Source organism: Flavobacterium pectinovorum, assembly GCF_022802975.1.
In the GTDB taxonomy this organism is placed as follows: domain Bacteria; phylum Bacteroidota; class Bacteroidia; order Flavobacteriales; family Flavobacteriaceae; genus Flavobacterium; species Flavobacterium pectinovorum_B.
Genome location: NZ_JAFEVZ010000004.1, coordinates 1 through 230686, shown reverse-complemented (window position 1 = coordinate 230686; position 230686 = coordinate 1). Strand labels below are relative to the sequence as shown.

The following is a 230686-nucleotide window of genomic DNA, read 5'->3' as shown; positions in this document are numbered from 1 at the left end:
AAACACAGCTGAAGAAGTGTATGCTTATATAATTAAAGATTTAGAAGAATCTTTAGCTACAGTTGGGACAGGTGTTTATGCTACTTCTGGTAAAGTGAATAAAAGAGCTGTTCAGGATTTATTAGCCAAAGTTCATTTAACAAGAGGTTACGAAACTTTTGGTACAGCGGCAGATTTTACTAAAGCGGCAAGTTATGCTGATGCTGCGATTGCGGGTCAAACTTTAACAGTTGCATGGAGCCAGCTGTTTTTACCAACAAACGATTTGAATGCTGAAGTTCTTTTTTCGGTACAATTTGACAAAAATTCAACCAGTACTTCTCCGACAACTTTAGGAAATAATCAATTCTATTTCTTTAGTTCTTATTTAGGTGGTAGTGAAACAAGAGGTGGTGCTCCATTAAGAAGTTATAATTTATGTCCAACAGGCTATGCTTTAGGTTTGTATGAAAAAGGAGATTTGCGTTGGGGTGCAACTTTTATGAATGAAGTCTATGAAAATTATTATGATTTCTTTAGAGTAGCAGATAAAACGACTTTAAAATTAAAGCATTTTTATGAGCCAAAATGGTTTACGGCACAAGATAAAGCAGATTACTTAGCTTCAAAAGCAGGTAAATTGGCAACGGGTTTTATATACCATCCTTGGGGTGAGTATGCAGCAGAATATACTTTGATTAAAAATCTTGATTACCAGACTATCCCGGTTAAGAAATTTGATGATCCGGACACATCAACACCTGCATCAACAGGACCGGTTAGTACGCGTGATTTTATCGTGTCAAGATTGGGTGAGACCTATTTGGTAGCGGCAGAAGCTTATTTAAAAGCAAGTCAGCCGGGAATAGGATTAGATCGTTTAAATGAGGTTAGAAGAAGAGCAGGAGTTGCAAATGCTACAATTGGGCAATTTAATATCGATTACATCTTAGATGAAAGAGGAAGAGAATTGTTGGGAGAATATAAAAGATGGTTTGATTTAAAACGTACCGGAACTCTTATCGCAAGAGCTTCTCAGTATAATTACAATGTCAAAGCAGCCAATTTTAACGGAAACAATGGTGAAAAGAAAATTTTACGACCAATTCCTCAGTTGGTTTTAGATTTAAATCCAAATAAAAATTTCCCTCAAAATCCTGCATATTAATATATAAGGTATTAAAAAAATATTGTTTTTTGAATTAGTTTAAAAAGGAGTTTGGCATTTTGCCGAACTCCTTTCTTAACTAAATATAAGTTTAGTCAGAGATGAAAAATATCTTTTTATTAGTTATACTTTTTTTATCAAATGCTATTTTTGCACAAGGCACGTATCGTGTTGATTCTTCGTACACTATAAAAAGTACTTACACTAAACTGATAAAAAAATATCCTTTTATAAAAATTGCTCAAGAAGCAAAAAACAAAAAAGTTGCCCAGATTAATGATGTTGTTTATAATCAGGATAAAAACAGGGCGTTACATTTAGATGCCTATTTTAATACAGCAAAAAAAAGAAACCCCGGGGTAGTCATGATTCATGGCGGAGGCTGGAGATCAGGTAATAAGAATCACATGAAGCTCATGGCGCAGGAAATTGCATCAAAGGGCTTTTCTTGTTTTGCAATAGAATACAGATTGTCGCTTGAAGCTAAATATCCTGAGGGTATTTATGATGTTAAAAATGCGATTAAGTTTATAAAAGATAATGCTGCAAAATTCAATGTAGATCCAGACAAAATAGCTGTTTTAGGATGCTCCTCTGGAGGTCAAATGGCTGCTTTGATTGGTACAACAAATGAAAATTCAGCTTTTGATGATGTTTCGAATAAAAGTAAATCTTCATCAAAAGTAAATGCAATTATTGATGTAGACGGTGTTTTAGCTTTTAAACATCCGGAATCCTCTGAAGGCGAAATGGCTGCTTTTTGGTTAAATGGAACTTCTGAAGAGAATCCTGAAAATTGGAAAAATGCTTCGGCTTTAACACATACAGATAAAAATACACCGCCAATATTATTTATAAACAGCAGTATTGACAGATTTCATGCCGGAAGAAATGATATGATTGCAATTTTGAACCAAAATAATATTTATAGTGAGGTACATACAATTAAAGATTCACCTCATTCGTTTTGGTTTTTTAATCCCTGGTTTGACGAAACAGTTCGTTACACGATTCAATTTTTGGATAAAACTTTAAAGTAAATAGCATAAAGCTAAATGTAAATTTTTAAGACTATGATGATATATTTAAAACCTAATTTCTACAAAGCTGCAATTATTTTGTTGTTTCTTTGTTTTGGCAAAACAATTGCGCAGGATAATATTCAAAGTGAGATTAATATTTCTGATAAATTAAAATGGTCAGAAAGAATGGCGTTGTCTATAATTAAAAGACATCCTGAAGCCTGGAAAATCGATAACCATGAAGCACCCAAATGGGATTATAAAATTGGTATGATTTTGACTGCGTATCAGAAATTATACAGTAAAACAAATGACCCAAAATATTTTGATTACATAAAAGGATATGCAGATGTGTTTATTGATGAAGCAGGTGTTATAAAAAAGTTTGATCCTCAAAATCATAGTCTTGATAACATAAATACAGGAAAAATACTTTTTGATTTATACAATAAAACAAAAGAAGCAAAATATCTGACAGCTTTAAAAACATTAAGAAATAATTTTGATGATTACCCAAGAACGCCGTCTGGAGGTTTTTGGCATAAAAAAATCTATCCTAATCAAATGTGGCTGGATGGATTGTACATGGGTGAACCTTTTTATGCAAGATATACCGCTGAATTTGAAGGAGGAGAGAAGTTAAACGATGTTGCCCATCAATTCGAGTTGCTGCACAACCATACATTTGATAAAAAAACGGATTTGTATTTTCATGCATGGGATGAAAGCAAACAAATGGCATGGGCGAATAAAGAAACAGGTACTGCCCCTCATATTTGGTTAAGAGCACTTGGCTGGTACGGGATGGCATTAGTCGATGCATTGGATTATTTTCCTAAAGATCATCCAAAACGAAATGAACTGATTGGGTATGTGAATGAATTAGCGGTTGCAGTAAGCAAATACCAGGATAAATCTGGTTTATGGTATCAAATTCCGAATCTGCAAAAGCAAAAAGGAAATTATTTGGAGTCTTCAGGATCTTCAATGTTAGTGTACTTTCTTGCCAAAGGAGTAAACAAAGGATATTTGCCTGTAAAATTTGAAAAGACTGCCAATAAAGGCTTTAATGGGTTAATAAAAAATCTTATTAAAGTAGATAAAAATGGTGAAATCCATATTACTCAGGTATGTGGTAGTGCCGGATTAGGAGGGAATCCATACAGAGACGGTTCATATGAATATTACATGAGCGAAAAAATTGTAACCGACAATTCTCACGGATTAGGCGCTTTTTTGCTGGCAGCAATAGAATTAGATAAATAGAATTTCAATTAAGTCAAAATAAATTACTATGTTAAACAACACACTAAACACTTTAAAAGTTGCAACACTTTTTGTTTCATTTGCATTTTTTAGTTGTAAAACCGCTTCTCCTGAACCAGTAAAAACTGCTGATTCACAAAATCAGTCTATAATTTCAAAAGACTTAAAGTGGTCTGATAAAATGGCTTTAACTTTAATGAAGCGTCATCCGGAATCCTGGCAAATTGACGATGCAAAAGCGCCAAAGTGGGATTATGTTCACGGACTGGTTTTGTATTCATTTCAGGAATTGTATAAAAAAAATCCGGATATCAGGTATGCGAATTATATCCAGGGATATTTAGATAATTTTATTCAGACAGATGGTGTTATTAAAACGTATGAATTAGAAAAGTACAATATCGATATGATTGTTGCCGGTCGTTTGCTTTTTAATGCGTATGATAAATCCAAAGACGAAAAGTATCTAAAGTCATTACAATTATTACGTAAGCAATTAACAGAGCATCCAAGAACACAATCGGGAGGATTCTGGCATAAAAAGATCTATCCTAATCAAATGTGGTTAGACGGATTGTATATGGGAGAGCCTTTCTATGCTCAATATACAGTGACTTTTGAAAACGGAAAAAATCTTGATGATGTGGCACACCAATTCGAACAAATTCAATTGCATGCAACAGATCCAAAGACAGGATTATTATATCATGGTTGGGACGAAAGCAAACAAATGCCATGGGCTGATAAGGTAACCGGAAATTCTCCAAATTATTGGTCAAGAGCTCTTGGATGGTATGTAATGGCTCTTGTTGATGCGTTGGATTATTTTCCTAAAGATCATCCAAAACAAAAAGAATTGGTTGGCTATTTGAATAATGTATCAGAAAGTTTAGCAAAATATCAGGATAAATCAGGTTTATGGTATCAGGTAACTGACAAAGCAGGTGCAAAAGACAATTATTTGGAAGCATCAGGTTCCTCAATGTTTGCTTATGCATTTGCAAAAGGGGTTAATAAAGGTTATTTGCCTTCAAAATTTAAAAAATTAGCAAACAAAGCTTTTGACGGATTGACAACTCAATTAATGAAAGTTGATGCTGATGGAACCATTACTTTAACTCAGGCTTGTCAGGTTGCCGGATTGGGAGGGACTCCTTACAGAGATGGTTCTTATGAATACTATGTAAACGAAAAGAAGAAAGACAATGATCCAAAGGCTACAGGACCATTTATTTTGGCTGCTTTAGAATTAAACAGATAAGAAATATAATTATCCTCTAAATGAAATTTTTAAAGATAACGTCATTTTTATTCGGCCTTACAGCAATACAATATGCAACAGGTCAGGAAAAGAACGAAAAGAATTTTTCGAATGTCTGGGTTGCAGATCAGGGAAATGGAACTTACAAAAACCCTGTTTTGTATGCTGATTATTCTGATCCGGATGCTATCAGAGTGGGTGATGATTATTACATGACAGCATCATCTTTCAATTGTATTCCGGGATTGCCAATTCTCCATTCAAAAGATTTGGTAAACTGGAAATTAACAGGATATGCACTTTCGAAGCAAAAACCTTTGGAAGTGTATAATAAAGTGCAGCACGGAAATGGAGTATGGGCTCCTTGTATTCGTTTTCATAACAATGAATTTTATATTTATTATCCGGATCCTGATTTTGGAATTTATGTTGTAAAAGCTAAAAAAGCAGAAGGTCCATGGTCAGAACCGGTTATGGTTAAAGAAGGGAAAGGCTTAATTGATCCAACACCTTTGTGGGATGAGGATGGTAAAGCCTATCTTGGTTATGCTTTTGCCGGAAGCCGTGCAGGGGTAAAGAGTGTTTTGACTGTTTGTTCAATGAATCCGGATGGATTATCTGCAAATAATGACGATGTTATGATTATTGACGGTCATGCAGATGAAGCCACAATTGAAGGACCTAAATTCTACAAACGAAACGGTTATTACTACATATTTGCTCCGGCTGGCGGTGTGGCGACAGGCTGGCAAACTGTTATGAGATCCAAAAATGTTTTTGGACCTTATGAAAAAAGAAAAGTAATGGATCAGGGAAAATCGACAATAAATGGTCCTCATCAGGGAGCCTGGGTTCAGACTCAGACAGGAGAAGACTGGTTTATTCATTTTCAGGATCAGTTTGCTTACGGAAGAGTAGTTCATTTACAGCCGATGAAATGGCAAAATGACTGGCCCGTAATAGGAAGCGACGAAGATAAAAACGGTATTGGTGAACCTGTGATGGTTTATAAAAAACCAAATGTGGGTAAAAAAGTATTTCCTATTGAAACCCCGCCCGAAAGCGATGAATTCAATACTCCAAAACTTGGACTTCAATGGCAGTGGCATGCAAATCCACAGATAGTTTGGGGACTTCCTACTTCAATGGGATATTATAATTTAAATTGTATTCCTGTTCCTAAAGATTATAATAACTTGTTTGATGTTCCAAATTTACTTTTGCAAAAATTACCTGCAAATGAATTTACGGCAACTGCAAAAATTACTTTTAATTCCAGATTTGATGGTGAATATACCGGATTGGTTATTATGGGACTGGATTATAGTTTTTTATGCCTTAAACAAGAAGATGGAAAATTATTCCTTTCTCAAAAAACAGCCTTAAAAGCAGATAAAAAAGGAATCGAATCTGAAAGTAAAAGAGTTGTAATAAAAGACAGAACAATTTACCTGCAGGTAAAAGTCAAATCAGGTGGAATTTGTAATTTTTTCTATAGTGAAGATGGACAAAAATTTAGCCCGGTTGGTGATCGTTTTACGGCAAGAGAAGGAAAATGGATTGGTGCTAAAATAGGATTTCTGGCACTTAGAGAAGGAATTATAAATGATGCAGGAAGTGTTGCGGTAGACTGGTTTAGAGTGACTAATGAAAACTAAATGAATAACTAAATAAATTAACCAAACTAAATGAATCAACTTAAAAAAACATTATTATTACTTTTAATCAGTACCAGCTGTTATGTTAACGCACAGGATAAAGCCAAAAAATGGCCGGATTTAATTATGAAAAGTTACTCTGCCTGGTTTGGTTCTGAGGAAGGTAAGAAAATTGGAGAAAATGTTTTACTTTACCAAAGAGATATTGGCGGTTGGCCCAAAAATATTCCGATGCTGAATGTATTGACAGAAGAGGAGAAAGCAAAGTTATTAGCATTAAAACCGACAGGAAAAGATTGTACTATAGATAACAGAGCGACAACACAAGAGATTCTTTTTGTATCTAAAATGTACGCACAGACAAAAGATGAAAGATATAAAGATTCATTTTTAAGAGCAGTAAATTATCTGCTTTCAGCACAATATCCTAATGGTGGCTGGCCTCAATATTTTCCCTTAAAAAAAGGATATTATTCGCATATTACTTATAATGACAATTCAATGGTAGATGTTTTGAATGTACTTAAAGAAGTAGCGAATCAAACGGAATATTATAGCATTAAACCATCACAGGAAGTTGTCGATAAAGCTAAAATTGCAGTTCAGAAAGGAATTGAATGTATCTTAAAAACACAATACAAACAAAATGGTGTTTTAACGGTTTGGTGTGCACAACATGATGAAGTTACTTTTGCTCCGGCCGATGCAAGAGCTTATGAGCTTGCTTCTTTGAGCGGTAAAGAATCTGCAAAAGTGGTCTTGTTCTTAATGTCAATTGATAATCCTTCGCCGGAAATTAAAACGGCAGTTAAAAGTGCTTATGACTGGTTTGAAAAAACAAAAATCACGAATCTTAGAGAGGAGCGTATTTATGATGAAAATGGAAAAGTTATAGGTAAAAAAATGTACCCGTCTGAAGAGGTTGCGCCAATTTGGCCAAGATTTGCAGAACTGGATACTAATGAAGCTTTTTTCTGCGATCGCGATGGAATTAAAAAGAAGTATATAACTGATATTGGAGAAGAGAGAAGAAACGGATATTCGTGGTATTCTAATGAACCGAAGGAAGTTTTGAAAAAATACAAAAAGTGGTCAAAAAAAAATAATTTAGAAAAAACGGATTCTGAGTAATTCGTTTTTAGTAATTCATTAAGTAAGGTTCTTATTCTTAGACTATGAATAAGAACCTCACTTATAAAAATAAAAATCATGAATATTAGACTTTTTTTTCTCGTATTGTTTTCAACAGTTATTTTTGCTCAGGAAAACAAATTTCCAACAGCAAAAGTAGATTCGATTGTCAATAGAATTCAGTTGCCTAAAATTCCTTCTTTTCAAGTTAATGTTGCTAAATTGGGCGCTAAAGGTGATTCAGTTTCAAATAGTAAACCTTTCTTTGATAAAGCAATGGCGTTGTGTAAAAAGAATAACGGGGGAACTATTGTGGTTCCAAAAGGAGTTTATCTTTTAAACGGGCCAATTCATTTTGTAAGTAATGTCAATCTTAAAATTGAAAAAGACGCTAAAATAAAATTTAGTGACAAACCGGAACATTACCTGCCAATGGTACTAACCAGCTGGGAAGGAACCATGCTTTATAATTACAGTCCGTTAATTTATGCGTATGATTGTACAAATATTGCTTTAACCGGTGATGGAGTAATTGATGGAGAAGGAGGTAAAATATGGAAAAGTTTTAAAGCACAGGAAGGCAAAGGAAAAGAACTGAGCCGAGAAATGAATCATAATAATGTTCCTGTAAAAGACAGAAAATTTGGAACAGGTTATTTTTTACGCCCGCAAATGATTCAGTTTTTTAACTGTAAGAACATTTTGGTAGAAAATGTTCGTATTGAGAATTCTCCTTTCTGGTGCCTGCATCTGCTAAAATCTGAAAGCATAACGGTTAGAGGGATAAGTTATAAATCATTAAATCACAATAATGATGGTATTGATCCGGAATATGCAAAAGACGTTTTGATAGAAAATGTAACTTTCAATAACGGTGATGATAATGTAGCGATAAAAGCAGGAAGAGATCATGAAGGAAGAGCTAATGCAGCCACTCCGAGTGAAAATATTATTATCAGAAACTGTAATTTCAAAGGACTTCACGGAGTAGTTATCGGAAGCGAAATGTCTGCTGGTGTACAAAACGTGTTTGTCGAAAACTGCAAAACTGTTGGTTATTTAAAAAGAGGTATTTATCTTAAAACAAATGCAGACAGAGGAGGTTTTATAAAAAATGTTTTTGTTCGAAATATTCAATTAGACGAAGTAGAGGATTGTCTTTACATAACTGCTAATTATCACGGCGAAGGCAAAGGATTTCAGTCTGAAATATCAAATGTGTCGTTTTCTGATATTTCGTGTAATAAAGCCTCGGCTTCAGGAATCGTTATTCAGGGATTTGCAGATAAAAAGATTAAAAATATCTCTTTAAATAATATCGAAATCAAATGGGCAAAAAATGCCATATCGAGTGAGAATGCCGAGAATGTAATTCTGAATGAAGTGTTTATTGGTGAAAAGGCCACAGTTCCTTCAGCAGCAAAATAGTTCAATAAATAATAAAAAAAAATGAAACATTATATTTTAGTTCTGTGGCTAATTTCAGCCACTTGTTTTGCACAAAAAACCACTGTTTATACGATTGGTGATTCAACAATGGCAAATAAAAAAGACCCTGAAAAAAACCCGGAACATGGTTGGGCTCAGGTATTACAGCCTTTTTTTAATGATAATATTGTTATTGATAACAGAGCTTTAAACGGCAGAAGTACCAGAAGTTTTATCGCTGAAAAACAATGGGATGCGGTATATCAAAAGTTAAAAAAAGGAGATTATGTTTTTATTGAGTTTGGACATAATGATGGCAAAAATATGGATTCATTGCGTTATACAAACCCACATACTGCTTACAGACATAATTTAATTCGTTTTGTAAAAGAAAGCCGTGAAAAAGGGGCAATCCCAATTTTATTGACTTCAATTGCAAGAAGAAACTTTAATGAAAAGGGAGTGTTAATTGGTACGCATGGAGATTATCCTTTAGAAACAAGACTGGTAGCACAGGAATATAAAGTTCCGTTTATCGATTTAGAATATTATACGGAGTTATTGGAACAGTCTTATGGGCCTGAGAAATCAAAACAACTGCATTTGCATTTCAAAGCCGGGGAAAATCCTTACTACAAAGAAGCAAAAGATGATGACACGCATCTTTCATTAAAAGGAGCTACAGAAATTGCACAAATCGTAGTTAATCAAATAAAACTTTTAGAAGATCCTTCTGTTGAAAAACTTAAGAAAGGAATTAGATAAACTTCTTTAAGCCATAAAAAAATCGTATCCGAATTGTTTGTTTTACAACTTTGGATACGATTTTTTTGTTTTAGAACTAATTGGTGTTATTTCTTTTGCAATGGGCTGATAATCTGAACATTCTGAAAAACAATTGCTCCTTTTACTACTCCTGCAATAGTGCTTCTTAAAGCATCGATAATTTGCATTTTCAATTCACTTTTAGGATAAATTAAACTAACCTCACGCGCCGGTTTTGGTTCCTTGAAATTACGCAGTTTTAATTTGTCTGAATCTTTTAAATCCATAGTATGCAAGTACGGAAGTAATGTTGTCCCCAAACCTTCATCTGCTAATTTTATTAGTGTTTCGAAACTTCCGCTCTGTATCTGAAAATTGTTTTGTTCGATATCAGTTCCATTTTTGCATAAGTTCAAAATACCATCTCTAAAACAATGTCCATCCTGCAAAAGCAAAATTTCATTGATGTTTAAATCAGAAACTTCTATTTCTTCTTTTTGAAAACTCGAATGGTGTTCAGGAATATAAGCTACAAACGGCTCAAAATAAAGTACAATTTCTTTAATTTTTTCATCTTCAAGCGGTGTTGCGGCAATAGCGGCATTCAAATGACCGTTTTTCAATTTTACAATAATCTCATCGGTATTTAACTCTTCAATCAAAAGCTTTACTTTTGGATATTTTTTTATAAAATTATTTAAAAACATTGGCAAAAGGGTGGGCATGATAGTCGGAATTATTCCTAAACGAAATTCACCGCCAATAAAACCTTTTTGCTGTTCTACGATATCTTTTATTCTGTCGGCTTCATTTACAATATTTTTAGCCTGATTTACAATTTTTTGACCAATATCTGTAAGTTGAATGGGTTTTTTGCTTCTGTCGAAAATTAAAATATTGAGTTCTTCTTCAATTTTCTGAATCTGCATGCTTAAAGTCGGTTGAGTAACGAAACATTTTTCTGCAGCTAAAGTAAAGTTTTTATGTTCGGCAACAGCCAAAACATATTGTAATTGAGTAATAGTCATTTTGATAGTATTTTGTGATGCAAAAATAAGAAAATATAATTTTATCTTATGATTATTTTAGGGAAGTTATTCTAATTTTGTAAAAAAATACACACTATAAAACAGATATATGAAAACAAATATTTTAGGATTGCCGGTTAAAGAATCAGAATTGTTAGTAAAAGAATTAAATGTATTGCTATCTAATTTTCAGGTTTATTATCAAAATTTAAGAGGAATTCATTGGAATATCCGTGGAAAACGTTTCTTCGATTTGCATGTAAAATTTGAAGAGTTATATACTGATTCTCAATTAAAGATTGATATGATTGCTGAAAGAGTTTTAACTATTGGAGGAACTCCTTTGCATACTTTTGAAGATTATATTGAGAACAATAAACTTACTGTTGGAAAAAATATTTCGAATGATGTAAAAGCGGTTCAGCTGATCGTACATTCTTTATCTGATTTACTTAAAATTGAACGGGAAATTTTAAATCAGGCAGGCGAAATTAACGATGAAGGAACCAATTCTATGATGAGCGACTTTATTTCAGAACAGGAAAAAACAATTTGGATGATGAATGCATGGCTTGAGGAAGAGTTGTAAACTGTTGTGTATTAGTATTTAAAAAGCAGGATAATTGAATTTGATTATGCTGCTTTTTTGTAAATGTTAAAATTCTATAAAAATTTAGGCATGACACTTTGATTTTACGTCTTTAACGTTATTTTTGTTCGTATGAAACTAGTCGCCCGCATATTATTATTCATATTTATTGCTTTTTTGTCGACACCTACAATTGTAGCGATGATAAAGAAAAGCAGCAATGCGGCTATTACCATCAATATTTCTGAAGAAGAGAAATCTCATAAAGAAATTAAGGCAGCTGTTTATGTTGATGCTTTGGATCATGATTTGAGTCTGCCTGTTTTTACAGAATCAAAAATTATTTTGTCCGGTAATATTGTAAAGCTGGATAATATTTCTCCGAGTATATTTGCTCCACCCCCCAACTTCGTATAATACTTCCGATTATTTTAAACTGACTGTATTTGTAGTAAATACAGTAGACCTTTAATGTATCAATTTTTAGTATTGTATTATGTCAAAAAAAATTAATCTTTTTGCCAACCTTAAATCTGATTTTGCTTCAGGTTTAGTGGTTTTCTTGGTGGCTCTTCCATTGTGTTTAGGTATTGCAATGGCTTCCGGAGCACCGTTGTTTTCCGGAATTATAGCTGGTGTTATTGGTGGTATTGTGATAGGTTCTTTAAGCCAGTCACATATTAGTGTATCTGGCCCGGCTGCTGGTTTAACAGCAATTATCTTAACAGCAATTACAGATTTAGGTGCTTTCGATGTATTTTTAATGGCTGTTTTTATTGCTGGACTAATTCAATTAGCATTAGGGTTTTTAAAAGCCGGAAGTATTTCAAATTATTTTCCAACAAATGTTATTGAAGGAATGTTAGCGGGTATTGGGATCATTATTATTCTAAAACAAATTCCGCACGCATTTGGTTATGATGCAGATTTTGAAGGAGATCAGGCTTTTATTCAAAATGATGGAAGCAACTCTTTTTCCTTTTTATTTGATATGATTAACCATATTCAGTTAGGTGCCGTTGTAATTTCATTAGTATCATTGGTTATATTAATTTCCTGGGATAAAGTTCCTTTTTTAAAGAGATTAAAACTGGTTCCGGGCGCCCTTGTAGCGGTTGTACTTGGAATTATTTTAAACGAGATTTTTATTTCTTCCGGTAGTTCGTTGGCTATTGGAAAAGAACATTTAGTTTCGTTACCTGTTCCAAAATCGTTTGAAGATTTCAAGTCTATTATAATTACACCAAATTTTGCAGCTGTTACGAATCCGCAGGTTTGGGTAGTAGGGATTACAATTGCAATTGTGGCTTCAATAGAAACATTATTGTGCATCGAAGCAACGGACAGAATGGATGTTCAAAAACGTTACAGCGATACTAATGTTGAATTAAAAGCTCAGGGAATAGGTAATTTAGTAAGTGCTCTTATAGGTGGTTTGCCAATGACATCAGTGGTTGTGAGATCGTCTGCAAATAATAATGCCGGTGCAAAATCTAAAATGTCTGCTATTATTCACGGTGTACTTTTATTAATCAGTGTTTTGTCTATTCCGGCAATATTGAATAAAATTCCTTTGGCTACATTAGCTACGGTATTAATTCTAGTTGGATATAAACTGGCCAAACCTGCTGCATTTATACATTTTTGGGAAAAAGGAAAATATCAGTTCATTCCTTTTATTGCCACTTTAGTATTTGTTGTAGCAACAGATTTACTTAAAGGTGTTGCATTGGGAATCATCATCAGTATCATTTTTGTATTGAGAGGAAATCTGAAAAGAGCCTATAGCTTTAAAAAAGAAGAATATGAAGATGGAGACATTATTCATATCGATTTGGCACAAGAAGTTTCATTTTTGAATAAAGCTGCTATTAAACAAACCTTAAATGATATTCCTGAAAATTCTAAAGTAGTTATTAATGCTCACGACACAGAGTATATTGCTCACGATGTTCTGGATTTGATTAGAGAGTTTAAGGAAACCAGGGCTATTGATGAAAACATCAAAGTGAAATTGAAAGGTTTCAAAAAAGCATATGACTTAGAAAATACTCCCGATGCAAATAATCATGTTACAATCGAACATTACTATGATGTTGCCAAAAGAGTTTTAGTTAAAAAAGAAGAAGTTAAAGAAGATTTTAAAACAAATTAAATCAATTAAAGTATTTCTATGACATGAGAACCATCAGAATTTAGGTAACTTTACATGGAAATACCATTTAAAAAATAAAAAAATGAAAGAATTTTATAAGCAGTTATTAGAAAATAACAAAAAGTGGGTAGAAACTTCTTTAGCAAAAGATCCTAATTATTTTGCGGATTTGGCAAAAGGACAACAGCCGCCATTATTATGGATTGGATGTTCTGACAGCCGTGTTCCTGCAAACGAAATTGTTGGTGCAAAACCAGGTGAAGTTTTTGTACACAGAAATATTGCCAACATGGTAGTACACTCTGATATGAATATGTTGAGTGTTCTGGATTATGCGGTTAATGTTTTAAAAGTGAAACATGTTATTGTTTGTGGACATTACGGATGTGGTGGTGTAAAAGCCGCAATGGGAAACCAGTCTGTTGGAATTATTGATAACTGGCTTCGTCATATTAAAGATGAGTATCGCCTGCATGATAAATATCTGAATTCTATTCAGGATGAAGATGCCCGTTTTAATGCTTTTGTTGAAATCAATGCGAAAGAACAGGTTTATAATCTTGCGAAGACTTCAATCGTTCAGGGTGCCTGGAAAAGTGGTCAGGACTTAATGCTTCATGGCTGGGTTTACGGATTAAATTCAGGTTTTGTAACCGATTTAAATGTAACAATCAGTTCAAATGAAGAATTGGATCAGGTTTACCAGTTAGATCTTTAAATCTTTATCAAAGTCATAAAAAAAATCGCCTACTTAGGCGATTTTTTTTTTTATTCGTTTTCGTCCAGATTTTCATTGAAAGCAGACGGTAACATCGTTGGAATAAACTTTATTAAAATTGGCAATAATAAACTTCCTCCGGGAAGTAAAAAGATAGTGAGTGACGGAATCGTTTTACAAATATCCAAAAGCTGTTTTTTTACTTTTTTCTTTTCCTTCGCATCTAAATCTCTGGTTGTAGAATAGGCCAAAAGAACCATTAATTCTTTACTCTGAACAATTTCCTTGACCAATCTGTTTTTGTTTCTAATAATCAATTTAACGACCGTATGCGTCATCTGATCATAGAAGTGCTTTACCGGATTCGAATAATTGAAATAGGGGATCTTGTTTTTATGTGTTGTTATAAACGAATTTGTAGTAGCAATACTTTGGGTTACAAAAGCATCAGAAACTTCCATCATGGATCCTAAAGAATATAAAAAATAAGCTTCTTCGTTTTCGACTACACCATCACTCCATAAAGCCATTCCCGCCATATCAATTAAGTAATAATGTTCTAATTTATTGCTAAAATAACTAAGAGGTAAAGTTTCTAAAGTATCAACAGTAACTTTCGAAAATTTAGAGTAGCGTATAGAAGCTTCAAAAAGTTTGATTAATAAGTCGTCATGCTGTGATTTTATTGTTTTGGTTTTTAATGCCAAACCTACAATGCCAAGAACAGTTTCTTCAATTCGTTTAAGGTATTTCTCCGGAATTTCGCCATGTTCCAGATATTGTCTAAAAGCCAGTACATCTATAAATAATAAGGCATTGGTAACAAGATGTGAGAAGTTTTTACTAATGATGCTGTCATTGGTTTGAACTCTCTGATCAATTATATTTTCTAATGAAAGGGAAGGCGTGTCTTTTGGAAGTAAAATTTTAAACAAATTAAAACCTTCCGGATTCATCTCTTTGTAGAATTTTAAAACTTCAGAAATAAAGTTATTGGGTTCTGAATTTCTTTTTTCCAGACAAAAAACATGATATAAGGTGTTTAATAAAGCAATTTTAGAAATCTCAGTCTTGAACCAGCCTTTTATCGGAATTGGAATTTGAGAATCTATAGAAATAATATGCCCATAGATAAAACCAGTTTCTCTTACTTTATGGTAAAAGGAATCTGCTGTCTCAAAAGGAATAGCTTCTGAGAACTTTTGTTCATTAAAAAATTTATCTATCCAGCCGGGTGCCGATGGGTTAATCATTAACTTTGGTTTGAGGGTACAAAGCTATATCTTTTTCTTGTGCGAAGATTAATTTTTAAATGAAATAACCACTAGATTTTGTGAAAATAGTGGTTATTAGTTTTTTTATTATTTAATGATTCCGGAACAGGCAACTCTTGCACCTGCATTACCTGCCGGCTGAGAGGTAAAATCATCGGCTCCCTGATGCACAATTAATCCTTTTCCTAAAATATTTTTAGTTTCATCATCACCGCCAATAGCCCATTCGTCTGTGGTTAACGTGATAGTTCCGTTTCCTTTTGCATCTGCTGTAAAGTTACCAATATCACCTTTGTGATATTCTCCAACTCTCCATTTACCATGCTTTTTGAAAGTTGGATTCCAGTGTCCGCCGGCAGAACTTCCGTCAGCAGCAGTACAATCTGATTTTTCATGAATGTGTATAGCATGAACTCCCGGCTGTAAACCTGCTATTTTTGCAGTAAAAGTAACTTTGCCGTTTTTTTCTGTAAAAGTTGCAGTTCCGGTAACGGTACTATTGCTTTTTGGTTCTAAAGTTATAGTCAGAGTTTTAGCATCGCTTGATTTTGTATTGGTTTTACAGCCAATTATTAAGGCAGCAATTATTGCAAAAGAAACAATTATTTTTTTCATAAGTGAGGCATTTAAATTAAATATTAAGTAAATTTAGCATAAAACAAATGATATTCTTTGCCGATTTGCGTTAAAAAAATCTAAAACTATTTAGTGTAATTTAATTCGCATAGAATTGAAGACTCAAAAATATTGCTTAAATTCGTATAGACTTTTAACGAAAAAAAACTTTGCTTTTGTTTTCTAATTCATTAATATTTAAAACTTTAAAATTATGATGAAGAATGTTTTTACTATTGCATTTTTTAGCCTTTTGTTACTTTCCTGTAGTGTTTTTAAATGCAAAAAAACAGATGCTGTTTCTAAACTCGAAGGCACCTGGGAGCTTAATTACATTTCCGGACCACGAATTGCTTTTGATGGTCTGTATCCGAATAAAAAACCAGTAATAAATTTCAATACTAAAGAAAATTTGGTTTCGGGTAATAACAGCTGTAATTCTTATACAGGAAAGCTGAGCGTAACAGAAAATAAAATTGATTTTACACAGCCTATGGCAGCAACCAAAATGATGTGTTTAGATGGACAGGGTGAACAGGTTTATATGAGTACTTTATCAAAAGTAACATCCTATAGTATATCTGATGACGGAAAAACTTTAAATTTTATTTCCGGAGATATTGCAACGATGCGATTCACAAAAAAATAGGATCATTTTTCTTAAACTATTAAATGTATAATTTATGAAAATTAAACTATTGGTTTTATTAGTGATATTATCTCCTCTCAGTCTTCCTGTTCTGGCACAGGAAAAATCTAAGAAAGAGCTTAAGGCAGAGAGAGAACTCCAGAAACGAAAGGAAATTCAAGCTCTTGTCGATTCTAAAAATTTTGTTTTTGAAGCACAAAAAGTGATACCGCAGGGAGGCAGATTTCTAAATTTAGATTACAATACGTATTTTTTGAAGTTTAATGAAACCAAGACAACCTGCGATTTGCCTTTCTTTGGAAGGGCTTTTAACGTGCCTTATGGAGGAGGGGATGGAGGTATAAAATTCGAAGGTGTTCCTGAAGATATTTCGATTGAAAAAAAGAAAAAATCCTATAATATAAAAGCAACTGTAAAAGGCAAGGATGATGTTTACTACCTTTTTTTACTGTTTTCTTAGATGGAGGAACTTCTCTTTCGGTTAATAGCAATAATAGGGCTTCAATTTCTTATGACGGAGAAATTCAATCACCAAAATCGGAAGAAGTTAAAAAATAAGAGTTTTAATTTATTATTGGTTGTTCCCTAAGCTTCTCATTTATGCCAAAGACTATTATGTTTAAAAAACATCATTTCGTAATACTATTTTTTTTATTTATAATTTCAGGTTACAGTCAGGATTTAGAACCCAGAGTGTATGCTAATGTTCCCGAAAAATTAAATGTAGTCGCAATCGGATATGGTTTTATGAATGGAAATGTATTAACAGATCCTTCATTGCCAATTTCTGATTTTACGATTCAAAGTCATAATCTGGTAGCGACCTATGTTAGAACTTTTGCTTTGGCAAATAAATTGGTGCGTGTACAAGTTGCATTACCTTACACTTTTATGGATGGATCTGCCAATGTAAATGGGGAGAATATCACAGGTTCGAGAACGGGTTTTGCTGACATGAAAGTTCGATTTGGAGTCAATTTATTGGGGTCGCCTGCTCTTGATAAAACCGAATTTAGTTAATACGAACAAAAGACAATTTTAGGGTTCAGTTTGGTAACTTCAATTCCTACAGGTAAATATTACGAAGACAAACAGGTAAATATTGGAACAAACCGCTGGGGATTTAAACCTGAAATCGGAGTTTCGAAACGATTCTCCCGCTTTTACGCAGAAGCTTATGGAGGTATTTGGTTTTATACCAATAATAATGATTTTTTAGGAAAAAAAATGGTGCAAAAATCGACCTATAGTTTTCAGATCCATGGAAATTATTATTTCAAAAACAGTATGTGGGTTGGTTTTAATACCAATTGGTTTTTTGGAGGGAAGACAATAATAGACGGGGTTTCTGATGATAGTCAGATTGATAACTGGAGAGTGGGTGGAATCTTTTCAACACCTGTTACAAAAGGGCAATCTCTGAGGTTACAATATCACATAGGAGCTTATACGAACAATGGATTGAATTATTATGCTTTAACAGCTGCCTACCAATATTCCTTTTTTTAGATGATTGAAAAGAGAAGTTTAATGATTTTAATGTCATTGTGTTTTGAAAGATATAAGTATTTATAAATTAATTTTAAAATTATGAAAAAAATAAGTGTTATTCTAGTTATGGTAATTGTTTCGTTTTCAGCATATGCTCAGTCTTCCTATAAAGAAGATGTAGAATTAGTGCAAAATATTTACGGGAAATCTAAAAGTGATTTAGTAAAACAATATATGAATTTGTCTGATACTCAGGAAACAGCTTTTACGAAAGTTTATGAGAACTATGAAACAACACGTAAAGCACTTGGACAAACAAAGTTAAAATTGATTAATGATTACACTATTAATTATGCAACTCTTACTGACAAGAAAGCTGATGAATTGGCAAAAGAAACTCTAAAAAATAATCTGGATTATGAAAAATTATTTACCAAAACTTATAGTCAGGCTAAAAAAGCAATTGGAGCAATAAATGCAGCAAAATTTATTCAGTTAGAGGTTTATTTACAGACTGTAATTCGTAATGAAATTCAGGAGGCAATTCCTTTTATAGGAGAGTTAGATAAAACAAAAGTTCAAATATAGTTTTCAATAAATAAAAGCCGCATCTGTTTCGGGACAAATGCGGCTTTAACAAATAAAAAGCTAAAAACTATTTTTAGATTAGAAACAGTATGCGTTTTCTGCAACTAATTTTGATGCAATTTTTTCTCTCAATGCCACAACATTAGGCAGGTTAGTATATTTTGTAAAACGTTTAAGTCCCATTAACATCATACGTTGTTCGTCACCTTCAGAGAAAGAAGCGATTCCTTCTTTTCCTCTTAAGTTTACAATATCTACAGCTTTATACAAGTATAATTTTGCCATAGCGATTTGCTCTTGTACTTTATCTTCACCTTCTTTTGTTGCTAATTTCTCTGTTCTCAAAATAGTACTTTCAGCCATGTAAATTTCGATTAAGATATCAGATGCCGCCATCAATAACTGCTGGTGAGAATCTAAATCCGGGCCATATTTTTGAACTGCGCTTCCGGCAACCATTAAGAAAACTTTTTTCAGGTTAGCAATGATCACTTTTTCTTCAGCAAATAATTCAGAGAAATCCGGAGTATCAAAAGATGGAATTCCCATTAATTCTTCCTGAACTTTCATTGCAGGTCCAAGTAAATCAACGTGACCTTTCATTGCTTTTTTGATCAGCATACCTACAGAAAGCATTCTGTTGATTTCGTTAGTTCCTTCGTAGATACGTGCGATACGTGCATCTCTCCAGGCACTTTCCATTGGAGTATCTTCAGAGAATCCCATTCCGCCAAAAATCTGAATTCCTTCATCAGCACAGTTTTGAACATCTTCAGAAACCGCTACTTTCAGGATAGAACACTCGATAGCATATTCTTCAACACCTTTTAATTCAGCTTCCTGGTGAGAAGTTCCTTCTGCTTCACGAGCAGCGATTCTGTCTTCAATGTCTTTTGCAGCGCGGTAAGAAGCACTTTCTCCTGCATAAGCACTAGTTGCCATTTCAGCTAATTTCGAACGGATAGCTCCAAAAGATGCAATAGAAGTATTGAATTGAATTCTTTCGTTGGCATATTTTACAGCTCCGGAAGTCACTCTTCTTTGTGCATCTAAACAAGCAGCAGCCAGTTTAATACGTCCAACGTTTAAGGCATTCATAGCAATTTTAAAACCGTTTCCTCTTTCAGACAACATGTTTTCAACCGGAACTTTCGTGTCGTTAAAGAAAACCTGACGAGTAGAAGATGCACGGATTCCTAATTTATGCTCTTCTTCATTCATAGAAATTCCGTTTGAAGGATCGTTTTCTACGATGAAACCTGTAATATTTTTATCATCTCCAATACGGGCAAAAACGATGAAAACGCTGCAGAAACCTGCATTCGAAATCCACATTTTTTGACCTGTAATTAAATAATGAGTTCCATCTTCAGATAAAACCGCTTTAGTTTTTCCTGAGTTAGCATCAGATCCTGCGCCTGGCTCAGTTAAGCAATATGCTCCAAACCATTCTCCGGAAGCCAATTTCGGAACATATTTTTTCTTTTGTTCTTCAGTTCCGTAAAGTGTGATTGGCATTGTCCCAATTCCGGTATGAGCACCAAAAGCAGTAGAGAAAGATCCGGTTGCTCCGGAAATGTAGTCACAAACTAACATTGTAGAAACAAATCCCATCCCTAATCCACCGTATTCTTCCGGAACTGCAACTCCTAAAAGTCCTAATTCGCCTGCTTTACGCATACTTTCTTCTGTAAAGGCGTAATCTTTATTCTCAAAGCGGTTTTTGTTAGGCCAAATTTCTTTGTCTACAAACTCTTTTACAGAGTCACGCATCATTATTTGCTCTTCCGAGAAATCTTCTGGTGTGAAGATATCCTCGCATTTTGTTTCTTTTACTAAAAACTGACCACCACGAGTCACGTTTTTTTCGATTGTATCTGCCATTTTGTTTTTTGTTTAGGTAAAAGATGAAAGAAGCAAGAAGCAAGATTTTAAATCAACTTACTTATGAAGCCTGATGTCATCCTTTGAAATTCAATTATTTTGTTTTCTATTTCTTCTGTTTTTGTCTTTGATAGATAATCATTTTGACAAGCTATCAATAATTGTGTTTGTAATTCAAATGAAGAACCTAAACTAATATTCAAATAATGTTGAAAATGTTTATTACCTCTGTTAGAGCCTTCAGCAATATTAGAAGGCATTGAAACAGAACATCTATTCATTTGACTTGTTAAGCTATACGTTTCTGATTTTGGGAAAGTGGAAGTTAGTTTATAGATATCATTAGTAATTTCCATAGCTAAAATCCAAATTTTCAAATTCTTAAAATTGTGTCTCATGTTTTTTGAGGTAAGATAAGAAGAAAAATTAAAAGTAAGTTTTTTATTACTTTTTAAAATATATTTTTCAGAATATCTTCATTCCAATATTAAGTCTTGCTTCTTGTTTCTTTCCTCTTAAAAAACTACAACACTTCGTAAATCCCCGCAGAACCCTGCCCAGTTCCCACACACATACTTACGATTCCGTACTTATTACCTCTGCGTTTCATTTCATCAAATAACTGAACAGAAAGTTTCGCTCCTGTACATCCCAGAGGGTGCCCTAAAGCGATTGCTCCGCCGTTTACGTTTACGATATCTGGATTTAAACCTAACTCGCGAATTACAGCCAAAGACTGAGAAGCAAAAGCTTCGTTTAGTTCTACCAAGTCAATATCTTTCAATTCTAAACCAGCTTGTTTTAACGCTTTCGGAATTGCTTTTACTGGACCAATACCCATAATTCTTGGTTCAACACCAGAAGAAGCAAAGTTTACCAAACGTGCGATTGGCTCAAGATTCAATTCTTTAACCATGTCCTCACTCATGATTAAAACAAAAGCAGCACCATCACTCATTTGAGATGAGTTACCTGCAGTTACGCTTCCGTCAGCAGCAAAAACAGGTTTTAAACCCGCTAAAGCTTCTTTAGAAGTTCCTGCTCTTGGTCCTTCGTCTTTATTAACTACATAAGATTTAGTTTCTTTTTTGCCATTTTCATTGATGAAAGTTTGCTCAACAGTAATTGGAACGATTTGCTTATCGAATTTTCCTTCTGCTTGTGCTTTTAATGCTTTCATGTGAGAGTTGTAAGCAAACTCATCCTGATCTTCTCTAGAGATTTTGTATTGATTAGCCACTGCTTCCGCAGTTAAACCCATTCCCCAATAGTAATCTTCATGACCCGCTGCAGCAACTTTATAATCCGGAGTTGGTTTGTAACCTCCCATCGGAATAAAACTCATACTTTCTGCACCACCAGCAATGATACAATCTGCCATTCCTGATTGGATTTTAGCAGTTGCTATTCCGATAGTTTCTAATCCAGATGCGCAATAACGGTTAACTGTTACACCAGGAACATCTTCAACTTTTAATCCCATTAATGATATCAAACGTCCAACGTTAAGACCTTGTTCTGCTTCCGGCATGGCATTTCCTACCATAACGTCGTCGATACGTTTTTTGTCAAAATCAGGCAGTTCGTCCATCATAAACTGAATGGTTTCTGCAGCTAATTCATCAGGTCTTTTAAATCTAAAAACCCCTTTTGGTGCTTTTCCAACTGCTGTTCTATATGCTTTTACTATATATGCTGTTTTCATTTGTTTTGTTTTTTAAGATTTATTAGAAGAAAGAGACAAGAGGCAAGAGAAAAGATAAAACTCTGTTTTGAAGTCTTGTTTCTTGCTTCTTTTTTCTTTTCACTCCTTCATTCTATTCTCTAATTACGAAGCGGTTTCCCTTTAGTTAACATATACTGAATCCTTTCCAAACTCTTTCTCTCAGTACATAAACTCAAAAAAGCTTCACGTTCGATATCTAGTAAATATTGTTCAGATACTAAAGTCGCTTCAGATAAATCACCACCGGCCATTACGTAAGCCAGTTTGTTAGCGATTTTTTTATCGTGCTCAGAAATGTATTTTCCGGCTTCCATTTGATCTGTTCCAACTAAGAACATACCTAAAGCTTGCTTTCCTAATACTTTCACATCCGTTCTTCTGATAGGCTGTGTGTAACCAGCTTCTGCCATTAACAACGCATGTTTTTTAGCTTCAGCAATCTGACGATCTTTGTTTACTACAATAACATCTTTTCCATGCTGCAAAAGTCCGGTATCAAAAGCTTCATAACCAGAAGTTGATACTTTTGCCATTGCGATTGTTAAGAAATACTCTTGAAGAACGTTCAATTCCACATCATTTTTGCGGAATAAATCGGAAGCTCTTAAAGCCATTTCTTTAGATCCACCACCACCAGGAAGTACACCAACACCAAATTCAACTAATCCCATATAAGTTTCAGCAGCAGCAACTACTTTATCAGCATGTAAGCTCATTTCGCATCCACCGCCAAAAGTCATTCCGTGAGGTGCAACCACAACTGGAATAGAAGAATAACGAACGCGCATCATTGTATCTTGGAACAATTTAATCGCCATATTCAATTCGTCATATTCCTGCTCAACTGCCATCATGAAAATCATTCCGATATTAGCTCCAACAGAGAAATTCGCTGCCTGGTTACCAATAACCAAACCTTGATATTCTTTTTCAGATAAGTCGATTGCTTTATTGATAGCTTGTAAAACGTCACCACCAATTGTATTCATTTTAGATTGGAATTCTAAGTTTAAAATTCCATCTCCTAAATCCTGAATGATTGCTCCACTGTTGCTCCAAACTTTTTTGCTTTCGCGAATGTTGTTCAGAATAATAAATGAATCTTGTCCAGGAACTTTTACTTGTGATTTTGTTGGAATATTATAGAAATAAGTTGCTCCTTCTTTTACAGAGTAGAAACTGTCGCTTCCAGAAGCCAGCATTTCAGTAACCCATGCAGCAGGCGCTAAACCTTCAGCTTTCATGATTTCAATTCCTTTGGCAACACCAATTGCATCCCAGATTTCGAATGGACCATTTTCCCATCCAAAACCAGCTTTCATGGCATCGTCAATTTTGTATAATTCGTCTGAGATTTCAGGAATTCTGTTTGACACATAAGCAAACATTCCGGCAAAACTCTTACGGTAGAATTCTCCCGCTTTGTCTGTTCCTTTTACTAAAACTTTAAAACGGTTGATAGGTTTATCAATAGTTTTTGTTAGTTCAAGCGTAGCAAAATTTGCTTTTTTCGCCGCACGGTATTCTAATGTATCTAAATCTAAAGAAAGAATGTCTTTATCTACTTTTTTATAAAAACCTTGACCTGTTTTGCTTCCTAACCAATTATTTTCCATCATTTTGTTGATGAAATCAGGAAGTTTAAACAATTCATGTTGTTCGTCATTAGGACAGTTTTCGTAAATACCGTTGGCAACATGTACCAAAGTATCTAAACCAACAACGTCAACAGTACGGAAAGTAGCCGATTTTGGGCGACCAATTACCGGACCAGTCAATTTATCAACTTCTTCAATCGTTAATCCCATTTCTTTCACTAAATGGAATAAACTTTGGATTCCGTAAATACCAATTCTGTTTCCAATAAACGCCGGAGTATCTTTAGCAACAACCGAAGTTTTTCCTAAGAATTTAGATCCGTATTCGTTTAAGAAATCCAATACTTCAGTTGAAGTTTTTGGACCAGGAATAATTTCAAATAATTTTAAGTAACGCGCAGGGTTAAAAAAGTGTGTTCCGCAGAAGTGCTGTTGAAAATCTTTGCTTCTTCCTTCGCTCATAAAATGAATCGGAATACCGGAAGTGTTTGAAGTAACCAAAGTTCCCGGTTTACGGAATTTCTCGATTTGTTCAAAAACTAATTTTTTGATGTCTAAACGCTCAACAACAACCTCAATAATCCAGTCAACATTGGCAATTTTTGCCATGTCATCTGTCGTATTTCCCGTCGTAATTCGGCTTGCGAATTTTTGACTGTAAATAGGAGAGGGTTTCGATTTTAATGAGTTCGCCAAATGGTCATTTACCAAACGGTTTCGAACGGCTTTGCTATCAAGCGTTAATCCTTTTTTAGCTTCAGCTTCTGTCAACTCGCGCGGCACGATGTCAAGCAGTAAAACTTCAACACCAATGTTGGCAAAATGACAAGCTATTCCTGAACCCATAATTCCGGATCCAATTACAGCAACTTTTTTAATTGTGCGTTTCATATTTGTTATTTTTTTTTTCTATTGGTCAAATATGTTATCGCCTTTTTGTTATTTGGGAAAACATTTAATGTGGGCGATTTCATATTTGATATTTTATTTTTTATTGGAATTTGAATTTCCTAAATAATTAAGGTTATTCTTCTTCGATATTTTCTGTTTTATTCGCCAGTTCGCTGGTGCTCGTGTGATTAAATATGTTTTTGTCCTGAATCAATTCGTTGATGATTTCAGAAACCTCAATAAAATGCTGAAGTTTTTCGTCTGAAACATGTTTTCTAACCGTTTCATTAAATTTCAGAACTGTATTTTTAGATAACTCTCTTTTTTCTTTTCCAAATTCGGTCAGGTAGATCAAAACGCCTCTTCCGTCACTTGGATTTTTCTTTCGAACAATCAAACCTTTGTCTTCCATCGATTTTAATGTTCTGGTTAGACTCGTGGCTTCCATGCCCATTCTTGGTCCTAAAGCTGTCGATGGGGTTCCTTCTTCTTTGTCAATGCTTAGCAAAGCAAATCCGGTTGCCATAGTCGCATCGTATTTGGCTGCTTCTTCATTATACATTCTTGAAACGGCTTGCCATGTAGCTCTTAAAATATAATCTATCGTTTTATCTTTCATAAATAACTATATCGATTTCAAATATAATGAAAAAATACTATGCATGCATATTATTTTTTCATAAATTTTAGGTTAAATAGAAAATCTCTTTGAATTAGTGTGTTTTATGGATTCTTTTTAATTGAAATATACCATTCTTTTTTTATGTTTTAAAGAATTTGTTACAGCAAAAAATAGTATTTTAATAAAATGAAGCGATGAATTATCACTCTGTAAATAAAATCCTGCTTTAAGGTGTTAAATTTTGTTCATCATATTTCGCCAGTGCTTTTTGGAGTATTTCCTTCATTCGCTTTCGTAAACTTTCAGGGCGCAGAATCTCAATTCCAGAGCCAAATCCCAATAAAAGACGTTCCATTTCATAATTAGGGGCAATTAACAAGTGAATAATAATACTCTTGTCGTCATTTTCCTGAATCAGCCTTTGTGTATGATGTAAAGGCTTTGTCAAGATATAAGGAGCATTTTCAGCATCGATCCAAAGTTCGATTCTTCGCGCTTGTAAACCCGAATTTACTGTCACACCAATTACATTTTTATAATACGATTCGGCATCAAAATCTTCTTCTAAATACGGAAGATTAAAATCATAATCAATCGAAATGATTCTGTCCAGAGCCAAATTGGTAATAGGCTGTGATTTTTTCTTCTTCCCAATTAAAAACCAACGATTGTTGAATTCCTTCAAAATAAAAGGATGAAAATGAAATTTGGTTTCGTCTCGCGATTTAAAAGATTTATAGGTAATAATCAGAACCATTTTTTTGATAATTGCCTGATATATTTCGTCTAAATAATGAAGGCCTTTTAGTTTCTCGTTTTTATCCAGATAAATAACAGGTTTTGTGTGCGACTTTTCGGCATAGATTTTATCTTCAAGCCGTTGTAAAATATCCGAAACATCATTAAAAAGTGAGAAGTCTTTAAACTGTTTCAGCATCGAAACCGTTTCAGTCAATACATTCATATCGGTTTCTGTCAGTGGAATATCGGTTATCGAAAAATCTTCGTCTTCATATTTATAATACTTTTTATCGTAAACAACAATTGGAGCATTGTAACCCAGCTTTTCACTTCGCATCAATTGAATATCCATCTGAACCGTTCGTTTACTGATTGGGATTTGACGGCCTTCATATTCTTCTAAAGCCTGAGAACAGCATTCGATCAAATCTTCCAATGTCCATTGTCTGTATTTATTCTGCAGGCATTTATCGATCGTCTTGTACCGAATTAAGGCGTTTTTGTTTTGTGACATATTTTCGTTTTTTGGGCGTGTCCCTCCGGGTCGGGCTGTCCACTATATCTTTTGTGGCGAACCCCGCCACAAAAGGATGCCGTTCCCATCCCTCACGCGTTTACGTTAATAAAGAAATTTCCTTTTCAATAATTGGTTCTTGCTTTTTTATATAACTCATCGACTATTTAATCTACAGATAAAGACATTTAAAATCTGCTAAATCTGCCAGATCTGTGAGAAAAAATGCCTTTCAGTATCTTGAGAGATTATAAATTTATCAATTCAAGTTAGCAGTAAAATCTCCTTTTCAATATTTTTCCTCGCTTTTTCTTCATATAAACCTCTGAATTCTGCTGTTTGAAAAATAAACTCATTTTCGAGAAAATGTTTCAACGCTTTAGCTCTCCCGGGTTTGTAGAGAAAATCAGGATAAATGTGGTATTCTTTTCGTATTTGTTCAAAATAAATTTTGTAATCTTCCCACTCTTTTGACAGGATTTTTAAATCAAAATCAATTAACCAGTTGATGTCTGCAGTTGTATTGTGTGCGTGAAGCTGTGTTGCACAAATCGCATCAAAAACCAATTGTTTATCAAGCTTCGCATTTTCAGGTAAAATAGCCAAAGCATATTCAGCACTTTTGAGTTCGTTATTTTTTTTTGAAGCTGAATAAACAAAATCATGATAAAAAATAGAAAATAATATTTCGCTTGGGTTTTCAAGTTTATCACGATACATTTCAAAACTCTCAATCATTTCTTTTAAATGTGAGAGATTATGGTAATGCCTTGATTTTTTGGAATATGCCTTTTCTAAATCCAACCAGTTTTGCTGAATTTCATTTGCTGAAATGCCAATATTAAAAAGTAAATCAGAATAGATTTTCTCTAAATTCATGTTGTTTTTTACTCAAATTTAAAATTTCTTTTTTACTGCGCAAAATAATTGCGTAGTAGTTCTGAAATCTTTGCTCAGGAAATAAAACAATAATCATTGTCTAATTTTAAAAATAAGAAATTATGAAATTCAATTTTTTAAACAAGGAGAAAAAAAATATAGTTAATTATGAAAATGCACCGGCTTTTTCATTAACATCAGAATATGAGTTGTATGCAGCAGTTGTAACTACAGGTTTAAGTGCTTCATTCTACGAAAAAGAAACAGATCGTTTGGAAAGAATAAAAAACCTGATTAAAAAATGCGATCCTGTATTTGTAGCGAAGTTAGCGGTTTATGCCCGCAACGAAATGTACATGCGTTCTATACCATTGGTTTTGATTGTTGAATTGGCAAAAATACATTCAGGTGATTTTTTAATCAGTAAAATGATAACTCACGTAATTCAGCGTGCAGATGAAATCACAGAATTATTGGCGTATTACCAAATGGCAAATGACCGAAAAGATGCTAAAAAATTAAATCGTTTATCAAAACAAATACAAAAAGGTTTGGCAAATTCTTTTAATAAATTTGATGAATATCAATTGGCAAAATACAATCGTGATGGTGCTGTAAAATTAAAAGATGCTTTGTTTTTGGTACATCCAAAAGCAAAAGATGAAGCACAGCAGGCAATTTTTGATAAATTAGTAAACGATACTTTGCAAACACCATATACTTGGGAAACTGAATTGTCGCAATTAGGTCAGATGAAGTTTTTGAACGAGTTTGAAAAACAAAAAGCATTCACTCAGAAATGGGAAGAACTGATTGATAGTAACAAAATAGGTTACATGGCATTGTTGCGTAACTTACGAAATATCTTAGAAGCGAAGGTCTCAGGTTTTCATGTAATGAAAGTATGTGAATATCTTTCCAATGAAAAAGCAGTTTTGAATTCAAAACAATTGCCATTCCGTTTTTTAGCGGCTTACCGTGAGTTGAAAGAACTGAAGTTGAAATACACTTCAATGGTTTTGGATGCTTTAGAAGATGCCGTAATGGCGAGTTCACAAAACATAAAAGGTTTTGATGTCAATATATCGGTTGTAATTGCCTGCGATGTTTCGGGTTCGATGCAGCAGCCAATTTCATCCAAAAGTAAAGTATTGCTTTATGATATTGGTTTGATGTTGGGTATGTTAATGCAAAGTCGTTGCCAGAATGTTGTAAGTGGTATGTTTGGTGACCGTTGGAAAATAATCAACATGCCAAAACGAAGCATATTGGCCAACGTTAACGAATATTACAAACGCGAAGGTGAGGTAGGTTACTCCACAAATGGTTATTTGGTTTTGGAAGATTTAATCAGCCGAAAAGAAATAGCAGATAAAATAATGTTGTTTACCGATGTTCAGATGTGGAACAATGCTTTTACCAAAGATAGTTTTGTTAATTCATGGAACCGATATAAAAAGATCGCGCCAAACGCAAAATTGTATTTATTTGATTTGGCCGGTTACGGTCAGTCACCAATTAACATCGAAAAAAACGATGTGTACTTAATTGCCGGCTGGTCTGATAAAGTATTCGATGTTTTGAATGCTTTGGAAGATAAAAACAGTGCGTTGAATTATATTAACCGAATAGAATTTTAAAAAAGAATCTACTGCGCGAAATAATTGCGCAGTGGTATTTGAATCTTTGTAAAAGAAATAAGTTCATTGAAAATAAAAAAAAAGCAAGTGTCGTAGATAAGTGTTACTTCGCACTTTCACTGCCCAGGTCGTGGGTTCGAATCCCACCAATTCTGTTTACTACAGAATCGTAGCTCAGCGGTTAGAGCAGGATATGTCACTTATTGCCAGTTGCCTTGCTTTAAAATAAAAAGAATGTCGTAAATAAGAGATACTTCGTCTCAAATTTGGGGAGGAATAGCGAAGTTGTAAAATCAGCAAGGTTATCCAGTTCGACTCTGGCAAGACAAGCCCCGTTTCTCTTATTGCTTTTTACTTCTTTTTAAAACTGAAAAATGTCGTGTGCACAGAGTTACTTCGCGGCATGATAATATTAGGTTCGAATCCTAAAAGTCACTTATAAGCTATTGCTCTAAAAAAAGAGTGTCGTCAGGAAATGGTTCCTTCGTCCAATTGAAATTTAAACCATTCTTACATGTTACCTCTTAAAATTATTAAATTTAAAACATAGGAATAGATAGAACAAAAGTTCATTGTTAAGGTTAACATATAGTTTTGTCATTTCGACGTAAGGAGAAATCACAAGCGGGATTCGACAAAGTATGGCTTTTGATTGCGGAGCTACTTGTGGAGATTTCTCCTTACGTCGAAATGACAAATAGTACGTTTACAGCTTTAATAAAAAACTCAGCGCCTCAGCAAGAAAAAAACTTTGCCACTGTGGACCTTTTTCACCATATCTCTTAAAAAAACAAAAAAAATGAAAACACAAATAAACGGTACAGATATATTAGCATTAGGATTTCCAGAAGGAAAAATAATCGGAATAGCATTAAAAATAAACAACAAAAGAAACGGATTTACAAGAGAAGAAATGATCACCAATTATAAAAATATTTTGGAATCACCGGAAAACTATATAGACGATAAAATCTTCAGCAAACTAGCCGTTGCTTTAATCGAAAAATCGAATGAAAAACCGGAAGATTTCATTGCTTTAAATGAAAATCCAAATGCGTATTCCGCTTACGGATTGGATCATATCGAAGACGGAGCCAGAAAACAAATGGAAGTGGCCATGAAATTACCCGTTACCGTTGCAGGTGCTTTGATGCCAGACGCCCATCAAGGTTATGGATTGCCGATTGGCGGAGTTTTAGCCACAAAAAATGCTATTATTCCGTATGGTGTTGGAGTTGATATTGGGTGTAGAATGGCATTGTCGGTTTATGATATTCCTGCAGCTTTTTACTTTGAAAACGAAGCCAAATTTAAAAGAGAATTAATTGCGAATTCTAAGTTTGGAGCAGGTCACGGATTTCACGGTCAGTACAAATCGGATCATGCAGTTTTAGAGAATGATGCATTTAATAGGAATCCGTTTGTGAAGAACCTGAAAGATAAAGCCTGGTCACAATTAGGATCTTCAGGTGGTGGAAATCACTTTGTGGAATTTGGAATTATGGAATTTGCTAAGAATGATTCGGTTTTGAATATTCCAAAAGGAAAATACGTGGCTTTGTTAACACACTCCGGTTCACGCGGAATGGGCGCAACAATTGCCGGACATTATACTAAAATTGCCAAAGACGAATGTAAACTTCCGGAAGTGGCGAGAAATTTGGCTTATTTGGATATGAATTCACAATTAGGTCAGGAATACTGGATGGCGATGAATCTGGCGGGTGATTACGCTTCGGCCTGTCACGAAATTATTCATAACAAAATGGAACGCGCTTTGGGTGCGACGATTTTAGCCAAAGTCGAAAACCACCATAATTTTGCCTGGAAAGAAATCTGGAACGGAGAAGAAGTGATCGTACATAGAAAAGGAGCAACTCCTGCCGGTAAAGGCGTGATGGGAATCATTCCGGGAAGTATGACCGCACCGGGATTTTTGGTGAGAGGTAAAGGCGAGGAGAACGCTATTAATTCGGCTTCACACGGAGCCGGAAGACAAATGAGCAGAACTCAGGCTATAAAAAATATCACGAAAACTGAAATGCAGTCCATCCTAAAAGATAATGGCGTTACGCTTATCGGAGCAGGTCTGGACGAAGCTCCAATGGCGTATAAAGATATCAATCAGGTTATGGAAGCGCAACAGGATTTGGTTGACGTTGTTGCCAAATTTACGCCTAAACTGGTTAGAATGGCAGATGATGGAAGTAGGGAGGATTAGTTTTTTTGAAAGATACTGAGATTCTAAGATGCTGAGGTTCTAAGTTTTTTCAGCGTAGAGATGCACTGCAGTGCGTCTAACACAAGGGTTCCTCATTTACAGAAATGACAAACTTTACGCAAAAAGACTTTGCGACTCCGCGACTTTGCGAGATTTTTTTACCACAAAGGCATAAAATATTTCACGCAGATTCGGCAGATTTTAACAGATTTGTTTAGATTTTTTTTTAAATAATCTGCGAGCATCTGCTTAAATCTTTTTTAAATCTGCGTGAAACAAAAACTCAGTTCCTTAATCTGAAAACAAAATCAAAAATAACGAGTCGATAGTCGTGATTTTTTGTTTATTTCTAAAATCTAAAAGTAATGCTTTTCGAAGTCATTTGAGGGTAATAAACCAATTGGCAGAAGTAATAATTTAAATCTTTATATTTGCATTATTAGTGCATGAAACATGAACTACAAAATATCATTTCAGGAAAGGGCCAGGTTAGGCATGGAGATACTATCCAAACAATCTCCAACTACCTTAGAAAAAGCAAGAGCCCAAGCGGAACGTTTGAGTCAGGCAAGCAAATCAAAAGAGAAGAAACAGCGTTAATAAAACAATTCTGTAATCGAAATAGCTTTTGGATTACTTCGATAAATACCAACGCTTTTATTTCTTCCGGCGCTGAACAAAAAGTTTATCTTCAAAATAAGCTTAAAGTTGTTAAGTTAAATGATAGTATTTATTATTAGAGTTGGGAAGATTATTTAAATAATTTATTGCTTAATAATTATTTTTTCCCCGATACTGCATATCAATTAATTGGTTTTTATGAACAAGCTGACATACTTTTTGCAGTAGTTGAACAGAAATTTGTTGAATCTGATTGTGATACAGAATTAGAAAATGTAAAACATTTTTTGACTTCAAACGGCTTTACGAACACTAGAAATAATGATTATTTTAATCCTGAATTAGGGATTATCCTTGAAGATTTACACGACGAAAATGTTTTGACTTTTCGGAGAGGTTTATTTTTTATCGACACCGTTTTCTACATTACGGAACAATTTTATACATGACTATCCAAAATCCAATCAAAATTAGTCAAAATCCTATTGCTGAAAAACATAACAAATCGCTCCGGTTTCAGGGCGATTTTTTTTGTTACTGCAAAATTCAGTTTCAGTAGATCCTCATTTTACTTCAGGGCCAAAACCGGAATAATATCAGATATTTTAAGATTTATACTGCAAAAACAGGTGTTTGTACGCTGTGTTTTAATTTTTTTAGCTCTAAATTTGACTTGTGATATCAAAAACTGATGTTCAACAATAATCTGGATTTAGAAATGAAAAACTGCAATAAAATTATGTGTGTCAGTTCTTTTTTACTCTTTAGCACCTTGTTGTTTTCCCAAAACGAAAGATTAATTATCGGAAGAACAACGGGAAAGCTGGTACTTAAGAGCAATCTGGAAATCAGGACTTTTGGTTTTACAGATGCTCTTTCCGAACAGGTTACGTTACCGGGTTCTTATATTAGTACAAAAGAAGGAGACTCTCTCAATATTGATTTTTGGAATATCTCTCAGGGAAATCCGGTCTCTTTATATTGTAAGGAAATCGATTTTTTGCAGCGGGACAAAAAAAACGAAATCATGAAACAAAAAGAACCGGTTCATCATATGGAACATGGGTTTTATTCTTTTCAGTCTAATAAAGCCGGAACATATCTTTATTACAGTCCCGAGAATTATCCTTTTAATCTTCAGGCAGGCATGTTTGGAGTGATCGTAATTCGACCCAAAGAAACGGACTCCTTATCAGTAAAACCTTTAACAGAAATACTTTGGTGCAGTAACGAAATAGACACCAAATGGCATACGGATGACATGATGGGAACAGAATATGACGAATCGAATAAACCCATAATACTGCCCGATTATAAGCCCAATTATTTTTTGATAAATGGCAAAACAATTGCAAAAATCAAAGGTTTGCAATCGGCGGCACACAAAAAAGAAACGGTATTGCTTCGTTTGGCAAATGCCGGATTGTATCTGCATGAAATACAGTTTCCGGCTAAAATTAGGCTTCAGCTCATTTCAGGAAATAACAAGGCTCTAAAAGAATTTTCTAAAGGATATAAAGTGCAGCTTCAACCCGGTGAATGTCTCGAATTACTCACTTCTTTAGAAAATACAGATGAAAAAGAACAAATCATTTATCAGTTTATAAATCCGGTTTCAAAAAAGCGGTGTTATAAAGCCACAATCCCTGTTTTTAATACTATTTAAATCTACAAGCATGAAAAAAATATTCTTTTATAACTTTCTTCTTTTGTGTTTTTCTTTCGTCTCAGGACAAAGTAAACCAACATTTGCTGTGGTAGGCAGTGCTGTAAACAAGGAAAGTGTATTGAAAAACAAAAAACTGGATATATCTAAAATCAAAGTCGAGAATATTTCGGATGGACCAATCTACCTGGTTTGGGAAACGATATACAATTCATTTCCAAAAGAATGGGATTGTTCGATGTGTCAGCACGGAGCCTGCCAGATTGGAATTCCGAAAGGATCGGTCTTTAATAAACTCAATGCCGATCAGCAGGGATTTATTGCCATTCATGTAATTCCTGCTAACAAAACGGGAAGCGGCACAGTAAAATTTAAAATCTATGACAAAGCCAATCCGGAATATGCCAAAGTTTTAACCTTTGAAGTAGAAGTTCTTTAACCTAAATAAACAAATTAACAGTAACCAAAAAAATAAGTAAAATGAAAAAGAAAATTACAGCACTCCTTATTATTCTGATAACAAGCCTAAGTTATGGTCAGAATAGAGATAATATAAAATACATTCGATACAATGCCAATACACCCGAAGGAAAAGCAAATTTAGAGGCTATGAATGTGGCTTTTAAAAAAATGCGTGAATTGGGTTGTGAGAAAGGGCTTTCGTGGTATTATCAGGGTGCAATACATAATATTCCGAATGAAATTGAGGGCAAAAATAAACTTTGTGCCGATTATCAGACCGCCAGGGACAAGCAATGGGCGTGGGGCGATTGCACACATAAAAAAGAATCAGCAAGTTCAGATTTGAATTTTCTTTTATGGCACAGAATGTACATTTGGTATTTAGAACAAATTGTACGCGACTTATCCGGAAAGAAAGATTTTGCACTGCCATATTGGAATTATGGAAGCACGGAAACAGCTGACAACATTATGCCTGAAAAAATAAGGGACAAATCCGGAGCGCTTTATATACAATCCCGATACAGTATTCTTAATAATGGAAAACCAATTCTTGCAGATCAGGTAGAATCCATTCAGTTAGCTCTTAATGAGTTAAAAACAAACCCTTCGTTTTCAGGATCGGCAGGATTTAGTAAAAGTTTAGAAAAAGCACCTCATGGTTATATGCATGATCTTATTGGTGCAGAGTATGCTGATCCGGCAGAAACTTTTTACAATGAAATTTATCAGAAGGACAATTTTTCAGGATTGATGGCAAATGTTCCTTCAGCAGGATTTGATCCGGTTTTCTGGCTGCACCACAGTATGATTGACCGTATTTGGGAATCCTGGGATGTCTCAGGTTACGGTCAGCGCCCGACACGTGAAGATCTGAAAGCCAATTCGTGGCCGTATGAATTTATAACTCCAGGTGGCGGTCACGTAAGTTATACAATGGATGAAGTGTATGATATCGTTTTTAATTTAGATTATAAATATGATAATTTGCTTTATGAATCTAAAGCTCCGGTTTTGGCGGCTAAAACAGCAAAACCTAAAAAAGTAATTGCTTTTCAGGACTCAAATGAAAAAATCATCTGGGAACAAAAAATAGGAAAAACACTAAACAGTACTGCTTTTGCTCACAAAGTGACGAGTCAGCCAGCAAAGAATACAAATAAGGTTTTTAAAGCCGAAGCCAATTCTAAAATAGTGCTAAACCTTGATGTTGTGGTTTACAAAGAACCAAAAGATTATTATACTGTTTATCTGCGTTATCCAGGGAAAAAAGATCAATATGTTGGGGTAATGACTTTCTTTGGCGTAGCACACGATCACGGAATGGAAGAGAATCATGACATAAGCGAAAATGGGGTTAAACTTAATTTTGCCTATTACATTTCTGATGATTTATTAAATTCAGCCAGTGATTTTGAAATTATCATAAAAAAGACCGGGACTGGAGATGCAAAAGTTACACTTGAAAAAATAAGTGTAGCGAAGATTAACTAAGTCGGTAATTAAAAAGCAAAATATAATTTTAAGAGTTCTATAGAATAAAAAATAAAACGGCTGCTCTCAAAAGGCAGCCGTTTTTCGTTGGTTTGTATTATTTTGATTTATTTAATTTTGACCATATATTTTAGCGTAAAGATCTTTGTAGATTTCTTTAATGATTTTACGTTTTAATTTTAGGGTTGGCGTCAATTGTCCTCCATCTATAGACCAAACATCCGGGGTTAACTCAAAACGTTTGATTTTTTCCCAGTGACCAAATTTTTCATTAATACCTTCAATTTCTTCATCAATACGTTTGATTACATCCGGGTTTGAAGCGATTTCGGCATTTGTACTTCCAAGGGTGATTTTGTGGATTTTTGCCCATTCTTTTACAAATTCAAAATTAGGCTGAATAAAAGCGGCCGGCATTTTTTCGCCTTCACCAATCACCATAATCTGCTCAATAAAACGAGATTGTTTCATGGCGTTTTCAATAAGCTGAGGTGCAATGTATTTTCCGCCCGAAGTTTTAAACATTTCTTTTTTACGATCAGTAATTTTAAGGAAACCTTCACTGTCAATTTCGCCAATATCTCCCGTGTGAAAATAACCGTTTTGTAAAGCTTCGGCTGTTTTTTCAGGATCTTTATAATAGCCTAACATCACATTGGGGCCTTTGCAAAGAATTTCACCATCGGCAGCAATTTTTACTTCAACATTGCGGATCACTTTTCCAACAGTTCCAATTTTAAAACCTTTGTTTCTTTGGTCGTTTACAGCAATCACGGGTGAAGTTTCAGATAAACCGTAACCTTCCATAACCGGAATTTCGGCGGCGGCAAAAACTCTTGATAAACGTGGCTGTAAAGCGGCACTTCCGGAAACCATCAAATCCAGATTTCCTCCCAAACCTTCTTTCCATTTGCTGAAAATCAATTTGCGGGCAATTTTTAACTGAAACTCATACCAGAAACCATTGGCTCCGTATGGTTCATATTTTAAACCTAAATCAATAGCCCAGAAAAACAGTTTTTTCTTGATGCCGGTTAATTCAGATCCCTTTGCATAAATTTTATCGTAAACTTTCTCTAAAAGTCTTGGTACAGCTGTAATTACAGTTGGACGAACTTCTTTTAAGTTATCACTTATTTTTTCAATAGATTCTCCAAAATAAACTGAAACACCATAATATTGATAGATGTATAAAATCATTCTTTCAAAAATATGACAGATAGGCAGGAAGCTTAAAGCGGTACTTTTTCCTGCATCAAACGGAATTCTTGGGGCACTGTCCAAAACATTTGATACAATGTTTTTATGAGAAAGCATAACACCTTTTGGTCTTCCGGTAGTTCCTGAAGTATAAATAATAGTGGCTAAATCATCTTCTTTAATGCTTTCTTTTCTGGCTTCTACTTCTGTTTGATTGCTTTGGTCTTCTCCCAAATAAAGTAAATCTGTCCAGTGTTTACAGCCAGTTATATCATTAAAAGAATAAACTTCTTTTAATGTGGGAACATTTGCTTTTATGGCATTTACTTTCTGAAGTACTTCTTCATCAGAAACAAAACAATAAATACTCCCGCTATGGTTTAAAATATATTCGTAATCTTCTTCGGCAATCGTTGGATATATTGGAACGTTTTGCGCTCCTGTCTGTAGAATACCAATGTCCATGATGTTCCACTCCGTGCGGTTACTTGAAGTTATTAAAGCAATTTTATCATCTTTTTGAACGCCCAGACGCAATAATGCCCTTGAAACAGCATTTGCTTTGGCAATATAGTCAGTACTGGATGTTTTTTCCCAAACTCCATTTTTTTTGGTGGCCAGTGCAACAGGAAGATTGTAGGTTTCTTGTTGGTAATAAGGAAAATCAAAAAGGCGTGTGATTGTAACCATTTATATGATATATTGAAGTTTACTGCAAATTAAATAAAAATAAGGTATGATTTTTATTTTTATGAAATAAAAAAGTGAAATTTTTGAGTAGGTTCATAAATTTTACGAAACGTTTTCATTTCAGCAGTCATTTTCGTGTAAAAGTGACAAATATTAGTTAGCGGCTGGTTTATTTACATCGCTTAAATCGTCATAACTTTTTACACGATCTCCCATAAGGTACATTTTTTTCTTGTTTGGAAGTATTAAAAATTGCGTATAAAGCCATTCACCTGTTCCAGTTATTTTGTACCAAAAGGTATAGGAAGAACTGTCATATCCTTCTTTGAAGACAGGAATACCCTCATCTGAACATTCTATTCCCCAGGTCATTTTCTTTTTAGATAAATTAGGTAATTGAAAAATACCCGTACCATCAGCATTAATCTCAATAATGGGTTGTTTTTTTCCTTCAATCAAGTATGTACCAGCTACAGTATGACCTATTTCGGTAGTCATATAATGTGGATGGAATTTATAGATGATAGATTCAATTTTAGCCTGCGCATGTAATTGTAAGGTACCTGTAAAAAGGATAAGAAAGAGTAGTTTTAAAGATTTCATCAAGGTCCGAATTTAGATTTGGTTTATATTTTTTTGCAAATTTATTTTTTGCGAATATAGTTTAAATTGCAAAAGTTATTCAATTAATTATAAAAAGCTTTTAAAATTTTATTTCTTCAAAAAAATCTTTGAAATCTTATAAGTTATAGCCAATAGACTGTCTGAATGTAGGGTTTTGTTTGATTTTTGTTTTTTTAGCAAAAAGCTCTGAAGTATTTTTGCCTTTAGTTTTTAACGATTTTTTATTGAAAAAAATAAAGATGTTTCTGTTTAAATGGTTATACCTTTGCAATACTAAAATGCAATCTTTGTTGTTATATAGAAAAAGAAAATATGAAGAATTTTTGGATTTTGTTTTTGATAAGCGCAGTAGGTTTTGCGCAGGATTTTAATAAACTGGATGCCAACGGAAAAAAAGACGGTGTTTGGAAAGGTATTTATGAAGTTTCGAAAAGACCACGTTATGAAGGTACATTCAGTCACGGAAAAGAAGTTGGAGTTTTTAAGTTTTTTGATGATACTAAAAAAGGCGATGTAATAGCAACCCGTGATTTTACTGCAAATGACGGAAGTGCCTACACTATTTTTTATGACCAGAAAAACAACAAGGTAAGCGAAGGAAAAGTGATCGGGAAAAATTATGAAGGCGAATGGAAATATTACCATAAGGCTTCAAAAGTAATCATGACGCTTGAAAACTATAAAAACGGAAAGCTGGAAGGAAAAAGAACGGTTTATTATCCAAATGAAAAAGTGGCCGAAGAAATGACGTATAAAAATGGTCTGAAAGAAGGTGTTTATAAAAAATTTGGACAGAACGGAATCATTTTAGAGCAAACAACATATGCTAATAATCAATATAATGGTGATGCGGTTTTTTATGATTCGGATGGAGTGGTGGCTTCTAAAGGTAAATTCCTAAACGGAAAAAAAGCTGGAAAGTGGCAATTTTATCTAAAAGGGAAATTAACCAAAGAAGTTAATATGAGTGATCCTAAAAGTAACTATCAGGCTGACTCAAAGCCCAAAATGGAATAATAATATATTTGAAAACATATTCTAAAAAAGCTATAAGTTTTATCTACTCTTTTATTACATAAACTAATCAAAACTGTTCGAATTATCTATAATTTGATTTATCTTTGCACCCTTGTAAAAACATAAACAATTTAGAATGAAACGTGTAGTTGTCGGACTTTCCGGAGGAGTAGATTCCAGTGTTGCCGCTTATTTGCTACAACAGCAGGGATATGAAGTTATTGGCCTTTTTATGAAAAACTGGCACGATGACTCTGTTACGATTTCCAATGAATGTCCTTGGTTAGAAGACAGTAATGATGCCTTGTTGGTAGCAGAAAAACTCGGAATACCGTTTCAGACTGTTGATTTAAGCGAAGAATACAAAGAAAAAATCGTTGATTACATGTTCAACGAATACGAAAAAGGAAGAACTCCAAATCCTGACGTGCTTTGTAACCGCGAAATCAAATTTGATGTTTTCATGAAAATTGCCTTGAGTCTGGGGGCTGATTATGTGGCAACAGGACATTATTGTCAAAAAAGTGAAATTGAAGTTGATGGTAAACCAGTTTATCAGTTAATCGCCGGAGCGGATAATAACAAAGATCAATCGTACTTTTTATGTCAGTTATCTCAGGAACAATTGGCTAAAGCATTATTTCCAATTGGCGCATTGACTAAACCTGAAGTTCGTGAAATTGCTGCTGAAATGGAATTGGTAACAGCAGAAAAGAAAGATTCGCAAGGACTTTGTTTTATCGGAAAAGTTCGTTTGCCGGAATTTTTACAACAAAAATTGCAGCCTAAAGAAGGGAAAATTGTTCAGATTGATAAAAATGATCCGATTTATGCTGTTGAAAAGCCAGCCGGATTATCTTTGGAAGAAGAATTGAAAATTGAAGCCAAAAAATTAAATTATAGTCCTGAGATGGGGAAAATTATGGGTAAACATCAGGGAGCTCATTATTTTACTGTCGGGCAAAGAAAAGGATTAAATGTTGGTGGAACTACTGATCCGTTATTTGTGATTGCAACAGATGTTGAAACCAACACGATTTACACAGGTCTTACAAGCAATCATCCCGGATTGTTTAAAAAAGCATTGTTTATAGAAAAATCTGAAGTACACTGGATTCGTACTGATCTGGCTTTGAAGGCTGGAGAAACTATGGAAGTAATGGCAAGAATTCGTTATCGTCAGCCTTTACAAAAGGCAACATTACACCAATTTGAAGACGGAATGTATGTTCATTTTGAAGAACCGCAATCAGCTATTACTGAAGGACAATTTGTTGCCTGGCATTTAGAAAATGAATTAGTTGGTTCGGGAGTAATTTCATAGCTTTATACTTTTTTATCAAGGTTCTTACCTTAAAAAAGTAAATTGTTATGAAGATACATTACGCTGTTTTATTTTTGTTGATTTCTACTGTGATGTTTTCGCAGGAAGATGTCTGGGTATATTTTAATGCGAAGCCAAATGCGCAGATTTATTTAAACTCACCTTCATTAATACTTTCACAGCGTGCTCAGGATCGAAGAACGAATCAAAGTATTGCTTTGAATTTTACAGATGCTCCTTTAGAAACAACATACGTTGCTCAGATAAAATCAAGTACCGGGATAACTGTTCTGGCTAAATCAAAATGGTTGAATGCGCTTCATATTCAGGGAAGTCAGGCTAATATTTTAGCTTTAAAATCAATTTCATTTGTCGATAAAGTAGTTTTTGCAAATAAATCTTTGAATTTAACCGGAAAAAAAGCTGCAGAAACTAAAATTTCTCAAACAGCAGAAAAACTAAATACAACAGTTAATTATAACTATGGTTCTTCGGCTAACCAAATTCAGATGCTTAACGGACATGTTTTGCATCAGCAAAATTATACCGGAACCGGAAAAATAATTGCTGTTATGGACGCAGGTTTTCCGGGTGTAAACACGGCTCAGCCTTTTCAGAGACTACGTGATAATAACCTGATTTTAGGGGGGTATGATTATGTTTCCAGAAAAGCCAATTTTTATACCGGAGGGAGCCATGGAACCTTAGTACTTTCTACAATGGGAGCTTACAAAGAAAATTCTTTAATAGGTACTGCTCCGGATGCTTCTTATTATTTGTTTAGAACCGAAATTGATGCCACAGAAGAGCCTTTAGAAGAATCACTTTGGGTTGAAGCAGCTGAAAAAGCAGATAGTCTGGGTGTCGATATCATTACTACTTCATTAGGGTATTTTGCCCAGCGGGATAATCCAAATTATAATTACACCTACAGTGATATGAATGGAGCGACTACTTTTATTTCGCGTGGTGCAGAAATAGCTTTTAGTAAAGGTATGATTGTGGTTGCTGCTGCCGGAAATGAAGGCGGACAGACCGAAAAACATATTGGCGGACCTGCTGATGCCGTTTCTGTTATTGCGGTTGGAGCTGTTAATGCCGCAAAAGCGAGATCATCTTTTAGTTCTATAGGTCCAAGTTATGACGGCAGGATAAAACCTGATGTTATGGCGCAAGGCAAAGATGCCGTTATTTCTGATTCTTCGGGGAATATTGGAGTTTCCGATGGAACTTCATTTTCATGCCCAATCATGGCCGGAATGATTGCTTGTTTATGGCAGGCTTTTCCAACAAAAACAAACCAGGAAATTAGAAATATGGTCATTCAGTCTTCTGATAAGTATTTAACACCGGATAATAACTACGGTTACGGAATTCCTAATTTTGGAACTACCCTAACGGTTGATAGTTTTGTAAATGATAATTTTAAGGTATATCCAAATCCTGCAAGTACCCATATTGTGTTTTCGTTTTCAAATGAAATTAATAATGGTAAGGTTTCAATTTATTCTGTTTTAGGGCAAAAGGTATTAGACAAAAAAATTACGGAGCAAAATTCGGTTGTTTCAGTAGAATCATTAAAAAGCGGACTGTATTTTTATACTTTTGAGGCAGATGGTTTTCACAAAACAGGAAAGATTATAAAACAATAATAATTTTTGAATGAATAAAATCACTCAGCTTTTTAATATAAAATACCCAATTGTTCAGGGTGGAATGATTTGGAACAGCGGCTATAAATTAGCTTCTGCAGTAAGTAATGCCGGAGGATTAGGACTTATTGGTGCAGGTTCAATGTATCCCGAAGTTTTACGCGAACACATTCAGAAATGCAAAAAAGCTACAGATAAACCGTTTGGTGTCAATATTCCGATGTTATATCCAAATATTGAAGAAATCATGAACATAGTGGTTGAGGAAGGTGTGAAAATTGTTTTTACTTCGGCAGGAAATCCTAAAGCGTGGACTTCATTTTTAAAATCAAAAGGAATTACGGTTGTTCATGTGGTCAGCAGTAGTATTTTTGCTTTAAAAGCACAAGAAGCGGGAGTTGACGCTATTGTAGCTGAAGGTTTTGAAGCCGGAGGACACAATGGTCGTGAGGAAACTACAACCCTGACTTTGATTCCGATGGTAAAAGAAAAAATCCAGATACCTATTATTGCTGCAGGCGGTATTGCGACAGGAAGAGGAATGCTGGCAACAATGATTTTAGGAGCTGACGGAGTTCAGGTAGGCAGTCGTTTTGCTGCCTCAACAGAATCATCTTCCCACCATAATTTCAAACAAAAGATAGTTGATATAAAAGAAGGTGATACACAATTGACACTAAAAGAATTAGCACCTGTACGTTTGATTAAAAATAAATTTTATGAAGATGTTCAGGATTTATATAAAAAATGTCCTTCAAAAGAAGATTTAGTGCAACTTTTAGGAAGAGCACGAGCAAAAAAAGGAATGTTTGAAGGCGATCTTGAAGAAGGAGAACTTGAAATTGGACAAATAGCGGGACTGATTCATGAAATTTTGCCTGTCGAAAAAATAATCAATGAAATGATTGCCGATTTTGAAGCTGCTTATCAGGAAAAAAGTAAATTTGAGTTTTAATAGCCCCTATAACTACATTATGAAAATTTTACGAAACTATATATTAGTTCTTTTTCTCGGATTAGGAATACAACAAACCTACAGTCAGTCTTATCGTTTTAAAACATCGGGTTTTAGTGTTTTAGAAAAAAATGATAAAGGAAAATGGGGCGAATGGTCTAATTTGGATCTGGTTAATCTTTCGGTTATTTTAGATACTGAGAAACATCGAATCGTGGTGTATTCACAAGAAATACAACTTTTTAATATCATTGAGTACATCGAGCGGGAAGAAAATGACACTGATATTGTCTATTCATTTGTATGTAAAGACAATAGTGGTATCGACTGCAAAATTTCAATTATTACACGCAAAAAACAAGACTACCGTAAACAGCTGTACATTAATTATGATGAACATATTATTGTGTATAATATTTTTAATGTTTAACTATTAAAGATTTAGATTAAATTATAAAAAAACAAACCCGACAGTTTCTTTAAAACACTGTCGGGTTTATTTTTTTATAACTTAGGGTTATTTATTTTGCAACAACAACTACAATTTTATTAAAATCTGCTGCGGCATTGATAACAGCTTTGTATTGCTCAAAACTGGTTAAAGGATAATTTATAAGGTTATAAAATTCCGTGTTTTCAACCGTAATTTCATTCTTGTTTTGAGTATAATTACTTGTAAAAGCAGCTTCAGTTTTACCGCCAAGCTCTGTTTTGAAATCCATTACAAATTTATCCAGATTTTTGATAGTTGCACCTTCCGGTAATATGATTTTAATTTTTCGGGTGTAGTAATGCGGATACTGAATCTCTATTGGGAGCATACGTTTGTCTTTTTGATAAAGTTCCATTTGTCTTCCAATAGTCTGTCCAACAGAGAACAAATAATTCTCTCCTGCTTTTTGGATCATCTCTTTTCCATCAAAAGTTACATTTAGTTTGTAAGGTTTTTTACCAATAAAATCCGTTCCGTCATTTTCTGTAGTAAGCGTTTTGTATTCGCCTTGCAGGGTATAATTTTCAGAAATATTTTTCAGCATTGTTTTATATTGATCTGCCGAAACAAAGTCTTTTAAGGGTTGAAAGTTTAATCCGGAATACCCTCCATAGGTCATATTACTTGTAACCAGAGGATTTTCAATATCTTGTGTAAAATCAACTGTAATATCCATATAGTCATGCGTAATCTCAGTTCCCGGAATTTCGATAAAATTTACTTCTCCAATTCCCATAGAAACGCCCGCGAAAATTTTCTCTTTAATGAATAATCCATTGTTATTTCCTAAATAATTTGGAAAAAGTGGTAAACGATATTCAATTTCAGTTGGAGTAAGGTATTTTTTAATGCCCGGGAAATAAAACAAAAACTCACTTAGATTTTCGTGACTTTCAAAATCTTTGTCAAAAGGAATTTTATATCGGTTTGAAGTGAAAACAATATTTTGCTCTATTTTAAAATATTTAAAAACAGCGCTATATAATTTGATAATATCCAGACTATTTGCCTGTTTTGTACTGATAACATCACTCAAAGAAGGTTTTGAGTCTATATATTTGTCGTAAATAATCGTTTTTTTAATCTTGTTTTCAATATTCCAAATCTGTTCCTGAGGATCTTTTGACTCCGGAATAGATTTGCAGAATGCTGCAATTACTTTCTCTTGTTTTTTATCTAAAACCGGATTAAGTCGCTCATAAGTATTGGTAGCATACTCTTTAAAGTTATTCAGGTTTTTGGCACCGGAGAATAAATTTTGATCTAATTTGTAACGGAAAAGTTTTAACCGAACATCCCAGTTAGAATATTCTTCATCATCTTTTAAAGCGATTATATCTTTTTCAGCTATACTCAGCACTTTTTTATTTTCTATCTTTTTTTCGTCTAAAACAGGTTCACTTAAACCATTGTATGATTTGGTTTTAAAAATTAAGTGAGCCGGAGCTATCAAATCAAAATTAAATTCGGCTATTGGATATTCATCCTGCATTTTAATGGTGTTGCCATTTAAATCCGGAGCTTCTTCTATTACATATAACTTTTCGATAACAGCGCCTTTTTCAAGGCCATTGAGCGCAAAATAATTGTATTTCATGCCTTTTTCCTCATCTACTTCTTCTTTGATATCCTTTTTATCTAAAGTAATGACTTTTCCATTTTTCAAAATCACACGTACTTTAGTAGTCAGAATATTTTCCTGATTGCCAAACGGAATGTAAATTTTATTGTTGCGTTCTATAGCATCATCAGAGTTGATGTATTTTTTTTCATGTATTAAACGGTATTGAGTCGCAGTATTTTTATCAACAACAACTTCGATTTTTATAGTACGGTTTAGGAAAATTTCTTTTTCATCTTCGTACTTTTTTGGGACATCGATTTTAGTATCATTTTCGTTCCAGTCATAGGTTTTAAAACTATAGTCCTGAGCAAAAAAAATGGATGTACTTAAGAATGCGACAAGTGCCAGAAACTTTTTTAGAAATTGTTTTTTCATTATTTTTTAAGTAAAATTATGGTTTCGTTATAGTTGGTTTTTAATTTTTTGATAGTCTCATTCCAGGGTTCAAACTCGTTTTTATTGAGTAATAATTTTTTTTGCGTCAGGCTCACATCCAGATACAGAATATTATTTTTCAGTTCGTAGGTAAAATGAGCTTTTAGATAATCATTATCCAGATCGAAGTTTTTAGGGAGATATTTTATACTGAAGTTTTTAGGGATTTCTAAAGTATATTGTGTTGTGAATTGTGTTAGATATTCAAATTCATATTGCGAAATCCGGTCTTTTGCAAGAATTACTTTTTCTAAAAATTTATCTAAAAACAAATTCACATAAATTTCTTTATCTACTTTGATGATATAATTATCAAGATCAAAATTGTAATCAATCACATATGGTAAATCTTTATCAGTCAGGTTTTCTTCTTTAAAATCTTTTAAGTCGAATTTATTATTTCCTTTTAAAACTAAAGATTTGATCATTTCCCTACGTGCTTTATTTGACGCATCACCTATCTGCATCAAAATATGGCTGCGATTGTATCCGTAACGTATCATTTTTGCAGATCCGTTCAGTTTGCTGTTATCAATTTTTAAATTTACCGTTTCTTTAACTTCATTCAGATTGGCCGGAACAATGGGTACCGGATAGATTTTGTATTGATTATTTTCAGTGAATAAAACTTCTTTTCCTTGTATAAAAGCCGTTGGTATTCCGTAACGGGTTTCTTTATCAGTGCCATCTAAAAATACATAATCATCACCTTTCTTAAAAACGGCAATCATATGATTATCAACTGAAGGTGTTGCCAAATCATTATAGGAGTACGGAATACTTCGGGTTCCAATCCAGGCGATCGTAACATTTTTTACATCTGCATATTGTGCCATACACGAAATCATATTGCCCATGTCTTTACAGTCTCCAAACTTTCTTTCGAATACCAGACTGGCTTCACGCGGAATAAAACCTTCATATCCATTTTCAAAAGCAATGTATTTAATGTTTTCTTTAACCCAGTAAAAAATAGCTTTAATTTTTTCTTCATCCGTTTTTTTGTCTTTGGTAATTTCTAAAGACAGCGCCTTCAAGTCCGGATCTTCTTTTTTGTTTAGATTTTTTACAAACTGCTGATAATAATTATATAATTCAGGAATGCTTCCCAAAACTGGAGTTGTTTTGCCATCTATCGTGTATTCTTTTATATAGAAATTGATGTGTGGAACTATATACAAATAACCTGGTGCATTTTCTTCATACTTGGCAGGTTTTATATCAGATAAGATCCATTTATGAATCCATTTTCCTTTTTTTTCAGTTTTTGAATAAGAAATAGTTTTGTCAGGATCATTAAAAATCTTGTAATCAATAACAATGTTTTTGTCTGTTCTGATCTCCAAAAATGAATTTTGTATGGGTATAGCGTCACCAAATATAAACTTGTGAAGCAGGTGTGGGTCTGAAAATTGAACTTGATAGTTGTACACTTTTTTTGCTCCGGTTTCTAAATTCGGAAACGTAAGCTGGCGCTCTTTTACATCATTATAAAAGATGGAACTTTGTTGTGATTGTTTTTCAATACTCTGAGATACTTTTATTTTTTTTTCTTTACCGTTCTCATTAATTATGGTGTACGCATCATAACCTTTCAATAAAATCAAATCAGAATAAGAAAAAGATTCTTTGTTGTTAAAAATTCCGTTTTGTGTCAAAACCATTGACTCATGATGATTGTCCTGTATGATTTTTAAACCATTATTTTCAATAGAAATATCATACACTTCAGAATTTTCTAAAATGATTTCATTATAGTCCGGATATAAATTTTTAACGTCCTGAAAAGATTTTTGTGCGATTGCCAGAATAGAATTGAAAGCAAAAAATACAGTCAGAATAAAAGGGTTATTTAATAATTTGAACCAATTCATCAGAATCATATTTTTTGGTTTCTACTAATTTTCCGGCATTGTATATCAAGGTCTCACCATGTAATTCATCGCTTTTTATGGATATATTTGCCCATAATTTGCCATCTTCTTTAAAATATTGCTGCTGGCCTTCGAAGTTATTATTTACAAAATGCTCTTTTTTATAAGGCTTCCCATTTTGATAATATTCAGTTCTTTCACCCTCCAGATTATTGTTTTTATAGGTACATTCATATTCCGGTTTTCCCTCTGTATTGTTGATGATAAATTTACTGTTTACATTTCCTTTGTCTAAAGTAAACTGAATTGCAATTTTTCCATTAGGATAAGAAGACAAAATTTCTGAAGTCTGGTTTTCGATAATTATTTTTTCGTTCAATTCTCCAGTTTTGTTTTTTCTTATAAAATACCTCGGGATATTGTTTTGATAACCAATACTCACCAAAGCGTCCCCTTTTTGATTGTAATAAGTGGTTTCACCTTCGGTAGATCCGTTTATAACTGAGTATTCCATCATTTTGGCTTTGTTGTTATAGTAACGAATCGTTTTTCCGTTTTCCATTCCAAAGACATATTCTTCAGTGAGTTTAAGATTTCCGGCATAATCGTAAAATGTACTGGTTCCGTTAAGTTTACCACAATAGTAGTTTCTTTCAGAAAGAAGCACTCCAAGCGGACCATATTTTTTGTATGCATTATGAAATTTTCCGTTTACATATTCTGCTTCGGTTATTTTGGTTTTAAATTTATCTAATGCACTGAATTTGCCATTTATAAGACCATTAGTCATTTCATAATTTTTGGTATAGGTACCATTTTGAAATGATAAACTAAATTTTCCGTTTTTGTTTTTATAGTCAATTTCGTTTTCCAGTTTTCCTTTGGTATCGAATGTTTTTCGATTTGCCATATAGTTGTCTATATAATGCTCAATTATAGAAATGTTTCCGTTTTGAAAATATGTAAATTTGTCATAGGCAATATTGTTCTCAACCATAAAACCTTCAGTACTGATTTTTCCATCAGAATAAAAAGTTTGAAATGGCCCGTTTTGTTCTCCTTTTTCGTAATGATAAATTTGATTTACTTTATTTCCCTCATACGTTTCATAACGTCCGCTTATCGTGTCATTGGTATAATTATTTTTACTTGATAAATCTCCGTTTAAATAATAATTTGTACTGATGCCATTGGCTTTTCCATTAACATAAAACTCATTCAGTTTCATAATTCCCGATGGATATAAATAATTCCATTCGCCAACTCTTTTTCCCTTTTCAAAAGCGCCTTTTATTTTAACAGTGCCATTGAAATTTTTTGTTTCAAAACTTTTTTTGGTCAAATTTACCTCAGTTCCTTTTGGAGAGTCTGAAGTAAACTGTACGCCCGACTTTAGTTCTCCTGATTTATGTTTTTCTTCAAAATATTTATTGCCATCAGCATCAAAACAGCTGTATGTTTCTAATTCTCCCTTGTTGTTATAAAGGCTTTCAAATGATTTTTTACCATTTTCAAAATAGTTTGTCGATTTCGTAATATTTCCTAAAACATAGTTGTTTTCTGTGTCTAAAGCCGTGTTTGGGTAGTACGATTTGTAAGTTCCATCGATAACACCATTTTTATAAACAGCTTCAGATTTTACAAGTTTACCATCAAAGTATTGAAAATAGTTTCCTTCAATTTTATCATTTACACAATTATATGTTTCTGTTAAAGCGCCTAGTTCGTTATAAGAATTATATTTCCCGCTCAGTTTTCCATCAGTAAAATCAATTTCGTTTTTTTTTGTTCCGGCTTCATATAAACAAATAAAAGTGCCGTTACGTTCGCCATTAGTAAAGTTTACTTCACAGTTTTTACCGCCATTTGGAAAATAAGAAGTACTGATTCCTTCAAGCTTATCATCTTTATAATTTTCTATTAATGACAAATTTCCATTTTCATAATAAGTAGTTCTTTTTCCGTTTAATTTTCCGTCAGTAAAAGATTTCTCCTCTATTAGCAGTCCTTTTTCGTCATAATATTTTTGCAGACCGTCAAGTAATCCATTTTTAAAATAGAGTTCTCCACCTAAATTTCCGTAGGTATTTAAGTATTTGCATTTACCATGAAATTCTCCATTTATTTGAGGACCAATTATAAAAGGTTTTTCATTTCTGAGAGTAACAACCACATCTTCGATATTTCCAAAAATATCCAGTTTTCTTTTTGCAAATACAGACCAAAAATCTTTTTGTAAATAATCATCATGGAAAGAAGTGATTTTTTTCTTTTGTTTGTTCAGTTCTTTTCCAAGTTTATCTTCCATTGAAAGTAAACTGTAGTAAGAGTAGCCTTCCAGCTGATTTTTCTCAACAAGATTTTTTACCCATGGAATGTAAGTGGTTTCAAAAAAACCATCGCCCATTTTGTGTTCTGTTGCGTATTCTGCAATCGCCTGAATTTGGCGCGTTATTTTATCATCGATTGTCGATTTAATTTTGTAGACTTTTTTTAATGGTAATTGGTTTCTCAGGATTGTTTCAATATCTTCGAAATTATCACCTGACTTTGAGAAAATCAATTTGTTTTCAGCGAGGTAATTTTGTCCAAAATTGGCATTCAGATTTACAATAGCCTGATTCGCATATTGCCCTGTTGGTGCTATAGCCAGATAGCTCATTAAGGCAAGCGTGCCTTCGGTTATTTTGCCGTTTTCAAAAGCCATTATACCCAATAAATAATGTGATGCTGCATGATTTGGGTCATTTGTAATGATTTTTTCAAGCAGGTCAAGAGCTTTTTGGTTTTCTTTTTTACGAATGTATAATACGGCATAATTATACAGAAATACAGATGAATTGGATAAGTATTTTTCGCCTTCTTTATATATTTTTTCAGATGATTCATATTCTTTTTCATCACTTAAAAAGATGGCGTACATCCTGTATAAATCCGGATATTCCGCCATTTTTCCTTTAGAATATAAATCTTCTAATAACGTTTTGAGTTCACTCTTTTTATCCTGGGCACTGAGTGTTAAACCTATTTCGTATTGGGCATTTAGATATTTAGGATCTGTTTTGCTGATTTTGTAGAATTCTGTAAGGGCTTCATCATACTTTTCATTATCGTAGAAGCTTACTCCTTTGTTGATTATAGATTCACTATTGTAAACAGAAGCGTAATCAGTTTGTGCATAGTTTTTTGAAAATGAAACTAAAAAAAATACCAATAAAAGTCTTTTCATTATAGATTTAGGTTTTTCAAATATAAAAAAAATGATTAAATCTGTGTCAATTATAGGTATTTCTTTATTAATTATTTCGTGTAATCTTAAAAAGCTGCATTGTTGATAATAAAACAATAAAAACATGAAATATTTTTTAAATTTATAATGAGGGAGTTAGGTAAAAAAAATACCCCGTTAAAACTTTTAACGGGGTATTGTAATAATTTTTAGAAATTTAGTCTATTCTATATCTTTGATAAACTCATCATACTCCAGATAAAACATTTCCAAAGCATTCATTTTTTCGAAAAAGAAATCAAAAATAGTATCCCAATTATTGCGATTGCTAAAACCAATTCCAGGCTTTTCAACCCAAATTCGGCTTATCGTTTTGCCGCTTTCGATTGTGTAATTTTTTTCAAAAACTAAATCTTTTACAAATTCTTCGTCTAAGATATTTTTTAGGGCTTCTAATTTTTCAAAATAAGCCATTCGTTTTTCATCATTTCGATGTTCGATATCAATTAAAACTTGTGCTTTTTTATTATCTATATAAAATTTAAAAGAAAAGTCTTTTATCTTAGTGTCGTAAAGCACCCATTTTCTTGGGTATTTCTCGGCAAAAGCGACCCAGAATTCTCTTTTTAGTTTTTGTGATTCCTCTCTGCTGTACATTTTCAGGGTTTTGATTTTAGAAAACTTGTAGAAACGCGTTTTCTGGACTATATTTATATTTTCTAATTTGAAAGTACAAAAATAAACTTTGATTATGGATTTTCAAGATTTTTTGCAACATGTTCCTAATTTAATTCCGGTTGAACTTCCGGCAGAGAAAGCACATGTAAAAATGGCTCCTTTAGAAAGGATTCAGTTAATGAAAAACCTTGATTTGTCAACCAAAAAACCAAGAATTGCAGCGGTTATGATGCTGTTGTATCCTAAAAATAATAAAACACATTTAGTTTTAATTGTACGTAACGCATATAATGGTGTACATTCTTCACAAATTGCTTTTCCGGGTGGGAAGTATGAAAATTCAGATGCTGATTTTCGGGAAACGGCACTGCGGGAAACCCACGAAGAGGTTGGAATCTCATCTGAAAAAATAGAGATCATAAAACAATTTACGCCAATGTATATTCCGCCAAGTAATTTTTTGGTACATCCGTTTTTAGGAATTTCATCACAGGAACTTTCGTTTTATCCAGATATTAGAGAGGTGGCAGATATTATTGAACTGCCGCTTTCTGTTTTTTTAAATGATGAAATTATAATTGAGGCCACGTTATCAACGTCTTATGCCAATAATATTTCTGTTCCTGCATTTAATATTCAAAATCATGTGGTTTGGGGTGCAACGGCGATGATATTAAGCGAATTAAGAGAAGTTTTGAAAATTACTTTTGAAGAAAAGATTTAAAAATGTAAATTTAATGATTTGATATTCATTGTAATAACTGTTTGTTTGCAGAATTGTTTATAAAAATTACCCAAAAAATAATTTTTGTATGTTTGCGCCTTAACAAAAAATACATAATTCACTGCTATGGGATTGTTTAAACGAAATCCTTTCGGACATATATTATTCATCAAAAAATGGCTGATCCGTATTTTGGGAGCCATGACACATAAACGATATAGAGGTTTTAATGATTTACAGATTGACGGATCTGAAATAATTAATACGTTGCCGGATACGAATGTATTGTTTATCTCTAATCACCAGACTTATTTTGCAGACGTCGTAGCTATGTTTCATGTTTTTAATGCAAGTTTAAGTGGCCGTCAGGATAATATTAAGAACATTGGTTATTTGTGGCAACCTAAAATGAATATTTATTATGTGGCTGCCAAGGAAACTATGCAGGCAGGTTTGCTGCCAAGAATTATGGCTTATGCTGGCGCAATTACTGTTGAAAGAACCTGGCGTGCGAAAGGGGTCGATGTAACCGAAAAAAAAGAGGTAAATCCTAACGATACTGAAAATATAAGGGTAGCGCTCGAAGATGGCTGGGTAATCACGTTTCCGCAAGGCACAACAAAATCGTTTAAGCCTGTTCGTAAAGGAACGGCGCATATCATTAAGCAGCATAAACCAATTGTAGTGCCGATTGTTATTGACGGGTTTCGCCGTTCATTTGATAAAAAAGGATTACGAATGAAAAAGAAAAATATCCTGCAGTCATTTATTATCAAAGAACCTCTTGAAATTGATTATGAAAATGATACTATTGAAGAAATCGTTGAAAAGGTAGAATATGCTATAGAACAGCATCCGTCATTTTTAAAAGTTATTCCGGCAGAAGAATTAAAAGCACAGGAAGAACTTAATGAAATGAGAAGATGGAGTTATAAGGGACCGGAAAACGAGGCGTAGTTTTTATGTTTTGTTTCAGGTTTCAAGTTTCAGGTTTCAAGTTTCAGGTTTTTATTGTTGAAATTTGAAAACCTTTGCTACTTTGTTAAAAATCAATCTTCTTCAGTTCCTTGTAATTTGCGTATAAGCGGCGTAAAAGTGTTCCGTAAAGTAATCTGTAAATACACCAGAACATTCCGAAGAAACCTAAAATTATCAGAAATAAAATTCCGATAGAAAATAACATTGCTTTACCATTTATAGCAAGTTTCTCTCTAATAAGTTCCATTTCAGGATTGTAAATGTATCCAATAAAAAAGCTGAATATTGAAGAAACGACTATCATTCCTAAATTATACCAAACATAATATTGAACCGTTTTACGGGTTTTTAAAATACTGCTCATTAATAATTTGGTAGATACCGTTGTCGAAATAGTCTTGTAGTTTTTATAGAAAAAGTAGATAAAGACCAGAATTACAGCGTAATTAAAGTACATTAAAATTTCCATATAAAGTATCATTTCAGGATGATTCATCTTTTTAAGAATATCATCAATATTCGAAAAATAATTGGAAGCAGTCCAAAATAGTACTTCTAAAACGCTGATAATCAAAATCCACTTTACAGTTGAAGATGATTTTTTATGAATCATATTATAAATTTCCTTTTCAGAAATTTGTTCAAAAGAATCCGAGTTCTTTTTCCAGTCTTTTTTTAATAAATCCAGTTCTTTCATGGTGGTATTTTAAGGATTTAATATTTTTTTAAGTTTCCCCTTAATTCTGTTCATTTTCACACGTGCATTCACTTCGCTGATTCCTAAAGTTTCGGCTATTTCCTGATAATCTTTGTCTTCCAGATACATAAAAACCAATGCTTTTTCGATGTCATTTAGCTGATAAACGGCTTTGTACATCAATTTAATCTGTTCTTCCTCTTCATAATTATAATCAACATCTTTTGCAAAATGCTGATGACTTTCGTATTCTACAGTCGAGACAGTTCGTTTGGTTTTTCGGTATAAGGTAATGGCAGTATTTAAGGCAACACGATAAGCCCAGGTCGAAAATTTGCTGTCGCCCCTAAATTTTGGATATGCCTTCCAGAGCTGAATGGTAATTTCCTGAAACAGATCTTTGTGGGCATCTTCGCCGGCAGTGTACAATCTACAAATCTTGTGGATTATATTCTGGTTTGCCTGCAATTGCACAACAAATGACTGTTCTAGGTTTTCGTTCATAGTGTATTAGTAGTATTGAAATCTATTTTGTTACAAATGAATTATAATTTTCTGTTTTTATAATAATTCACCAACAGGTCAACAAATTTACTGTAACTCTCCATTCCGTCTTTTTGGTTGTTTGTTTTTAAGAAATTATCATAAAAAGCATGAAAACCTTCATCGATAAAAGTGTCGTATTTTTTCCAGAAATTGCGGCTTTCCTGATAATTTTTTAGAATTCCTGTATGCATTTGTTTTTTTAACTGTTCAAAAACTTTCTCGTTTTTAGCCTGCCATATTCCTAAACAATAGCGTAAAGCAAAACTGTATCCGGAATATTGGTAATATAAATTGTCATTCTTAACCGATGCCAGAACACCAATAAAATTGCATTCACTTTCGCTGGCAAAACCTATTTGATGCGCCATTTCGTGCGAACTTGTCATAGGGAAGTTGTACATGGGTAATAAATCATTTACCTGAGCTTCATTGGTAAACGGATTGAGATAACCTCCAAATCCCATATAGGTTAAAGGAATACTGAATAGCGATTTTTTGACGCTTAAGATTTCATATTTAAAATAAGGATGTTCTTTTGCCAGATTATCATATCCGTTTAAATTCATCCGAAAAACTTCTTTCTGTGAATAAGGGAAAACTACTTTTGAGCTGTCGCTTTTGGTAATCTTCAACTGAATTTCATTCGTTTTACGGATTAGTCTTTTTGTAAAAGCTAATAATTCAGCATCAGAGTATTCTTTTTTGATATTCATTTTTTGAAAAAGCGGTTCACGGTAATAGTTGAATGCCCAAAGAAGATGAAAGAAAAAGTAAAAAACAGAAACTTTACCAAGGATTTTAAGAAGATGATCTTTCCAATTTGTTTTCCAGGTTTTTCTAATTTTCCAAAACCAGCTAATTACAGAAATAATTAAAATCGCATAAATACAATCGCCAACAGAAAACGGAATTTTTCCTAAAAGTATTCTTGAAAAATGTGAAATTCTAATATAAAAATTATTGCTGTAACCTCCTTCAACAAAATCCGGAAACAAACGCAGGATTTTTAAAAAGATAATCTGAACAAGAAGAAATAAAGGTAAAACGTATTTTGATTTCACAGTATAAATTTTGAATACGTAAATATAAATACAATATTAATTAGTATCGAAAAAGAATTTAAACTTTGTAACTTTGGAGCTCTTAATTGTTAAACATCAAACAAAAATATAATGAGTCAGGAAATAAGAAATCTGGAGCCAAAAGTACTTTGGAATAAATTTGCAGATTTAAATGCCGTTCCGCGTCCTTCAAAAAAAGAGGAACGTGTAATTGAGTTTATGAAAAATTTTGGAAACAGCTTAGGTTTAGAAACTTTTGAAGACGAAATCCGAAATGTAATCATCAGAAAACCGGCAACTCCGGGAATGGAAAATCGCAAACCAATTGTAATGCAGGGACACCTGGACATGGTACACCAAAAAAATGCTGACACTGTTTTTGATTTTGACACTCAGGGAATCGATATGTATGTAGATGGCGACTGGGTTCGCGCTAGAGGAACTACACTTGGAGCTGATAATGGGTTAGGAGTGGCAACAATTATGGCGATTCTTGAGAGCAAAGATATTCCGCATCCTGCAATTGAAGCTTTGTTTACTATTGATGAAGAAACAGGAATGACAGGGGCTTTAAACTTAAAAGGAGGAATTCTTCAGGGACAGATTTTATTAAATCTTGATACTGAAGAAGATGACGAAATTGATATTGGCTGTGCAGGAGGGATAGATGTAACGGCTACAAGAACATATCATGAAGAGGAAGTTCCGGAAGGTTCTGTTGGTCATATTATTACTGTAAAAGGGTTAAATGGCGGGCATTCAGGAATGGATATTCATAAAGGTCTGGGGAATGCCAATAAAATAATGAACCGATTATTATTTGATGCTTTCGAAAACTTCGGATTACAGGTTGCAGAAATTAATGGCGGAAGCTTACGAAATGCGATTCCAAGAGAAAGTGTAGCGAAAGTTATTATCTCTGAAATGTTCGATGAAGCTTATATTTTTGATATGCAGGAAATCATCAATGATATTAAAGCCGAATATAAAACGACTGAACCTAACTTATCTATTGAAATCGTAAAATGTGATTTACCTGAAAAAGTAATGGATCTGGGTGTGCAGGAGGGGATTATAAGAGCGATTTATGCGGCGCATAACGGAGTTTACAGAATGAGCGCCGATATGGCTGATTTAGTAGAAACTTCAAATAATATTGCCCGTGTTATTGTAAAGGATGGTGAAATTTTGGTAGGATGTTTAACGCGTTCTTCTGTAGAAACTTCAAAATTTGATTTGGCTAATTCCTTGCGTTCTGCTTTTGAATTGGTGGGTTGTGAAGTAGAGCTTTCAGGATCTTATCCGGGTTGGGCACCAAATGTAAACTCTGAAATATTAGAAGTTTTAAAAGATATTTACGAAAAACAAAATGGTGAAAAACCAAAAGTGGTTGCTTGTCATGCCGGTTTAGAATGCGGAATTTTAGGAACTAATTATCCTGATATGGATATGATTTCTTTTGGACCGACGATTCACGGTGCGCATTCTCCTGATGAGAGGGCAAGTATTTCATCTGCTCAGAAATACTGGAAATTTGTTTTGGAAATTCTTTCGAATATACCGGTTAAATAATTAGAATTTTAGTGTTCAGTTTTTTAGTTTTCAGTTAAAATCTGCCAACTAAAAAACTGAGCACTTCTACTTCTTTAATCTCTTTTCGGAGTGTTTTTCTTCTCTCTCTTTTCTTCTTTTTTTTCTTTAGCCGTTTTTAGTGGTTCTTTTTTTGCTGTTTTTTTAGCATCCTGACTCTTTGCCATAATATATTTATTTTAATTTAAATTGTTTATATACAGGTAAATGTATGCTTTTTAAAATCTTAAAAGCACATACTAATACCCAATTTCAAAAATTGAGGATTAGTATGTGTTTTATAATTGAAATTAATTTCGTTTCAATACCTTATATTGCTCATAACAGGCGCTTATAGCATCCATAATCTGTAAATCATTTGCTTCCTGAATAAAAGCTTCTGAGTAGCTGCAACGCTCTAAAATTTGAGGAATTTCATCTTTGCTTATCCCTAAAAGAACAGCTACTGTTTCACGATCATATTTTGATTCTAATAAATTCCGAACAGTATCATCTTTTCTCATTTCTTTGAGTTTTTTGAGTTCTCTTCCATTCTTTCCGAAGAAATTATAAAGCATATCGGCCGGATTAAAAATAGAACCCAAAACTTTTCCGAAAGCGTTTGGAGAATATTCGCCCGCTTCATATCCTTGTGTAAGTCCCGAAATACTGTAACGGTAGTTTTCTTTGGTTGGAATTAATTTTGAATCTACTTCAAGATATCCTGTCAAATTAAAAGGAGCAATAACAACTTCTTCAAGGGCAATTGCTTTTTCTGTAAGCTGAATTCTTGTCACCTTATTTTTTACCCAGTCGTTTGTAACTCTTATTCTTAGAGATTGAAATCCTAAAATAGAAAAATGAAGTGTGTCGTTTACCTGAACGTCTATTTCAAAATATCCTTTACCATCAGACATGGCACCCCGTACTTTGTTGGTGTTAATGATATTTACATTAGGAATAGGTTCTTTGCTATTGTCATTATAAATGTAACCGGAAACTCTTTGAGGAAATGCTGATCCTGTTTCTTGTGCGAAACCGATGGTTGACAATAGTGTGAAAAAGAAAATTGCGAAATATTTCATATCCTGATTTAAAGCACTAAAAGTAGTAAATCGGGATTAAATATTTCGCAGTATCTTAATATAATTATCAGAAAATTAACAAAGCACTGATAAGATTATTTGATATAAGAAAAAATCCCAAATTCCAATGATGTCTGGAATTTGGGATTTTGTATTTTAAGATATTAAATTATTAATCTCTTCTTGGTCTTCTTGGTCTTGGTGAATCACCAAAGCTTTCAGAACGTCTTGGAGCTCTGTCTGAACCTCCTTCGTTTCTTCTGAAACCACCTTCTCTTGGAGCAGCATTTCTGTCGCTTCTAAAGCCTCCTCCAGAACCTTCACGTCTTGGAGCTGAGTTTCTGTCACTTCTGAATCCACCACCAGAACCTTCACGTCTTGGAGCAAAACTTCCTTCTCTTCTTGGCCCAGAACTTCTTCCACCGCCACGGTTATTATGGTCGCGTCTTCCACCACCGTCATTTTTAGAAATTTCAACATTAATACGACGACCTTCTAATTGTACGTTGTTTAATACTTCCATTACTTTGTCAGTGTGCTCCGGATCAGTATTGAAGAATGAGAATCCTTCTTTTACATCTACCTTGAAAACGTCATCACGACCTAAATCTAACGTTTCTTTTAGGTAGTCTTTTAGAGTCATCCAGTCAAAATTGTCTCTTGAACCGATGTTTACAAAATAACGAACTGCTCCGTTATTATTGAATTCTCTTGGCTCAGAATCATTTCTTTCACGTCTTTCTCCAGATTGGGATGATAAATCTCTGTTTTTCTTGTAATAAGCAATGAAACGGTTAAATTCTACTGAAACCATTTTCTTAATCAATTCTTCTTTAGATAAATCTTCTAAAACATTGTTGATTGCCGGTAAATAGTTGTCAATTTCGTGATCAACCTCAGTATCTTTAATTTTGTTTGCTAAGTGCAATAACTGAATTTCGCAGATCTCGATTCCGGATGGAATAGATTTTTCTTCGAATTTTTGTTTGATGATTCTTTCGATAGAAGAAATTTTACGCAACTCACTTTTTGTAACAATTACAATAGAAGTTCCTAATTTTCCGGCTCTACCAGTACGTCCAGAACGGTGGTTGTACGTTTCGATTTCATCCGGTAATTGGTAGTTCACAACGTGAGTTACGTTATCAACGTCAATTCCACGTGCAGCAACGTCAGTCGCAACAAGCATTTGGATTTGTCTTCCACGGAACGATTTCATTACACCATCACGCTGTGCCTGAGATAAATCTCCGTGTAACGCAGCGGCGCTATATCCATCTTCAATTAATTTTTCAGCAATAGCCTGAGTATCTCTTTTTGTACGACAGAAAACCACAGAAAAAATATCCGGGTTAGCATCTGCCAAACGTTTCAGGGCTTCGTAACGATCACGTGCATTAACTAAATAAAATTCGTGAGAAACGGTTGCAGAACCTGAATTTTTAGTTCCAACTGTAATTTCTAATGGTTCACTCATGAATTGTTTTGCAATTCGGGCAACCTCTTGTGGCATAGTTGCAGAGAACAACCATGTACTTTTTTCGTCTGGAGTATCTGATAAAATAGATACGATATCTTCATAAAATCCCATGTTCAGCATTTCGTCAGCCTCATCAAGAATACAGTAATCTATATTTTTAATGTTAACTAAACCTCTGTTGATCATGTCTTGCATTCTCCCCGGAGTAGCTACAATAATTTGTGCTCCTCTTTTTATTTCTCTTGCCTGCTCTGTAATACTAGCTCCTCCGTAAACTGCTACCACATTAATACCTTTTTCGTATTTTGAGTAGTTTTTAAGTTCGTTGGTAATCTGTAAACAAAGTTCTCGTGTTGGCGATAAAACTAATGCTTGTGTATTTCTGTTGTCAGCATCAATTTTTTGGATTAGCGGAAAACCGAAAGCTGCCGTTTTCCCTGTCCCTGTCTGAGCCAACGCAACCATATCTGTATCTTTTTCCAATAATAGGGGAATCGCTTTCTCCTGTACTTCCGACGGATTCTCAAATCCTAGATCTAAAATCGCCTTCAGTAACGATTCATTCAATCCTAATTGTTCAAATTTATTCATATGTATTTTTAAAATAGGGTGCAAAATTACTGTTAATATTTCAGATAAACTAATGCATTTTTAAGAATTATGTATTTGTTATGATTTGATAATCAAAAAGTTATGTTTATTGTAAAATCAGTTTGACGATTAAATGAATAATTTTACGTCTGAGAATATCAATTTTACCCCTTAAAATGTTGTATTTTAAACAATTATTTGATGGAAATCAGAAAATCAATTAGTTGCCGGGTTGCTTTTGCGCGATGACTGATTTTATTTTTTATTTCTGAAGATAATTCGGCAAACGTCTCGGTATAATTCTCAGGCTGAAAAATTGGGTCATAACCAAAACCGTGATTTCCAGTCTTGCTTACAGTTATATTTCCTTTGGCTATTCCTGTAAAAAGATGTTGTTCTCTATTTAAGTTCAAAGCAATAACGGTCTTAAACTGGGCGCTTCTGTCTGAAGTGTCTTTTAATGTTTCCAAAAGTTTATTCATATTATCATTCGCATCTTTCTGTTCTCCGGCATACCTTGCGGAATAAACACCGGGCGCTCCGTTTAAAGCAGTAACTTCTAAGCCGGTATCATCTGCAAAACAATCAAAACCGTATTTTTCGGTTACATAATTGGCTTTTAAAATGGCATTTCCTTCAATAGTATCTGCGGTTTCAGGAATTTCTTCGTGGCAGCCAATTTCTTCCAGACTTAATATTTGTATAGATCCGTTTAAGATGCTTTGAATTTCTTTGATTTTATTTTTGTTGTTTGATGCGAAAACGAGTTTCATATATGTAGTTTTTTAAAATAATTTTTTCAGTGATAAAAGTGAAAGTAATGCCAAAGGTGTAAGCTATAATGTCTGTCCATAAAAAGCCCTGTCCCAAAACATATCTTCCCAAAAGTGTTTTCCGAACAGCAATAATCCAGTCTGCCTGATATAGCTGAAAGAATTCAATGCCGTAACAAATAAGTAATGAAAGAATTGCAATTTGAATTGGTTTATGTTGAATCAAAAAGATTCTTGTCAAAATATAAATCATAACCGCATAGAGAAAATCTCCGAAGCATAAAGGAACAAAATCAATTTTTCGTGAAATGATTCCAAGAAAAATGATAAGAATAAACAGGATGAAATAACGGATTCTGAGATTTTTCAAAGGCAATATCTGCTTGTTTTAAAGAAAATTTGAGATAAACAAAGTTACAAAGAAGTTATAATTGATTTGCTAAATCAGATAATTTATAGAGATTGAAATAAATTAAATCTTATTTTTACTAAAAAATCAACTCAAATTAACAATAGAATTATGATTATAGATTCATTAGAGAATGCAGCGAAATATGAAGTTTTACACCCATCTTTTAAAAAAGCTTTTGATTATTTACGCAATAATGATGTACAAAACCTTCCGGCCGATTTTAAACACGAAACAGAAGGAGTGAAGTTTTTTGGTTTTAAAGGAAAAGGAAAAACGGTTGAAGAAAGCTTAACGACTTTTGAATGTCATGATAAAAATATTGATATTCAGTTTTGTATCAGTGAAACAGAAACTTTTGCATGGAAACCGAGAACCAATTGCAAAATTCCAAATGGCGGTTATAATGATGAAAAAGATGTACGATTTTTTAGCGATGCACCGGATATGTTTTTTCAGCTAAAAGAAAATCAGTTTGTAATTCTTTTTCCGGAAGACGTACATGCGCCAATGATTACAGACGGAATGCTAAACAAAATTGTAATAAAAGTTGAAATATAGCATTAAACCAAAAGTTATGATTAACAAAATATCCAAAGTCGCCTTTACTCTTTTTGTTGTAATGTTGCTGATAAGCTGTAAAAATACCAAACAAAAACTTCAGGAGTATGTTGTTACGTACAATGAAACTATCGCTCCAGGTTTTAGAGCCGAAAATGTAACGCTTACTACAGCAAGAGGTTATATTAATGATAGCAAAATCGAATTGCGTTTTGAAACTAATTTAAAACAAAACGAGGGCAAGAAAATTGCTACTGCTGTAGCCTTTGCAAGAATGAGACAATCCATGATTAAAAATGAACAGATTCCGACAGAATTAATAGAAGAAGGAGTAGAATTTCACCTTTATTATTTAGCTGATGATAATACTGTTTTGAATAAGGAAGTGCTCACAAAGGAATCGCTTCAATATTTAAAATAATCAATCAAGTTTTTATAATATACACCGATTAAATTCTTACATATTAAAAGTCTCTTTAAATAAATTTTAAAGAGACTTTTTTGTGTTTACGACTAAAAAATAAGTGTAAAAAATACTTTTTCATTCTTACAAATAGGCTTCTTTTGTTTGGTTAAATGGTTTGTATTCAGAGAATTATATGTGTTTTTTTTGTTGTTGAGTGTTGTTTTTATGTTAATATTTGTTTATGTTTGAGTTAAAAAATAACTATTAAACCAAAAAATTATGAAAAAAATTACCCAAATCGCATTTGCTGTTGCTTTTGCATTTTTCTTAGTAAGTTGTAAAAATACCAAACAGAAAATCCAAGAACATGTAAGCAATTACAATAATTCGTCTTCTATAAAAGGAAGTGGTATTACAAGTACAACAGCAAAAGCTTTTCTAAATGACAATAAAATCGAAATTAGAATTGAAACTAATTTAGAAGAAACTGAAGAGAATAAATTAACCTACAGTGAGTCGTTTCCGGATTTGTTAAAAGGGATGATAGAAAACAATCAGATTTCAAAAGAATTAATTGAAGAAGGTGTTAGGTTTGATGTTTACTTTTTAGCTTATAATAATTCCATTATTGCACAAAAATTAGTTGGTGAGGAAGAATTAGCGGCATTAACTGATGCAGGCACAGAAGAAAAGAAAGTGACAGCAAAGCTTTAGTTTAGCATTTTGGACAGCTTAAATAAAACGAAGCCTCTTTGTAATCGAACAAAGAGGCTTTTGTATTTAATTTCGCTTGGTAACATTGGTTAAATTATCCGGGAAATATAATTCTGAAAGATTCGTAAATTCATCACCACGCATAAAAATATTAATGTCAACATCTGCAAAAGAAGTTTTTCCGGCTGCGGCAAGAAGTTCGTTTGCAGCATGAAGTGTATTTTTATGAAAATGATACACACGATCAGATTTATCAGTAACTACCAAACCTTTCATCAGCATTTTGTTTTGAGTTGCGACTCCGGTTGGACATTCGTTATTATGACAGCGTAAGGCCTGAATGCATCCAAGTGAAAACATAAAACCCCTTGCGCTGTTGCACATATCGGCACCTAAGGCAACAGCATGAAGAATTGAATAGCCTGATATGATTTTTCCGCTTCCTATAATGCGTATTTTATCACGAATATTTAATCCGACTAAAGTTTTGTTTACAAAAATTAAAGCCGGTTCAAAAGGCATTCCAACACCATCAGCGAATTCCAGCGGAGCAGCTCCGGTTCCACCTTCGGCACCGTCAACGGTAATGAAATCAGGATAAATATCTTCAGCAATCATTTCATGACAGATGGCTTCAAATTCTGCGGTGTTTCCGATACACAATTTAAATCCGATTGGTTTTCCGTTTGATAAATTACGTAATTGTTTAATGAAATGAATTAATCCTTTTGCATCAGAAAAAGCATGATGACCGGGAGGAGAAAGAATCATGGTATGCGGTTCCACGCCTCTGATCTTTGCAATCTGCACGGTATTTTTGGCAGCCGGAAGTACACCACCATGACCTGGTTTGGCTCCTTGCGAAAGTTTAATTTCAATCATTTTTACATTTGGAAGGTTGGCTTTTTCTGAGAATTTTTCAGGACTGAAATTCCCTTCCGCATCACGGCATCCAAAATATCCTGTTCCAATCTGCCAGGTAATATCGCCTCCGCCTGCCAGGTGAAATTCGGTTAAACCGCCTTCTCCTGTGTTTTGGTAGAAATTCCCTTTTTTGGCACCAATGTTTATGGCACGAACGGCATTTTCACTGAGCGAACCAAAACTCATTGCCGAAACATTAAATAAGGAAGCAGAATAAGGTTGTTTACAGTCTTTTCCGCCAACCAATACACGAGGTAGTGCTTCATTAACTTTTGCAGGGAAAATAGAATGCTTAATTCCTTCGTAACTATCTGTATTTAAGTTTTGTTGTGTTCCGAAAGGGGTGCTGGAATCGATATTTTTAGCTCTTTGATATACCAATGAGCGCTGATTTCTGGAGAAAGGCTTTCCGTCTGTAGATCTTTCGATAAAATATTGCTGAATTTCGGGTGCAATCATTTCAAATAAATATCTGAAATATCCTAAAACAGGGAAGTTTCTCAGAATTGCATGTTTTTCCTGAGAAGCATTATAAGCTCCAACAATTAATAGAATTGGAATAATAATAACCAATAAAAAACCACGCTCTGTGTAGTAATAAATTGCAGCAACAATTAGAAACAATAAGAATCCGTAAATAAAGAATTTTTTTCTCATGTTTATAAAATTTTAAAAAATGTAATAATTTGAATTAATTGAAACGCAGCCTTACATAAACGTGTTTGATTCCTTTTTTATCAGACTCCCTTTCGTCTATTTCGAGAATATCGGTAAGCGATTTCAGCATTGGAGTTAGTTTCGAAAAACCATAATTTCGAGGATCGAATTCGGGTTTTTTCTTTACGATTAAGTTTCCAACGTCACCTAAAAATGCCCAGCCGTCATCATCTTCAATATCTTCGATGGTGGCTTCAATCAATTCGATGGTTTGTTTGTCAACTTTATGAAGTGCTTTTTCAGTCGGTTTTTCAACTGGTTTTTTGGTGTCAGCGGCAATTGTTTTTGGTTTTTTCTTCTGAGTTGCACCATCCAAAACTTCAATATAAATGAATCGGTCGCAGGCAACGATAAACGAATTTGGGGTTTTCTTTTCTCCTATACCAATTACTTTCATACCTGATTCTCTGAGACGAATAGCCAGTCGCGTAAAATCACTATCGCTGGAAACGATACAAAAACCGTCTAATTTTCCTGAATAAAGCAAATCCATTGCGTCAATAATCAAAGCAGAATCTGAAGAATTTTTTCCAACCGTATAGCTATACTGCTGAATAGGAGTAATGGCATGTTCCAGTAAAACACCTTTCCATCCGTTTGAATTTGGTTTTGTCCAATCGGCATAAATACGTTTGGTCGTTGGCGTTCCAAACTTTGCAATTTCCTCCATCATACCTTTTACATTGCTGTAGGGAACGTTATCAGCGTCGATAAGAACGGCCAGTTTTAATTCTTTTGAGGTGCTCAAAGCCATTGTTTTGATGTTATAATATTAATTACTCTCAAAGTTAAAATTAAAATTGGGTTTTATTCAAATTTAAGACTTAATAAGTGTCCGTATTGGTATTAATTATTTTGTTTATAAATAAATCACATTTCATTAAAATTAATTAAAGATAAATTTGTCTTTTATTAAAAACCTGTTTATCTTTGTATGGAATTAAATCACTAAAAGGTATGTTTTCAAAAGCATGTGAATACGGAATCAGGGCGTCTATTTTTATTGCGACCAATTCTTCAAAAGGAATCAGGGTTGGAATAAAAGATGTTGCCAAAGAAATTGATTCTCCGGAACCTTTTACGGCGAAAATTATGCAGATTCTGACTAAAAACGGAATCATTCATTCGGCAAAAGGAGTGGGAGGCGGTTTTGAAGTTTCGGATGAAGCTGTAAAATCCATAAAATTAATTCAGATTGTGGATGCTATTGATGGGGATAAAATTTATAAAGGATGTGGTATCGGACTAAAAGAATGTTCTGAAGATCATCCGTGTCCGGTACATCATGAGTTTAAAAAAATAAGAGGACTGCTTTTAGAAATGCTCACCAAAACCACTTTAGAGCAGTTGGCTTCAGGCGTAAAATCAGGTGATTTCTTTCTAAAAACACTAAACATAAACGATTAACATTTAATAAATACTTTAACAATGAATACTAAAACCAAAATTTCACTCTTGATCCTAATGGGATTTTTAACAATAACTTCTTGCGGCAAAAAAGAAACTGCTCCTGTAGAAGAATCAACAGAAATAAATGAAACAGCTACAGAGGGAGTACAGCCTGCGGCAACTGTTGAAAATGTTTTGCTTATCGAAGGAAATGACCAGATGCAGTTTAACACAAATGAATTGAAAGCTGTTGCCGGAAAACCAATCAAATTGACTTTGAAACACGTTGGTAAAATTCCAAAAGAAGCAATGGGACATAATTTGGTCATTTTGCAGGAAGGAACAGACCAGTCTGCTTTTGCTTTAAAAGCAAATGAGGCCAAAGCAACTGATTATATTCCGGAATCTGAAAAAGCTTCCGTTATCGCTCACACTAAATTGTTAGGTGGCGGAGAAGAAGACACAATCGAATTTACAATTGATAAAAAAGGGTCATATCCTTTTATTTGCTCTTTTCCCGGTCACGTAGCCATGATGAAAGGCGTACTGATTGTTGAGTAAATTAGTAAAGACTCCAAATACTGAAATAAATTTGGAGTTTTTTTAAAAACTAATAAAAGATAAAATCATCCTTTATTGAATTTAAAAAAAATGAAAAGAGAAAAAAAATTATGGCTGGTTTTTGCATTGGTAATGAGTGTATCATTTGCAGTGCTGGGTTATTACGGATATGAAATCTATCAGCAGGCACCACCGGTTCCGAAAGAGATTGTAACTGATTCCGGTAAAGTTGTTTTCAGCGAAAGCGAAATCAAAGACGGGCAAAATATATGGCAGAGTATAGGAGGCCAGGAAGTAGGGTCTATCTGGGGGCACGGTGCTTATGTGGCTCCGGACTGGACTGCAGACTGGCTGCACAGAGAAGCAGTTTTTATACTGGATATTTATGCTCAAAAAGATTTCAATAAAAAGTATGAAGAATTAGATGCTGAAAAACAATCGGCGTTGAAAATTCGTCTCCAAAAAGATGTAAGAACAAATCGTTACAATCCAGACACGGGTATTCTGACCATTTCTGAAAACCGTCTGGCGGCGATTGAAAATCTAAGCGAATATTATAAAGGCCTTTTTACGAATGATCCGAAATTCGATAAACTGAGAGAAGAATATGCTATTCCGAAAAACTCAATTAAAGATGTAGAGAAAATGCATAAAATGAATGCCTTTTTCTTCTGGGCAACCTGGGCAACGGTTACCAATCGCCCGGATACTGATATTTCATACACTCATAATTGGCCTTCCGATGAATTGGTTGGAAATACTGCGACTACAGAACTTTTGGCTTGGTCTGGAGTAAGTATTATTCTGTTGATTTTGAGTGTAGGAATATTGGTTTTCTATCACGCCAAATCGGGTGAAGAAGAAGAATTTCCGCTTCCAAAAGAAGATCCGCTTATCAAGCAGGGAAAAACCAAATCGATGGGATTGGTAACCAAATATTTCTGGATTGTGAGTTTGCTGATGGTTTTGCAAATGATTTTCGGAATCATAACAGCACATTACGGAGTGGAAGGAAACGGTTTGTACGGCATTCCAATTGATCAGATTCTGCCTTATGCAGTAACGCGTACATGGCACACACAATTGGCTATTTTCTGGATTGCAACGGCCTGGTTAGCGACAGGTTTATATATTGCTCCGGCAGTTTCGGGTAAAGATCCTAAATTTCAATGTTTTGGTATTAACTTTTTGTTTGTCGCTTTATTGATTATTGTTTTGGGATCAATGGCGGGACAATGGTTTGGTGTAATGCAAAAACTGAATTTGGTTCAAAACTTCTGGTTTGGTCATCAGGGTTACGAATATGTTGATTTAGGTCGTTTCTGGCAGATCTTCCTTTTAGTTGGACTGTTTTTATGGCTGGCTTTAATGATTCGTCCGTTACTTCCGGTTTTAAGGAAAAAAACAGAAGAGAAAAACCTAATTATTTTGTTCTTGGTTTCCTGTACTGCCATTGCCATGTTCTACGGAGCAGGATTAATGTGGGGAAGACAAACCAATTTAGCGATTGCTGAATACTGGAGATGGTGGGTAGTGCATCTTTGGGTTGAAGGTTTCTTCGAAGTATTTGCAACGGTTGTTATTGCTTTCTTGTTTGTTCGTTTAGGATTATTGAAAACGAAAACGGCTACATTAAATGTTCTTTTTGCTACGATTATTTTCATGTCAGGGGGAATTTTAGGTACATTCCATCATTTATATTTCTCTGGAACACCAACGGCAATTATGGCTTTGGGAGCAACATTCAGTGCTTTAGAAGTTGTGCCTTTAACTTTAATCGGATTTGAAGCCTATCAAAACTATAAAATCTCAAAATCAACACAATGGATTGCCGATTACAAATGGCCAATTTACTTTATGATTTCTGTGGCATTTTGGAATTTCCTTGGAGCCGGAATCTTCGGATTCATCATTAATCCGCCAATTGCATTGTATTATGTACAAGGTTTAAATACAACACCTTTACACGGTCATACCGCTTTATTCGGGGTTTACGGAATGTTAGGAATCGGTCTGGTATTATTTGTACTAAGAAGTTTATACCGGGATGTAAGCTGGAATACCAAACTGCTTAGTATTACTTTCTGGTCACTAAATATTGGTTTATTTCTGATGGCAATCCTGAGTTTACTTCCTATTGGAGTCTGGCAGGCGATTGAAAGTATCAGTCACGGAATGTGGTACGCCCGTTCATCAGAATTAATGCAGCAGCCGGCCATGATTACGTTAAAATGGCTTCGTGCAATTGGTGATTCTATTTTCGGAATCGGATTTATTACCATGGCCTGGTTTGTATTTGAACTGACATTTAAAAAAAAGTAAAATAAAAAACACAAAATACTAAATTGATTATCATGGAAAATTTAAAAAGCAAAACAATAGGATCATTTGTAGCTCAGGATTTTAGAACAGCTGCGGTTTTTTCTAAATATAAAATAGACTTTTGCTGTAAAGGAAACAGAACTGTAGAGGAAGTGTGCGAAAAACAGGATATTAACGCTTATGCTTTATTAGAAAATGTTTTAGAAGTCTTGCAATCAGAAAACAACGGAAGTATCGATTTTAATTCCTGGCCTTTGGATTTACTGGCAGATTATATCGAAAAAACACATCACCGTTATGTACAGGAAAAAACAAACGTTTTACTTCCTTTTTTAGAAAAATTATGTAAAGTTCACGGTGCAGGACATCCGGAATTATTTAAAATCAATGAGTTGTTTATTGGTTGTGCAGGAGAATTATCACAGCACATGAAAAAAGAAGAATTGGTTTTGTTTCCATTTATAAAAAGAATGGTAAAAACCAAAGAGTCTGACGGGAATTTAACTAAGCCCTCTTTTGGAACCGTTTCAAACCCAATCGCAATGATGATGCACGAACACGATAATGAAGGAGAACGTTTTAGAGAAATTGCTGCTTTAACAGATAATTACAATCCTCCCGCAGATGCTTGCACAACGTATAGAGTGACTTTTGCAATGTTGAAAGAGTTTGAAGCAGATTTACACAAACACATTCATTTGGAAAATAATATTTTATTTCCGAAAGCAATCCTTCTTGAAAAAGAATTTGTTGAAGTAGCATAAAGGTTAGTTTTAATAGTTCGAAAAGCACCGATAAAATATCTAAAACAGGATAATTATTGGTGTTTTTTATTTTAAGATTTTTTTTCAACCATATAAGTAATATAAGTTCATTTTAGCAAACCTTATAATTTCTTATATGGTTTAAACCCTTGGGGTCTCAGTTCGATTATTAGACCAATAAAAGTATATTAATAGCCTCCTGCTTTAGCTGGAGGTTTATTGAGTTTTAGAAAGACAATCTGGCTTTAGCCAAAAAATCAACACTCTTTTTATTTTGCTAAAGCCTTTTTAACTAAACTGTAAGTTCTCCAGCTGAAGCTGGAGGCTATTTAATAATCATCGAACTCAGGTTTGGGGGTAATTATTAAAAACGTCAGTTCGACGAATATTTTTTTTACAAAAACAGAATATAAAATGAAGTTACAACCTCTCGTCAGTTCGAGTGAATTTTCTGAAAATGCAATAGCTTTGTTGGAAAATTTGTATCGAGAACTATTTTTTAATAAAAACGTCAGTTCGAGTGTTTTTTTGTGTAGAGAAACGGAACAAAAAAAGTATCGAGAACCGTTTTTAATACTAATTTTTCTGTTCCCGATACAATCCCGATGAAAAATAGGGATCACTCAAACTGGCGAAAAATTATCATCAAAAACTAATTTCACCCAACGGGTATGGTTTAATAATTTTATGTGTTAAAAAAATAAAAACGATGAATTCTCAAAAAGCCTGGATACTCTGTTGTTTCTTTAATTTTTTGATAGCCTGTGTTTTCGGGTTATTAATGCGGTTTATGTATCTGTTTCCATTAGACTTTTTAAACTATAGTTTTCTGCTTCATGCGCATTCGCATGTGGCCATGTTGGGCTGGGTTTATATGATCGTGTATGTTTTGGCTGTTCATTTTTTTATTCCGAAAGAAAAAAGTCAGAAACCAATTTACAACCGTTTATTCTGGCTGACTGAGTTTTCTGTAATCGGAATGATGATTGCTTTTCCAATTCAGGGTTATGGGGTGTTTTCGATTATTTTTTCGACGATGCATATTTTGCTAAGCTATGTTTTTTGCCGTTTGGTTTGGAAAGACAGTTTAAGAGATACATCACCGTCACAAAGACTATTATTGGTTTCGGTTTTGTTTATGGTTTTATCGACTTTCGGCGTTTGGTGCCTCGGACCGGCAGTAAGTACATTAGGAAAACAAAGCGCTTTTTATCAGATTTCGATTCAGTTTTTTCTTCATTTTCAGTTTAATGGCTGGTTTATATTGGCGATTTTAGCTTTGTTTTTAAAACAATTTCAAAGGAAAATTGATGAGGTAAAGTTTAAGAAATTTTATTTTTTGATGATTATTTCTACCTTACTAACAGTCGCTTTTCCGGTGCGATGGTATATAGAAAATGATATTTTGAGTTATATCAATGGTTTGGGAGTTTTAATTCAGTTGGGTGCTTTTGTTTATTTCTATAAAATGCTGAAACCTCAAATGAATCATTTTAAAAAAGCTTTAGATAAAACGACGAAAATAGTTTACGGTTTGGCTTTGTGTTCTTTACTTCTGAAAGTCGGAATCCAATTGCTGACTATTTTTCCGAATCTGGCTGAGGTTTCCCATCAAATCAGAAATTTCGTAATTGGATTTATTCATTTAACCACTTTGGGAATCATAACCGGTTTTTTATTTGGAATTTTACTTCAGAATAAAATGCTTTCTGCTAATTCTTCAATATTAAAAATTGGTATGAAGATTTTTATTTTGGGATATATTGCAACTGAAATTTTATTGTTTTTACAGGGCTGGTTTTTCTTTTTTGGAGAAGGAACAATTTCAGGGTACTTTCAGAGTATTTTGATATTCAGTATTTTTCTGGTTCTTGGATTAGCTTTAATAATGGTATCCGTTATAAACAAAAAGCAAATGTGATTTACCTGGGTATTTGAGCACAGATCTTACTTTTTATTATTGAAAATGTATAACCCCTTGGGGGTAATTATTAAAAACGTCAGTTCGAGTGTTTTTTGTGCAGTGAAACGGAACAAAAAATGTATCGAGAACCGTTTTTAATGATAATTTTTCTGTTCTCGATACAATTTTCTATCGAAAATTACTCGAACTGACGAAAAATTATCATTAAAAACTAATTACACTCAACGGGTTAAATGTATATTCTTTTTTTACGAATTATTTCAGGTTAAGTCTTGTTAAATCAATTATCCTGAGTATTTTTCAATAAAAATAAATGACTCTCTGAATTTTAGAATAATAATGATTATTTTTGCTCCCTGATTTAAGTTAAAATTATTACGACATTATTATATTATGGTAAAAGATTTATTCGAAAGAATTCAGAACAATAAAGGACCATTAGGAAAATGGGCTTCTCAGGCTGAGGGCTATTTTGTATTCCCTAAATTAGAAGGAGAGTTAGGGCCAAGAATGAAATTTCAGGGAAAAGAAGTTTTAAACTGGAGTTTAAATGATTATTTAGGTCTGGCAAACCATCCTGAAGTTCGTAAAGCAGATGCGGATGCAGCCGTAGAATATGGTGCTGCTGCTCCGATGGGAGCGCGTATGATGAGTGGACATACTAAATATCACGAGCAATTAGAAAATGAATTAGCTGCTTTTGTAATGAAAGAATCAGCTTATTTACTGAATTTTGGTTATCAGGGAATGGTATCTATTATTGATGCTTTGGTTACCAGAAATGATGTAATTGTATATGATGTTGACGGACATGCCTGTATTATTGATGGTGTTCGTCTGCACAGCGGAAAACGTTTTACATACAAGCACAATGATATAGAAAGTATGGAGAAAAACCTGCAGCGTGCTACCAAAATAGCTACAGAAACAGGTGGAGGGATTCTTTTTATTACTGAAGGTGTTTTTGGAATGCGCGGTCAGCAAGGAAAGTTGAAAGAGATTGTAGAAATGAAAAAGAAATACAATTTCCGCTTACTTGTTGATGATGCACATGGTTTTGGAACTCTTGGAAAAACGGGTGCCGGAGCAGGTGAGGAGCAAGATTGTCAGGACGGAATCGATGTTTACTTTTCTACATTTGCTAAATCAATGGCTAATATAGGTGCTTTCGTTGCTGCTGATAAAGACATTATCGATTATTTAAAATATAATTTGCGTTCTCAAATGTTTGCTAAAGCATTGCCAATGATTCAAACTATTGGTTCATTAAAACGTCTGCAATTACTACGTGACAACCCGGGATTGAAAGATAAATTATGGGAAAACGTAAATACTTTACAAAATGGTTTAAAGAGTAAAGGATTCAATATTGGAGATACTAATACTTGTGTTACGCCAGTTTATTTGGAAGGTAGCGTTCCGGAAGCAATGGTAATGGTGAATGATTTAAGAGAAAATTATGGTATCTTCTTGTCTATCGTAATTTATCCGGTTATTCCAAAAGGAATGATTTTATTACGTGTTATTCCTACTGCTTCTCATACATTAGAAGATATTGCTGAAACACTTACTGCTTTTGAAGCAATTCGTGAGAAATTAGTAAACGGTACATACAAAGAAATTGCAAGCAGAACTACAGTTGATTTAGACGCTTAAATTTCATCTCTTTATATGGGAATTATATAAAAAAATCCATTCGTTATGCGAATGGATTTTTTTTATTTCAAGTAATTTTAATACTCTAATCACAGTAAAAATAAAATTATGAAAAAAGTATCAGCAATAGTAATCGTTATGTGTAGTGTTTTTATTTCCTGTAAAAAAGAAACAACACTGCCACCTCCACAGATAACTCCAAATCCTCCCAAAGAAGCTGAAATTGTTGAGCCTGCAGGAGATCAGTGTTATACATGGAATGCAAAAGGAAGTGTAATCGAAATGAGTTTTAATGTAAATTCACATCAGGAAGTAAATGGAAAACTAAGTTATAATATAGTAGGAAAGGATAAAAACGAAGGAACTTTAATCGGAAATATATACGGGGATACTCTTATAGCCGATTATACTTTTAATTCTGAAGGAGTTTCATCAGTTCGTGAAGTCGCATTTCTGCAAAAAGACGGAACCTATATTGCAGGCTACGGAGATATCGTAGAAACCAATGGGAAAGTGAGTTTTAAAGACAGAAAAGCATTAAAATTTGATGTAAAAAATACATTGACTAAAGTGGATTGTAAAGAGTAAACACTATTTTAAATTAGAAATAAATAACACACGTCTGGAATTTTCCGGACGTTTTTCATTTAAGTTTATATTGAAATAAAGTAAAACTTGTAGTTTTTGTATGATATATATTGCAAAAAATATAAATTAAAAAGAATAAAACTAAAAAAATTATACGCTTGTCAGACTAATATTAAGGATTAATTATGAATTTGATAAATCGCTAAATTGGTTTGTACGGGGCTATGTTTTTAATTTATTTTTACTCCAAAAATTCATACAAAATATAAATCATGAAATTCAAAAAAATACTTTTTATTCTTCCGTTTCTTTTCGTAAACATAGTTTCTTTTTCGCAGCAAATTGGTAGTGGTTATGCTTCCACGCTTACTAATTTTAACATAGAATTACCTTCAGGATTTTATCAAGGATTAAATCCAAATGGTAAGGTTGATTCAAATTCTCACGATTGGAATCATCTTATAAATTTGCGTCATTCAAATCTTGAGAACAACAATCAATTGCAAATAGCAAGTTCGTATTTTGAAAACGACAGATTGTTTTTTAGAAAATTTGTCCGTGGACTCGGTTCTAATAATCCTGTTTGGTATGAATTAGCTACTCGTGGCGGGAATACTTTTAATGGAGACCAGTCTATAAATGGAACTATTGCGATATCAGGTTCAATTAGAATTAACGAAAGCTTTTCGCTAGGTGGAAATGACCGCATAGTTAATTGGTCTAATTTTTCTTATGGTTCTTACATTGATGTGAATAATAGTCAAAATGCTTTGCGAATTCGTGATAAAAACAATACAATCATGCTTGAAGTAAATGGTTCAAATAACTATTTCACAGGTAACGTTGGGATTGGGACCACATTTCCAGACCAAAAACTGACCGTAAACGGCACCATCCACTCTAAAGAAGTAATTGTAGACACGAACATCACTCCTGATTATGTTTTCCAGAAATACTACACTGGTAAATCAGAATTAAAAGAAGATTATGTAATGCCAACCCTTACAGAAATCGAAAATTTCACAAAGAAAAATAATCACTTACCAGGTGTGCCTTCTGCAAAAGAAATGCAGGAAAAAGGAATTTCATTGGGTGAAATGTCTAATATTCTGCTTCAAAAAATTGAAGAACTGACTCTTTATACTATAGAGCAGCAAAAAGAACTGGAGCGTTTGAGAGCAGAAAACGAAAATTATAAATCCTTTGCCGAAAGATTAGCTACAATCGAAAAAGAATTAAAAAAATAAGTTTATGAAAAAATATTTGCTTCTGGCCTTTTTAAGTTTTTCGTTTTTGGGTATTGCACAAACAACAAAAATCAAATTTAGTTATGATACTGCCGGTAACCAAACTAGCAGGACATTGTGCATTAACTGCCCGCCAGAGACAGGAAAGCAAGTCAGGGAAATTGAGGCTCTTGTTGAGGAAGATCTTGAAAAAATGGAAGGACAGGATATGATTTCGTATTATCCGAATCCGGTAAAAGAAGAGCTGTATCTTAAATGGGAATTGACCAATGACAATTATGTCATTTCCATTCAGGTAATTGCAATGAATGGTCAGGTAGTAAAAACGTATCAGGAAACTAAAAATAGGAACACTCAAAATATATTGTTTCAGTCTTATCCATCAGGGATTTATATCGTTGTGCTCCATTATAAATCAGGAGAGCCAAAAACGTTCAAAATTGTGAAACAGTTATAAAGAAGATATAAACTTTCGAATCTCTTATTCTTGTTGAAATTCCAGAAACAGGAAAAAAACAACCTTAAACTTATATGAAACAATTTTACTTTTTTATTTTTATTTTAGTAACTCATTTTACTTTTTCTCAAAATTTTACAGATACGAAAGGAGAACTACAAATAGCAGCATCAGGCACGGCAACCTATACCTTACCTATAGCCATGCCGCCAAGTATCAAAAATGTAGCACCTATCATCAATCTTACTTACAGCAGTGGTGTCAGAGGCGGAATTGCCGGGCAGGGCTGGGGCATCAACAGTATTTCGGCAATCACCCGTATAGCCACACGCCGTGATATTGACGGTTTTGTAGATGGAGTTGATTTTGATAATAACGATAAACTGTCTCTGGATGGCCAGCGATTATTAATAAAAACAGGAACCTACTGGGCGAATGGCTCTACGTATGAAACCGAATATAAAAGCAATACCAAAATAGAATTAAAAGTTGAGGGTACGGTTACTTATTTTATTGTTACGGCACCCGATGGCTCCAGAAGCTGGTATGGTTCAAAAGGAGCAGGAAGTCTGCAAAATTTCGTTTCTGTTAATTCCTGGTATATTGTCCGTTTTGAAGATACTTATGGTAATTTTATTGATTATAACTATAAAACTTTAGCTTATAACAGTACAAACCAGTTGTATATTGACTCCATTGTTTTTAGTGGAAATACCACAGCAGGAATTGCAGCTCAGGATAAAATAACGTTTAACTATGAGAATGCAAAACGTATAGAAAGGGATTATATGAAAGGGGCTGCAGTCTATGCTACTCAAATTTTAAAATTTGTAGATGTATATGCTAATAATGCTATTTTCAGAACTTACAAAATTGAACATACTACTGATGATTCCGGATATGAAAGGGTTCTTAATATTAAGGAAGTCAATGCTCAACAAGAAGAATCAAATCCGGTAGTTTTTAAATATGATACTACACCTACTACAACTACAAGAAAGGTAAAAGAATATACTAATAACTTAAATTTTAGTAAAGCAGATTTAGCAGGTGATTTTGATGGCGATGGTCAATTGGATTTTGTTGCTGATAATAAGGTTTTTACAAAATTGTTTCAGGAGAATACAGGAAATACCCCAATTGATTTACCTGTATGGATTCGTTACAAATTTGCTGCCACTACACTCACTGATAATAAACTAAACCAATTCCAGTCGATTGTTTATATTAATGAAACTTTGACCACAATAGAGTTTAAAACGTATAATTTATCTGGGAATGGAGTCGTCTTGAGCCACAATAAGACAATAGATTTTAATAATACGATGATTATTGATCCAGATTCAGATTCATATTGTAGTAGTATTGCAAATCTTTTAAAATTTAATGATTACTTTGAAGGAGATTTTAATGGAGATGGTGTAAGTGAATTTTTAATAGATAGTAATAGAGACCAAAGAATTATTACTTATCCTTATGTAATATATGATAATAACGGATATCCGATAGACGAATATTGTACTGAGTATTATTCATATGAAGGGAATGATTTTCATTTAATGGATCTTAATCCAAATGCATCTACAGTTTTAGGGCAGAAAGGCTTTGTTAAATTAGAAAATAGTTCTGTTTTATTAGGAGATAAAAAATATATAGCAGATTTTAATTCTGATGGGAAGGCTGATATATTGATAGTTAATTACGATAAAACTTATAAAATAGTTAGTTTTAAACAACTAACAGTAAGCCCATGGGTTGAATTAGAAATAATCGGTTCAGGAATTTTAGATAAGTATTCAGATACAAAACAACCTCTTTTAGGAGATTATAACGGAGATGGTAAAACGGATATAATGTTACCGGACTCTGAGGGTGGATCAGGACAAACTTTATGGCATATTTATTACAGCAATCCAAAACCGACCGGAGGAGAATTTTTTGTAAAAGAATCACACAATATTGTAGAGTATTGGCCTAATACAGGAACTCACTACAATTCACAAACCCACTTTAGTAGTTATTATGCCATTGATATTAACAAAGATGGTAAATCAGATATTGTAAGGGTGTGGAGAAGGTATTATAAACCAGGTTGGACAATTAACGACCATAATACAGAATGGTGGGTAAAGGGATATACCAATAATATAGGGAATATAGCCAGTGCCACTGCATTTCCTATGACTTATGATTCGAAGAATGATAATATTTTACCAATATTTGGCCCATCGGGTTTTTTTTCCGATTCTCCTGATATTCCGATTCCATTAGTTTCGAATTACAGATACAATGGAGCTAATACCGATCTTGTCATTGTTCGGGGGCATCATAATAAAATCGAATATTACCAGTTCAATAAGGATTTTGATTCTGATAATAGATTAAAAACCGTAACAGAGGCCAATGGAAAGATTATCCAGACCATTGAGTACAAGCCTATGATGGCACCTGAGGGTGGCACTATATTAGGTAATGGTAGTACTGATTTTTATTCTTCCGCAGATGTTGTAAACTATCCCAATATTGAGATTGTCAGAAACCCATCAAGTTATTTAGTTTCTAAACTAACTGCTGCCATCAATGGTGTTTCCAAATACCAGGATTTTAGGTACCGTGGCTATGTGTCCAATTTTAATTACGGGACAGTCGGCTTTACCCGAACTACAAGAAGCAGCTGGTATTTATCGGAATCGGATACCAAAATCTGGACAACGCAGCACAATGATGTCAATCTTAGGGGAGCCAATACCATAACGTGGTCAAGTACAAACGGGGCTACGGTTTTTGATGCAGTACCTTCTGATTTATTGAGCACTAAAACAAATGTTTTTAGTGGTTATAGAAGATACGAAGGGGTTGGTAGTTCGTATAGTCAGATTGAAAATGTTATGACCATTACAACACCTGTAACCGTGGGGCAGACCTATAAAGCAGGCACCTCTATAACTGCTTTATCTGGTATAGGGCAGGATATAGCAGTCAATTATCAGGCGCCTGTCATTATTTTAAAACCCGGATTTCATGTCAGTGCTGCAGACAACACCAAATTTCAAGCAACTCCTGCTGCTGCTCAGGGTGGTAGCAATGCCCCGGTTTCCAACAATAGTGTTTTCAATGTTTTATTGACCAAACAGACCACAACAGACCATTTGTCAGGCATAAAAAATGAAACTGTTTTCAGTTACGACGGAGCTTCTGAAAGTGCAAGTTATTATGGCTTGGAAACCAGAACGGTTACCAAAAAGTACAGCGGTTCAACCTTGCAGGGTACTACAACAGTTGATACACAATATGAAAATAATCCATCAGGAACCGGAAGTTCGTATTATATAGGAAGACCTAAAAAAGTAAATACTTCGACCAGTATTCATACAGGAGATACCCGAACGTCTGAAGAAGCGTATACCTACACAGGAACAAACCTGAGCCGTACAGAAAAAAAAGGACATAATAATTATGCCATTGTAGAGGACATGACTTATGATGCCGTGGGAAATCTGCTGACCAAAACGGTCTCTGCACCCAATGCCTTGCCGGCACCTACAGCACGAAAAATAACAGACGAGTACGATGCCACCAAACGTTTTGTGATCAAAAAAACAGATCACCAGAACTTTATAACAACTTTTGTTTACAATACACTGGGGCAGGTAACACAATCAACAAGCCCTTTGGGCGTAGTAAGCGATTATACTTTTGATAATTGGGGAAAACTGACCAAAACCAAAACCACCGGAGCATCTGCGGTACCATTGGAAACCACTATTACCTATGCCAAATTATCCGATGGAGGTTACACCACTACAAGCCAGAATACAGTAGGCGATAATGCCAAAAGCATCACACAATACGATGTATTGGGAAGAGCGGTTATCACCACAACAAAAGGGTTAGCAGTCAATTCGACAATCTCAAAACAAGTAGTTTATGATGGACTGGGAAGAAAGACGAAAGAAAGCGAACCTTATTTTTCATCCCCAAGCCGATGGGTAGCATATGAATACGATTACCTGATGCGTCCGACCAAAATAACACAGCCAACAGGCAGGATCCAGACCTTATCGTATTCAGGGCTGACTACCACAAGCGTTGATGACGGAAAAACCACAACCGCAACAGTGGATGCACTGGGTAATAAAACCCAGACCACAGATCCGGGCGGTACCATCAGTTTTATCTATTATGCCAATGGACAATTAAAAGAATCTAATTATGGCGGGCATAAAGTAAACATCACTATCGATGGCTGGGGCAATAAAACCGCCATGACCGATCCCAATGCAGGTACCTATACCTATAGTTATGATGCCTTTGGACAGTTAACTGCAGAAACCACTCCCAAAGGAAGAACCGATACCACCTATGATGAGTTCGGAAAGGTAACCAAAAGAAAAGTATCAGGAGACGGAGCCGATATCGAGACCGATTATGTCTATAACTCTTTTGCTCAGCTGACAAGTGAGGTCAGCAAAAATAGTCTGGGAGGAAACATAGACAGTTTTGGCTATACCTATGATGAATTCCATAGGCCTGTAACCAACACAGAGACCAATGCCGCTTTTACACAAACCAAAACCATAACTTACGATAGTTATGGAAGACCCGTCAAGGCAACAAACGCTACACAGGATCTCACGTCCGGGTTAAGCGAATCGGTCATCACAAAAAACAGTTACAATGCCTACAACGGGATCATGGACAAGCTGACAGATGCCAATGATACTGTTTTATGGCAGCTTAATACAGCAAATGAAAAAATGCAGCCGCTAACCGAAAACCTGGGTAACGGAGTGGCCATAACAAGCACGTATGATGCTCATGGGTATTACACTTCCCAGAAGCACACTAAAAACAGTATTAATATTATAAACAATACCTATAGCTTCAATGCGATAAAAGCAACCCTGAGCAATCGCCAGAATGTGGCTTTGGGAACCAATGAGACTTTTACCTATGATGCTCTGGACCGACTCACCAACTGGACCAACCCTTTAACAGGTATTGTCGATTCGAATGCGTATGATGACAGAGGAAGGATTACCACTAACAACAAACTCGGTACGGTAACCTACAACGGTAATTTCAATACCGGAATTTACCAGAAGAAGGAAATAGAGCTGACAACAGAGGGAGCGGCCTATTACAACGAGCTGCCTAAACAATTGGTAACCTATAATATGTTTAAAAGCCCGATATCGATCAACGAAAGCGATAAAGGCAGTACAGCATTTTCCTACAATTCACATCTGTCAAGACAGACCATGAAATTTGGTTACCAGATTCCATCTCCCGGGGCAGAGGGTATCTATACCAAAACCAAGAATTATACGGATGACGGTACAGTAGAAATTATAAGAACTCCTACAGAAGTTACCATACGTACCTATGTAGGAGGTGATGCATACGGAGCACCTTTGTATATCGAGAAAACAAAAACGATCGCTACAGGTGCCATTACAGACAAAAAATATTATCTTCACAGGGATTATCTGGGAAGCATTATTGCCATTTCAGATAACGCAGGAATAGCGGTAGAAAGACGACAGTTTGATGCCTGGGGAAATCTAACCAAATTGCAGAAAAACGGTGTTGCGATTACCCTGCCTGCAAACGGTACAGGAGCAGCACTGATGATGCTCGACCGTGATTATACCAGCCACGAACATCTGGCAGAAGTAGGACTGATCCACATGAATGGCCGTTTGTACGACCCTGTTTTACGTTCTTTTTTAATGCCGGACAACTTTATACAGCAGCCGGAGAATACCCAGAATTACAACAGGTATGCATATGTGTTGAATAACCCGTTGATGTATACGGATCCTAGCGGGGAAATTGCTTTTTTAGCTGCAGTAGGAATTGGGGCAGCAATAGCGGCATTTACCTATACAATGACAGCACTATTGGCAGATGTACCTTTTAGTGTAGGCGGTTTGGCAAAAGCAACTTTTATTGGGGCGGCAAGTGCTGCAGTGACATTTGGGATTGGTAGTGCAGCGAATTCTATGTTTACAAATTGGGTTAGTTGTGGCTGGCAGCAAGTAGCAAGAGGTGCTTTTCAGGCAATTGCTCATGGTACTTTTCAAGGGGCTATGACAGGTATTGCAGGTGGTAAGTTTTGGAGTGGCTTTGCGGCTGGGGCATTGAGTAGTGTGGCTAGCAGTCTTTTTAGTTGGGATGGTAATACTTTAGATGATACTACATTAGGATGGGGCAATAGTTTCAGGAGTTCAGGAGCAGGTATGATTGCTTTTGGAACAGTTTCTGGTGGCGCAGGAGCTGCTTTAACTGGTGGAAACTTTTGGCAGGGAGCTGTTACAGGATTGGTGATTTCTGGATTGAATCATTTTGCTCATAAAATACAGGAGAACAAATCTTTTAGAGAACAACTAGAAGCGAAAGGAATAGATCCTGATGGTAAGTTTAGATTTAAAGACAAAAATTTTTGGGATATCATAAATGCTGTAAAAGAATTGAAAACTTTAGCTATTAATGTTGATAGCGAGGTATTGGTAAATTATGAATTTAGAGAAGCAATAGTGTCAAATAATGGAACTCAAGCGTACGGAGAATCAACGATAATGGAAGATAATAGTTGGTTAGTATCACTGTCGAAGTCTGCAATAAAAACTAATTTAGATTTTGTTTATACAATTGGAGAAGAGTTTACGCATATATTGAATATGAAGAATATGACTTATACTAGCTTTCACTCAATGACGGATGCCCAAAGATACCAAGAAGAACTTAATACTAAGATAATGTTTAATAAATTTTATGGAGATCCTAATGCTCAATCAAGTATAAATTATTATCAAAACTTATTAAAAGAATAGCTATGAAACTGAAATTCTTATCAATTGTATTGTTTTTTTTTAGTATGAATTATGCTCAAAGTATTGAGTACAAAATTTTAAATTCAAAGTTAGATGAAAATAAAAAAATAATTTTAGAAATCGTTTTGAGTAATAAAACAAATGTAAATTATGTGATTAATAAAAACTTTACCTTTGAGAACAAGGCTCCAGACTTTTCTTCTGACTCTTATACAAAAATTAATATATTTAAAAATGACTCCGTTGAAACACCAATAGCGGAAGTTAAATTTGAAAAATTAACAGAAGGAAACAAGAACATAAAAAAGTATGATGTTTTTTTTATTAAAAGCAATACAAGTGAAACTATTAGTTTTTGTTTAGACGATTTCTTAACAGAGGGAGAAAAAATAGGACTAAAAATGAAAATGATTTCAAATAGTGATTTAAGTATTAGTTTAAATTTATATCAATCAGGTTTTTTAAACATCAAGAAAAAGAAGATTCTTGCAAAAATGCGTAAAGAAAATTATATGATTTTTAGAGGACAAATAAATACTAATAAAGTTCCTTTGAACTAAAATAAATTTGATTATAAATAAGATAATAATCATGCTCTTCGAAGATTCACCGGCTGGCGTAAGCAGAATTAAGTAAAGGCTAGCGCGATGCCTCAGGCTCGTGCCTACAAAGAAATCGGGCCAAGCTGCAAAAAAATGATGTTTTGAATCCGATTGCTCGGATATGCTCCGCCCCCGCTCCCCGAAGTGTTCTTTTGAAAAGCTGCGCAAATGTCTCTGACTTTGCCTTTACTTTGGATTAGTTTAAAAAAGAGTAAATTTATTCAAAGGAAAGCAGAGGTGAACTATCGACTTTGCGGATTTTTAAAAGTTCTTGAAAGCTGTAAAATATGATAAAAGTCTCCCGACTTTTTCCGTGAATGTCTTGATAATTGTATTTGTTTCAAGGGTTATCGGTGAGTATGCAACTGCCAAAAAAGGTTTGAGTGCTATATAGGAACGGGTACGAAGTCGGGAGACTTCGCATAGCAGGGTGTTACTTTTGGTATGGGAAGAGCTATTGAGGCAGGAGTGCCATACAATACTATGAAATATCTACTGAATGCTTTCAAATCATTTTCAGAAGCATATGTAGTTCCAGTGCTGGAAGATAGTTGGACAAAATTTAATTCTCCTAAAAATCAATTGAAACTTTAGTTATGACCGAAATATTTAAATTAATCCCTTTACTTTTCGTATCAATTTTATTGTTTTTTGGATCAACATTTTTTTTAAAAAAAGATAAAGATTCTAAAAACAGTACATCTATGTCTGAATTTGGTAAATTAATGGCTATAAGAACAAAATATGTCAGAATATTTTCAATAATATTATTTGTAATGATGTTATTAAAGATCATCTATATTTTATTTTCTAATATGTGATTTAGTTTTGAATCTCCTCTGCTACCGCACGAATCCTTTCGTTTGGAGGTATTGACAATGCTGCTATTTAAAACAGAAATTTTTTCCTTGTACTGAAATAAGTATTCGCGAGATTTACCCGCTCCGAAGTCTCATGACTTTGCGATTTTTTAAAAGCTCTTGAAAGCCATAAAATATGATAAAAGTCTCCTGACTTTTTCCGTGAATGTCTTGATAATTGTATTTGTTTCAAGGGTTATCAGTGAGTATGCAACTGCCAAAAAAGGTTTGAGTGGCATATGGTAACGGGTACGAAGTCGGGTGACTTCGCACAGCAGGGGATATCGTAGAAACCAATGGGAAAGTGAGTTTTAAAGATAGAAAAGTATTAAAATTTGATGTAAAAAATACATTGACGAAAGTGGATTGTAAGGAATAAAAAGTTTATTAAAATATAGTAATAAAAAAAACGTCCGAATATTTTCGGACGTTTTTGCGTTTATATAAGTAGTATTTTAGTTTTTCTCAATCCATTTTCTGGCATTCACAAAAGCTTCATGCCAAGGCGAAACCTCGTCATTTCTGTCTTTTGGATAATGCGCCCAGTTCCATTGGAAAGTCGAACGCTCAATATGAGGCATCATTACTAAATGTCTTCCGGTTTTGTCACATAGCATTGCCGTGTTGTAGTCAGAACCATTAGGGTTTGCAGGATAACCTTCGTAAGCATATTTAGAAACAATGTTGTATTGATCTTCTGCATAAGGTAATTTAAATTTACCTTCTCCGTGAGAAACCCAAACTCCCAAAGTACTTCCTGCCAAAGTTGATAACATAACCGAATTGTTTTCCTGAACCGTTACCGATGTAAAGATACTTTCGTGTTTCTGGCTATCATTATGGTGCATTTTTCCGTGAATTTCATGTTCCGGATTAATCAATTCTAATTCCATTAACAACTGACATCCATTACAAATTCCAACAGAAAGTGTGTCTTTTCTGGCAAAGAAATTCTTTAAAGCATTGTTGGCTTTTTCATTGTATTTAAAAGCTCCGGCCCATCCTTTTGCAGAACCTAAAACATCTGAGTTAGAGAATCCTCCAACAGCACCAATAAACTGAATGTCTTCAAGCGTTTCACGTCCAGAAATTAAATCGGTCATGTGAACGTCTTTTACATCAAAACCTGCTAAGTACATAGCATTTGCCATTTCACGCTCAGAATTACTTCCTTTTTCACGGATAATAGCTGCTTTTGGTCTTGGTTTAGAATTGTCGATTACAGGTGCTTTTCCTGTAAAGTGTGCAGGGAAAGTATAATTTAAAACCTGATTTTTATAGTTTTCAAAACGTGCCTGAGCTCTTCCGTTTTTAGATTGTTTTTGATCTAATAAATAAGAAGTTTCGAACCAAATATCTCTATAAGCTTTTATGTCTAAAGTCCAAAGTCCAAGGTCTAAAGTCTCAGTAGTTGTCGCTTTCCCTAATTTGAAAAATTCGATATTATTAGCATTCAATTTAGCTTCAACAGCGGCATCAGATTTAGCCTGGAAAACAATTCCGATGTTTTCAGCGAAAAGGATTTTCAATAGGTCTTTTTCTGCGAAAGCGCTGAAATCAATTTTAGCTCCCAAATTCACATCTGCAAAGCACAATTCTAATAAAGTAGTAATTAAACCACCGCTTCCAATATCGTGACCGGCTAAAATTTGGCTTTCGCCGATTAATTCCTGGATGGTATTAAAAGCATTTTTGAAAAAAGAAGCGTCTTTAATAGTAGAAGTTTCGTTTCCGATGGTGTTTCTAATTTGTGCAAAAGAAGAACCTCCTAATTTGAAATCATCCTGAGACAAATTGATATAATAAATAGAATCTCCGTTTTTCTGTAAAACCGGTTCAACTACTTTTCTAATATCTGTACAGTTTCCTCCAGCCGAAATAATAACCGTTCCAGGTGCGATTACTTCGTCATTTGGATATTTTTGTTTCATCGAAAGTGAATCTTTTCCTGTCGGAATATTGATTCCCAATTCAATTGCAAATTCCGAACAACCTTCAACTGCAGCGTACAAACGAGCGTCTTCACCTTCGTTTTTACAAGCCCACATCCAGTTTGCAGATAATGAAATTCCTTTTAAACCATCTTTAATTGGAGCCCAAACAATGTTTGATAACGATTCTGCAATAGCATTTCTAGATCCTGCAACGGGATCAATTAAAGCAGCAATAGGAGCGTGGCCGATAGAAGTTGCAATTCCTTCTTTACCTAAATAATCCAGAGCCATAACTCCGACATTATTCAAAGGCAATTGTAAAGGTCCTGCATTTTGCTGTTTCGCTACTTTTCCACCTACGCAACGGTCAACTTTATTGGTCAACCAGTCTTTTGAAGCAACAGCTTCTAAACGTAAAACATCTTTTAAATAGGTTTCAAAATCTCCTGCATTGTACCCAACAGCAGCATATTTTCTATCGATAGTTTTGTCTGTCATAACCGTTTTTGGAGAGCTTCCGAAGAAATCTTCTAAAGCATAATCCATCGGTTTTGATCCATTTGATTGAGATTGGAAAGTAAAACGGTGATCTCCCGTTACATCTCCAACCTGATACATTGGTGAACGCTCTCTGTCGGCAATTCTTTGTAAGGTATCGATATCTTTTTGACCAATAACCAATCCCATTCTTTCCTGAGATTCGTTACCGATAATTTCTTTTGCTGAAAGTGTTGGATCTCCAACAGGTAATTTATCCAAATCGATTAAACCTCCAGTTTCTTCCACCAATTCCGAAAGACAGTTTAAGTGCCCACCAGCTCCGTGATCGTGAATAGAAACAATAGGATTATTATCGCTTTCTACCAAACCACGAATGGCATTTGCAGCACGTTTTTGCATTTCAGGATTAGAACGTTGAATCGCATTTAACTCAATTCCTGAACCGAAAGCTCCTGTATCTGCAGATGAAACCGCAGCACCACCCATTCCGATTCTATAATTTTCTCCTCCAAGAATGACGATTTTATCGCCTTCTTGTGGTTTGTGTTTTATTGCCTGATTTAATTTTCCGTAACCAATTCCGCCCGCCTGCATAATTACTTTATCGTAACCAATTTTACGGTCGTTTTCTGAATGTTCGAAAGTTAAAACAGAACCTGTAATAAGCGGTTGTCCAAATTTATTTCCAAAATCTGAAGCTCCGTTTGAAGCTTTGATCAAAATATCCATTGGTGTTTGATACAGCCATTTTCTTTCTTCAACAGCATTTTCCCACGGTCTGTCATCCTGAGCGGAGTCGAAGGACTTTAAACGAGAATATGAAGTCATGTAAACAGCAGTCCCTGCCAATGGTAACGAACCTTGCCCTCCAGCTAAACGGTCACGAATTTCTCCTCCAGATCCTGTTGCAGCTCCGTTAAAAGGCTCAACTGTTGTTGGAAAATTGTGTGTTTCTGCTTTTAAAGATAAAACAGAATCAAATTCTTTTATTTCGTAAAAATCAGGCTTGTCTGCCGATTTTGGTGCAAATTGCTGCACTTTTGGTCCTTTTACAAAAGCAACGTTGTCTTTGTAAGCAGACACAATATCATTAGGATTTTCCTGAGATGTTTTTTTGATTAATTTGAAAAGAGAAGTTTCTTTTTCTTCACCATCGATAACAAAAGTTCCGTTGAAAATTTTGTGACGACAGTGCTCTGAATTCGCTTGAGAGAAAGCAAAAATTTCAGAGTCAGTTAACTTTCTTCCTAATTTAGTTGCAAGATTATTCAAGTAATCTACTTCTTCTTCGCTTAAAGCTAAACCTTCAACTTTATTGTAAGTAGCAATATCTTCAATCTCCAGAATTGGTTCCGGCTGAATGTTGATAGTGAAAATTTCCTGATCTAATTCGTTGAATTTCTGAAAAAGCATCGGGTCAAAATCAGTGAAATCTTCCGTTGCCGGATGAAATTCTTCAATTCTGATAATGCCCGGAACACCCATATTTTGAGTGATTTCTACAGCATTTGTACTCCAGGGTGTAATCATAGTGGCACGTGGACCAACAAAAAATCCTGTCAATGCAGATTTTTCGATCTTGTTTGCGTCGGCAAAAAGCCAGTTTAATTTTGAAATGTCTTGAGCTGAAATTTCGTTTTGCGTTTGTACGGCAAAAACAGTTTTGCTTTGGTTTTCAAAGAAATGGATCATTTGTGTAGTTTGTTGTATTGAGGTGCAAATTTAGTCAATTCAACTCAAAAAAAAAAGCGACAATTTTGCCGCTTTTTAATTCTGTATCGTTGTAATTTTTATTAATTGATTATTATTTTTTTAGTCAGTGTTTTTGAATCTTTAGTTATTTTAATAAGATAGGTGCCTTTTGAAAAACTTTGAACTTCAACTGTTTTAGTGTTAGTGTTTTGTCTTTCAAAAACTTTTTGCCCTAATAAAGAATAAATAGCTATTGAAAAAGACTCATCGCTATCATCTTTAAAATTAATTGTGAATTGGTGTGTTACCGGATTTGGATAAATTGAAAATTCAGCTGTATTAAACTCTTCATTTGACAATGTCACGGCATGACTTCCAAGTCCTGAACAAGTATCTTTAGCATAAACATCCCATTCTCCACTTTTGTTAAAAGTAGTATTTGGTCCCGTTACATTCGGTTTTCTTCTTAATGTTTCATCTATCGCAAAATTAGGAGCTCCTCCATCAAAAGTTCCGATAATGTCAATCAAAACATTATTTTTAAACAATCCTATTGGATCATTTCCATTATACTGAATATCAGTACTGTTGCTCGATAAATTAGCACTAGCTGGATTATAACAGGTTGTCGCTGCTAAACTATAAGCAATTACATAAGAAGCACCATCATTAATTGTTCCGGTTAGAGCTAATCCCGGTCCCCATGCTCCGGCACCATTTGATTGTTTTTTAATTGAATAGCCTGATAAATTTATTGCTGAGCCAGTAAAATTTGATATTTCTAATATTTTGTTGTTTCCGCTGCCTTCTACATATTCTGAAAAGAAAATTTCTGAACCTATAGTTCCTCCTCCTGTTGAGGCTGCTGTAACTCCGTTTACAGTTGAACTTGGAACTGATATGTTATTAGAAGCGTCTCTGGCAACTACATAAAAATTATAAGATGTAGAAGGGGTAAGTCCTGTAATTGTAGTACTAAGTCCGGTGTCATTTTGTTTAAAAACCGAATTAACATATACAGCATATCCAGTAACAGCTACGTTATCTGTCGCAGCCGACCATGTTAAATTAACAGAGTTAGAGGTACTTGAAACTACTGTTAAATTTGAAGGAGCTGTTGGAACAGTTGTATCATCTGCTTCAGTAGTCCAGACAGCAGCAACATATTCGGGATGATCAATATAAGGATTACGATTGTTCTGGCGTGCATAAATGGCATTATTACGTGCTATTTCGCGTGCACTTACCGGATCCTGATTGTGCCACGCAATAAGCTGACTTAAAAAAGCAGAAGTAAAAACCTTGTTCGAAGTTCCGTTAAACATTGGGTATGAATAACCCGAGACAGTGTTCTCGTAACGTGTTGCAAAATAAAAATACATTCGGGCAATATCACCTTTAAACTCATCTATTGGTTCAAAAACGAGTCCTGAATAACCCGCAGTTGTACTTACTCCTAATCTACTTTCATTAAGACTCTTTTCTGATGCCTGAACTACGACTGAATGGGGGTAATTAGATCTCATTCCGTTTACTTTTCCGTCAGTCGGAGTTATAAAATGAGCATCAGAAACCATTGGTGCTTTTTCATCAAATACAGATTGCGGAATAATATGTTCTCTGTTATAGCAATCTCCTTCATTTGAATATCCAGCTGATCCGCATCTTTGTGTGGCACCTGCGCTGTAATTATAAGGATCATTTCCGTTAGGATTTTCAGAATACATATCTAGTATTGATCCGTCATTTTCATAAAAATTATCAATGTCAGATGTTTGATAAGTAATGTATAAACCGGCATAGCCGTTATCAGTGTGATCTTTAATAATATTGTACAGTTGGGTTTTTAGGGTATACCCTGTTCCTGTAGCTGTGGAATAATAATTGGCTGGTGCCTGAGCAGAGCAAAAAATAGTATAAAGTGTAAAAAATAGAATGTAAAATTTTTTCATAAACAGATGTAGTTTGATGGATACAATTAAAATAAATAGTAATAATTCGGTCCAAAATTAGTTGATCAAATCTACGACAATGTTATGAAATCATTAATAAAAGCATTTTTTGTTATATATTTTCTTTTAAAACCCTTGGCTAAATTTACGGCTGCTTTGGAAAATCCTTATTCTGATAGGCACCTAAATCAGGTGGAGAAGTTCTGGCACTTCCAATAATATCCAACGGAATTATATACGCCTGATTCCCTTTCGCGAAAGCGGCAGAAGTATTATCTATGTTAAGCTTATTCAGGTTTAGATTAAAAAACTTTGGGTTTTCGTTCAAAATAATAGCGTTATAATGAGCGGTATCTGTGCCGAATTGATAGTCAGGGTTTGATGTGCTGCCGAATTTCAGTAAACAGTTATTTAACTGAAAAACAAAAGTTGTAGTAGCATTTTTGTCTAAATTGAATTCGTTAGTATTTGAACCGTAAATGATACAATTATTAAAAGTAGCCTGAGTCAGCGGATTAGCTTCAGGAGTTGCTCCGTCAAGTTTGTTACTCAAATTAACAGCAAATTGTAGCCCGCCGGACCAGGTGTTGTTAAATGTACAGTGGGTAAATTTATAATCGCCTCCATAAACGCATGATAAAGCTGCTAAACCTGCATAATTAATAACGATGTTCTCTCCATTGATTTTAGCATTTTGAGCCAGAATTCCGTAATTGGAACAATCGTAAATCTGTGTGTTTTTAATCTGAAAAGTGCTGGCATCCTGATTTCGTATATCCAGACCAATTTTTGCATTTTTTAAAGTGAGGTGATTTATGAAATGATTCGTACTTCCATCAGCAAAAATAATTGAATTCCATTGTCCCGGAACATCAGAATATTCAGGTTCTAAACGATCTCCTTCAAAAATCACTTCATTCTCTAAGTTTTTGGTAGTTGAAACATTTCCATTAATCTGAAGTGAAGCTTTGTTACTTACAAATAGCCCTGAGTTATCGTGAAAATGTACTCTCGATCCGGCTTCAAAAGTCACCGTTTTGTTTTCGGGAACTCCTGCGTATCCGTAAATTACATACGGTTTATCATTTGTAAAAAGTAATTCATTTCCGTTTGTATCATCATTCTCATCGAGAAAAAAACCGTCTGCGTCTTTACCGTCAATCTGAATTTTTTCTTTGCTTCCGTCAGGATTTTGCTTTGGATATAAAAATACAGCGTCCTGAATCAGGGTTACCAAAGCGACCTTTTGGAGATTAGAGCCGCTGTCAAACTGAATTTCATCGGTATATAAAAAATCAACGGGATTAGCATCTGTAATATCTGCGGTTGTTTCAATGAAAATATACAAGCTGTCTTTGGCTAAAAGTGTAATATTGTTAAAAATCTTGCCGTTATTACCGTTCATTCCGTCAACGGTCATTCGGTATTTGGAGTTTAAACCGTTTTTTAGCTGAATGATTGGAATATTAATATCGTCTTTACCACGGTTGTAAACCTTTAAGTTATAAGTGCTCGATCCGATATTTTTAAAAACGGTATCTAAATAAACAGTGTCTTTTGAAAATTTTAAATCTCCGGAGCTGGCAACCGTATCAAAATCAGTCCGGCATGAACTGGCAATTAAAAGTATTCCGAAAATAAAGAGCACAAAATAATGACGCATTTGAATTGTTTTTCTGTAAAAATAACAAAAATCTTATAGGTTGAAAGCGGATTTTTAATTTTAGAATTGCTTTTTCTGATTTGTATCTTTTCTTTTCTTTAATTTTACGATTTTAAAGCTAATTTTAATGAATTATACAAAAGAGCAAATTTTAGCGTATTGCAATGAGTTTTCGAAAAACACCTTAATGGAAACGCTAAAAATAGAATATATAGATGCCGGAGAAGATTTTTTAACAGCCAAAATGCCTGTAAATTCTTCTGTTTATCAGCCAATGGGATTGTTACATGGAGGTGCTTCGGTTGCTTTGGCAGAAAGTGTAGGCAGTGCTGCATCGCATTTTTTTATCAATACAAAAGAACAGGAAGTACGCGGTATCGAAATTTCGGCAAACCATTTAAAAAGCATCCGTGAAGGAGTTGTTTTCGGAACAGCCCGTATAATTCATAAAGGGAGAAGCCTGCATCTTTGGGAAATTAAAATTACCGATGAATCCGGAAATTTGATTTCGCTTTGCAAATTGACGAATATGGTTTTAGAAAAAAAGAAAACTCAATAATAATATGAATGACTTTTTTTCTACTGTAAGAAAGCATCAAGCTCAAAACTTACCTTTCGTTATTTATTCAAAGCCTAATTCTAGTACTGTTTTTGCATTTTTGCAACAAAATGACAAGCTTTATAAAGTCTCAGATTATAGTCAAAAAGGTTTTGTTTTTGCTTCATTTGACGAAAAACAATTGATTTTAATTCCTGAAAAACAATCAAAAATTATAAGTGCGCAGCAAGTAGAGTTAAAATATAGTACTATTGAAAATGAAAATGAAGATGCTGATTTTGATTTGGAAGCTAAAAAGCAATATGAAGATTTAGTTTCAAAAGGAATAGAAGCAATTGAGAATGACGAATTCAAAAAAGTAGTTTTGTCCAGAAGCGAAATAGTTGATGTAGTCAATTTTGATTTCATTCTCGCTTTTCAAAGATTAATTGATTTGTATCCGGCTACTTTTTCTTACTGTTTTTTTCATCCAAAAATTGGACTTTGGATGGGAGCAACGCCGGAGCAGCTGCTGAAAGCAAACGGAAATGTTTTTGAAACAACTGCATTGGCAGGAACACAAAAAGCAAATTCTGAAACTGAAATTGTCTGGCAACAAAAAGAAAAAGACGAACAGCAATACGTGACCGATTTTATAGTAAAACGACTTCGGGAATTTGCAGCCTCGGTTGTGGTTTCAGAACCTTACAGTCTCAAAGCCGGATCAATCTGGCATATTAAAACAGATATTTCAGGAGTTTTGAATGAAAACTCTACTTTGAAAGAAGTAATTGATACGCTTCATCCAACGCCAGCGGTTTGTGGTTTGCCAAAGAAAAAAGCAAAAGCATTTATTTTAGAAAATGAAAATTACGACAGAACTTTTTATACCGGTTTTTTAGGAGAACTTAACAGCAGTTTTGCTAATAATAGTACAAGCTCTGATTTATTTGTAAATTTACGAAGTATGCAAATTGAGGGAAATAAAGCCATTCTTTATATGGGATGCGGTATTACCAAAGAAAGTATTCCTGAAAAAGAGTGGGAGGAAAGCGTCAATAAATCGATGACGATGAAAAGGGTTTTAAAAAAATAGTTTCAAGTTTAAAGTTTCAGGTTTCACGTTTTGTGAATAACTTGAAACGTGAAACCTGAAACAAAACAAACAAAAAATGAAATTAGATATATTAGCCTTTGGGGCGCATCCGGACGATGTAGAATTGGGTTGTGCGGGAACTATTTTAAAAGAAGTTTCCCTTGGGAAGAAAGTAGGTGTCATCGATTTGACCCGTGGGGAATTAGGTACGCGTGGAACAGCCGAAACGAGGGATCAGGAAGCAAAAGATGCTGCAAAGATTTTAGGGGTTGTAGTACGTGAAAATTTAGCGATGCGTGATGCTTTTTTTGTAAATGATGAAAAACATCAGCTGGAGGTTATAAAAATGATTCGAAAATATAAGCCCGAGATTGTTTTATGCAATGCTATTGATGACCGGCATATTGATCACGGAAAAGGAAGTAAATTAGTCTCAGATGCTTGTTTTTTGTCGGGATTGATGAAAATTGAAACTTCAGTAGATGGAGAAAAACAAGAAGCCTGGAGACCCAAAGTAGTGTACCATTATATTCAGTGGAAAAATATCGAACCTGATTTTGTAGTAGACATTACCGGTTTTGAGGAAAAGAAAGTAGAAGCAATTTTGGCGTATAAAACGCAGTTTTATGACCCGGATTCAAAAGAACCTGCAACACCTATTACAAGCAAAAATTTTTTGGAAAGCTTAAATTACAGAGCGCAGGACTTAGGAAGGCTGGTTGGTAAAGATTTTGCCGAAGGTTTTACGGTTGAAAGATGTTTGGCTGTCAATAGCTTAGAAGATTTGATATAAAAAAGGTGCATTTTTTTTAATTTTTTCTTTGTAGAAGTAAACCTTTGTTATATATTTGCACTCGCTAAGCAGAAATGCTGGTAAAATGGTGGTTGTAGCTCAGTTGGTTAGAGTAGCGGTTTGTGGTGCCGCGGGTCGCCGGTTCGAACCCGGTCAGCCACCCGGAAATTTAAAGCCTTGAAGAAATTCAAGGCTTTTTTTGTGGACTGAATTTATCGGTATTGTGATTCCGTTTTTTTTTTTTTTTTTTTTAAAGTAAATAAATCCTCTCCCAAATATATTGAGATTAGCTTAAGATGAAACCAAAACAGTGTTACAAAAAAAGACTGTCATTTTTGACAGTCTTTCGTTTTTATACTTTAACTAATAGTAAACATTCTTTTAATTCTGGTTTTTCGACTATAAAGTTTAATAACCATTCTTGTAGTTGTTCCATTTCGTAAGGTAACAGTGTTTTGATAGCTTTTTCTAATTCTTTGCAAAAAAGCACCGGGTCGAAACTTACTCTTTCAAGTATTGATTTCGTGTAATCAAACATCATTTTTGACATAATAAAATAAGATTTTTGGGGGTTATCTCTATTTTTAAACTCGAGCCAAATTTAAACAAATATCGTATATAAAATATCTTTTTAACTTATTTTTTTTAAAATATTAAGAACGAATACGTTTTCTTAATGAGTATAAAACAATATGGAATAATTCTAAATAACTCATTTAAACCTTTTTATGAGCTCTGAACATTTCTCTTTTTCCAGGAGGGCCTGCTAATTTTTCAACAGTAAATCCAACTTCAATCATGCTTCTTTTAACAACTCCTCTTGCTGCATAAGTGACCAAGACACCATTCGGTTTTAAGCTATTATACATTTTTTGAAAAATTTCGGTGCTCCATAACTCAGGCTGCACCCTATATCCAAAGGCGTCAAAATAAATCAAATCAAAAATTTCAAAATCGTCTATTTCGTCAAAAAATTGTTTTCTTTTGGTTAATGAAAAATTGGATGTGATTTCATTTTTTTGATTCCACTCGCATTCATGCATTTTTTTAAAGATATTTTCAAATGCCTCGGCTTCTAATTCTGATACATAATTCATGGCTAAGACTTCTTCCGAATTAACAGGGTAAGCTTCTACTCCTGTATAATCAATATTTTGCTGAGAATCATTTGCTTCAAGAAAAGTAATAAAAGCATTCAGACCTGTTCCGAAACCAATTTCAAAAATACTTACCGGTTTGCCTTCAAACAAATCAAATCCGTTTTTTATAAAAACATGTTTTGCTTCCTGAATGGCGCCGTGTTTTGAATGATAACATTCGTTCCATTCCTGTAAATGAATTGTAGTTGAGCCATCTAGTGTTTTGATAATTTCTCTTTTCATTAAATATTGAATTTTACTCTGCGATTTTAAAACTAAACATTGTGTTTTATGTCAAATTTAATCAAAACAAATGCGTAAAGCCTTAAAAAATCAAGGTTTTTTCATAAATTCTTTATAAAAACCAGTTAAAATTTTAAGTTTATTGTAAGATGAATAAATCGCAGTTAAGTGAGGTAATTAATGGTTTTTTGGCAAGGAATTTATATATTTTTACTTAATTTTGCATTCAATAAATTCTATTTTATATCATATCATCACTTTAAGAAATCTTCTTTGATGATAAAAATTACGTAAAACTAACATTATTATGAGTACAACTCAAGCAAGCAAAATTGAAATCAGAAAAGCCACTTCTTCTAAAATTAGTAGTGTAGACTTTGAAAACTTAAGCTTTGGTGCTGTATTTACAGACCATTTATTTGAATGTGATTTTAAAAATGGGGAATGGCAAACACCGGTCATTAAGCCTTATGCGCCTATTTTAATGGATCCGTCTTCTAAAGTCTTTCATTATGGTCAGGCAATTTTTGAAGGAATGAAAGCTTACAAAGATGACAATAATGATGTTTGGTTGTTTAGGCCTGATGAAAACTACAAACGTTTTAATAATTCAGCAGTTCGTATGGCAATGCCGGAAGTTCCTGAGTCTGTTTTTATGGATGGTTTGAATGAATTATTAAAAATTGATCAAGAATGGATTCAAAGAGGAAACGGAAGCAGTATGTATATTCGTCCTTTTATGATTGCAACAGGTCCAGGAGTTGTGGCTAATCCATCTGATGAATATAAATTTATGATTTTACTTTCTCCGGCACAATCTTATTATGCTGGCGAAGTAAAAGTAATTATTGCAGAACATTACAGTAGAGCTGCTAATGGTGGAATTGGAGCTGCAAAAGCAGCAGGAAATTACGCTGCACAGTTTTATCCAACAAACCTGGCTAACAAAGAAGGTTTCCAGCAGGTAATCTGGACAGATGATGCCACTCATACAAAACTGGAAGAGGCAGGTACAATGAATGTTTTCTTTAGAATTAATGATACATTATTGACAGCGCCAACAAGTGAAAGAATCTTGGATGGTATTACCAGAAAAAGTTTAATTGCTATGGCTGAAAAAGAAGGTTTGAATGTTGAAGTTCGTCCTGTAATTGTTTCAGAATTGGTAGAAGCTGCTAAAAATGGATCTTTAAAAGAAATTTTTGGTGCCGGTACTGCTGCGGTTGTAAGTGTTATCAAAGGGTTCTCTTATCAGGATGTTTATTATGAAATGGATCCGATTGAGAATTCGTATGCGTCTCTTTTAAAAGAAAAACTTACTAATCTTCAAAACAAACTTGCTGAAGATACTTTTGGCTGGACAGTTAAGGTTCAATAATTCATAAATTAGTTCGCGATACAAACCCGACAGGTTTTTAAAACCTGTCGGGTTTTCTATTTATAACAGTTTCGAAAAATCCGGTTTAAAATAATTTGGCCCTTTCATTACTTTTCCGTCTTCACGATAAATGGGTTGTCCGTCTTCGCCTAATTTACTCATGTTGCTGCGTTGGATTTCATCAAAAACGGCTTCGATTTTGTCCTGCAGTCCATGTTCAATAATGGTTCCGCATAATATGTACATCATATCGCCAAGGGCATCAGCGATTTCGACTAAATCATTGTTTTGTACAGCTTCAAGATATTCTTCGTTCTCTTCTTTCATTAAATTATAACGAAGATGTTTTTTGGTTTCGCCTAAATCGGCAACGGGAGTTTCGCTGTGGCCTATTTTAAAAGCAGTGTGAAATTCTTTTACTGCATCAATTTGTTTCTTCATTTTTTTATTGATTAAATGGAGTACCAAATTAGCAACTATTCATGTACAATTCTTTAAATTTGTCAAAAATAATTATCAACTATGTTTAGTCAGGGACAATTAATATTCGCAGTCTGTTTTTTTATCGCATTTGTAATCGTAATGATTTTTGCTTACCGAAAAGATTTAGCGCTGCACAAAATTTTTTACAAAGGAAATTATAAGGTCTTAATTACTTTTTTGCTTTTTATTCTGATTCTGTTTTTAATCAAATTCTTTTTTAAAAGATAAAAATGGAAATTTTATTTCTATATTTAAAGAATGTAAATTAAGAAATTAAAAATATACTTTAAACTTTTCAAAATCGTTTTGTTTTATGTTTCCTGATTAGGATTTGATTAAAAAGAAGCATTTTTATTCTTTTTGTTCTTCGTAAGACAGGTAATAAATTTATAACTTTACGACTCCAAAACAACCTACACAATGAAAATCCTAAAATACCTGTTTCTTTTATTAATACTAAGTTTTGTTGCTTTAACTGTTTTTGTAGCTACTCAAAAAGGTCTTTTTGCTGTTGAGAGAAGTAAGGTTGTTAATTCACCAAGGGCTGCAGTATATCACTATGTAAATGATTTTAGGAATTTTGAAGATTTTGAATCCTGGGCGGTTGAAGATCCAACGATAAAAATGTCATTTCCGGAAAAAACCGTAGGAAACGGAGCTTCATTTTCATGGGAAAACAGCGAAGGAAAAGGAGGCGGAATAACATTGCAGGCAAAAGACGGTGAAAGTATTCATCAAAAAATCAGTTTTGACGGAACTGATGCCGATGTTCATTGGATTTTTAAAGATACGCTTAACGGAAAAACAAAGGTTACCTGGAAGGCAAAAGGTGAAATGAGTTTTTTGTTTAAAATTTATACCGTTTTGAATGGAGGTTCTGATAAGATAATAGGAACTATGTATGAAAAAACCCTTGTCAATATTGATAAGAATCTGGATTACGAAACTAAAACCTATGCTGTAAAAGTAAACGGCATTGTAAAAAAAACAGAGAGTTTTTATATTAAACAGACTTTTACAAGCGAAATTCAAAAAGTAAATAAGAATGCCAGGATTGTTATTCCAAAATTGATGGAATTTGGTAAGACAAATAATTTGTATACAAACGGAAAGCCTTTTATCATTTATCATACTTATGATACAAAAACAAATTTGGCAAAAATTTCGATCTGTTTACCAATAAATAAAGAAATTTCGATAAGTGCAGGCAGTGATATTTTATCTGGAAAATTAAACAGTTTTGAAGCTGTAAAAACTACTTTAAAAGGAGATTATTCACATACTAATGAGGCTATCTCGAAAACTACTGCTTTTATAAATAATGAAAAAATTACACCAGATTTAAGCTGGTCACATCTTGAAATTTTAACTGCCGGTAAATTAGATGTTAAAAGTTCGTCTAAATTAGTAACTGAAATTTATTATCCGATCATTCCAAAGGTGAAACCGATTGTGGAGGAAGTTCCTCAGTACAAACCTGAAGCTGATCCGGCGGCTCAAAAAACTACAACCAATCCGGTAGTTAAAAAACCTGCAGCGACACCTCCCGCTAAAACAAATGCTACCGAAGAGGAAGATTCAGAGTTTTAAAAAAAATGAAAGGCTGATTAAACCTTTTCTAATAAGTTCATTCTAATAAACAAGATAGCTAAGAGACTTGACAAACGAGAAGGAATTTATAGCACAATTATTAAATCCTAAAACGCAAAATACAGCGTTTCAAGCACTCTTGTCAGAATATCAAAAACCTTTGTATTCTCATATTCGAAACATTGTTCTGAATCATGATGACGCTGATGATGTTTTGCAGAATACTTTTGTAAAAGTATTTCAATATTTAAAAAACTTTAAAGGCGAAAGTAAGCTTTTTTCATGGATGTACCGAATTGCAACCAATGAAGCATTGACTTTTTTGAGTCAGAAGGCTAAATTAAATGGTTTAACATCAGAAGCTTTACAAAACAAAACCATTGACAATTTAAGAGCTGATACTTATTTTGATGGTGATGAAATTCAAATAAAGCTTCAAAGAGCTATTGTTACATTGCCGGAAAAACAACAATTGGTTTTTAAAATGAAGTATTTTGAAGAATTGAAATACGAAGAAATCTCCGAAATTCTTGGAACGTCAGTGGGGGCATTGAAGGCTTCTTATCACCATGCGGTAAAAAAAATTGAATTATTTGTTACATCAAATTAAACCTTTTGTTATAAAACATATCTTATAGTCATTATGAAAGCATTTAAATTAGAAAACGAACCGAAAATTAAATCTGGATTTAAAACTCCGGATCATTATTTTGATGGTTTTTCGGCAAAGGTTTTACAGCAAATTAGTGAAAGAGAAGTGAAAGTAATTCCGATTTACAAACGTAAAGAGGTTATTGCGATGCTAGCGGCCGCAGTAGTTGTTGTTGCATTAATGATTCCTGTGGTGAATAGTTATAATAAAACAAAAGAGCTTGATGAGGCTACTTTAGAAACGTATTTGTCGTATCAGTCTAATATCAATCAATATGATTTGATTCGTGAATTAGATACTAAAGATATTGAGGAAATTAATAAAAATGTTGTGCTTGAACAAGAAACCCTTGAAGATGTTTTGTCTTCAAATCCAAATATTGAAAATTTAATTTCAGAATAATAAAAACAATAGAGATGAAAATTAAAAATATACTACCCATGATACTGTTTTTAGTTAGTTTTTCATTTTATGCACAAAGTGACAAAACTGATGAAAAGCGTGAAAAGATTAAAGCTTACAAAGTGTCTTTTTTAACTACAGAATTGGAACTTACGTCTAATGAAGCCGAGAAATTCTGGCCAATTTATAATGCTTTTGATGATAAGCAATATGAATTACGTCATGAAAAGATGAAAACCTATTTACGTAAACTGAATGATGATAATGTTAATTCGCTTTCGGAAAAAGAAGCTGCAACTTTATTATCACAAATTGAAAGCACTGATAAAGAATTGTATTTTTTAAAAGAAAAATACATGACTAATCTTAAGAAAGTACTTTCGGCAAAAAAAATATTAAAGCTTAAAAAATCTGAAGATGATTTTAATCGAAAATTATTGAAGCAATATAAAGAAAAAGCTAAGAACTAAGGAATAATATAGTCATTTGTAGTTATAGCAATACAAAAGACAAGTAATAACAACAGCGATAAGACCCCTATATAATAATACTTACTTTATTATTTAGGGGTTTTATTATGTGTTTTATTTAAAACGAAGTCTGATAACTTTGTTGTACCCGGCTGCAATTGCTGTATTTCTGTTAATAAAGCGAATCGTAAAGAGTTTTGAATCAGTAGATAATTGTGTCCAGTTTTCACCTCCATTTTGAGAATATTGAATTCCTTCAGAGCCAACACAGATAATTTCTTTTCCATTCCCTCCAGGAACATATTGTATGCATGATGCGTATCCAAAACCCATACCCTGACCTATTAATGTCCATGTTTTTCCGCCATCTGTTGTAAAAGCTTTATTGTCGGTTTTTTGGTTTGGAAGCTCGTAATCACCACCAGCAATAAACCCATGTTTGGAATCATAAAAATCAGCTGTAAAAATTCCTGTCATTGTTTTTCCCTGAACAATAGGAGTTTCAATTACTTTCCAGGTTTTGCCTTTGTCAGGAGAATAAAAAACTCGTGATTTTTTTCCTCCGGAAACCAGCCAGGTATCATCTCCTTTTATGACAATATTTGAATTGCTGGCCGCAAAAGCTGCTTCGCCTTTGGCATTTGTAGGCAATTTATCAGACAATACTTTTGTCCAGTTTTCTCCTCCATCACGGGTTATAATAACCGAAAAAGTATCTTCAGTTGGATCTCCAATAGCAATTCCTTCTTTATCATTCCAAAATTGCATACTGTCGTAAAATACCCTCTCGTTGACTTCTTTGTAAACTAATTTTACTTTTTGTGTTTTTTTAGAAACAGAATAAAGTAAAGCGGGATTTCCAACGCTTAATAAGAAAATATCTTTTGAAGTTTGAGCAATGCTTCTGAATTCTAATTTTAAGGTATCACGATAAATATGTTCCTCAAATTTCTCTTTTTTATCTAAATCATAATATCCAAAACGAGAATTATCAGCGCCGTACCAAACTTTATTTTTATCGATTGAAATAGCTCTAATACTAATTTTGTCCTGAAACAAAGTGTCTGTTTGCATTGACGTGAAACCACCGTAGAAAGTTTTTTTGTTGCTGTCATTTAATGGTTTAAAAGATAAAAATAAAATGAAAACACCACAAAATAATATTCCTTTTTTCATATAGGCTAAGATTTAGTTGTTGCTAAAATACAATTATTTACAACATGTAAAATATATTTTGTTTTTTTTCTGGCACAGTAATTGGATACCTCAGAATATTAATCTTAATATGATTTGCCATGAAAACCAAAATACTTTTTTTAGCGTTAGTAGCTATAGGTTTAAGTTCTTGTGCTGTACAAAGCCAGACTACTGTTTATGCAAAAAACTCAGATATAAGTGATAATTTAGATTTAAGGGCCGTTGCTTCTATTTTTGGAGAATCAGCTAATCTTCAGGATTTTGAAAGACGATTAAATGATCCAAAATATCAGATTTCAAACCTTGATTTGAATAATGATGACCAGGTTGATTACTTGCGTGTTATTGAAACTGTTGAAGACAGAACTCACGTAGTGATTATTCAGTCAGTTCTTGATCGTGATGTTTATCAGGATATTGCAACCATTGATATAGAAAGGGATAATTATAATAAAGTAAGTGTGCAGGTTGTTGGTAATAGTTATTTATATGGGGCGAATTATATTTATGAGCCGGTTTATAATGTAACGCCTGGGATTTATGCATCATTTTGGGTTACGAACTACAGACCATATTATTCTACATGGGCTTGGAATTTTTACCCAACTTATTATGTTGCCTGGAGACCTTTTCCAATTTACAGATATAGAAGTAACATCAATATTTGTATCAATGTGAATAATCGTTACAATTATGTGAATCACAGAAGAAGTTACAGAGCACCGGTGTTATATGAAACCAGACGTTGTTATGGGTACGAAAGACAATATCCTAATCGCAGTTTTTCGCAAAGACATTCGAATGTAAACAACCGATATGACTTGGAGCAAAGACGTGTAGCAAGCAGAGAGTATAGTAGAAATCAGAATGTTTACAATAATAACAGATCAAATTCGGGAAGATTTTCTAATTCAGAGAATAGAAACTCAAACAGAAATTATGCTGAGAACAAAAAAACATCTGACAGAACTTTTAATTCAAACAGGAATGTTTCAGGCAGAGATAATAATCCTGTAAGAGTTGAAAATACTCCAAGATATGAATCCAGAGGAAATTCTAATGAGGATAGAAATAGGTCTGACAGAAATAATAATTCAAACAGAGTTACTTCCGGAAGAGATAATTCATCAACAGGAAATAATAATACTGTAAGAGTTGAAAATACTCCAAAATATGAATCCAGAGGAAATTCTAATGAGGATAGAATGAATAACAACAGATCGGTTTCATCTCAGAGAACTGAATCTCCAAGAGCAGAGTCTTCAAGAAATTATGCCCAAAACAGATCGGCTTCTGAAAATAGATCAAGTTCAGCAAGACAGCAAAATACGCAGCGTTCAGAATCTCCAAGAATGAATCAGGAATCCAGAGGAGGCGGGCAGTCACAAAGAGAAAATGCTTCAGGAACCAGAGGAGGCGGAAGAAGAGGTTAGTCTTAAAAAACAAATTTTTAAATTAAAACTAAAAGCACAATATAGCTATTGTGCTTTTTTTTATCTTTCTTACTTATAATTGGCGCTAATTTGTTTTAAAACAGTAAATTTGCAACCGTCTTTTATAAAAATATACATGAGCGCAGCGCATAAAAACTTACACAGTAAGTTGTCTATTGGGGGGTTATTGATTACATTAGGAATTATTTATGGAGATATTGGTACTTCTCCATTATATGTAATGAAAGCTATACTTGGTGGTCATTCTATTAATGCAGATATAGTTTTAGGCGGAATTTCCTGTGTTTTCTGGACCTTAACTCTTCAAACGACTATTAAGTATGTACTTATTACTTTAAGTGCTGATAATCATGGTGAAGGGGGTATTTTTGCCCTGTATGCCTTAGTCAAGAAAACAAAAATAAAATGGCTTATTGTGCCTGCTATTATTGGAGGTAGTGCCTTATTAGCTGATGGAATTATAACGCCGCCTATTTCGGTTTCGTCTGCGGTAGAAGGAATAAAAACCTATTATCCTGAAATAAATACAATCCCTATTGTTATTGGAATTTTATTTATTTTATTCACTATACAGCAGTTTGGGACAAAGTTAGTTGGTAAGTTTTTTGCGCCAATGATGCTTATTTGGTTTGCTATGCTGGGGACTTTAGGAGTTATTCAGATTTTGGATCATCCGGAAGTTATTAAAGCAATTAACCCTTATTATGCTTACCATTTATTATCGATACATCCTGATGGTTTTTTTGTATTAGGATTTGTGTTTTTATGTACTACAGGTGCAGAAGCTTTGTACTCTGATATGGGGCATTGCGGAAGAAAAAACATTAGAATTAGCTGGGTTTTTGTAAAATTAACTTTAGTTCTAAATTACTTTGGACAGGCTGCTTATCTAATTCATCACGAAGGGCAGACGCTGCAGGCATTAGGAGGAGAAAATGGTAATCCGTTTTATTTAATTATGCCGGACTGGTTTCAGCCTGCCGGTATCGTAATCGCAACTTTGGCAGCGGTTATTGCTTCTCAGGCTCTTATCAGTGGTTCCTTTACTTTGATAAATGAAGCTATGCGATTGAATTTCTGGCCAAAAGTAAGAATCAAATACCCTACGGAGGTTAAAGGACAATTGTACATTCCGTCAATTAACTGGTTATTGTTTTTTGGTTGTGTAGGAATTGTGTTGCACTTCGAAAAATCAAGTAACATGGAGCATGCTTATGGTTTGGCTATTGTACTCTGTATGATTATGACGACCATTTTATTAAATTATTATCTAATTATGAAAAGAGTAAAACTGTATTTTATGGTTCCTCTAATCACAATTTACTTAATAATCGAGGGATGTTTCCTACTTGCGAATATTACTAAATTTGCAGAGGGTGGTTATGTAACCCTGATTATTGCAATTATGTTGATTTCGGTAATGACGGTATGGTATGTAGCCAAGAAAATTAATAAAAGCTACACTAAAATTATCAAAATTGATGATTACAAAAAAGTGCTAATGGAACTAAGTGAAGATTTGTCTATTCCTAAATATGCTACGCATTTGGTTTACATGACAAATGCTAATCGTATTGATGAATTAGAGCAAAAAGTAATGTATTCGATCTTGCAAAAGCGTCCTAAAAGAGCTGATATTTATTGGTTTGTACATGTTAATATTTTGACAGAGCCTTATAAAACACAATATAAAGTAACAGAAATTGTCAAAGACGATATTTATAGAATTGACTTCAATTTAGGGTTTAGAGAGCCAACCAAAATCAATTTAATGTTTAGGGAAGTTATTCGGGATATGGTAAAAAATGGTGAAGTAGATATTACCAGCCGTTACGAATCATTGAATAAAAATAATATTGTGGGAGATTTCAAATTTGTACTGTCTGAGAAATTCTTGTCTAATGATTCCGATTTATTATGGCATGAGAAAATCATCATGAACTCTTACTTTTTAATCAAAAAATTAAGTTTGTCTGAAGAAAGTGCTTTTGGTTTAGACAGCAGTTCAGTTAAAATCGAGAAATTCCCAATGGTGCTTCATGCTCCGGAAAACATAGGCTTAACGAGAATTATAAAATAAATCATTTTCAAAATAAATTAAAAACACTCTTTTATACTTTATCAGAGTGTTTTTTTCTTTTTTATGAAAGTTGAAATAACAATCAAAATTAAAAATTTAACTTTCAATCAATTAATAGTACCTTTGCAACTCAAATAATTAAAATGAGATTACACAGAAATTTAGTTTATACTACCATCGATTCTTTGAATGCTATTTTCAATGAAGGAGAATATGCCGATAAAGTGGTAGCGAGAGCCTTAAAAAAAGACAAACGTTGGGGAAGTTCTGACAGGAAGTTTGTTGCTGAAACGATATACGAAATTGTTCGTTGGAAAAGATTATATGCAGAAATTGCCGAAGTTAAAGAGCCTTTTGACAGAGACAATTTATGGAGGATGTTTGCGGTTTGGGCAGTTTTAAGAGGTTATCCAATTCCGGATTGGAGACAATTGGAAGGAACACCTGAAAGAAAAATAAAAGGCCGTTTTGACGAACTTTCAAAAGTTAGAGCATTAAAAGAATCTATTCCGGATTGGATGGATGAAGTAGGTGTGAAAGAGCTTGGTGAAAAAGTTTGGGCTAAAGAAATTGCAGCTCAAAATCAGCCGGCAAAAGTTATTTTAAGAACCAATACACTTAAAGGAACCAAAGAAAGCCTGAGAAACACATTAATGGATTTAAATATTGAAACAGAATATTTAAAAGATCAGCCTGAGGCTTTAGTTTTAAAAGAAAGAGCAAATGTGTTTTTGACGGATGCTTTTAAACAAGGACTTTTTGAAGTACAGGACGCCAATTCACAATTAGTAGCCGGTTTCTTAGATGTTAAACCAGGAATGCGCGTTGTGGATACTTGTGCCGGAGCTGGTGGAAAAACATTGCACATCGCTTCTTTGATGGAAAATAAAGGACAATTAATTGCAATGGATTTATATGAAAGCAAGCTTAAACAATTAAAATTAAGAGCTAAAAGAAACGGTGCATTTAATATAGAATACCGTATTATTGACACTACGAAAGTGATTAAGAAACTGCATGAAAAAGCAGACCGTGTTTTAATTGATGCACCTTGCAGCGGCTTAGGAGTATTGAAAAGAAATCCGGATTCTAAATGGAAATTACAGCCTGAATTTATTGATAATATTCGCAAAGTTCAGTCAGAAGTTTTAGAAAGTTATTCTAAAATTGTAAAACCGGGCGGTAAATTAGTGTATGCAACGTGTTCTGTTTTGCCATCTGAGAATCAGGAACAGGTAGAGAAATTCCTGAAAACTGAAATTGGGAAACAATTTACTTTTATTGAAGATCGTAAATTATTAGCTTCAGAATCAGGTTTCGACGGATTTTATATGGCGTTGTTAGAAAGAAAAGCTTAAAAAGTAAATTCCAATATTTAAAATCCAAATTCCAATTTTTACACTTGGAATTTGGATTTTTTATTTTTGTACTTTCATTCTGGCAGGCTTGGTTTACGAAGCAATTTTCCGTTTTCATTCTCTTTGAATTTCGAAACAAAAATTACTTCTTTTGGTTTTTCATATTTATCCAAAATATCAAAAAAGTCTGACGGAAAGTCTTGTATTTCTCCTTCAATAACCAAAATCAGTTTTTCTCCTAAAAGAGAATCCGGAATTCCGGTAACGAAAAATCTGGAATTAATTTTTCCAATCAGTTTTGCTTCAATTTGTTCCGGAATTAATTTTACGCCGCCGCTATTAATCACATTATCAATTCTTCCTAAAAAAGTGAATTGATTTTCTTTTGTTAATTCAATCAAATCATTAGTAATAATCGGTTCTTCAGACACAGCAGGAATATCAATTACTAAACATCCGCGATTGTCCTTGGTGATTTTTACATTTGGTAAAACAGTAAAAACTTTTTCACCCACTTTTCTGGCTGCAATATGAGTAATGGTTTCGGTCATACCGTAAGTTTCATAAACTGCTGTTTTTAAAGGCAAAAGTTTTTCTTCTAATTCAGCATCCATTTTTGCGCCTCCAACGATAAGTTTTTTGACTTTTTTTAAAGCTTTAATCGAATTTACAACCTGTAAAGGAACCATCGCTACAAAATCATACGTTATCTTGTTTAAAGTTAAAGGTTCTGTACTTGGCTCTGTAATGTCTAACTCCAGCCCCAGAATAAAGCTACGTACAAGCATCATTTTACCGGCGATAAATTTTACCGGCAGGCAAAGTAATGCTTTGTCTCCGGGTTTTAAATCGAAGAAATCTCCTGTTGCCAAAGCAGATTGTATCATGGCTTGTTTTTGTAGTCTGACGAGTTTAGGAAGACCTGTAGTTCCGGATGTTTTCATTTCGATGTATTCTTTTTCATCGAACCAGTCTAATAAAAATTCGCCTATTGCCTGTTCATTGGCGTCACCTTCCTTAATGTAACTATAAGCAACAGATCGTAAATCGTTTCCGTTTAAATGATAGCCGTTTATTTTAAAATAATTATGAACATTTTTATGAGTTAATGTAATCATAAGTTGTTTTTTAGAATTCAATATTGATTTTACCGGTTAACTTTTCTTTCCAATTGCTCCAGTTGTATTTTTTGCTAAAAATAAAAAGCAGAATAGGATAAACGATAGCTACTGGTAAAATTACATCAAAACCAGCAGAGGGCTCGGATAAATCTTTAAAAAGGGAATGTGTTTGAAAAGCCGACCAATCTGCGGTTACAAGCAAAGCGCCTATAAGATTGTTGGCGGCATGAAAGCCTAGAGCCAATTCGATTCCTTCATCCATCAGGGTAATGATGCCTAAAAATAATCCGGTACCAATGTAATATACCATTATGATGTAACCCATTTTTTCGACTTCTGGATTTGCGATGTGCAATAATCCAAATACCAGCGAAGTTATAACTAATGGTAACCATTTGTTTCTGGTTAAATTTGCAAATCCCTGCATTAAATATCCTCTAAAAACATATTCTTCGGTGCTGGTTTGTATCGGAATTAAAATGACTCCCAACAGTACTAAAACCAAAAAAGGAATGGGTTTGAAATTCCAAACAAATTTTTCAGGAGACAGGAAATAAAGAGTTAAAAAACTTATAATTGAAAAAGAAGACCACAACAGGAACGAAAATAAAATTCGGTTCCAATCTGTCTTATTTCTGGCTGTTGTTATGGATAAAAACGTTTGTTTGTGTATGTGTTTTACAACAAAATAAATGCCTATAAAAGCAAATACAAAAGATAACATTGCCAAAAATAAAGTCAGGTTGGGTTGAAATATTTTTAAAGCTGAAGCATTGTCAGTTGGAATGGCAGTTTTGTCTGTAAAACTTTTATATAGCATTGCTATAGTAAAAGGAATCTGACCAACAAATGATGCAGAGACAATTACCACAGTCCCTAAAATATACATCCAAAATTTATTTTCAGGTTTAATTCCTTGTTCTAAAAACATGTTATTTAAAATTTAAAATGGAGTTCTAATTAATAAGTAAATCTTATTTTTGGGGATAGCTAAAATACCTTTTTTTAATTCAATTATCTTACAACATTTTAAAAAAAAATAAAATGATTCAAGTTTACCATAATCCACGTTGTGGAAAATCGAGAAGCTGTCTGGCTTTTCTGGACGATGCAAATCAGGACTATAAAATTATTCCCTATCTTACTGAAACGCCAACTTTTGAGGAACTGAAAAGTTTAATCGAAAAACTAAACCTGAAACCTATTGAATTAGTAAGAATTAAAGAGAAAATCTGGACTGATGAGTACAAAGGAAAAACATTGACAGATTCAGAAGTTATTCAGGCTATGGCAGATAACCCAATTTTAATAGAAAGACCAATTGTGATAAAGGATGGGAAAGCTATAATTGGCAGAGATCTGGATAAAGTAGCTTCTTTTTTAGAAGAAATATAAAATGACTGATTAACATTTTTTTGTGATTCCTGCTTTTAAACCAAAAGCTATATTTGCGGTCTAAAAGAGAAAGAAATACCAGAAAAATAATGAAAAAAATCAAAATTGCGATATTGTTCCTATTTCTGCTTGCAGGATTATGTAATTATGCACAACAACTGCCTTCAGGACAAAACAGAGTAAAAGTTACAGGTAAAGTTTTAGAAAAAGTAACAAAACAACCATTAGAGTATGCTACAATCTCTATTACTCCTGTTAATCAGACTAAAGTAATTGCAGGTGGAATTACGAATCCAAAAGGTGAATTTGATTTGGCGGTTCCGGCTGGAACTTATGATATTAAAATTGAATTTATTTCATTTAAAGCTACTGAAATCAAAGCAAAAAACATTTCAGAAGATACTAATTTAGGGGTAATAAACCTGTCTGAAGATGCTGCACAATTAAATGAAGTTGTGGTTCGCGCCGAAAAATCATCTGTTGAAATAAAACTGGATAAAAAAGTTTATAATGTTGGACAGGATATGATGGTAAAAGGCGGAACAGTTAGTGATGTTCTGGATAACGTTCCTTCTGTTTCTGTTGATACAGAAGGAAATGTAAGTTTAAGAGGAAGTGATAACATCCGAATCTTAATTGATGGAAGGCCTTCAAACGCTATTAATGTTGCTGAAGCTTTACGTCAGCTTCCTGCAGATGCTATTGATAAGGTAGAAGTGATTACTAATCCATCGGCACGTTATGATGCAGAAGGAGGTTCAGGATTAATCAATATCATTCTTAAAAAAGGTAAAAACCAGGGATTCAACGGTACTTTTATTGCTTCAGGAGGTATTCCTGAAACGTATGGTTTAAGTGCCAACCTGAATTATAAAACAGAAAAGTTTAATTATTTTACTACAGCGGGATATAATTACAGAACAAACGAAGGAGCAGGAAAAACCAATTCGGAATATTTTAATGCAGACGGTTCTACAAAAAGATATTTAGATGAAACACGTGATACAGAAAGAACCAGAGACGGATTTAATGGGAGAGCAGGAATCGAATGGTCAATTACACCCACAACTTTCTGGACAAATGCCATTAATTACCAAAAAAACAATGGTGAAGACAGAGATTTAATTAATTTCTATGAATATGATGCTAATCGCGTATCGACAGATAATAGATATCGATTAAACAATGGAGATACCGGAAGTGAAAATGTTGAATATACATCCAACTTAATTAAAAACTTCAATGATAAAGGGCATAAACTGACTGCCGATTTATCGATTTCAAGAAATACAGATGATAGTAAAAGCTTAATTACAGCACCGCCTAGTTACAATAATACATTAAACAATCAGGTTCAGAAGCAAATTCAATTGCAGGCAGACTATGTTCTTCCATTAGGCGAAGGAAGTCAGTTTGAAGCAGGGTATAAGGGAAGTTTTGGAGATTTAAATAACATATATTCTGTTGATGATGGAGTAAATCCTCCAATTTCAGATTTGTCAAATACTTTAGAGTATAAAGAAAACATAAATGCGCTTTATACTTCGTATGGTTTCAAAGTAAATAAATTTTCGTACTTATTTGGTTTACGTTGGGAAGATACCAATATTGAGGTTAATTTGTTACAGGATCCTAAGAAGTTCAATACTAAAAATTACAATAACTTATTCCCAAGTGCTTTTATTAGTTATGAAATTTCAGATCAAAGTAATTTTACAGCAAGTTACAGCAAACGTTTAAGCAGACCAAGAGGGCGTTTTATGAACCCTGCTGTAAATTACGCAAGCAATATCAATATTTTTCAGGGAAATCCTGATTTAGATCCTTCGTTAACAGATAAGTATGATGTAGGCTATCTTAAACGTTGGGATAAAGTAACTTTCAGTACATCAGCCTATTTTGAAGATACAAAAGACGTTTTTAGCTTTGTACGAATGCCAACCGGAGATGAAGTAGACGGGATTCCTGTTATTAAAAGCAGTCCTATCAATTTAGGTAAAGAGCAAAAATTTGGTTTCGAATTTACATTCAATTATACGCCATTCAAATGGTGGAAACTAAACAGTAACTTTAATTTTTATAACGTAAAAACAACAGGAGAAAATAGTTATATAAGCAATGGTATAGAGGTTGTACAAAATTTAGATAATCAGGCAAACACCTGGTTTACCAGAATTAGTTCAAAAGTTACTCTGCCATATAAAATAGACTGGCAGCTAAACGGGACCTATAATGGGGAACAAAAAACAGCTCAGGGTAAAAATCTGGGACAATTTGGTTTAAATACAGCATTCAGTAAAGACGTTTTAAAAGATAAGGCTACTATTGCTTTCAATATCAGTGATATTTTTAATTCAAGAAAAATGAGGTCTTATACTAATCTTTATGATGACGACATAAATCCTCCTGTAAAAACACAAACATCTTACAATGAGTTTCAATTCCGTAAACGTCAGTTCAACGTTTCATTTACGTATCGTTTCAATAAACCAAAAGGAGAAAGAGATAAAAACGCAGCACCTAGAAACGAAGGTGAAGGCGGGGGAGATTTTCCTGGATAACATAGGTTGAATACCAAAACTTTAAATTCCAAATTCCAATGTAAAAGTTGGAGTTTGGAATTTTTTTTATTGGAATTTCTTTTTTTAGGAATAAAAAAAAGGACTCGTTTTCACGGGTCCTTTTTTATGAAATCAACTTAAATTAAATTGATTGTTCTTCTTGTCTTTTTTTGGCTCTTTTTTCTTTGAACATTTCCCAGCTAGCTCCCGTAACCCAATAAGATACGAAACCAACCAAGAAAAACATTAACCAAAAACCTATAGTTAGTATGGTTAAGAAAAGTAAAAAACCTAAGTACTGTGAAAATTCAAACATGTTTTCCGGAATTTTTGAATGTTACGACAAATGTAGGGTATATATCTTTTGTTAGCAATAAAAACGAAATCAATTTTCGTAAAAGAGCAATAATCCCTATATTTATATTCATTTTAAATAAGGTTGTTTTTTGAATATTATTCAACTGTCTAAATAAGAGGAATATGAGTTTTTTTAAGGAGCTGAAACCTGCTGTCCACTATATCTTTTATGGTGAACCCCACCATAAAAGGATGTCGTTTCCATCAGGGCTAGACCAACCGTTTTCAAAAGAAATTCATTTATCGGTAGAGAAATCTAAAGCATTTCACAATTCACAATTCACATTTTACATCCAACAGAATAGATCTAACAGAATACATCTAACAGAATACATTTTACAAACAAACATATTTATAACAAGATGAAATACAGAATAGAAAAAGACACCATGGGCGAAGTTCAGGTCCCTGCCGATAAGTATTGGGGTGCACAAACAGAACGTTCCAGAAATAATTTCAAAATTGGCGATGCAGGATCAATGCCTAAAGAAATCATAGAAGGATTTGCTTATCTGAAAAAAGCCGCAGCCTACGCCAATTATGATTTAGGTGTTTTGTCAATAGAAAAAAGAGATGCAATCGCCGCTGTATGTGACGAAATCCTCGAAGGAAAACTAGAGGATCAGTTTCCATTAGTTATTTGGCAGACCGGTTCAGGAACACAAAGCAACATGAATGTCAATGAAGTAATCGCTAATCGTGCACAGGTTCTCAAAGGATTTGAAATTGGAGAAGGCGAACAATTTGTAAAAGCTAATGATGATGTCAATAAATCGCAATCCTCAAACGATACTTTTCCAACCGGAATGCATATTGCAGCTTATAAAATGGTGGTTGAAACCACAATTCCGGGAGTTGAAAAACTACACGCTACTTTGGTTAAAAAAGCATTCGAATTTAAAGACGTCGTAAAAATTGGCCGTACGCACTTAATGGATGCAACGCCTTTAACATTAGGACAGGAAATTTCGGGCTATGCTGCTCAATTAGCATACGGATTGAAGGCGCTTAAAAACACTTTAGCACATTTATCTGAAATCGCTTTGGGCGGAACAGCTGTAGGTACGGGACTTAATACCCCAAAAGGATACGATGTAAAAGTAGCCGAATATATCGCTCAATTCACTAACCATCCGTTTGTAACAGCCGAAAATAAATTTGAAGCACTGGCAGCACATGACGCCATTGTTGAAACTCATGGAGCATTAAAACAATTGGCAGTTTCTTTAAATAAAATCGCTAATGATGTCAGAATGCTGGCTTCCGGACCGCGTTCGGGCATTGGAGAAATTCATATTCCTGAAAATGAACCGGGGTCTTCCATTATGCCCGGAAAAGTAAATCCAACACAATGTGAAGCTTTGACAATGGTTTGCGCTCAGGTTATAGGAAACGATGTGACAATAGCAGTAGGAGGAATGCAGGGACATTATGAATTGAATGTTTTTAAACCGGTCATGGCTGCAAATTTTCTGCAGTCGGCAAGATTATTAGGTGATGCCTGTGTGTCATTTGATGAGCATTGCGCTCAGGGAATTGAACCAAATTATAAACGTATCAAAGAATTGGTCGATAATTCATTGATGCTGGTAACAGCGTTAAATACAAAAATCGGTTATTATAAAGCAGCCGAGATTGCTCAAACGGCACACAAAAACGGTACTACTCTTAAAGATGAAGCGGTTCGTTTAGAGTACGTTACTCCGGAAGATTTTGATGCCTGGGTAAAACCTGAAGAAATGGTTTAGGAAGTTTGTGTTAAAAAATAGTATAAAAAAGGCAGATATAGATGGTATTTCTGCCTTTTTTTATACGAATCATTAAATTATCATGTTGAATCTAATTAAAAAAAATATTAAATAATTTCTCACTATATTTGATCTGGATGTTATAATTTTATTGATTGAAGAATCAAAATTTAAAATTGTAACATAATAGCTGTTTTCTTTTACTACAAATTCATAATTATATTGTCAATTATTAAAAACCATAATTAAATGAGAAACTATACGATAGCTTGTGTAAGCATTTTACTAGTCGCGGTATCCTGTCAAAAAAAAGAAGATCTTACGTCCGGGATTAACAAAAAAAACATGGATACATTAGTTAAACCGGGTGATGATTTTAACAAATTTGTAAATGGTAATTGGGAGAAAAAAACTCAAATACCTGCAGATAAAGCTTCTTACGGGGCTGGTTACATTCTTTACGATAAAGCGCAAAAAGATGTAAAAGAAATAATTGAAGATGCAGCAAAAGCAAACAATACTAAAGGTAGTGATGAACAAAAAATAGGAGATTATTATGCTTCATTCATCGATAGAAAAACACGAGACAGCAAAGGTATTTCTCCTATTCAGCCTGAATTTACCAAAATCGATGCTATTAACAACTATAATGACTTAGCTGCCTACTTTGGGCGTGCTAATCGCTTAGGAATAAATACTCCTTTATCGCTTTCAGTTTATAACGATTTTAAAGATCCAACTAAGTATACTACTATTACCTGGCAAGGGGGTTTAGGATTACCTGACAGGGATTATTACCTTTCTGCTGATGCTAAAATGAAGGAAATAAGAACTAAATATTTAGTACATATTGAAGCTATGCTAAAATTTGCCGGTCTGGAAAATCCTGCTGCAAATGCCAAAACGATTCTGGCACTTGAAACGGATTTGGCCTCAAAGCAAATGAAGAAGGAAGATACTCGGGATATGATTAAATTATACAATCCTTATCCAATAAAAGATTTAAATACTTTAATGCCTGATTTTGATTGGTCTGCCATGTTAAAAGCATCTGGCTTTGACAAAGAGAATAAATTAATCGTTACTCAGGTAGAATATACAAAAAGTCTAAACAATATAATAAAATCTACTCCAATAGACACATGGAAAACGTTTCTGAAATGGGGAGTTATACATAATGCAGCTACAAGCTTAACTACAGAAATAGATAATCAAAATTTTGATTTCTTCGGCAAAACAATGTCTGGAACCGAAAAGCAAAAAGAAGACTGGGAACGTGCTGTAATCAAGGTTAATAATGGTTTAGGAGAGATCGTAGGTAAAGTATATGTTAAAAAACGTTTTTCTCCGGAAGCCAAAGAGAAAATGACTGTTTTAGTGAAAAATTTATTGAAAGCTTACGCAGAAAGCATCAAGAAATTAGACTGGATGAGCGAAACCACAAAAAAAGAAGCGCTTAAAAAAGTAGACAAATTCATGATTAAAATTGGATATCCGGACACCTGGAAAGATTATTCAAAAGTAGCTATTGATAAAAATGATTTATACGGAAATACAGAAAGAACAGTCGCTTTTGAGTACCAACGCAATCTGGACAAACTCGGAAAACCGGTTGACAGAACTGAGTGGCAAATGAATCCACAGGAGGTAAATGCTTATTATAATCCTACTTTAAATGAGATCGTATTTCCGGCGGCTATACTTCAGCCTCCATTTTTTGATATAAATGCAGATGATGCTGTAAATTATGGAGGGATTGGTGCGGTAATCGGACATGAAATTGGGCATGGTTTTGACGATCAGGGAAGTACTTTTGATGGAGATGGTGTAATGAAAAACTGGTGGTCGCCAGCTGATTTAAAAGCATTTAAATTAAAAACAAACGCTTTAGTAGCGCAATACAATGCTTTCAAAGTATTCCCGGATTTAAATGTAAACGGCGAATATACACTTGGTGAAAACATTGGTGACCTTGGGGGTTTAAGCATTGCCATAAAAGCTTACAAAATAGCCTTAAACGGAAAAGAAGCTCCTGTTTTAGATGGTTACACCGGAATTCAGCGTGTATTTTTGGGTTGGGGACAAGTATGGGCAAATAAAACCAGAGAAAAAGCATTACGCCAACAAATAGCAACTGATCCTCATTCACCTGCAAATTTCAGAGTAAATGGAGTAGTTCGTAATGTACCTGAATTCTATGAAGCATTCAATGTAAAACCAACAGACAAATTATACCTTGCTCCTGAAAAAAGAGTGAAAATCTGGTAAAACTTTAGCGTGATACAAAATATAAAAAAACCGTCTTATAATTCTTGAGACGGTTTTTTTATATTTTTAAACAATATTTTGGTTCTTCGCCATAATTAATGGAAAATCAATTTTCGGCAGCTACGGATTTAGCAGATTTTTTTATGTTTCACTAAGAAATTGTCTTTTTTGAAATCCACTGTTTTAGGCGAAGAGCCAATATTTTTAACTAATAACCTGAGTTCGATTATTATAATTAAATAGCCTCCAGCTTCAGCTGGAGAACTTATAGTTTAGTTAAAAAGGCTTTAGCCAAATAAAAAGAGTGTTGATTTTTTGGCTAAAGCCAGATTGTCTTTCTAAAACTCAATAAACCTCCAGCTAAAGCAGGAGGCTATTAATATACTTTTATTAAACCTTTTTTATTAGTCTAATAATCTATTTTTCATCTACATAATCTTGTAAATAATTAAACCTTTCGGTCAATTTACCCTTTTCGGTAATTTTAGCTCTTTGCAAAATTCCGTCTTTATCTCCATTGAAAAAAGCAGGAATAACATGTTCCATAAATTGTTCTCCAAAACCTTCACTGGCGTCTTTTGGAATTTCGCAAGGTAAATTATCAACTGCCATGACCACGATTGCTGCAGGATGAAAAACATCAACTTCTTTATTTTCTGATGGGAGATAACCATATAAAGGTTCTGCAATAGTTGAGGAACGCAGTGTACAGGCAATAGGGCCATTTACATCACACGAAATATCAGCAACAACTCTTATATTACAATCTTTGGCATTCAACATTTCCTGAGTCAGAATCATTGGTGCACCATTTGCATAGAAATGTCCGGCTATGTAAATATCACTGACTTTAGTGAATTTTTCAAAATCAGACGTATATGCTTCGGAATGTTCAGTAAAATCTGTAAAATCAAGTATCTGACCATCAATTCTCTTATTATATTCTAAGGCATCCAATTGAACAAAAACCGACTGCGTATAGTTTTTAGTCAAATAGTTATCTACAGTAACTTCTTTTACCTTGATTGCTTTTAAAATTTCCAGAGCACCGCTGCCTACTTTTCCGGTTCCGGTAAGTACAAACTTTAAAGGAGGTAAGGTAATGCGTTTCAAATGCATGATCAGGGCTTCTTTTCCTGAAAGGGTTTCTGCTTTTGGAAGTTTGAATAGTTCAAATTTTATTCCGAACGCACGGATTCCGTTATAAACGCCCACCATTCCTGCATATTTTCCAAACCCGATTAATCTCCGGTTATGCTCATCAACGATGGTTTCATGATCGTATAGAGTGATGTTTTTCTCTAATACAGCCTGTAAAAGTTTTTTGTTGTGAGGCTGTTTTTTTATGGTATGTGAAAAAAAGAAATAGGACTTATTTGGAATTAAATTCTCAACCGGAACTTCTTTTACGCCAAATAAAATATCGCAGTCCGAAACATCATCAGCAACGGTGATGCCCATACTTTTGTACTGCTGATCCGAAAAAAATCTAATATCCGAACTTTCTACAAACACTGAAACTTCTGGATACAATTGTTTTAGTTTTGCTAATGCGTCAGGTGCAAATACAACACGTCTGTCAGGCGGATTTTTTCTTTCTTTGATAATTCCGAATTTCATTTAATGGGATTTTGGTTTTTAATATTATAACTTTTAATAGTTATTTTGTTTTAAATATAACAAATATAGTTAAATTTTTGTTGCTGTTTTCTTATTTTTAATGATTATGAATCCTTAAGGTCTGATGTACAATAAGCTAATGAAAAAAAATGTTAATCAGATGTTAATCTTAAGAATTTTCTTCGGATAAAATCTTTAATCATAAATATTGAATTCTATATATTTGTTTTTAAAGAATAAATGAAAATGAGTTTCCTTAAAAAAGCAAATATACCACAAATACTTTTCTCAATTCTAGTTTTAAGTTCTTGTGGAAAAGATAAAAATAGCAGTCAGGATGAGGCTGTAAAAGAAAAAGATACATTAGGTAAAATGGTTCCAATGGGACCTGAAAAAAAAATAACTGCATCCTATGTTAATTCTGTAAAAGGGAGAATAAATCATTTTTACAATAAAAACTGGCCAAACAACAGTATGAACGGAAGTTTTTTGGTAGCAAAAAACGGTCAGATTATTTTTGAAAGATATAACGGTTTTGCCAATAAAAATAAAGACACCAAAATTACCGCTGATACTCCTGTACAAATTGCTTCTGTAAGCAAAGTACTGACCGCAACTGCTGTTTTAAAATTAATCAATTTAGGCAAACTTGGCCTGGATCAAAAAGTAAATACGATTTTAAAAACCTTTCCTTACGAAGAATGTACGGTTCGAATGTTATTGTGCCATCGCAGCGGAATGCGAAATTACGCTTATTTCACAGACAGGGATAAATCGGTTTGGGACAGGCACAACCAGCTTACCAACAAAGATATTTTGGATATTCTGGCGACCAAAAATGTAGGTTTGGAGTCGAGAGTAGGTACTCGTTTTGCTTATTGCAATACCAATTACGCAATGCTCGCTCTTATTATTGAAAAAATAACAGGACTGACCTATAAAGAAGCAATGTCTCAAATGATTTTTAAACCTCTTGGAATGACACATACCTATGTTTTTGATGATGATAAAGACAGGAAAGATATTGTTCCTTCTTATAAAGGGAATGGGGTAGAAATCGGTTTCGATTATTTGGATAATGTGTATGGAGATAAAAATGTTTTCTCAACAGTACGCGATCTTTTAAAATTTGACAGAGCCAGAAATGCACCTGATTTTTTAAAGCCAGCTTTGTTAAAGGAGGTTTACACCGGACAGAGCAATGAACGTAAAGGAACCAAGAATTATGGTCTCGGAATCAGAATGATTAATTGGGAAACCGGACAGAATTTTTACTTTCATAACGGCTGGTGGCACGGAAACACCTCATCTTATATTACACTTAAAGAAGAAGGTGTAACGATACTTGCCTTGTCAAACAAAATGACAAGAAACACGTATGCAGTCCGTAAACTGGCTCCGGTTTTTGGAGATTATCCATTTCAGTTTAAAGACGAAGAATAAAATAGTCATAAAGTTATACAGTCAAAAGTCATAAAGTCTTAAAACAATTGTGAATATTGACTTAGTTTCTTTTAAAGATACCAATTTCGGGAAAATAGAAAGAAGCAACCATGTGACTTTAAAAACTTTAAAAACTTTACAACTTTCGACTTTTGGCTTTCTAATTTTTCTGAAAATTTTAGCAGAAAGTATTTTCAAATAGTATAAATTTGCAAACTCATTTTTGGGGTCGACTGGTTTTGACAGCAAGTCGAATTGAAAAGTAAGCACGTCGAGCATTGAGACCTTGCTCGTAAATATAAGATCTCACACTTTTACACGGCGAAAATAACTACGCTTTAGCTGCATAATCTGAATTATAGTACGATTAGCCACGTCCCTACAAGGTAGGGAAGCTGGATTCTCCTTGAAAGCCTTGGTTTGTGGCGTTCAGTTTAGGGGAACCGTAAAAATAAACCTAGATTTCCATGAGCTTCGGGTGGATTTTGAAAATTAAGAAGATAAGTGTTGAGTGGCTGTTTCTGGCCTTGCTTAACATCGAAAATCTAATCAGGAAATAAACGTGTAGAAAGCTCTTTAGTTGCTTGTTTGGACCCGGGTTCGATTCCCGGCGACTCCACTGGACGGGATGATTGATAAATCATCCCGTTTTTTTTTCATAAATCAAGCACCCTTTTTCCTTTATTAATAGGGCGTTATGAGTGAAAATGCTTCTCATTGTAGGTGTTCGATAAATGCCTTCCTGATAGTACAAATTGCTATCGAACACCATATTTATAAAATCTCTTTTCTGCAAAGTATTAGATTTATTGTACACGTAATGCATGTCTGTAAGTAAATTCAGGTTTTTTATCTAAAATTAAAAATACCTTACTCTGATCTGTATTAAGCCTTTCAATGGTCTGTTTCAAATTTTGTATAGTACCATTGTAAGTTGCATGCTATCTGTAAGCCAATCTAAGAAGAAATATGGTATTCAAAGCCATGCAGCTGTTTTGGGGTGGCTGCGAAAATTTGGTAACTTTGATTGGAGCATAAACAACTGATTCTTGACATTAGATATTTAAGAACCTAAGCAGGAATAATTATATTTTAACACATAGGTATATTTGATTTTTTTTCGTCTAATAATTGAGGTAAAAATAGCCTCAGATAATTTATAACAAAAAAATATTACAATATGAGTATTCGCTTAACAATATTATTTTCTCTATGTGTATCAAGTTATTCTGTATCAGCTCAGAATCAGGAAAACCAGACTATTGACATTGTTTTAAATCAGGAAGTCATGAGTGCAGCTTTTCCAAAAGTAACTGCTCTTAAACAGCAGGGCAGTTTTCTTAGTCAGGAAGACGGAAAAGTACAGTTGGAAAAAAGTATAGGAAAAAAAATTGCACTTGGAAAGAATAAATCTCTGGCAACAAACCTAAGCGCACCGGAAATCTATCAAAAAATGCTTCCGTCAACTATTGTATTAGCTTCTGACAGACTTCGTGGCAGTGGATATTTAATCAGTTCTGACGGAATATGCGTAACAAATTATCATGTAATCCAGATGTACACAGATCCTGAATCTAAAAACAGCGGACTGTCTGCGTTGACTCATGATAATGAAGTCTATATGGTTACTGAAATACTAGCTAGTTCACCTGAAAATGACCTTGCGATCATTAAAATTGATACCCGCGGGAAAAAACTTCCGGCGCTGCCTTTGGGAGACTATCTTCCGGAAGGAAACAAAGTTTTTGTTTTAGGCCATCCATCGCATGTGATGTATTATTTTTCAGAAGGAATAGTGGCAAAAAATTTTATTAGGAATCCAAAATTGCTTAGCCCGAAGGAAGAATGTTTTATGGCAGTAACTGCAGACTATGGGATTGGATGCAGCGGAGCTCCGGTAGTAGATCAAAAAGGAAATATAGTAGCAACTGTGTCTGCGGCTATGGCTCTTTATCAGAATCCAAATACGCTGAACAATCCTCAAATGGTTTTAAGAAATACAATTCCGGTAATAGCACTTAAACAGCTTATCGATTTTAAGTGAATTTTGTGGCATTAAAAAGTGAAAGCCCTTTCAGTAATTTTTTCTGAAAGGGCTTTTTTTATAAACAAAAGTTATTTGATACAGCTTAATTATTGTTTATTAAGCTTTTAAATTATGTAATTTTAGCATTAAAAGGCTTTGTCTTCACTCAGTTCGAAAAATAATAATAACCTGAGTTTGGTTATTATTGAATAGCCTCCAGCTTCAGCTGGAGAACTTATAGTTTAGCTAAAAAAAGGCTTTAGCCAAATAAAAAGAGTGTTGATTTTTTTGGCTAAAGCCAGATTGTCTTTTTAAAATTTAATAAACCTCCAGCTAAAGCTGGAGGCAATTGATATGTTTTTTACTAAACCTTTTTATTGATGTAATAATTGAACTGACGAGACATTGTAACGTCATCTTAATATTGCTTTTTTTCTAAAAAATTAAACCTCGAACTGATGTCTTTAATAATTACATCCAACGGGCTAATAACCATCATTTTGTTTTAAGAATGGATTTAGTTTTAGCTCTTTAGCATCGATTGGCCATAAAACATCTGTAGATTTCCAGGTTGTTGGTTTTAAAGCTCCCAGTACCGCATCAATTTTACCTGTTCTTTTCAGGTCAAACCATCGGTGTCCCCATTCTCCAAAGTATTCCGCTTTGCGCTCCTGCAGAATAGCATCTACAATATCATTTTTAGTATCCGGACCAGAGTATTCGCCAAGATCGCCATGGAGCACTCTGATTTTATTTAAATCGCTTTTTGCTGCAGTTAGATTATTGAGTTCAGCATGAGCTTCTGCTCTGATTAAATATTGCTCGGATAATCTAAAAATCACACTGTATTGTCCGCCTGCCGGATCATATTTATTAGGAAAGTAATAGGTTGTTCCTAAATAGTCAATGTTACCAACCCATTGCTGTCTTCTCTTATCCCCGGATTCGATTGTACTGAAGAAGGCATCAGTCAAAGTGTAATTGGGCTGACCTCCCGGAGTAAACCAGGTAGCTTCACCAACACTGGTAGATATCAGGTTAGACGGCATCAGTTCCCATATCGTTTCTGAGCTGTTTTTTGCAAATACCTGAGTTAAGTCAGACTGAATTTCATATCCGCCATTAATCACTGCTGTAGCATTGTCTCTGGCATTTGCCCAATCTTTATGATACAAATACACTCTTGCCAATAAAGCCTGAACAACATGTCTGTTCGGACGCAATTTATCAGCAGTAGGGTAGGTATCAGTCAATAATGATGCTGCCTTTTTCAGGTCTTCTAATACAAAAGCAAAGACTTCTTCCGGAGTGTTCTGTTTTTTAACAGCATTAACAGTATAATCAGTTGTGTTTATAATTGGAATATTTCCATAAATCTGCTGCAGGTAAAAATGATTGAAAGCTCTTATAAAATAAACTTCTCCCATAACCTGCTTCTTAAAACTCTCTTTCAGGTTCGATTTTTCTACTCCTTCTAAAATTGCATTTGCTGAATAAATAAGTTTGTAAGAGGTGGTCCAAAAGTTATACACTGGCCCAAAATCATCTAGAGGAACTTCATTCTTATTATAGGGTGTATACTGCAGCGAAAAATCAAAAAGCTCATCAGAACAGAGTCCTCCAAATACACTCAGACCTCCGTTAGAAATCGAAGTTGGGTCACGATTTAACATAAAGTCGGCATAAATCCCGTAAAGTGCTGCAGAAGCAGTTGTTTCATTTGCAAAAACATCTTCGGTAAATATTTTGTCTGGTGACAATTCCGGTTCGAGATAGTTTTCACAGCTGCTAAAACTCAATATACCCAGCAAACATGCTGTGAATTTTAATATATTATTTTTCATATTTTATATTTTTTATACACCTTAAAATATCCTACGACATAAAAGATGTTATGAATTATCGGTTAGATTATCCCTTTGTATTAAAAATCAAGCTGAAGTCCTAATGAATATACCCGTAAAGGCGGGTCTATAAGAGTCCCGGTTTCAGGATCAAGACCTTTATAGCTGGTGATAGTCAGTAGGTTTTGCCCCTGAAAATAAAGTCGTAAATTTTTTAAACCCGCTTTTGAAATGGATTCCTTTGGAAAATCATACGAAAAACTTACATTTCTTAATTTAATGAAAGAAGAATCTTCCCAGTTAAGGGAGGAATAAATACTGTTAAAAAAATCGCTTTGAAGTATAGAAGTTAATTTTGGTACATTGGTCACATCTCCTGGTTGCTGCCATCTGTCGAGTACTGAAACATCAAAATTCTGCATATCTCCCGGCTGTCTGAAAACAAGGTTACGATAGCCCCATCCTTCTTGTTTAACGAACTGAAACATAAAAGAAAGCTGAAAATTATAGAGATTAAATGAATTGGTAACGCCTCCGTAAAATTTCGGCATTGTATTTCCTAGATTAATCTGGTCATCCTGATAGGTAATCTGGTCATCACCATTCTGGTCCTTTATAACAAGTAGTCCTGTATTGGGGTCAACACTGGCATCAAACCCTTTTTGCACTGTTATGTTTTGGCCAATTTCATACCTATTAGCATAACTTGAAGATTCTAAATTTTCAAATCGTACCAGTTCATTTTTAGGCAGTGTAAAATTAATATTGGTAAACCATTTAAAATTTTTTGTTGCTATGTTTTTGGTATCCAATGATATTTCAAAACCTGTATTCCTAATAAGTGCAGGTAAATTTGTTGTTATAAAATTAAAACCTGTCGTAGACGGGAGCGGTTTCCCTACAAGCTGATCTGATGTTTCATTACGGTAATAATTCATATTTAAAAGAATATTATCTTTTAAAAAACCTAATTCTAATGCCACATCAAATTTTGTTATTTTTTCCCAGCTGAAGTTTTTATTTGGAATAACTTCAGGTCTTAAAATGGATCCGGCAGGGGAGTTTACCCCTGAAGTAGAAGCCCACAATTCGTAATACTGATAATCACCTACGTTATCATTACCTGACGTTCCATAACTGCTTCTTAATTTTCCAAAACTCAGGATTTTATTTTCTTTAAGAAATTTTTCTTCGGTAAAAATCCAGGCAGCTCCTACTGATCCAAATGTACCAAATCGATTGTTGGGGCCAAATCTTGAAGATCCGTCATTTCTGATTGTTCCGTTTATGATGTACTTATTGTTGTAGGCATATTTTAATCTTCCAAACAAGGATGCATATTTATAGTTAGAAATAGTACTTGTAATAGCAAGATCGCCGGCGGCACCAATATTATCTAAAAAAAGATCAGAAGAATACTGGGTTCCATGAATATAAAGATTGTCCTGTTTGTTATTCATTAAAGTAGCACCTGCTAAGGCTTCTATGCTGTTAGGACCTATGTTTTTTGTATAGGTTATTTGTGGTTCAATATTTAGAGTCGTATTAACTGTTTTTCCTTTTTCTACATTAGGTTTCCCCCAGGAATACTCAGCATAGGCAGGATCAAGAGAGGTTGAAGGGTTCTTGCTGTATTGATCCATATCTGCTTTAGTATAGCCTACAGCCAGTATGGCTTTAAAATATTCGAAAAACTTATAATCCATATTTACATTGGCTCTCAAACTGGTTGATTTTGCATCAAAAGTTCTGTTAAAACTCGCCAAAGGGTTTGTAGTTGTCCAGTCAAGACTGCCGTCTTCTTTGAACAGATTGTAATTAGGAGCGAGCAATAAGTTAGGGCTTACTAACAGCATAAATGATTTACTGTTATCTCCGCTGTAGGTTACCTGTGTGCCTATATGAAAATTATTATCTTTTGAAGTAAAATCATATCTGGAGTTTAGACTGTAGTTTTTATAACCAAAATTACCCGGATTAACCGTAGTTTCATCTCTGTAAGATCCATTAAGAGAGAAAGAACTGTTGCTGTCTCCGGTATTCATAGAAAGCTGATAATGATTGTAAGTTGCTGTTCTGCCCATTAGGTAATCTTGCCAGTTCATATCCAGATTTTGATCATAGATAAACAAGTCGGGTGCATTTTCAGGAGTCGGCGTTATTCCGTCATTGGCAAAAGCTTCTTTTCTTAAATCTAAATATTGTTTGGTATTAAGAACATCCATTTTATGGGCTACATCTTTCACTCCTGATGAAACATTAGCACTTACAGAAAATCCTTTTGTAGCTCTTTTTTTGGTTGTAATTAAAATGACACCATTAGCACCTCTGGATCCATATATTGAAGTAGCATCGGCATCTTTAAGTACACTGATGCTTTCAATATCGTCCGGATTAATAAGATTTAGCGGGCTTTGGGTTAAATTTGGATTTCCATCATACACAAACTGGTTCATCCCAAAAGCAGAGAAAGGAACTCCATCTACTATATATAAAGGAGGTGAACCGTTAATTGAATTGACTCCTCTCACATTAACCTGAATATTAGATCCTGGTCTTCCGGTTCCCTGAGTAATGTAAACACCAGCTACATTTCCTTGTAGTGCTAAAATTGGGTTATTTACGGGCTGTTTCTCAATTGTACTGGAAGTTATAGATCCAACAGAACCTGTATTGAATCTTTTGGACGTGCTGCCGTAAGCAACGAGAACAACTTCATCCAGTTCACTGACAAATTCTTCCATTAGCACGTTCAAATTATAATTTGATCCCAAAACCACTTCTTTCTCTTTCATCCCTACTAAAGAGAATACCAGTACCTCTTGCTCTTTTGCTTCTAAAGAGAAAAATCCTTTTGCATCTGTATAAGTTCCCAGAGAACTGCCTTTAATCCAAACGGCTACATCTGATAGAGGAGCCCCTTTTGCATTTTTTACTGTTCCACTGTACGTTTTCTGAGATTGTGAAATTTTTATTCCAATAGCTTTTTTTGTTTCTTTATACAGCACAATCTGCTTGTTCAGCAATTTGTAGCTAATGTTTTTTCCTTTAAATACTTCGTCTAGTATCTGGTTTAATGGTTTATCTTTTGCTGATACATTAACTTTGTAGTCTAAGTTAATTTCTCCAACATGATATAAAAATTTATAAGATGTCGATTTCTCTACTTTTTTAAAGAAATCCTCAACCGTTCCATTATTCAGCGTTATATTCACTTTGGTTGCTTGTGAATAAGTACTCGCCTGGCTGTTTAAAATAAAGGCAAAAAGTAACAAAGTTGTTATCCTCATTTTTAATTTTAAATTATGGGTACCGCAGAACACACCCGTGTAATTGGTAATTTTTTTCATACTTTTGTTTTGCTTAGAATGTTTTTTTTACGAGAAATTCATTTTTTTCTATTCGGAAGATGTGTCCAGCATCTTCCGTTTTTATTTTCTCCTTTTAAATTGGGATTGTATTTTTTTTTCATCATAATTGTTTTTGGGTTTAGTTATATATAGGATTACTGATTATTCGATTATAATTTTATTGTTTTCAATTTTGTATTTAAAAGGGAAACTTAGCTGCATGGCGGCCATAACCTGATAGATATTTTCTTCTTTAAACTTTGCGACAAATTTTTGTTTAAGGAGTTTTTTGTTTCTCACTTCAAAATCGACATTGAACTTTCTTTCCAATACTTTAATGATATCTTCAAGGGGTTCCTTATCAAAAATGACCTCTCCGTTTACCCACGAAATGTATTTTTCCAGATCGACATTTTTCTCTTTATTAAACACCAGGTTTTTATGATTAAAATCAACTTTCATACCCGGCCCCATTTTTTCATACTCTCCTCGACTATAGCTCAATTTATTGTAATAAAGACCTACGCTGCCTTCAACCAATACGGTTTCAGTTTTATCAGCACCTTTGTCACCGTACGAATTCACATTGAATTCAGTTCCCAGTACTCGGATATTAAGATTGTCTGAATGTACAATAAATGGACTTTCGGCATTCTTTGCAACTTTAAAATAGGCTTCTCCTTCTACAAAGACTTCTCTGTTTACGCCTGCTGTAAAATTTTCAGGAAACTTAATTTTAGTCGATGAATTAATAATAACTACCGTTCCATCGCTAAGTTTGAGAACAAAATTTTTACCTCTTGGAACAAACATTTCATCATAAACCAGTTTGGTATTCAGATTAGTTTTGTTGAAACTTAAAGTATCTCCATTTTGTACCACCTTAACTCCGGATTTTGTTTTAAATGAGATTTTGCCTTCTTTGGTTATTTCTTTGACCGACTCTTCAGGAACGCTTAAGGTTATTTTATTATCATCTATAATTAGTGCAGTCTCTGATTTTTTGTAAAACAATGTAAACGAGATAGCAAGAACAGCAGCAACTCCTGCTGCATAGCTTATCCATTTTAGATTGATAAAAAACCTTGGTTTCTTTTCTCCGCTTTTGATTATTTCAAATATTTTGTCTTTATGAGCTTTGTCCATTTTTTTTGTTTCTTCGTTATAAAGAAATTCAATAGTATGTTTCTCAAGTCTTACCTGCGACCTGAACTCTTTTTGATACTTTTCCTGTGTTAAATATTCTTCAAATTTTACACTTTCTTCAGGTGTTAATTCTCTTGCTAAGTACTTTAACATTAATTGCGAAAAATTCACGGTTTTCATAATATCAGTTGTTTTTTTATTGTTATGACGCAGATTTTTCAAATATACCTATTGGTTTTCGTAATTTTTTTTCACACATTTGCAAAACTAAGATTATTTATCTATTAAATTTTATTCTCCCCAAAAGCAAAATGACTATTTCTCTCGAACATAATACTTATATCATCGAACAGATAAAGAAAGGCAACGAAGAAGTATTCAAATTTGTTTTTGAATCACTGTATGATAAACTTGTCATCTATATTATCAGTAAAACCAATGACAGGGATATATCCGAAGATATTGTACAGTCTGTTTTTAGTTCGATTTGGGAAAAAAGAAATGCAATTAATATTACATATTCACTAAAAAGTTATTTGTATAAAGCTTGTTATAATGAGGCAATAGATCATTTTAGATTAGAAAAAAAGAAGAATTCTCTTTCGGAAAAGCTTTCCCGTGAAGTTTATGAAGAAGATACGCCAGATGATCAAAAAGAAAATTTACTTCAAAAATTAGAAGCAGCCATAAACAGTCTTCCAAAAAAATGCAGGGAAATACTGATACTTCATAAGTTAAAAGGGTTTAAGTATAGTGAAATTGCCCATCAATTAAATATTTCAATAAAGACAGTTCAAAATCAGTTGTTTAAAGCTTATAAAGTGCTTAAGGAGTATTTGTCTCAATATATTACTATTTATGTTCTGATAGGTTTTTTAAAATTTATAACTGCAACACGTTTTTAACGTCTTTATCTAAAAAAATCAGTAAAAGAAGCATATTCAGTATTTATATATTAGTATGTTTTTTGTGTAAGTTTTTTTTTCTTCGATAATAATATAGCCTTTTCATAGTCTGCTGTTTTAATTTTTTATTTTATCAAAACTTTAACACAATAAGCGTAAGTGCTTTTTGTTTAATTCCGTCTACACTACATATTCTTAGTATAGAGATATAATATTTTCTGCTAATTTCTTATATGTTTATTTACCGTTTGCATCGATAATTTCATTAAAAAGCATTTGGCTATAAATGATTTTGCACCTTTTATAAAGTAAATTTTTTGAATTAGTAAGTATTCTTTAAAAGGTTAAAAGAGCTGTATATCTGCAGCTCTTTTTTAAGATGCAGTATTTGATTTAATTTCAGATGATTTTTTTTTTTGATGAATGAGATACTTTTTGAAAAATGTTTCAAGTCTTTTTTGTTGGAAAGTGTTTATTGATTTTTACTGTATATAACCTATTGGTTGAAATTGATTAAAAAGATTGATTTGATTATAAAAAGTATAAAAATTGGTAGTGAAACATCATTTATAACTTAAGGAATTGATATCATCCTGAGCGGAGTCGAAGGCTTTTGAACACGAAAGGGCATCCATTCCGTTCAGCCTGATACTCATTTTTAATTTCACCCAACGGTTGCATATAATAATAAAATCTCTAAAAATTTAACATAAAATTAATGAGTACATCTGTTTATTCTGCGTCTACGCTGTATAGTTTTTTATTGAAATATTTTTTTGCAAAGTAATTTTTATCATTTTCCCAGGCATGCAAAGGAGAATTCGATTAAGGTAAGTAGTAAAGTATAAGAGATAAAAAATAATATTGATTAATATTTTAAAAAAATCAATGTTGAATTCCAAATAACAAACGATAAAACAAAAAATGAACAAAATGAAAAAAATTAAATTTTTAGGTCTTTGTATGTGTTTTTTTATGGCTCTTATGAGTCAGGCACAAGGAAAAAAAGCTGTAGCTGATTCTTTTCAGCTTGACGGCTTTATAACGGGAGTTCCGGACGGAACATCGATAAGACTTATTCCCGGAGGTGTCCATACTACTGAATTGCCTATTACAGAAAGTTATCTAAAAGACGGCAAGTTTACCCTTACCGGAAAATTGGATGGCATTCGTCTTTGCAATATCATCTTTGCATCAGATAGAGGAATAATTCCGATCGTGTTGGAAAATGCAAAAATGAAATTAACTGCAACTGGTGTTGTCGCGAGACAAGATGGTCGAATTACCTTTAATTATGCTCAATTAGAAGGCTCAAAATACAATGAGTATTTTATGAAAGAAACATCAAGAGTTAACAATGAGCTTAGTGCTGATTATGCTGCTTACTACATTGAAGGCAGTGATGAAATGTTAAATGAACAAGCCGCTGCAGCTCAAAGTAAAAATAAAAGAGTATTGGATTCAATTGAAGGGTCTGAGAGATATAAAACTTTTTTGGAAAAACAAGATGCGTTTTTTAAAAAGTGTGCAACACTTACGAATGATCTTATTTTAAAGAATAAAGATACTTTTTGGGGGCCGCTTTTTATGCTGACACAGTGCAGTTATCTTAGCCCTGATTTAAGACCTATTTACGAACAATTCTCACCAGAGGCGCAAAACAGTTACTACGGCCAAAAAGCAAAAGAAGAGTTATGGCCAAAAAGTTTAGTGGGGGTAAATGTGGAGAATTTTTCATTAAATGATAAAGACGGAAAACCTTCAACGGTAAAAAATGTGATTGCAAAGAAAAAATACATCTTAGTTGATTTTTGGGCTTCGTGGTGTGCTCCGTGCCGAAAAGAAATTCCTAATTTAAAAGCAGCCTACCAAAAGTACGCTTCAAAAGGTTTCGAAATCATGAGTGTTTCTATTGATACAGATCAAAAAGGATGGCTTAAAGCTTTAGGACAGGAAAACATGCCATGGCCAAATCTTATTGATGATGCTAAAATGAGTAAATTCTTTAATGTAACGGCTATTCCTGCCACTTTTTTAATGGACCAGAACGGAATGATTATAGCTGAAGATCTTAGAGGCGAGGCTTTAGAGAAAAAGCTCGAAGAATTATCAAAATCATAAAAATAAGTCTTTAATATAAAGATAATTTTTTACTAACCTGAACTCGATTATTATTTTTTGAAGCAGAAAGATTAGGGTTTTTCAGCAAGTATCGTCCCGTTTTCCGTTACAATCTTATGTCCCGAACTCCGGGACATAAGGATTTTCACTTCAACCGGGGCTAAATGAGAACATTTTGCTTTTTTAGCATCGCTTGTAAAAATAATAATTCAATGGTAAACTATCTCCAACGGTTTCAACCGTTGGAGATAGTAATAATCGAGTTCAGGTTACTATATAAAAGCCTGCCTGCAGCTCATGTGTCTGTAATAGTCCAAATATTCTACACTTTATAAGCAAGGCAGGCTTTGTATTTTCTTAAACTTCCCATTAACTCTAGTGATGTCAGGTTTAATGCTTTATTGCTTTTTGTCCAATAATCCAAAAACACTTTATGAAACGTATTTTTAAAATTTCATGTGTCCTTTTTATAGCATTGAGCTTAAAAGGGAACGCACAATCTATAAATTATAATGACCCGCTACCGGTTGATAAATCGGTAAAAAAAGGAGTGCTGCCAAACGGTATGACCTACTATATAAAAAGCACAAAAGCGGTCAAAGGTGCTGCCAGTTATTATATTATTCAAAATGTAGGGTCTATTCTGGAAGAGGATAATCAACAAGGGCTTGCTCACTTCCTGGAACACATGGCTTTTAATGGTACAGAACATTTTCCGGGAAAAGCAATGCTTAATTCATTAGAAAAACATGGAGCAACATTTGGAAAAGATATAAATGCCTACACTTCTTTTGATGAAACGGTATATAATTTAAATAATATCCCAACAAAAGACGGTTTGGTAGATACTTGCCTTACGGTTTTAAAAGACTGGTCAAAATACCTGCTTTTGACAGATAAAGAAATTGATGCCGAGCGTGGTGTCATTAAAGAAGAATGGAGAACGCGCCAGACTGGACGTATGAGATTGTATAACGGATCTATGCCTGTTATTTACAACAACTCCAAGTATGTGAATAGAATGCCTATCGGGTTGATGTCTGTAGTTGAGGGATTTCAATATAAAGCGCTTCGTGATTTTTACCATGACTGGTACCGTACAGACCTGCAGGCTATTGCTATAATTGGTGATGTAGATGTTAACGAAATTGAGAAAAAAATTCTAAAACAGTTTTCAACTATTCCGGCAGTTGAAAATCCTAAAAAACGTTTTACAGTCGATATTCCGGATAACACAGAAATGCTCTATAACCTAGGAAAAGACCCTGAGGTTTCTGCTTCCTCTATAAGTTTCGAGATCCGTCATAAAGAGTCTCTTGAAAATGAAACGGTCAAAGATTTAAAAAGAGCATTATTAGAAGGCATGGTAACCCAAATGCTGTCGATAAGAATTGCAGAAAAAGCAAAAGAACCCTCAGCTTCTTTTTTAGGTGCAGGAGTAGGTTATAGTCCGTTGAACAGAACTTCTAACAGTTTTTCTATCAATGTAAATCCAAAATCCAATAAACAGGCAGCCGCATTTGAAGAAGTACTGACAGAAGTTATGAGAGCCGTACGATTTGGTTTTGTGCAGTCAGAAGTTGATAGAACTATTACACAGTTTAAAACTTACTATGAAAACGAAATTGCTCAGAAAAATGATTGGAGTCATGAAAAAATTGAAAAAACAATCCAGTCCAATTATTTAAATAATGCAACGATCAGCGACATTGATCAGGAATATACCCTTGCCAAAAAGATTTTTGAAAGTCTGACTTTAGACGAGCTTCATCAAACGATTCAAAGGTTATATGCTCAGAAGAACAGATCTTTAAATATCACAGGTGTTGAAGGAGAGGATAATTTAACAGAAAATCAGGCAAAGCTCGTTATAACAACTGTTGAAAATGATAGACTTCTTCAAAAATACACAGAAACAGCAGCTGCCAAAACTTTAATTTCGGATGCAGAAATTAAAAAAGGAAAAATTACCAAAACGGTTTTAAATAAAGATATTAATGCTTCAACTTTCACATTAAGCAATGGTGTTGTAGTACATTATAAATTTACTAATAAACAAAAAGATAATGTTGAATTAAATGCAATAAGTAAAGGAGGAACGTCTCTTTTAAAAGATGACGAACTTCCGTCGGCAGAAATGGTGCAGAATCTGGTTCAAATGTCTGGACTTGGCGATTTTAATGCTACAGATTTAGAAAGAGTTATGGCCGGGAAAACAGCCAATATAAGAATTAATTTAAGTGAAATAAATGAGGGTGTTACAGGATCTTCAAACACGAAGGATGTTGAGACCATGCTCCAGATGATTCATTTGAGTTTTGTAAAACCGAGATTCGAAAAACAGGCTTATGAGGTAATGCAGAATCAAATAAGTACCTGGCTTCTTTCTCGAAAAAATGATGTGGGAGAGAAAATGAACGATAGCCTTACGATTACATTATATGGTAAAAACAATCCTAAAAAACGTCTTTTTAATGAAGCTTTTGTAAAGGATTTATCATTTGATAAAGTAAAGAAAATATATCAGGAAAGATTTGCTGATGTATCTGATTCTGAATTTTTTATAATAGGAGATGTGAGTGAAGAGCAGCTTAAACCTCTGTTGGAGAAGTATATTGCCAGCATACCTTCTCACAACACAAAAGAAAATTTTATTGACAATGGACCTGACTGGATTTCAAGCCAGATTAAAAAGGATATCTATCTTGAAATGAAAGACCCAAAGGCAACAGTAAATGTTACCTATAAAAAAGAAATGCCTTACTCTGTAGCCAACAGTATTTATGCTAATACTTTGGGAGATATTTTGCAATTAAGGGTTTTGGCAACTGTAAGAGAAGCCGAGGGAGGCGCTTACAGTCCGCGTGCAACGGGCTATTTTATGAGAGAACCAAAACCTCAAATGATAGTTGCTTTCAATTTTGACTGTAATCCTGATATGGCAGACAAGCTTGCCGTTATTGTAGATCAGGAACTTCAAAAAATTGCTGACGGAGATATCTCAGATGAAGATTTACTTAAAGTAAGAACAAGCTTTGTTAAAGAAAGAGAGCAGTATCAAGGTAAAAATGCTTATGATATGAGTTTGATTACGAAGTATTTCAGATATGGGGAAAATATGAACGATCCTGAAAATTTCGAAAAAATTGTCAATAAAATGACCAAGGCTGATATACAGAATCTGGTTAAAAGGCTTCTTAATGACGGAAAATCATTTAAAATCATTTTCAAACCTGAAAACTATAAAAAAAGTTAAATACTATTTGAAACTATGGAATATTTAAAAAATGAAAAAAGGAGCATTTGTTTTTTTAAAACTACTTAATAGGTTCAATTGTTTGTATTTCATAGATTTAAATTTTTAAAAATGCTTTAAGGCAGGAATTTAGAATTATAAAAAATAGTTCATACGTTTTTTATCAAAAGAGAATTGCTTTGGATATTTTGTTCAAAGTGATTCTTTTTTTTTAGTTTTTGATTGTGTAGTGATTAAATTCAGAAGCAATACCCGTAGTGTATTTAGGCAATATTGATTTTTAAGTTATTTATATTTCTATTTAAAGTCTTATTAATGAATTGAATAATTGTGATTGTTGTTATTTTGGAAAGGATTCTGGTTTTAAAACCCATAAAACTTTTAGCATAATTACGCCTAATCATAAACTGGTCAGATAATTGAGAAAATAAGGATTCAATTCTTTTTTTTTCTATTGTAAACACTTCTTTTTATAAGGTTTTTAAAATCAGAAGGTAATACCCTGAATAGCTGATTTTCACTGTCAATACTCATATATTCCGAAGTTAGATTTAATACAATTATTTTTAAATCTGAGAGTTTAGGTTTGCGTATTTGATGTGAAAAATTTTCATTTTTAAAACCTAATTGTTTCAATACTTCTAAAATTGTGCATTTAAATTGTTTTGTTGAAAATGCAATTTGCTTATTTTTAGTGTTTTGTGTAGCTTTTTATGAATGTACTACGGGTTAGAATCCAGATTATCATATCAAGATTTAGTTATTTGCGGTCAATTTTGTTGCAAATTAATATTTGTCCTTTGTCTGTATTTCATCCTTCCAATGATGATCTTTTGGAAAAGGCTGCCCGTTCCATGCTTTTTTGCTTGTCCATTCCATAGCAGCATCGGTCCAAAAAGGGTGTGAAGAAGGTAATCCAAGTGGCATAAAAGCAAGCGAGGTCATATAGAGACTTCCATTGTTAGTGTACCAGTCGGCAATATTACGCTGACTGCCTACAAAACCAATAGTCAGAAATCCTTTTGCATTAAAATTATCCTGACCATTATTAAACATTCTTTTCATTACTGTGGTTAGTGCTGATCTTACTTGTCCATTAGAAAGTCCTTCTGGCAGATATTGATATTGCGCCATTAAAGCCAGAGGCTGCATAATAGCCATACGGTAAGGTATAGATCTTCCGAATACAGGAAACGTACCTTCGGGAGAAATGAACCTTTCTAAAATAAGAGAATATTTTTGAGCACGCTTTAGTTCGCGGTCGTAATATTTATCATAATCAATTCGTGTACCGGTGGCTCCGGCATCTTTCATTGCCTGGCAGGTTTCAAGGTACATAGGATGAAACACATAACTGCTGTAATAGTCAAAAGAAAAAGAGGGACCGTCAGAATACCAGCCGTCACCCACATACCATTCTTCAACTTTACGTATTACAGCATTTATGCGATACTGATCATATTCTGCACGAGCTTTCGCTAAAAAAGATTCAATGGTCGAAGAAAAAAGAAGCCAGTTGGTGTAAGGTGGGTCAATACGTCTTAATTGTTGAAATTCTGTTATGTAGCGTTTTTTAGTTTCTTCACTAAGCGGAATCCAAAGTGTTTCATATCCACGCAGAAAACTTTCGGCAATATAGGCAGCATCAACCAGCGCCTGACCGTGACCACGCCATAATAGGTAGTCTTTACTCTGGGGATCTACGGCATTAGCATAACTTTTTAATGCCCATTCGCGTAATTGCCTGCGCATTTTCCCTTCATTTGAATTATCGTCAGGAAGTGTGAGCCATGGTGCTAATCCGGCCATTAACCGTCCAAAGGCTTCCATGTAGACTACTCTGTTATCCCGGCCATCATAAGATGTACTTACTTCTACCAGCATATTTTCCTTCAGTTTGTTTTCTGCCATATTGCTCAGCACTGGGGCAGCTATTTTATAAGCAAGTTCAGTCCAGTATTTTCGGTCCTGGCTGATTACCTGCTCAGCTTCGAGATATCTTACATATTCACAAGAAGCCAAAAGAAAAGCACCAACGCCAAAGTTTGAAGTAGAATTTGAGTTTACAATTTGTCCCGGTATTGCTTTTTCGCCTATAGGCTGAACATATCCAATTTTACCATCTTTTTGTAAAGCTGTATTTTTAAGATAGTGCCATGATTTGTTTATTACAGGAATAAATTCATCTCTATCCAGATAATTGTTGTTGATTCCCCAAAGAATAGCATAGGTAAAAAAAGCTGTGCCACTGGTTTCTGGTCCGGGGGCGTGTTCTGAGTCCATCATGCTTCTTGTCCAATAGCCCTTTGGATGTTGCAACTTAGCTACAGCTTTAGCCATTTTTTGAAATTTCTTTACAAAAAAATCGCGGTGTTTATAATCAGCAGGCAGGTCTTTTAATACTTTGGCTAATCCTGCCAAAACCCAGCCATCGCCTCGTGCCCAAAAATCCTTTTTATTATTTAAGCTTTTATGTTTAGGATAAATATATTTTGCATCGCGATAATACAGGTTTTCTTCAGAATCAAACATGATACTGTCTGAGTAGGAAACATATTCATATAATTTATCGAGGTATAGCCTGTTATTGGTTATTTTATACATTTTTGTCATTACAGGCATTACCATATAAAGCCCGTCGCTCCACCACCAGTAATCGTTTTGTGAAGTTGACATTTGATATTCCATAACTTCTCTGGCTCTTGCAATTTTATGAGGTTCAGGTAACAAATGATATAGATCTGCATAGGTTTGAAAACAAATTTGATAATCACCAAAAAGAACATATTCATCACTTTCCCCGTATGAATATTTCCATTGTTTTTTGTCTTTGCTTTTGGCACCCATCCATTGATTATGATTGGCCCATGTTTCAGAATAGCTAAGGTATTTTTCATTTCCGGTAAGCATGTAGGCTTCTATGTTACCAGTATGATAGGCAGCATTGTCCCAAAAGGCATTAGTCTCAGCAGCATTTCGGCTTTGCCAATAGGTATTTACCTTATCAATTATTTTTCTAACCTGCTCAGGTTTTTCAGATTGTGCTAAAGTGCTGTTGAATAATAAAATTAAAACAAGCTTTAGAATTGATTTTTGAAAATACGGGACTTGATACATCTTTTGGTTTTTAAGGTTTTATAGGAAAGTTATGAGGTAAAGTATAAAATATGCAATTTTAAGAAAATAAATAACATAAGGCATTAAATTAATGCTTATAAGAGTATTAATGAAACATAACGGTACCAATATATAACTCAAAGTGTACCTGTCGGATGATTTTGAATACGATAATTTTGATTTTCATTGATTATCTTAACCTGAGTTCGGGATAAGAATTAGTAAAATAATTAGCATAAAAAAGCAATAATTTGTATATTTAAATTTCTGATATTTAAATATTTAAACAAATTATTGCTGTATTTTTAAAAGACCAAATTACGGATATTTTTGTAAAAGTTGATGATTTTTGTAAAGAGTTTGACCATCAAATCAGGAAATTGAAACTCGAAACACTCGAAGAAGGTAAAAAAAGGAGAAACAGGTCTTCTTTAATGTCTGATTCTGAAATTATTATCATAATGATTGATTTTCACTTAGGAGCACATAAAACTTTTAAACATTATTACAACGAGATTGTTAGTGGATATTGGAAAGATTTATTTCCTATAAGACTTTCATACAATAGGTTTGTAGAACTTCAGCAGAGATGTTTTATCGTTTTTGCTTTGTTCTTAAGAGAAAAGTGTCTGGGAAAATGTACCGGAATCAGTTTTATAGATAGTACTGCTTTAAAAGTATGCCGAAATCAAAGAATCCACAATCATAAAGTCTTTAAAGGATTGGCAGAACGTGGAAAATCATCAATGGGCTGGTTTTATGGCTTTAAACTGCATTTGGTTTGCAATGAAAAAGAAGAACTTTTGTCTTTTTACTTAACCAAAGGCAATGTAGATGACAGAAATCCAAGACATATTCAAAAAATGACAGAACAATTATTTGGAAAACTATTTGCAGACAAGGGATACTTGTCAAAAGCCTTATGGGAAATGCTTTTCGCTGATGGAATCCAGCTATTTACCAAACTTAGAAAGAATATGAAAAACCATATTATGAATATGAAAGATAAAATTCTTCTTCGTAAAAGGGCAATTATAGAAACCATTAATGACGAATTAAAAAACCATTGCCAGGTCGAACACACTAGACATCGAAACACAAACAATTTTATGATGAATATTTTGGGAAGTCTTATAGCTTATTGTTTTTTTTCTAAAAAACCGTCACTTAACTTGCAAAAAGTAAATGACGGTCAGTTGTTATTAGGATTCGCTTAACCCGAACTCAGGTTATTTCAGCAACATCCTCTCAGTAATTGTTTTATTTGAAGAAAGATCAATTCCGGTAACTTCGGCATACTTTACATTTGGTAACCAAAAAGAGCCCCCTTCAATGCGTACAAATATTTTTTCTACCTGTATTTTTTTCTGATTTACATTTACAAAAACATGATATTTTTGATCTGAATCTAGCTTTTTCAGGGTTAAGGGTAATTTTTTATACGATACAAATTGGAGTTCAAACTCTTCATTATTTAAAGTTTTACTTTCTATTCCGTATGCAAATTTGCGTTGTATATAACTAAAATCTTTTTTTTCTCCTTTCTCAGCATATCGAATCCAATACGCTTTTATAGGATTGCTTTTGTCTATTTTTCCATTTTCCTGATAGTTTATGGTATAAATAGCAGTATTTGTATTTGGGTCCCGCTGAATATAAAACAGCATATTATCTATATTTTTAGGCGTAGGAAAATGTAGTGGCGACAGATTTTTGGATTGTGCCAATAGATTTCCGGAAATTATAGTTACTAAGATCGTTATAACGATTAGTGATTTTGTAAAATATTTAAGTGATAATTTATTCATAACGAAATATTATATAACCCGTCGGGTGTGATTATTTTAAACACATAGACACATAGATTTAGGACGCTCAAAAAAGGCGTTTCACTTGTTTAAAAAAACATTAGTAGCTATGTGTTAGAAACTAGTTTCTTTTTATATTCTTTTAACGAATATAAAACCTATGTTTCTATGTGTTAAATCATTTTTTTAACTACACGAATTAATTTGATTCAATTACATTCTGTTTTGGGCTTATCCTAAAAACCCAGTACTTAATCAGTGGGTAATTAAAACCATAAGAAACAAAAAGATCCGTGATTAATCTTCCGATTCTGTAATCGATTTGAAATACTTTTTGCAAAATAAGCGTACCAAATGATTTTAAGGAAATGCTTCCCAATACCACCAACGCAAATTTAAAAAGCTGATTATTAATGTTGCTGCTATAACCAGATTGATTTTTAAAAACCCAAAATCTATTGATGCTGAAATTGATAATGGCGCCAACGGTTCCGGAGATTAGAATAGAAATGGTAAAATGCAGTTTGAATATTTCGGTTAATAAAATCATTACCCCATAATCCGTAACGCCTCCTAAAAATGCCGCAACTTGTGCTTTTAGAAAAGTGAAAATGGATTTTTTTCTGAACATATCAGTCTTGGTTTTTATCTCTTAAATCGCCTAACTTTAATAGTTTAAAGCTATCTACAGTATTGATTATAAGTAGTGTAATAGTGATTAAGCCAGCCAAATAGGTAATTGATCCCGGATATAAAACTTCTGTGGTTAAAATGAAAGCAATAATAAATCTAAGTTCTGTTGGACCCACAAAGCCGGAATCTATACTGTACTCATTTGTAATTTTGTACCGCAACTGGCTGATGATAATAGACCAGCCATACAGTGCAACAAAAGCAAAGGCTACTATTTGAGTGCTCTTTTCAGCATAAATGTAATAGCCAAAGCCTATCAATACAATACCAATCCAATCGGCAATAATATCGAGTGCAAAACCATACCAACGGCGCGGAATATTTCTATAATAAGCCAGTCTTCCGTCTAAAGAATCGCCTAACCAATTTATAACCAAACCAATAATACCCAAAAGCAAATACCAATTTGTTATATAAGTCCCTAAAACAAAAGCTAAAAAAATCAAAACTGATCCAAGCGTACCAATGAAGGTGAGCAAGTTTGGCGAAATGAATTTAGGTACTTTTGGAAGTAAAAATACAATCGTTAACTGTTCTGCTCTTTTTAAAATATTAGTTCGCTTACGGTCTGAAAATGTTCTTTGGACAATTGCACTATAATCTGCTGCTTGTGTTTCTGTTCCCATTAATAGCCCAATTCTAGTTTTGTAATTTTTAATTTTATTTTTCTTAGCGTATTTTTAAGAAAATCTGTGGTACTTTTTAGTTTACCTGATCTAACCAGATAACTATATGCGATGATAATAAGCATAGATAAAAAAGATGATTATTTAACAATTCCTGCAAAACGTTGATAAAAAACAGTTGGACTGTTCTCATCTTTAGGAGCGTATTTTCCAGCTATAATTGGAACATAAATAACCCTTCTTCTGCTTTCTTCGCCACGGATTGATGATTCTGCAACTCTGTGCCACAAACGGCCATCGTGAATGGTTAAATCTCCGGCTTCCGGATTGATAGAAATTTCCTCTGGATCGGCTTTATGATCTAAAAAGTATTTTTTACGAAAAAGCATTTGATAAACACTTTGCTTGTGAGTGCCCGGAATGATTTTAAGGCCGCCATTTTCTGGTTTTAAAGTGCTTAAATGAATACCTACATTGAGCATCGGGTTTAATTTTCCACCATAAAAAATATCTCTCAAACCATCTGTATGCCAGCCCATTTTAGCAAACTTACTTTCCGGTCCGTTGATATAATGATTAAAAACCATTCCGTCTTTTTCTTCAGTACCTAATCTTGCGCCATCACCTGCTAGTGGCAATAAAGCACTAAATCTTGGATCAAGTAAAAGACCGCTTAAGGTTTGATGATGCTGATTGATAAAAGCAAAACGTTGTACAATAGGAGAACCATCTAAATCTTTTCCATATTTAATTGGAACACCATTTACTTTTTGAAGGTCGTTGTTAATCCATTTTTGCTCCACTTGTTTTGAGGCATCAATGATGGATGAAACCGTTTCCGGATTTATGAATTTTTTGAAATGGATGAAGCCATGTTCGTTAAAAAAGGCAATTTGCTCATCAGTTAATTGCTCAGTAAGGGTAAAGGTTTTATAAGAAGATACCATGATATATATGTATTTATTAAATGAAATAATTGGTTTGAAATTTTATCTAAAAGTTAGCAACAGCAACAACAACAGCAACGCATTCGCATCTTTGTGTGCATTCCGCTTTTAGTAAAATTAAATATATTTCTTTTATTATACATGTTCTATCGAATTAGTAGACATTGCAAATGTAATATAATTTTTCAGTTGCAAAGAATATTTTTTTAATTTTTTTGAAAAAAAATTAAATTTTATAAATTCCGGCTGCCGTTTTTTCGATAAAAGCCTTTGGTAGTATGCGGTTGGCATAAACCGAAATGATATTGGTAAAACCCGGAATCACTTCTGATTTTTTACTGAACATGGCTTTTACTGCCATTTTTGCAACTTCATCAGGCTGCATATTGAACTTTTCAGCCATTTTGCCAAGAGCATCTAAACCAGCTCTCGAAGCAAAACCGGTAGCAACCGGACCCGGACTAAAACAGGTTACTGAAATGGAAGTTTTGCCAAGTTCGAAACGCAAGGCACGGGTAAACGATAAAACAAAAGCCTTTGTAGCCGAATAAACAGCCAGCGTAGGTACAGCTTGGTAAGCAGCAGTACTCGATATATTTAAAATGTAGGCTTGTTTTTGTTGTGAAAGTATGGGTACTAATAAATGTGAAAGTTCTACCACAACATTCATGTTAAGCTGCATCATGCCAAGCTGATCGGTTAGAGAAGACTGACTAAAATCGCCCCACACCCCATAGCCGGCATTGTTAACTAATAAGCCAACCGGATAGTTATTCGTTTTTATCCAATCGGTTACTTTTAGCGATGCACCATTTGTCGAAAGATCAATCGGAAAAACAGGAGCATTGATACCGTATTTAATCTGAAGATCATCAGATAGTGCTTTTAATTCCTCGTCACTTCTTGCAACAAGCAATAACGGATAACCCAGTTTAGCCAATTCATAAGCAATCGATTTTCCAATGCCTTTGCTGGCGCCGGTAATTAAGGCATACGGTTTAGTTTTTTCGCTCATTTTATTAATTTAATCATTCAAATATAAAAATTAATTTCTTATATAGTAATACATTAGATAAAGAGTGAAATTTCCTTTTTTTCTCTAAAATTATTCTTTTGATAACAGGCCAAACTTTATAGATAATTATTAAATATAAAAACTCAAAAACATTAATTTATCAGTATAGTAATATGTACTGGTAGTGAAATTAGTTTTATATTAGCAGGAATAAAATATTTTTTGATTCGAAATCTACTGAAAAGAAAGTAAAATAAGCTAAGAATAAATACAATTTGTCGATTCAGAAATGATTTTAACCCAGTTTAAAATTAACTAAACTTATTTTATGCAAATGAATAAACAGATTTATAGTGTTCTATTAGCTGACGATGATGACGATGATTGTATTTTTTTTAAAGAAGCACTCGATGAACTCTCACTGCCTGTAAAGCTTGTCACTGTTAATGATGGTGTTGAACTTATGGGTTTTTTAAAAGCTAATATTTCAGGGAGTTTACCCGATATCCTTTTTTTAGATTTAAACATGCCCCGCAAAAATGGTTACGAATGTCTTACGGAAATAAAAGAAATTGAAGAGATGAAAGGACTTTCGGTAGTTATTTTTTCAACTTCACAGGATAGTGAAATCGTCAATTTGATGTACGAAAAAGGAGCTGTTTTTTATATCCGAAAACCAGGTGATTTTTCTAAGTTAAAGAAAGTGATAGGAGAGGCGCTTGCTAAAGCATCCGAAAATAATTTTAAGCAGCCTGCCAGAGAGCAATTTATTCTTCAACCCTAATCTTTTTTTCATGAGCTTTACTGATCAGGAATATTATTTTTTTGCCGATGGAGGAGAAATGGGTGAGTTAATACGCTCTAAGGACTGGAGTAAAACAGCTGTTGGTAATCCTGATACCTGGTCACAAAGTCTTCGTACAATGGTGTCGGTAATGCTTAATAACCCTTTCGGGATGTATATAGCCTGGGGAAACGATTATACCCAATTATATAATGATGCTTTTCGGCCTATTTTAGGAGCTTCAAAACATCCGGATGCTTTAGGGATTAGTTCGAAAGAAACATTTTCAGAAATTTGGAGCACCATAGGTTCTATGTTTGCTGATGTTATGAAAGGAAAAGCAGTTGGTTTTCCTGATTTTATGGTAGTGTTAAACAGAAATGGATTTGACGAAGAGTGTTATTTCGATTTCTCTTACAGTCCAATAAAAAATGAAAATGGAGAGGTTGGAGGTATTTTAGTAACCGTAATTGAAACTACAGAAAAGAAAAAAGCAACTGAAGCATTAAAACAAAGTAATGCCAGATTCATTAATAATATCATGCAGGCTCCCGTTGCTATGTGTGTGTTTAGAGGCAAGGATCATATTGTAGAAATTGCAAACAAACAAATGATTGAGCTATGGGGAATAGAAGCCGAAAAAGTAATAAATAAACCCATTTTTAAAGTATTACCTCAGTCAAAATCTTTAGAAGATTTATTAGATAATGTTTTTCAGACAGGTAAAAATTTTGTTGCAAATGAACAGCTGGTAAGATTAGTTCGAAAGGGCGAGACAGAAAACACCTATGTTAATTTTGTCTACGAAGCCCTAAAGGATACTGATGGAACAATTTCGGGTGTTGTGGCAATTGCAATTGAAGTAACTCCACAGGTTTTGGCCCGGTCAAAAGTAGAAGAAAGTGAACAAAAAATTAGGCAATTAGTAGAGAATGCGCCTTTTCCTATTGGTGTTTATGTGGGGAAAGAAATGCGTATTGAACTCGCTAATCAGTCTATTATGGATGTCTGGGGAAAAGGAAATGATGTAATAGGTAAATTATACAAGGACATTTTGCCTGAACTTGAAAATCAACAGGTTTTTGAACAGCTCAGTGCTGTATTTGAAACCGGAGAGTCTTTTCATAGTAAAAACACCCGGATAGATCTTGTTATACAGGGTAAATTAGAAACTTTTTATTTTAATTATAGCTTCACGCCTTTATATGATGTCAATGGAAATATATATGGTGTAATGAACACTGCTGCTGACCTGACGGATTTAAACTTGGCTAAGAAAAAAATAGAAGAGGCTGATAAACGTTTCCGAAATACTGTTAAGCAGGCTCCGGTTGGAATTACTATATTAAGAGGATCGGAGTATGTGGTTGAAATGGCTAATGAAGCCTATCTTAAACTGGTTGACAGGGAAGAAAACAGTATTATTGGCAGGTCGCTATTTGACTCTTTGCCGGAAGTTAAAGAAAGTGTAAGTTCGTTATTAAATGATGTTTTAACAACTGGAATTCCTTTTCATGGATATGAAGTCCCGATTCCATTAAATCGCTTTGGAAAACTACAGACTTCCTATTTTGATTTTCTTTATTACCCATTAAAAGAAGAAGACGAAACCATTTCAGGAATTATTGTAACCGTGACTGAAGTTAGTGAAAAAGTTAATGCCCGAAAAAAAATTGAACAAAACGAACAAAGACTTAATATTATAGTTGAAGCAAGTGAACTTGGAACATGGGAATTAAATGTAAAAACCAAAGAACTGCGTTATTCTGCAAGATACCTTGAAATTATTGGAGGATATAAAGAGCTGGTAGATTTAACGCATGAGCAATTACTCGCACATCTTCATCCTGATGATCTGCACATCCGGAATAAAGCATTTGGTGAAGCGCTGCTTTCAGGGAATTTAAATTATGAAGCACGATTAATCTGGAAAGACAAGTCCATTCACTGGATGGAAGGAAAAGGGAAAGTGTTTTATGATGAAAACGGTAATCCTGAAAAATTAATCGGGACAATAAGAGATACCACTGTCGAAAAAAATCATCAGCAGGCAATAGAAGAAAGCGAAAAAAGATTCCGCTCCTTGACAGAAAGTATTCCGCAGCTTATTTGGGAAACAGATGAAAAAGGAAATGCATTATTCGCATCAGGAAAATGGCTGGAATATACAGGAATTCAGCCAGATGGAGAAGCCGAATGGAGAGCCATGATCCATCCCGATGATTTTGAGGAAAATGCAAAAATATGGGGTCATTCTTTAGCAACCGGAGAAGGATACAGAGCAGATGTCAGAGTTAAAAGTAAAGAAGGAACTTACAGGTGGCATGCCGTAATTGGTGAGCCGATTCGAAATGAAAAGAATGAAATTATAAAATGGGTAGGGGCATTTACGGATATTCATGCTGAGAAAGCTTTTGCACATGAATTAGAACAACAGGTTAATGCCCGTACCAAAGAATTAAACCTGATAAATGAATCTCTCAGAAAAAGTGAAGAACGTTATCATTTAATGGTAGAAGAAGTACAGGATTATGCTATTTTGTATTTGAATCATGAAGGAATAGTAGAGAATTGGAATATAGGGGCAGAAAAAATCAAAGGATACAAAACCGGGCAAATTGTCGGAAAATCTTTTTCTGTTTTTTATACAGAAGAAGACCGGAAAAACAATCTTCCTCAAAAGCTGCTGCAAATTGCCCGAGAAAAAGGAAAAGCAGTACAGCAAGGATGGCGTGTTCGAAAAAACGGAACCCTGTTTTGGGCAAGTGTGGTCATAACGGCTGTTCATAATAAGCAAAATGAGGTTATTGGCTTTTCAAAAATGACGCACGATCTTACAGAAAAAAAGGAAGCAGATGACAAACTGAAACAAAATGCTCTGGAACTCGAACAAAAAAATGCCGAGCTGGAACAAATGAATAAAGAACTTCAGTCGTTTGCCTATATTTCAAGTCATGATTTACAAGAGCCTCTGCGAAAAATACAAACTTTTGCCACCCAGATCATAGAAAAAGAATCTGATAATTTATCTGATGTTGGAAAAGACAAATTTCAAAGAATGCAGAATGCCGCTAAGCGAATGCAGACTTTAATTAATGATCTCTTATCTTATTCCAGAACCAATATTCAGGAAAGAGTGTTTGAAAAAACAGATCTGTCAAAAATTATTGATGAAGTAAAAGAAGATTTAAAAGAAGAACTGGAGCAGCACGGCGGAGTTATCGAAAAAAACAGAACATGGCCAATAGATGTTATCCCTTTTCAGTTCAGGCAGCTGCTCTACAATTTAATAAGCAATTCTCTGAAATTCTCTAAACCGGGAACGCCTCCGGTAATAAAAATTGACAGTGAAATAATCAAAGGGGCAACGCTGAACGATAAAAAAGCAAACAAAAGCAGTAACTATTGTCATATCAGTATTTCAGATAATGGTATTGGTTTTGATCAGCAGTATAGCGCAAAAATATTTGAAGTTTTTCAGCGGTTACATGGTAAACTTGAATATACAGGTACAGGGATAGGACTGGCTATTGTTAAAAAAATTGTAGAAAACCATAACGGATTTATTACAGCAAGCGGTGAGCAGGACAAAGGAGCCATTTTTGATATTTATATTCCTGTAAATGAAGCCTGAAATAAAATAAGCATAAGTTTAAAACTAAAAACTCCAAAGCAATAGTTTTGGAGTTTTTTACAATAATACTTGAAAATTAAATTCCTAAACGAAAATCGCTGACGCTTTTTTGTTCTAAGGAAATTTCTTCAAAATAACTGGTTGTGCCTTTGTCAACCGGACATTGTGTGCTGATTCCTGTCCAAATTGATGCAGGATAATTGTTTTTGTATAGTCGGACCAATTGCCAGTTTTTATTATCTAATGAATAGTAACTGGCAACAGTATGGGTATCTGATGAAATTTTCATATAGACAGTTTTTTGCTTAACGATGTCATGGTTGTTATCGTCAGAAGTTCCAATTGTACGAACGGTTACCATTCTCTGATTACCGCGTTCATCTTGTTCAAAACAAAATTTTTGATAAAAATTATCATGAACATACAAATACAAAACACCCGCATTATATAATCCTGTTTTTGTGAATTCCGGACTCACTTTTGCGATAAGTGTAAAAGGTTTGGTATTGTCCAGTTTAGATAAAAGAATTGGTGCAGTATTGTTGGATAATTTGTTGTTTGGATCTGAAAAATAATCTTTTTTCTCACCAACATGAAAGAGTATATTGTTTTTGATATCAACTTTCGCGAGTGTATCTGCGCCATTAATTGATTTTGTAAAATGAATTTTTGTTAGTTTAATGTCGCAGTCGGTACCGCGCACAAAAGCAGAATCCGTAGATTTTGTAATAGTGTTTTCCGGTTTAGATTCAGTATTGTTTTTAGCGTTTTTTTCGCAGGAGGATACAAGCAGAATCCCGAAAAAAGTGCAATAAGTAAGAAGATTTGGTTTCATAAAATTTTTTGTTAGAAATAAAAATCATAATTTAATTTTTCAAATTTACATTTGCTTTACTACATCGGCAATACGTAAAATTAACCAATTTATAAAAACAGTTATGTCAAAGGAATCTATCGAAGATCAGTTAACTTCTACATTATTACAGCAAAAGTTCTTGGAGGAGGAAATTTTTGATATAGAAGATTATAAAAAATCTGTTTCTGCCTATGTAGCTATTGAGCAATGTGTGGCGGTTCTTTCTGATTTTCAGGCTGATTGCAGTTATATTTACACCGGTAGTTTTGGAGGGTTTTTCGGTCTTCCGTCAGTAGATTCGGTTATTGATTCTGCTTTTGAAGACTGCATTTTCAATAAAATAAATCAGGAAGATGTTACGGAACGTCATGCTTTAGAATTGCAGTATTTCCAATATCTTAAAAACCTGCCCGGCGACGAATATCGAAAATACAGTACTTTTAGCCGTTTGCGAACTTCAGAAGTAGTGAATGGGCGTTATATCAGTCATCGGACAATCTATCTTAAAAAAAATCCCAACGGCAGTATCTGGCTGGCACTTTGTTTATACGCACCGTCGACCGATTTTCAGGCAAGATCCGGTATTGACGGCAGGATTGTAAATATGCAGACTGGTGAAGTAATCGCTTCTGAAAAATACAAGCCTTATGCAGAAACCCTGCTTTCAAAACGAGAATTGGAAATTCTTAATCTTCTGTCAGAAGGAAATAACAGCGTTAAAATTGCAGAAAAACTCTGTATTTCAGTTTATACAGTGCGTCGTCATAGACAAAATATAATTCAGAAAATGCAGGTAGCCAATACAACAGAAGCTTTAAAAACAGCATTAGTCATGGGACTTGTTGAGGTATAATTTTATTCTTTGGAAATGTTTTTGAGGATGATGTTTTTAAAATCAATAGGAGCCCCTTCATAATTTAAGGAAATTTTACCCTCTGTTGCAGTAGCTTCCACACATTCGTTAACCAGTTTTCCGTTAAGATATTGTGTGATTTTTCCGTTGAAAGATTTGATCACAATAGTATTCCATTCACCATAAGGTTTTTCATTTTCGCTAAATTTGGCAGAAGTTACGCTGGCACCTGCTTCAATAAGCTTGCCGTTTACTTTTGCAGTTACCTGATCAAGAAAGATGAAATCGCCCGTAGTATTTTCTTTTATTTGAAATTGAATTCCTTTTGGCCAGATCTTATCCGGATAATCAGCAGGGATGTTGTACATAACACCGCTGTTTTTTTTGTTTTTTGTTTTAAACTGCTCTTCGATATTCCATCGGTATGCTAAACTAAGTTCAAAATTTTTATAGCTTTTTAAAGACATCAGGTAGCCATTCGTTTCTCCGTACATTCTGATTACTCCGTCTGAAAACTCATAGACTTTCGATGGTTTTTGTTTTTCGGTACTGGTTTTTGTAAATGCATACCAGTCATTTTCTGATAAGCTTTTTTGCTGAACAGCACATGAATTTAAAAGCAAAAGAAACACAAAAGCAAAAGTTATTTTTGGGAACATAAATAAAAATTTAAAAACGAAATTGATCTGATTGTTTAATAAGGTAAAAATAGTAAATAGAAAAGGTAAGAGTTTGTTTAAGATTTATTTTTTTTTCAAAATTTGAGAATTGACACTAATTTAGTAAGGTTTAAATAGTTTTATAACTCAGTGATATCAAGAAATACGAAGAGGCTGTTTCATTTTTATGAAACAGCCTCTTTTGATATAAAAATAACGGTTTTATTTTACAACCACTTTTTTAGTAGCTGTACCATTTGCGGTTTCTACTTTCACAAAATAAACTCCTTTTGCCTGAGTAGATAAATTAACTGAATTTGTATTACTTATAGAAAGGATCAGTTTTCCGGCAACATTAAAAACAGTAATCGTTTTTACATCAGCAACGCCATTAACAGTAACTAAACCGCTGGTTGGATTTGGAGATACAGTAATACTGGCTTCTTTTAATGTATTATCATTAATGCCTAATGCGGGGTTTGTGTATAAAGTAGTGGGTACTGTTTGTGCAGTCAAAATATAAGCTGCATTTCTCCAAAGGGTCAAAAATTCATTTGTAACATTTTTTCCATCTCCGGCAGCGATTGCTCCATAATTACATGCAAAAGTAATCATATCTTTTGTGCCTAACTTATCGTTTACATCTGTTCCCAGTTGAGTTCCGGCAGGAAAACGATTTATTAATAATGAATTGGTGTTTGAAGTAGTCGAAATAGCAGTACCAGCAGCAATAGTTCCGCTAGTACCGGCTAATAAAGTTGCAGTGCCAGGGGTAGGGGTAGTGATTTCTAAATCATTAACAAGAGAAAGGCCTTTAACAGCAGCAGTTGCCAGGGCTCCAGAAGCTACGGTAGCTCCAAGATCAGTAGCGCCTGCAAAGAAAATAGGAATGCTGGTGCCTGTGATTCCACTAAAGATTGGGTTGGCCTCATTGCCAGGAACTACTTGAACAGCCAAACTACTTGAACTTACAACATCAGACGCTGTTCCTGTAGTAGAAGTTATAGTTCTGTTAGCTCCCTTTTGGAATGTAAATGACTTGTTATAAATAAGGGGAATGTTTAATGCACCAAGTTTTCTGAATGCAAGTATTCCAGTTGGTTTGATAGCATTAGCAGTAGACCCCCAGGTTTCCTGCATTATTATTAAATCGGGTGCAAGCGTAGCGATTTCTACATCTACATTTACATTTGTAGCAAGATCTAATCCATTAGCATCACACGAATAAACGGTAACAGTAAAACCGGTGGCTGTAAGCATTCTGGTAATAGCATCGCTTCCGGTAACCGTTGCGCTGCCTGTTTGTGAAGCTGTAGCATCCATAGTCTTGCTGAATTGTATATAGGCTACTTTTTTCTGTGCCATCATTTGAGTCGGTACCAATGCTGTTGATACTAGCAAAACGAGTACAATTGCTAATTTGTTTTTGAGTAATTTTTTTGTCATAATTTATAAAAATTTAATATTAAAAATATGGATACAATTTTTTTAATGGTAAATTTATAAAAATAACTAAATAAAACAATTGATTTTGGGAAAATTTGTAATCGATTACTGGATAAATTTTAAAGCGTAAAGTATTGTTAAAATTGAATGTGATGGGAAGCCACATTTTTCCTGATTTTTATTTAAAAAATAAAAATCAGGAAAAATGGAAATAGTGAATGATAAATTAAAAAATGCTTCGTAAAAAGCGATGAGGCTATTGTTAAACAGACTCTTAATCCGTTAATTGTAATTATCAAAAGGTCAGTTCGAGGAATAATTTTTTCACAAAAAAGCAATATAAAATGGTGTTACAACATCTCGTCAGTTCGAGTAAATTTTGTGAAAATGCAATAGCTTTTTTACAAAATTTGTATCGAGAACCGTTTTTAATACTAATTATGACCAACGGGTAGACTCTTAATAATGGAGAAAGATATTTATAAAAAAATCCCGTTTTTCAAATCAATGAAAAACAGGATTTTTTGGTAACAGTTTTTTAAATATAACCCGTTGGGTGAAATTAAAAATGAGTGTCAGGCTGAGTCCGTTCGTCTTCGCTCAGGATAAACTTAGTCGAAGTTCTTTCGTGTTCAAAAACCTTCGACTCCGCTTAGGATGACATCAATTCCTTAAGTTGTAAATGATTTTTCACTGCCAATTTTTATACTTTTATAATCAAATCGATCTTTTTAATCAATTTCACCCAACGGGTTAAATATAATTTTATTTGCTTTTAAATTTCCAGATTTGTCCAACAGTTTCCCCTCCTTTATTGTCTTTTGCAACGATTCTCCAGAAATATTCTTTTGCTGGCTGCAGGGTTACATCTGCCGTTTTTGAGGTATAGTTTTCCTTTATTTTAGTGGTTGGAGGATTTACGGATCCAAAATACACATCATAACTTAGTATATCATTATCAGCATCGGTGGCGTTCCATTTTAAAGCGGCAGTTGTGTTATTCAATGTTATGTTTACTGCCGGGCTCACCAATTCTGGAGCAAAAGGCAAATGATTTACGACGGCATCACCGGCTGTATAAAATTTGTAGGTTTTACTGAAGGCACTTGATAAGCCCTCACTGTCTGTTGCTTTAATTCTCCAATAGTAAGCCGTGTTCTTATTCAGTTCGATTTGTTGTGAATTTGAAGAGCTTTCGGTGGTTTGTATAATTTGTTCAAATTGATTGTCCAAAGCTATTTCTATCTGATAGTAAATCTCATCTTTATTTTTATCGGTAGATTTTTTCCATTCCAAATTAACGGTATTATCAACGCATAATTTATTGTCAGCAGGTAAGGTTAAAACCGGAACTGTTGGAGCGGTATTCTCAGTATCAGAATTGTCGTCGCCTCCACTGCAGGAAATGAATAAGAGGGTAAGTATTGACAGGGATATAAAATTTTTCATTGTTTAGTTTTTTATGATTTTCATTGTCTTTACACGGCCTAAGTGAATTTTGGCAATATATACCCCGCCTGGTTGATTTTCAAGGGTTAATTGTGCCGTTCCGTTTTCTATACTGTACTTTTTATTTGAGACCAGACGACCGTCTAAAGAATTTATCTCTATGCTTACTTCTTTGTAGGTTAGAGGCAATTCAATTTCAAAAATTCCGGAAGTCGGGTTCGGATAGGCAGAAACAGCCATGTCTAAGTCGGCAATATTTTCTCTGTAGGTTCCTTCGCAGTCTTTTGCTGTTTTAACTTCTAATAAACGGCTTCCTTCTGCAGGTATCGAGAAACTCGAAACGCTGGTTTGAAATTGCTCAATTCCGTCAACAAAAACAACATAAGGGGCAGTTCCATCGGTAATTTCTACATGTACATTTTTAGAAGCTACACTCGATTTTCCGGTAATAGCTGTTGCTTTTGCAATGGTAAGGTTAAAGTTTTGCTCAAAAAGTTCCCCGGGAATGGTAATAGTAATGGTATAATTGCCTGGAGTCAGCCCGGATAGGTTTAAAGCGTTATTAGTAAATGTTTTCGACTGGCCGTTTACATTTGCGGCATAAGCGAATGCTTGTGTAGCCGTTATCGTTATTTCACCGTTATTTTCGCCCGGACAGGATTCTCCTTTCGTCAGCACAGTAAAATTGTTTGCAGGCAGGTTTAATCCACATGCCGTGTCGTAATTAGCTGTTGCATCTTTTAGAGCTCCCCAGTTTGTATCAGAATAGGTTTTGTTGTCGACTTTGATACAGGTTAGATTTGGATTATTTTCAAAATGAATTGCAGCAGCATTAAACCTGGTGTTGTTGCCGTTTTTTAAATTCAGGCTCACTAATTGATTTGATGAACAATTCAGATCAGTTAAAGCATTGTTTTTACTGATGTCAAGGGTCGTTAATTGATTAATATTACAAAGCAACTGAGTTAAAAATTTATGTTTGGAAAGGTCAGTATTTTTTATCTGATTTGTACTAAAATCCAAAACTTTCAAAAGCGTATTGTTCGTTACATTTAAGGCCGTTAACTTGTTGCTGCTGCAGATTAAGGTTTCCAACTTGGTGTTTTTTTCAACATCCAGGGTTGAAACTGAATTACCGCTGCAGTTTAAAACACTTAAATTGGTATTCAGACTGATATCTAAACTGTTTATAGTGTTATTTTTATAATTCAGCTGTGATAAAGCCGTGTTTTTACTTAAATCCAGCGAGGATAATTTATTCGAATCTAAAATTAAATCCGTCAGGAGAATGTTCTTGCTTACATCCAGATTGCTTAGCTGATTTGCTGATACATTCAGTTTTGTTAAAGCTGTGTTTTCGCTTACATCTAAACTTGTTAATTGATTTTCAGTACATACCAAAGTAGTCAGGGCTTTATTTTTGCTCAAATCAAGGATTTGCAATTTATTAGTGCCGCATTCTAAAGCTGTAAGGGCAGTAAATCCTTGTATGCCGGTTAAATTTGTAATAGAGCTGTTAGAAACATTTAGTGTTTTTAACGCCTTGATACTCGAATTAAGTATTGTACCATTTTTGCCATCGGTATCAATTCCAAGGGCAATCAGTTTATCTTCAAAAAAACGATCAGGTATTCCTGTAACAGTTGCACAGTCATAAGTGGTAAAAAAAGCGCCTGAATCTTTTATCCACTTACTGTTTGCGTAGGCAGCATCATCAACCTGAATACAGGAAAGATCCGGATTACTATTAAGCCAGGCAGAAGATACAAGTGTATTTTTTCCATTTTTTAAATTTAAACGGGTCAGTTTGTTATCGTAACAATGAATTACCGTTAACTGGGTATTTTTGCTGAAGTCTAATGAAGTGATTTGATTGGCTGTACAATATAGGTTTTTCAAAGCTGTATTTACATTTAGTCTGGTAAGAGCATTGTTATTCACAAATAAACTTTCCAATAATTCATTTTTGCTTACATCTAAGCTGGTTATTTTGTTACTGTTGGCTGTCAGATTTATTAATGCGGCAAAATCCTGAATACCTGTTAAATCAATAATGGAACTATTGCTGATATTTAAATCTTTTACGGTAATAATATTAGAAGTCAGTACTCTTCCATCTTGTAAATCATCAATCCCTAAAGAAATTAATTTGGCTTCAAAATTTTTATCAGGAATAGCAGTATAGGCCCTACAGTCCAGATTGAAATCAGCTGAGGTGTCTTTGGTTGTTGTCCATTTTTTTGCGGCGGCAACATCGGCAACCATGATACAGGTAAGGGAGGTGTTTTTCGAACAATTTAAGGTTGTTAAACCACTATTCTTGGAAAGATCTAAAAAGGTTAATAGATTATTGGATACATTTAAAGTTTTTAAAGCAGCAAAACCTTCTATACCTCTTACATCAGTAAGGGAACTGTTAGAAAGATCTAAAACGGTTAGTGTTTTTATGCTTGAAATTAATACGTGTCCGTTTTTACCATCGGTATCAATACCAAGGGCAATAAGCTTGTCCTCAAACAGACCGTTTGGAATTGCTGTAGTTGTCGAACAATCATAAGTCGTAAAGTATGCAGCAGCTTCTTTTTTACTCGCCCAATTGGTATTCGCATAAGCAACATCATCAACACAAATACAGGAAAGAGAAGGGTTGTCAGAAAAATCTAAACCGAGTAATTTGTCATTTTTGCCGTTTTTTAGATTTAAAGCCGTTAACTGGTTTAAATTGCAATATAAAGTGTTCAGATTTGGATGCTGACTAATATTTAAGGTTGTTATTTTATTATTACGGCAGTTCAGGTAATTCAGCTTCACGTTTTTGCTTACATCTACTGCTTTTATTTGGTTAGCCTCAAGAATTAAAGTTGACAAATCAGTATTTTTGGTAACATCCAGATTATTGAGTTTATTATTAGAACAATTTAAATAGGATAAAGCAATATTTTTGCTTACATCCAGGCCGGTTAATTGGTTTTCGGAACAATCTAAATAACTTAGAGCGATGTTTTTACTAATGTCCAAAGACGTTAGTTTATTTGAGCTGCATCTCAGACTTGTCAAAGCTGTATTTTTGCTTACGTCTAAATTGGCTATATCATTAGAGTTACATTCCAGGATTGTTAATACTGTAAAATCCTGAATCCCGGTTAAATCCTTAATCCCGCTGTGAGAAAGATATAATGATTTTAATGGACTGATTTTAGAGGTTAATACTTTACCATCGGCAACATCATCAATTTTTAATTCAATTAATTCAGCCTCAAATTTGGCATCCGGAATAAGGGTGTACGCTTTACAGTCTAAATTAAAATTTGCAGTGGCATCTTTTTTTACGATCCAGTTGCTGGTAGCATAGGCAACATCTGCCACCTGAATACAGGTAAGTGATGCATTGCCGGAACAGTCCAGAGTAGTAAAAGCTTTAGCTTTAGAAAGATCAATACTTTTTAATGAGTTGTTTGCACAGTTTAACGTTTTTAAAGCTGTAAACCCTTGTAAGCCTGTCAAATCAGTAAGAGAGCTGTTAGAAACATTTAAGGTCGTTACTTTTTCAATACTCGAGTTTAGTACCACCCCATTTTTGCCGTCGGTATCAATTCCCAGCGCAATTAATTTATCTTCAAATAAGGAGTCAGGAATAGGGGTACTTATTGAACAGTCATAAGGTGAAAATAAAGGATAAACTCCTTGCTGGTTATTCCAGTTTGCAATCGCATAAGCTATATCGTCAACAATAACACAGGAAATATTGTAGTTGTAGGAAAAATTCAAAGAGGTTAAAAGGGTGTTTTTCCCATTTTTTAAATTTAAGGAGGTGAGTTTATTTGCACTGCAGCGAAGAGTGGTAAGCGCAGTATTTTTACTTACATCTAAAGTGGTCAGATTATTTGAACCGCAATCAAAATAGCTTAAAGCATTATTTTTGTTGACTTCCAGGCTGCTTAACTGATTGGATTCACATTGAAAATTGGTTAATAAGATGTTTTTGCTTATATCGATATTGCTTATTTTGTTACGGCTCAGACTCAAAGTAGTTAAAGCAGTATTTTTGCTTACATCTAAGCTTGTCAGGCTGTTTGAATTACAGCTGAAAGTAACCAGTGCGGTATTTTTACTAACATCCAGACTGCTTATTTTATTAGAACTGCATTCCAGGCTTGTTAATGCGGTAAAATCCTGAATCCCGGTTAAATCAGTAATAGAGCTGTTGTAAAGATTTAAGTTTTTTACATTGATAATTTTGGCAGTCATTACTTTTCCGTCAGCAGTATCATCGATGTTTAAAGCAATTAATTTAGCTTCAAAGTTTTTGTCAGGAATAAGGGTGTATGGTCTGCAGTCGAGATTAAAACGGGCTCCGGCATCTTTTGTGGTCGTCCAGTTATTCGTTGCATAAGCAATATCAGTAACCTGAATACAGGTTAGTGATGCGTTATTCGAACAATTTAATGTTTTCAGACTGCTGTTTTGCGAAAGGTCTATCGATTTTAATAAATTCTTTGAGGCATTTAAGGATGTTAGGGCGGTAAATCCTTTTATTCCGGTTAAATCAGCAATCGAACTATTTGAAACGTCTAATACGGATAGTGTTGCAATACTGCTGTTTAATACGACTCCATTTGTTCCATCGGTATCAATACCAAGTGCAATTAGCTTATTTTCAAATTGAGCATCAGGAATGAGTGTAACCGTAGAACATTCATAAGAAGTAAATAATGCGTTTGCATTTTTTGTATCAGCCCAGTTGGCGTTGGCGTATGCAACATCATCAACCGTAATACACGAAAGAGAATAGTTTTGGATAAAATTCAGCGTCTTTAGTAAAGTATTTTTACCATTTTTTAAATTCAGACTGGACAAATTGTTAGAGCCACAGTACAATTCAGTCAGAGCCGTATTTTTACTTAAATCCAAATGGGACAAATTATTAGATTGGCATTGTAGCCTAACCAGGGCTGTATTTTTACTTAAGTCTAAGCTAATGATACTGTTTCCATAGCAGGTAAGGGAAGTCAATTTTGTAAAATCCTGAATTCCGGTCAAATCAGTAATCGAACTGCTTGGAATATGTAATGAAGTCAAAGTATTGATTTTTGAAGTCAGCACTCTTCCATCGGCAACATCATCAATTTTCAGGCTAATTAATTTAGCCTCGAATTTGGGATCAGGAATGCTCGTATATTGGGCATGTAAATTTGCTCCCGCCAGCAGGAGTAATAATAAAAGTAATTTCGTTTTCATAAATGTAATTTTATTTAAAGCACTACAATAGTACAACTCAGTCGTTTTTTGACAGTCATCATTTATAGTGATTTTATTACAGGAAAAGCAATATCAGATATTGTTTTTTCATATTCCTGCTTTCCAGGCTGATCCCTTTTAACGTTTAGTAGCCCCAAAAGCTTTCAGGATTGCGAAGCACTCTGTTTTTTTTATAGGAAGGTTGTAAGATTAAAATAGTTTTTCATTTGGAATACAATAACAATAGGGAGTTTTTTTCCAGACCATTCTTCAAGATTAAACAATTGTTAAACATTGTATTGATAATAAAAAACTTATATTTAATTGTTAATTTTAGTCTAATAAATTTAATATATCTTTTTATGAAAAAAAAATTACATGTATTGAGATGGTTAGCATTAACAGTGTTTGTTTGTTCAGGCTTAACAGTGAATGCTCAGGAATTGAGAGTAGGTGCTTTAGCAGCTCTTCCGGCTGGAGACGCATCAGATGTATCATCTTTTAATGCCGCCGTAGATGCGTCATTATACTTTATTAAAATCAATGAAAATTTAAGCTTAGGAGCTACAACAGGATACTCCAGGTTTTTTGGAAAAACAGAAACCGTTGATGGATTGGATATTGATTATGACGATTTTTCTTTTATTCCGATAGCAGCCTCAGGGCGCGGTTTATTTGGTAAACATCTTGTATATGTTGCAGATATTGGTTATGCTGCCGGACTGGATGATGTAGGCGGAGGGCTTTTCTATCAGGCAAAATTCGGATGGACTAATACTAAAATAGACGCCTTTTTGATTTACAATGGAATCTCGGCTAAAGAGAGTGATATAACAGTTTTAGGATTAGGAGTCTCATTTAAGATATAAAGTAACCTGCCGGGTGTAAGTACTAAAACCAAAAGATACCTAAGGGTTAAAGCAGTATTACTGCAGTAAGAATTAAATATTTTCAAGAGTAATCCGAACTTGTTCAATTAAGGAATAAGTTCGGATTTTTTGTCATAATCCGATCGCAAGTAATGTTTTAAGTTAAGAAATTTCAGATTGCTTCGCCTGTTCAGCCTTTTAGGGCCGTTTGAGGATTAACGATTTTTTTATTTAAGATATTGATGTGGCTAAATATTTGATTGTCGATTTGGCGCGGTTTTTTAGATTAGAAATCAAAAATCGTTAATCAAAAATCAGCAATTAAAAGTGTACCTAAAAAGTAAAAATGCCTGATATTATTTTTCCATAACCCTTCTAAAAGTCAGGTTAATTCTCGGCAAAACATCACGGGAGGTTTTGGGCACCTGATGCTGCCAGAAACTGTTCGTGGCACCGGCCATCAGTAAAAAAGTTCCATGATGCAGCGGAATTTCAATCGGAGGAATTTCCTTTCTAAATTTGTGTCTGAGCCTGAACATTCTGGTTTCTCCAAAAGTAACAGAGGCAATATCCATGTTTTTATTACTGCTGGTAGTTTTGTCACTATGCCAGCCCACACCATCTTTTCCGTTTCGGTAAAGATTGAGTAATACAGCATTAAATTTTATAAGGGTTTCATTTTCTATACGCTGTTTAATCACTTGCAGCTCATTTGGCCATTTTTGATTAGATTCGGCTATATCGGGGCCACTATACCAGGAGACCATTCTGGGAGCGGTAACTATTTTGTCGTACATAGGCATGTCATATTCGTGCCATTGTGTTTGGTTGAGTAAAAGAGTGTAATAATAATCGGATTCTTCTTTCGAAAAAAAGTTATCGATTAAAAGCAGGTCAGCATCAGGAACATCAAATAGTTTTTTGCCTCCGGTACCGCTCGAAAACATTTCGGTATCGTCAAATAGTCTCATTTTTATTGTTTTTGGATATGCAAAATTAGCGCAGACAGTAACAATTTTTTATATATTTGTGGTTATAAATTGTAACAAAAATAATATGTCCTTATTTTCAGATAACATCAGGGTTTTAAGGGTTAGGCAAAAAATCTCACAGGAGAAATTAGCAGAAAGCCTTCAGATTACAAGAGGCAGGTATGTCAAATACGAAGATGGTACTTCAGAAGCACCGTATGAAATTTTAAAAAAAATAGCCCGCTACTATCACATGAGTATTGATTTGCTGCTTTCGGTAGACATTCGAAAAATTGAAATGCAGCATTTACTCAAACTTGAAAACAACAGATTGGTTCTGCCGATTCTCGTAGATCATGAAGGAGAAAATTTTATCGAAGTAGTAACCCAAAAAGTAAAAGCAGGGTATCTCAATGGTTATGCAGACCCCGAATATATTGAAAGCCTCCAGCAAATTTCACTTCCTTTTCTGGGACCGGGTAAGCACAGAGGATTTCCTGTCGAAGGAGATTCAATGCCGCCGCATGAAGACGGAAGCATCATTGTTGGGCGATATGTAGAAAGGCTGGGCGATGTACAGGACGGCAAAACCTATATTCTCATTACTAAAAATGAAGGAATGGTTTACAAACGCCTTAATAAAAATAAAAAAAACGCTTTGGTTTTAGAATCAGATAATAATTTCTATCCCAATTACGAAGTCAGACTCTCAGACATTATAGAAATCTGGGAATACCGTTGCAATATAGGACGTACAGACAAAAAGCAGGAATTAAATGAAATTGAAGATCTGAAAGAATTGATTTTGGAAGTAAAGAGGGAAGTAAGGGAAATACGGAATAATAAACAGTAAGTATTTTGTAAGATGTAAAACGGAATTTTACTTCCGGTTATTCCTCTGCCGGTACAAGAACAGAATGCATAAATTTTCCGTTAATGATCGTGCCTTACTCATCTTCCCATTGAGTAATAACAGGTTCAGTCAATTCAGGTTCAAAACAGATTATCTTCATGACTGGGCCGCCGAATTCTTGCCGTACTTCCTGATTTTTTTTTTAAAATAGCGTTTATATATTTTCATTTTTAATTTTGACTCGTTTATTGTCTGAAATCCTCTTACGTTTATTTCAGACAATTAATTCTTCAACTCTGGTAATTTAAAAATTAGAGTTGCAAAAGCAAAATCATTTATAAGATAACGATGTTTTATGATCAAATTTTAAGGTAAGGGTTTATTTAAATACTGTTACGAGAACAGATTTTCCAGGTTAAATAAAATTTTGAACGGATAGTACCCGAAGTTTTAAAATATTATATTCGTGCTCTTAAATAATACACCAACAACAGTTCAATAATGGAAAATATTACCGTAATTATTATGTTACTATTTGGGGTTGCTTTCTTGAGCCTCATAAGCAAAAGATACAATTTCCCCATTCCTATTGTATTGGTGATTTGCGGGGTTATTATTAGTGTTATCCCGGGACTTCCGGTAATTGCTTTAAGTCCCGAAGTCGTTTTTATTATCTTTCTTCCGCCACTCTTATATCATGCCGCGTGGTATACCAGTTGGTCTGATTTTAAACAAACCATTCGGCCTATTACTTTGGCTGCTGTGGGTTTAGTGCTATTTACAACCGTTGCGGTTGCAATTGTCGCCCACATGCTCATTGATGATATTTCCTGGCCGTTAGCTTTTCTTTTAGGAGCAATTGTTTCCCCTCCGGATGCGGTTTCGGCAACTTCAATCACAAAAGGCCTGGGTTTACATCCCAGATTGATTGCAATACTTGAAGGTGAAAGTCTTTTGAATGATGCTAGTGGTTTGGTGGCCTATAAATATGCGCTGACGGCTATTACAGCGGGAAATTTTGTGCTTTGGCAGGCAGGATTGAATTTTGTTGTCATGTCAGTTCTTGGAATTGCTATTGGTTTGGTTGTGGGGTACATAATGAGTTTTATCCATAAAAGATTTGTGTGCGATGAAGTTATCGAAGCTACTTTAACATTATTGACACCCTTTGCTTCGTATTTAATTGCAGAACATTTTAAAGCTTCGGGAGTTCTGGCAGTAGTAGCAACCGGACTTTTCCTTTCCGCAAGATCGGGTACCATTTTCTCGCATGAAAGCCGAATCATGACAGGAACGATCTGGAGTGTTTTAACCAATATTTTAAACGGATTGATTTTTATCTTAATCGGTTTACAGTTGCGGCAAATTATTTCAGGAATTGAAGATTATTCCGGCTGGTCTTTGTTTGTTTGGGGATTTTTGGTTAGTGTGACGGTAATTTTGGTGCGTTTTTTATGGGTGATTCCCGTAGCATTGCTTCCCAGGATGATTAGTAAAAAGATTCGCCTTCAGGAAGAATTCGATTTTCGAAACATGATTATTTTTGGCTGGTCAGGAATGCGTGGTGTGGTATCAATGGCAGCTGCTTTGGCACTTCCGCTAATGATGAACGAAACTGAAGAATTTCCTTTACGAAACCTCATTATTTATCTGGTATTTTGTGTCATACTTTCTACTTTGGTTATTCAGGGATTTAGTTTACCATGGCTGATTAAGAAATTAAAAATTGAAAAATACTCAATCCTTGCAGAAGAATATGAGATTCGAAATATAATTGTTTCCCAGACTATTACCCATATCGAAGATAATTTCTCGCTGGTCAATGATGATTTACTCCACAATATTAAAAGTAAATATGAAGTAAAATTCAATCGCCTCCAAAAAACAGAACTTCCGGCCAACTTCTTCGGCAAAGGAAATTTGATAGGGGGGGAGATCTTCAACGATTTTACTAAACTTCAAATCGATTTGCTTAATGTAGAAAGGAATAAACTGGAATCGATGCATAAATCAGGTGCTGTCAACGAGGAGATTTTCAGGAAAATTGAGAAAGAACTGGATTTAGAAGAAACGAGATTGTGGATGGAGATGTATGAAGAGTAAGTGTCCTTTGCAATTGAAATAGTTTTCCGAAATTTGCTTCCTAACGCTGTGCATGTTTGCGACTTTGCCGTAATTTGTTTATGCTCTTGTAAATTCAAAACCCCTGAAAGTCTCCCGACTTTAAATAATTACCTGCTTATGCAATTACTTTATTAAGAAGGGTAGAGGTAACAAAATATTCTTTGTAATCTTTTTTGGTTATTTTTGAAGATATAAAGATAACAAACATTCGTATATGCACTCAATTTCGGGTAGATTGGCGCTACTTTGTAGCGTGTATAAATAAGTTACCTGCCATTTTCAGAGCGACCGAACAAACAAGAAACAGACGACTAAATGACAACATTCACTGACTTTAAAACATTCAACCAATACATAGGTGCTGAAAAACCATTGGACAATGACATTGATATGGGATATTACGAACCAGTCAATATGCTATTGAAATCTGAACCTGTAATGATTGACTTTTATATCGTTTCTTTTAAGATAAACTTTACAGATAAAACAACGCCTGATGCACAACCTAAAACCGCAGTGTTTTTAAACAGTCCAGAAATGGCTTTCGAATGGAATGTAGAACCTACTTTTAGTGGAATGTACCTGCATATTTCCAAAAAAATTATTGAAGAAAATCGTTTTTTGTTTAAAAATTATTTAGACTACGGACAACACGAAGCTTTATTTTTAAACGAAAATGAACTAAATGAAATTAGCACTTTATTCAATATGATGATAAAATATTATCATCAAGACAAACAAAATTGGTCTGTTCTGCTTCCTTATGTAAATGTATTGCTTTCGTTGGTAGAAGCATTTTATAAAAGACAATTTTCTACCGATACAAAACAATACAATCAGATTGTAATCAACTTTCAACAAAGTTTGAAAGACTACTACAATCAACCTGTAAATCAAATGCCTAATGTTCAATATTTTGCAGATAAATTAGGACTAACACCTAATTACTTTGGCGACATCATTAAACATTTTACTCAAAAATCTGCCATAGAGAATATTCACGAATTTGTGATAAAAAAGGCCAAGGAATTATTAGAGAGAAAGCCAAAAATAAGTAGTGCCGAAGTAGCTTACGAATTAGGTTTTGAATATCCTACTTACTTTACCAAACTCTTCAAGAAAAAAGTAAATCTTACACCAAAAGAATACCAGTTGAAATCGAATAATCAGTAATTTGTTTCATTTTTTTTAGTATTATGTTTTCTGTCATCGTAACACGGTGTTTTAATTTTGTGCATTAATTAAAAGACAAATTAAAAATGACAAAAACAAAAAAAGTATTGCTAATTAATTCACATTTAACTTACCAAAATTGGTCTGAAGGAACTTTAAACCATTCATTTATTCAAAAAGCAAAAGAGTTTTTTGAATCAAAGAGTTTTGAAGTTTTATATACAAAAATTGAAGAGGGATACAATCCTGAAGAGGAGACAGAAAAGCATTTACAGGCAGACATTGTAATTTTGCAAACACCTCTTAATTGGTTTGGTGCACCGTGGATTCACAAAAAATATGTAGATGAAGTTTTTAATTTTGGCTTGGCTAACAAAACATTTCTGGCCAATGATGGAAGGTCAAAAGAAATCCCCGGTCAATACGGCTCGGGCGGATATTTACTGGGCAAAAAATTTATGGTTTGTGGTACTTGGAATGCACCAAAAGAAGCTTTTAGCAACATAGATCAGGATTTATTTCGAGGTAAAGAAACCGAAGATTTATTTCTACACATTACAAGTGCTTATCGTTTTTGTGGTTGCGACATTGTACCCGACTATAATTCTTTTGACATATTTAGAAGTAAAACTATGGCAGAAGACCTTGAAAATTATCCAAAACATTTGGCAGAAGTTTTTGGCTTGTAACTTACAAAACAAAAAGTTTAAAAACAGAAAAGAGGCTGTTCCAAAATATCGGAACAGCCTCTTTTTTAACTTAGTGTAAATTTTTATTTAGCGTGATATACTTTACTTACAATTTTCCATTTATCGCCATCTTTTACCATCGCAAACATATCAGCAAATTTAGCAGTTCCGAATTGTGATTCAATTCTAACGGTGGCAATGTCTTCTGCAATATTTATGGAGGTCAATTCATAACTTGATTCCAAAGCACCCTGATCGAAAAAATCGTACAAAACTTGAATTGGACTACTTTTTAATTTGCCGTTTTCTACCCACGACACAGTTGCTGTTGTAACAAATGCTTCTTTTGCTATTTTGCCATCACCTTTGTTTCCAGCTTCTATGTACAAATCTATCGCATGTAGAATACCTTTTTTTTGTTCTTCTGTAACTTGCATATTTTTCTCGTTTTTAATTTGATTGTTTGTAACTTGTTTTTCAGTAGTGCTATTGTTGCAAGATAAAAATGCAACAGGTAACAATGAAAGTATTAAAATTGTTTTTTTCATTTTTTAAAGTTTATTTTTATACAACAAATGTAAAAACAGAAAAAAAAAGTGAGAGAACCATTTTACTTAAAAAAATGAAACATATTACTGATTATTTTGCTTTTATTGTAGCTTTCACATAAAGCTAACGATAAAAACGGCAGGTAACAGCTAGAGTTTCGTTGGGTGCGCAGCACCAACAATGAAACTCCTGTTGAACGGAACCGATTACAAGTCCGTCAACCTATGCACTTATCGTTAAGATTTTAGAGAGAATACAAAGAGGATTTATAGTCCTCTTTTTTTGAAGTAGTTTTAAGCGTGGTTTTTAAGTCTTTTCAATCACTTGTATGCATAAGTGCCCTTACCCGCAAAATCAATTTTTACAGGCAATGGAGTTTTGGCTATCACCGTTCTGGTGCTCGTTTGCAACGAGTGCCTGTATAAATTAAAAGATAAATTGTAGCGTTTGTAACGCGGCTATTAATACAAAAGGTTCTTATGAATCTTAATTATAGATAACCCGGCTCCTCGAAGTGTTCCATTCTTTATTGAGAAGGAGTAGAGTTAACTAAGTATTCTTGGATGCTTTGTAATCTTTTTTGGTTATTTTTGAAAATATATAAACGTAAAAAACATTCGTATATGCACTCAATTTCGGGTAGATTGGCGCTACTTTGTAGCGTGTATAAATAAGTTAGCTATTATTTTACCAAACGACACTGCAAAACTGAACGACAAAAATAAATGAAGAAACTTTTTACAATCCTTTCTATTCTCTTGACAACTTTTTCTGCATTTGCACAAGTTGACAAAAATTCAGATTTATACAAAACCGTTCTTGCAAAAGACAGTTTGCTTTTTGATATTGGTTTTAACCATTGCGATATTAAACAGTTTGAGAATTTGTTAAGCGACAACCTTAAATTTTATCACGATAAGGACGGAATTTCTGATAAAACAAAATTTCTCACTGACTTGAAAAATGGAATTTGCAACAACCAAACTAATCGCCAAGTTCAGCGATTTTTGGTAAAAGAAAGCACCGAAATATTTCCACTTTATAAAAATGGCGTTCTTTATGGTGCGGTTCAGAATGGCGAACATAAATTTTCAGAAAAAAGAGAAAGTCAAGGAGGAATTGCAAAGTTTACCAACGTTTGGCAATTAGAAAATAGCGAATGGAAACTAACTACCTCATTTAGTTTTGACCATCAAGCTGACGAAAATAAAAAATCAGAAAAATTAATTTTTGACAACGAAACTGAAATTGAAAAATGGTTGAAAGAAAATAAAGTCCCAACTTTGGGAATTGGCGTTATTGAAAATGGTAAACTGCAACAAGTAAAAGTTTTTGGCGAAATTTCAAAAGGAATTTCTGCACCGTACAACACTATTTTCAATGTTGCTTCTTTAACTAAACCTGTTACAGCAATGGTTGCGTTAAAGTTGGTAAGTTTAGGAAGATGGAATTTAGACGAACCCATTTATAAATATTGGACTGATCCAGATATTGCCAACGATCCACGAAATAAAAAACTAACAACAAGAATTGTTTTGAGCCACCAGACAGGTTTCCCAAATTGGCGATATATGAATGAAAATAAAAAACTCAACTTTCAATTTGAACCAGGAACGAAGTATCAATATTCGGGCGAGGGAATGGAGTATTTGAGAAAAGTATTGGAAAAGAAGTTTAAAAAATCATTACAACAATTGGCTGATGAACTTATTTTTCAACCATTGAAAATGACTGATACAAAATATATTTGGGATAAAAATGTGGACACCACAAGATTGGCAATTGGATATGATAAAGATGAAAAAGCGTACGAAACTTTAAAGAATAAAATACCCAATGCTGCAGACGATTTATTGACAACTGTTGAGGAATACGGTAATTTTTTGGTAAGTGTAATGAATGGCGTTGGTTTATCAGAAAATGTATTTGAAGAAATGACCAAAAACCAAATAGGAAGTACAAAAGGAAAGCATTTTGGTTTAGGATTTGAAATTTATGATTTAGGAAATGGAGAAATAGCATTGTCTCACGGTGGTTCAGACAATGGCGTTCAAACAATTGTATTTATTTTGCCAAAAACAAAACAAGGGCTTTTGATTTTTACAAATTCAGACACAGGCGGAAGCGTTTTCGAAAATTTATTGAAACATTATTTAGGAGAAAACGGACAAAAAATATTTGACATTGAGACGAAATAAAAAAACAACAGCGGTTTTGCGCACTTGCTGGTTTTGTTGTAAAAGTTCGTTCAGTTTTTCATAACTTCGTTTCGTCCAGCCGAGTGTACGCAGTTCCAATTTCCGCAACTGTCGCAAAGCCACAGGGCGTTGGCAGTATTTTACAGTTAAAAAGCTAAATTTTAAATCATAAAATATGAAAATTGGAAAACTTAAAATAGTTCTATTGATTCTAATATTTTTTGTTCTTTTATTTGGAGGTTCAGTTTATGATGAAATAATTAAAAAATCAAGCACATATGGTGAAAATTTTAATGATGTGCGAAAAGAAAACAATCTAGAAGCTTTAAATAAAGATTGGATAATTGACTCTGAAATAAATGACAAATTTAAAATTTCCTGGATTAATACTAAAAATCACATGAGAAAAACAGTAGAATATGGTTTTTTGGGTGCGGAAAAAGAGACAAATGAATATTATAGTGGTGGTTTGTATACATATTACTCAACGTTTGATTTTAGTCCTAAGAAAACTGAATATTATAAAAGTATGTGTAGTGGTGGCGTAAATGTGACTACCACTATAACCAAAGAAGAGTATAAATTAGATAAGTAGATAAAAAAAACTACCGTCAACAGCTAAATTTGGTTGGAGCATTTGACAAATCAAAAAATACTGGTGGATATCAAAAAAATGATAAAGATGTTCCTAAATTAATTGAGATATTTGAAACAGAAATTTTACCAAAAATCAATAAATAAACCATCCATTAATAGATGCTACAACAGATTTGGGCATTAGTTTGAATTTAAAGTTGGTTTTGTATTTGTAAAATTTGTGTGTAACCGAAAAATCCCGGATCTTTATTCCCTAACCTCGCCAAGCGCCAGAATGTTGGCAAAAATGGCAAAAAAAGAAGAGAATTCAATAACCTAAATATAAAATGATCAAATATAAATTTTCGATAATATTGATTTTACTTTCGCTTTCATCAATATATTCTCAACATAAAATAAAGGAAACGTTTTCAGAAAAATTTGTTCCGTTTGTGGAAATTTATTCCGAGAATGGAGATTTAATAGGTGTTTCCGATATTAACGGAGTTATTTCTTTAGAACTGGAAAATAAAATTTACAATTCTAAAGCAACTAATTTAACTTTTGTAAATAGTTTGTACATAACATCTGAATTAAGTATTGAAAAATTTAAAAACTCACCAATTATAGCATTAGACAGAATTGCAATTGAATTAGATGAAGTTGTAATAAGCAAACCCAAAACATACAAATATTTAAAGTTAAAAGGATATTTTAGAAGTATCCAGATCAATGAAGACAGACCCCATTATTTTATCGATGGAATTGCTGAGATATACATTTCATTAAAGTCGGGAAAAATGAAAATGAGAATTATTTCTAATCGTTCATTTGAAAACAAGTCTGTAAATCAATTAAGTAAAAATTTCTTTTTTATGGTTGCAGGTGTTCCGGTATTTAATGAATTTACAAATTTTGAAAATCTAAACAAGGAATATAATTTAAAAACAGAAAATAATTTAAAAACTACAATTTCAGATAAAATAACAAATTTTGAAAAAGGAACAATATCAACTTTAGACAACAAATCTAACTTACAATTGGAAATCATTTCTACAACAAAACCTAAAATAATGAAAGCTTTTGGAATGGAAACAGATTATAATAATTATACCATAAATTCGATTTACGAAAACAATGAGAGCCAGGAAATTAATTTAGAAAACATTATTTACTTTAAAGAAATTAGAAGTTATGATATTAAAAGAAAACAAAAAGACAAATTTCAAAAAGTAGAAGCCACACACGAATTTTATTTACTTGAAAAAGAGTATGTAAATGAATTAGAATCAAAACAGTTTGATGATTTTTATACTTTCAAAAGACCAAGTAAATTTAAAAATAAATATTGGGAGAAAGTCAACAATCAATATTTTCAGCCTTTACCAAAATCAATAGAAAAATATATTGAAGAAAATTTAATACTAATTGAAAAGTAAATAAAGCCACTATCTGACAACAGCTAAAACAGATTTGGGCAATTGGGCTTAATAGAAAGTTGGTTTTGTATTTGGGATGGGATGATTTACTTCGCCTGTTCGCTATCGGGTGGCAAATCCGAAAACAAGGCTTAATTTAGTCCCAAACCCGCTGTAGTCCCAGAATGTTGGTAGGCATTTATAAGCGAAATTGAATTATATTAAAAAGAATGGATGTTTTATAGGGCAAATTAAATTTCAAGTTATTTATTTTTCTTCTTTTTTGTATCTCTGGATTTTCTCAAAAAACTAAAAGCTCACTAAAGCAAAAAAAGAGGATCTAATAAACCATAAACTTTCAGATATACCGTCAAGGGAGTAGAACATGTGATGACTTTTTCGGAGTAGTACACAATTGCTGGGTGTAGAACTGATAAACGGTGTAAATCAGGCGCAGATAGTAGGTACAGATTACAAAGCAAAGATTTCGCTTCAGCTTCTAAAAAAGTTTTATACCACAAATTGACACAAAAAAATAGTCAAAATTAGTGCAATTTGTGGTTAAAATTAAACTTTTCAACCCTGCAGAGTTGGTTTTAGTTTACTCTACTATTATTTTTTTGACAGCAGTAATCCCTTCGCTTTCCAGATAAATATAATAAATTCCTTTTTGAAATCCGTTTAATGGTAATATATTGTCATGGGTCTGAGAAGAAAATTTCACTTCTTTTATCAGTTTACCAAGGGAGTCATAAATAGTTGCTTTTTCAAGAACAACATTGTCAATGTGTAATTCTCCTTGAACCGGATTAGGATAAACGGCAATTTTTTCAAAAGCTGCATCATCAATTCCTAATGTACAAGTTGTCGAATACGATGCATTTGCTTCTTTTTTATTTGACCAGTTGGTATTAGAATAAGTCACATCATCTACCTCAATACAACTTAGATTTTGGTTATACTTAAAATCTACATTTGCATTTGCCAATAGAGTATTTTTTCCGTTTTTTAAGTTTAGGCTTAAGAGTTCGTTCTGACTACAATCGAGCTTTGTCAAAGCCACATTTTGGCTTACATTTAAACTCTTTAATTTATTAGCAGAGCAAATCAGACTAACCAGATTTGTATTTTGGGAGACATCCAAATTGGTTAATTTATTAAAATTGCATTGCAAATCATCCAAAGCTGTATTGTTAATAATGTTCAGACTGGTCAGTTGATTACCAAAAAGATGTAATTTCTTTAGCGCTATATTAGGGGTAACATCCAAACTAGTTAGCTGATTTAATTCACAGAATAAAGTAGTCAAAGCTGTGTTTTTGGTTACATCTAAAGTGGTTAGTCGATTGAGATTACAATTTAAGTAAGTCAGGGCTGTATTTTGGGAGACATCCAGACTGCTTATCTTATTATTATAACTATTTATGTAAGTCAATGCTTTGTTTTGTGTTACGTCTAAATTGGTTAATTGATTTTCAGAACAAATCAACATTTTCAGAGCAGCAAAATCCTGAATTCCTGTTAAGTTAGATATGAAACTTGAGGAAACATCCAACGAAAGGATTTGGTTCACATTGTTAGTCAATACTTGTCCATCTGTAATTCCTGAATCATATCCAAGATCAATTAGTTTTTGTTCAAAATTTTCGTCTGGAATCAAGGTGTATTGTTCTGTTCCCTGAACGTACACTTCTACATCATCAATTAATACATTGAACGGCTCATCATCAAAAGTAAATAGAGAAATTGTCAATTCATACGATAAAGTTTGGTCTGGTGTAAACGTAGTTTCTTTTACGTTCCACTTGTTATTACTTGCCAATGAACTGCTTGATAGTATTGTTGCACTTCCGTTTTGGCTAATGTCTAAACTTATAGGATGCATCCCGTTATAATTTGGATCTTCATATCTGTACTTAAATTTTACAGTATAAGTTATTCCCGCTGTCATTGGTACTTGTGCTACAATTGCTGGTTTTGTGGTGTTATTTGGAATATATAATTTTGCACTTTTGGAGAATCCTGATCCATAACTTGTCACATTGTTTTTTGTTGTCCAGTTGGCCAATGTAGTACCATTTACCAAGGTTTCAAATCTGCCGTTTGGGACGAGATTGATTTGAGAAAATAAATTAAAAGTAATAAATACAAGTACAAAAAGTAATTTTGTTTTCATAAAATTAGGTTTAGTTATAAGATGCGCAAGAATACGAATAATATTCTATTTCATGGCTATTACTTAAAAAATATCTTGTTAATTATGTTTGTTTAAATACTCTCCAACTGGTGCTCGTTGAGGGAGAGTGGGATTATTTATCTGAAAGCTTTATGAAGAACTTAATAACCGGAGCTCGATTATTTAAAAAAAAAACATCTTGAATTGTTTATCCTGCAAGGTTTTCAAAACCTTGTAGGTATCAATGCTAATGATCGAATGCTTGCAAGGTCTCGAAAAAGAGCTTGCAGGAATATTAATCAATATCATTAATTTGTAAATAATTTTGTATTGGATTAATCGAACTTAGGTTAATAAATCAAATGTATTCCCATATAGATAGTTTATAGAAAATTAGTCTTTAAACTCAAAATAACATAGAGCCTGGATAGATTTAAAAAAAAATTAAGAATTAAAAATTGGTTTCAAAAATGTTTCTCTTATCCATTTTACTTCATCATTTTCAATTACAACAATCATTTTATCTCCCTCACTTACGTCTCCCGAAATTATTTTCTTAGCCAATGGCCTTCGCAAATGACTTCTTATGATGCTTTTGATGGGTCTTGCCCCGTATTTTGCATTATATCCGTTTTCGGTAAGATAAAGTTTGGTTTCCATCGGAATTTTAACTCCGATATTAAGATTTTCGAGTAAATCCATAAACTCTTTTTTAAGATGAACTTCAAATATTTTTAACGCATTTTCTTTACTGATAGGGGCAAAGGGTACAATTTCAGTTAAGCGTCCTAAAAATTCAGGTCTGAAATAATTAGTCATGATTTCCATTATAATTCCTTCATTTATCTTCTGTAAATTAGATTAAATAAGCAATTAGCCTGTTTTTAAAAACTTTTGGCTTGTTTTTGATAATACTTTTAAAAATAATCGGGTTTACATTTGTTTTTGATTTTAGATAACATTCTTGTTTCTAAAGTTTTAACTGTATAAATGTTAGGTTATGAATTTCAAAATTTTTAGCAAAAGTGTTATCGTAGAGATAATTTGTCTTTTATATGTTCTACTGTTTGTTTATGCTGCGGTTAGTAAAGTACTGGATTTTGAGAACTTTCAGGTTCAGCTTGGTCAGTCGCCATTATTAAGCGCATTTGCGGCATGGGTTTCATGGTTGGTGCCCATAGCAGAACTGATAATTGTTTTGGTGTTAATTATTCCAAAGTTTCGCAGCATAGGTCTTTTAGCCGCACTTAGTTTAATGACCATGTTCACTGCTTATATTTTTATTATACTGAACTATAGTTCATTTGTTCCTTGTTCCTGTGGAGGGATATTAGAAAAAATGACTTGGAATGTACACCTTGCTTTTAATATAGTATTTGTACTATTGGCAGTTTTGGCTATTATTTTGCAGGATAAAAATAAGAGATTAAAGCACAAAGGTATCTCTCCAATGTTAAGTATTTCTTTTTCTATTGTTTCAGGTTCAATCGCTGTAATTGTATTATTTGTTTTTTCGGAAGACATTATGCATCACAGAAATCCCTTTGTTAGGCGTTACCCTCATCATCCAATTGTACTTGATAAAACTATAGACCTGAAATTCAATTCTTATTATTTTGCAGGTAGTAATGATAACAGAATATTTTTGGGTAATTACACGAAACCACTACAGGTCCTCTCATTAGATTCAGGTTTACAAAATCGTGCAATAAATAAAATAATATTTAATCCCGAGAACATTCCCTTTAAAATGGTAAAGGTTGCAGTAAGAGGACAATATTTTTACTTGAATGACGGACATGTTCCAGCTATATTTAGGGGGCATGTGAAAGATTGGAAAATCAATACCGAACTAAAAGGAAGTCCAAGATTTTCACTTATAGAGCCAATTGATAGCACCACGATAATATTTAGGTCAAATCACGGAGTAAATGCAGCACATGTTTTGGGAAGATTTTCTAGTAAGGAATCACCTAAAATCAAATATAATGCTAACCTATTACAACAGCAGTTTGATGGTCTTTTTGATACTGATGGTATAATGTTATATGATGAAAAGTTTGGCAAAATTATTTACCTGTATTATTATCGAAATCAATATACAGTAATCAATAACAAACTTTTGCTGGATTATAGAGGGAATACAATTGATACAATTACAAAGGCAAAAATTAAAGTAGCATATCTCGAAGATAAAAAACAGCGTATAATGTCTGCTCCTCCCTTAGTAGTCAACGCTCATGCAGCCACTTATGGGAATCTGTTTTTCGTACATTCAAAAGTAAAAGGTCGTTTTGAAAATGATAAATTGTGGGAGCAGGCTGCTATAATTGATGTCTATGATATAAATAAAAAAAGCTATCTGTTAAGTTTTGCGCTGTATGAAAGACCAGGCAAAAAATTACAGTCGTTTATTGTTACAGGGAGACATTTATATGCCATAGTTGGCAATGATTTAATGTCATATAAATTAACACCAAGGATAAAAAATGAAATGATATCAGAATAAATTGTTGATGTCTAAAAATATACTGGCCAGTATCAGGAATGAGGATCGAATACCTGTATAAAAAAGTAGGTCAATGTTTAATTTAATATTTAATAGTATGAAAACTTTATTTTTAAAAAATGTGACACCTTTTGCAGTAGTGGCATTAGGTATTTTTGGAGCTTTTGCAACAATGTCTATGCAAAATGCTGAGGTTGGTGACGAAATTGGTTACACGCTTAATTCTGAGGGAGCGTGTAATAATGTCGAAATTGACTGTAGTACAGTTCCTGCTGCCGTATGTCGTGCTAATGGAGCTACTGGCGCACAGGCTTTTGGTAAAGATAATCAGGATGAGTGTACAGAAATTTTGTATAAACCTTGATTTTTTCCCCAAAGAAAATTATCAAAATTGTAATGCAGTTCCATTTCGGAACTGCATTATTTTTTAAAATTACTTCAATCCCTTTTCAATCCATAACGCAGGTGGTACGTTTTTTAAATGATAATCAAACCACTGTAACAGCCTTACAGAAAAATCCTTTTGGTTAGAGGGTTTAAGCAGGCTGTGTCCTTCATCTGTATAAAATAGAGTTATGTTTTTTTTACCAAGTCTGCGAAGTGCCAGATAGTACTCTACACTTTGGTGCCAGTCTACGTGCCTGTCCTGTTTTCCGGTCCACAGCAAGAGTGGGGTGGTAACTTTGTTGATATTTAGTATTGGAGAATTACGCTGGTAGGCTGTCGGATCTTCAAAAGGACTTTTTCCTATTCTCCATTGTTCTTTGTTCATACGCCACATATCAGCCTTTCCCGTATCCCATCCTACTGTGAGATAAAAACTGTTCAGGTCGGTTACAGCTGCACCTGAAATGGCAGTGGCAAATAAATTGGTTTGCGTAATGATAAAAGCAGTTTCATAACCTCCAAAGGAGTGTCCTGTCAGTCCAATCTTATTAGGGTAAACCAAGCCTTCATCAATAATTTTTGTTGTACCTGCTACGACACAATCCGTTGCTGAAATGCCGGGATTTCCTTCTTCGAGAATAATATCGGGTAAAAAAATAAAGTAATCTTGTGTAGTAAGATTGGTAATATTAAATCCGTCTTCAAGATAAACACTTGGATTGCGATAAAAATGAAGTTCATTAGATTGGTTTTCATAAATATGAACAATCATTGGATATTTCTTTTGAGGGGAATATGAGGCAGGGTAGAGTAATACCCCTTTCAAGTTTTGCTTTTTTGAGTTTTGATAGGATATGAGTTTTGCTTTTCCCCAATCGTACTGATAATGTTGGATATTACTTTCAAAAATCAAATTTGGTTTAGATGAAATGGTTTTAAAAACCAGTCTGGGCGGTAGGTCGAATTTCTGTTGCCTGTAGAAAAACGTTTCTTTTTTCTCATTATAAAGGAACTGATCAATGAAATAATCCCCATAAATAATAGGTTTTGATACTAAACCTTTTCTCCATGTAAAATATCCAGTTTTCCCATCTTCTCCCTCACCACGAAGAATAACCTCGTTTTCTAAATCAACAATATCATTTCTGAATCCTTCATACAAAAGGTTAATTTTCTTTTTAAAAGGAATATCAGCGATTCGATATTGTATTGCTGATTCCCTGCCATGTGTCAATCTTCTAAACGAACTGCCATCAGGCTTGATAGCCCACAAATCATATTGGTCATAAAGTAAAATTTCGGCATCATCAGTAGTCCATCCCGGATTACCGTAAGGCGATGATGTCACCAGTTTATAAACCTTTCCACAAAAATTGCCCTTAGTGATAGCGGTAATATTGGTATGTGATTTAGCCTTAATGTTATACACCCACCAATGGTCATCTTTAAAATAAGCGATGTATTTTCCGCTTGGAGATGGAATAGTGTATATTGAAGAACCGGAATGTTTTTTTAGAAATAATTCCTTTTCATTGGTTTTTAAATTCAAAAGATAAAAATCCCTGTTCCCATCATATTCAAACTGGGGTTCGTAAGCTTTTGGATTAGATACAATAGCATATTGAAAATCTCCAGTAAGCATAAGTTTTGGAAACTCATTGCTGGTAATAGTTGTAAAAGCATTCGTCACAGGAAACCAGACAGCAACTTTTGACTGCTCCTCAAATTTTCCTTGTTTTTGTTCATGGGGATAAATCCATTTATCATTGGCATTCCAAATTTCTACAAAAGAATTTTGTTGGCTATCTCCCTTTTTTGTTCTCTTTTTGAGTGAAATAAATACCCTTTCCAAATCATCCGAAATAAAAACTTTATAAGAGGTTCCCAAAATAATACTGTTTTCTTGTGGAAATTTAGGTTCGGTAGATGTATTAAGAAAATATAGGTTTTTGTTTTTTAGAATATAGTAATAGAGCGTATTATGATAAGAATCATCAGCTTGCCCTAGAAAAGCAAAAGACTTCCCATCCTTTTGCCAGACAAAGCCATCAAAATTGAATGCACTCTCATTTATTATCCAGTTGATGTTTTTACTATTTTTAAGGTCAAGAATCCCGATACTGTATTTTCCGTCAGAAACAACAGAAAACACAACCGTACAACCATCAGGACTTAAAGAAAAATGCGTGACATTGGCAATGGCGTTAAACTTATTTCCTAATGGATTTTGAATTACTAATTCCTTCTTGTCTGCGGACTGAATTAATAGAATTAATAGGTCAGTTGTTTTAGAATAGGCATATTCAGTAACATTTGGAATAACTTCTTTTTTTCCGGTGTTGAGGTTCGTTATTTCAAGCAGTTTTTCTCTGTGGGAGATAAATTCATTTTGATTGGTGAAATCAGATTTGTTAATCCCGGGGTATGCATATGTTTTATTTGCTGTAGTATTTCGTACAAATAAAGTATCTGCCAAATTTTCATAGTGCATCGTATAACTGATCCATTTGGAATCATTTGATATTTTATCAGAGCTAAGTTCTCCCCACAAATGGTAGTCTTCAGTAGACAACTGTTTTTTTTGCACCACCTGCCCCCACGAGGGGCAGGTCACTAATGGCAAAATAAAAAATAAAACTGCGATTTGGGGTATAATTTTAAAGTATGTAAATTTCATAATATCAATATTCAATGATGAGGTACTACAGTCTTTTAATAACCGGGGTTTTGTATTCCTAAAAGAGAATTGGCATTTAATTCATTTTGGGGAATCGGAAATAAGGCATCTGTTGTATTCCATCCGGGCTTTATTGGAGACAATACTGCATCCAGCTGATTTGAGCGTTTTAGGTCAAAAAAACGGTTACCAAATTCAGTAAAAAATTCCCATCTTTTTTCCTCTAGTATAGCCGTTAGAATGTCTTCTTTGCCTACTGCTGTTGTTTCCTGTAATCCTGCACGTTTTCGTACTGCATTCAAATCCTCTTTGGCACCTATTAAGTCTCCTTGTTTCGCCCTCGCTTCAGCTCGTATGAGATATTGTTCAGCAAGTCTAAAAACTACAGAATATTCTAAAGAGACTGAGGTAAAGGTTCGTTCTTTATATTTATAAGCATAATGCCAGCTTAAAGAACCTTTTGATACCGTTTTTATCCAGTTTACTTTACGTCCGTCAGCAGGATCAAAGGAGTTGACCAAATTGGTATTCAGCGCCACGAGTTGGGGTGGTCCGGCAGTCAAAATAAATAAGGCTCCCTCCTTTGTGTTTTGCCCCGCTGTTGGCGACTGCAATTGCCAGATTGTTTCTTTAGAGTTGATTAAAAAAACTTCATTTAGTTTTGGGGTCAGAACAAATAAAGTATTCTCATTAAGGATTGCAGATGCTTCATTAGCAGCCTCTGCATACGATTGATTATAAAGATAAACTCTGGCAAGCAAAGCTTTCGCTGCATATCGATTTGGAATGCTTCTGTCCGATGGGCTGTATTTTACGGGTAGCAATGTAATAGCAGTTTCTAAATCGCTGATAACCTTTTTATAAACTTCGCTAACAGGTATTCTCGTTACCTTGCTTTTAATTCTGTAATCAGTTGTGGTAATGTACGGCATATCACCATAAAGATTTACGAGATAGAAATGAAGCAAAGCACGTATAAACAAAGATTCACCGAGCAATTGGTTTTTATTCTCTTCACTAATGTTTTCATTTTTTTCAATTGCTTCAATAATAGAATTAGCAGCATAAATATGATTGTAACTCGTATTCCAGTAAGTGGCAATGGTGGCATTAGTGGGTAAAAGAGCATTGTTGTAAAAGTTATAACTGGTATTAGAAGGGGTTCCGTAAGGAGAAAGTTCATCTGCATAATGACCAAGTTGGTTGGACAGCCCTGTATTGTTTCCCGTAAGTACCCCTCTGTCCCTGATTTTGGCGTATATATCAGTTAGAGCCGCATTGGTTGTAGCATAATCCTCAAAAACAGTTTCTTTTGTCATTTGCGAATCGGGTAAGGCAACATCAACAAAAGAATCGCACGAAGTAAACAAAAAAGTGAGTGCCAGTAATCGTACGATATAAAATGTAATAATGTAAATTGCTTTCATTTTTTTAGATTAAAAGGTTAATTGTACTCCGGCTGTTATCACTTTAAGCGGTGGCAGGTAGCCTGTTAAGGTAAATTCAGGATCACCGCCTTCATATTGGGTAAAAGTCAACAAGTTTTGGCTTTGCAATAAAATGGTACAGCGTGTACTCTTGAGACTAAGCGGAACATCATAAGAAACAGCAATGTTTTTCAGCCTGATAAACGAGGCATCAGTAACACTGGCAGTACTCTTATTAAACAGGTTGTCGCCTTGTACAGCATTGCTGTTAAGCCCGGTTGTATAAATTTGATACGAAGCATTATCTCCCACATTCATCCAGCTATTCCCTACACTAAGCGGTTGGTTAGACATCTGCCCCGCAAAACCCATCGAATAAAGAATATTGTCTTGTTTGACAAACTGAAAAAGAAAATCCAGTTTCCAGTTTTTATAACGAAGCTGATTTTGCACGCCTCCAAAATACTGAGGATTCAGGTCAGTTATCGTTTGCTGGTCTTCTGGCGAAGTGATTCTGCCATCTTTATTTAAATCTTCAAAATCGTAAATACCTGTTTGCGGGTTTACGCCCAAATAGTTGTGGAGCAGCAGTATATTCAAAGGCTCTCCAATCCTGTATTTTTGGCTGTAAGTAGAATTGGCAAGACCGGGAAATGCTACAAGACGGTTACGGGCAAAAGTCAGGTTTACACTCGTCGTCCAGTTAAAATTTTTGTTGTTAAAATTAACAGTACGCAGGGTAAATTCCCATCCGGTATTTTCTACCGTAGCATCAAGATTAGATTGCAGTACGGTAAAACCTGTCGTACCCGCTAACGGAACACCTACAAGCTGATTCGAGGAACGGTTCTGATACCACGCAGCTGTGGTAAAAATCCTGTCCTGCAAAAAGCCCAGTTCTATAGCACCTTCAAGCTTTTTGTTAGTTTCCCAGCCAAAATTAGCATTAAACAAACGGGTGGGTTGCATCCCTGCTGTATTGCTGTAATTGGCACTGGCGGTAGTATAGGTGTCCAAAAACATATAATCTCCAATCTGGTCACTGCCTGTAGTTCCATAACTCGAACGTATTTTACCAAAACTAAGCCATGTCAATGCAGACAGGAAATGCTCCTTATGAAACAACCATGCAGCACCAACAGCGCCAAAAGTGGCAAACTGATTACCGGGACCAAAACGGCTTGATCCGTCACGTCTTCCGGTTAAGTTAAGAATGTAACGCTGGTCATACGCATAATTGATTCTCCCAAAAAAAGCCTGATATTTATATTGGGTCATATCGTCAAGTAAGACTTTAGGAAATTTAGCAGCGGCCAAATTATAAATCAGACTGTTAGAGATAAAACCGCTTCCGGATTCATAAAGCTTATCAGTAGTCTGGTTTTGAAACGTAGTGCCCAAAAGCAAATCAAGCGTCCCGCGTTTTATTTCTTTTTTCCAGTTCAGTTGAGGTTCAGCAATCCATGAAGAGCGATTGGTATGGTTCACATAAATCGCCGACCTGTCACTTGTAATATTCAAAGCAGGGTTGTAAATAGTCGATGGCGAAGTACGGGTTTCAATAGTATTCAGGTCAGTATAGCCAAAACTGCTTTTTAGGGTAAGTTGAGGTAATATTTCATAAGATAAAACCGCATTGGCAACCAGATCTTTCGTTTTCGATTCAAACTTAGCATTTAGATTACGAAGCGGATTTTCCCATGTTCCGTTTTCCCAGTTCAGTTCACCATTTTCATCATATAATGCAGGTGCGTTGGGAGCAAGGGTTCGGGCATCATACGTAAAATCAAATGCAGGCTGGTCATTATCCTGTACAGTATATCCGGCAGAAAAGGTCAAACGGAATCTTTTATCCTCAGACCGATGATTTACATTAATCTGAGAATTCCCTTTTTTGTATAGAAAGTCTCCCGGAAACACAGTCGTTTCGGTATGATAATTTCCGCTGAACAAAAACTGTGTCTGTTCAGATCCTCCTGAAACGGTACCGTTAAAATCGTTTATTTGCGATGTACCGCCCAATAGTTCTTTTTGCCAGTCAGTATTACGATTTTGGTCCCACGTACCGTTAATGTCATAATCAGCAGCCCCATAAGTATTTAAGCCGTCGTTTATAAAAGCCTGTTTTCGCATCGCAAGATATTGAGGTGTTTGCATCAGCTTCATAAATTGGGTAACAGTTCCGGCACCTGTTGTGGCACTTACGGTAAAAGTGGTTTTACCGGCCTTTCCTTTTTTGGTGGTAATCAAAACCACACCATTCGCTCCCCTCGAACCATAAATAGCGGTAGCATCAGCATCTTTTAGCACTTCGATACTCTCAATAGCATCAGGATTAATACTGTTTAGCGGACTCGTAACACTCGGATACGTCGATGCCGTTTGGTTGTACCCAATAGGGTCAGAAGCATACGGAACACCATCAATAATATACAATGGTGAGTTTCCATCTGCACGAATGCTGTTCTGTCCACGAATTTTGATATCAAAACCACCACCCGGAACTCCGGTCGATTGTATAATGCTCACCCCAGCCATACGTCCCTGCATGGTAGCCAGTACATTAGTGACAGGCTGGTTTTCGATATCCTTTGCAGTAATGCGGGCAATACTACCGGTACGCTCGCTTTCTTTTACAGAATAATATCCTGCATTAACCTTTACTTCCTGAAGGGTAGTGGTATCGTATTGTAATTGGATATCAATCTTAGTACGCCCTTTTATAGGAACAAGCACCGTTTTAAACCCGATAAAAGAAACCACCAAAGTATCCTGAGCAGAAGCCGAGATAGAATACTGCCCGCTATAATCAGATATAGCAGCGTTATGTGTTTTACCTTTTACGGCAATAGTAACGCCGGGCAGGGGAGTAATGCCGTCGGATACAGTACCCTGAATGTGATGTTGTTGAAAAAGATTAGAAATACGCCGATACGAATTTCCTGCAGAAACAGATGAAAAAGACAAGAAGAAACCCATTAAAAACAGGCAACAAAGAGCCTTTCCACCCTTGTAGAATGAAAAATTATTCATAATATTGAGTTGGTTAGTGAAACGTTGGTTTTGTTAGCTAAGGTCCTCTACGCTAGTTTGGCGACGAAGTAGAGGGCCATTTTTTTTATGTCATTGCGAGGAACGAAGCAATTGCATTAGTATTATTTAATCATAGGCAGCAAAAGTTATAAGTTAGTTCTGGCTGCGAAACTTTAAAAAATAAATAGAAGTATTGGCTAAGAATGTTAAGTTGAGTAATAAGCATAAAAAAAGGCGCGGAACTCAGCTTATCGAACGGAGGTACTGGTATACCATGCAACAATAAGTGAGCCCACGCCTATGGCGTGAGCATCTTACTTATCATCTCGTTGCTAAAATTACCAGTTTTCCATCCGAGATTCTAAGCGAATGCTTCAAATATTTTATATGAAGAATCGCAAATATATGTATTCAATTGCAAACTTACTAAAAAAACACGAAACTGTCACTATCGTGACACTAAATATCGGTAATAATATATTCTTTTGTCTGAATGGCAATTAAGACTAATAATAAACCTTCAAATAATAAGACAGAAACAGTCGTATTTCTGCTTGATCAATTCATATGTGATTACATAAGGAATGAATGGTTAGATAATACTAAGCCAGTTTTACCTCAAGCTCAAGAACTAGGAGTACATCGACATATTATTAAAAAAATTTTAGAGGATAAACCGTATAGAGTGCCGGTTTCAACACTAGCAATCATTTGTTTTTACAAAAAAATCTCTTTATCAGATTTTTTTAAATTAATAGAAACAAAATATGGTTCTCGGATTAATGATGATTTTATATTAAAAACAAAAAAGGATGCTTAGGCATCTTTTTTTATGAATATATTTTTGAAAAAAAATATTATTTTTATAAGAAATTTACTATTTTTGCTTTAATGTGAATATGACTTAAAAAAAATGAATTTATGAAAATACTTCTAATTTCAATTATTGTGATATTGTTTGGTGTTTCTAATAAAAATGATAAAGAGGTTTACATATGTGTGAGCAAAACAGCAGCCAAATACCATCTTACTGGAGACTGCAAAGGTTTATCTGAATGTACTCACACCATCAAAAAAGTTTCTTTGAAGAAAGCTAATGAACTGGGTTATAAAAACCTTTGTGGTTATGAGAAGTAATTTTAATTAAAATATTTTTCATCTCTTACATAAAAAAGCCAATTAATATTTAAGTATTTACAATGGAATGGTATGAAATAATTATAGGAATTCTAATTATTCCAGTAGGGTTTTACATAAGTAGTAAAGTACAAGAGACCAGAGACAGTTATAGGTATAATGATAGTTGGAAAACGAGAGACAAAAAAAAGAGATTTTAAATCTAAATTTATAAATCAAGTTTTTATAGTATTGTGATACTGTGGGGGGCATCACGATAAACCCTTGAATCGATAAGGTTCAAGGTTTTTTTTATTTTTAGCTTTGGATAATTATTCTCGAGAGATAGAATTTAATTTTTTATAGCACATTAGCTAAAAAACAATCACACAGTAAAAACAACTTAGAAAAAAGCTAATTTTATAATCTTTTTTTTGTTATTTTTGAAAGTATATAGACTAAGAAAAACTTCGTGATCACCAATTTAGGGTAAATAGTCGAAATTTTTTTCTTAGATAAATAGGTTCAAATTTTTAGAGGCAAAACAGACATGAGTAAATATCTAATTGAATTTGATGAGCATTCTCATCGTAGTTTAAAACAATTTATAGATTTAATAGAAAGCACAGAGGGAATAAAATTAAATGAACTAAAAGTAAAAGATTTAACTTATTGCAATGAACAAATTATTAATCCTGGACATGGAATTTATATTTTTAAAACCGACGAAAATATTTTAGTAGTTGGTAAAGCTCGTACAACTTCATTTACAGAAAGAATTCCTAAGCATTTCGATATACGACCTAAAGCATGGTTCAATAGACTTCTATTTATAACTTGTAGAGAATATTTTAAAGTAGAATTGACAAATGAAAATTTTTTAATGTCTTCTAGATATGTATTTGAAAATGCACGTCTTATTTTAATAAACATGAAAAACGCAGAGAAAATTGATCAATTGGAAAATATACTACGCGGTACAACGAGAACTTTAAATAAATATAAAAAATTAAAGTATGATGATAATTTAATTTTATCTAACATCTAAAAATTTCTCTCTGAAGTGTTCCATTCTAACGCAGGCAAATGTCTCCTACTTTGCGTAATTTGTTTATGCTCTTGTAAATTAAAAACTCCTGAAAGTCTCCCGACTTTAAATAACTAGCTGCTTATGTAATTACTTATTAACAAGGATAGAGGTAACTAAATATTCTTTGATGCTTTGTAATCTTTTTTGGTTGTTTTTGAAAATATATAAACGTAACAAACATTCGTAGATATACAATTTCGGTTAGATTGGTGCTACTTTGTAGCGCAATAAAAAGTGACCTGCTATGTTAAAGGACGACTGTGCAAACAACAACTATACAGATTGATTGATGACTGATATTTTACATTTGCTAAAAACGGGAATGCTGAAAACCGAATAGAGTAAGCTATTTTAAACAACAATATTATATGCCAGAGATTAAAGACAAAAAATACGGGAAAACTTTATTTTATATAGACGGAAATGAGATTAAGGATAAAAAATATGGTACGACGCTGTTTTATATTGATGGTTCAGAAGTAAAAGAAAAATCTAAATATGGAACTGTAAAGTTTTATATTGACGGAAATGAAATTAAAGAAAAAAGTAAATATGGTAGTGTCAGATATTACATTGATAGTAATGAAGTAAAAGATAAATCAAAATATGGTTCATTGCGATATTTCATAGATGGTTATGAAATTAAAGACAAAAAGTATGGTAGCGTAAAATACTTTGTTGACGGTGCTTTAACAAGAGACCAAATGTCAGGATTTCTGTCTATTATTTAAATATCTCCGCTCTCCGAAGTGTTCCATTCTTTATTGAGAAGGGTAGAGGTAACTAAATATTTTTTGATGCTTTGTAATCTTTTTTTGATTATTTTTGAATGCATATAAACGTAACAAATATTCGTATATACCCCCAATTTAGGGTAGATTGGCGCTACTTTGAAGTTAATGGCAGCGACCATCATAATCAAAAAAAATATAAATAAACCACATAAATAATGGCAGTAAGAAAAAAGAAAATTGAATTCTATAAAGTCGTTTTAAAAACATTAGATGACAAAATAACTGACATAAAACTTGATGAAGTTTTAACTTCCAAAGAAGTGCTAAATAAAGAAGTATATTTAAAAGGAAAAGATTTAGAACTTAAAGTTTTCGCAAACAATGAAGATTATTTAGTTGGTATTATTGAGACCAGTCGTAATAATAATTTACCGCCAAAAAAAAGTAAAAAAGCAAAAACATTATCTAAACTTGGTTTAAACGTTGACGAAGGATTGGCCTACGGAAATGTATTTCTATTTGATAAAAAAAGAAATATTTTAATGTATGAAGTTAATAAATTTGGTTGTTATCTTGACCACTTTATAAGTTTTATATATTCCGCTTTAAAGGACACTACTCTATTTAAAAAGTTTAAAATAAAGTTAGAAGTAGTTCTAACATCAGATGAATATAATCGAATTGTAAATATGAACTTTCATAAGTCAGTTGAAATTCAAATTGCAAATCCAGACAAAATGATATCGGAATTTAAACATAAAAATGGCGCAATTTATGAAGTTTGTGAATCTGCAAATAAATTTAATTCATCACGAGTTTTTGCAAAATTTGAAGTCGAAGCAAAAAAAACAACAAAAGGTTTAATGACAAAAACTGTTAGAGATGTTTTAAATGAAGTAGGTTCTTTACTTCAAGGAAGGTCAGCAGAGAATATTCAGAAAGTAATCGTAACAGGTTATGAAAATGATATTGAAAAGTTGCAAAAAATTGATTTAATTGCGGACAGATACATTAGAGAAATAGCGTTAGACGAACCAAGAGAAAATAATGATTTATTAGAAAAACAAAGAACTGATGCAATAGTGAGTTTACATAAAGGATGCTTAAACGATTTAGATGCTATTTTTGGATAACTAAATATGGATAAAACAATTGGATATTGGATAGAAACACTTTCTGGATATATTTCAGCTGTTATTATTATGTACTTCTCTTTCGAGAATTGGGAAAAATTGGAATTTATAAAAAGTGCAGATTTTTTAGACAAAATAATTTCAATAACAACTACACTTTTTGGTTTTTTATTAGCTGTTCTAACTTTAATAATCCAAAGTAATAGCTCCACAATAACCAAAATGAAAAGTCATGGAAGTTTCAAAAGATTAATTTTACTTAATAAATTAACCGTTTTAACTTCAATTATAAATTGCATATATTCATTAATTCTAGCATTTACAATAAAACTAATTGAAATTAAAAGTTTGACTTTATTAAAAATAGCAACAACAATAAACATAGGGATATTTTCATTTGTAATTGTGAATACATTTTTATTTACAATTATTTTCTACAAAATAATATTAGAGGACGAAAAAGATGATAGCCACTAAAAACTACAGCGGATTTTCGATGTTTAGCTAATTCGAAGAACGGGCTTAGTTTAGTCTCAAACTTGCTATGGAGTGGAAAATTATTAACAATTAAAAAGATAAAATCGTGGAAGAAATGCAACAAATTATATCAACATCAGATTGGATAGCTTTGTGTGCTTTAATAATATCAGGTATTGCCGGATGGTATGCATACAAGGGGTATTCATTAAGTAAAACTAATTTTGCGCTAGATCAAATTAATTTAACTTCAAGCTTTGCATTAGGAATTGAAAAACTGAAATTAATTTTTGAGGATATAGATAGATTGAAAGTTAAAAAAGTAAAAGATATTAATTTTGACAATTTGAAGAGTGACTCGTTGATTTTACATAGAATTTCAAATTCGCTTAGCGAAAATGAAATTACTTTGAGCAATTTATATTTAGATGTATCCAATATGTATGGACTTAGGAAACGAATAAAGGAAATAGATGATTTAGTTGTGACAAATAGTTCTTTTAATCATGATGTTGTACAAAGGATTTCTTCAAGTTATGGACTGTTATATTTTCAAGCGTTTCTACTACGACCTCATGCTTTTCCAAAAAATTATAGTATGAGTTCTTACGAAGAATTAAATACTATAAAAAATAATTTCTTGGCGTACCATTGCTCGTTAGTATATAAAACTTAGCTCAGTTCCCAAGGCACCCCCGCTCTTCGAAGTGTGTCATTCTAATGCTACGCAAATGTCCCCCGCTATAGTCCCAGAACGCTTGTGATATTTTAAACCAATAATTAAGATACTAAATTGCAAAAACATCTAATCTGTTCGGAATGCTTTAAGGATGAAGGTTTGAGAATGGACTCTCGACAAATTGGTATACTTAATAAGAAACCATGTAGAAATTGTAATAAAAAAAATGGCTCAAAATTGACTGCTAAACTGTTAAGTGATTTAGCATATCGTTTTTTTGTAAAAGGTACATCATGGAAAGTTGAATATGGTGAAGCACCATTAATTCAATTTAATGAGTATCAGAAAACAAGTATTAACTTTAAGGAACCACTAAAAAGTGATGTCGTTTTAATTGAAAAATATATTAATGTTGGCTTCTTTGATTATGGTCCAAGATTATGGATGATTGGTCATATTGAACCATTAAAAAAATTACAAACCAAAAAGTATCGAAAAGAAATTATACAAAGGATAATCCAAGAATATCCATCACTAATTTTAACTGATAAAGCAAAATTTTACCGATTACGCAAAAATCCAAAAGATCCTGAAAATCATTCTGAATATGACAGTCCACCAAAATCAGGCAATGGTCGTTTAGACTCTTATAGATTACCAATTCTATATGCTTCTCCAGATTTAGAAGTTTGCATTCATGAATGTCGAGCTACTGCTATCGACCGCTTATTTGTGAGTGCTTTGGTTCCTAAAACAAATTTAAAATTGTTAAATTTGGCTGTTATCTTGGAAGAAGATTGCACAGAATTTGAAAGCTTAGACATTTCAGTTCAATTTCTATTTTATGCGGAAAGTCATTCTTATGAAATCTCACGAGAAATTGCTAAAGCAGCAAATAAAGCAGGATATGACGGAATTGTTTATCCATCATATTTTATTCATTAAGAACTGGATCATACCCAACAGAAACAATTTATGGAATGTCAATAAGGAGATTTCCACAATACAAGAATATTATTGAAAATCAAATAATTCCAAACATTGCATTATTTGGAAGACCAATTAAACAAAAAAAAGTTTCTGTCGAGTGTATAAATAAAGTCATTTTAGACAGAATTGATTATCACATTCATTTTGGACCCTGCTCTCCGAAGTGTTCCATTCTAAAGGCAAATGTCTCTGACTTTGCGTATTTTTTTTAATGTTCTTGTAAAATCAAAACTCCTGAAAGTCTCCAGACTTTAAATAACTAACTGCTTATGCAATTACTTTATTGAGAAGGGTAGAGTTAACTAAACATTCTTTGATGCTTTGTAATATTTTTTTAGTTATTTTTGAAGGTATATAAATGCAACAAACATTCGTATATACACCCAATTTCGGGTAGATTGACGCTACTTTGTTACGCATATAAATAAGTTAGCAGCAATATTAACTCAGCAACATGAAAAAAATTACTTTATATCTTTCAGCATTAATTTTATTATCATTTACTATTCAACAATTTTCTGAAACGAATCTAATTGGAAAGTGGAAAATTATTAAAATAAAAAATAATGTTGGTTCTGAAATTGGTGCATCTGCATTTTATGGTCAAACGTTTACTTATAAAAATGACCATACTATAGTTCATTTCAATCCTGAAAATTCATTATATAAAGAACAAACTGGCAAATGGGAATTAGTAGAAAATATTATATATCATTACGATGATGAGCAAGAAAAAAATCAGTTTGGGAAAATAATTAAACTAAATCATACAGAATTTGTAGTTGAACAAACTAAAGACAAAATTGTAACTACAATCTTCTATAAAAGAATTAAATAAAATACTGCTGCTCCCGCTCTCCAAAGTGTTCCATTCTAACGCTGGCAAATGTCTCCGATTTTGCGTAATTTGTTTATGTTCTTTTTAATTCAAAATCTCTTAAAGTCTCCCGACTTTAAATAACTTATTGCTTATGCAATTACTTTATTGAGAAGGGTAGAGGTAACTAAATATTCTTTGATGCTTTGTAATCTTTTTTGGTTATTTTTGAAAGTATATAACCGTAACAAACATTCATATATACACCCAATTTCGGGTAGATTGGTGCTACTTTGTATTGCATATAAATAAGTTGGCAGTAATGCGGGCCCAAAAGAGCGAAAAACAAAAAAATTAAGATAAAATGGGTGTTGGATTATTAATTGGATTATTTCTACTAATCGTTTTCCTTTTTTTATTTCTGTGGTTATTTATATATTCCAAAAAGAAAAAATCAAAAGTTGGAATTGTAATTTCTTCAATTGCATTAGTCTGTATTTTATCAATTTTTTTCATAAACAATATTGACGAATTAACTATCTCAAAAGAAGATGTAAAAAAAGACTTAAAACAGATTGACATTGAATTTAATACTAATTTTGAAATTAAGAAAAACACTGTTTCAGGAATGCCCGAAAGAAATCAAAAAACAGTAATTGAAATATCAAAATCTGAAATTGAAAGAATAATAAACGAGATAAAGCATTCCGAAAATTTCAAAGAATACGAAAATAATATTTCACTGCACCTCACTTTTGAAGGACAAATATTAAATATTAAATACCCAAAATATTATTCACGAGAATTATATAAAGAAATTGACAATATACCAACTCAAATATATTTAACAGTTTACGAAGGAAAAAATATATTAGAATATCAAATAATAGAAGATTAAGAACTACCCGCAACACACGTAGCTGTTGCGCAACTCCCCCCATCTGCCCGAAGTGTCTACAAATGTCTCCGACTTTGTAATTTGTTTAGGCTCTTATAAATTCAAAACTCCTGAAAGTCTACGGACTTTAAATAACGGTTGTGTAATTTATCGATGCTTATGTTTATAACTTGGTTTATAAGTTCCTAATGAGTTCTACAAAGATTAAAATTTACGATTTTATCTTTGTAGTGTTACTTTGTTTAAGCAAAATAACTCGATTCAAATGGGTTGGTTAGACACTTCGGCATTTGTATTTAAATCTGCTACCGCAAGGGGACTATACACAGCAGAGCTATGGCACTAAGGTATGAGTAGTATGTATAGAAGGTTGATAATAACCTGGGAGTTGATACCAATCTGAAGAGCATTAATCGACTACTTCAGACACGTGATGGGGAGGATGGCTCCGGAAGGAAGTTAACTTTAACCTTGAAAGTGTGTGAGAACTTAAATTGGGCAGCCAGTTTAGGGGAGACACACTATGCACATTCCAAAGAGAATCCACCAAAAGGAATTTTACTATTATAAAGGGTATATAAATAAAAAAAAGGTCGAAAAAGTCCAAAAAAAATCCCCAGAAAAACTAAAAAATACGAGGCTGTTTAAGCCCAATTCCAAAAAAGTTTATTTTAAAATTTTGAAGTGATTTTTTGAGCAAGACTAAGCGAGATTTGATTGATTCGTGAAGTAAAATATTCCAAAACAAAATACCAAATAAAAGAAAACCTTGTCAGCAGTGGCGAGGTTTTTTTGTTATACGCAAAAGATCCGTACTCTTCTGAAATATATTTTAGTTTTTTATTTAAAAATGTAAATCTTCTATCATTTTGATGTCACACCGCATCCAAAATACTATTCTTTACTTTGCAAAACCTTTTCAAACGAGTGTTTTGATAGAATGATTTTTTGTGTCCTATTTTATTTTGAGGCCAATAAATACCTTGCAATCATTAGAAATTTTTGAAAGGCGTCCTGTTTTAATGTTTAAAACCTTGATGGCAAATAAAAAAATAACTTTTTTAAAATGGAAAAAATATTTATATATAATGAATCTATTATGAATGCACTTGTATTATTAGTAATTGCTATTTTAGTTTTCATTCTTGTAATGAGTATTATCTTGAATAATGTAGAAAAAGATAGAATACCACTTATGACTGATTTTTTCGAAAAGGTACTTCCAAAAATACCATTTAGTAAAATGTTCAGAAGAAAGAAAAAGAATAAAAAGAAGAAATAATCTTTTTATTATAGGCACATATCTCTAGCTCATCGAAGTTTACTTAATGTAAAGCTGTGGCAAACATTTCCGGCTTTGCACATTTCTTTTAATGTTTTTGTAAATTCAAAACCTCTTAAAGTCTCCCGACTTTAAATAACTGTTTTATGCAATTTGGTTTTATTGAATAGGATAGAGGCAACCAAATATTCTTTGATGCTTTGTAATCTTTTTTGGTTATTTTTGAAAGTATATAAATGTAACAAACATTTGTATTTACACCCAATTTAGGGCAGATTTGCGCTACTTTGTAGCGTATGTAAATAAGTTAGACGATATTTTAAGACACCCCGACAACGACAATCAACCGACAAAATTTAGCATCAGGAATGGCAAACGAATTAGAAAAAGCGATAACAATTAAAAGTGCAATTGACAAAATTGACGCAGGAGATTTTTTACTTCCATCAATACAAAGAAGATTTGTTTGGAATACAGAACAAATTGAATTGCTATTCGACTCTATTATGCAAGACTATCCAATCAATACATTTATGTTTTGGCAAGTCAATAGTAATGATATTAAAAATCAATTCCGCTTTTATGACTTCCTGAAAAAATATGTAGAATACAAAGGTGGAAATAACGAAGAAAGGAAAACAAAAGGTTATAAAAATTTTGATGCAGTTATTGACGGACAACAACGACTAAACAGCCTCTACATTGGACTTAAAGGCAGTTATGCTTACAGGCAATATGTTTACAGAAAGAAAAATTACTACAAAGACGAAACTAGTTTCCCAACAAGAAAATTGTATTTAGATTTACTAAACCCAATAACAAATGATGAACAGAAAAAAAATTATGATTTTAGGTTTTTAGTTCATAATGAACACAAAAAAGAAAGCGAACAAAAAACCAAATCAATAATTGACGAAAGTGGAAACCAAGAAATAGTTCCTTGCTATTGGTATGAAGTTGGGAATATTTTAGAACACAAAAGTGAACACAGTATTATCACATTTCTTGCAAAAGAACAACTTGACTTTGCAGGTTTCCCAGGAGAAACACTTTTGAAACTTTATAAGTTAATAAATGAAAAAACAATTATCAATTATTTTTTAGAACAAGAACAAGATTTTGACAAAATTCTGTATGAATTTATACGAACAAATTCAGGTGGAACAAAACTCTCATTTGCAGATTTACTTATGTCAATTATTACAGCATCATGGGAAATGGGGCAATCAACTAAAGGAGCAAGAGAAGAGTTAGACGAAGTGGTTAGAGAAGTTAGGGAATTTGGTTTTGAAATAGACCAAGATTTTGTGCTTAAAACTTGTTTGGTATTAATATCAAACGATATTCGTTTTGCACTCAAAAACTTCGGAGCTGAAACAATAGCAAATATTAAAACTGAATGGAGTAAAATAACTTTGTGCATTAAAGCAAGTTTTGAGCTAATCAAATTATTGTCGTTTAACAATCATTCATTACGAGCAAAAAACTCTGCAATTCCTATAATTTACTATTTGTATGTAACAGATTACTACAAAGACATAAACAAGGACAATAAGCATAAAGACAATAAAGAATTAATTAAAAACTTCTTACACATTTCATTACTAAACAAATTGTTTGGTGGAAGTTCTGATGGATTTTTAGTGAAACTTAAAAAGACAATTTCTGAAAATAAAATCAATAATTTCCCACTTCAAGAAATTAAAGAGGCATTTAAAGGAACAAACAGAAGTTTCAATATTGACGATGATAAATTGAATAGTATTTTAAGAACTTCATACGACAATTTAGACAGTTTCTATATTCTCTCTTTGTTGTTCCCGAAATTTAACTTTGAATTTAAAAATCCCAACATTGACCATCTTCATCCTAAATCTAAATTCAATGCAGAAAATTACAAGACATTAAAAAGTGATGAACAAAGAGAATTCTATGAAAATTATTACAATACGGTTTTGAACCTTGCAATATTATCAGAGGAACAAAATAAATCGAAAAATGACAAACAGTTAAAGTCTTGGATAGAAGAACAAGAACAACACAATAAAGACATTAGAAACACACTATTAGTTCCTGAAAACATTGACTTAAGTTTTGACAACTTTGAAGAATTTATAACAAACAGAGAAACAATGTTTAAAGAACGAATAAAGCAAAAACTGAAATAAAAACATCTCCCCCTCGCTCTCCGAAGTGTTCCATTCTAACGCTACAAATGTCTCCGACTTTGCCTTAATTTGTTATGCTCTTGTAAATTCAAAACTACTGAAAGTCTCACGACTTTAAATAACTAACTGCTTATGCAATTATTTTATTGAGAAGAGTAAGAGGTAGCTAAATATTATTTGATGCTTTGTAATCTTTTTTGGTTATTTTTGAAAGTATATAAACGTAACAAACATTCGGATATACACCCAATTTCGGGTAGATTGGCACTACTTTGTAGCGCATATAAATAAGTTATAAGCAAGGCTAAAAAACCGACACAGCAATGAACCAACAACAAGCACAGACAGTAATTGGACAAGCTCAACAAATTGAAAGTTTTGACTTTGAAACTGTAATCAAACGAGTTTATCCTGACAGGACAGACCTTGAAAATATTGTGATAACTCAATTATCATTACAAGAGTTTTTGCATTTATCAAAACGGGTATTTGGACAATTTATATCCGAGCTTCAAGACAGAGATAATTACATTATTTTACCTTTTACATTTACAAATGTTCAACTTGGACAAGCAAATGTTGACGGACAAATTCAAGGATATTTTGCAAACTTAAACGGGGACAATTTTGCAGCAGCAGAAAACATTTTATTCTGGCTTATAAGTTATCAAGTCGAAAATGGCTTTTACAATAAATCTTCAAAAAGACAATCTGAGCATACGACCAATAACATAAGCAAACTATCTGAAAAACTTGGACTTTTAGAAATCAACATTGAAAACAAACTTAAAGAAGTTCAAACCTTAAACGCAGAACTTGAAACAAACAAAAAAGAAATTCAAACTTTAATTAGTCAAAAAACAGACGAGTTGGCTTCAATTACCGCAAGTCTTACAACAAGCACTACACAGTCAAATCAAATCAACGACTTACTCACTAAAAGCACTGAACAATCAACAAGGCTGACAACCATTGTTGAACAACAAGAAACAACTAAAGTTCAAGCAGACAAAAAGCTTTTAGACCTTGAAGCTTTATACAACAAAACAAATACTGACCTAACTTCAAACATAAAAACTATTCTTGGACAAATTGACGAGTTTAAGAAACAGATAGCTGACAACGCTGAGCATCTGAAATTTGTGGAAGGTAAAAGAGAATTTTTTGAAGAGCGAATTGTATATCTACAAAATCTAATTGGACAAGAAGTCGGGGCTAATCTTTTCAAAACATTCAAGTTCAGAAAGGACGAATTGGAAAAGCCTGTAATTTTTTGGCGTTGGGCAGTTCCTGTTATGGCAGTTGCGACAATAGTTTGGATTTTCTTTTTATTCTATTATCAGCGTGACATTACAGACATAAATCTTTGGTGGCAAGCATTTGCTGTTAATTCATTAAAATCAATTCCTGCAATTTTCTTATTGTTCTTTGCAATTAACCAGTATCGGAAAGAAAGAAACTTCCAAGAAGAGTATGCTTTTAAATCCGCGGTTGCATTGACAATTGACGCTTATGCTGGACGACTAACAAGCCCTGAAAATAAAGACAAATTAATAATGGAAGCTGTTTTGGGAATTTACAAAACACCAATTGACGACAAACCTGTTAGTGGCGACAAAATTAAATCTACAACTGCATTGGACACAATAAAATCAATGGCTGACACGACAAAAGAACTTGTGAAAAATGCGAAATAAACTTGACCGTATAGAAAACCCAGCTTATAACAGCACATTTGCAATAGGCGGGGTTTCGTGCTCCGCAGACAGTTTAGTGGTAGCCGAAAGTTCAGTGCTCCGCATAAAGTTCAGTGGTAAAAATCCCGCACATCGCAAATCTGCAAAACGTTACCAGTAATTTTATGAGAACGAATAAAACTAAAAGACATGATAACCAAATAGAAAGAGAAGTTGAAAAATCTATTTCAAAATTCTCTCAACATATGATGTCAAACTCAAAGTGGGTAAAACTTATTGACAAGTTCGTTCAAAATACTAGTCTGATTTTAAAAGTCGAATTTAAAAAAGTTCAAAACGACCAAATTGGTGAATTATACTTAGACGAAGACACTACATTTGGTTTTGACTATTGGCAAAATGGTTTTGAAGGTTGCAATTCACTTGGTGGTTGGTTAACATTTAAAGAAATTGAGTTTATTATTTTTCCCGAAATTGTTAATCGAAACAAAAATACTTTACAAGATTTGAAAGAAATTGAAAAATTAATTAATAGTGTTGGAAATTTTTCCTTAGAAATCAATCAAGAAAATCTAAAGTTAAATTGTTACAAAGAATAAAAAAAACCAGCTCCCCGAAGTGTTCCATTCTTTATTGAGAAGGAGTAGAGGTAACTAAATATTCTTTGATGCTTTGTAATCTTTTTTGGTTATTTTTGAAGATATATAACACGAAACAAACATTCTTATATACACCCAATTTGGGGTAGATTGGCACTACTTTGTAACGTATATAAAATAAGTTGGCCGAAAGTTTAAACCAAAAATATGGCGAGTAGTTTTATAAAAATTGAAGATATAGGATATTGGGCAAAAGATGGTTTTGTCGAAGCCATGCAACTTTGTTTGATAAATGAAATTGAAATACAAAATCTTGATTCAATAGAATGGATTAATGAATACAAAAATGAGTTAGCATTGGAATCATTACCGATGATTTATGGCGGAATGTCAATGAGGCTTAATGAGTTTATTAAAACAGATGAAAGAAAAGCAATTTTAATTGAATTGATTAATGTGATTATTAAAAAAATAGATGCAATAGATAATTATTTAACTGGTTCTAATCTACATGAGATGAGAAAAAGAGCCATGAAAATACTTTCTGAAACAAACATGTTAGAATTTAAGAATCAAGAAGATTTTGAAACAACGGTTAATGACTCTGGATGGAACATATCTTTAGGAATTAAAGATGTGAAAGACAGATATCAACATTCATTTAAACTTTTGAAAATGCTAGTTAATGGAGAAATGAATTCAACAGCATCATCACCAGAAACTTATTGGAACTACTAAAAAAAAAACTCTCCGAAGTGTTCCATTCTAACGCTACGTAAATGTCTTTGACTTTGCACAATTTTTTTAATGTCATGTAAATTAAAAACAGTTTAAAGTCGGAGACTTTAAACTGTTTTTTACAATTTGGTTTTATTGATTTAGATTGTGTCAAAAAAAAGATAAGAGTAGTCTATGCAACTTCATTACTGAGATTGTAAATAATCAGTATCTACCCAAACACCGGCTATGCGAAATGCATTCCGTTTTTTTTGATAAAACAGTACAAATTAAAAAATTTGGCTATTTTAGCTATTATTTGTGAAGCGACGTAGAGAAGATACTTCGTATAGTCGCAAACGTTGTACGATATATTAACAGAACTCACGTCAAATTGATACTTAGAGAAATAGAATCAGACTTTGTGAAAATAAAACACATTGTAAGTAACGAAAGAGGTAACATTAACAAATATTCTAATTTACCTAACCTAGATAAACTAATAGAATTCTTAATTATTGGAGAAGATAGAAGGTTTTATAGTCATCCTGGGTTTGATATAATAGCTATTACTAGAGCAATAAGAAATAGATTATTTTATTCAAAAAAAGAAGGAGCAAGTACAATTGAGCAACAATTAGTACGAGTTCTTACTGATCAATATAAAAGAACTTTTAAAAGAAAATTAAAAGAAATTATTTTAGCTACTCAATTAAAGAGAATTTTATCTAAAAAAGAAATTGCATTATTATATCTAAAATTAGCATATTATGGAACTGAAAAGCAAGGGCTAGAGATGACATTAGATACCTTTAATTTAAGTTTAAATAGCATACTTAGCGATTATGTATGTGCTTCTATAATATCTCGTTTAAAATATCCTGAACCAAAATCTGAATCACCAAAAAGGAGTATACAAATAAATATAAGAACTAAATATATTATAAAACAACATAACAACAATGGTTAATATTATTGATTATCTTCAAACCTCAAAAGAGTGCGACAAACCTCTTGAACAAATTGAAAAATCTAATTTTTTAAAAGACAATTATTTTGGTTTAAGAGAAAAAGAAAAAAAATCTTTACTCAACTTATTAATCATAAGCAACTTTTGTTACGCATTTAAGAAAAAGCCGATAGTATATGAACAAATAACTCAATACATTGCCGATAGATTTACGCTTCACAAAACTCAGATAGTTTTAGTTGGCAGTGCAAAAACAGGATTTGCTATTGATCCCCAAAATTACGGTAGAGAATTTTCTGAAAAAAGTGATTTAGACTTTGCTATTATTAATAGAGAAGTGTTTGATAAATGTGTCGATGATTACAATTTGTGGAAAATGAAAAACTCAAAAGATGAATATACTGATGCTGATAAAAAAAACTATAAATTTTGGAATGATAACATTAATGAGTTGAAACATAATATCAAGAGAGGATTTATTGATACTTATAAAATTCCTAACTTTCTGGAATTCAAAACAACCCAATCCATTAATAATAGTCTATCATTAATTGTAATAAATCTAAGAAGAATTCACGACATAACAGTTAAAGAAGCATCAGTAAGAGTTTATAAAGATTGGAATACTTTTGAAACTCAACTAAAAATTAATATTGAACACGTATTGAAAAAATTATAAAAGACATCGTATAATAGCTAAAGTTTAGTTGGGGGTGTAGAAATCCTGATCGTGCAGATTTGCAATCTGTTCCAGCAAATAAAGTCAAATAAAAAGAAAAAACATTGTTTTGAATTATATTTAAAACAATAATCTGAATAATACCATTACATTAATTTGATGTATTTAATTAGTCTGAGATTCTAAAAATATTATGAATCAGTCTTTTTTATTTTCTCTATAAAATAGGAGGTAGGCATTCCGGTTCTGGAATAAAAGGCATTGACAAAACGCTGAGTTGTGGTAAAGCCTGCTTCTTCTGCTAAAGCCTTGTTGGTGTAGTTTCGGATTTTTCTGTCAGTTTTTAATAGTGAAATTAAATAATCAACTTTCAAATCATTGATATACTCAACAAAACCCTTTTCACGATAATGATAAATAATTTGAGACAAATACTTCGTATTCGAGTTAAAGGCAGCTGAAAGTTTAACAAGGGTGAGTTCTTTTTCTAAAAATTTTTTATCACGCTCAAATTTTTCCAATTGCTTAAGTACGTTGGCAACAGATTCTATATTAATTCCTAATAGGCTCGGCTTATCCTTTTTTATTTTGTCTTTATTTCCGTTCTGTAATTCAAGCATCAATTCTTGATATTTTTTCTGATAAATCTTTTGATTGCTGTAATGGCGATATATAAGAAATAGCAGGCTTAATAATAGCATTGTGCTGATAATTAATAAAATAGTGTCGTATGTTTTGCGTTTTGAAAGTTGCTCTTTTATATATTTTCTTTCAGTTATTAATTCTTTAGTATCATATTCTTTATGAATTTTACGGATCAAATAGCTGTAGGTTGAAGTAAGCAGCTTATCTGCTTTGAGTAATTGGTTGATAAAATACAATTGCTTTTTTAAATCATTTTTGTTTTTATAATAGTTAATAAGAAGTTCATAAACTTCTCTTTGATCGGTTCGTAAATATCTTTTTTTATTAAAGGTTGCATCTACTTGTAAAAAATAGGGTAATGCTTTTTCGTGCAGATGTAATGCCATATAGCTTTTACCAATATAAAATCGACCTACAGATTCATTTGCAAAATCTTCATTTTGTGCTATTCCGGATAAAGACCGTGAAATTTTTTGTATTGCAAGACTGTAGTTATTTTTAAAATATTGATTGATACCTTCAGAATGAAAAAAATAGCAATCTATTTCTTGATTTTGTAATCTCTTGCCTTCTATTAATCCTAATGTATTGGTTTGAGAACATAAACCATAATTTCCAGTTCTATTGTAACATGCTCCTAGTGAATGGATAGAATTAAGATAAGGTCGTATTTCATCTTCATGCCCCCGACGTTTGTAATAATCCAAACATTGTTTAAACAAGGAAAGTGCTTCATCATAAAATCCTAAATAATATTTGATCTGAGCAATTTGATATTTTACTTTATAGATGAGGTATTGGTTTTTTGTTTTCGATATGTAGTTATTTGCTAAGATATAGTAATCTAAAGCATTATGGTGGTTTTTAAATACATAATAAAGCATACCTTTTGATAAGTACGCAGAACCTATTAAAGCATTGTCATGACTTTTTTTTGAAGTATAAATCATAGAATCTGCATATACAATTCGCAATTTATCAGGAGATTGATGTAGTATGTTTTGATAGGCATTAACAAGTTCATTCAAATTTTTTTCATGTTTAGCTTTATCAAGATAAGTGTACAAATAAATTGCCGCTTTAGAACTGTCTTTTCTAAAATGATAAATTCTGTCATCTAAATAATCATAATCTTTATTTTTTAAGGAATCGGGAACTGTTTGCGAATGATGCTGTGCAGATAGGGGAAAAGATACCCACAATAAAAGCAGGAGTAAGTAATTTAGATTCATAGGGCGTTGAAGATTGTGGCGTAGATGCTATATTCAAATGTAATCAAATCTTAGTATTATGAGTAAATTTTTACAAAAAAAAGAGTATGGATTTCCGTGAAATCAATATAGTAAATACGGAAAACAAGAACACTTACAGTTGCGGGAAATAGTGTTAAAAAATAGATTTGCGTTGAATTCAAAGCAAAAGAAGTTAAGCATAGTGCGAAACAAAAGTTCTGCTAACCTGGGTGAAATGAACTGAGAAGAAATTCTCATTGACATTCAAATCACATTAATCATGAAAAAAAACATATTATGTACTATTGTTTACTTATTGTGTATAGTCTCTTGTACTACAGATACTGTAATTCAAAATTCAGACGCTAAAAGTCGGAAAGAAAATAGCGATTTTGTTGTACAAAATGGTAGGAATATATCTGATACACAGGCAAAAAAATATTATGAAATCATTAATTCATATAGAAACAAAGATGGTTTTCCTGAAACAGTAGAAGAATTAACATTACAAATTAAAGCTATAGAAGCTATCATTCAAAAGCAGTTGGTAAATGATAATGTACGGGCTGTAAATACAATAGTTCCAGATATATTAAAAGATCCAAAAGGAAATTTAGAGCAAATGATACAGAAACAGAATATTAGTTTTGCTGTGCAGGAGAGCCTGCTGGAATTAACAAGTCTTTTATTGGAAACATCGGCTGATAAACAAACAAATTTCTCTAACGATATAAGTACTTATGAATTGGAAGTGATTCAAAATGAGATATTAAATGAAGAAGATAAAAAAGTGGTATTATCTCTTGTCTCTATCTCGCAACTTCTGGTGAGTAAAGAATCAGGACGTAAGGACAGGGATTGGGAAAAAGCAATGACAAATAAAAAGAAACAAGCATTTGTACAGCAAAGAGAAGTTTCTATTGTAACGTTTATTGTACTGATAAATAACCTGATTTCTTTGCGTTAGATTTTAACAGGTTTTATAAAAAAAAACTATTTCAGCCTTCAGGATTATAGCTTTAATAATAGTAAAATTGAGGGCTGACTTTAGCATCTTTCTACATAGCCTAACTAGGTTTGAAATATTTTCAGATATTAATTTCTAATCAATGATACAAGATTTTATTAATAGAGAAGATAAAGAAGCTTCATCTTTTGGTTTTGATATCAATCAGATCAGGAAGTATAAAATAAATACGCTGGACACGTCTTTTGTAACGCATAGATTTTCAATTTTACTGATAAAATCAGGTAATTTTAAAATAGAGGTTCAGGAAATAATTTTAAATCTAATAGCAAGTGACATAATAATGATTCCCGAAAACTCGATTTGCGTTCAGATGGGAAGTAGTAGAAAGTTAGAAATATTTATAATTTCTTTCACTTCCAATTTTGCCTTTAAAAATTTTATTAAAAAGGAAATTATTGGATTATTATATCTTTTCATGAAAAGAAATATGCACAAGATTTCACTTAATGAAACAGATTTCTTAGTCCTGTCACTTATGAGCAGGCTTATCTGTATCTTAAAAAATGAAAGTGAGAATAATGGAATTAAAAGTGGATTGATGAAAGTAGGAGTTGATTTCTTTTTTTATGAACTGGCAATCGTATGTAGTAAATATGAGAATGAGAATAATTTAGGTTTTTCTAATAGAGATAGTTTAATACTACATTTCCTGTTGCTGTTATCAAATAAGGGAATAAAAGAGCATACGGTTAATTTTTATGCTGAATCTTTATGTGTTACTCCGGGTTATCTTAATAAAATTGTCAAACAAAAAACAGGCAGGACAATAAAAGCATTAATAGCAGAAATAATAATTGTAGAAGCTAAAAAAATGCTTAGAGAGAATGAGGTATCAATAACAGGCATCTCACAAAAGCTGCAGTTTAGTAATATCTCCGCCTTTTGTACTTTTTTTAAAAAACATATGGCAATTTCTCCTTCGGAATATCGATCGGATAGAATTTCTCCAAAATAAATAATTTCAAATAACAACTTTAACTAAAACGAATAAGTTTTCAAATAGTAAATTGCAAAATGAATTACAGTAAACACTTATCAGGATTTTTTGAAAAAATTTCAGATGATAAAACATTAAATCCAACACATATTAGCCTATACATGGTATTATTCCAATTTTGGAATTCTAATCTTTTTAAAAATCCCATAAGTATTTCTCGTGATGAGGTAATGCGGATTAGTAAAATAGGATCAAGGGCAACTTATCATAAATGTCTGAAAAATTTGCACAGTTTAGGATACATTAACTACGAGCCATCTTTCAATTCATTTAAAGGGAGTCAGGTGCATATTGTTTCTTTAACTGCAAAAAAGTGATTTAAAAAAGCCCATTCCATTTGGAATGGGCTTTTACATTCAACTGGTTTAAACTATTTTCTGTACTTCTTTGTAAAAATTCGAAATATAAAAGATAAAGTAAAACTAACTACTGCACCAATGATGGCTAATAAAACAGTTTTAAAGACATCTTCTGAATTTAAATTAGGAAGAATACTTAAAAATGTACCACTAGCTGTTGTGGATAAAGTGGAGTTGCTGACTGTCATTTTGTTACTCATTAACAGTAGTTATTTGACTCACGGCAGATAAAATACCGCCAGCAACAATCAGGTAGCCACCAATAGAAATTACACCCAATGGCAGTGTAATTGGAGCACTGATAATGGTGCCTCCAATGGTAGCAATTGACAAACCGACTGTACGTAATGTTTTGAAAAATTTCGAGGTAGGAGCTTTTGCTCTTTTTACTATATTCATAATTTTAAGATTGTATAATTAATAATACATTTTGATTTTGATTCAAAATGGGATAAACTAAATTCTTCAGCCTAATAAAGGCTTCTCTTGACATATGCCCTATGCCGGATCCCGATAGTTTTGTTACCGGAGCAATACAGCCTTGCAGTTCTCGAAGGGCATAATTGGCTGGATGGAATAGAATTAAACTTCGGTTCGAAACCTGCATCACTTCTAAATGCCATCCAAATTTTTTGCTGTATCGTTTCTGGATAAAATATTCTCCCTCAGGAATGCAGGAAACTTTTAGTTTATTATCTTTCCATGGCAATTCAATTGTATTGCAAATCAATTTACCATTGCATTCCAGTTTACCATTTGTTCCTTTGGGAAAATAAGTTCTTGATAATATCAAAACCATTTTATAACCCGCTTACTTGAACCAACGCTAACGGATTACTGGCTCCATTTTTTAAAGAATAATTTTGCCCGTTAATTTGTTGGAAAAAGACAATACCTAAAGCCAAAAACAAGGGTTTTGTACTGGCAGCTGTTACTGGATTGATTTGATTAATAGCTGCAGTCTCTACTGAATCCCAAGGTAAAATAGCTGTTTCTGAGTTATTACCAACGAAAGTTTCGTTTTCAAAATCAATTTCTGCTCCTGCTGAGATAATTTGATAATGCGTTGTACCGCTTGGAGCCGCTATCATATTGATTGGAATAAATGGATTTAAACTAATAGTTAATTCACCTGAAACACGATTTATGGTCGCAGTAAAAGGGGCAAATAAAATAGTACCTAATTTTCCTTGTGTATTAAACTCAAATCCCGAAAGTAATTCAGCTTCTCCATCAATAACATTTCGAAGTCCTCTAACACTGGTTACATCTGCTTGAATAACTTTTATAAATTGTGTCGTAAGTCTGCTGACCATCTTACTGTCTGATGAGTTTATTAATACAGATCGTAACGCCATCCTTAAAATTTTACCTGCTTTACCTGCACGACCAAATTCAGAGCCATTTTCACGGGTTCTTTGAAAAGCAGGGTCTGTTGCTATTCTACTGGCATCAATTCCTCCTTTTTCTCTGGCGATATAACCGTCCTTTGACTTATAGAAAGTGATATCTCCTATAGTACCTTTCAATTTAATTATGCCTTTTTGTTTTGCCATAATATTTAATTTTTAAATGTTAAAACTTAATTCATTATCCAAATACATCTCGAATCGTTGCAACTAAATCTCCAATGATTTTGACAAAGATTCAGTTATATAATTCAGATTTCAAACGGATGTATTTAAAAACCAAACAAAAACATATATAATCGTATATTTTAATATGTAAGATTAATCTTTAATAATTTTAATTTTGTAGAAAGAAATCAAAATCTAGCTAATAAATGCTTTGCATATAGATACTGTATGGATAAAGCATGGATAAAGCATGGTGAGTGCGTAAAATGTATGAAAATATAATAGTAAAAAAGTGATAACAAAAGGTACAAGGGTATGTATATATCCTAAAGATGTACAATGCATTATGGGAAAAGAATATGCGCAGGCAAGATTGTATTTGTTGAAGATTAAAAAACATCTTAACAAAGAAGATCATCAACTAATTTCAATTCAGGAATTTTGCGAATATACTGGTCTTAAAATAGAAGATGTAGTGCGTTGTATAATTGGATAAAATAAACAGCTTAAAGGCTGTGAAATTTCCAGTGCCATTAATAACTAGTTCATATAATAGCAAGGATAGTTGGATCCATTGTTGTTAGATATAAAAAAAGCATGACTGTTTAAAGTCATGCTTTACTGGTTAATTATGGTTGGTTTCAATATTATCGTATTTCGTCAAATGTATTGCCCTGACGGATATCGCCACTGTTAAATCCTTTTTTAAACCAGTACATTCGTTGTTCAGAAGTACCATGGGTAAAAGAATCCGGCACTACATGTCCCTGCATTTTGCTTTGTATGGCATCATCCCCAACAGCATGGGCTGCACTTAAGGCCTCCTCAATGTCTCCGGCATCAAGATGTTCTTTATTATAATGAGCCCACACACCGGCATAAAAATCCGCTTGTAGTTCCAAGGCAACAGATAGTTTATTGGCTTCGGCTTCACTTTTCCCTTCCTGGGCTTCACGCATTTTAGCCGAGGTACCCATTAGGGTTTGTACATGATGGCCTATTTCGTGGGCAATAACATAAGCAACGGCAAAATCACCGCCTTTAGCACCAAACTTGGTTTTAAGCTCCTCAAAAAAATCAAGATCCATGTACACTTTTTGGTCACCCGGGCAATAAAAAGGACCGGATGCCGAGGAAGCCCCGCCACAGGCTGTTTGTACAGCCCCTCGAAACAGTACTAATTTTGGGTTTTGATACGACATGCCGTTCTCAGCAAAGAGTTTTCCCCAGATATCCTCATTGTCTGCCAGGAGAACCTTAACAAAACGCCCCATTTTTTCATCTTCGGCACTCAGGGGGGGAGCGTTTTCTGTTTGAGGCTGTCCGCCTTGCAGCTGCTCCAGTATAGGGGTAATGAGCCGGGCATTTTCTCCTCCAAAAACATTGACCAGTAAAATAATAATCCCGATAATACCGCCGCCAACAATGGCTTTGCCGCCCGGTACAGAACGTCGGTCTTCAACATTATCACTTTCTCTTCTGCCTAACCATTTCATAAGCTGATGTATTTAAGTTAATTGGAGATTTGCTGAACACGAATTTATATTTTTTTTTAAACAAATCACGAATAAAAGTAAGGAATTATTTCAGCCATTTTATCAGGTTCTCTTCAACAGAACCTTTCATGATCGGTTTCGGGATATAATCGTTCATTCCGGAAGCGATGCATTTATTGCGTTCTTCCTTTTCTGTACCTGCCGTCACGGCAATAATCGGAATCAGTTTTCCTTTTGCAGAATTTCGTATCGCCGCTGTAGTTTCATATCCATTCATAATAGGCATTTGAATGTCCATAAAAATAAGGTCAGGGGTAATTTTTTCAAATACTTTTAAGGCTTCATAACCATTTTTGCACTCAAGGATCGAAGCATTGCAGTAGAGGTTTTTGATAATGGTTTTTAAAAGCAGCATGTTTACTTTGTTGTCTTCAACAATCATAAAAGTAAATTTGGTGGCATTAGGAGTATTAGATATTTGAGCAGCTTTAGTGTTAAACGTATTGAAATCAGTTTTGTACCTTTCGCTGGTATTTTGATCACTGGTTTTAAGGGCCAGATCAAAATAAAAAGTGCTTCCTTCGTTTATTTTGCTTTTAAGCTGCAAACGGCTTTCCATCAGGGCAAGCAATTGGTTAGAGATGGTAAGCCCCAAACCGGTTCCCCCAAATTTTCGGGTCGTAGAGCTGTCCTCTTGTGAAAACGCGTTAAAGATTTTCTTTTTGTTTTGTTTTAAAATACCGATACCGGTATCAATTACAGAAAAGCGCAAGATGCAGATAGCGTCTTCTTTTTTCTCTAAAACAGAAACATGCACACTTATAGAACCCTTATCCGTAAATTTTACCGCATTAGACAATAAGTTAATTAAAATTTGCTTCAGCCTTACAATATCTGTCCAGATGTATTGAGGTACGTCAGGAGCTATATGGAGTTCAAGCTGCAGCTTTTTTAAATTAGACTCATAGACAATCAGGTCAAATACCTGGCCAACGATTTTATTGATATCGTACAAGTCAATAAACAAGTCTAATTTTCCTGCTTCAATTTTAGAAAAATCAAGAATGTCATTGATAATTTCCAATAAAGAATGTGCCGACTGGTTAATCGTAGTCATGTATTTTTCCTGAATTTCTTCAAGGTCAGTTTTCATCAGCAAATCGGTAAAACCAATAATACCGTTAAGTGGCGTTCGGATCTCATGCGACATATTGGCTAAAAAATCAGACTTTGATTTATTCGCAGCCTCGGCAAGTTGTTTTGCTTTTATAGCATCTTCAGTTTGCTTTTTATTGGTAATATCAAAATAGATGCCGCCAACAAATTCAATCTCGTCTCCCTTTTTAATAACATCCCCAAATTCTTCAATCCAGATATACTCACCCGTTTTTCGTTTAATTCTGTAAGTATTGTGCAGGGCTTTTCCCTTTTGTAAATTTTCAATTTGATTCTCAAGAACTTCTTCCTTGTCATCAGGATGAATGAGGGACAAAAAAGAAAGGTGGGTCTCAAGAAATTCGGATTTTGAATAGCCGGTAAGATTAAAAATTTGATCATTCAGGAATATTTTGGTAGAAAAAGCATCAAATTTAGAAAGATAAACCGTACCGGGAATATTATCGGCAATTAATTTAAATTTCTCCTCGCTTTCGATAATTTTAGTTTGGTTACGGTTTCTTTCCAAAGCAGATGAAATGTTATTGGCAAGGGTTTGAAAAATGTAAATTTCTTCTTCAGACCATTTGTGTTCCTTAAGGCAGTCGTCAAAACCAATAAATCCGCTAAAAACATCGTGCACATACAAAGGCAGGATTAATATCGATTTAATGTTGTGGGTAAGAAGTAAATTTTTAAAAAAGCTGTCGTCTTCTAGCTGTCGGGTAAGTGTATTTAGGATTTTCTTGTTTTGTGCCTTTTCAATTATTTCTTTCAGATCGGTTTCTGTAAAGTTTTGAAGAATAATGTTTTCATCAGCGTTTTTTTCTCTGGACCATTTATACTTTTGGCTGATGGTATTGGTGTCAAAATCTTTTTCGTAATAATAGATATGGTCTGCATTGGCGACTTTCCCAATAATATTATAGGTCTCCTGAAACATTTCCTCAGTAGTCTTACTCAATAAAAATTTCTCGGTACAAAGAGCTAAAGCAGATAATAATTGACTTTTAAATTCGAGCTTTCGTTCTGCTTTCAAACGCATTTGTGATGAAAGGGCAAGCGAGATAACATCTGCGATTGTTCGGGCATAATTAATATCTTCATTATCCCAGTGCCTTTTTTTATCAGTACTCTCAAAACAGACTACCCCTGCCAGTTTACCATTAAAAAAAATAGGCACATCAAGCATTGACAGGATTCGGTTTTTGATAAAGTAGTCTTTTTGAAACTCTGAGGTTTCCAGTTTGTTAAATACATCACTGGCGTTTATGACCGTCTTGTTATGTAAGGTTTCAAAATAAATAGGAAAGGAGGCTTTGTCAAGGATGTTTTTATAATACAAATCAGATTGGTCTTCGCTGTAAAGGTTTTTGCAGATAATAGTATCATTAAAATATTTCCAGAAACTGATTCTGTTTGCTTTTGAAACAGCCGCCTCTTTAATGATAAAATCAATTACGCTGTTTAGGCTTCTGTAATGGCTAAAATCGGTTGTCGATAATTTTTTGGTAGAATTGGTATAAGATTCAATTTTTTCAAGCCTGATTCTTTTTTCGTTCTCATTGTTTTTTAGTTCGGTAATGTCCCTGGCAATACCTGCAAAACCTATAGTTTGCCCTAAATCGTTTTTACGGATAATCACCTTTTGGGAAATCCATATAGCATCGCCTTTTCTCTTTAAAATTGGAAATTCAATAGTGTCGTGATTAAAATCCTTTTCTTCAAGGTTTTTATAAAAATCGGCAACTTTTTTCCGATAATCAGGGTGAATAAAGTTAGCATAGTTTTGCGTGATGACTTCATTTTCATTGTATTCTAAAACAGAAAAAGCAAATTCATTGATAAACGTAAAATTGCCTTCGGTGTCAATTTCAAAAATAATGTCGGCCGCAGTCTGGATTAGGTTTTTATACTGGTCTGTTATTTTAATTTGCTCTGTAATATCCTGTCCGATTCCAATGAACAAATCCTCAGAAAAACGTTTGTCTTTCCATTGTATATATTTGTATTCGCCATTTTTACATTTTAGCTTTCGGGTGTACAAAATATTATCCTGATAGCTGTCTAAAAACCGGTCACCAATAAAATCAGAATCTTCAGTAAGGTTCCAAAAACCAAGTCCCATAACTTCATCGGTGGTATAGCCCAGTATCTCTGTGATGGATTCACTGCAAAAAATAAGTTCGCCTTTTTTATTGGAGGCAACCGTAAGGGAACTTCCTTTATGTACAATTTCATTGGTAAACCTGAAACTGTCACGCGTGTTTAAAAAAATAGCATATTTTACCTGATTAATAACAAAAATAACCAGACAAAAGGTAATAAGTAAAACGGAGGATTTTGTCGGAATAAAATCAAAAGCCAGCGTGATGATGTGAAAAATAAATGCTCCGGCAACAAAGGACCAATAAATTTTTATAGGCCTCAGAACACTGTAGGAAAAATAAAAGGTAATTAAAAAGGAAATAACAGGAACAATATCATTAGGATGAATGATGATGTTGCGGGCAATGTAGACTATAAATAATAAAAATAGTGAAATAAAAACGACAGAAATTTTATTTCTTAAATAGGAAACTCTAAGCGTTAAAAAGTAAAATAAGAGTATTGAAAAACCAATGGACAAATTAAGATATAAAAGACTTTGGGGTCTTATTTTGAAAATTTCATTAATGATTTCAATTACAATAATAGAAATTGCAAAGAACAAAAGATGGAGTTGGTACTCTTTGGGTGAAATTTCTTTTTCTTTGTTTTTTTCTATAAAAGAGCCAATTTTGGTTTTGATTTTAGAAAACTGATGTAGAAATAATCCAATAAAGAGACACAGGCATAAGCCCAGTACAATTAATTTTGGACTGTTGTAAAAAATAAGATTGGATTTAAAAACAAAACAATTGACCCGGAACGATTTAAGGGCACTGCCAAAAATGGTAAGCCCTGAAACCGAAAAATTAAAAAAACTACAGTTGAATACCATAGAATTTGGGTATTGATTTTGTTTAAAAAGAGCTTATTTATTCCGGATCCGACTGGCCAATTGAATCAATTGAATCTGGATTTTCAATTTCAAAAATAGCACTGTATATAGCATATTTTACAGAATAAGTAATTGGAATTGTAAATACGACACCTATACAGCAGCCAATAAAACCAATAACAGAACCAATGCCTGCAACTATAAATAAAAGGGCTATAACAAGAGGTTGTTTGCTGACAATAGTGATACTTGATTTTATAGCAGCTGTACTGTTTAAATTTCCAAAAACAATAAGCGGAACAGTCAGGGATGTAAACAATGAAATAAGCACCGCAAACAGGGTATCAATAACAGTAATTCCAATGAAATTGAAAACCACAGTAATAAGTCCGCTGATTAAGCCAATCAATAAGGAGGTAATAAAAAGGCGTGAAAAATATGGAGCTTTGTAATAAGTAAAAACAGTCGAAAAATTAAAGGCTTCGTCTTTGTCCGCACTGTCTGCCATTTTTAAAAAACCTGCTGTAAAAGGAGTTATAAAGGCGGTTACAAACGTTATTACAAGTGTGTAAATCAGTAAAGTAGCCCCGTCCGGTTGTTTGTTCTGTAAACTTTCAAAAAATTGTTTATTGAAGTGTTCAGCTCCATATAAAGAAATTAATATTCCGCCGCCAAGGAAAAAACAAAGTATGGAAATGACCAATAAAATAAGCCCTGCATAAAGGGCTATCTTTTTATAATTTTCAAAAGCGTGATTAAAAACATCAGAAAAATCTAAGGAATAACCGTTTGTTTTGATGTCTTCAATTTGATTAAGTATCGACTTCATATTTAGTAGAAATGTTTTATACTTTTAATGTTTAAGTTAACTATTCAAACGTAAATATAGTATTTTTAATCAATTTCATTTCATAATAAAGTAAATTGTAAGAAGATCAGTTTAGTTTGCTTACAGCCAGTCTAATACTCTTTTAATGGCGTTTAGCTTATCTTTGTAAGGAGCATAACGCATAGGGAGATCGAGCCAGTTGGCTTTTTTTACAACAGACTTATGGTGTGAAAAAACAGCAAAACTCAATTTTCCGTGATAAGCCCCCATTCCGCTATGGCCTACACCTCCAAAAGGCAGTCGCTTATTCGAAAAATGAGAAATGGTATCGTTGATGCAGCCACCTCCAAAAGAGTAACGTGAAATCATTTTTTTAGCAAAAGAATCATTGTCACTGAAAACATAAAAGGCCAGTGGTTTTTCATATTTACGGATAACAGCATCAATATCATGTTCAGATTCATAAACCAGAATAGGTAAAAGAGGTCCAAAAATCTCTTCATTCATTACCGGACTTTCTAATTCAGGCTCATCAAGAAGTGTAGGAGCAATGTAAAAATCAGTTGAATCGGATTCTCCTCCAAAAATCACTTTTTCGGGAGCAATCATGCCTGTTAAGCGCACCCAGTTTTTGCTATTGATAATACGGGCATAGTCTGGAGAATCTTTTGGTTTTTTACCATAAGCCTGAATGATTTCGTCAATCAGAAAAGTGATAAAATTGATTTTCATGTTTTTTTGAACCAAAATATAATCCGGAGCTATACAGGTTTGTCCGGCATTGATAAATTTTCCCCAGACAATACGTTTTGCAGCCAGTTTTAAATTGGCGGTTTCGTCAATAATACACGGATTTTTACCACCCAGTTCTAAAGTAACAGGCGTGAGGTGTTCTGCAGCCGCCTTGGCTACAATTTTGCCAACCGGAACGCTTCCGGTAAAGAAAATATAGTCCCAGCGTTTTGCCAGTAACTTATCAGAGACTTCAATACCGCCCTGAACAACCTCCACATGATTAATGTGAAACGATTTTTCAATTATTTTGGCAATAATGGCAGACGTATTCGGGGTGAGTTCTGACGGTTTTAAAACCACTTTATTTCCGGCAGCAACGGCAGAGATTAAAGGACATAAAGCCAGTTGAAAAGGATAATTCCAGGGAGCAATTACCAAAACGTCTCCGTAGGGTTCTTTATAAATATAATCGGTAGAAGGAAAATTTAAAAGAGAAGGAAAAACACGTTCCCGTTTTGCCCACTTATCAATATTTTTGATTGTGTTTTTTAGTTCTGAAATAACATAATTAGTTTCTGTTAAAACAGCTTCAAATTCAGGTTTTTTAAAGTCATCAAATAAGGCTTTTACAATTAAGTCCTCACTTTTCTGAATATTAAAAAGTAATTTTTTTAGCGTTTCTTTTCGATACTTTATATCATTTTTATAGTCCATTTTTACAGCAGCTTACATTTTTGACTATGCAATTTACTTGTTATAAATTGAAAATTTAACAATTAAATCATAAAATCATAGTGCATTCCAAATGGTTTCATCTGGTGTTGGAGCTGTTACAATAATGTTTTCTTTGGAAACAGGGTGAATAAAAACTAATTTTCGGGCATGCAGATGAATACCTCCGTCGGGATTGCTTCGGTCAGCCCCATATTTCAAATCTCCTTTTATCGGAGAACCAATTGCCGATAACTGCGCCCGAATTTGATGATGGCGGCCTGTATGCAAATTGATTTCCAAAGCCACATAATTTTGAAGTTCTTTAAAAACAGTATAATCTAAACTGGCAATTTTGCTGTCCGGAACTTCTTTTAGATGTGCTTTTGAAGTATTGTTTTTTTCGTTCCTTTTTAAATAATGAACCAATTTGGCAGTAGCTTCCTGAGGTTTATTCTTGACAACTGCCCAATACGTTTTTTTAGTTTCACGATTACTGAATAATTCATTCATTCGTGACAAGGCTTTACTGGTTCTGGCAAAAACAACGATTCCGGTAGTAGGTCGATCCAGACGATGAATTACTCCCAAAAAAACATCCCCGGGTTTATTGTATTTGTCTTTAATGTATTCTTTTACAATCTCAGACAAAGGCTTATCTCCGGTTTTATCACCTTGTACAATATCGCCAACGCGTTTATTGACCACTATGATATGGTTGTCTTCATGTAGAATTTGTAAATTTTCTTTATTAGAAACTATTTTCATTTTAGGCGTATGGGGAATTTGAGAATTTAGATTGAAATTGAAATAAGTTTGGATAAAGCCCTTTAACAAGCTTAAAATTGAATCTCCAGCTTTAGCTCAATGTCATTAAGTTAAGGATAAAATGATAAAATGATTGCTGATTTTTGATTAACGATTTTTGATTTCAGATGTAAAAACCTTCTAAAATTAACAACCTAATATTTAGCGAAACCAAATCTGAAATCAAAAATCGTTAATCCTCAATCTAAAATCTCTTAACGTAATGACATTGAGCTTTAGCTGGAGGCAATTATTTTTTGTAAATTTTTAAAAGAACCTTTGCTGCTTTGAACCTTTGCTCCTAAAAAAAAAAACTTAGAATCTCAGTAACTTAGAACCTTAGCGTCTTTTAAAAAACATTAATATTGTTCCTTGTCATTAGGAAAATCACTCGATTTTACATCCGTCACATATTGTCCAATTGCAGAAGTCATTTCCTGATAAAGATTTAAATAACGGCGTAAAAAACGCGGACTGAATTCATTATTCATTCCAAGCATATCATGAATAACCAAAACCTGTCCGTCAACACCGCCTCCGGCTCCGATTCCGATAACAGGAATTGAAATGCTTTTAGCTACTTTTTCGGCTAAATCTGCGGGTATTTTTTCAAGTACCACGGCAAAACAGCCTACTTTTTCAAGCATTTTAGCATCTTCGATTAACTTTTCAGCTTCCTCATCTTCTTTGGCACGAACGGTGTAAGTTCCAAATTTATAGATAGATTGCGGTGTTAAACCCAAATGTCCCATAACCGGGATTCCTGCGTTTAATATTTTTTTGATAGATTCTTTAATTTCTTTTCCGCCTTCAAGCTTCACCGCATGTCCGCCGCTTTCTTTCATAATTCTGATGGCAGAACGCAAAGCCTCTTTTGGGTCAGACTGGTAACTTCCAAAAGGCAAATCAACTACTACCAAACCTCTTTCCACTGCTCTTACTACAGAGGAAGCATGGTAAATCATTTGATCTAAAGTAATAGGTAACGTTGTTTCATGACCGGCCATTACATTGGAAGCAGAATCTCCTACTAAAATTACATCGACTCCGGCTGTATCAACAATTTTTGCCATCGTATAATCATAAGCCGTTAGCATAGAGATTTTTTCTCCATGACTTTTCATTTCGATTAACGACTTTGTAGTGATTCTTTTATAATCTTTTTTTGCTACTGACATTGATACTTTTTTTAGTTTTTTTGAATGGTTTTAAAGTTGATTTTCTTTAAAACAAATTTTTTTCTGCAAAATTAAGCAATATTATACTAACAATCGGCCATATTTACCGCAATTGCCAAACCGCCTTCAGATGTTTCTTTGTATTTTGAATTCATATCTTTTGCCGTCTGCCACATCGTATTGATAACTTTGTCTAACGGAACTTTAGCATTTTTAGAATCGGTCTCAAGAGCAAGCTCGGCAGCGTTTATGGCTTTTATGGCGCCCATTGTATTTCTTTCAATACACGGAATCTGAACTAAACCTCCAATGGGATCACAGGTTAACCCTAAGTGATGTTCCATAGCAATTTCGGCAGCCATTAAAACCTGAGCAGGAGATCCGCCCATTAATTCGCAAAGTGCCGCTGCAGCCATCGACGACGAAACACCAATCTCAGCCTGACAGCCCCCCATTGCGGCAGAAATTGTAGATCCTTTCTTGAAAATGCTTCCAATTTCTCCGGCAACCATCAAAAATTGTTTGATTTCTTTTTCGCCTGCATCATGATTTTCAATAACCAAATAATACATTAAAACGGCCGGAATTACACCTGCACTGCCGTTTGTTGGTGCAGTAACGACACGTCCTAATGAGGCGTTTACCTCATTTACGGCAAGTGCAAAACAGCTTACCCATTTTAAGATCTGACGAAATTTAACCTCAGTTTTTCTAATTTCTTCCAACCACGATTGTGGGTCATGATAATTAGATAAGCCAATTAAATTTTGATGCATATCAAAAGCTCTTCGGCGAACATTGAGTCCTCCCGGTAAAATCCCTTCAGAATGGCAGCCAATATACATGCACTCAAGCATAGTATGCCAGATACGCATTAACTCCGAATGAATTTCGGCTTCAGGGCGCATCGATTTTTCGTTCTCATAAACAATTTCTGAAATCGATTTGTTTTCTGAAATGGTATAATTTAATAGTTCAACAGCATTTTGAACCGGAAATGGAAAAGCACATTTTATGACAATATTATTTTTGGCATTCGTTCGCTCTTCTTTCACAACAAAACCGCCTCCGATAGAATAAAAAGTAGATTCGTATTCAGAATTATCGGTTTTGTAAGCCGTAAATTTTAATCCGTTGGCATGAAAGGGGAGGAAGTCTTTGTTGAAAACAATGTCCTGAAGAAAATAAAACGGAATCGTAATCTGATTGCCTAAAACTACTTCATTTTGGGTTTCAATCGTTTTGATAATTCCCGAAATATTTTCAATCGGTATGTATTCAGGATCCTGACCGCTCAGGCCCAGCATAACGGCCAAGTCAGTGGCGTGGCCTTTACCTGTTAACGAAAGTGATCCGTACAGGTCTACTTTAACTCTGGTTATCTGCTCTAAAATAGACTGGTCTCTCAGTTCTTTTAAAAAACGTTCAGCCGCCCTCCAGGGTCCCAGCGTATGAGAACTCGATGGACCAACACCAATTTTAAGCATATCAAAAACAGAGATACATTCTTCCATTGTTCAATTTTTTATTTAAACAAAGATAATTGAAAATGCAAAGAAGTTTTGTTTCTATTTGTTAATATTGCGGTTTTGTTAAAAAATATATTAAATAATAATAATTCGTCAAGGAAATAAAATTAATTACTTAATATAGGACTTTAATAAAAAGTTCGGCCTTTTTTTAGGTATTTTTGTAAAGAGACTATTTTCAAAAAACGAAACTTTTTTCAGTTTTTTAATAATTGAAATAAATGGCAATTTTGAGTATTTGATTTGAATTCTGAAAAAAGTTTTTGAAGAAATTAATGAAAATATCCAGCAGCTAAAATTACACTATGATAGAATTTTTCAGGCATTTTATACAAGAATTTGAACTACCGCTTACCAATCCCGTATTAATTTTTTCGTTGATACTTTTCATAATTTTATTATGTCCCATCTTACTCAAAAAAATTAATATTCCCGGAATTATAGGTTTGATTATTTCCGGTGTTATAATTGGCCCTCACGGGCTTAATATTTTGGCTAAAAATTCTGCTGTAGATTTGTTTTCAACTATTGGATTGCTCTACATTATGTTTATTGCGGGTTTAGAACTTGATATGAATGAGTTTAAGGCCAATCGAAATAAAAGTCTGTTATTTGGTTTTTTTACTTTTATCCTCCCATTAACAATAGGATTTCCGGTCTGTTTTTATTTGTTACAATATGATTTTAATGCCAGTTTTTTAACGGCAAGTATGTTTGCAACACATACTTTGGTGGCGTACCCGATTGTAAGCAAATTAGGAATTGCAAAAAATCAGGCAGTTGCTATAACGGTAGGCGGAACAATTTTGACAGACACAGCCGTTTTGATTATTCTGGCGGTGATTATGGGAAGCAGTCAGGGAAACCTCAATCAGGCTTTCTGGATAAAATTAGGCGTTTCGCTGGCCATTTTCTCTGCTATTATGTTTTTGGTTATTCCGAGAATCGCAAAATGGTTCTTTAAAAAACTGGAAAGTGAAAAACACGCCCATTACATTTTTGTACTTTCTGTGGTTTTCTTTGCCGCATTCTTAGCCGAAGTAGCAGGAGTAGAGCCTATTATTGGTGCTTTTGTGGCAGGTTTGGCTTTAAATCCTTTAATTCCCCATTCATCAGCTTTAATGAACAGAATTGAGTTTATTGGCAATGCTTTATTCATTCCGTTTTTCCTGATTTCTGTAGGAATGCTGGTTGATGTTAGTGTAATTTTAAGCGGACCAACAGCCCTTATTGTCGCGGGAACCTTAAGTGTTGTAGCTATTTTTGGAAAATGGATTGCGGCATTTTTTACCCAGGTTGTTTTTAAATATACCAAAACCGAAAGACAATTAATTTTTGGATTAAGCAGCGCACATGCTGCCGCAACACTGGCCGTAATTTTGGTTGGATTTAAAGCCAAAATCCTCGATGAAAACATATTAAACGGAACGATTATTTTAATATTGATTACCTGTATTGTAGCTTCTTTTGCCACTGAAAAAGCAGCTAAAAAGATTGCAATCTGCGAGGAAGAAGTTTCTTCTGAAGATGCCGGTAAAGATCAGATTTTAGACGAACACATTTTGATTCCGTTAGCAAAAACATCAGCTACATCTAGTTTATTGGATTTTGCACTTTTGATAAAAGATAAGAAATCATCAAATCCGGTAACATTATTGACAATTGTTCCTAATAATGACCAAGCCGAAATTAATATCCTAAAATACAAAAAAGCAGTTGATAAGTTTGTGATTCAGGGATCTGCTTCAGAAGTGAAAATCAATACCATTGCCAGAATTGACCACAATCCGGCTAGTGGAATTGCGAGAACTTCCAAAGAAATCATGTCAGACATTGTGATTATTGGCTGGCCAAGAAAAACCGGTTTTCTGGATAAAATTTTTGGAGACAATGTAGACTCAATCATCAATAACGTAGATAAAACTTTGTTCATCTGCAGATTTCAAAAAACATTTATTGAAGAGAAAAGATTGGTTTTTATTTGTCCGCCTTTTTCTGAAAGAGGAGTTGGCTTTCATCTTTTATTGCAGAAAATATGCAGATTATCACAAGAGTTAAGTATTCCTATTATGATTTATGCAGAATATAAAACGCATCAGGCCATACAGCAAATAGCTAATAACTTGAGGTTAAATGCAAAATTAGGGTTTAAAGGCATTTTAGAGTGGGATGATTTTGAAACCATTTCAGACGAAATAAAAACAACCGATTTGATCGTGTTTAATTTATCAAGAAAAGGGTCTGTTTCTTACCAGTCTATTTTTGACAAATTGCCTCAGAAATTCGAAAAATCATTCAATGATAATAACTTAATGCTCGTTTATCCACAAGATGAAAATAAAGCAACTTCTATGGATGCTTACGAAGACTTTAGTGCAACACCATTAACAAAAGGTCTTGAAGCGATTGAACAAATTGGTAGAGGTTTGGGGAATATCTTGAAGAAGGGATAAAAAACTAAAAAAACTTCAAATAAAGATCACACAGAGTGGTAGTTTTTCTTTCACGCTGATACCAGTCATTAAAAACTAGTTCGATTTTTTCAGCCGTAAATTTCCCAAAATTATGGGTTCTGAATTTTTCAATGACTTCTATTAGTTTCTTTGGATTTTCTAATTTTTTCTGAAAACGCATCACAGTAGAATGGGCTGTCACGATGCTGTAACGGCTGTCAATACTCTGAGTTAAGGAAGAATTTTTAAAATTATCACGAAGCTTGTCACGTAAAACATTCAATGAATTATCAGATGGAAAACCCTGGATCATTACAGCCGAAGGAGATAAAGTAATGCCTTGGTAATCAATCTCGATTTCATTTACATCGACCAGACTTTTTTCAATGATTTCAACATACTCAGACATATTAAATTTATCCAGTGAAAAACCTTCGTAACAAGAAATAATAGACATGATGGTAATATGAATATCCGAATTGGGATAATAGTACTGATTGGGTTCTGTTTTCTTTAATTCTTTAAGGAATGACTGAATATTAGCCTTAATTTCATTGTTGGGGCGAACCAGTAAAGTAAGTCCGAAGCGTTTATCCGAATCATCACTAATTTTGGAATCGATAGTATAGTTTTCGGATAAAATCAGTTCAGATGATTTTTTGAAAAGCGCATTATAATGTTCAGATAAATTCATATTTGATTATTTATTTTTTACTTTTTCAAGATTTTCATTAACTCTGAATTTTACAATTTTGGTAATTAAATCAAGCGGTATGGGCTGATTTAACGGAAATTGTACGGAGCCTTTGCCTGATTTGTATTTAGAAAGTGCTTCCTTAAAGGCTTCATGACCGCTTGGCAGTGCATAGAGACCAATATGATTTTTAAAAGCGGCAGAATAAACAAGGATTCCGTTTTGCTCAAAAGCAGGCATGGAATAACTGATTTTTTCTTTGGCATCGGGAGCTGCCTCATGAATCGTCATTCTGATTTTTTCTAAAATTTCCTGTATATCATTTGGAAAACCGCCTATATATTGAGCAATAGTAGTGGGTTTTGAAATCGGAATCGTTGCCATGATAGTTATTTTTAGATGATTAACTCAAACCTTTAGGGAATCTGTCTAACACTAAATTCAGCTGAATCTGATGTTCTAAAAAAGCCTTGGCTCCGGCTAAAACCAGTGTAAAACCTTCAGTAGAATTTCGAACCTCAGAAAGTATTTTATCAGCATCGCCCATAAAATTAGAATTGGTAATGCTTACAAAAGTTTCTTTTTCATTCAAAGGGGTAAAAATCCATTCTACAATAGTTTCTTCTCCGCTATTTCCCCATTTAATAACAATTCGTTTGTCTTCTTCAATTATTTGGGTAAAAACAGTAAGAGAAAAACCATACATTTCCCAGGTCCATACTGTTGATTTACCTTGTTCTAAATTTCCGGAACCCTTGGTAAACCAAAATTGGCGTGTAATTTCCGGATTTATAAAAGCCTGAAAAACTTCTGAAACTGGTTTTCTAATCAGCATTTCGGCTTTTGCAAAATTATGATTCACGGTTGCCATATTTACAGATTTTCAAAGGTTATTTACTACTGCCAAAAGGAATGTTATTGTAAACTACAATCTGAAATTGGTTTCGGCCTGTTTTTTCCTGAATTTGTCTCATAAAACCGGCTTCAACCCTGAAATTTTTATTGATTACATACCCTAATGCGCCATATAGGCGGTCACGGTCAAAAGCAGGCGACTCTGCATTTATAAAAATTTCATTATAAGCTGAAATATAAAAAGTATTGTCTTCCATTTTCGGCTTGTTTAAAGGAACATTTAAAGCTAAGAAATAACGAAAACGCATTTGAAAATCATCTTTCAAAAAGCGTTCTTCGACACGATAACGGTGCTGCAGATAAAATCTTCCAAAATTCTGTCGTGTTATAAACTGCTGAAAAATGCGGTGTTCGTTGTTATCTGCTTTATCATCTGTTCCGGCAATATAATTTTGTGAATTGATAAAACCGTAACCTAATAAAATATTGTTATTGTTTTCAGTAAGATTGTATCCAATTCCTGTTCTTAGCAATAATTGCTGCGTATCACCGGCAAAATTATAATTACGGTATTGTACTTCGTTATGCCAGTTCCATTTTTTACTGATGGCCTGATTTCCAAAATAAATAAACCAGTTTCCGGTATCAGTATCCTGAGCGTTTGTAAAATTTACAGTTAAAATAAGGGCGAATAAAAGAGAATGGACTTTTAAATGTTTCATTTTTTGATAGCGGATTTCAGTTTTTTTGATTTACAAGATAAGAAAGTTATTCGGTAAATTATGTTAAATACATAAAATCAGGTTGTCAAAAAAAGATTAGAGTTCCTGTTTCTCAATCCATTTTCCAACGGTTGGAGCTTTATAATTATTCATTTTATTTAGTAAATCATCAATGTTATCACTTACGATAAGCATTTGTTGATTTACGTCTTTTAAAAGTCCCTTGTTAACCATGACTTCAGTAAATGCGATCAACGAATCATAAAAACCATTGATGTTTAAGATAGCGATTGGTTTTTTATGTAGTCCCAACTGCGCCCAGGTTAGCATTTCAAAAAGTTCCTCAAGAGTACCAAAACCACCCGGAAGCGCAATAACACCATCACATAAATCATTCATTTTGGTTTTTCTTTCGTGCATGCTTTCCACCATAATAAGCTCGGTTAATCCCTGATGTGCAATTTCTTTTGATCTTAAAAAATTAGGTAAAACACCAATTACTTTTCCGCCGTTATTTAAGACGCCATCTGCTACGGCACCCATCAGGCCTACATTGGCTCCGCCATAAACCAATTCTATATTTTGTCCGGCTAACGTTTTACCCAGTAAAACGGCCTGTTCGTTGTAAATTTCTTCGGTACCAAAACTGGATCCGCAAAAGACTGTTATTCTTTTCATTAATTTTTTAATAGTTTTAGATGTTAGATGTGAAATGTTAGATGTCAAAAGACTATTCTAACATCTAACATTTCACATTTCACATTTCACAATTCACAATTCACAATTCACAATTTACAATTTACGAAGTTCATATTCAAAATAAGGTACATCGACTCCTTTAATCTGAAACAGTATATCATTGATTTTTTCTGCACCAAGTTTTAAAACGGCTTTTTGAGAACGAAAGTTTTCTGCTCCAACGTGAAAAAGCACCGAATCAACATGCTGAAAAGCATAATCGATCAATAACTTTTTATTTGATTTATTATAAGGACCGCCCCAATATTTTCTTGTAATAAAAGTGTAGCCAATTGCAATATTTGATTTTTCAGGATTGTAATCATAAAAACTGGTCGTTCCCATTATTTCGTCGGTTTGTTTATCGAGGATCAGGAATGGATGTTTTGTCATTATGATTTCAAAAAATGCTTTAAAAACGTCTCTTTGATATCGGTCTTTTGCAGGATTCTGTTCCCAAATTAGCGGGTCGGAAGCAGCTTCAAATAATGCTTCAAAATGTTTTTCTTGTAACGGAATTAATTTTGTGATTTCGTTTTCTAAAGTTTCCGGCTGTAAATCGAATTGAGGTTTATTCATTTTTTAGTTTTTAGTTTTTTTGAAAAAGATTAGTTGTAATGATAAAAAATCACTTTAAATCTGAGGGCAATAAAAAATCAAATCCGTTTAATCTGAACACACGAAACATTTTCCATTAAGATTTCATTACCCGCTTTTGTAAGCAATCCGCTTTTTTTATCTCTTTTAAAAACGACTACATTTCCTGAATTTACATTTGTAGTAATTAAAAAATTACCGGTCTCGTCAAGAGCAAAAACTCTGGGATGATCGCCTAAAGCAGACTGATAGCCTACAGGCTTTAAAAGTCCTTTTTTGTTAATTGAAAAAATAGCAATATTATTCTCTTTTCCTCTGTTTGAAGCATATAAAAATTTTCCGTCCGGAGAAATATGAATATCTGAACTGGCAAAACCTTCAGTTACAGTTTCAGGATGTGTACTGATACGCTGCATCTTTTTTAAGCTTCCGTTTTTGTATTGATAAACGCTTATGTAACCAGCCATTTCCTCGATGCAATATCCAATTTTTTGATTGGGATGAAAAGTAAAATGTCTTGGTCCGGCTTCTAAATCGGTTTTTGTAAATGGAAATTCGGCTTCAATTAAAGGCTTTTTTTGTTTTGTATCAAAACGATAACATCTGATTTTATCAGCACCTAAATCAGGCAAAAAAAGATAATCAAAGTTAGGAGAAAATACTGCCGAATGAACATGAGAACGGGTTTGTCTTTCTTTGTGAGTACTTCCGTCAGTATATTTAAAATTTTGGGCTATAGAATCAATTGTTCCATTTTCTAAAACAGGAAAAACCGATACACTTCCTTCATTATAATTAGCGTTAGCAATCCATTTTCCATTTTTATGAATGGTAATATAAACCGGATTTTCGCCTCCGCTTGCCTGTTTATTCAAAAAAGTCAATGCTTTATTTTCAGGACTAAATTCAAAACTGCTTACGCTTCCTGCGTTTGGTGTTTTGGTATCGGTACAGGCATAGACGTATTTTCCGTTTGGAGAAACAGTTAAATAAGACGGATTAATGATATTTTTCACCCCGGTTATTTTACTCAGATTTCCGTTTACGGTATCCAACTGGTAAACCTGAATTGATTCGGCAGTTTTATCTTTGTTATAAGAGCCTAAAAAGACGTAGGTATTTTGAGAAAATACATGAAATGAAGTGAGAATAGTAAGGACGAAAAAAGTAATTTTTAGTTTCATTATTTTAGTTCAGATTTATGTTCAGTCTTGTCATTTCTGACGAAGGTGAGTCGGGTGATAGTGAATAAACCAAGTAAATCACGTACGCTAATCTACAAATATTGGAGACATACGCTGCGGAGCTTCTGCTGTGATTTCTCCCAAAAGGTAGAAATAAAAACAGGACGTTTCACATCTCACATCTCACATCTCACATCTCACATCTCACAAAATTACTATTTCAATCCTTTCCACCATTGTTTAAATTCCTGTTTGTCATTTTTCAATTCGACAATCTCTCCAATCATAGGTGTAATCAACGGAATCGGATTTTCTGAGCAGGCATTTAATTCGCTTACCTTTATCAATGGCTCATCCCAGGAATGAAGAGATAATGGAAATTTTGAATTATGTACAGGAAAGACTCTTTTTGCTTTTAAGTCTTTCATCGCTCTTATTACATCTTCGGGCAAATTGTGAATGTATTTCCATGCCGGATTATATTGGCCATTATCAATAAGCACCATGTCAAAAGGGCCAAATTTATCACCAATTGCGGCAAAGTGAGTATCGTAACCGCTGTCTCCGCCCAAATACATTTTGAAATCTTTGGTTTCTATAATAAAAGAAGTCCAGAGTGTATTGCAGCGCTTGATGCTTCTGCCTGAAAAATGTCTCGATGGAGCAGTATAAAGTGTTAGATTTTGATCTAATGCTACTTTTTCATGCCAGTCTTTTTCGATAATATTTTCTGCCGGAAAGCCCCAAAATTCAAAATGTGAACCTACGCCAAGTGCTGTGATAACTTTTTTTATTTTTGGTTTCAGTTCCATTATCGTTTTATAATCTAAATGATCATAGTGGTCATGTGTTATCAGTAAATAATCAATTTCAGGAATATCATCATAGGTGTAAATATCGGTTCCTTTAAAGGCTTTCGTGGTTCCATAAATAGGGGAGGCATTACCGCTGAAAACAGGATCAATTAAAAAACGTTTCCCTTCAAGCTGAAAATAATAAGAAGAATGACCAAACCAGACTAAAACATCCTGATGCAAAGGAAGTTCCTTTAAATTTGTTTTTACTGAAGGAATAACATCAGTTGGAATTTTTCGGTCAACCTTCTTAAATAAAAATTCGGTTAAAACATCATAATAACCATAACCTTCTGCAAGTTCCGGAGTAAAACTTTCATTTTCGAATTTTCCGTTTTTGTATTGAGGTGATTTTTGTATTAAAGCCAGTCTTTCCCCTGAAGGTTTTTTTCCAAATCTGGGATGAAATAAAAAATAAAAAAGGATTGCCAGTGAAAGGATTAGGAGTGTGAGAACCATGATTATTTAGTTAGAAGGATATAATTTTTGCAATTCTTTTACTGATTCTGAAATCATTTGTTTCAGAATCTCATTATTGATATCTGCCAGTTTTTTGATGTAAATACAGCCTTTTCCGGCTTTGTGTTTGCCAAATTTAACAAGCAGTTCTTCTTTATTTTCAAAAGAAGAAGACAGATAAAGTGAAATCGCATCTTTTCTGGGCGAAAAACCAACCAATGGCGCATCGCCTTCATGTCCGCTTTCGTATTTATAATGATAATTTCCAAAGCCAATAATACTTGGCCCCCACATTTTAGGTTCGAAACCGGTTTGATTTTGCATTAATTGTATGAGGTCAAATGCGTCATTTCTTTTTTGCTCATCTTCAACAGTATTGATGAAATCGGCAACACTGTATTCTGTTTGGGTTGTTTTATTCTTTGCCATTGTTAATTGTTTTACTGAAAATCACTAATGATAGTTAATACTTTCTATTAATTTAACCCGTTGAGTGAAATTAAAAATGAGTGTCAGGCTGAGTCCGTTCGGCTTCGCTCAGGATAAACTTAGTCGAAGCACTTTCGTGTTCAAAAGCCTTCGACTCCGCTCAGGATGACATCAATTCCTTAAGTTATAAATGATGTTTCACTCCCGATTTTTATACTTTTTATAATCAAATCATTTCACCCAACGGGTTAATTTAATTTAAAACATTCCATTTTCATTGATGCTTTTTTGGGGAATTGGTTGTCCTAAATCCCAAAGTTCGACTATTTTGTTCAATTCAAACCTAAAAATATGAACAACAGCGATACCTGAATCCGTTGAATTTTGTTTCACATGTGAATGAACTGCAACTAAATTCCCGTCTCTTAAAACATGATGAATTTGTAAAATCTTATTAGGGTTGGTTCTCGCAGATTCTTTCATAGCCAGCATTAGAGTGTCAGCATCTCCTTTAAAATAAGCATTATGATGTTTGAAATTTTTGCAGGCATACAGCTCAAATGCTTCATGAGAATGCCCTGTAGCAGCTAGCTTTAGAAAGTTTCGGGCTATAGATTTCTTAGTCATGGCAAATCGGTTTAAAAAGAAATCTAAGTTATGAAATTTAACGGTTCTGGATTAAATACCAGGTCTAAAACTTGAAAGCGAGAATGGTTGGGTCAGACGGGTCATTTCTTCTAAATAAGTTTTTAATTTCAAATGTTATTTTCTTTTATATTTATACTGAAGAAATCAGATAATTAAATATGCCAGATAAATGATTTGATAAGTTCAATATTAATTAACCACTTATTTATTATGATGAAAAAAGTAACTTTTATTATTTCTATTGCTATGATGGTTTCCTGTAGGGAAGAAAAGCTGTCATCTCATGTACAAGTGCAAAATGATACTGTAAATACGGTATCAATAAGAAAAGATCACATTCTGGTAACTGAGCCTCTTACAGCAGCAGAACAGGCAAAATTAAAACCAATTGATGTGATTAAACGGTTACAAGAAGGAAATAAAGATTTCGTGGAAGATAATCTAACCATTCGAAATACTACCGAGCGTGTTAGAAATGCTTCTTTAGGCCAGTTCCCAAAAGCAGTTGTATTATCCTGTTTGGATTCCCGCGTTCCGGTTGAAGATGTATTTCATAGCGGCATTGGTAATTTATTTGTTGCCAGAGTGGCGGGTAATATTGTTAATGACGATATATTGGGAAGTCTGGAATATTCTTGTAAAGTATCAGGAGCAAAAGTGGTACTTGTACTAGGTCATGAATATTGCGGTGCAGTTAAATCTGCTATTAAAAATGTAAAACTGGGAAACATTACAACATTACTCGATAAAATACAGCCTGCTGTAGCGGTAGCTAAAAAAGATTTCAAAGGAGAAGCCATTGCTGAAAACGAGCAGTTTGTAGAAGAGGTCTGTGATGCAAATGTTTACCATTCAATAGATGAGATTAGAAAGAGAAGCCCAATTTTAAAAGAAATGGAAAAAAAAGGTGAAATAATTATCTGTGGAGCTGTATATAATATGAAAACGGGTAAAGTAGAATTTTTAAAGTAAAAATTTTTCTGTTTTTGAATTTATTTCCATGAAACAGGCTGAACTTTAACATTAATTAGGAACATAAATTTCATAAGGCACTTTTGTATTCTCTTAACCCGTTGGGTGAAATTAAAAATAAGTGTCAGGCTGAGCCACTTCGGCTTCGCTCAGGATGACATCAATTCTTTGTTAAAATGATGTTTCACCCATCTGGTGCTCGCCCAATGTCATTAAGTTAAGGATTAAATGATAGAATGATTGCTGATTTTGATTAACGATTTTTGATTGCTGATATAAAAAAACCTCGCAAAATCGACAGTCAAACATTTGGCGCCATCAAATCTGAAATCAAAAAACGTTAATCTTCACACGAGCCTAAAAAGCGAATTGGCGAAGCAATCTGAAATCTATTAACTTAATGAAATTTAATGAGATACTGGCGTTTCTTCTGTCTTGTATGTTATTTTTTATTCATTTCGTTTACCAATGTTTCTATTAATATTTTTGCGTCCCGATGTTTTAGTAACGAAGCAGATTGTCCTGCCCAATAGGATTTGAAGTCAGGGTTTGAGTTTTCGGTTGCTGGATAGGCTTTTAGCAAACCCATAAATTTACTTTGTAAAGGATAAGGTGCAAATAAGTCTTCGTGATTTTTTAATTCTTCGGTAAGTCTGTTTCTGATTCCTCTTGATAGCCGTCCGGTAAATACTTTTGTTAGGGTTGTGTACTTAGCGTCTTCTGTAAATAATTTGTCTTTATGGTCTTGGGAAGCATTGGACTCTGATGTTGCCAAAAAAGCAGTCCCCATTTGAACAGCATCAGCCCCTAATGTCAATGCAGCTTTTATACCTCTTGCATCTGCAATGCCTCCAGCCGCTATTATGGGAATTTTTACATTGTCTGCTACTTGTGGGATAAGTGAAAATATTCCCATTAATGAATCTTCTGCCGGCCTTAAAAATGAAACCCGATGTCCGCCTGCTTCAAATCCTGTTGCAACTATTGCATCAACTCCTGCATTTTCCAAAGCAATAGCTTCATCTACTGTAGTTGCGGCACCCACTGTTTTAATACCGAGCCTTCTGCAATTTTCTAAAATATCTGAGGAAGGAATCCCGTAAACGAAACTAAATACTGCCGGTTTTGCTTCATAAATGGCTTCAATTTGTTTTTCAAAATTAGCTCCAGGATAAGTGGGTCTTTCAGGTATTGGCAAACCTAACGCATTAAAATAAGGTTTAAATAATGCTGTAAGTTTTTCGTAATTATTTTCGTCAAAAGTTGCTAAATGGTCATCTCTGTCGTTAACCCACAAATTGATATTGAAAGGTTTGTTTGTAAATTTTCTTATTTCATTACAGGTTTCAATAATTTCTTTTGAAGAAAGTGGCTGACCGCCAAACGAACCTAATCCACCTGCGTTTGATACAGTGCTTGTCAATTTTACAGAGGATAGCCCACCACCAAATGGACCCTGAACTATTGGATAATCTATTCCTAACAGTTTCGTAAATTTTGTTTTATTCCACATTGTCTTTTGGGTATTAAATGTTTGACTGATTGGCAAAAGATAAAAGCGAAGTGCCTGAAAAGCATCTGCCAAAACAATTTTTTTACAGCACTTCGCCTTTTCCTATTCGTTTGGATTTATATTTGTCCCACAAGTTTGAATTGCAACACAAAATCATCATAAATTAGTTTATCGCCCAGGTTGTCAATAAATTTCCCCGAACCGTAACGAATATTGTACAAGGTTCTGTCAATTACAATTTCGCCCAAAGAATGTAGAAAATCTGTAAATACTTCTACTGTCGCGATAAAACTAACCGGGTGTGTAATGTCTTTGATATGGAGGTTTCCGTCAATTTTAAATTTATTGGTTTCGATTTTGCTCGAACCGGTAATGGTGAGTTGAGCCGTTTTAAATTTATCTACCGAAAAGAAATCATCATTTTGGAGGTGCCCTAAAAATTCATCGTGTGTGTTTTTATCAGCGATATCTGTAATGGTAATAGAGGTCATATCTATTACAATTTCTCCGCCTGTAACGGTATTGTCTGTAATTTCAATAGAGCCATTAGCGATATTGATGCTTCCTGTATGTAACCCTAAAATTTTTTTGCCAGTCCAGTTTACGGTACTGCTTGCCTGTTGAATTTGAAATTTTGCCATTTTATTTTTGTTTAAAATTTATGGCACAAAGTTCAATTGAACCCAAAGGAAGAAAAAGGACATACATCACAACTTTTTAGTGATGTACCTCACATTATTTCGAGGGAGAGTTAAGTCTGCTGAGTGTTTCCCTTGTAACACCTAAATAAGAAGCAATAAGTTGTTTGGGAACTTTTTGGAAAAGCTGTGGATATAATTGTAGTAATTGGTCGTATTTTTCTTTGGCGTTGTTGCTCAATAGAGAAAGTATTCGTTTTTGTAAAGCAACATTCCGTTTATTGGTTTTCTTTCTAAAAAAGTGCTCTATCTTATGAAGCGCTGCACAAAGTTTTTCTCTGTTTTCAAATGATAAGCAAAGTAATTCGCTGTCCTCAATGCAGTCAATATTTATAGTTGCTTTTGATTGATTGTAGTAGGCTTCATAGTCCGTAATCCACCAGTCTTGCATGCCAAACGCCAAAATATGTTCCTTGCCGTTTTTGTCTGTAAAGTATGATTTTAAGCAACCGCCTAAAATAAAAAAATCATTTTCAACTAATTGTCCTTCTTGAATTACAAACTGATGCTTTTTGAATTTTTTGTTTGTAAAATGTGACAAAACATAGTCAAATTCGGTGTCGTTGATTTGAATTGTTTTTTCTATTTGTTGTCGTAAAATTTGACTCATTAGCTTATTTTATCGTCTGTTGATATCTGCTGTGTCGGTTCGGCACACTTGCTGCTAATGTTTTACAGCTTTGCACCATAGCGGCAATTTAGCAAAAAAAAGTATAAGAAAGGCGAAATAGGAGTGAACTGAGTATTTTCCAAGAAAGATAAAATGAGCTATCGAGCGAAACCGCTGTTATGCCTTCGGTTTTCTATTTATTCCAATTTTCAGTTTAGTTTAATATGTAACAGAAGTTTTGTAATCATAATTATCATTTAAAATAATTTTTTTGAAACCCAACTTATGAAAGTTGTCAAACATTCCTGAAGTTTCAAATTTTCGATACCATACATCATTAAAAAGAGCATATTCTAATTCTAATGTTTCATTGTTTTTTCCATAAACACTGACTTTTACATCTATGCCCGTATCTAAAAACATATTTCTTATTTTTTCAATATTCTCTTTTCGTCCTTCTGCTGTTAATTTTGGGGCATATGCAACTGCTGACGTATCAACCGCTGTTACTAATTCAATATTTTCATGGGACATGTTATTCCCTCCGAACATAATAAAGAGCATAAATATTGTCACAATAATTCCAAATAAAATAAGAGTAAATCTGTTACTTTTCTCTTGCTTCAAATTTGGATTACCGCAATTAGGACAACTTTTTGCATTATCACTAATTTTAGCATTGCATTCTTTACAATTAATTAAAGCCATAATTCTATCGTTTTATTTATTTTTCAGTGTTTCGGTTTTCTAAACTGAGGCATAACGTTAGGCCGCTTCACGACGTTGTCGATCAAAGCGGGCTGAGTTCTCTCTGCCAAAGATATAGCTTTTTCGTGAAGAAAAAGCGTGGAAAAAACTCAAAGAACGGCTTAAAGGTATTACCCGCAAAACCGCACCAGCAAAATTTGAGCAGCGCATTGCCAAGATAAAGGAAGTGCAACGGGGATGGTTAAACTATTTTCGGGGAGCGAGTATTATGGGCAAACTGCGTGATTTGGACGGCTGGCTCAGAAACCGACTTCGTTACTGTATTTGGCACGATTGGAAGAAACCCGAACGAAAGAGAAAGAATCTCATACGACTGGGGGTTGACCAAGCCCATGCCTATGCTTTTAGTCGAACGAGGAAAGGCGGGTGGGCAATTGCACAGAGTCCGATTTTGAATACCACCATTACCCTGAAACGCCTAAAACAAAGAGGCTATCAATCTTTAATGGATGTTTACATCGAACTTAACCCATCACTTTGCGAACCGCCGAGTACGTGACCCGTACGCTCGGTGGTGTGAGAGGCGCACTCCGTTCTATTTGAGACGGAGCCGTCTACTCGATTACCAGTTGTGTTTTTATGCAGTTACGTTTTCGGTTCTTATTTGTTCGATTGTTCGGTTTTGTTTGTCGTATAACAAAGTCAGATTTTTTTCAAACGGAGGGTTAGCAATTTTCAAATACCAATCAATTTCAATTGATTTAATATTTTCACTTAATCTGCTTATGAATTGAAACCAACCGCCTGTAGATTCTGTTATTGTGAATTTCTTTTGGTCAATAGTAAAAACATCAATACAAATTTCGTCATAAGCTAATAAATCTATTTTGTAACCATAAACAGTTTTTATCTCGTTCCATTCATAATTATAAGTTTCATTTTCTGTAGTTATAATGAATCCATTTTTATGATATTCAAAAATTCCGTTATCATTTTGGTGAAGTTCAGTTCGTTCTGCTAATATTTCTTTTCCGATTTTCGATTTTGGCGTAACGAAAATATTTTTTGGATTTAAAAATCTAACCAACATAAATATTCCTCCGAAACCAAACAAAAAGATTGAAAGCCAAAATTGAAGTTTGTCAGTATCTCTAATCCACAAAGCAATGAAAGTGAAAAGAAAGCTGACGAGAATAATAAAAACCTGTTTAGTTTTACTTTCCCAAATAACATTTTTTCCTTTATATCTTTCGTTTCTCATAAACATAACTGGTAACGTGTTGCTGGTAAGCGAATTCGCGATACCAGCGGACTGAGTATTCTCTGCCAAGATAATATTTCTTCGTGAAAATAAAACTTCAACCTACCAGATTTTCAGCGATTTCGTCTTACCGGCTGTTATATGAAGCCCAATTATTTAGGATTACTTTTTTCAATTTTCAATATGAATTTATCTACTGCCTGAAAAAAATTATCTTGATCATCCCACATAGTGAAGTGACTTCCATTGGGACAGATATAAATATCTACATTTTGATTGTTTACCATCCGATCACGCATTTTTACATAATAGGAGGAGGGTATAAAATCATATTTTCCGCCAATAAATAAAGTCGGTGTTTTTATATCAATTAGATATTTATTAAAATCTATTGAATCAATCCTTTGCATGAATCCAAGTTCCGACATTAGCCTTCCTGTAGAATGCTCCTTTGATAGACGCAATGCTTTGGGCATTTGACCGACAAGCCTCGCATAATGTTTCTCCAGCATAATCGGCCAAGCCTTTTGTCGGATTTGAAACCCCAAAGCGTCAGGACTACTAAAATCTGAGAATTTACCGCTGAAGCCAAACCTAAGTGAATCGGCATACTTTGCATACTCAGGGATATCTTCTAAAATATTGGCATACAATTGAGTTTGGTGCTCAACGATAACTTCATATTTTTCATTGATATTGTTACAGAGTAATAATCCTTTCAAGTATTCAGGATATTTAACTGCATATGCTTGGGCAAGTTGATTTCCCCAAGAATGCCCTAAAATATAGAACTGCTCTAAATCTAATGATTGACGAACTTCTTCAATGTCATTCACAAAGCTTTCAACCATATAAAGTGTACTGTCTTTAGGAATATCAGAAAAATAACTCCCTAATTGGGAATAAAAATAAATAGTGTAATTTTTACCTAATTTTGAAGGAAAATTTTCAAAATATTCAGGTGATGTTCCCGGACCACCATGCAATAGAAATAACTTTATTTTTCCGGTTCCTGATTTTTTAGTCCAGACCTTATATTTTTTATTCCTAATCGGAATAATCTTTACACCTCTGGCTTTAATGGCGTTGGTATAAATTGAATCGCTCTGCCGTTTGGTTTGTATATCTGTTTCTTGAGAAAGGCTATTTTCTAAAAAAAGAAAAAAGATTGCTACTAAAAAAATATATTTTCTCATTGAGTTGGATGTTTTTAGGGTTTCATATAACGTTTTGGCACTACAGCGGGTTTGGGACTAAATTAAGACCATTCTTCGGATTTGCCAAATTATACCAAACACAAAACCATCTTTAAATTAAGCCAAATACCCAGCTTGCTTGTAGCGTGTGTGTGTGCCCTGCATGAGCAGGACACACGCCGTAGTCTTTGATAAAAATTGAAAAATACAAATTTCAGATTATAAAACAAAGATATGGCGTGTTATTTTTCCAGAGGGTGTAAGTCCCTTATGAGC

The 230686-nt window shown here is 33.7% G+C and carries 187 protein-coding genes, 1 tRNA gene, 1 other RNA gene and 3 pseudogenes (1 of these 192 cut by a window edge); 107 read left to right on the top strand and 85 right to left on the bottom strand.

The window, feature by feature from the left end; genetic code table 11:
• The 8 genes from FLV_RS07915 to FLV_RS07880 all read left to right on the top strand — a co-directional run.
• Nucleotides 1-1147: the 3' portion of a RagB/SusD family nutrient uptake outer membrane protein gene (locus tag FLV_RS07915; RefSeq protein ID WP_243232657.1), read on the top strand. 500 nt of this gene lie to the left of the window's left edge; only the last 1147 of its 1647 coding nucleotides appear in the window; its start codon lies beyond the left edge, outside the window; the stop codon is at nucleotides 1145-1147.
• Between the two features lie 101 nt (nucleotides 1148-1248).
• Complete coding sequence (locus FLV_RS07910) at nucleotides 1249-2187, top strand: alpha/beta hydrolase (protein WP_243232655.1); 939 nt, start codon at nucleotides 1249-1251, stop codon at nucleotides 2185-2187.
• 33 nt (nucleotides 2188-2220) lie between these two features.
• A complete protein-coding gene (locus tag FLV_RS07905; RefSeq protein ID WP_243232653.1) occupies nucleotides 2221-3435 on the top strand; it encodes a glycoside hydrolase family 105 protein in 1215 nt (404 codons plus the stop codon).
• A 28-nt stretch (nucleotides 3436-3463) separates the two neighbouring features.
• Complete coding sequence (locus FLV_RS07900; protein WP_243232651.1) at nucleotides 3464-4696, top strand: glycoside hydrolase family 105 protein; 1233 nt, start codon at nucleotides 3464-3466, stop codon at nucleotides 4694-4696.
• 20 nt (nucleotides 4697-4716) lie between these two features.
• Nucleotides 4717-6354 (top strand): glycoside hydrolase 43 family protein, encoded by a 1638-nt coding sequence (locus FLV_RS07895; RefSeq protein ID WP_243232649.1) that lies wholly within the window; start codon nucleotides 4717-4719, stop codon nucleotides 6352-6354.
• A 30-nt stretch (nucleotides 6355-6384) separates the two neighbouring features.
• Nucleotides 6385-7485, top strand: a complete 1101-nt coding sequence (gene pelA, locus FLV_RS07890; protein ID WP_243232647.1) for a pectate lyase — start codon at nucleotides 6385-6387, stop codon at nucleotides 7483-7485.
• A gap of 78 nt (nucleotides 7486-7563) precedes the next feature.
• Entirely contained in the window at nucleotides 7564-8913 is a 1350-nt protein-coding gene (locus tag FLV_RS07885; protein WP_243232644.1) for a glycoside hydrolase family 28 protein, read from the top strand.
• A 21-nt stretch (nucleotides 8914-8934) separates the two neighbouring features.
• Complete coding sequence (locus FLV_RS07880) at nucleotides 8935-9678, top strand: rhamnogalacturonan acetylesterase (protein ID WP_243232640.1); 744 nt, start codon at nucleotides 8935-8937, stop codon at nucleotides 9676-9678.
• Nucleotides 9679-9764: 86 nt separating this feature from the next.
• Here FLV_RS07880 and FLV_RS07875 read toward each other — a convergent pair whose 3' ends face one another.
• Nucleotides 9765-10706, bottom strand: a complete 942-nt coding sequence (locus FLV_RS07875; protein WP_243232638.1) for a LysR substrate-binding domain-containing protein — start codon at nucleotides 10704-10706, stop codon at nucleotides 9765-9767.
• A gap of 109 nt (nucleotides 10707-10815) precedes the next feature.
• Between FLV_RS07875 and FLV_RS07870 the strand changes: the two genes are divergently transcribed.
• The 4 genes from FLV_RS07870 (at nucleotide 10816) to can (ending at nucleotide 14168) form a co-directional block, all read left to right on the top strand.
• Nucleotides 10816-11295, top strand: coding sequence for a Dps family protein (locus FLV_RS07870; protein WP_243232635.1), 480 nt, complete (start codon nucleotides 10816-10818; stop codon nucleotides 11293-11295).
• A gap of 132 nt (nucleotides 11296-11427) precedes the next feature.
• Complete coding sequence (locus FLV_RS07865) at nucleotides 11428-11712, top strand: hypothetical protein (RefSeq protein ID WP_243232634.1); 285 nt, start codon at nucleotides 11428-11430, stop codon at nucleotides 11710-11712.
• Nucleotides 11713-11791: 79 nt separating this feature from the next.
• Nucleotides 11792-13450 carry a SulP family inorganic anion transporter gene (locus FLV_RS07860; RefSeq protein ID WP_243232633.1) on the top strand — a complete coding sequence of 553 codons (1659 nt, stop codon included), beginning with the start codon at nucleotides 11792-11794 and terminating at the stop codon, nucleotides 13448-13450.
• Nucleotides 13451-13532: 82 nt separating this feature from the next.
• Nucleotides 13533-14168, top strand: coding sequence for a carbonate dehydratase (gene can / locus FLV_RS07855; protein WP_243232632.1), 636 nt, complete (start codon nucleotides 13533-13535; stop codon nucleotides 14166-14168).
• A gap of 50 nt (nucleotides 14169-14218) precedes the next feature.
• Here the strand turns inward: can and FLV_RS07850 are convergent, their stop codons facing one another.
• Entirely contained in the window at nucleotides 14219-15421 is a 1203-nt protein-coding gene (locus tag FLV_RS07850; RefSeq protein WP_243232626.1) for an LETM1-related biofilm-associated protein, read from the bottom strand.
• Between the two features lie 108 nt (nucleotides 15422-15529).
• The gene (locus FLV_RS07845; RefSeq protein ID WP_243232624.1) at nucleotides 15530-16057 is read right to left on the bottom strand and encodes a superoxide dismutase family protein; all 528 of its coding nucleotides are present in this window, start codon (nucleotides 16055-16057) and stop codon (nucleotides 15530-15532) included.
• A 214-nt stretch (nucleotides 16058-16271) separates the two neighbouring features.
• Here FLV_RS07845 and FLV_RS07840 point away from each other — a divergent pair, with 214 nt between their 5' ends.
• The 5 genes from FLV_RS07840 (at nucleotide 16272) to FLV_RS07820 (ending at nucleotide 18785) form a co-directional block, all read left to right on the top strand.
• Nucleotides 16272-16706, top strand: coding sequence for an META domain-containing protein (locus FLV_RS07840; protein ID WP_243232622.1), 435 nt, complete (start codon nucleotides 16272-16274; stop codon nucleotides 16704-16706).
• A 34-nt stretch (nucleotides 16707-16740) separates the two neighbouring features.
• Nucleotides 16741-17166: a DUF4251 domain-containing protein gene (locus tag FLV_RS07835; RefSeq protein WP_243232620.1), complete on the top strand. Its 426-nt coding sequence runs from the start codon at nucleotides 16741-16743 to the stop codon at nucleotides 17164-17166.
• 140 nt (nucleotides 17167-17306) lie between these two features.
• Nucleotides 17307-17726, top strand: coding sequence for a hypothetical protein (locus FLV_RS07830; protein ID WP_243232618.1), 420 nt, complete (start codon nucleotides 17307-17309; stop codon nucleotides 17724-17726).
• A 30-nt stretch (nucleotides 17727-17756) separates the two neighbouring features.
• Nucleotides 17757-18215 (top strand): transporter, encoded by a 459-nt coding sequence (locus tag FLV_RS07825; protein ID WP_243232616.1) that lies wholly within the window; start codon nucleotides 17757-17759, stop codon nucleotides 18213-18215.
• Nucleotides 18216-18296: 81 nt separating this feature from the next.
• Nucleotides 18297-18785 (top strand): hypothetical protein, encoded by a 489-nt coding sequence (locus FLV_RS07820; protein ID WP_243232614.1) that lies wholly within the window; start codon nucleotides 18297-18299, stop codon nucleotides 18783-18785.
• 78 nt (nucleotides 18786-18863) lie between these two features.
• Here FLV_RS07820 and FLV_RS07815 read toward each other — a convergent pair whose 3' ends face one another.
• The 7 genes from FLV_RS07815 to FLV_RS07785 all read right to left on the bottom strand — a co-directional run bounded on the left by FLV_RS07815 (nucleotide 18864) and on the right by FLV_RS07785 (nucleotide 27640).
• Entirely contained in the window at nucleotides 18864-20669 is a 1806-nt protein-coding gene (locus FLV_RS07815; protein WP_243232613.1) for an acyl-CoA dehydrogenase family protein, read from the bottom strand.
• A gap of 47 nt (nucleotides 20670-20716) precedes the next feature.
• Nucleotides 20717-21067 (bottom strand): four helix bundle protein, encoded by a 351-nt coding sequence (locus FLV_RS07810; RefSeq protein ID WP_243232611.1) that lies wholly within the window; start codon nucleotides 21065-21067, stop codon nucleotides 20717-20719.
• A gap of 125 nt (nucleotides 21068-21192) precedes the next feature.
• The gene (locus FLV_RS07805; protein WP_243232609.1) at nucleotides 21193-22374 is read right to left on the bottom strand and encodes a thiolase family protein; all 1182 of its coding nucleotides are present in this window, start codon (nucleotides 22372-22374) and stop codon (nucleotides 21193-21195) included.
• 119 nt (nucleotides 22375-22493) lie between these two features.
• Nucleotides 22494-24884, bottom strand: coding sequence for a 3-hydroxyacyl-CoA dehydrogenase/enoyl-CoA hydratase family protein (locus FLV_RS07800; protein ID WP_243232600.1), 2391 nt, complete (start codon nucleotides 24882-24884; stop codon nucleotides 22494-22496).
• A 133-nt stretch (nucleotides 24885-25017) separates the two neighbouring features.
• Nucleotides 25018-25503 carry a MarR family winged helix-turn-helix transcriptional regulator gene (locus tag FLV_RS07795; RefSeq protein ID WP_243232599.1) on the bottom strand — a complete coding sequence of 162 codons (486 nt, stop codon included), beginning with the start codon at nucleotides 25501-25503 and terminating at the stop codon, nucleotides 25018-25020.
• A gap of 229 nt (nucleotides 25504-25732) precedes the next feature.
• Complete coding sequence (locus FLV_RS07790) at nucleotides 25733-26761, bottom strand: helix-turn-helix transcriptional regulator (RefSeq protein WP_243232598.1); 1029 nt, start codon at nucleotides 26759-26761, stop codon at nucleotides 25733-25735.
• 264 nt (nucleotides 26762-27025) lie between these two features.
• Nucleotides 27026-27640 (bottom strand): hypothetical protein, encoded by a 615-nt coding sequence (locus tag FLV_RS07785; RefSeq protein WP_243232597.1) that lies wholly within the window; start codon nucleotides 27638-27640, stop codon nucleotides 27026-27028.
• 122 nt (nucleotides 27641-27762) lie between these two features.
• On the opposite strand from FLV_RS07785, the gene FLV_RS07780 reads away from it, so the two are divergent.
• The 6 genes and pseudogenes from FLV_RS07780 (at nucleotide 27763) to FLV_RS07755 (ending at nucleotide 35744) form a co-directional block, all read left to right on the top strand.
• Nucleotides 27763-29280: a TROVE domain-containing protein gene (locus FLV_RS07780; RefSeq protein WP_243232596.1), complete on the top strand. Its 1518-nt coding sequence runs from the start codon at nucleotides 27763-27765 to the stop codon at nucleotides 29278-29280.
• Nucleotides 29281-30079: 799 nt separating this feature from the next.
• Nucleotides 30080-31501 carry an RtcB family protein gene (locus FLV_RS07775; RefSeq protein WP_243232586.1) on the top strand — a complete coding sequence of 474 codons (1422 nt, stop codon included), beginning with the start codon at nucleotides 30080-30082 and terminating at the stop codon, nucleotides 31499-31501.
• A gap of 446 nt (nucleotides 31502-31947) precedes the next feature.
• Nucleotides 31948-32571: pseudogene (locus FLV_RS07770) on the top strand (hypothetical protein).
• Between the two features lie 242 nt (nucleotides 32572-32813).
• Nucleotides 32814-33788, top strand: a complete 975-nt coding sequence (locus tag FLV_RS07765) for a multicopper oxidase domain-containing protein (protein ID WP_243232585.1) — start codon at nucleotides 32814-32816, stop codon at nucleotides 33786-33788.
• 10 nt (nucleotides 33789-33798) lie between these two features.
• Nucleotides 33799-34227: a hypothetical protein gene (locus FLV_RS07760; RefSeq protein WP_243232583.1), complete on the top strand. Its 429-nt coding sequence runs from the start codon at nucleotides 33799-33801 to the stop codon at nucleotides 34225-34227.
• Nucleotides 34228-34268: 41 nt separating this feature from the next.
• A complete protein-coding gene (locus FLV_RS07755; protein WP_243232582.1) occupies nucleotides 34269-35744 on the top strand; it encodes a tyrosinase family protein in 1476 nt (491 codons plus the stop codon).
• Nucleotides 35745-35855: 111 nt separating this feature from the next.
• Here the strand turns inward: FLV_RS07755 and FLV_RS07750 are convergent, their stop codons facing one another.
• Together FLV_RS07750 and FLV_RS07745 are read right to left on the bottom strand one after the other, a co-directional pair.
• Complete coding sequence (locus tag FLV_RS07750; RefSeq protein WP_243232580.1) at nucleotides 35856-37634, bottom strand: AMP-dependent synthetase/ligase; 1779 nt, start codon at nucleotides 37632-37634, stop codon at nucleotides 35856-35858.
• A gap of 153 nt (nucleotides 37635-37787) precedes the next feature.
• Entirely contained in the window at nucleotides 37788-38132 is a 345-nt protein-coding gene (locus FLV_RS07745; protein WP_243232578.1) for a hypothetical protein, read from the bottom strand.
• Between the two features lie 438 nt (nucleotides 38133-38570).
• On the opposite strand from FLV_RS07745, the gene FLV_RS07740 reads away from it, so the two are divergent.
• The 5 genes from FLV_RS07740 (at nucleotide 38571) to FLV_RS07720 (ending at nucleotide 43636) form a co-directional block, all read left to right on the top strand.
• A complete protein-coding gene (locus FLV_RS07740) occupies nucleotides 38571-39275 on the top strand; it encodes a toxin-antitoxin system YwqK family antitoxin (protein ID WP_243232576.1) in 705 nt (234 codons plus the stop codon).
• A 136-nt stretch (nucleotides 39276-39411) separates the two neighbouring features.
• Entirely contained in the window at nucleotides 39412-40599 is a 1188-nt protein-coding gene (mnmA, locus tag FLV_RS07735; RefSeq protein ID WP_243232575.1) for a tRNA 2-thiouridine(34) synthase MnmA, read from the top strand.
• Nucleotides 40600-40646: 47 nt separating this feature from the next.
• Complete coding sequence (locus FLV_RS07730; RefSeq protein ID WP_243232574.1) at nucleotides 40647-42251, top strand: S8 family serine peptidase; 1605 nt, start codon at nucleotides 40647-40649, stop codon at nucleotides 42249-42251.
• A 10-nt stretch (nucleotides 42252-42261) separates the two neighbouring features.
• Nucleotides 42262-43206, top strand: coding sequence for an NAD(P)H-dependent flavin oxidoreductase (locus tag FLV_RS07725; protein WP_243232573.1), 945 nt, complete (start codon nucleotides 42262-42264; stop codon nucleotides 43204-43206).
• A 19-nt stretch (nucleotides 43207-43225) separates the two neighbouring features.
• On the top strand, nucleotides 43226-43636 hold the full coding sequence (locus FLV_RS07720; RefSeq protein WP_243232568.1) for a hypothetical protein: 411 nt from the start codon (nucleotides 43226-43228) through the stop codon (nucleotides 43634-43636).
• A 91-nt stretch (nucleotides 43637-43727) separates the two neighbouring features.
• Here the strand turns inward: FLV_RS07720 and FLV_RS07715 are convergent, their stop codons facing one another.
• The 4 genes from FLV_RS07715 to FLV_RS07700 form a co-directional block, all read right to left on the bottom strand.
• Entirely contained in the window at nucleotides 43728-45698 is a 1971-nt protein-coding gene (locus FLV_RS07715; protein ID WP_243232564.1) for a DUF3857 domain-containing protein, read from the bottom strand.
• On the bottom strand, nucleotides 45698-47632 hold the full coding sequence (locus tag FLV_RS07710) for a DUF3857 domain-containing protein (protein WP_243232562.1): 1935 nt from the start codon (nucleotides 47630-47632) through the stop codon (nucleotides 45698-45700). Before FLV_RS07710 ends, FLV_RS07715 begins: the two co-directional genes overlap by 1 nt.
• Nucleotides 47607-50861 carry a toxin-antitoxin system YwqK family antitoxin gene (locus FLV_RS07705; RefSeq protein WP_243232560.1) on the bottom strand — a complete coding sequence of 1085 codons (3255 nt, stop codon included), beginning with the start codon at nucleotides 50859-50861 and terminating at the stop codon, nucleotides 47607-47609. Before FLV_RS07705 ends, FLV_RS07710 begins: the two co-directional genes overlap by 26 nt.
• Nucleotides 50862-51083: 222 nt before the next feature.
• Nucleotides 51084-51518, bottom strand: coding sequence for a DUF4268 domain-containing protein (locus tag FLV_RS07700; RefSeq protein WP_243232558.1), 435 nt, complete (start codon nucleotides 51516-51518; stop codon nucleotides 51084-51086).
• 94 nt (nucleotides 51519-51612) lie between these two features.
• Here FLV_RS07700 and FLV_RS07695 point away from each other — a divergent pair, with 94 nt between their 5' ends.
• Both FLV_RS07695 and FLV_RS07690 read left to right on the top strand, forming a co-directional pair.
• Entirely contained in the window at nucleotides 51613-52263 is a 651-nt protein-coding gene (locus FLV_RS07695; RefSeq protein WP_243232556.1) for an NUDIX hydrolase, read from the top strand.
• A gap of 126 nt (nucleotides 52264-52389) precedes the next feature.
• The gene (locus tag FLV_RS07690) at nucleotides 52390-53220 is read left to right on the top strand and encodes a lysophospholipid acyltransferase family protein (protein WP_243232554.1); all 831 of its coding nucleotides are present in this window, start codon (nucleotides 52390-52392) and stop codon (nucleotides 53218-53220) included.
• Between the two features lie 85 nt (nucleotides 53221-53305).
• Here the strand turns inward: FLV_RS07690 and FLV_RS07685 are convergent, their stop codons facing one another.
• Genes FLV_RS07685 through FLV_RS07675 form a run of 3 tightly spaced genes read right to left on the bottom strand, consistent with a single transcriptional unit; the run spans nucleotide 53306 to nucleotide 55545 of the window.
• Entirely contained in the window at nucleotides 53306-53938 is a 633-nt protein-coding gene (locus tag FLV_RS07685; RefSeq protein ID WP_243232553.1) for a hypothetical protein, read from the bottom strand.
• A 9-nt stretch (nucleotides 53939-53947) separates the two neighbouring features.
• A complete protein-coding gene (locus FLV_RS07680; RefSeq protein ID WP_243232551.1) occupies nucleotides 53948-54442 on the bottom strand; it encodes an RNA polymerase sigma factor in 495 nt (164 codons plus the stop codon).
• Between the two features lie 41 nt (nucleotides 54443-54483).
• Nucleotides 54484-55545: a DUF3810 domain-containing protein gene (locus FLV_RS07675; protein ID WP_243232549.1), complete on the bottom strand. Its 1062-nt coding sequence runs from the start codon at nucleotides 55543-55545 to the stop codon at nucleotides 54484-54486.
• 111 nt (nucleotides 55546-55656) lie between these two features.
• Between FLV_RS07675 and FLV_RS07670 the strand changes: the two genes are divergently transcribed.
• Nucleotides 55657-57117 carry an aminoacyl-histidine dipeptidase gene (locus tag FLV_RS07670; RefSeq protein WP_243232546.1) on the top strand — a complete coding sequence of 487 codons (1461 nt, stop codon included), beginning with the start codon at nucleotides 55657-55659 and terminating at the stop codon, nucleotides 57115-57117.
• A gap of 308 nt (nucleotides 57118-57425) precedes the next feature.
• Here the strand turns inward: FLV_RS07670 and FLV_RS07665 are convergent, their stop codons facing one another.
• The 4 genes from FLV_RS07665 to FLV_RS07650 form a co-directional block, all read right to left on the bottom strand.
• Nucleotides 57426-58199 (bottom strand): carboxypeptidase-like regulatory domain-containing protein, encoded by a 774-nt coding sequence (locus FLV_RS07665; RefSeq protein WP_243232544.1) that lies wholly within the window; start codon nucleotides 58197-58199, stop codon nucleotides 57426-57428.
• 172 nt (nucleotides 58200-58371) lie between these two features.
• On the bottom strand, nucleotides 58372-60270 hold the full coding sequence (locus tag FLV_RS07660; protein ID WP_243232541.1) for a DEAD/DEAH box helicase: 1899 nt from the start codon (nucleotides 60268-60270) through the stop codon (nucleotides 58372-58374).
• A gap of 194 nt (nucleotides 60271-60464) precedes the next feature.
• The gene (locus FLV_RS07655) at nucleotides 60465-61043 is read right to left on the bottom strand and encodes a non-canonical purine NTP diphosphatase (protein ID WP_243232539.1); all 579 of its coding nucleotides are present in this window, start codon (nucleotides 61041-61043) and stop codon (nucleotides 60465-60467) included.
• Nucleotides 61009-61413, bottom strand: a complete 405-nt coding sequence (locus FLV_RS07650; protein WP_262916416.1) for a DUF2809 domain-containing protein — start codon at nucleotides 61411-61413, stop codon at nucleotides 61009-61011. The genes FLV_RS07655 and FLV_RS07650 overlap by 35 nt, the downstream gene beginning before the upstream one ends.
• Nucleotides 61414-61563: 150 nt before the next feature.
• Here FLV_RS07650 and FLV_RS07645 point away from each other — a divergent pair, with 150 nt between their 5' ends.
• From FLV_RS07645 to FLV_RS07635, 3 genes are all read left to right on the top strand, one after another.
• Complete coding sequence (locus FLV_RS07645; RefSeq protein ID WP_243232538.1) at nucleotides 61564-62013, top strand: YhcH/YjgK/YiaL family protein; 450 nt, start codon at nucleotides 61564-61566, stop codon at nucleotides 62011-62013.
• A 16-nt stretch (nucleotides 62014-62029) separates the two neighbouring features.
• Nucleotides 62030-62434, top strand: a complete 405-nt coding sequence (locus tag FLV_RS07640; protein ID WP_243232536.1) for a hypothetical protein — start codon at nucleotides 62030-62032, stop codon at nucleotides 62432-62434.
• Nucleotides 62435-62698: 264 nt separating this feature from the next.
• Nucleotides 62699-63133 carry a hypothetical protein gene (locus FLV_RS07635; RefSeq protein WP_243232534.1) on the top strand — a complete coding sequence of 145 codons (435 nt, stop codon included), beginning with the start codon at nucleotides 62699-62701 and terminating at the stop codon, nucleotides 63131-63133.
• A 66-nt stretch (nucleotides 63134-63199) separates the two neighbouring features.
• On the opposite strand, the gene FLV_RS07630 is transcribed toward FLV_RS07635, so the two are convergent.
• Both FLV_RS07630 and FLV_RS07625 read right to left on the bottom strand, forming a co-directional pair.
• Nucleotides 63200-64714 (bottom strand): FMN-binding glutamate synthase family protein, encoded by a 1515-nt coding sequence (locus FLV_RS07630; RefSeq protein ID WP_243232532.1) that lies wholly within the window; start codon nucleotides 64712-64714, stop codon nucleotides 63200-63202.
• Nucleotides 64715-64748: 34 nt separating this feature from the next.
• Nucleotides 64749-65528, bottom strand: coding sequence for an NYN domain-containing protein (locus FLV_RS07625; RefSeq protein ID WP_243232530.1), 780 nt, complete (start codon nucleotides 65526-65528; stop codon nucleotides 64749-64751).
• A 203-nt stretch (nucleotides 65529-65731) separates the two neighbouring features.
• Between FLV_RS07625 and FLV_RS07620 the strand changes: the two genes are divergently transcribed.
• The 11 genes from FLV_RS07620 (at nucleotide 65732) to FLV_RS07570 (ending at nucleotide 83078) form a co-directional block, all read left to right on the top strand.
• Nucleotides 65732-66181, top strand: coding sequence for an RrF2 family transcriptional regulator (locus tag FLV_RS07620; RefSeq protein WP_243232529.1), 450 nt, complete (start codon nucleotides 65732-65734; stop codon nucleotides 66179-66181).
• A 21-nt stretch (nucleotides 66182-66202) separates the two neighbouring features.
• The gene (azu, locus tag FLV_RS07615; RefSeq protein WP_243232526.1) at nucleotides 66203-66724 is read left to right on the top strand and encodes an azurin; all 522 of its coding nucleotides are present in this window, start codon (nucleotides 66203-66205) and stop codon (nucleotides 66722-66724) included.
• Between the two features lie 90 nt (nucleotides 66725-66814).
• Nucleotides 66815-69046, top strand: coding sequence for a nitric-oxide reductase large subunit (locus FLV_RS07610; protein WP_243232523.1), 2232 nt, complete (start codon nucleotides 66815-66817; stop codon nucleotides 69044-69046).
• A 32-nt stretch (nucleotides 69047-69078) separates the two neighbouring features.
• Nucleotides 69079-69810 carry an iron-sulfur cluster repair di-iron protein gene (gene ric, locus FLV_RS07605; protein ID WP_243232520.1) on the top strand — a complete coding sequence of 244 codons (732 nt, stop codon included), beginning with the start codon at nucleotides 69079-69081 and terminating at the stop codon, nucleotides 69808-69810.
• Nucleotides 69811-70519: 709 nt separating this feature from the next.
• Nucleotides 70520-71731, top strand: a complete 1212-nt coding sequence (locus FLV_RS07600; RefSeq protein ID WP_243232518.1) for a cbb3-type cytochrome c oxidase subunit I — start codon at nucleotides 70520-70522, stop codon at nucleotides 71729-71731.
• Nucleotides 71732-72127: 396 nt separating this feature from the next.
• On the top strand, nucleotides 72128-73390 hold the full coding sequence (locus FLV_RS07595) for an aminotransferase class I/II-fold pyridoxal phosphate-dependent enzyme (RefSeq protein WP_243232515.1): 1263 nt from the start codon (nucleotides 72128-72130) through the stop codon (nucleotides 73388-73390).
• 108 nt (nucleotides 73391-73498) lie between these two features.
• Nucleotides 73499-73978 (top strand): hypothetical protein, encoded by a 480-nt coding sequence (locus FLV_RS07590; protein ID WP_243232512.1) that lies wholly within the window; start codon nucleotides 73499-73501, stop codon nucleotides 73976-73978.
• 272 nt (nucleotides 73979-74250) lie between these two features.
• Nucleotides 74251-75225 (top strand): tail fiber protein, encoded by a 975-nt coding sequence (locus tag FLV_RS07585; protein WP_243232511.1) that lies wholly within the window; start codon nucleotides 74251-74253, stop codon nucleotides 75223-75225.
• A 4-nt stretch (nucleotides 75226-75229) separates the two neighbouring features.
• Nucleotides 75230-75682 (top strand): T9SS type A sorting domain-containing protein, encoded by a 453-nt coding sequence (locus tag FLV_RS07580; RefSeq protein WP_243232509.1) that lies wholly within the window; start codon nucleotides 75230-75232, stop codon nucleotides 75680-75682.
• Between the two features lie 74 nt (nucleotides 75683-75756).
• A complete protein-coding gene (locus FLV_RS07575) occupies nucleotides 75757-82518 on the top strand; it encodes an RHS repeat-associated core domain-containing protein (protein WP_243232500.1) in 6762 nt (2253 codons plus the stop codon).
• 2 nt (nucleotides 82519-82520) lie between these two features.
• Nucleotides 82521-83078 (top strand): hypothetical protein, encoded by a 558-nt coding sequence (locus tag FLV_RS07570; protein ID WP_243232498.1) that lies wholly within the window; start codon nucleotides 82521-82523, stop codon nucleotides 83076-83078.
• A 1357-nt stretch (nucleotides 83079-84435) separates the two neighbouring features.
• Here FLV_RS07570 and purL read toward each other — a convergent pair.
• From purL to FLV_RS07555, 3 genes are all read right to left on the bottom strand, one after another.
• Entirely contained in the window at nucleotides 84436-88107 is a 3672-nt protein-coding gene (gene purL, locus FLV_RS07565) for a phosphoribosylformylglycinamidine synthase (protein WP_243232495.1), read from the bottom strand.
• A gap of 101 nt (nucleotides 88108-88208) precedes the next feature.
• Nucleotides 88209-90059, bottom strand: a complete 1851-nt coding sequence (locus tag FLV_RS07560) for an endonuclease (protein ID WP_243232493.1) — start codon at nucleotides 90057-90059, stop codon at nucleotides 88209-88211.
• A 145-nt stretch (nucleotides 90060-90204) separates the two neighbouring features.
• Entirely contained in the window at nucleotides 90205-91722 is a 1518-nt protein-coding gene (locus FLV_RS07555) for a hypothetical protein (protein ID WP_243232487.1), read from the bottom strand.
• Nucleotides 91723-91849: 127 nt separating this feature from the next.
• Here FLV_RS07555 and FLV_RS07550 point away from each other — a divergent pair, with 127 nt between their 5' ends.
• The 4 genes from FLV_RS07550 to FLV_RS07535 all read left to right on the top strand — a co-directional run bounded on the left by FLV_RS07550 (nucleotide 91850) and on the right by FLV_RS07535 (nucleotide 94311).
• On the top strand, nucleotides 91850-92281 hold the full coding sequence (locus FLV_RS07550) for a PaaI family thioesterase (protein WP_243232485.1): 432 nt from the start codon (nucleotides 91850-91852) through the stop codon (nucleotides 92279-92281).
• Nucleotides 92282-92285: 4 nt separating this feature from the next.
• On the top strand, nucleotides 92286-93356 hold the full coding sequence (locus FLV_RS07545; protein WP_243232483.1) for a chorismate-binding protein: 1071 nt from the start codon (nucleotides 92286-92288) through the stop codon (nucleotides 93354-93356).
• 76 nt (nucleotides 93357-93432) lie between these two features.
• On the top strand, nucleotides 93433-94149 hold the full coding sequence (bshB1, locus tag FLV_RS07540) for a bacillithiol biosynthesis deacetylase BshB1 (RefSeq protein ID WP_243232481.1): 717 nt from the start codon (nucleotides 93433-93435) through the stop codon (nucleotides 94147-94149).
• An 88-nt stretch (nucleotides 94150-94237) separates the two neighbouring features.
• Nucleotides 94238-94311, top strand: a tRNA-His gene (locus FLV_RS07535).
• Nucleotides 94312-94501: 190 nt separating this feature from the next.
• Here FLV_RS07535 and FLV_RS07530 read toward each other — a convergent pair.
• Both FLV_RS07530 and mnmD read right to left on the bottom strand, forming a co-directional pair.
• Nucleotides 94502-94699: a hypothetical protein gene (locus FLV_RS07530; protein ID WP_031457182.1), complete on the bottom strand. Its 198-nt coding sequence runs from the start codon at nucleotides 94697-94699 to the stop codon at nucleotides 94502-94504.
• Nucleotides 94700-94865: 166 nt separating this feature from the next.
• On the bottom strand, nucleotides 94866-95531 hold the full coding sequence (gene mnmD, locus FLV_RS07525; protein ID WP_243232478.1) for a tRNA (5-methylaminomethyl-2-thiouridine)(34)-methyltransferase MnmD: 666 nt from the start codon (nucleotides 95529-95531) through the stop codon (nucleotides 94866-94868).
• 307 nt (nucleotides 95532-95838) lie between these two features.
• Here mnmD and FLV_RS07520 point away from each other — a divergent pair, with 307 nt between their 5' ends.
• Nucleotides 95839-96909: a branched-chain amino acid aminotransferase gene (locus tag FLV_RS07520; protein WP_243232475.1), complete on the top strand. Its 1071-nt coding sequence runs from the start codon at nucleotides 95839-95841 to the stop codon at nucleotides 96907-96909.
• Between the two features lie 60 nt (nucleotides 96910-96969).
• Here the strand turns inward: FLV_RS07520 and FLV_RS07515 are convergent, their stop codons facing one another.
• Entirely contained in the window at nucleotides 96970-97350 is a 381-nt protein-coding gene (locus FLV_RS07515) for a nucleoside triphosphate pyrophosphohydrolase family protein (protein ID WP_243232473.1), read from the bottom strand.
• Nucleotides 97351-97431: 81 nt separating this feature from the next.
• On the opposite strand from FLV_RS07515, the gene FLV_RS07510 reads away from it, so the two are divergent.
• From FLV_RS07510 to FLV_RS07490, 5 genes are all read left to right on the top strand, one after another.
• Nucleotides 97432-97620, top strand: a complete 189-nt coding sequence (locus FLV_RS07510; protein WP_163408160.1) for a hypothetical protein — start codon at nucleotides 97432-97434, stop codon at nucleotides 97618-97620.
• Between the two features lie 192 nt (nucleotides 97621-97812).
• Nucleotides 97813-98982 carry an SRPBCC family protein gene (locus tag FLV_RS07505; protein ID WP_243232470.1) on the top strand — a complete coding sequence of 390 codons (1170 nt, stop codon included), beginning with the start codon at nucleotides 97813-97815 and terminating at the stop codon, nucleotides 98980-98982.
• Between the two features lie 67 nt (nucleotides 98983-99049).
• A complete protein-coding gene (locus FLV_RS07500) occupies nucleotides 99050-99592 on the top strand; it encodes an RNA polymerase sigma factor (protein WP_243232469.1) in 543 nt (180 codons plus the stop codon).
• A 33-nt stretch (nucleotides 99593-99625) separates the two neighbouring features.
• Nucleotides 99626-100036 (top strand): hypothetical protein, encoded by a 411-nt coding sequence (locus FLV_RS07495; protein ID WP_243232466.1) that lies wholly within the window; start codon nucleotides 99626-99628, stop codon nucleotides 100034-100036.
• Between the two features lie 14 nt (nucleotides 100037-100050).
• A complete protein-coding gene (locus tag FLV_RS07490; RefSeq protein ID WP_243232464.1) occupies nucleotides 100051-100506 on the top strand; it encodes a sensor of ECF-type sigma factor in 456 nt (151 codons plus the stop codon).
• Nucleotides 100507-100620: 114 nt separating this feature from the next.
• Here the strand turns inward: FLV_RS07490 and FLV_RS07485 are convergent, their stop codons facing one another.
• A complete protein-coding gene (locus FLV_RS07485; RefSeq protein ID WP_243232461.1) occupies nucleotides 100621-101682 on the bottom strand; it encodes a WD40/YVTN/BNR-like repeat-containing protein in 1062 nt (353 codons plus the stop codon).
• Nucleotides 101683-101801: 119 nt separating this feature from the next.
• Here FLV_RS07485 and FLV_RS07480 point away from each other — a divergent pair, with 119 nt between their 5' ends.
• The 3 genes from FLV_RS07480 (at nucleotide 101802) to FLV_RS07470 (ending at nucleotide 106595) form a co-directional block, all read left to right on the top strand.
• Nucleotides 101802-103136, top strand: coding sequence for a hypothetical protein (locus tag FLV_RS07480; RefSeq protein WP_243232458.1), 1335 nt, complete (start codon nucleotides 101802-101804; stop codon nucleotides 103134-103136).
• 136 nt (nucleotides 103137-103272) lie between these two features.
• Nucleotides 103273-105237: a KUP/HAK/KT family potassium transporter gene (locus FLV_RS07475; RefSeq protein ID WP_243232456.1), complete on the top strand. Its 1965-nt coding sequence runs from the start codon at nucleotides 103273-103275 to the stop codon at nucleotides 105235-105237.
• A 143-nt stretch (nucleotides 105238-105380) separates the two neighbouring features.
• Nucleotides 105381-106595 carry an RsmB/NOP family class I SAM-dependent RNA methyltransferase gene (locus FLV_RS07470; RefSeq protein ID WP_243232453.1) on the top strand — a complete coding sequence of 405 codons (1215 nt, stop codon included), beginning with the start codon at nucleotides 105381-105383 and terminating at the stop codon, nucleotides 106593-106595.
• A gap of 74 nt (nucleotides 106596-106669) precedes the next feature.
• Here FLV_RS07470 and FLV_RS07465 read toward each other — a convergent pair whose 3' ends face one another.
• Nucleotides 106670-107713: an AMP-binding protein gene (locus tag FLV_RS07465; RefSeq protein WP_243232450.1), complete on the bottom strand. Its 1044-nt coding sequence runs from the start codon at nucleotides 107711-107713 to the stop codon at nucleotides 106670-106672.
• Nucleotides 107714-107723: 10 nt separating this feature from the next.
• Nucleotides 107724-108647 (bottom strand): CPBP family intramembrane glutamic endopeptidase, encoded by a 924-nt coding sequence (locus FLV_RS07460; RefSeq protein WP_243232448.1) that lies wholly within the window; start codon nucleotides 108645-108647, stop codon nucleotides 107724-107726.
• Between the two features lie 113 nt (nucleotides 108648-108760).
• On the opposite strand from FLV_RS07460, the gene FLV_RS07455 reads away from it, so the two are divergent.
• Nucleotides 108761-109111 (top strand): ArsC/Spx/MgsR family protein, encoded by a 351-nt coding sequence (locus tag FLV_RS07455; RefSeq protein ID WP_243232446.1) that lies wholly within the window; start codon nucleotides 108761-108763, stop codon nucleotides 109109-109111.
• An 89-nt stretch (nucleotides 109112-109200) separates the two neighbouring features.
• Nucleotides 109201-111672 (top strand): outer membrane beta-barrel family protein, encoded by a 2472-nt coding sequence (locus FLV_RS07450; RefSeq protein WP_243232444.1) that lies wholly within the window; start codon nucleotides 109201-109203, stop codon nucleotides 111670-111672.
• Between the two features lie 142 nt (nucleotides 111673-111814).
• On the opposite strand, the gene FLV_RS07445 is transcribed toward FLV_RS07450, so the two are convergent.
• Nucleotides 111815-111988, bottom strand: a complete 174-nt coding sequence (locus FLV_RS07445) for a hypothetical protein (RefSeq protein WP_026984685.1) — start codon at nucleotides 111986-111988, stop codon at nucleotides 111815-111817.
• A gap of 403 nt (nucleotides 111989-112391) precedes the next feature.
• On the opposite strand from FLV_RS07445, the gene fumC reads away from it, so the two are divergent.
• Nucleotides 112392-113777: a class II fumarate hydratase gene (gene fumC, locus FLV_RS07440; protein WP_243232443.1), complete on the top strand. Its 1386-nt coding sequence runs from the start codon at nucleotides 112392-112394 to the stop codon at nucleotides 113775-113777.
• A gap of 345 nt (nucleotides 113778-114122) precedes the next feature.
• On the top strand, nucleotides 114123-116045 hold the full coding sequence (locus FLV_RS07435; protein WP_243232442.1) for a M13 family metallopeptidase: 1923 nt from the start codon (nucleotides 114123-114125) through the stop codon (nucleotides 116043-116045).
• A 417-nt stretch (nucleotides 116046-116462) separates the two neighbouring features.
• Here the strand turns inward: FLV_RS07435 and FLV_RS07430 are convergent, their stop codons facing one another.
• On the bottom strand, nucleotides 116463-117665 hold the full coding sequence (locus FLV_RS07430) for an NAD(P)-dependent oxidoreductase (protein ID WP_243232441.1): 1203 nt from the start codon (nucleotides 117663-117665) through the stop codon (nucleotides 116463-116465).
• A 240-nt stretch (nucleotides 117666-117905) separates the two neighbouring features.
• Here FLV_RS07430 and FLV_RS07425 point away from each other — a divergent pair, with 240 nt between their 5' ends.
• From FLV_RS07425 to FLV_RS07415, 3 genes are all read left to right on the top strand, one after another.
• Complete coding sequence (locus tag FLV_RS07425) at nucleotides 117906-119108, top strand: serine hydrolase domain-containing protein (RefSeq protein WP_243232440.1); 1203 nt, start codon at nucleotides 117906-117908, stop codon at nucleotides 119106-119108.
• Between the two features lie 225 nt (nucleotides 119109-119333).
• Nucleotides 119334-119730, top strand: a transfer-messenger RNA (tmRNA) gene (gene ssrA, locus FLV_RS07420).
• A 558-nt stretch (nucleotides 119731-120288) separates the two neighbouring features.
• Nucleotides 120289-121152 (top strand): serine protease, encoded by an 864-nt coding sequence (locus FLV_RS07415; RefSeq protein ID WP_243232438.1) that lies wholly within the window; start codon nucleotides 120289-120291, stop codon nucleotides 121150-121152.
• A 467-nt stretch (nucleotides 121153-121619) separates the two neighbouring features.
• Here the strand turns inward: FLV_RS07415 and FLV_RS07410 are convergent, their stop codons facing one another.
• The 3 genes from FLV_RS07410 to FLV_RS07400 form a co-directional block, all read right to left on the bottom strand.
• Complete coding sequence (locus FLV_RS07410; protein WP_243232436.1) at nucleotides 121620-122978, bottom strand: RagB/SusD family nutrient uptake outer membrane protein; 1359 nt, start codon at nucleotides 122976-122978, stop codon at nucleotides 121620-121622.
• Between the two features lie 80 nt (nucleotides 122979-123058).
• Nucleotides 123059-126328, bottom strand: a complete 3270-nt coding sequence (locus FLV_RS07405) for a SusC/RagA family TonB-linked outer membrane protein (RefSeq protein WP_243232434.1) — start codon at nucleotides 126326-126328, stop codon at nucleotides 123059-123061.
• A gap of 162 nt (nucleotides 126329-126490) precedes the next feature.
• Nucleotides 126491-127654 carry a FecR family protein gene (locus tag FLV_RS07400; RefSeq protein WP_243232433.1) on the bottom strand — a complete coding sequence of 388 codons (1164 nt, stop codon included), beginning with the start codon at nucleotides 127652-127654 and terminating at the stop codon, nucleotides 126491-126493.
• Nucleotides 127655-127785: 131 nt separating this feature from the next.
• Between FLV_RS07400 and FLV_RS07395 the strand changes: the two genes are divergently transcribed.
• The 3 genes from FLV_RS07395 (at nucleotide 127786) to FLV_RS07385 (ending at nucleotide 133756) form a co-directional block, all read left to right on the top strand.
• Nucleotides 127786-128379, top strand: coding sequence for an RNA polymerase sigma factor (locus FLV_RS07395; protein ID WP_243232432.1), 594 nt, complete (start codon nucleotides 127786-127788; stop codon nucleotides 128377-128379).
• 933 nt (nucleotides 128380-129312) lie between these two features.
• On the top strand, nucleotides 129313-130500 hold the full coding sequence (locus tag FLV_RS07390) for a TlpA disulfide reductase family protein (protein WP_243232431.1): 1188 nt from the start codon (nucleotides 129313-129315) through the stop codon (nucleotides 130498-130500).
• A gap of 433 nt (nucleotides 130501-130933) precedes the next feature.
• Complete coding sequence (locus FLV_RS07385; protein WP_243232430.1) at nucleotides 130934-133756, top strand: M16 family metallopeptidase; 2823 nt, start codon at nucleotides 130934-130936, stop codon at nucleotides 133754-133756.
• 263 nt (nucleotides 133757-134019) lie between these two features.
• Here the strand turns inward: FLV_RS07385 and FLV_RS07380 are convergent.
• Both FLV_RS07380 and FLV_RS07375 read right to left on the bottom strand, forming a co-directional pair.
• Nucleotides 134020-134208, bottom strand: a pseudogene (locus FLV_RS07380) (IS982 family transposase); the annotation flags it as partial.
• 334 nt (nucleotides 134209-134542) lie between these two features.
• On the bottom strand, nucleotides 134543-136873 hold the full coding sequence (locus FLV_RS07375) for a DUF2264 domain-containing protein (protein ID WP_243232429.1): 2331 nt from the start codon (nucleotides 136871-136873) through the stop codon (nucleotides 134543-134545).
• Nucleotides 136874-137190: 317 nt separating this feature from the next.
• Here FLV_RS07375 and FLV_RS07370 point away from each other — a divergent pair, with 317 nt between their 5' ends.
• Nucleotides 137191-138090: an IS982 family transposase gene (locus tag FLV_RS07370; protein WP_410745951.1), complete on the top strand. Its 900-nt coding sequence runs from the start codon at nucleotides 137191-137193 to the stop codon at nucleotides 138088-138090.
• A gap of 12 nt (nucleotides 138091-138102) precedes the next feature.
• Here the strand turns inward: FLV_RS07370 and FLV_RS07365 are convergent, their stop codons facing one another.
• The 5 genes from FLV_RS07365 to FLV_RS07345 all read right to left on the bottom strand — a co-directional run bounded on the left by FLV_RS07365 (nucleotide 138103) and on the right by FLV_RS07345 (nucleotide 141962).
• The gene (locus tag FLV_RS07365) at nucleotides 138103-138681 is read right to left on the bottom strand and encodes a DUF4833 domain-containing protein (RefSeq protein ID WP_243232426.1); all 579 of its coding nucleotides are present in this window, start codon (nucleotides 138679-138681) and stop codon (nucleotides 138103-138105) included.
• A gap of 199 nt (nucleotides 138682-138880) precedes the next feature.
• The gene (locus FLV_RS07360) at nucleotides 138881-139312 is read right to left on the bottom strand and encodes a GtrA family protein (protein WP_243232424.1); all 432 of its coding nucleotides are present in this window, start codon (nucleotides 139310-139312) and stop codon (nucleotides 138881-138883) included.
• Between the two features lies 1 nt (nucleotide 139313).
• Entirely contained in the window at nucleotides 139314-140000 is a 687-nt protein-coding gene (locus FLV_RS07355) for a CDP-alcohol phosphatidyltransferase family protein (RefSeq protein ID WP_243232421.1), read from the bottom strand.
• Nucleotides 140001-140140: 140 nt separating this feature from the next.
• The gene (locus FLV_RS07350; protein WP_243232418.1) at nucleotides 140141-140947 is read right to left on the bottom strand and encodes a phytanoyl-CoA dioxygenase family protein; all 807 of its coding nucleotides are present in this window, start codon (nucleotides 140945-140947) and stop codon (nucleotides 140141-140143) included.
• Nucleotides 140948-141173: 226 nt separating this feature from the next.
• Complete coding sequence (locus FLV_RS07345) at nucleotides 141174-141962, bottom strand: SDR family NAD(P)-dependent oxidoreductase (protein WP_243232415.1); 789 nt, start codon at nucleotides 141960-141962, stop codon at nucleotides 141174-141176.
• Between the two features lie 334 nt (nucleotides 141963-142296).
• Between FLV_RS07345 and FLV_RS07340 the strand changes: the two genes are divergently transcribed.
• Together FLV_RS07340 and FLV_RS07335 are read left to right on the top strand one after the other, a co-directional pair.
• Nucleotides 142297-142746 (top strand): response regulator, encoded by a 450-nt coding sequence (locus FLV_RS07340; protein WP_243232413.1) that lies wholly within the window; start codon nucleotides 142297-142299, stop codon nucleotides 142744-142746.
• 10 nt (nucleotides 142747-142756) lie between these two features.
• Nucleotides 142757-146380, top strand: a complete 3624-nt coding sequence (locus FLV_RS07335) for a PAS domain S-box protein (protein ID WP_243232411.1) — start codon at nucleotides 142757-142759, stop codon at nucleotides 146378-146380.
• Nucleotides 146381-146456: 76 nt separating this feature from the next.
• Here the strand turns inward: FLV_RS07335 and FLV_RS07330 are convergent, their stop codons facing one another.
• On the bottom strand, nucleotides 146457-147215 hold the full coding sequence (locus FLV_RS07330; RefSeq protein ID WP_243232408.1) for a DUF1349 domain-containing protein: 759 nt from the start codon (nucleotides 147213-147215) through the stop codon (nucleotides 146457-146459).
• Nucleotides 147216-147318: 103 nt separating this feature from the next.
• On the opposite strand from FLV_RS07330, the gene FLV_RS07325 reads away from it, so the two are divergent.
• On the top strand, nucleotides 147319-148089 hold the full coding sequence (locus tag FLV_RS07325; protein ID WP_243232406.1) for a response regulator transcription factor: 771 nt from the start codon (nucleotides 147319-147321) through the stop codon (nucleotides 148087-148089).
• 2 nt (nucleotides 148090-148091) lie between these two features.
• Here FLV_RS07325 and FLV_RS07320 read toward each other — a convergent pair whose 3' ends face one another.
• From FLV_RS07320 to FLV_RS07305, 4 genes are all read right to left on the bottom strand, one after another.
• Nucleotides 148092-148748 carry a DUF1080 domain-containing protein gene (locus FLV_RS07320; protein ID WP_243232404.1) on the bottom strand — a complete coding sequence of 219 codons (657 nt, stop codon included), beginning with the start codon at nucleotides 148746-148748 and terminating at the stop codon, nucleotides 148092-148094.
• A gap of 222 nt (nucleotides 148749-148970) precedes the next feature.
• Nucleotides 148971-150194 (bottom strand): T9SS type A sorting domain-containing protein, encoded by a 1224-nt coding sequence (locus FLV_RS07315; protein WP_243232400.1) that lies wholly within the window; start codon nucleotides 150192-150194, stop codon nucleotides 148971-148973.
• A 765-nt stretch (nucleotides 150195-150959) separates the two neighbouring features.
• Nucleotides 150960-151643, bottom strand: coding sequence for a fibronectin type III domain-containing protein (locus tag FLV_RS07310; protein ID WP_243232398.1), 684 nt, complete (start codon nucleotides 151641-151643; stop codon nucleotides 150960-150962).
• A 3-nt stretch (nucleotides 151644-151646) separates the two neighbouring features.
• The gene (locus tag FLV_RS07305; protein ID WP_243232396.1) at nucleotides 151647-156881 is read right to left on the bottom strand and encodes a T9SS type A sorting domain-containing protein; all 5235 of its coding nucleotides are present in this window, start codon (nucleotides 156879-156881) and stop codon (nucleotides 151647-151649) included.
• 362 nt (nucleotides 156882-157243) lie between these two features.
• Between FLV_RS07305 and FLV_RS07300 the strand changes: the two genes are divergently transcribed.
• Entirely contained in the window at nucleotides 157244-157750 is a 507-nt protein-coding gene (locus tag FLV_RS07300) for a hypothetical protein (RefSeq protein WP_243232388.1), read from the top strand.
• A 356-nt stretch (nucleotides 157751-158106) separates the two neighbouring features.
• Here the strand turns inward: FLV_RS07300 and FLV_RS07295 are convergent, their stop codons facing one another.
• Nucleotides 158107-158721, bottom strand: a complete 615-nt coding sequence (locus tag FLV_RS07295; protein WP_243232384.1) for an alpha-ketoglutarate-dependent dioxygenase AlkB family protein — start codon at nucleotides 158719-158721, stop codon at nucleotides 158107-158109.
• An 85-nt stretch (nucleotides 158722-158806) separates the two neighbouring features.
• On the opposite strand from FLV_RS07295, the gene FLV_RS07290 reads away from it, so the two are divergent.
• From FLV_RS07290 to FLV_RS07275, 4 genes are all read left to right on the top strand, one after another.
• Nucleotides 158807-159574, top strand: coding sequence for an XRE family transcriptional regulator (locus FLV_RS07290; RefSeq protein WP_243232382.1), 768 nt, complete (start codon nucleotides 158807-158809; stop codon nucleotides 159572-159574).
• Nucleotides 159575-160075: 501 nt separating this feature from the next.
• Nucleotides 160076-161677 (top strand): Na+/H+ antiporter, encoded by a 1602-nt coding sequence (locus FLV_RS07285; protein ID WP_243232379.1) that lies wholly within the window; start codon nucleotides 160076-160078, stop codon nucleotides 161675-161677.
• A gap of 336 nt (nucleotides 161678-162013) precedes the next feature.
• Nucleotides 162014-162871, top strand: a complete 858-nt coding sequence (locus FLV_RS07280; protein WP_243232378.1) for a helix-turn-helix domain-containing protein — start codon at nucleotides 162014-162016, stop codon at nucleotides 162869-162871.
• A gap of 86 nt (nucleotides 162872-162957) precedes the next feature.
• The gene (locus tag FLV_RS07275; RefSeq protein ID WP_243232377.1) at nucleotides 162958-163560 is read left to right on the top strand and encodes an NAD(P)H-dependent oxidoreductase; all 603 of its coding nucleotides are present in this window, start codon (nucleotides 162958-162960) and stop codon (nucleotides 163558-163560) included.
• A gap of 83 nt (nucleotides 163561-163643) precedes the next feature.
• Here the strand turns inward: FLV_RS07275 and FLV_RS07270 are convergent, their stop codons facing one another.
• On the bottom strand, nucleotides 163644-164108 hold the full coding sequence (locus FLV_RS07270; RefSeq protein ID WP_243232376.1) for a nuclear transport factor 2 family protein: 465 nt from the start codon (nucleotides 164106-164108) through the stop codon (nucleotides 163644-163646).
• 726 nt (nucleotides 164109-164834) lie between these two features.
• Here FLV_RS07270 and FLV_RS07265 point away from each other — a divergent pair.
• From FLV_RS07265 to FLV_RS07255, 3 genes are all read left to right on the top strand, one after another.
• A complete protein-coding gene (locus FLV_RS07265; RefSeq protein WP_243232375.1) occupies nucleotides 164835-166307 on the top strand; it encodes a class A beta-lactamase-related serine hydrolase in 1473 nt (490 codons plus the stop codon).
• Between the two features lie 175 nt (nucleotides 166308-166482).
• A complete protein-coding gene (locus FLV_RS07260; protein WP_243232374.1) occupies nucleotides 166483-166902 on the top strand; it encodes a hypothetical protein in 420 nt (139 codons plus the stop codon).
• Nucleotides 166903-167230: 328 nt separating this feature from the next.
• Nucleotides 167231-168322: a hypothetical protein gene (locus tag FLV_RS07255; RefSeq protein WP_243232373.1), complete on the top strand. Its 1092-nt coding sequence runs from the start codon at nucleotides 167231-167233 to the stop codon at nucleotides 168320-168322.
• 580 nt (nucleotides 168323-168902) lie between these two features.
• Here the strand turns inward: FLV_RS07255 and FLV_RS07250 are convergent.
• Both FLV_RS07250 and FLV_RS07245 read right to left on the bottom strand, forming a co-directional pair.
• Nucleotides 168903-170477: a leucine-rich repeat domain-containing protein gene (locus FLV_RS07250; RefSeq protein ID WP_243232372.1), complete on the bottom strand. Its 1575-nt coding sequence runs from the start codon at nucleotides 170475-170477 to the stop codon at nucleotides 168903-168905.
• A 444-nt stretch (nucleotides 170478-170921) separates the two neighbouring features.
• Nucleotides 170922-171296 carry a hypothetical protein gene (locus tag FLV_RS07245; RefSeq protein ID WP_243232370.1) on the bottom strand — a complete coding sequence of 125 codons (375 nt, stop codon included), beginning with the start codon at nucleotides 171294-171296 and terminating at the stop codon, nucleotides 170922-170924.
• A gap of 181 nt (nucleotides 171297-171477) precedes the next feature.
• On the opposite strand from FLV_RS07245, the gene FLV_RS07240 reads away from it, so the two are divergent.
• Both FLV_RS07240 and FLV_RS07235 read left to right on the top strand, forming a co-directional pair.
• The gene (locus tag FLV_RS07240) at nucleotides 171478-172986 is read left to right on the top strand and encodes a MauE/DoxX family redox-associated membrane protein (protein WP_243232358.1); all 1509 of its coding nucleotides are present in this window, start codon (nucleotides 171478-171480) and stop codon (nucleotides 172984-172986) included.
• 97 nt (nucleotides 172987-173083) lie between these two features.
• The gene (locus FLV_RS07235) at nucleotides 173084-173350 is read left to right on the top strand and encodes a DUF6520 family protein (protein WP_243232355.1); all 267 of its coding nucleotides are present in this window, start codon (nucleotides 173084-173086) and stop codon (nucleotides 173348-173350) included.
• 69 nt (nucleotides 173351-173419) lie between these two features.
• On the opposite strand, the gene FLV_RS07230 is transcribed toward FLV_RS07235, so the two are convergent.
• Genes FLV_RS07230 through FLV_RS07220 form a run of 3 tightly spaced genes read right to left on the bottom strand, consistent with a single transcriptional unit; the run spans nucleotide 173420 to nucleotide 180510 of the window.
• Complete coding sequence (locus FLV_RS07230) at nucleotides 173420-176050, bottom strand: prolyl oligopeptidase family serine peptidase (protein ID WP_243232353.1); 2631 nt, start codon at nucleotides 176048-176050, stop codon at nucleotides 173420-173422.
• A 35-nt stretch (nucleotides 176051-176085) separates the two neighbouring features.
• Nucleotides 176086-177477 carry a RagB/SusD family nutrient uptake outer membrane protein gene (locus FLV_RS07225; protein ID WP_243232351.1) on the bottom strand — a complete coding sequence of 464 codons (1392 nt, stop codon included), beginning with the start codon at nucleotides 177475-177477 and terminating at the stop codon, nucleotides 176086-176088.
• A 9-nt stretch (nucleotides 177478-177486) separates the two neighbouring features.
• On the bottom strand, nucleotides 177487-180510 hold the full coding sequence (locus FLV_RS07220; protein WP_243232349.1) for a SusC/RagA family TonB-linked outer membrane protein: 3024 nt from the start codon (nucleotides 180508-180510) through the stop codon (nucleotides 177487-177489).
• A gap of 493 nt (nucleotides 180511-181003) precedes the next feature.
• On the opposite strand from FLV_RS07220, the gene FLV_RS07215 reads away from it, so the two are divergent.
• From FLV_RS07215 to FLV_RS07130, 18 genes are all read left to right on the top strand, one after another.
• Nucleotides 181004-181330 carry a helix-turn-helix transcriptional regulator gene (locus FLV_RS07215; protein ID WP_243232346.1) on the top strand — a complete coding sequence of 109 codons (327 nt, stop codon included), beginning with the start codon at nucleotides 181004-181006 and terminating at the stop codon, nucleotides 181328-181330.
• 101 nt (nucleotides 181331-181431) lie between these two features.
• Nucleotides 181432-181647 (top strand): hypothetical protein, encoded by a 216-nt coding sequence (locus FLV_RS07210; protein WP_243232343.1) that lies wholly within the window; start codon nucleotides 181432-181434, stop codon nucleotides 181645-181647.
• Between the two features lie 529 nt (nucleotides 181648-182176).
• The gene (locus FLV_RS07205; RefSeq protein WP_243232341.1) at nucleotides 182177-182674 is read left to right on the top strand and encodes a hypothetical protein; all 498 of its coding nucleotides are present in this window, start codon (nucleotides 182177-182179) and stop codon (nucleotides 182672-182674) included.
• Nucleotides 182675-183084: 410 nt separating this feature from the next.
• Entirely contained in the window at nucleotides 183085-183447 is a 363-nt protein-coding gene (locus FLV_RS07200; protein WP_243232337.1) for a hypothetical protein, read from the top strand.
• Nucleotides 183448-183665: 218 nt separating this feature from the next.
• A complete protein-coding gene (locus FLV_RS07195; RefSeq protein ID WP_243232336.1) occupies nucleotides 183666-184583 on the top strand; it encodes a DUF6731 family protein in 918 nt (305 codons plus the stop codon).
• A 6-nt stretch (nucleotides 184584-184589) separates the two neighbouring features.
• Nucleotides 184590-185060, top strand: a complete 471-nt coding sequence (locus FLV_RS07190; protein ID WP_243232335.1) for a hypothetical protein — start codon at nucleotides 184590-184592, stop codon at nucleotides 185058-185060.
• Between the two features lie 106 nt (nucleotides 185061-185166).
• Complete coding sequence (locus FLV_RS07185; RefSeq protein ID WP_243232334.1) at nucleotides 185167-185736, top strand: hypothetical protein; 570 nt, start codon at nucleotides 185167-185169, stop codon at nucleotides 185734-185736.
• A gap of 117 nt (nucleotides 185737-185853) precedes the next feature.
• On the top strand, nucleotides 185854-186684 hold the full coding sequence (locus tag FLV_RS07180; RefSeq protein WP_243232332.1) for an RES family NAD+ phosphorylase: 831 nt from the start codon (nucleotides 185854-185856) through the stop codon (nucleotides 186682-186684).
• Nucleotides 186685-187183: 499 nt separating this feature from the next.
• A complete protein-coding gene (locus tag FLV_RS07175; RefSeq protein WP_243232331.1) occupies nucleotides 187184-187567 on the top strand; it encodes a lipocalin family protein in 384 nt (127 codons plus the stop codon).
• Nucleotides 187568-187910: 343 nt separating this feature from the next.
• Complete coding sequence (locus FLV_RS07170) at nucleotides 187911-188444, top strand: hypothetical protein (RefSeq protein WP_243232330.1); 534 nt, start codon at nucleotides 187911-187913, stop codon at nucleotides 188442-188444.
• 1066 nt (nucleotides 188445-189510) lie between these two features.
• On the top strand, nucleotides 189511-189726 hold the full coding sequence (locus FLV_RS07165; RefSeq protein ID WP_243232328.1) for a hypothetical protein: 216 nt from the start codon (nucleotides 189511-189513) through the stop codon (nucleotides 189724-189726).
• Nucleotides 189727-190094: 368 nt separating this feature from the next.
• Nucleotides 190095-191894, top strand: coding sequence for a DUF262 domain-containing protein (locus FLV_RS07160; protein ID WP_243232326.1), 1800 nt, complete (start codon nucleotides 190095-190097; stop codon nucleotides 191892-191894).
• A 323-nt stretch (nucleotides 191895-192217) separates the two neighbouring features.
• Complete coding sequence (locus FLV_RS07155) at nucleotides 192218-193591, top strand: hypothetical protein (RefSeq protein WP_243232325.1); 1374 nt, start codon at nucleotides 192218-192220, stop codon at nucleotides 193589-193591.
• On the top strand, nucleotides 193581-193751 hold the full coding sequence (locus tag FLV_RS07150) for a hypothetical protein (RefSeq protein WP_243232324.1): 171 nt from the start codon (nucleotides 193581-193583) through the stop codon (nucleotides 193749-193751). Before FLV_RS07155 ends, FLV_RS07150 begins: the two co-directional genes overlap by 11 nt.
• A gap of 4 nt (nucleotides 193752-193755) precedes the next feature.
• A complete protein-coding gene (locus tag FLV_RS07145) occupies nucleotides 193756-194190 on the top strand; it encodes a hypothetical protein (RefSeq protein WP_243232323.1) in 435 nt (144 codons plus the stop codon).
• A gap of 207 nt (nucleotides 194191-194397) precedes the next feature.
• Entirely contained in the window at nucleotides 194398-194928 is a 531-nt protein-coding gene (locus tag FLV_RS07140; RefSeq protein WP_243232322.1) for a hypothetical protein, read from the top strand.
• 373 nt (nucleotides 194929-195301) lie between these two features.
• Nucleotides 195302-195877 (top strand): biosynthetic peptidoglycan transglycosylase, encoded by a 576-nt coding sequence (locus FLV_RS07135; protein WP_243232321.1) that lies wholly within the window; start codon nucleotides 195302-195304, stop codon nucleotides 195875-195877.
• The gene (locus tag FLV_RS07130; protein ID WP_243232320.1) at nucleotides 195870-196556 is read left to right on the top strand and encodes a hypothetical protein; all 687 of its coding nucleotides are present in this window, start codon (nucleotides 195870-195872) and stop codon (nucleotides 196554-196556) included. The genes FLV_RS07135 and FLV_RS07130 overlap by 8 nt, the downstream gene beginning before the upstream one ends.
• Nucleotides 196557-196747: 191 nt before the next feature.
• Here the strand turns inward: FLV_RS07130 and FLV_RS07125 are convergent, their stop codons facing one another.
• A complete protein-coding gene (locus tag FLV_RS07125; RefSeq protein WP_243232318.1) occupies nucleotides 196748-198229 on the bottom strand; it encodes an AraC family transcriptional regulator in 1482 nt (493 codons plus the stop codon).
• Nucleotides 198230-198713: 484 nt separating this feature from the next.
• Here FLV_RS07125 and FLV_RS07120 point away from each other — a divergent pair, with 484 nt between their 5' ends.
• The 3 genes from FLV_RS07120 to FLV_RS07110 all read left to right on the top strand — a co-directional run bounded on the left by FLV_RS07120 (nucleotide 198714) and on the right by FLV_RS07110 (nucleotide 200777).
• Nucleotides 198714-199400, top strand: a complete 687-nt coding sequence (locus tag FLV_RS07120) for a hypothetical protein (RefSeq protein WP_243232317.1) — start codon at nucleotides 198714-198716, stop codon at nucleotides 199398-199400.
• Nucleotides 199401-199542: 142 nt separating this feature from the next.
• Entirely contained in the window at nucleotides 199543-200418 is an 876-nt protein-coding gene (locus FLV_RS07115; RefSeq protein ID WP_243232316.1) for a helix-turn-helix domain-containing protein, read from the top strand.
• Between the two features lie 59 nt (nucleotides 200419-200477).
• Nucleotides 200478-200777, top strand: coding sequence for a hypothetical protein (locus FLV_RS07110; protein WP_243232315.1), 300 nt, complete (start codon nucleotides 200478-200480; stop codon nucleotides 200775-200777).
• 234 nt (nucleotides 200778-201011) lie between these two features.
• Here the strand turns inward: FLV_RS07110 and FLV_RS07105 are convergent, their stop codons facing one another.
• The 3 genes from FLV_RS07105 to FLV_RS07095 are packed head-to-tail and all read right to left on the bottom strand — an operon-like array spanning nucleotide 201012 to nucleotide 202375.
• The gene (locus tag FLV_RS07105; protein ID WP_243232314.1) at nucleotides 201012-201218 is read right to left on the bottom strand and encodes a hypothetical protein; all 207 of its coding nucleotides are present in this window, start codon (nucleotides 201216-201218) and stop codon (nucleotides 201012-201014) included.
• A gap of 4 nt (nucleotides 201219-201222) precedes the next feature.
• Entirely contained in the window at nucleotides 201223-201618 is a 396-nt protein-coding gene (locus FLV_RS07100; protein WP_243232313.1) for a DUF5675 family protein, read from the bottom strand.
• A 1-nt stretch (nucleotide 201619) separates the two neighbouring features.
• The gene (locus FLV_RS07095; RefSeq protein WP_243232311.1) at nucleotides 201620-202375 is read right to left on the bottom strand and encodes a hypothetical protein; all 756 of its coding nucleotides are present in this window, start codon (nucleotides 202373-202375) and stop codon (nucleotides 201620-201622) included.
• A 367-nt stretch (nucleotides 202376-202742) separates the two neighbouring features.
• On the opposite strand from FLV_RS07095, the gene FLV_RS07090 reads away from it, so the two are divergent.
• Complete coding sequence (locus FLV_RS07090) at nucleotides 202743-202892, top strand: hypothetical protein (protein WP_262916413.1); 150 nt, start codon at nucleotides 202743-202745, stop codon at nucleotides 202890-202892.
• A gap of 151 nt (nucleotides 202893-203043) precedes the next feature.
• Here FLV_RS07090 and FLV_RS07085 read toward each other — a convergent pair whose 3' ends face one another.
• The 7 genes from FLV_RS07085 to FLV_RS07055 all read right to left on the bottom strand — a co-directional run bounded on the left by FLV_RS07085 (nucleotide 203044) and on the right by FLV_RS07055 (nucleotide 213804).
• Nucleotides 203044-203892 (bottom strand): neutral zinc metallopeptidase, encoded by an 849-nt coding sequence (locus FLV_RS07085; protein WP_243232300.1) that lies wholly within the window; start codon nucleotides 203890-203892, stop codon nucleotides 203044-203046.
• 85 nt (nucleotides 203893-203977) lie between these two features.
• Nucleotides 203978-208030: a PAS domain S-box protein gene (locus FLV_RS07080; RefSeq protein WP_243232297.1), complete on the bottom strand. Its 4053-nt coding sequence runs from the start codon at nucleotides 208028-208030 to the stop codon at nucleotides 203978-203980.
• 37 nt (nucleotides 208031-208067) lie between these two features.
• A complete protein-coding gene (locus FLV_RS07075; RefSeq protein WP_243232294.1) occupies nucleotides 208068-208859 on the bottom strand; it encodes a hypothetical protein in 792 nt (263 codons plus the stop codon).
• Between the two features lie 120 nt (nucleotides 208860-208979).
• Complete coding sequence (locus FLV_RS07070) at nucleotides 208980-210308, bottom strand: aldehyde dehydrogenase (protein ID WP_243232291.1); 1329 nt, start codon at nucleotides 210306-210308, stop codon at nucleotides 208980-208982.
• A gap of 75 nt (nucleotides 210309-210383) precedes the next feature.
• Entirely contained in the window at nucleotides 210384-211073 is a 690-nt protein-coding gene (locus FLV_RS07065) for an RluA family pseudouridine synthase (protein WP_243232288.1), read from the bottom strand.
• A gap of 398 nt (nucleotides 211074-211471) precedes the next feature.
• Nucleotides 211472-212290 (bottom strand): 3-methyl-2-oxobutanoate hydroxymethyltransferase, encoded by an 819-nt coding sequence (gene panB, locus FLV_RS07060; protein WP_243232285.1) that lies wholly within the window; start codon nucleotides 212288-212290, stop codon nucleotides 211472-211474.
• Between the two features lie 86 nt (nucleotides 212291-212376).
• Nucleotides 212377-213804: an L-serine ammonia-lyase gene (locus tag FLV_RS07055; RefSeq protein WP_243232283.1), complete on the bottom strand. Its 1428-nt coding sequence runs from the start codon at nucleotides 213802-213804 to the stop codon at nucleotides 212377-212379.
• A 320-nt stretch (nucleotides 213805-214124) separates the two neighbouring features.
• Between FLV_RS07055 and FLV_RS07050 the strand changes: the two genes are divergently transcribed.
• The gene (locus FLV_RS07050; RefSeq protein ID WP_243232276.1) at nucleotides 214125-216272 is read left to right on the top strand and encodes a cation:proton antiporter; all 2148 of its coding nucleotides are present in this window, start codon (nucleotides 214125-214127) and stop codon (nucleotides 216270-216272) included.
• 4 nt (nucleotides 216273-216276) lie between these two features.
• On the opposite strand, the gene FLV_RS07045 is transcribed toward FLV_RS07050, so the two are convergent.
• The 10 genes from FLV_RS07045 to FLV_RS07000 all read right to left on the bottom strand — a co-directional run bounded on the left by FLV_RS07045 (nucleotide 216277) and on the right by FLV_RS07000 (nucleotide 223431).
• The gene (locus FLV_RS07045; RefSeq protein WP_243232275.1) at nucleotides 216277-216966 is read right to left on the bottom strand and encodes a 2'-5' RNA ligase family protein; all 690 of its coding nucleotides are present in this window, start codon (nucleotides 216964-216966) and stop codon (nucleotides 216277-216279) included.
• Between the two features lie 6 nt (nucleotides 216967-216972).
• Complete coding sequence (locus tag FLV_RS07040; RefSeq protein WP_243232271.1) at nucleotides 216973-217350, bottom strand: iron chaperone; 378 nt, start codon at nucleotides 217348-217350, stop codon at nucleotides 216973-216975.
• Between the two features lie 19 nt (nucleotides 217351-217369).
• Nucleotides 217370-217837: an SRPBCC family protein gene (locus FLV_RS07035; RefSeq protein WP_243232269.1), complete on the bottom strand. Its 468-nt coding sequence runs from the start codon at nucleotides 217835-217837 to the stop codon at nucleotides 217370-217372.
• A 19-nt stretch (nucleotides 217838-217856) separates the two neighbouring features.
• Nucleotides 217857-218543, bottom strand: coding sequence for a DUF2490 domain-containing protein (locus FLV_RS07030; RefSeq protein ID WP_243232267.1), 687 nt, complete (start codon nucleotides 218541-218543; stop codon nucleotides 217857-217859).
• A 96-nt stretch (nucleotides 218544-218639) separates the two neighbouring features.
• Nucleotides 218640-219221, bottom strand: a complete 582-nt coding sequence (locus FLV_RS07025; RefSeq protein ID WP_243232264.1) for a TIGR00730 family Rossman fold protein — start codon at nucleotides 219219-219221, stop codon at nucleotides 218640-218642.
• A gap of 114 nt (nucleotides 219222-219335) precedes the next feature.
• Nucleotides 219336-219860: a GNAT family N-acetyltransferase gene (locus FLV_RS07020; protein WP_243232258.1), complete on the bottom strand. Its 525-nt coding sequence runs from the start codon at nucleotides 219858-219860 to the stop codon at nucleotides 219336-219338.
• 77 nt (nucleotides 219861-219937) lie between these two features.
• Nucleotides 219938-221062 (bottom strand): lactonase family protein, encoded by a 1125-nt coding sequence (locus tag FLV_RS07015; RefSeq protein WP_243232256.1) that lies wholly within the window; start codon nucleotides 221060-221062, stop codon nucleotides 219938-219940.
• Nucleotides 221063-221277: 215 nt separating this feature from the next.
• A complete protein-coding gene (locus tag FLV_RS07010) occupies nucleotides 221278-222381 on the bottom strand; it encodes an MBL fold metallo-hydrolase (RefSeq protein WP_243232879.1) in 1104 nt (367 codons plus the stop codon).
• Nucleotides 222382-222804, bottom strand: a complete 423-nt coding sequence (locus tag FLV_RS07005) for a DUF1801 domain-containing protein (RefSeq protein WP_243232255.1) — start codon at nucleotides 222802-222804, stop codon at nucleotides 222382-222384.
• Between the two features lie 258 nt (nucleotides 222805-223062).
• Nucleotides 223063-223431, bottom strand: coding sequence for a nuclear transport factor 2 family protein (locus FLV_RS07000; RefSeq protein WP_243232252.1), 369 nt, complete (start codon nucleotides 223429-223431; stop codon nucleotides 223063-223065).
• Nucleotides 223432-223662: 231 nt separating this feature from the next.
• Between FLV_RS07000 and FLV_RS06995 the strand changes: the two genes are divergently transcribed.
• Nucleotides 223663-224424: a carbonic anhydrase family protein gene (locus tag FLV_RS06995; RefSeq protein ID WP_243232249.1), complete on the top strand. Its 762-nt coding sequence runs from the start codon at nucleotides 223663-223665 to the stop codon at nucleotides 224422-224424.
• 442 nt (nucleotides 224425-224866) lie between these two features.
• On the opposite strand, the gene FLV_RS06990 is transcribed toward FLV_RS06995, so the two are convergent.
• The 4 genes from FLV_RS06990 to FLV_RS06975 all read right to left on the bottom strand — a co-directional run bounded on the left by FLV_RS06990 (nucleotide 224867) and on the right by FLV_RS06975 (nucleotide 227953).
• Nucleotides 224867-226009 (bottom strand): NAD(P)H-dependent flavin oxidoreductase, encoded by a 1143-nt coding sequence (locus FLV_RS06990; RefSeq protein WP_243232248.1) that lies wholly within the window; start codon nucleotides 226007-226009, stop codon nucleotides 224867-224869.
• Between the two features lie 44 nt (nucleotides 226010-226053).
• Nucleotides 226054-226578 carry a YceI family protein gene (locus tag FLV_RS06985; RefSeq protein WP_243232246.1) on the bottom strand — a complete coding sequence of 175 codons (525 nt, stop codon included), beginning with the start codon at nucleotides 226576-226578 and terminating at the stop codon, nucleotides 226054-226056.
• A 94-nt stretch (nucleotides 226579-226672) separates the two neighbouring features.
• The gene (locus tag FLV_RS06980) at nucleotides 226673-227245 is read right to left on the bottom strand and encodes a Crp/Fnr family transcriptional regulator (RefSeq protein WP_243232244.1); all 573 of its coding nucleotides are present in this window, start codon (nucleotides 227243-227245) and stop codon (nucleotides 226673-226675) included.
• 219 nt (nucleotides 227246-227464) lie between these two features.
• Nucleotides 227465-227953, bottom strand: a complete 489-nt coding sequence (locus FLV_RS06975; protein ID WP_243232243.1) for a zinc ribbon domain-containing protein — start codon at nucleotides 227951-227953, stop codon at nucleotides 227465-227467.
• A 118-nt stretch (nucleotides 227954-228071) separates the two neighbouring features.
• Here FLV_RS06975 and FLV_RS06970 point away from each other — a divergent pair.
• Nucleotides 228072-228512, top strand: a pseudogene (locus tag FLV_RS06970) (group II intron maturase-specific domain-containing protein); the annotation flags it as partial.
• Between the two features lie 78 nt (nucleotides 228513-228590).
• On the opposite strand, the gene FLV_RS06965 reads toward FLV_RS06970, so the two are convergent.
• Together FLV_RS06965 and FLV_RS06960 are read right to left on the bottom strand one after the other, a co-directional pair.
• Entirely contained in the window at nucleotides 228591-229214 is a 624-nt protein-coding gene (locus FLV_RS06965) for a hypothetical protein (RefSeq protein ID WP_243232242.1), read from the bottom strand.
• A 152-nt stretch (nucleotides 229215-229366) separates the two neighbouring features.
• The gene (locus FLV_RS06960) at nucleotides 229367-230410 is read right to left on the bottom strand and encodes a proline iminopeptidase-family hydrolase (protein WP_243232241.1); all 1044 of its coding nucleotides are present in this window, start codon (nucleotides 230408-230410) and stop codon (nucleotides 229367-229369) included.
• Between the last annotated feature and the right edge of the window lie 276 nt (nucleotides 230411-230686).

Coding starts and splice junctions, on each gene's coding strand:
- FLV_RS06975 (WP_243232243.1), bottom strand. CDS start 227,953: ATGGCTTTAATTAATTGTAAAGAATGCAATGCTAAAATTAGTGATAAT.
- FLV_RS07750 (WP_243232580.1), bottom strand. CDS start 37,634: ATGGTTACAATCACACGCCTTTTTGATTTTCCTTATTACCAACAAGAA.
- FLV_RS07425 (WP_243232440.1), top strand. CDS start 117,906: ATGAAAATGAGTTTCCTTAAAAAAGCAAATATACCACAAATACTTTTC.
- FLV_RS07430 (WP_243232441.1), bottom strand. CDS start 117,665: ATGAAATTCGGAATTATCAAAGAAAGAAAAAATCCGCCTGACAGACGT.
- can (WP_243232632.1), top strand. CDS start 13,533: ATGAAAGAATTTTATAAGCAGTTATTAGAAAATAACAAAAAGTGGGTA.
- FLV_RS07560 (WP_243232493.1), bottom strand. CDS start 90,059: ATGAAAAAATTTTACATTCTATTTTTTACACTTTATACTATTTTTTGC.
- FLV_RS07580 (WP_243232509.1), top strand. CDS start 75,230: ATGAAAAAATATTTGCTTCTGGCCTTTTTAAGTTTTTCGTTTTTGGGT.
- FLV_RS07245 (WP_243232370.1), bottom strand. CDS start 171,296: ATGACTAATTATTTCAGACCTGAATTTTTAGGACGCTTAACTGAAATT.
- FLV_RS07375 (WP_243232429.1), bottom strand. CDS start 136,873: ATGTATCAAGTCCCGTATTTTCAAAAATCAATTCTAAAGCTTGTTTTA.
- FLV_RS07305 (WP_243232396.1), bottom strand. CDS start 156,881: ATGAAAACGAAATTACTTTTATTATTACTCCTGCTGGCGGGAGCAAAT.
- FLV_RS07140 (WP_243232322.1), top strand. CDS start 194,398: ATGGCGAGTAGTTTTATAAAAATTGAAGATATAGGATATTGGGCAAAA.
- FLV_RS07820 (WP_243232614.1), top strand. CDS start 18,297: ATGAAAAAAATAAGTGTTATTCTAGTTATGGTAATTGTTTCGTTTTCA.
- FLV_RS07745 (WP_243232578.1), bottom strand. CDS start 38,132: ATGACTACCGAAATAGGTCATACTGTAGCTGGTACATACTTGATTGAA.
- FLV_RS07295 (WP_243232384.1), bottom strand. CDS start 158,721: ATGAGACTATTTGACGATACCGAAATGTTTTCGAGCGGTACCGGAGGC.
- FLV_RS07045 (WP_243232275.1), bottom strand. CDS start 216,966: ATGAATTTATCTGAACATTATAATGCGCTTTTCAAAAAATCATCTGAA.
- FLV_RS07310 (WP_243232398.1), bottom strand. CDS start 151,643: ATGAAAAATTTTATATCCCTGTCAATACTTACCCTCTTATTCATTTCC.
- FLV_RS07390 (WP_243232431.1), top strand. CDS start 129,313: ATGAAAAAAATTAAATTTTTAGGTCTTTGTATGTGTTTTTTTATGGCT.
- FLV_RS07910 (WP_243232655.1), top strand. CDS start 1,249: ATGAAAAATATCTTTTTATTAGTTATACTTTTTTTATCAAATGCTATT.
- FLV_RS07570 (WP_243232498.1), top strand. CDS start 82,521: ATGAAACTGAAATTCTTATCAATTGTATTGTTTTTTTTTAGTATGAAT.
- FLV_RS07610 (WP_243232523.1), top strand. CDS start 66,815: ATGAAAAGAGAAAAAAAATTATGGCTGGTTTTTGCATTGGTAATGAGT.
- FLV_RS07860 (WP_243232633.1), top strand. CDS start 11,792: ATGTCAAAAAAAATTAATCTTTTTGCCAACCTTAAATCTGATTTTGCT.
- FLV_RS07495 (WP_243232466.1), top strand. CDS start 99,626: ATGAAAGCATTTAAATTAGAAAACGAACCGAAAATTAAATCTGGATTT.
- FLV_RS07645 (WP_243232538.1), top strand. CDS start 61,564: ATGATTATAGATTCATTAGAGAATGCAGCGAAATATGAAGTTTTACAC.
- FLV_RS07335 (WP_243232411.1), top strand. CDS start 142,757: ATGAGCTTTACTGATCAGGAATATTATTTTTTTGCCGATGGAGGAGAA.
- FLV_RS07250 (WP_243232372.1), bottom strand. CDS start 170,477: ATGAAAACAAAATTACTTTTTGTACTTGTATTTATTACTTTTAATTTA.
- FLV_RS07465 (WP_243232450.1), bottom strand. CDS start 107,713: ATGATTACATTAACTCATAAAAATGTTCATAATTATTTTAAAATAAAC.
- FLV_RS07025 (WP_243232264.1), bottom strand. CDS start 219,221: ATGAAAAGAATAACAGTCTTTTGCGGATCCAGTTTTGGTACCGAAGAA.
- FLV_RS07080 (WP_243232297.1), bottom strand. CDS start 208,030: ATGGTATTCAACTGTAGTTTTTTTAATTTTTCGGTTTCAGGGCTTACC.
- FLV_RS07505 (WP_243232470.1), top strand. CDS start 97,813: ATGAAAATCCTAAAATACCTGTTTCTTTTATTAATACTAAGTTTTGTT.
- FLV_RS07620 (WP_243232529.1), top strand. CDS start 65,732: ATGTTTTCAAAAGCATGTGAATACGGAATCAGGGCGTCTATTTTTATT.
- FLV_RS07075 (WP_243232294.1), bottom strand. CDS start 208,859: ATGAAGTCGATACTTAATCAAATTGAAGACATCAAAACAAACGGTTAT.
- FLV_RS06980 (WP_243232244.1), bottom strand. CDS start 227,245: ATGAGTCAAATTTTACGACAACAAATAGAAAAAACAATTCAAATCAAC.
- FLV_RS07160 (WP_243232326.1), top strand. CDS start 190,095: ATGGCAAACGAATTAGAAAAAGCGATAACAATTAAAAGTGCAATTGAC.
- FLV_RS07115 (WP_243232316.1), top strand. CDS start 199,543: ATGATACAAGATTTTATTAATAGAGAAGATAAAGAAGCTTCATCTTTT.
- FLV_RS07670 (WP_243232546.1), top strand. CDS start 55,657: ATGAGTCAGGAAATAAGAAATCTGGAGCCAAAAGTACTTTGGAATAAA.
- FLV_RS07365 (WP_243232426.1), bottom strand. CDS start 138,681: ATGAATAAATTATCACTTAAATATTTTACAAAATCACTAATCGTTATA.
- FLV_RS07590 (WP_243232512.1), top strand. CDS start 73,499: ATGAAAAAAGTATCAGCAATAGTAATCGTTATGTGTAGTGTTTTTATT.
- FLV_RS07895 (WP_243232649.1), top strand. CDS start 4,717: ATGAAATTTTTAAAGATAACGTCATTTTTATTCGGCCTTACAGCAATA.
- FLV_RS07055 (WP_243232283.1), bottom strand. CDS start 213,804: ATGGAAGAATGTATCTCTGTTTTTGATATGCTTAAAATTGGTGTTGGT.
- FLV_RS06960 (WP_243232241.1), bottom strand. CDS start 230,410: ATGAGAAAATATATTTTTTTAGTAGCAATCTTTTTTCTTTTTTTAGAA.
- FLV_RS07780 (WP_243232596.1), top strand. CDS start 27,763: ATGAAATTCAATTTTTTAAACAAGGAGAAAAAAAATATAGTTAATTAT.
- FLV_RS07275 (WP_243232377.1), top strand. CDS start 162,958: ATGACAAAAACAAAAAAAGTATTGCTAATTAATTCACATTTAACTTAC.
- FLV_RS07815 (WP_243232613.1), bottom strand. CDS start 20,669: ATGGCAGATACAATCGAAAAAAACGTGACTCGTGGTGGTCAGTTTTTA.
- FLV_RS07000 (WP_243232252.1), bottom strand. CDS start 223,431: ATGACTAAGAAATCTATAGCCCGAAACTTTCTAAAGCTAGCTGCTACA.
- FLV_RS07490 (WP_243232464.1), top strand. CDS start 100,051: ATGAAAATTAAAAATATACTACCCATGATACTGTTTTTAGTTAGTTTT.
- FLV_RS07690 (WP_243232554.1), top strand. CDS start 52,390: ATGGGATTGTTTAAACGAAATCCTTTCGGACATATATTATTCATCAAA.
- FLV_RS07595 (WP_243232515.1), top strand. CDS start 72,128: ATGGTAAAAGATTTATTCGAAAGAATTCAGAACAATAAAGGACCATTA.
- FLV_RS07625 (WP_243232530.1), bottom strand. CDS start 65,528: ATGGCTTTGAGCACCTCAAAAGAATTAAAACTGGCCGTTCTTATCGAC.
- FLV_RS07435 (WP_243232442.1), top strand. CDS start 114,123: ATGGATACATTAGTTAAACCGGGTGATGATTTTAACAAATTTGTAAAT.
- FLV_RS07345 (WP_243232415.1), bottom strand. CDS start 141,962: ATGAGCGAAAAAACTAAACCGTATGCCTTAATTACCGGCGCCAGCAAA.
- FLV_RS07210 (WP_243232343.1), top strand. CDS start 181,432: ATGAAAATACTTCTAATTTCAATTATTGTGATATTGTTTGGTGTTTCT.
- FLV_RS07705 (WP_243232560.1), bottom strand. CDS start 50,861: ATGAAAAGACTTTTATTGGTATTTTTTTTAGTTTCATTTTCAAAAAAC.
- FLV_RS07130 (WP_243232320.1), top strand. CDS start 195,870: ATGGTTAATATTATTGATTATCTTCAAACCTCAAAAGAGTGCGACAAA.
- FLV_RS07550 (WP_243232485.1), top strand. CDS start 91,850: ATGAATTATACAAAAGAGCAAATTTTAGCGTATTGCAATGAGTTTTCG.
- FLV_RS07095 (WP_243232311.1), bottom strand. CDS start 202,375: ATGGCAAAACAAAAAGGCATAATTAAATTGAAAGGTACTATAGGAGAT.
- FLV_RS07865 (WP_243232634.1), top strand. CDS start 11,428: ATGAAACTAGTCGCCCGCATATTATTATTCATATTTATTGCTTTTTTG.
- FLV_RS07355 (WP_243232421.1), bottom strand. CDS start 140,000: ATGGGAACAGAAACACAAGCAGCAGATTATAGTGCAATTGTCCAAAGA.
- pelA (WP_243232647.1), top strand. CDS start 6,385: ATGAATCAACTTAAAAAAACATTATTATTACTTTTAATCAGTACCAGC.
- FLV_RS07090 (WP_262916413.1), top strand. CDS start 202,743: ATGGGAAAAGAATATGCGCAGGCAAGATTGTATTTGTTGAAGATTAAA.
- FLV_RS07835 (WP_243232620.1), top strand. CDS start 16,741: ATGAAAATTAAACTATTGGTTTTATTAGTGATATTATCTCCTCTCAGT.
- FLV_RS07450 (WP_243232444.1), top strand. CDS start 109,201: ATGAAAAAAATCAAAATTGCGATATTGTTCCTATTTCTGCTTGCAGGA.
- FLV_RS07015 (WP_243232256.1), bottom strand. CDS start 221,062: ATGAAACTAAAAATTACTTTTTTCGTCCTTACTATTCTCACTTCATTT.
- FLV_RS07410 (WP_243232436.1), bottom strand. CDS start 122,978: ATGAAAAATAATATATTAAAATTCACAGCATGTTTGCTGGGTATATTG.
- FLV_RS07155 (WP_243232325.1), top strand. CDS start 192,218: ATGAACCAACAACAAGCACAGACAGTAATTGGACAAGCTCAACAAATT.
- FLV_RS07085 (WP_243232300.1), bottom strand. CDS start 203,892: ATGAAATGGTTAGGCAGAAGAGAAAGTGATAATGTTGAAGACCGACGT.
- FLV_RS07445 (WP_026984685.1), bottom strand. CDS start 111,988: ATGTTTGAATTTTCACAGTACTTAGGTTTTTTACTTTTCTTAACCATA.
- FLV_RS07730 (WP_243232574.1), top strand. CDS start 40,647: ATGAAGATACATTACGCTGTTTTATTTTTGTTGATTTCTACTGTGATG.
- FLV_RS07270 (WP_243232376.1), bottom strand. CDS start 164,108: ATGAAAAAAACAATTTTAATACTTTCATTGTTACCTGTTGCATTTTTA.
- FLV_RS06985 (WP_243232246.1), bottom strand. CDS start 226,578: ATGGCAAAATTTCAAATTCAACAGGCAAGCAGTACCGTAAACTGGACT.
- FLV_RS07205 (WP_243232341.1), top strand. CDS start 182,177: ATGAGTAAATATCTAATTGAATTTGATGAGCATTCTCATCGTAGTTTA.
- FLV_RS07680 (WP_243232551.1), bottom strand. CDS start 54,442: ATGAACGAAAACCTAGAACAGTCATTTGTTGTGCAATTGCAGGCAAAC.
- FLV_RS07320 (WP_243232404.1), bottom strand. CDS start 148,748: ATGTTCCCAAAAATAACTTTTGCTTTTGTGTTTCTTTTGCTTTTAAAT.
- FLV_RS07005 (WP_243232255.1), bottom strand. CDS start 222,804: ATGGCAAAGAATAAAACAACCCAAACAGAATACAGTGTTGCCGATTTC.
- FLV_RS07215 (WP_243232346.1), top strand. CDS start 181,004: ATGGCAATTAAGACTAATAATAAACCTTCAAATAATAAGACAGAAACA.
- FLV_RS07040 (WP_243232271.1), bottom strand. CDS start 217,350: ATGGCAACGATTCCGATTTCAAAACCCACTACTATTGCTCAATATATA.
- FLV_RS07600 (WP_243232518.1), top strand. CDS start 70,520: ATGAATTCTCAAAAAGCCTGGATACTCTGTTGTTTCTTTAATTTTTTG.
- FLV_RS07255 (WP_243232373.1), top strand. CDS start 167,231: ATGATCAAATATAAATTTTCGATAATATTGATTTTACTTTCGCTTTCA.
- mnmD (WP_243232478.1), bottom strand. CDS start 95,531: ATGAAAAGAGAAATTATCAAAACACTAGATGGCTCAACTACAATTCAT.
- FLV_RS07485 (WP_243232461.1), bottom strand. CDS start 101,682: ATGAAAAAAGGAATATTATTTTGTGGTGTTTTCATTTTATTTTTATCT.
- FLV_RS07555 (WP_243232487.1), bottom strand. CDS start 91,722: ATGCGTCATTATTTTGTGCTCTTTATTTTCGGAATACTTTTAATTGCC.
- FLV_RS07875 (WP_243232638.1), bottom strand. CDS start 10,706: ATGACTATTACTCAATTACAATATGTTTTGGCTGTTGCCGAACATAAA.
- FLV_RS07280 (WP_243232378.1), top strand. CDS start 162,014: ATGACAACATTCACTGACTTTAAAACATTCAACCAATACATAGGTGCT.
- bshB1 (WP_243232481.1), top strand. CDS start 93,433: ATGAAATTAGATATATTAGCCTTTGGGGCGCATCCGGACGATGTAGAA.
- FLV_RS07585 (WP_243232511.1), top strand. CDS start 74,251: ATGAAATTCAAAAAAATACTTTTTATTCTTCCGTTTCTTTTCGTAAAC.
- FLV_RS07510 (WP_163408160.1), top strand. CDS start 97,432: ATGTTTAGTCAGGGACAATTAATATTCGCAGTCTGTTTTTTTATCGCA.
- FLV_RS07290 (WP_243232382.1), top strand. CDS start 158,807: ATGTCCTTATTTTCAGATAACATCAGGGTTTTAAGGGTTAGGCAAAAA.
- FLV_RS07110 (WP_243232315.1), top strand. CDS start 200,478: ATGAATTACAGTAAACACTTATCAGGATTTTTTGAAAAAATTTCAGAT.
- FLV_RS07515 (WP_243232473.1), bottom strand. CDS start 97,350: ATGAAGAAACAAATTGATGCAGTAAAAGAATTTCACACTGCTTTTAAA.
- FLV_RS07885 (WP_243232644.1), top strand. CDS start 7,564: ATGAATATTAGACTTTTTTTTCTCGTATTGTTTTCAACAGTTATTTTT.
- FLV_RS07235 (WP_243232355.1), top strand. CDS start 173,084: ATGAAAACTTTATTTTTAAAAAATGTGACACCTTTTGCAGTAGTGGCA.
- FLV_RS07830 (WP_243232618.1), top strand. CDS start 17,307: ATGCCAAAGACTATTATGTTTAAAAAACATCATTTCGTAATACTATTT.
- FLV_RS07240 (WP_243232358.1), top strand. CDS start 171,478: ATGAATTTCAAAATTTTTAGCAAAAGTGTTATCGTAGAGATAATTTGT.
- FLV_RS07640 (WP_243232536.1), top strand. CDS start 62,030: ATGATTAACAAAATATCCAAAGTCGCCTTTACTCTTTTTGTTGTAATG.
- FLV_RS07360 (WP_243232424.1), bottom strand. CDS start 139,312: ATGTTCAGAAAAAAATCCATTTTCACTTTTCTAAAAGCACAAGTTGCG.
- FLV_RS07460 (WP_243232448.1), bottom strand. CDS start 108,647: ATGTTTTTAGAACAAGGAATTAAACCTGAAAATAAATTTTGGATGTAT.
- FLV_RS07785 (WP_243232597.1), bottom strand. CDS start 27,640: ATGAATTTAGAGAAAATCTATTCTGATTTACTTTTTAATATTGGCATT.
- FLV_RS07170 (WP_243232330.1), top strand. CDS start 187,911: ATGGGTGTTGGATTATTAATTGGATTATTTCTACTAATCGTTTTCCTT.
- FLV_RS07810 (WP_243232611.1), bottom strand. CDS start 21,067: ATGAGACACAATTTTAAGAATTTGAAAATTTGGATTTTAGCTATGGAA.
- FLV_RS07630 (WP_243232532.1), bottom strand. CDS start 64,714: ATGAGAAAAAAATTCTTTATTTACGGATTCTTATTGTTTCTAATTGTT.
- FLV_RS07655 (WP_243232539.1), bottom strand. CDS start 61,043: ATGAAACTCGTTTTCGCATCAAACAACAAAAATAAAATCAAAGAAATT.
- FLV_RS07900 (WP_243232651.1), top strand. CDS start 3,464: ATGTTAAACAACACACTAAACACTTTAAAAGTTGCAACACTTTTTGTT.
- fumC (WP_243232443.1), top strand. CDS start 112,392: ATGAAATACAGAATAGAAAAAGACACCATGGGCGAAGTTCAGGTCCCT.
- FLV_RS07775 (WP_243232586.1), top strand. CDS start 30,080: ATGAAAACACAAATAAACGGTACAGATATATTAGCATTAGGATTTCCA.
- FLV_RS07020 (WP_243232258.1), bottom strand. CDS start 219,860: ATGAATAAACCTCAATTCGATTTACAGCCGGAAACTTTAGAAAACGAA.
- FLV_RS07545 (WP_243232483.1), top strand. CDS start 92,286: ATGAATGACTTTTTTTCTACTGTAAGAAAGCATCAAGCTCAAAACTTA.
- FLV_RS07035 (WP_243232269.1), bottom strand. CDS start 217,837: ATGGCAACCGTGAATCATAATTTTGCAAAAGCCGAAATGCTGATTAGA.
- FLV_RS07710 (WP_243232562.1), bottom strand. CDS start 47,632: ATGAATTGGTTCAAATTATTAAATAACCCTTTTATTCTGACTGTATTT.
- FLV_RS07105 (WP_243232314.1), bottom strand. CDS start 201,218: ATGAATATAGTAAAAAGAGCAAAAGCTCCTACCTCGAAATTTTTCAAA.
- FLV_RS07765 (WP_243232585.1), top strand. CDS start 32,814: ATGTTCAACAATAATCTGGATTTAGAAATGAAAAACTGCAATAAAATT.
- FLV_RS07845 (WP_243232624.1), bottom strand. CDS start 16,057: ATGAAAAAAATAATTGTTTCTTTTGCAATAATTGCTGCCTTAATAATT.
- ric (WP_243232520.1), top strand. CDS start 69,079: ATGGAAAATTTAAAAAGCAAAACAATAGGATCATTTGTAGCTCAGGAT.
- FLV_RS07695 (WP_243232556.1), top strand. CDS start 51,613: ATGGATTTTCAAGATTTTTTGCAACATGTTCCTAATTTAATTCCGGTT.
- FLV_RS07285 (WP_243232379.1), top strand. CDS start 160,076: ATGGAAAATATTACCGTAATTATTATGTTACTATTTGGGGTTGCTTTC.
- FLV_RS07415 (WP_243232438.1), top strand. CDS start 120,289: ATGAGTATTCGCTTAACAATATTATTTTCTCTATGTGTATCAAGTTAT.
- FLV_RS07300 (WP_243232388.1), top strand. CDS start 157,244: ATGAAAAAAAAATTACATGTATTGAGATGGTTAGCATTAACAGTGTTT.
- FLV_RS07850 (WP_243232626.1), bottom strand. CDS start 15,421: ATGATTAACCCATCGGCACCCGGCTGGATAGATAAATTTTTTAATGAA.
- FLV_RS07165 (WP_243232328.1), top strand. CDS start 189,511: ATGGAAAAAATATTTATATATAATGAATCTATTATGAATGCACTTGTA.
- FLV_RS07050 (WP_243232276.1), top strand. CDS start 214,125: ATGATAGAATTTTTCAGGCATTTTATACAAGAATTTGAACTACCGCTT.
- FLV_RS07315 (WP_243232400.1), bottom strand. CDS start 150,194: ATGACAAAAAAATTACTCAAAAACAAATTAGCAATTGTACTCGTTTTG.
- FLV_RS06995 (WP_243232249.1), top strand. CDS start 223,663: ATGATGAAAAAAGTAACTTTTATTATTTCTATTGCTATGATGGTTTCC.
- FLV_RS07150 (WP_243232324.1), top strand. CDS start 193,581: ATGCGAAATAAACTTGACCGTATAGAAAACCCAGCTTATAACAGCACA.
- FLV_RS07740 (WP_243232576.1), top strand. CDS start 38,571: ATGAAGAATTTTTGGATTTTGTTTTTGATAAGCGCAGTAGGTTTTGCG.
- FLV_RS07520 (WP_243232475.1), top strand. CDS start 95,839: ATGAGTACAACTCAAGCAAGCAAAATTGAAATCAGAAAAGCCACTTCT.
- FLV_RS07030 (WP_243232267.1), bottom strand. CDS start 218,543: ATGAAACATTTAAAAGTCCATTCTCTTTTATTCGCCCTTATTTTAACT.
- FLV_RS07870 (WP_243232635.1), top strand. CDS start 10,816: ATGAAAACAAATATTTTAGGATTGCCGGTTAAAGAATCAGAATTGTTA.
- FLV_RS07175 (WP_243232331.1), top strand. CDS start 187,184: ATGAAAAAAATTACTTTATATCTTTCAGCATTAATTTTATTATCATTT.
- FLV_RS07145 (WP_243232323.1), top strand. CDS start 193,756: ATGAGAACGAATAAAACTAAAAGACATGATAACCAAATAGAAAGAGAA.
- FLV_RS07400 (WP_243232433.1), bottom strand. CDS start 127,654: ATGAAAACCGTGAATTTTTCGCAATTAATGTTAAAGTACTTAGCAAGA.
- FLV_RS07225 (WP_243232351.1), bottom strand. CDS start 177,477: ATGAAAGCAATTTACATTATTACATTTTATATCGTACGATTACTGGCA.
- FLV_RS07575 (WP_243232500.1), top strand. CDS start 75,757: ATGAAACAATTTTACTTTTTTATTTTTATTTTAGTAACTCATTTTACT.
- FLV_RS07685 (WP_243232553.1), bottom strand. CDS start 53,938: ATGAAAGAACTGGATTTATTAAAAAAAGACTGGAAAAAGAACTCGGAT.
- FLV_RS07190 (WP_243232335.1), top strand. CDS start 184,590: ATGGATAAAACAATTGGATATTGGATAGAAACACTTTCTGGATATATT.
- purL (WP_243232495.1), bottom strand. CDS start 88,107: ATGATCCATTTCTTTGAAAACCAAAGCAAAACTGTTTTTGCCGTACAA.
- FLV_RS07660 (WP_243232541.1), bottom strand. CDS start 60,270: ATGAATAAATTTGAACAATTAGGATTGAATGAATCGTTACTGAAGGCG.
- FLV_RS07200 (WP_243232337.1), top strand. CDS start 183,085: ATGCCAGAGATTAAAGACAAAAAATACGGGAAAACTTTATTTTATATA.
- FLV_RS07330 (WP_243232408.1), bottom strand. CDS start 147,215: ATGAAACCAAATCTTCTTACTTATTGCACTTTTTTCGGGATTCTGCTT.
- FLV_RS07350 (WP_243232418.1), bottom strand. CDS start 140,947: ATGGTATCTTCTTATAAAACCTTTACCCTTACTGAGCAATTAACTGAT.
- FLV_RS07700 (WP_243232558.1), bottom strand. CDS start 51,518: ATGTACAGCAGAGAGGAATCACAAAAACTAAAAAGAGAATTCTGGGTC.
- FLV_RS07385 (WP_243232430.1), top strand. CDS start 130,934: ATGAAACGTATTTTTAAAATTTCATGTGTCCTTTTTATAGCATTGAGC.
- mnmA (WP_243232575.1), top strand. CDS start 39,412: ATGAAACGTGTAGTTGTCGGACTTTCCGGAGGAGTAGATTCCAGTGTT.
- FLV_RS07755 (WP_243232582.1), top strand. CDS start 34,269: ATGAAAAAGAAAATTACAGCACTCCTTATTATTCTGATAACAAGCCTA.
- FLV_RS07880 (WP_243232640.1), top strand. CDS start 8,935: ATGAAACATTATATTTTAGTTCTGTGGCTAATTTCAGCCACTTGTTTT.
- FLV_RS07405 (WP_243232434.1), bottom strand. CDS start 126,328: ATGAAAAAAATTACCAATTACACGGGTGTGTTCTGCGGTACCCATAAT.
- FLV_RS07395 (WP_243232432.1), top strand. CDS start 127,786: ATGACTATTTCTCTCGAACATAATACTTATATCATCGAACAGATAAAG.
- FLV_RS07840 (WP_243232622.1), top strand. CDS start 16,272: ATGATGAAGAATGTTTTTACTATTGCATTTTTTAGCCTTTTGTTACTT.
- FLV_RS07635 (WP_243232534.1), top strand. CDS start 62,699: ATGAAAAAAATTACCCAAATCGCATTTGCTGTTGCTTTTGCATTTTTC.
- FLV_RS07470 (WP_243232453.1), top strand. CDS start 105,381: ATGAGATTACACAGAAATTTAGTTTATACTACCATCGATTCTTTGAAT.
- panB (WP_243232285.1), bottom strand. CDS start 212,290: ATGTCAGTAGCAAAAAAAGATTATAAAAGAATCACTACAAAGTCGTTA.
- FLV_RS07790 (WP_243232598.1), bottom strand. CDS start 26,761: ATGTCACAAAACAAAAACGCCTTAATTCGGTACAAGACGATCGATAAA.
- FLV_RS07480 (WP_243232458.1), top strand. CDS start 101,802: ATGAAAACCAAAATACTTTTTTTAGCGTTAGTAGCTATAGGTTTAAGT.
- FLV_RS07760 (WP_243232583.1), top strand. CDS start 33,799: ATGAAAAAAATATTCTTTTATAACTTTCTTCTTTTGTGTTTTTCTTTC.
- FLV_RS07195 (WP_243232336.1), top strand. CDS start 183,666: ATGGCAGTAAGAAAAAAGAAAATTGAATTCTATAAAGTCGTTTTAAAA.
- FLV_RS07230 (WP_243232353.1), bottom strand. CDS start 176,050: ATGAAATTTACATACTTTAAAATTATACCCCAAATCGCAGTTTTATTT.
- FLV_RS07530 (WP_031457182.1), bottom strand. CDS start 94,699: ATGTCAAAAATGATGTTTGATTACACGAAATCAATACTTGAAAGAGTA.
- FLV_RS07800 (WP_243232600.1), bottom strand. CDS start 24,884: ATGAAACGCACAATTAAAAAAGTTGCTGTAATTGGATCCGGAATTATG.
- FLV_RS07325 (WP_243232406.1), top strand. CDS start 147,319: ATGTCAAAGGAATCTATCGAAGATCAGTTAACTTCTACATTATTACAG.
- FLV_RS06965 (WP_243232242.1), bottom strand. CDS start 229,214: ATGAGAAACGAAAGATATAAAGGAAAAAATGTTATTTGGGAAAGTAAA.
- azu (WP_243232526.1), top strand. CDS start 66,203: ATGAATACTAAAACCAAAATTTCACTCTTGATCCTAATGGGATTTTTA.
- FLV_RS07120 (WP_243232317.1), top strand. CDS start 198,714: ATGAAAAAAAACATATTATGTACTATTGTTTACTTATTGTGTATAGTC.
- FLV_RS07340 (WP_243232413.1), top strand. CDS start 142,297: ATGAATAAACAGATTTATAGTGTTCTATTAGCTGACGATGATGACGAT.
- FLV_RS07100 (WP_243232313.1), bottom strand. CDS start 201,618: ATGGTTTTGATATTATCAAGAACTTATTTTCCCAAAGGAACAAATGGT.
- FLV_RS07220 (WP_243232349.1), bottom strand. CDS start 180,510: ATGAATAATTTTTCATTCTACAAGGGTGGAAAGGCTCTTTGTTGCCTG.
- FLV_RS07475 (WP_243232456.1), top strand. CDS start 103,273: ATGAGCGCAGCGCATAAAAACTTACACAGTAAGTTGTCTATTGGGGGG.
- FLV_RS07070 (WP_243232291.1), bottom strand. CDS start 210,308: ATGGACTATAAAAATGATATAAAGTATCGAAAAGAAACGCTAAAAAAA.
- FLV_RS07805 (WP_243232609.1), bottom strand. CDS start 22,374: ATGAAAACAGCATATATAGTAAAAGCATATAGAACAGCAGTTGGAAAA.
- FLV_RS07715 (WP_243232564.1), bottom strand. CDS start 45,698: ATGAAAAAACAATTTCTAAAAAAGTTTCTGGCACTTGTCGCATTCTTA.
- FLV_RS07720 (WP_243232568.1), top strand. CDS start 43,226: ATGAAAATTTTACGAAACTATATATTAGTTCTTTTTCTCGGATTAGGA.
- FLV_RS07795 (WP_243232599.1), bottom strand. CDS start 25,503: ATGAAAGATAAAACGATAGATTATATTTTAAGAGCTACATGGCAAGCC.
- FLV_RS07065 (WP_243232288.1), bottom strand. CDS start 211,073: ATGAAAATAGTTTCTAATAAAGAAAATTTACAAATTCTACATGAAGAC.
- FLV_RS07265 (WP_243232375.1), top strand. CDS start 164,835: ATGAAGAAACTTTTTACAATCCTTTCTATTCTCTTGACAACTTTTTCT.
- FLV_RS07455 (WP_243232446.1), top strand. CDS start 108,761: ATGATTCAAGTTTACCATAATCCACGTTGTGGAAAATCGAGAAGCTGT.
- FLV_RS07260 (WP_243232374.1), top strand. CDS start 166,483: ATGAAAATTGGAAAACTTAAAATAGTTCTATTGATTCTAATATTTTTT.
- FLV_RS07665 (WP_243232544.1), bottom strand. CDS start 58,199: ATGAAATATTTCGCAATTTTCTTTTTCACACTATTGTCAACCATCGGT.
- FLV_RS07905 (WP_243232653.1), top strand. CDS start 2,221: ATGATGATATATTTAAAACCTAATTTCTACAAAGCTGCAATTATTTTG.
- FLV_RS07725 (WP_243232573.1), top strand. CDS start 42,262: ATGAATAAAATCACTCAGCTTTTTAATATAAAATACCCAATTGTTCAG.